General features: G+C 36.7%; 223 protein-coding genes, 2 tRNA genes and 1 rRNA gene (1 of these 226 cut by a window edge). 162 read left to right on the forward strand and 64 right to left on the reverse strand.

Annotated elements, in window-relative coordinates; all coding sequences use genetic code 11:
• The 6 genes from rrf to ccoS form a co-directional block, all read left to right on the forward strand.
• Window positions 1–108, forward strand: a 5S ribosomal RNA gene (gene rrf / locus MNY28_RS00005); the annotation flags it as partial.
• Window positions 109–228: 120 nt separating this feature from the next.
• Window positions 229–822 carry a D-sedoheptulose 7-phosphate isomerase gene (locus MNY28_RS00010; protein ID WP_346388491.1) on the forward strand — a complete coding sequence of 198 codons (594 nt, stop codon included), beginning with the start codon at window positions 229–231 and terminating at the stop codon, window positions 820–822.
• Between the two features lie 3 nt (window positions 823–825).
• The gene (gene gmhB / locus MNY28_RS00015; protein WP_346388492.1) at window positions 826–1338 is read left to right on the forward strand and encodes a D-glycero-beta-D-manno-heptose 1,7-bisphosphate 7-phosphatase; all 513 of its coding nucleotides are present in this window, start codon (window positions 826–828) and stop codon (window positions 1336–1338) included.
• Window positions 1322–1825, forward strand: a complete 504-nt coding sequence (locus tag MNY28_RS00020; RefSeq protein ID WP_230973246.1) for an asparaginase domain-containing protein — start codon at window positions 1322–1324, stop codon at window positions 1823–1825. Before gmhB ends, MNY28_RS00020 begins: the two co-directional genes overlap by 17 nt.
• A complete protein-coding gene (locus MNY28_RS00025; protein ID WP_346388493.1) occupies window positions 1815–4208 on the forward strand; it encodes a heavy metal translocating P-type ATPase in 2394 nt (797 codons plus the stop codon). The genes MNY28_RS00020 and MNY28_RS00025 overlap by 11 nt, the downstream gene beginning before the upstream one ends.
• Window positions 4209–4211: 3 nt before the next feature.
• Complete coding sequence (ccoS, locus tag MNY28_RS00030; RefSeq protein ID WP_151900769.1) at window positions 4212–4454, forward strand: cbb3-type cytochrome oxidase assembly protein CcoS; 243 nt, start codon at window positions 4212–4214, stop codon at window positions 4452–4454.
• Window positions 4455–4494: 40 nt separating this feature from the next.
• On the opposite strand, the gene MNY28_RS00035 is transcribed toward ccoS, so the two are convergent.
• The gene (locus tag MNY28_RS00035) at window positions 4495–4782 is read right to left on the reverse strand and encodes a c-type cytochrome (RefSeq protein WP_151900768.1); all 288 of its coding nucleotides are present in this window, start codon (window positions 4780–4782) and stop codon (window positions 4495–4497) included.
• A 112-nt stretch (window positions 4783–4894) separates the two neighbouring features.
• On the opposite strand from MNY28_RS00035, the gene rfaD reads away from it, so the two are divergent.
• Genes rfaD through MNY28_RS00050 form a run of 3 tightly spaced genes read left to right on the forward strand, consistent with a single transcriptional unit; the run spans window position 4895 to window position 7902 of the window.
• Window positions 4895–5902 (forward strand): ADP-glyceromanno-heptose 6-epimerase, encoded by a 1008-nt coding sequence (rfaD, locus tag MNY28_RS00040; protein ID WP_346388494.1) that lies wholly within the window; start codon window positions 4895–4897, stop codon window positions 5900–5902.
• Window positions 5903–7333 (forward strand): D-glycero-beta-D-manno-heptose-7-phosphate kinase, encoded by a 1431-nt coding sequence (gene rfaE1 / locus MNY28_RS00045; protein WP_346388495.1) that lies wholly within the window; start codon window positions 5903–5905, stop codon window positions 7331–7333.
• Complete coding sequence (locus MNY28_RS00050) at window positions 7327–7902, forward strand: YfaZ family outer membrane protein (RefSeq protein ID WP_346388496.1); 576 nt, start codon at window positions 7327–7329, stop codon at window positions 7900–7902. Before rfaE1 ends, MNY28_RS00050 begins: the two co-directional genes overlap by 7 nt.
• Here MNY28_RS00050 and waaF read toward each other — a convergent pair.
• Window positions 7899–8873, reverse strand: coding sequence for a lipopolysaccharide heptosyltransferase II (gene waaF / locus MNY28_RS00055; RefSeq protein ID WP_346388497.1), 975 nt, complete (start codon window positions 8871–8873; stop codon window positions 7899–7901). The two genes, MNY28_RS00050 and waaF, sit on opposite strands and share 4 nt — an antisense overlap.
• Before the next feature lies 1 nt (window position 8874).
• Window positions 8875–10164 (reverse strand): glycosyl hydrolase, encoded by a 1290-nt coding sequence (locus MNY28_RS00060; RefSeq protein ID WP_151900763.1) that lies wholly within the window; start codon window positions 10162–10164, stop codon window positions 8875–8877.
• A 190-nt stretch (window positions 10165–10354) separates the two neighbouring features.
• Between MNY28_RS00060 and MNY28_RS00065 the strand changes: the two genes are divergently transcribed.
• On the forward strand, window positions 10355–11320 hold the full coding sequence (locus MNY28_RS00065) for a glycosyltransferase family 9 protein (RefSeq protein WP_346388498.1): 966 nt from the start codon (window positions 10355–10357) through the stop codon (window positions 11318–11320).
• Between the two features lie 193 nt (window positions 11321–11513).
• On the opposite strand, the gene MNY28_RS00070 is transcribed toward MNY28_RS00065, so the two are convergent.
• Together MNY28_RS00070 and MNY28_RS00075 are read right to left on the reverse strand one after the other, a co-directional pair.
• Window positions 11514–12287: a glycosyltransferase family 2 protein gene (locus tag MNY28_RS00070; RefSeq protein ID WP_346388499.1), complete on the reverse strand. Its 774-nt coding sequence runs from the start codon at window positions 12285–12287 to the stop codon at window positions 11514–11516.
• Entirely contained in the window at window positions 12277–13017 is a 741-nt protein-coding gene (locus MNY28_RS00075) for a lipopolysaccharide kinase InaA family protein (protein ID WP_346388500.1), read from the reverse strand. The genes MNY28_RS00070 and MNY28_RS00075 overlap by 11 nt, the downstream gene beginning before the upstream one ends.
• 58 nt (window positions 13018–13075) lie before the next feature.
• On the opposite strand from MNY28_RS00075, the gene MNY28_RS00080 reads away from it, so the two are divergent.
• Genes MNY28_RS00080 through MNY28_RS00090 form a run of 3 tightly spaced genes read left to right on the forward strand, consistent with a single transcriptional unit; the run spans window position 13076 to window position 15715 of the window.
• Entirely contained in the window at window positions 13076–14101 is a 1026-nt protein-coding gene (locus MNY28_RS00080; protein WP_346388501.1) for a glycosyltransferase family 9 protein, read from the forward strand.
• Window positions 14091–15170, forward strand: a complete 1080-nt coding sequence (locus tag MNY28_RS00085; RefSeq protein ID WP_346388502.1) for a glycosyltransferase family 4 protein — start codon at window positions 14091–14093, stop codon at window positions 15168–15170. The genes MNY28_RS00080 and MNY28_RS00085 overlap by 11 nt, the downstream gene beginning before the upstream one ends.
• On the forward strand, window positions 15167–15715 hold the full coding sequence (locus tag MNY28_RS00090; protein WP_346388503.1) for an acyltransferase: 549 nt from the start codon (window positions 15167–15169) through the stop codon (window positions 15713–15715). Before MNY28_RS00085 ends, MNY28_RS00090 begins: the two co-directional genes overlap by 4 nt.
• On the opposite strand, the gene MNY28_RS00095 is transcribed toward MNY28_RS00090, so the two are convergent.
• On the reverse strand, window positions 15712–16380 hold the full coding sequence (locus MNY28_RS00095) for an acyltransferase (RefSeq protein WP_346388504.1): 669 nt from the start codon (window positions 16378–16380) through the stop codon (window positions 15712–15714). The genes MNY28_RS00090 and MNY28_RS00095 overlap by 4 nt on opposite strands.
• Window positions 16381–16451: 71 nt before the next feature.
• Here MNY28_RS00095 and MNY28_RS00100 point away from each other — a divergent pair, with 71 nt between their 5' ends.
• From MNY28_RS00100 to lgt, 6 genes are all read left to right on the forward strand, one after another.
• Window positions 16452–17384 carry a glycosyltransferase family 2 protein gene (locus tag MNY28_RS00100; RefSeq protein WP_151900756.1) on the forward strand — a complete coding sequence of 311 codons (933 nt, stop codon included), beginning with the start codon at window positions 16452–16454 and terminating at the stop codon, window positions 17382–17384.
• Window positions 17374–17745 carry a GtrA family protein gene (locus tag MNY28_RS00105; protein WP_346388505.1) on the forward strand — a complete coding sequence of 124 codons (372 nt, stop codon included), beginning with the start codon at window positions 17374–17376 and terminating at the stop codon, window positions 17743–17745. The genes MNY28_RS00100 and MNY28_RS00105 overlap by 11 nt, the downstream gene beginning before the upstream one ends.
• 184 nt (window positions 17746–17929) lie before the next feature.
• The gene (locus tag MNY28_RS00110; RefSeq protein WP_346388506.1) at window positions 17930–19216 is read left to right on the forward strand and encodes a 3-deoxy-D-manno-octulosonic acid transferase; all 1287 of its coding nucleotides are present in this window, start codon (window positions 17930–17932) and stop codon (window positions 19214–19216) included.
• A gap of 118 nt (window positions 19217–19334) precedes the next feature.
• The gene (gene hemN, locus MNY28_RS00115; RefSeq protein WP_151900753.1) at window positions 19335–20705 is read left to right on the forward strand and encodes an oxygen-independent coproporphyrinogen III oxidase; all 1371 of its coding nucleotides are present in this window, start codon (window positions 19335–19337) and stop codon (window positions 20703–20705) included.
• Between the two features lie 2 nt (window positions 20706–20707).
• The gene (locus MNY28_RS00120) at window positions 20708–21991 is read left to right on the forward strand and encodes a (Fe-S)-binding protein (RefSeq protein ID WP_151900752.1); all 1284 of its coding nucleotides are present in this window, start codon (window positions 20708–20710) and stop codon (window positions 21989–21991) included.
• Between the two features lies 1 nt (window position 21992).
• Window positions 21993–22778, forward strand: coding sequence for a prolipoprotein diacylglyceryl transferase (lgt, locus tag MNY28_RS00125; protein WP_346388507.1), 786 nt, complete (start codon window positions 21993–21995; stop codon window positions 22776–22778).
• A gap of 84 nt (window positions 22779–22862) precedes the next feature.
• Here lgt and MNY28_RS00130 read toward each other — a convergent pair whose 3' ends face one another.
• Entirely contained in the window at window positions 22863–23351 is a 489-nt protein-coding gene (locus tag MNY28_RS00130) for a DUF2062 domain-containing protein (protein ID WP_346388508.1), read from the reverse strand.
• Window positions 23352–23430: 79 nt separating this feature from the next.
• On the reverse strand, window positions 23431–25281 hold the full coding sequence (locus MNY28_RS00135; protein WP_346388509.1) for an EAL domain-containing protein: 1851 nt from the start codon (window positions 25279–25281) through the stop codon (window positions 23431–23433).
• 157 nt (window positions 25282–25438) lie between these two features.
• Between MNY28_RS00135 and MNY28_RS00140 the strand changes: the two genes are divergently transcribed.
• A complete protein-coding gene (locus MNY28_RS00140; RefSeq protein WP_151900748.1) occupies window positions 25439–26713 on the forward strand; it encodes a DEAD/DEAH box helicase in 1275 nt (424 codons plus the stop codon).
• On the opposite strand, the gene MNY28_RS00145 is transcribed toward MNY28_RS00140, so the two are convergent.
• The gene (locus MNY28_RS00145) at window positions 26710–28518 is read right to left on the reverse strand and encodes a bifunctional diguanylate cyclase/phosphodiesterase (RefSeq protein ID WP_346388510.1); all 1809 of its coding nucleotides are present in this window, start codon (window positions 28516–28518) and stop codon (window positions 26710–26712) included. The two genes, MNY28_RS00140 and MNY28_RS00145, sit on opposite strands and share 4 nt — an antisense overlap.
• A 210-nt stretch (window positions 28519–28728) precedes the next feature.
• On the opposite strand from MNY28_RS00145, the gene pepN reads away from it, so the two are divergent.
• The 5 genes from pepN to MNY28_RS00170 all read left to right on the forward strand — a co-directional run bounded on the left by pepN (window position 28729) and on the right by MNY28_RS00170 (window position 36302).
• Complete coding sequence (gene pepN / locus MNY28_RS00150; protein ID WP_346388511.1) at window positions 28729–31290, forward strand: aminopeptidase N; 2562 nt, start codon at window positions 28729–28731, stop codon at window positions 31288–31290.
• A 169-nt stretch (window positions 31291–31459) separates the two neighbouring features.
• Complete coding sequence (locus MNY28_RS00155) at window positions 31460–32929, forward strand: FAD-dependent oxidoreductase (protein ID WP_151900745.1); 1470 nt, start codon at window positions 31460–31462, stop codon at window positions 32927–32929.
• Window positions 32930–32944: 15 nt separating this feature from the next.
• Window positions 32945–33121, forward strand: coding sequence for a hypothetical protein (locus MNY28_RS00160; RefSeq protein WP_188109968.1), 177 nt, complete (start codon window positions 32945–32947; stop codon window positions 33119–33121).
• 57 nt (window positions 33122–33178) lie between these two features.
• The gene (locus MNY28_RS00165) at window positions 33179–33997 is read left to right on the forward strand and encodes a peptide deformylase (protein ID WP_346388512.1); all 819 of its coding nucleotides are present in this window, start codon (window positions 33179–33181) and stop codon (window positions 33995–33997) included.
• Window positions 33998–34007: 10 nt separating this feature from the next.
• Window positions 34008–36302, forward strand: a complete 2295-nt coding sequence (locus MNY28_RS00170; protein WP_346388513.1) for an ATP-binding protein — start codon at window positions 34008–34010, stop codon at window positions 36300–36302.
• Here the strand turns inward: MNY28_RS00170 and MNY28_RS00175 are convergent.
• Window positions 36299–37051: a response regulator gene (locus MNY28_RS00175; protein WP_151900742.1), complete on the reverse strand. Its 753-nt coding sequence runs from the start codon at window positions 37049–37051 to the stop codon at window positions 36299–36301. The two genes, MNY28_RS00170 and MNY28_RS00175, sit on opposite strands and share 4 nt — an antisense overlap.
• A gap of 159 nt (window positions 37052–37210) precedes the next feature.
• Between MNY28_RS00175 and MNY28_RS00180 the strand changes: the two genes are divergently transcribed.
• Complete coding sequence (locus MNY28_RS00180) at window positions 37211–37471, forward strand: GIY-YIG nuclease family protein (RefSeq protein ID WP_151900741.1); 261 nt, start codon at window positions 37211–37213, stop codon at window positions 37469–37471.
• The gene (locus MNY28_RS00185) at window positions 37461–37667 is read left to right on the forward strand and encodes an RNA-binding S4 domain-containing protein (protein WP_346388514.1); all 207 of its coding nucleotides are present in this window, start codon (window positions 37461–37463) and stop codon (window positions 37665–37667) included. Before MNY28_RS00180 ends, MNY28_RS00185 begins: the two co-directional genes overlap by 11 nt.
• A 4-nt stretch (window positions 37668–37671) precedes the next feature.
• Here the strand turns inward: MNY28_RS00185 and MNY28_RS00190 are convergent, their stop codons facing one another.
• Window positions 37672–38379, reverse strand: a complete 708-nt coding sequence (locus MNY28_RS00190; protein WP_346388515.1) for a DUF445 domain-containing protein — start codon at window positions 38377–38379, stop codon at window positions 37672–37674.
• Between the two features lie 75 nt (window positions 38380–38454).
• Between MNY28_RS00190 and MNY28_RS00195 the strand changes: the two genes are divergently transcribed.
• Entirely contained in the window at window positions 38455–38928 is a 474-nt protein-coding gene (locus MNY28_RS00195; RefSeq protein ID WP_346388516.1) for a hypothetical protein, read from the forward strand.
• 129 nt (window positions 38929–39057) lie between these two features.
• Here MNY28_RS00195 and MNY28_RS00200 read toward each other — a convergent pair whose 3' ends face one another.
• Window positions 39058–39456 carry a rhodanese-like domain-containing protein gene (locus MNY28_RS00200; protein ID WP_151900737.1) on the reverse strand — a complete coding sequence of 133 codons (399 nt, stop codon included), beginning with the start codon at window positions 39454–39456 and terminating at the stop codon, window positions 39058–39060.
• A 78-nt stretch (window positions 39457–39534) separates the two neighbouring features.
• Between MNY28_RS00200 and MNY28_RS00205 the strand changes: the two genes are divergently transcribed.
• Window positions 39535–39906 (forward strand): hypothetical protein, encoded by a 372-nt coding sequence (locus MNY28_RS00205; RefSeq protein ID WP_151900736.1) that lies wholly within the window; start codon window positions 39535–39537, stop codon window positions 39904–39906.
• Window positions 39907–39915: 9 nt separating this feature from the next.
• Here MNY28_RS00205 and MNY28_RS00210 read toward each other — a convergent pair whose 3' ends face one another.
• Entirely contained in the window at window positions 39916–41829 is a 1914-nt protein-coding gene (locus tag MNY28_RS00210) for a methyl-accepting chemotaxis protein (protein ID WP_346388517.1), read from the reverse strand.
• Window positions 41830–42010: 181 nt separating this feature from the next.
• On the opposite strand from MNY28_RS00210, the gene gdhA reads away from it, so the two are divergent.
• From gdhA to MNY28_RS00225, 3 genes are all read left to right on the forward strand, one after another.
• Window positions 42011–43360, forward strand: a complete 1350-nt coding sequence (gdhA, locus tag MNY28_RS00215) for an NADP-specific glutamate dehydrogenase (protein WP_346389029.1) — start codon at window positions 42011–42013, stop codon at window positions 43358–43360.
• Window positions 43361–43427: 67 nt separating this feature from the next.
• Window positions 43428–45212, forward strand: coding sequence for a mechanosensitive ion channel family protein (locus MNY28_RS00220; protein ID WP_346388518.1), 1785 nt, complete (start codon window positions 43428–43430; stop codon window positions 45210–45212).
• Window positions 45205–45399: a YwbE family protein gene (locus MNY28_RS00225; protein WP_151900733.1), complete on the forward strand. Its 195-nt coding sequence runs from the start codon at window positions 45205–45207 to the stop codon at window positions 45397–45399. Before MNY28_RS00220 ends, MNY28_RS00225 begins: the two co-directional genes overlap by 8 nt.
• Window positions 45400–45523: 124 nt before the next feature.
• On the opposite strand, the gene MNY28_RS00230 is transcribed toward MNY28_RS00225, so the two are convergent.
• From MNY28_RS00230 to MNY28_RS00245, 4 genes are read right to left on the reverse strand one after another with little or no spacing between them, the layout of a single operon-like run.
• Complete coding sequence (locus MNY28_RS00230; RefSeq protein WP_151900732.1) at window positions 45524–46030, reverse strand: phosphatidylglycerophosphatase A; 507 nt, start codon at window positions 46028–46030, stop codon at window positions 45524–45526.
• An 8-nt stretch (window positions 46031–46038) separates the two neighbouring features.
• Window positions 46039–47229 (reverse strand): sulfate adenylyltransferase, encoded by a 1191-nt coding sequence (locus MNY28_RS00235; RefSeq protein ID WP_346388519.1) that lies wholly within the window; start codon window positions 47227–47229, stop codon window positions 46039–46041.
• Entirely contained in the window at window positions 47207–48094 is an 888-nt protein-coding gene (locus MNY28_RS00240) for a response regulator (RefSeq protein WP_151900730.1), read from the reverse strand. Before MNY28_RS00240 ends, MNY28_RS00235 begins: the two co-directional genes overlap by 23 nt.
• Window position 48095: 1 nt before the next feature.
• Entirely contained in the window at window positions 48096–49220 is a 1125-nt protein-coding gene (locus MNY28_RS00245; RefSeq protein WP_346388520.1) for a bifunctional 2-C-methyl-D-erythritol 4-phosphate cytidylyltransferase/2-C-methyl-D-erythritol 2,4-cyclodiphosphate synthase, read from the reverse strand.
• Window positions 49221–49438: 218 nt separating this feature from the next.
• Between MNY28_RS00245 and thiC the strand changes: the two genes are divergently transcribed.
• Both thiC and MNY28_RS00255 read left to right on the forward strand, forming a co-directional pair.
• Entirely contained in the window at window positions 49439–50839 is a 1401-nt protein-coding gene (gene thiC, locus MNY28_RS00250) for a phosphomethylpyrimidine synthase ThiC (protein WP_346388521.1), read from the forward strand.
• A gap of 210 nt (window positions 50840–51049) precedes the next feature.
• Window positions 51050–52207, forward strand: a complete 1158-nt coding sequence (locus MNY28_RS00255; RefSeq protein ID WP_346388522.1) for an Mrp/NBP35 family ATP-binding protein — start codon at window positions 51050–51052, stop codon at window positions 52205–52207.
• Between the two features lie 54 nt (window positions 52208–52261).
• Here the strand turns inward: MNY28_RS00255 and MNY28_RS00260 are convergent, their stop codons facing one another.
• From MNY28_RS00260 to MNY28_RS00270, 3 genes are all read right to left on the reverse strand, one after another.
• Entirely contained in the window at window positions 52262–54109 is a 1848-nt protein-coding gene (locus MNY28_RS00260) for a GGDEF domain-containing protein (RefSeq protein ID WP_346388523.1), read from the reverse strand.
• A 436-nt stretch (window positions 54110–54545) separates the two neighbouring features.
• Window positions 54546–56360 (reverse strand): glutamine--fructose-6-phosphate transaminase (isomerizing), encoded by a 1815-nt coding sequence (gene glmS / locus MNY28_RS00265; protein ID WP_346388524.1) that lies wholly within the window; start codon window positions 56358–56360, stop codon window positions 54546–54548.
• 9 nt (window positions 56361–56369) lie between these two features.
• Window positions 56370–58883, reverse strand: coding sequence for an HD domain-containing protein (locus MNY28_RS00270; RefSeq protein ID WP_346388525.1), 2514 nt, complete (start codon window positions 58881–58883; stop codon window positions 56370–56372).
• A gap of 262 nt (window positions 58884–59145) precedes the next feature.
• On the opposite strand from MNY28_RS00270, the gene MNY28_RS00275 reads away from it, so the two are divergent.
• The 10 genes from MNY28_RS00275 to MNY28_RS00320 all read left to right on the forward strand — a co-directional run bounded on the left by MNY28_RS00275 (window position 59146) and on the right by MNY28_RS00320 (window position 66274).
• Entirely contained in the window at window positions 59146–59433 is a 288-nt protein-coding gene (locus tag MNY28_RS00275) for a putative quinol monooxygenase (RefSeq protein WP_151900724.1), read from the forward strand.
• 3 nt (window positions 59434–59436) lie between these two features.
• On the forward strand, window positions 59437–60612 hold the full coding sequence (locus MNY28_RS00280; protein ID WP_346388526.1) for a class II aldolase/adducin family protein: 1176 nt from the start codon (window positions 59437–59439) through the stop codon (window positions 60610–60612).
• 93 nt (window positions 60613–60705) lie between these two features.
• Window positions 60706–61215, forward strand: coding sequence for a transposase (locus MNY28_RS00285; RefSeq protein WP_346388527.1), 510 nt, complete (start codon window positions 60706–60708; stop codon window positions 61213–61215).
• Window positions 61216–61317: 102 nt separating this feature from the next.
• On the forward strand, window positions 61318–62880 hold the full coding sequence (gene lsrK, locus MNY28_RS00290) for an autoinducer-2 kinase (RefSeq protein WP_346388528.1): 1563 nt from the start codon (window positions 61318–61320) through the stop codon (window positions 62878–62880).
• A 169-nt stretch (window positions 62881–63049) separates the two neighbouring features.
• On the forward strand, window positions 63050–64087 hold the full coding sequence (gene mqnE, locus MNY28_RS00295) for an aminofutalosine synthase MqnE (RefSeq protein WP_346388529.1): 1038 nt from the start codon (window positions 63050–63052) through the stop codon (window positions 64085–64087).
• A gap of 92 nt (window positions 64088–64179) precedes the next feature.
• Entirely contained in the window at window positions 64180–64953 is a 774-nt protein-coding gene (locus MNY28_RS00300) for a glycosyltransferase (RefSeq protein ID WP_346388530.1), read from the forward strand.
• Between the two features lie 55 nt (window positions 64954–65008).
• Window positions 65009–65155 carry a hypothetical protein gene (locus tag MNY28_RS00305; RefSeq protein ID WP_346388531.1) on the forward strand — a complete coding sequence of 49 codons (147 nt, stop codon included), beginning with the start codon at window positions 65009–65011 and terminating at the stop codon, window positions 65153–65155.
• Between the two features lie 200 nt (window positions 65156–65355).
• Complete coding sequence (locus tag MNY28_RS00310) at window positions 65356–65490, forward strand: hypothetical protein (protein ID WP_346388532.1); 135 nt, start codon at window positions 65356–65358, stop codon at window positions 65488–65490.
• Between the two features lie 61 nt (window positions 65491–65551).
• Window positions 65552–65627: transfer RNA gene (locus MNY28_RS00315), tRNA-Phe, on the forward strand.
• Between the two features lie 98 nt (window positions 65628–65725).
• On the forward strand, window positions 65726–66274 hold the full coding sequence (locus MNY28_RS00320; RefSeq protein WP_151900717.1) for a Uma2 family endonuclease: 549 nt from the start codon (window positions 65726–65728) through the stop codon (window positions 66272–66274).
• Between the two features lie 137 nt (window positions 66275–66411).
• Here MNY28_RS00320 and MNY28_RS00325 read toward each other — a convergent pair whose 3' ends face one another.
• A complete protein-coding gene (locus tag MNY28_RS00325; RefSeq protein ID WP_151900716.1) occupies window positions 66412–66660 on the reverse strand; it encodes a helix-hairpin-helix domain-containing protein in 249 nt (82 codons plus the stop codon).
• 371 nt (window positions 66661–67031) lie between these two features.
• Here MNY28_RS00325 and MNY28_RS00330 point away from each other — a divergent pair, with 371 nt between their 5' ends.
• The 40 genes from MNY28_RS00330 to MNY28_RS00525 all read left to right on the forward strand — a co-directional run bounded on the left by MNY28_RS00330 (window position 67032) and on the right by MNY28_RS00525 (window position 106662).
• The gene (locus MNY28_RS00330; protein ID WP_151900715.1) at window positions 67032–67388 is read left to right on the forward strand and encodes a MarR family EPS-associated transcriptional regulator; all 357 of its coding nucleotides are present in this window, start codon (window positions 67032–67034) and stop codon (window positions 67386–67388) included.
• A 133-nt stretch (window positions 67389–67521) separates the two neighbouring features.
• Complete coding sequence (gene pseB, locus MNY28_RS00335) at window positions 67522–68508, forward strand: UDP-N-acetylglucosamine 4,6-dehydratase (inverting) (protein WP_151900714.1); 987 nt, start codon at window positions 67522–67524, stop codon at window positions 68506–68508.
• A 1-nt stretch (window position 68509) separates the two neighbouring features.
• Window positions 68510–69637: a UDP-4-amino-4,6-dideoxy-N-acetyl-beta-L-altrosamine transaminase gene (gene pseC, locus MNY28_RS00340; RefSeq protein ID WP_346388533.1), complete on the forward strand. Its 1128-nt coding sequence runs from the start codon at window positions 68510–68512 to the stop codon at window positions 69635–69637.
• Complete coding sequence (locus tag MNY28_RS00345) at window positions 69634–70542, forward strand: aldo/keto reductase (protein ID WP_346388534.1); 909 nt, start codon at window positions 69634–69636, stop codon at window positions 70540–70542. The genes pseC and MNY28_RS00345 overlap by 4 nt, the downstream gene beginning before the upstream one ends.
• Window positions 70539–71306, forward strand: a complete 768-nt coding sequence (locus tag MNY28_RS00350; RefSeq protein ID WP_346388535.1) for a glycosyltransferase family protein — start codon at window positions 70539–70541, stop codon at window positions 71304–71306. The genes MNY28_RS00345 and MNY28_RS00350 overlap by 4 nt, the downstream gene beginning before the upstream one ends.
• Complete coding sequence (locus tag MNY28_RS00355) at window positions 71299–72612, forward strand: aminotransferase class III-fold pyridoxal phosphate-dependent enzyme (protein ID WP_223176095.1); 1314 nt, start codon at window positions 71299–71301, stop codon at window positions 72610–72612. The genes MNY28_RS00350 and MNY28_RS00355 overlap by 8 nt, the downstream gene beginning before the upstream one ends.
• A 2-nt stretch (window positions 72613–72614) precedes the next feature.
• Window positions 72615–73949: a UDP-2,4-diacetamido-2,4,6-trideoxy-beta-L-altropyranose hydrolase gene (pseG, locus tag MNY28_RS00360; protein WP_346388536.1), complete on the forward strand. Its 1335-nt coding sequence runs from the start codon at window positions 72615–72617 to the stop codon at window positions 73947–73949.
• Window positions 73936–74961, forward strand: coding sequence for a pseudaminic acid synthase (gene pseI, locus MNY28_RS00365; protein ID WP_346388537.1), 1026 nt, complete (start codon window positions 73936–73938; stop codon window positions 74959–74961). The genes pseG and pseI overlap by 14 nt, the downstream gene beginning before the upstream one ends.
• Window positions 74951–76600 (forward strand): hypothetical protein, encoded by a 1650-nt coding sequence (locus MNY28_RS00370; protein ID WP_346388538.1) that lies wholly within the window; start codon window positions 74951–74953, stop codon window positions 76598–76600. The genes pseI and MNY28_RS00370 overlap by 11 nt, the downstream gene beginning before the upstream one ends.
• Window positions 76587–78083, forward strand: a complete 1497-nt coding sequence (locus MNY28_RS00375) for an oligosaccharide flippase family protein (protein WP_346388539.1) — start codon at window positions 76587–76589, stop codon at window positions 78081–78083. Before MNY28_RS00370 ends, MNY28_RS00375 begins: the two co-directional genes overlap by 14 nt.
• Complete coding sequence (locus MNY28_RS00380; RefSeq protein WP_346388540.1) at window positions 78067–78834, forward strand: aldolase/citrate lyase family protein; 768 nt, start codon at window positions 78067–78069, stop codon at window positions 78832–78834. Before MNY28_RS00375 ends, MNY28_RS00380 begins: the two co-directional genes overlap by 17 nt.
• On the forward strand, window positions 78831–79610 hold the full coding sequence (gene kdsB, locus MNY28_RS00385; protein ID WP_346388541.1) for a 3-deoxy-manno-octulosonate cytidylyltransferase: 780 nt from the start codon (window positions 78831–78833) through the stop codon (window positions 79608–79610). Before MNY28_RS00380 ends, kdsB begins: the two co-directional genes overlap by 4 nt.
• Window positions 79611–79614: 4 nt before the next feature.
• Entirely contained in the window at window positions 79615–79902 is a 288-nt protein-coding gene (locus tag MNY28_RS00390; protein ID WP_346388542.1) for a nucleotidyltransferase domain-containing protein, read from the forward strand.
• Window positions 79899–80252 (forward strand): hypothetical protein, encoded by a 354-nt coding sequence (locus MNY28_RS00395; protein WP_346388543.1) that lies wholly within the window; start codon window positions 79899–79901, stop codon window positions 80250–80252. Before MNY28_RS00390 ends, MNY28_RS00395 begins: the two co-directional genes overlap by 4 nt.
• Window positions 80253–80499: 247 nt before the next feature.
• Window positions 80500–81477 carry a class I SAM-dependent methyltransferase gene (locus tag MNY28_RS00400; RefSeq protein WP_346388544.1) on the forward strand — a complete coding sequence of 326 codons (978 nt, stop codon included), beginning with the start codon at window positions 80500–80502 and terminating at the stop codon, window positions 81475–81477.
• A 6-nt stretch (window positions 81478–81483) separates the two neighbouring features.
• Window positions 81484–82221 carry a hypothetical protein gene (locus MNY28_RS00405; RefSeq protein ID WP_346388545.1) on the forward strand — a complete coding sequence of 246 codons (738 nt, stop codon included), beginning with the start codon at window positions 81484–81486 and terminating at the stop codon, window positions 82219–82221.
• Window positions 82221–83141: a phosphoglycerate dehydrogenase gene (locus tag MNY28_RS00410; protein ID WP_346388546.1), complete on the forward strand. Its 921-nt coding sequence runs from the start codon at window positions 82221–82223 to the stop codon at window positions 83139–83141. Before MNY28_RS00405 ends, MNY28_RS00410 begins: the two co-directional genes overlap by 1 nt.
• A gap of 66 nt (window positions 83142–83207) precedes the next feature.
• Window positions 83208–84095: an NAD(P)-dependent oxidoreductase gene (locus MNY28_RS00415; RefSeq protein ID WP_346388547.1), complete on the forward strand. Its 888-nt coding sequence runs from the start codon at window positions 83208–83210 to the stop codon at window positions 84093–84095.
• The gene (locus tag MNY28_RS00420) at window positions 84096–84758 is read left to right on the forward strand and encodes a cyclase family protein (RefSeq protein ID WP_346388548.1); all 663 of its coding nucleotides are present in this window, start codon (window positions 84096–84098) and stop codon (window positions 84756–84758) included.
• On the forward strand, window positions 84751–85368 hold the full coding sequence (locus MNY28_RS00425) for an HAD-IA family hydrolase (RefSeq protein WP_346388549.1): 618 nt from the start codon (window positions 84751–84753) through the stop codon (window positions 85366–85368). Before MNY28_RS00420 ends, MNY28_RS00425 begins: the two co-directional genes overlap by 8 nt.
• Window positions 85365–86876 carry a hypothetical protein gene (locus MNY28_RS00430; protein WP_346388550.1) on the forward strand — a complete coding sequence of 504 codons (1512 nt, stop codon included), beginning with the start codon at window positions 85365–85367 and terminating at the stop codon, window positions 86874–86876. The genes MNY28_RS00425 and MNY28_RS00430 overlap by 4 nt, the downstream gene beginning before the upstream one ends.
• Window positions 86873–87649, forward strand: a complete 777-nt coding sequence (rfbF, locus tag MNY28_RS00435) for a glucose-1-phosphate cytidylyltransferase (RefSeq protein ID WP_151900693.1) — start codon at window positions 86873–86875, stop codon at window positions 87647–87649. Before MNY28_RS00430 ends, rfbF begins: the two co-directional genes overlap by 4 nt.
• A gap of 2 nt (window positions 87650–87651) precedes the next feature.
• Window positions 87652–88752, forward strand: a complete 1101-nt coding sequence (rfbG, locus tag MNY28_RS00440; protein WP_346388551.1) for a CDP-glucose 4,6-dehydratase — start codon at window positions 87652–87654, stop codon at window positions 88750–88752.
• Window positions 88740–89147 carry a WxcM-like domain-containing protein gene (locus tag MNY28_RS00445; protein WP_346388552.1) on the forward strand — a complete coding sequence of 136 codons (408 nt, stop codon included), beginning with the start codon at window positions 88740–88742 and terminating at the stop codon, window positions 89145–89147. The genes rfbG and MNY28_RS00445 overlap by 13 nt, the downstream gene beginning before the upstream one ends.
• Entirely contained in the window at window positions 89137–90042 is a 906-nt protein-coding gene (locus tag MNY28_RS00450; protein ID WP_346388553.1) for an NAD(P)-dependent oxidoreductase, read from the forward strand. Before MNY28_RS00445 ends, MNY28_RS00450 begins: the two co-directional genes overlap by 11 nt.
• 1 nt (window position 90043) lies before the next feature.
• Window positions 90044–90844, forward strand: a complete 801-nt coding sequence (locus tag MNY28_RS00455) for a glycosyltransferase family 2 protein (RefSeq protein ID WP_346388554.1) — start codon at window positions 90044–90046, stop codon at window positions 90842–90844.
• Window positions 90837–91655, forward strand: coding sequence for an SDR family oxidoreductase (locus MNY28_RS00460; RefSeq protein WP_346388555.1), 819 nt, complete (start codon window positions 90837–90839; stop codon window positions 91653–91655). Before MNY28_RS00455 ends, MNY28_RS00460 begins: the two co-directional genes overlap by 8 nt.
• A complete protein-coding gene (locus MNY28_RS00465; RefSeq protein WP_346388556.1) occupies window positions 91652–92794 on the forward strand; it encodes a glycosyltransferase family 4 protein in 1143 nt (380 codons plus the stop codon). The genes MNY28_RS00460 and MNY28_RS00465 overlap by 4 nt, the downstream gene beginning before the upstream one ends.
• Window positions 92795–93685 carry an NAD-dependent epimerase/dehydratase family protein gene (locus MNY28_RS00470; protein ID WP_346388557.1) on the forward strand — a complete coding sequence of 297 codons (891 nt, stop codon included), beginning with the start codon at window positions 92795–92797 and terminating at the stop codon, window positions 93683–93685.
• Window positions 93682–94491 (forward strand): DNA ligase, encoded by an 810-nt coding sequence (locus MNY28_RS00475; RefSeq protein ID WP_346388558.1) that lies wholly within the window; start codon window positions 93682–93684, stop codon window positions 94489–94491. Before MNY28_RS00470 ends, MNY28_RS00475 begins: the two co-directional genes overlap by 4 nt.
• On the forward strand, window positions 94488–95375 hold the full coding sequence (locus MNY28_RS00480) for a glycosyltransferase family 4 protein (protein ID WP_346388559.1): 888 nt from the start codon (window positions 94488–94490) through the stop codon (window positions 95373–95375). Before MNY28_RS00475 ends, MNY28_RS00480 begins: the two co-directional genes overlap by 4 nt.
• A gap of 238 nt (window positions 95376–95613) precedes the next feature.
• A complete protein-coding gene (locus MNY28_RS00485) occupies window positions 95614–97344 on the forward strand; it encodes a nucleoside-diphosphate sugar epimerase/dehydratase (RefSeq protein ID WP_346388560.1) in 1731 nt (576 codons plus the stop codon).
• 55 nt (window positions 97345–97399) lie between these two features.
• Window positions 97400–97474 (forward strand) — tRNA-Asn (locus tag MNY28_RS00490).
• 45 nt (window positions 97475–97519) lie between these two features.
• On the forward strand, window positions 97520–99688 hold the full coding sequence (locus MNY28_RS00495; RefSeq protein ID WP_346388561.1) for an STT3 domain-containing protein: 2169 nt from the start codon (window positions 97520–97522) through the stop codon (window positions 99686–99688).
• 230 nt (window positions 99689–99918) lie between these two features.
• Window positions 99919–100869, forward strand: a complete 951-nt coding sequence (locus tag MNY28_RS00500; RefSeq protein WP_346388562.1) for a UTP--glucose-1-phosphate uridylyltransferase — start codon at window positions 99919–99921, stop codon at window positions 100867–100869.
• Entirely contained in the window at window positions 100866–102374 is a 1509-nt protein-coding gene (locus tag MNY28_RS00505) for a glucose-6-phosphate isomerase (protein WP_346388563.1), read from the forward strand. The genes MNY28_RS00500 and MNY28_RS00505 overlap by 4 nt, the downstream gene beginning before the upstream one ends.
• A gap of 73 nt (window positions 102375–102447) precedes the next feature.
• On the forward strand, window positions 102448–104262 hold the full coding sequence (locus tag MNY28_RS00510) for a menaquinone biosynthesis decarboxylase (RefSeq protein WP_346388564.1): 1815 nt from the start codon (window positions 102448–102450) through the stop codon (window positions 104260–104262).
• Between the two features lie 100 nt (window positions 104263–104362).
• Window positions 104363–104698 (forward strand): cytochrome C, encoded by a 336-nt coding sequence (locus MNY28_RS00515; RefSeq protein ID WP_346388565.1) that lies wholly within the window; start codon window positions 104363–104365, stop codon window positions 104696–104698.
• A 113-nt stretch (window positions 104699–104811) separates the two neighbouring features.
• Entirely contained in the window at window positions 104812–106194 is a 1383-nt protein-coding gene (gene argH / locus MNY28_RS00520; RefSeq protein ID WP_151900679.1) for an argininosuccinate lyase, read from the forward strand.
• Between the two features lie 3 nt (window positions 106195–106197).
• Window positions 106198–106662, forward strand: a complete 465-nt coding sequence (locus tag MNY28_RS00525) for an OsmC family protein (protein WP_151900678.1) — start codon at window positions 106198–106200, stop codon at window positions 106660–106662.
• Window positions 106663–106675: 13 nt separating this feature from the next.
• Here the strand turns inward: MNY28_RS00525 and MNY28_RS00530 are convergent, their stop codons facing one another.
• Window positions 106676–107032 carry a histidine triad nucleotide-binding protein gene (locus MNY28_RS00530; RefSeq protein WP_151900677.1) on the reverse strand — a complete coding sequence of 119 codons (357 nt, stop codon included), beginning with the start codon at window positions 107030–107032 and terminating at the stop codon, window positions 106676–106678.
• 100 nt (window positions 107033–107132) lie between these two features.
• Between MNY28_RS00530 and pheS the strand changes: the two genes are divergently transcribed.
• From pheS to serA, 7 genes are read left to right on the forward strand one after another with little or no spacing between them, the layout of a single operon-like run.
• Window positions 107133–108125 (forward strand): phenylalanine--tRNA ligase subunit alpha, encoded by a 993-nt coding sequence (gene pheS / locus MNY28_RS00535; protein WP_151900676.1) that lies wholly within the window; start codon window positions 107133–107135, stop codon window positions 108123–108125.
• The gene (gene pheT, locus MNY28_RS00540) at window positions 108122–110458 is read left to right on the forward strand and encodes a phenylalanine--tRNA ligase subunit beta (RefSeq protein WP_346388566.1); all 2337 of its coding nucleotides are present in this window, start codon (window positions 108122–108124) and stop codon (window positions 110456–110458) included. Before pheS ends, pheT begins: the two co-directional genes overlap by 4 nt.
• Window positions 110455–111738, forward strand: coding sequence for a 3-phosphoshikimate 1-carboxyvinyltransferase (gene aroA / locus MNY28_RS00545; RefSeq protein ID WP_346388567.1), 1284 nt, complete (start codon window positions 110455–110457; stop codon window positions 111736–111738). The genes pheT and aroA overlap by 4 nt, the downstream gene beginning before the upstream one ends.
• Window positions 111735–112565, forward strand: a complete 831-nt coding sequence (locus MNY28_RS00550; protein WP_346388568.1) for a 4-hydroxy-3-methylbut-2-enyl diphosphate reductase — start codon at window positions 111735–111737, stop codon at window positions 112563–112565. Before aroA ends, MNY28_RS00550 begins: the two co-directional genes overlap by 4 nt.
• Before the next feature lie 50 nt (window positions 112566–112615).
• Complete coding sequence (locus MNY28_RS00555; protein ID WP_151900672.1) at window positions 112616–114274, forward strand: 30S ribosomal protein S1; 1659 nt, start codon at window positions 112616–112618, stop codon at window positions 114272–114274.
• A gap of 14 nt (window positions 114275–114288) precedes the next feature.
• Window positions 114289–114768, forward strand: a complete 480-nt coding sequence (locus MNY28_RS00560) for a hypothetical protein (RefSeq protein ID WP_346388569.1) — start codon at window positions 114289–114291, stop codon at window positions 114766–114768.
• Entirely contained in the window at window positions 114769–116355 is a 1587-nt protein-coding gene (gene serA / locus MNY28_RS00565; protein ID WP_346388570.1) for a phosphoglycerate dehydrogenase, read from the forward strand.
• A gap of 269 nt (window positions 116356–116624) precedes the next feature.
• On the opposite strand, the gene MNY28_RS00570 is transcribed toward serA, so the two are convergent.
• From MNY28_RS00570 to MNY28_RS00615, 10 genes are all read right to left on the reverse strand, one after another.
• Window positions 116625–117392 (reverse strand): enoyl-ACP reductase, encoded by a 768-nt coding sequence (locus MNY28_RS00570; RefSeq protein ID WP_151900669.1) that lies wholly within the window; start codon window positions 117390–117392, stop codon window positions 116625–116627.
• A 3-nt stretch (window positions 117393–117395) separates the two neighbouring features.
• Complete coding sequence (gene dapA / locus MNY28_RS00575; protein ID WP_346388571.1) at window positions 117396–118289, reverse strand: 4-hydroxy-tetrahydrodipicolinate synthase; 894 nt, start codon at window positions 118287–118289, stop codon at window positions 117396–117398.
• Between the two features lie 45 nt (window positions 118290–118334).
• On the reverse strand, window positions 118335–120083 hold the full coding sequence (locus tag MNY28_RS00580) for a GNAT family N-acyltransferase (RefSeq protein ID WP_151900667.1): 1749 nt from the start codon (window positions 120081–120083) through the stop codon (window positions 118335–118337).
• Window position 120084: 1 nt separating this feature from the next.
• Entirely contained in the window at window positions 120085–122391 is a 2307-nt protein-coding gene (locus tag MNY28_RS00585; protein ID WP_346388572.1) for an MMPL family transporter, read from the reverse strand.
• A 13-nt stretch (window positions 122392–122404) separates the two neighbouring features.
• Window positions 122405–124069 carry a hypothetical protein gene (locus MNY28_RS00590; RefSeq protein ID WP_346388573.1) on the reverse strand — a complete coding sequence of 555 codons (1665 nt, stop codon included), beginning with the start codon at window positions 124067–124069 and terminating at the stop codon, window positions 122405–122407.
• 2 nt (window positions 124070–124071) lie between these two features.
• Window positions 124072–124821 (reverse strand): outer membrane lipoprotein-sorting protein, encoded by a 750-nt coding sequence (locus tag MNY28_RS00595; protein WP_151900664.1) that lies wholly within the window; start codon window positions 124819–124821, stop codon window positions 124072–124074.
• A 123-nt stretch (window positions 124822–124944) separates the two neighbouring features.
• Window positions 124945–126195 carry a pitrilysin family protein gene (locus tag MNY28_RS00600; RefSeq protein ID WP_346388574.1) on the reverse strand — a complete coding sequence of 417 codons (1251 nt, stop codon included), beginning with the start codon at window positions 126193–126195 and terminating at the stop codon, window positions 124945–124947.
• A gap of 38 nt (window positions 126196–126233) precedes the next feature.
• Window positions 126234–127295 (reverse strand): quinone-dependent dihydroorotate dehydrogenase, encoded by a 1062-nt coding sequence (locus MNY28_RS00605; protein ID WP_346388575.1) that lies wholly within the window; start codon window positions 127293–127295, stop codon window positions 126234–126236.
• A gap of 28 nt (window positions 127296–127323) precedes the next feature.
• Entirely contained in the window at window positions 127324–129390 is a 2067-nt protein-coding gene (locus tag MNY28_RS00610; RefSeq protein ID WP_346388576.1) for an EAL domain-containing protein, read from the reverse strand.
• The gene (locus tag MNY28_RS00615; RefSeq protein WP_346388577.1) at window positions 129312–130181 is read right to left on the reverse strand and encodes an ABC transporter substrate-binding protein; all 870 of its coding nucleotides are present in this window, start codon (window positions 130179–130181) and stop codon (window positions 129312–129314) included. Before MNY28_RS00615 ends, MNY28_RS00610 begins: the two co-directional genes overlap by 79 nt.
• A gap of 141 nt (window positions 130182–130322) precedes the next feature.
• On the opposite strand from MNY28_RS00615, the gene MNY28_RS00620 reads away from it, so the two are divergent.
• From MNY28_RS00620 to MNY28_RS00640, 5 genes are all read left to right on the forward strand, one after another.
• Window positions 130323–130883: a DJ-1 family glyoxalase III gene (locus MNY28_RS00620; protein WP_151900660.1), complete on the forward strand. Its 561-nt coding sequence runs from the start codon at window positions 130323–130325 to the stop codon at window positions 130881–130883.
• 111 nt (window positions 130884–130994) lie between these two features.
• Window positions 130995–131585 carry a hypothetical protein gene (locus tag MNY28_RS00625; RefSeq protein ID WP_151900659.1) on the forward strand — a complete coding sequence of 197 codons (591 nt, stop codon included), beginning with the start codon at window positions 130995–130997 and terminating at the stop codon, window positions 131583–131585.
• 4 nt (window positions 131586–131589) lie between these two features.
• Window positions 131590–133389 (forward strand): OmpA family protein, encoded by a 1800-nt coding sequence (locus MNY28_RS00630; protein ID WP_151900658.1) that lies wholly within the window; start codon window positions 131590–131592, stop codon window positions 133387–133389.
• Window positions 133379–133888, forward strand: coding sequence for a Rab family GTPase (locus MNY28_RS00635; protein ID WP_151900657.1), 510 nt, complete (start codon window positions 133379–133381; stop codon window positions 133886–133888). The genes MNY28_RS00630 and MNY28_RS00635 overlap by 11 nt, the downstream gene beginning before the upstream one ends.
• Before the next feature lie 20 nt (window positions 133889–133908).
• Window positions 133909–135033, forward strand: a complete 1125-nt coding sequence (locus tag MNY28_RS00640; RefSeq protein ID WP_151900656.1) for an HD domain-containing phosphohydrolase — start codon at window positions 133909–133911, stop codon at window positions 135031–135033.
• A gap of 3 nt (window positions 135034–135036) precedes the next feature.
• Here the strand turns inward: MNY28_RS00640 and MNY28_RS00645 are convergent, their stop codons facing one another.
• The 8 genes from MNY28_RS00645 to murJ all read right to left on the reverse strand — a co-directional run bounded on the left by MNY28_RS00645 (window position 135037) and on the right by murJ (window position 144130).
• The gene (locus MNY28_RS00645; RefSeq protein WP_188109963.1) at window positions 135037–135195 is read right to left on the reverse strand and encodes a hypothetical protein; all 159 of its coding nucleotides are present in this window, start codon (window positions 135193–135195) and stop codon (window positions 135037–135039) included.
• An 8-nt stretch (window positions 135196–135203) separates the two neighbouring features.
• Complete coding sequence (gene cydB, locus MNY28_RS00650) at window positions 135204–136325, reverse strand: cytochrome d ubiquinol oxidase subunit II (RefSeq protein ID WP_346388578.1); 1122 nt, start codon at window positions 136323–136325, stop codon at window positions 135204–135206.
• Window positions 136326–137855 carry a cytochrome ubiquinol oxidase subunit I gene (locus tag MNY28_RS00655; RefSeq protein ID WP_346388579.1) on the reverse strand — a complete coding sequence of 510 codons (1530 nt, stop codon included), beginning with the start codon at window positions 137853–137855 and terminating at the stop codon, window positions 136326–136328.
• A gap of 1 nt (window position 137856) precedes the next feature.
• Window positions 137857–138084, reverse strand: coding sequence for a DUF4492 domain-containing protein (locus MNY28_RS00660; RefSeq protein WP_346388580.1), 228 nt, complete (start codon window positions 138082–138084; stop codon window positions 137857–137859).
• 81 nt (window positions 138085–138165) lie between these two features.
• Window positions 138166–140415 carry an EAL domain-containing protein gene (locus tag MNY28_RS00665; RefSeq protein ID WP_346388581.1) on the reverse strand — a complete coding sequence of 750 codons (2250 nt, stop codon included), beginning with the start codon at window positions 140413–140415 and terminating at the stop codon, window positions 138166–138168.
• Between the two features lie 6 nt (window positions 140416–140421).
• Window positions 140422–141336 (reverse strand): class I SAM-dependent methyltransferase, encoded by a 915-nt coding sequence (locus MNY28_RS00670; protein WP_346388582.1) that lies wholly within the window; start codon window positions 141334–141336, stop codon window positions 140422–140424.
• Window positions 141337–142737 carry a cysteine--tRNA ligase gene (gene cysS, locus MNY28_RS00675; RefSeq protein WP_346388583.1) on the reverse strand — a complete coding sequence of 467 codons (1401 nt, stop codon included), beginning with the start codon at window positions 142735–142737 and terminating at the stop codon, window positions 141337–141339.
• Window positions 142724–144130, reverse strand: a complete 1407-nt coding sequence (gene murJ, locus MNY28_RS00680) for a murein biosynthesis integral membrane protein MurJ (RefSeq protein ID WP_346388584.1) — start codon at window positions 144128–144130, stop codon at window positions 142724–142726. The genes cysS and murJ overlap by 14 nt, the downstream gene beginning before the upstream one ends.
• Window positions 144131–144230: 100 nt before the next feature.
• Here murJ and MNY28_RS00685 point away from each other — a divergent pair, with 100 nt between their 5' ends.
• The 16 genes from MNY28_RS00685 (at window position 144231) to MNY28_RS00760 (ending at window position 158146) form a co-directional block, all read left to right on the forward strand.
• Window positions 144231–146150, forward strand: coding sequence for a flagellar assembly protein A (locus MNY28_RS00685; RefSeq protein ID WP_346388585.1), 1920 nt, complete (start codon window positions 144231–144233; stop codon window positions 146148–146150).
• 2 nt (window positions 146151–146152) lie between these two features.
• Window positions 146153–146722: a Holliday junction branch migration protein RuvA gene (gene ruvA / locus MNY28_RS00690; RefSeq protein WP_151900647.1), complete on the forward strand. Its 570-nt coding sequence runs from the start codon at window positions 146153–146155 to the stop codon at window positions 146720–146722.
• A gap of 13 nt (window positions 146723–146735) precedes the next feature.
• Window positions 146736–147773 (forward strand): D-alanine--D-alanine ligase, encoded by a 1038-nt coding sequence (locus tag MNY28_RS00695; protein ID WP_151900646.1) that lies wholly within the window; start codon window positions 146736–146738, stop codon window positions 147771–147773.
• Window positions 147774–148508 carry an alpha/beta fold hydrolase gene (locus MNY28_RS00700; protein ID WP_346388586.1) on the forward strand — a complete coding sequence of 245 codons (735 nt, stop codon included), beginning with the start codon at window positions 147774–147776 and terminating at the stop codon, window positions 148506–148508.
• Between the two features lie 13 nt (window positions 148509–148521).
• On the forward strand, window positions 148522–149967 hold the full coding sequence (murF, locus tag MNY28_RS00705; protein ID WP_346388587.1) for a UDP-N-acetylmuramoyl-tripeptide--D-alanyl-D-alanine ligase: 1446 nt from the start codon (window positions 148522–148524) through the stop codon (window positions 149965–149967).
• A 33-nt stretch (window positions 149968–150000) separates the two neighbouring features.
• Window positions 150001–150465 carry a TRAP transporter small permease subunit gene (locus MNY28_RS00710; protein ID WP_346388588.1) on the forward strand — a complete coding sequence of 155 codons (465 nt, stop codon included), beginning with the start codon at window positions 150001–150003 and terminating at the stop codon, window positions 150463–150465.
• Window positions 150465–151745: a TRAP transporter large permease subunit gene (locus MNY28_RS00715; RefSeq protein ID WP_346388589.1), complete on the forward strand. Its 1281-nt coding sequence runs from the start codon at window positions 150465–150467 to the stop codon at window positions 151743–151745. Before MNY28_RS00710 ends, MNY28_RS00715 begins: the two co-directional genes overlap by 1 nt.
• Window positions 151746–151976: 231 nt before the next feature.
• The gene (locus tag MNY28_RS00720; RefSeq protein WP_151900641.1) at window positions 151977–152477 is read left to right on the forward strand and encodes an HIT domain-containing protein; all 501 of its coding nucleotides are present in this window, start codon (window positions 151977–151979) and stop codon (window positions 152475–152477) included.
• Between the two features lie 38 nt (window positions 152478–152515).
• Complete coding sequence (locus tag MNY28_RS00725) at window positions 152516–152728, forward strand: hypothetical protein (RefSeq protein ID WP_151900640.1); 213 nt, start codon at window positions 152516–152518, stop codon at window positions 152726–152728.
• Window positions 152729–152745: 17 nt separating this feature from the next.
• A complete protein-coding gene (locus MNY28_RS00730; RefSeq protein WP_151900639.1) occupies window positions 152746–152958 on the forward strand; it encodes a hypothetical protein in 213 nt (70 codons plus the stop codon).
• 6 nt (window positions 152959–152964) lie between these two features.
• Window positions 152965–155295, forward strand: coding sequence for an EAL domain-containing protein (locus tag MNY28_RS00735; protein ID WP_346388590.1), 2331 nt, complete (start codon window positions 152965–152967; stop codon window positions 155293–155295).
• A gap of 7 nt (window positions 155296–155302) precedes the next feature.
• Window positions 155303–155623, forward strand: a complete 321-nt coding sequence (locus MNY28_RS00740; RefSeq protein ID WP_151900637.1) for a hypothetical protein — start codon at window positions 155303–155305, stop codon at window positions 155621–155623.
• Entirely contained in the window at window positions 155608–156246 is a 639-nt protein-coding gene (locus MNY28_RS00745) for a type III pantothenate kinase (protein ID WP_346388591.1), read from the forward strand. Before MNY28_RS00740 ends, MNY28_RS00745 begins: the two co-directional genes overlap by 16 nt.
• Window positions 156240–156863, forward strand: a complete 624-nt coding sequence (hisG, locus tag MNY28_RS00750) for an ATP phosphoribosyltransferase (RefSeq protein ID WP_151900636.1) — start codon at window positions 156240–156242, stop codon at window positions 156861–156863. The genes MNY28_RS00745 and hisG overlap by 7 nt, the downstream gene beginning before the upstream one ends.
• A complete protein-coding gene (locus MNY28_RS00755; RefSeq protein WP_151900635.1) occupies window positions 156856–157545 on the forward strand; it encodes a class I SAM-dependent methyltransferase in 690 nt (229 codons plus the stop codon). The genes hisG and MNY28_RS00755 overlap by 8 nt, the downstream gene beginning before the upstream one ends.
• A 340-nt stretch (window positions 157546–157885) precedes the next feature.
• On the forward strand, window positions 157886–158146 hold the full coding sequence (locus MNY28_RS00760) for a hypothetical protein (protein ID WP_346388592.1): 261 nt from the start codon (window positions 157886–157888) through the stop codon (window positions 158144–158146).
• A 28-nt stretch (window positions 158147–158174) separates the two neighbouring features.
• Here the strand turns inward: MNY28_RS00760 and lysS are convergent, their stop codons facing one another.
• The 4 genes from lysS to MNY28_RS00780 are packed head-to-tail and all read right to left on the reverse strand — an operon-like array spanning window position 158175 to window position 161748.
• Window positions 158175–159689: a lysine--tRNA ligase gene (gene lysS, locus MNY28_RS00765; protein WP_346388593.1), complete on the reverse strand. Its 1515-nt coding sequence runs from the start codon at window positions 159687–159689 to the stop codon at window positions 158175–158177.
• A gap of 16 nt (window positions 159690–159705) precedes the next feature.
• Window positions 159706–160191 (reverse strand): transcriptional repressor, encoded by a 486-nt coding sequence (locus MNY28_RS00770; protein WP_151900631.1) that lies wholly within the window; start codon window positions 160189–160191, stop codon window positions 159706–159708.
• Between the two features lie 2 nt (window positions 160192–160193).
• The gene (locus MNY28_RS00775; protein ID WP_151900630.1) at window positions 160194–160811 is read right to left on the reverse strand and encodes a CvpA family protein; all 618 of its coding nucleotides are present in this window, start codon (window positions 160809–160811) and stop codon (window positions 160194–160196) included.
• Window positions 160801–161748 carry a GGDEF domain-containing protein gene (locus tag MNY28_RS00780; RefSeq protein ID WP_346388594.1) on the reverse strand — a complete coding sequence of 316 codons (948 nt, stop codon included), beginning with the start codon at window positions 161746–161748 and terminating at the stop codon, window positions 160801–160803. Before MNY28_RS00780 ends, MNY28_RS00775 begins: the two co-directional genes overlap by 11 nt.
• Before the next feature lie 93 nt (window positions 161749–161841).
• On the opposite strand from MNY28_RS00780, the gene MNY28_RS00785 reads away from it, so the two are divergent.
• Window positions 161842–163194, forward strand: a complete 1353-nt coding sequence (locus MNY28_RS00785) for a 3-deoxy-7-phosphoheptulonate synthase class II (RefSeq protein ID WP_188110072.1) — start codon at window positions 161842–161844, stop codon at window positions 163192–163194.
• A gap of 84 nt (window positions 163195–163278) precedes the next feature.
• Here MNY28_RS00785 and MNY28_RS00790 read toward each other — a convergent pair whose 3' ends face one another.
• From MNY28_RS00790 to MNY28_RS00800, 3 genes are read right to left on the reverse strand one after another with little or no spacing between them, the layout of a single operon-like run.
• Complete coding sequence (locus MNY28_RS00790) at window positions 163279–163635, reverse strand: hypothetical protein (protein WP_346388595.1); 357 nt, start codon at window positions 163633–163635, stop codon at window positions 163279–163281.
• Between the two features lies 1 nt (window position 163636).
• Window positions 163637–164134 (reverse strand): preQ(1) synthase, encoded by a 498-nt coding sequence (gene queF, locus MNY28_RS00795; protein ID WP_346388596.1) that lies wholly within the window; start codon window positions 164132–164134, stop codon window positions 163637–163639.
• Window positions 164127–166076 carry an ABC-F family ATP-binding cassette domain-containing protein gene (locus MNY28_RS00800; RefSeq protein ID WP_346388597.1) on the reverse strand — a complete coding sequence of 650 codons (1950 nt, stop codon included), beginning with the start codon at window positions 166074–166076 and terminating at the stop codon, window positions 164127–164129. The genes queF and MNY28_RS00800 overlap by 8 nt, the downstream gene beginning before the upstream one ends.
• Window positions 166077–166177: 101 nt before the next feature.
• On the opposite strand from MNY28_RS00800, the gene MNY28_RS00805 reads away from it, so the two are divergent.
• On the forward strand, window positions 166178–166630 hold the full coding sequence (locus tag MNY28_RS00805; RefSeq protein WP_346388598.1) for a hypothetical protein: 453 nt from the start codon (window positions 166178–166180) through the stop codon (window positions 166628–166630).
• 37 nt (window positions 166631–166667) lie between these two features.
• The gene (locus MNY28_RS00810) at window positions 166668–167114 is read left to right on the forward strand and encodes a hypothetical protein (protein WP_151900623.1); all 447 of its coding nucleotides are present in this window, start codon (window positions 166668–166670) and stop codon (window positions 167112–167114) included.
• On the opposite strand, the gene MNY28_RS00815 is transcribed toward MNY28_RS00810, so the two are convergent.
• Window positions 167111–167425, reverse strand: a complete 315-nt coding sequence (locus MNY28_RS00815) for a hypothetical protein (protein WP_346388599.1) — start codon at window positions 167423–167425, stop codon at window positions 167111–167113. The two genes, MNY28_RS00810 and MNY28_RS00815, sit on opposite strands and share 4 nt — an antisense overlap.
• 127 nt (window positions 167426–167552) lie before the next feature.
• On the opposite strand from MNY28_RS00815, the gene htpG reads away from it, so the two are divergent.
• Both htpG and MNY28_RS00825 read left to right on the forward strand, forming a co-directional pair.
• The gene (gene htpG, locus MNY28_RS00820) at window positions 167553–169445 is read left to right on the forward strand and encodes a molecular chaperone HtpG (RefSeq protein ID WP_346388600.1); all 1893 of its coding nucleotides are present in this window, start codon (window positions 167553–167555) and stop codon (window positions 169443–169445) included.
• Between the two features lie 98 nt (window positions 169446–169543).
• Window positions 169544–170053, forward strand: a complete 510-nt coding sequence (locus MNY28_RS00825; protein ID WP_230973239.1) for a hypothetical protein — start codon at window positions 169544–169546, stop codon at window positions 170051–170053.
• 22 nt (window positions 170054–170075) lie between these two features.
• On the opposite strand, the gene MNY28_RS00830 is transcribed toward MNY28_RS00825, so the two are convergent.
• Both MNY28_RS00830 and MNY28_RS00835 read right to left on the reverse strand, forming a co-directional pair.
• Window positions 170076–170246 carry a hypothetical protein gene (locus tag MNY28_RS00830; RefSeq protein ID WP_188109962.1) on the reverse strand — a complete coding sequence of 57 codons (171 nt, stop codon included), beginning with the start codon at window positions 170244–170246 and terminating at the stop codon, window positions 170076–170078.
• Window positions 170247–170255: 9 nt separating this feature from the next.
• Window positions 170256–170561 (reverse strand): hypothetical protein, encoded by a 306-nt coding sequence (locus MNY28_RS00835; protein WP_151900619.1) that lies wholly within the window; start codon window positions 170559–170561, stop codon window positions 170256–170258.
• Between the two features lie 195 nt (window positions 170562–170756).
• Here MNY28_RS00835 and MNY28_RS00840 point away from each other — a divergent pair, with 195 nt between their 5' ends.
• The 10 genes from MNY28_RS00840 (at window position 170757) to MNY28_RS00885 (ending at window position 181211) form a co-directional block, all read left to right on the forward strand.
• Window positions 170757–170999 (forward strand): OadG family transporter subunit, encoded by a 243-nt coding sequence (locus tag MNY28_RS00840; RefSeq protein ID WP_151900618.1) that lies wholly within the window; start codon window positions 170757–170759, stop codon window positions 170997–170999.
• Window positions 171000–171007: 8 nt separating this feature from the next.
• The gene (locus MNY28_RS00845; RefSeq protein WP_151900617.1) at window positions 171008–172819 is read left to right on the forward strand and encodes a biotin/lipoyl-containing protein; all 1812 of its coding nucleotides are present in this window, start codon (window positions 171008–171010) and stop codon (window positions 172817–172819) included.
• Window positions 172820–172823: 4 nt separating this feature from the next.
• Window positions 172824–174152 carry a sodium ion-translocating decarboxylase subunit beta gene (locus MNY28_RS00850; RefSeq protein WP_346388601.1) on the forward strand — a complete coding sequence of 443 codons (1329 nt, stop codon included), beginning with the start codon at window positions 172824–172826 and terminating at the stop codon, window positions 174150–174152.
• Window positions 174153–174426: 274 nt separating this feature from the next.
• Window positions 174427–175131, forward strand: coding sequence for a response regulator transcription factor (locus tag MNY28_RS00855; RefSeq protein WP_346388602.1), 705 nt, complete (start codon window positions 174427–174429; stop codon window positions 175129–175131).
• Window positions 175132–175198: 67 nt separating this feature from the next.
• On the forward strand, window positions 175199–175684 hold the full coding sequence (locus tag MNY28_RS00860) for a PAS domain-containing protein (protein WP_346388603.1): 486 nt from the start codon (window positions 175199–175201) through the stop codon (window positions 175682–175684).
• Window positions 175656–176948 carry a methyl-accepting chemotaxis protein gene (locus MNY28_RS00865; protein ID WP_346388604.1) on the forward strand — a complete coding sequence of 431 codons (1293 nt, stop codon included), beginning with the start codon at window positions 175656–175658 and terminating at the stop codon, window positions 176946–176948. The genes MNY28_RS00860 and MNY28_RS00865 overlap by 29 nt, the downstream gene beginning before the upstream one ends.
• Before the next feature lie 4 nt (window positions 176949–176952).
• The gene (locus MNY28_RS00870; protein ID WP_151900612.1) at window positions 176953–178632 is read left to right on the forward strand and encodes an EAL domain-containing protein; all 1680 of its coding nucleotides are present in this window, start codon (window positions 176953–176955) and stop codon (window positions 178630–178632) included.
• 9 nt (window positions 178633–178641) lie between these two features.
• On the forward strand, window positions 178642–179067 hold the full coding sequence (locus MNY28_RS00875; protein ID WP_151900611.1) for an STAS domain-containing protein: 426 nt from the start codon (window positions 178642–178644) through the stop codon (window positions 179065–179067).
• A gap of 7 nt (window positions 179068–179074) precedes the next feature.
• On the forward strand, window positions 179075–180058 hold the full coding sequence (locus MNY28_RS00880; RefSeq protein ID WP_346388605.1) for an ATP-binding protein: 984 nt from the start codon (window positions 179075–179077) through the stop codon (window positions 180056–180058).
• The gene (locus MNY28_RS00885; RefSeq protein WP_151900609.1) at window positions 180045–181211 is read left to right on the forward strand and encodes an ATP-binding protein; all 1167 of its coding nucleotides are present in this window, start codon (window positions 180045–180047) and stop codon (window positions 181209–181211) included. Before MNY28_RS00880 ends, MNY28_RS00885 begins: the two co-directional genes overlap by 14 nt.
• Before the next feature lie 16 nt (window positions 181212–181227).
• On the opposite strand, the gene MNY28_RS00890 is transcribed toward MNY28_RS00885, so the two are convergent.
• Window positions 181228–182169: a chemotaxis protein gene (locus MNY28_RS00890; RefSeq protein ID WP_346388606.1), complete on the reverse strand. Its 942-nt coding sequence runs from the start codon at window positions 182167–182169 to the stop codon at window positions 181228–181230.
• A gap of 115 nt (window positions 182170–182284) precedes the next feature.
• On the opposite strand from MNY28_RS00890, the gene MNY28_RS00895 reads away from it, so the two are divergent.
• The 5 genes from MNY28_RS00895 to MNY28_RS00915 are packed head-to-tail and all read left to right on the forward strand — an operon-like array spanning window position 182285 to window position 188225.
• Window positions 182285–183094, forward strand: coding sequence for an HlyD family efflux transporter periplasmic adaptor subunit (locus MNY28_RS00895; RefSeq protein ID WP_346388607.1), 810 nt, complete (start codon window positions 182285–182287; stop codon window positions 183092–183094).
• Window positions 183084–184826, forward strand: coding sequence for a molybdopterin-dependent oxidoreductase (locus MNY28_RS00900; RefSeq protein ID WP_346388608.1), 1743 nt, complete (start codon window positions 183084–183086; stop codon window positions 184824–184826). The genes MNY28_RS00895 and MNY28_RS00900 overlap by 11 nt, the downstream gene beginning before the upstream one ends.
• Before the next feature lie 14 nt (window positions 184827–184840).
• Window positions 184841–186022: an acetylornithine transaminase gene (locus MNY28_RS00905; RefSeq protein WP_346388609.1), complete on the forward strand. Its 1182-nt coding sequence runs from the start codon at window positions 184841–184843 to the stop codon at window positions 186020–186022.
• Entirely contained in the window at window positions 185979–187214 is a 1236-nt protein-coding gene (locus tag MNY28_RS00910; RefSeq protein ID WP_346388610.1) for a TolC family protein, read from the forward strand. The genes MNY28_RS00905 and MNY28_RS00910 overlap by 44 nt, the downstream gene beginning before the upstream one ends.
• A 12-nt stretch (window positions 187215–187226) precedes the next feature.
• Entirely contained in the window at window positions 187227–188225 is a 999-nt protein-coding gene (locus tag MNY28_RS00915) for an SAM-dependent methyltransferase (RefSeq protein ID WP_346388611.1), read from the forward strand.
• Here MNY28_RS00915 and MNY28_RS00920 read toward each other — a convergent pair.
• From MNY28_RS00920 to gatC, 3 genes are read right to left on the reverse strand one after another with little or no spacing between them, the layout of a single operon-like run.
• Window positions 188222–189319, reverse strand: a complete 1098-nt coding sequence (locus tag MNY28_RS00920) for a type IV pilus twitching motility protein PilT (RefSeq protein ID WP_151900602.1) — start codon at window positions 189317–189319, stop codon at window positions 188222–188224. The genes MNY28_RS00915 and MNY28_RS00920 overlap by 4 nt on opposite strands.
• Window positions 189316–189657, reverse strand: coding sequence for an arsenate reductase family protein (locus MNY28_RS00925; protein ID WP_346388612.1), 342 nt, complete (start codon window positions 189655–189657; stop codon window positions 189316–189318). The genes MNY28_RS00920 and MNY28_RS00925 overlap by 4 nt, the downstream gene beginning before the upstream one ends.
• Before the next feature lie 4 nt (window positions 189658–189661).
• Window positions 189662–189952, reverse strand: coding sequence for an Asp-tRNA(Asn)/Glu-tRNA(Gln) amidotransferase subunit GatC (gene gatC, locus MNY28_RS00930; protein ID WP_151900600.1), 291 nt, complete (start codon window positions 189950–189952; stop codon window positions 189662–189664).
• Window positions 189953–190071: 119 nt separating this feature from the next.
• On the opposite strand from gatC, the gene MNY28_RS00935 reads away from it, so the two are divergent.
• From MNY28_RS00935 to MNY28_RS00960, 6 genes are all read left to right on the forward strand, one after another.
• Complete coding sequence (locus MNY28_RS00935) at window positions 190072–190668, forward strand: hypothetical protein (protein WP_346388613.1); 597 nt, start codon at window positions 190072–190074, stop codon at window positions 190666–190668.
• Between the two features lie 3 nt (window positions 190669–190671).
• Entirely contained in the window at window positions 190672–191667 is a 996-nt protein-coding gene (locus MNY28_RS00940) for a hypothetical protein (protein WP_346388614.1), read from the forward strand.
• Window positions 191668–192495 (forward strand): tyrosine-type recombinase/integrase, encoded by an 828-nt coding sequence (locus MNY28_RS00945; protein WP_346388615.1) that lies wholly within the window; start codon window positions 191668–191670, stop codon window positions 192493–192495. It begins immediately after the preceding gene.
• Window positions 192492–192968 carry an HD domain-containing protein gene (locus MNY28_RS00950; protein ID WP_230973238.1) on the forward strand — a complete coding sequence of 159 codons (477 nt, stop codon included), beginning with the start codon at window positions 192492–192494 and terminating at the stop codon, window positions 192966–192968. The genes MNY28_RS00945 and MNY28_RS00950 overlap by 4 nt, the downstream gene beginning before the upstream one ends.
• Window positions 192969–193124: 156 nt before the next feature.
• A complete protein-coding gene (locus tag MNY28_RS00955; protein ID WP_151900595.1) occupies window positions 193125–193628 on the forward strand; it encodes a hypothetical protein in 504 nt (167 codons plus the stop codon).
• Between the two features lies 1 nt (window position 193629).
• Entirely contained in the window at window positions 193630–194337 is a 708-nt protein-coding gene (locus MNY28_RS00960; protein ID WP_226069046.1) for a sulfite exporter TauE/SafE family protein, read from the forward strand.
• Here MNY28_RS00960 and MNY28_RS00965 read toward each other — a convergent pair.
• The 5 genes from MNY28_RS00965 to MNY28_RS00985 are packed head-to-tail and all read right to left on the reverse strand — an operon-like array spanning window position 194334 to window position 200657.
• A complete protein-coding gene (locus tag MNY28_RS00965; protein ID WP_346388616.1) occupies window positions 194334–195077 on the reverse strand; it encodes a DUF6629 family protein in 744 nt (247 codons plus the stop codon). The two genes, MNY28_RS00960 and MNY28_RS00965, sit on opposite strands and share 4 nt — an antisense overlap.
• 13 nt (window positions 195078–195090) lie before the next feature.
• The gene (locus tag MNY28_RS00970) at window positions 195091–195999 is read right to left on the reverse strand and encodes a TIGR00730 family Rossman fold protein (RefSeq protein WP_151900592.1); all 909 of its coding nucleotides are present in this window, start codon (window positions 195997–195999) and stop codon (window positions 195091–195093) included.
• Between the two features lie 10 nt (window positions 196000–196009).
• Complete coding sequence (locus MNY28_RS00975; protein WP_151900591.1) at window positions 196010–197275, reverse strand: DUF4010 domain-containing protein; 1266 nt, start codon at window positions 197273–197275, stop codon at window positions 196010–196012.
• Window positions 197272–198030: a polyphosphate kinase 2 gene (gene ppk2 / locus MNY28_RS00980; RefSeq protein WP_346388617.1), complete on the reverse strand. Its 759-nt coding sequence runs from the start codon at window positions 198028–198030 to the stop codon at window positions 197272–197274. Before ppk2 ends, MNY28_RS00975 begins: the two co-directional genes overlap by 4 nt.
• Entirely contained in the window at window positions 198030–200657 is a 2628-nt protein-coding gene (locus MNY28_RS00985) for a plasma-membrane proton-efflux P-type ATPase (RefSeq protein WP_346388618.1), read from the reverse strand. Before MNY28_RS00985 ends, ppk2 begins: the two co-directional genes overlap by 1 nt.
• A gap of 79 nt (window positions 200658–200736) precedes the next feature.
• Here MNY28_RS00985 and MNY28_RS00990 point away from each other — a divergent pair, with 79 nt between their 5' ends.
• The 3 genes from MNY28_RS00990 to MNY28_RS01000 are packed head-to-tail and all read left to right on the forward strand — an operon-like array spanning window position 200737 to window position 205297.
• Window positions 200737–201558 carry an HDOD domain-containing protein gene (locus MNY28_RS00990; RefSeq protein WP_346388619.1) on the forward strand — a complete coding sequence of 274 codons (822 nt, stop codon included), beginning with the start codon at window positions 200737–200739 and terminating at the stop codon, window positions 201556–201558.
• On the forward strand, window positions 201555–204278 hold the full coding sequence (gene polA, locus MNY28_RS00995) for a DNA polymerase I (RefSeq protein WP_346388620.1): 2724 nt from the start codon (window positions 201555–201557) through the stop codon (window positions 204276–204278). The genes MNY28_RS00990 and polA overlap by 4 nt, the downstream gene beginning before the upstream one ends.
• Window positions 204278–205297, forward strand: a complete 1020-nt coding sequence (locus tag MNY28_RS01000) for an aldo/keto reductase (protein WP_346388621.1) — start codon at window positions 204278–204280, stop codon at window positions 205295–205297. The genes polA and MNY28_RS01000 overlap by 1 nt, the downstream gene beginning before the upstream one ends.
• Here MNY28_RS01000 and MNY28_RS01005 read toward each other — a convergent pair.
• Genes MNY28_RS01005 through MNY28_RS01015 form a run of 3 tightly spaced genes read right to left on the reverse strand, consistent with a single transcriptional unit; the run spans window position 205287 to window position 208329 of the window.
• The gene (locus MNY28_RS01005; protein WP_346388622.1) at window positions 205287–207083 is read right to left on the reverse strand and encodes an EAL domain-containing protein; all 1797 of its coding nucleotides are present in this window, start codon (window positions 207081–207083) and stop codon (window positions 205287–205289) included. The two genes, MNY28_RS01000 and MNY28_RS01005, sit on opposite strands and share 11 nt — an antisense overlap.
• Window positions 207084–207142: 59 nt before the next feature.
• Window positions 207143–207400 (reverse strand): EscU/YscU/HrcU family type III secretion system export apparatus switch protein, encoded by a 258-nt coding sequence (locus MNY28_RS01010; RefSeq protein WP_346388623.1) that lies wholly within the window; start codon window positions 207398–207400, stop codon window positions 207143–207145.
• Entirely contained in the window at window positions 207397–208329 is a 933-nt protein-coding gene (locus MNY28_RS01015) for a flagellar hook-length control protein FliK (protein WP_346388624.1), read from the reverse strand. Before MNY28_RS01015 ends, MNY28_RS01010 begins: the two co-directional genes overlap by 4 nt.
• 259 nt (window positions 208330–208588) lie before the next feature.
• Between MNY28_RS01015 and MNY28_RS01020 the strand changes: the two genes are divergently transcribed.
• The 11 genes from MNY28_RS01020 (at window position 208589) to MNY28_RS01070 (ending at window position 221043) form a co-directional block, all read left to right on the forward strand.
• The gene (locus MNY28_RS01020; protein WP_151900580.1) at window positions 208589–209017 is read left to right on the forward strand and encodes a hypothetical protein; all 429 of its coding nucleotides are present in this window, start codon (window positions 208589–208591) and stop codon (window positions 209015–209017) included.
• Window positions 209017–209535 carry a thiamine phosphate synthase gene (locus MNY28_RS01025; protein ID WP_346388625.1) on the forward strand — a complete coding sequence of 173 codons (519 nt, stop codon included), beginning with the start codon at window positions 209017–209019 and terminating at the stop codon, window positions 209533–209535. Before MNY28_RS01020 ends, MNY28_RS01025 begins: the two co-directional genes overlap by 1 nt.
• 71 nt (window positions 209536–209606) lie before the next feature.
• Window positions 209607–210203 (forward strand): TetR/AcrR family transcriptional regulator, encoded by a 597-nt coding sequence (locus MNY28_RS01030; protein ID WP_346388626.1) that lies wholly within the window; start codon window positions 209607–209609, stop codon window positions 210201–210203.
• Window positions 210181–211086 carry a hydrogenase gene (locus tag MNY28_RS01035; RefSeq protein WP_151900577.1) on the forward strand — a complete coding sequence of 302 codons (906 nt, stop codon included), beginning with the start codon at window positions 210181–210183 and terminating at the stop codon, window positions 211084–211086. The genes MNY28_RS01030 and MNY28_RS01035 overlap by 23 nt, the downstream gene beginning before the upstream one ends.
• A complete protein-coding gene (locus tag MNY28_RS01040; RefSeq protein ID WP_346388627.1) occupies window positions 211064–212365 on the forward strand; it encodes a nickel-dependent hydrogenase large subunit in 1302 nt (433 codons plus the stop codon). The genes MNY28_RS01035 and MNY28_RS01040 overlap by 23 nt, the downstream gene beginning before the upstream one ends.
• Window positions 212366–212500: 135 nt before the next feature.
• Complete coding sequence (locus MNY28_RS01045; protein ID WP_151900575.1) at window positions 212501–213736, forward strand: hydrogenase small subunit; 1236 nt, start codon at window positions 212501–212503, stop codon at window positions 213734–213736.
• Window positions 213736–215514, forward strand: a complete 1779-nt coding sequence (locus tag MNY28_RS01050) for a nickel-dependent hydrogenase large subunit (protein ID WP_346388628.1) — start codon at window positions 213736–213738, stop codon at window positions 215512–215514. Before MNY28_RS01045 ends, MNY28_RS01050 begins: the two co-directional genes overlap by 1 nt.
• 11 nt (window positions 215515–215525) lie before the next feature.
• Window positions 215526–216260, forward strand: coding sequence for a cytochrome b/b6 domain-containing protein (locus tag MNY28_RS01055; RefSeq protein WP_151900573.1), 735 nt, complete (start codon window positions 215526–215528; stop codon window positions 216258–216260).
• Between the two features lie 41 nt (window positions 216261–216301).
• Window positions 216302–218227, forward strand: coding sequence for a hypothetical protein (locus tag MNY28_RS01060; RefSeq protein WP_346388629.1), 1926 nt, complete (start codon window positions 216302–216304; stop codon window positions 218225–218227).
• Complete coding sequence (hypF, locus tag MNY28_RS01065) at window positions 218205–220493, forward strand: carbamoyltransferase HypF (protein WP_346388630.1); 2289 nt, start codon at window positions 218205–218207, stop codon at window positions 220491–220493. Before MNY28_RS01060 ends, hypF begins: the two co-directional genes overlap by 23 nt.
• Entirely contained in the window at window positions 220486–221043 is a 558-nt protein-coding gene (locus MNY28_RS01070) for a hydrogenase maturation protease (RefSeq protein ID WP_346388631.1), read from the forward strand. The genes hypF and MNY28_RS01070 overlap by 8 nt, the downstream gene beginning before the upstream one ends.
• 68 nt (window positions 221044–221111) lie before the next feature.
• Here MNY28_RS01070 and MNY28_RS01075 read toward each other — a convergent pair whose 3' ends face one another.
• The gene (locus MNY28_RS01075; RefSeq protein WP_346388632.1) at window positions 221112–221648 is read right to left on the reverse strand and encodes a HyaD/HybD family hydrogenase maturation endopeptidase; all 537 of its coding nucleotides are present in this window, start codon (window positions 221646–221648) and stop codon (window positions 221112–221114) included.
• Complete coding sequence (locus MNY28_RS01080; RefSeq protein WP_346388633.1) at window positions 221645–222202, reverse strand: transposase; 558 nt, start codon at window positions 222200–222202, stop codon at window positions 221645–221647. Before MNY28_RS01080 ends, MNY28_RS01075 begins: the two co-directional genes overlap by 4 nt.
• A 244-nt stretch (window positions 222203–222446) precedes the next feature.
• On the opposite strand from MNY28_RS01080, the gene MNY28_RS01085 reads away from it, so the two are divergent.
• From MNY28_RS01085 to MNY28_RS01130, 10 genes are all read left to right on the forward strand, one after another.
• Entirely contained in the window at window positions 222447–223088 is a 642-nt protein-coding gene (locus MNY28_RS01085; protein ID WP_346388634.1) for a hypothetical protein, read from the forward strand.
• Between the two features lie 9 nt (window positions 223089–223097).
• Complete coding sequence (gene hypB, locus MNY28_RS01090) at window positions 223098–223877, forward strand: hydrogenase nickel incorporation protein HypB (RefSeq protein WP_151900566.1); 780 nt, start codon at window positions 223098–223100, stop codon at window positions 223875–223877.
• 1 nt (window position 223878) lies between these two features.
• The gene (locus MNY28_RS01095) at window positions 223879–224169 is read left to right on the forward strand and encodes a HypC/HybG/HupF family hydrogenase formation chaperone (protein ID WP_151900565.1); all 291 of its coding nucleotides are present in this window, start codon (window positions 223879–223881) and stop codon (window positions 224167–224169) included.
• A gap of 1 nt (window position 224170) precedes the next feature.
• Window positions 224171–225316 carry a hydrogenase formation protein HypD gene (gene hypD / locus MNY28_RS01100; protein ID WP_151900564.1) on the forward strand — a complete coding sequence of 382 codons (1146 nt, stop codon included), beginning with the start codon at window positions 224171–224173 and terminating at the stop codon, window positions 225314–225316.
• Window positions 225313–226311, forward strand: a complete 999-nt coding sequence (gene hypE, locus MNY28_RS01105; RefSeq protein ID WP_346388635.1) for a hydrogenase expression/formation protein HypE — start codon at window positions 225313–225315, stop codon at window positions 226309–226311. The genes hypD and hypE overlap by 4 nt, the downstream gene beginning before the upstream one ends.
• A gap of 94 nt (window positions 226312–226405) precedes the next feature.
• Window positions 226406–227269, forward strand: a complete 864-nt coding sequence (htpX, locus tag MNY28_RS01110) for a protease HtpX (protein ID WP_346388636.1) — start codon at window positions 226406–226408, stop codon at window positions 227267–227269.
• 3 nt (window positions 227270–227272) lie between these two features.
• Window positions 227273–228388 carry an FAD-dependent oxidoreductase gene (locus tag MNY28_RS01115; RefSeq protein ID WP_346388637.1) on the forward strand — a complete coding sequence of 372 codons (1116 nt, stop codon included), beginning with the start codon at window positions 227273–227275 and terminating at the stop codon, window positions 228386–228388.
• A 10-nt stretch (window positions 228389–228398) separates the two neighbouring features.
• Window positions 228399–230072, forward strand: a complete 1674-nt coding sequence (locus MNY28_RS01120) for an enoyl-CoA hydratase-related protein (protein ID WP_346388638.1) — start codon at window positions 228399–228401, stop codon at window positions 230070–230072.
• Window positions 230065–230406 (forward strand): hydrogenase maturation nickel metallochaperone HypA, encoded by a 342-nt coding sequence (gene hypA / locus MNY28_RS01125; RefSeq protein ID WP_346388639.1) that lies wholly within the window; start codon window positions 230065–230067, stop codon window positions 230404–230406. Before MNY28_RS01120 ends, hypA begins: the two co-directional genes overlap by 8 nt.
• 2 nt (window positions 230407–230408) lie before the next feature.
• On the forward strand, window positions 230409–230686 hold the 5' portion of the coding sequence (locus MNY28_RS01130) for a DUF695 domain-containing protein (protein ID WP_346388640.1). Its footprint extends 496 nt past the window's final position; the window shows 278 of its 774 coding nt (coding positions 1–278); it begins with the start codon at window positions 230409–230411; its stop codon lies beyond the right edge, outside the window.

Here is a 230686-nt window from a genome sequence, read left to right on the forward strand (position 1 = left end):
CTATAGAGAGAGGGAAACGCCTGGCCCCATTCCGAACCCAGAAGCTAAGCCTCTCATCGCTGATAATACTGCAGGTTTCACTTGTGGGAATGTAGGTCGCTGCCTAGTTGATCAGATTTTTCTTTCTAACTTTCAATCTTTTTAATCAAACAACTGACTTTTTTACCAAATCTACCTTTTACTAAGTAATTCTATGATATTATTTTATATATAATTTTAGGATGATATATGAAAAAATATATAAAAGATCAAATTAAAAAATCATATGAAACAAAACAGGCTATTTATGAAAATGATGATTTACTTTCTAAGATAGAAAAGGTGGCGTATGAGTGCGTGAATATATACCGTCATACAAACAAAAAAACAATTCTTGCAGGAAACGGAGGCAGTGCTGCGGATGCACAGCATATTGCTGCGGAACTTGTGGGCAGGTACGGTTTTGACAGACCTTCCATTCCTTCATTGGCGCTTACTACAGATACATCAAATCTTACTGCCATTGGCAACGATTACGGATATGATCAGGTCTTTTCCCGTCAACTTGAAGGAATGGGACAAGAAGGTGATATTTTTATTGGTATTTCAACTTCTGGTAATTCACTTAATATTATTAAGGCATTTGAATCTGCAAAGAAAAAAAAGATTATGACAGTTGCTCTCACGGGTCGTGATGGTGGTGAAATGGCAAAAATGGCTGATATTGCCCTTATTGTTCCTTCAAATGCAACACCTAGAATTCAGGAAGCTCATATATTGATAGGACATATTCTCTGCGATATCATTGAGAAAGAGATATTTGGTGAGGGTGTTGGCAGATAAGAGATGAAAAAAGCACTTTTTTTAGATAGAGACGGTGTTGTCAATGTTGAAAAAGAGTATCTCTATAAGAGAGAAGATTTTGAATTTATTGATGGTATATTTGATTTGTGTAAACATTATCAGAATTTAGGATATTTGATTATTATTGTAACAAATCAGTCTGGTATAGCGAGAGCATATTATACAGAAGAAGATTTTGAGTTGCTTACAGACTGGATGATACAAGAGTTTAAAAAGAGAAATATTGATATTGCAAAAGTCTATCATTGCCCGCATCATCCGGATATTAATATAAAATGTAGTTGCAGAAAACCTGAACCGGGAATGATTTTGGAAGCACAAAAAGAATTTAATTTGGATTTAACACATTCTTTAATGATTGGTGATAAGGAACGGGATATTGAGGCTGCCATAAATGCCGGTATTTCAGAAACATATTTATTTGATGAAATAAATCAGATCAGAAGTTCCAAAGCAACAAAAACAGTCAGTAAACTTGATGAAATATGGAAATAAAATGCTGATACTCAACAGTGGTGGTACATTTAACAAACGATACAATGAAATAAGCGGAGAACTTGAAGTTCCTTATGACAATGCAGCTATTGAAAGAATTTTATTCAGTGCTCAGGAAGTGTACAATCTTGCAGGAGTCGTTTACAAAGACAGTCTGGAGATGGACAGTAATGACAGACGTATGCTTGCTGATATTATACGGGAATCAACAGAAGATACTTTTGTGATAGTGCATGGCACCGACACTATGGAGCTCAGTGCCGAGTTTTTGGATGAAGTATTTGATGACAGAAAAATCATTATTACGGGCGCTATGAAACCGTTTGAAATTGACAATATTGAAGCATCCTTAAATCTTGGTATGGCTATCGGATATGCAAAAGCGGTAGAAAAAAATGGTGTTTATATATGTATGAGCGGCTTAGTCGAACCTTGGAAAAACATTCAAAAAAACAGAAATATAGGGAAGTTTGAAGTTGTCAGATAAAATAGCCTGTGATCACTGTCATTTAGAATTTTCAAAAGATGTAATGATACAAGAGGATGAACATTACTTTTGCTGTAACGGCTGTCAGGGTGTATTTCATTTACTTTCAGATGAAGGATTGGACGGTTTTTATGATAAGCTGGGCAATAATAAACTTGCACCGCCTTCACAGCAGTACGAAGACTCTTTAAATTTTGATTCGCCGGCATTTTATGAACGCTTTGTTACACTCAATAAAGATGGCTTCTGTGAAGTTTCTTTGGTTATTGAGGGTATTCACTGTGCTGCATGTGTCTGGCTGAACGAAAAAGCTTTGACAAATATGCAAGGTGTTATTGCTACGAACATCAATTATACAAACAACAAAGCAAAGATTGTCTGGGATGATGATACGGTCAAACTCTCCAAAATTATAGATATGATTCGTGCCATCGGATATGATGCATACCCTTATGATGCTTCACTGCAGGAACAAAAAGCAGATAAGGAGCGAAAGGAATATTACACACGGATGGCTGTTGCTGTTTTTGCGACGATGAACATGATGACGATTATGGTTGCGCAGTATGCCGGTTATTTCAGTGGTATATCTGAAAATATCAAACATATACTCAATATCGGAGAGTGGGTTTTAGCAACTCCTGTACTTTTTTACAGTGGATGGCCTTTCATTCGCGGAATGTATTACGGGATGAAGACAAAAACAGTAAATATGGACACACTTGTTGCTACTGGGGCGATACTAACCTATATATACTCTATTTATATTACTGTTACGCGCAGTGGTGAAGCCTATTTTGATTCGGTGACGATGATTATTACTTTTGTACTGGTTGGAAAATTCTTAGAGGTTTTAAGTAAAAAAAGTATTGCCGATACTTTGGATATTATGAATCATCATCTGCCAAATGATGTTAAAGTTGTTGTGGATAAAAAGATTAGTACGAAAAATGTCAATGATGTCATTGTAGGCGAAATTGTTTTGGTAAATTCAGGAGAACGTGTTGCTCTTGACGGTGAGATACAAGAAGGAAGCGGAAATTTTGATGAATCAAGCCTGACCGGTGAGAGTGAGCCTGTTTTTAAAACTGCAGGAGAGAATATCATCAGTGGAACGGTAAGTATTGATGCCGATGTCAAATATAAAGTTACGAGAGATTTTGCACACTCCACAATGAGTAATATTGTAGCCTTGCTGGAAAATGCAATGAATAACAAGCCAAAAATTCAGCAGTTGGCAAACAGGCTGAGTGAATATTTTTCCGAAGTGATACTGGCACTCTCTTTTATAACTTTTATCGGATGGTATCTTTACTCATCCAATTTTGAGCAGTCTTTTATGATCAGTATTGCCGTTATAGTGATTGCCTGTCCCTGTGCCCTTGCTCTGGCGACACCTGTCGCAACACTGGTCGGTCTCTCTATCGCTTCAAAAAGGGGGATACTTTTTAAGGAAGCTGCTCAGCTTGAGACAATGGCAAAGGCAGATGTTTTATTACTTGATAAAACAGGAACGATTACAAAAGGTCGACCTGAGGTTGTCAAAGAGGAGATATTTCTGCCGTTTCACAAGTCTATGCTTTATTCGTTATTGCTTAACTCAAAACACCCTGTTGCCAAAGGTGTGGAAAAATATATTTTTGATGAGGATTTGGATCCCTTAGAACTGGAAAGCTTTCAAAATATACCTTCGCAGGGTTTGAGTGCGATGTATGACGGGAAGATGCTTGCAGGCGGGAACGCGAAACTCATGCAAACCATAGGGATTGACGTCTGTAGTTCAAGCCAAAACAGTGAATTTTATTTTGCGTACGGCGGAGAACTTTTGGCTAAATATGAACTTTTTGACATACCGCGTGAGGATGCAAAAGAGGCTATAGCCAAAATTAAAAAAATGGGTATAGAGATAATTATGCTCACAGGAGACCATGAAGAGAGTGCCAAAAAAGTAGCGCAACTCGTTGGAATTGAACAGTACAAATATGAACTGACACCTCAGGACAAAGCCGTATTTATAGAAAACCTGCATGAAGATGCCAAAGTAACCGTTATGGCCGGGGACGGGGTGAATGATATTTTAGCCTTGGCAGGTTCAGATATTGCAATAGCAATGGGCAACGGAAGTGATATTGCCATAGAGGTGAGTGATGTAGTGCTTTTAAATGATACATTCAGTTCACTTTATGACAGTTTTAAAATCTCTAAAAAAACATTTACAATGATAAAAGAGAATCTTGCACTCTCTTTTATTTATAACGCTATTACAATTCCGTTGGCAATGGCAGGATATATTATTCCTCTTATTGCCGCAATTTCTATGAGTATCAGCTCATTAATAGTAGTAGGAAATTCAATGAGAATCAAATTTGGGTATAAGGATTAGAGTATGAGCAGTTGGGTAATAGGTATGATGCTTGGAGTGTCTATTTTTTTAGGAAGCATAGCTGTTGTGGCTTTGATATGGGCGATAAAGAAAGGGCAGTTTGATGATTCGGAACATTTTTTAAATGCGGTAAAATTTGACGGAACAGATGATTTAAATGATGCTTATGAAAAAGAGCAAAGAGTAAAAGAGTTAAAAGATAAAAAGAAAGAAAGTCTGCGAAAGAAAGATTACAGACCTGAATGACGGTAAGAATGAGTTACCTAAAAAGGTAACTCTAAAAATACTATTTACCGATTGTTTGAGCAAAAGCTTCTAAATCAGCGTCAGAATAACGAGCAACCTGCCCTTTCATGATACCTTTCATTGGTCCGCCGAAAGTTCCAGCTTTATACCCTTTAAGAGCCTCAGCAATTTCAGCGTGAGTCATGTTAGCAACAACTTTAGATTTACCCATTGCTTTCTTTTCCCAGTTAGCACCATGACATGCAGCACAAGCTTTCCCGTTTACTGCAGCAGATGCAGCTGTAACTAATGCTAATGTAGCGATTGAAGCGATTACGATTTTTTTCATTTTGTTTCCTTAATTTCGAATTCAATTTATATTATAATGGGTAAAGTCTTAAATACTTGTTAATGAATTAAAAGGTATCATTTTATTAAAATTTATTTAGACGGATGGGAAGATGCGATACATAGAAGATGACTTAAAAGACAAAACAATACTTATTACAGGCGGTGCGGGATTTATCGGTTCAAATTTAGCATTTTATTTTCAAGAAAACCATCCGGATGCCAAAATTGTGGTACTTGACAGTTTTCGAAGCACAGAGACACTGAGTAACGGAAATTTAAAAAGTTTTGGACATTTTAAAAATCTCATAGGCTTTAACGGTGAAATTATCAGCGGTGATATTAATGATAAAGATTTACTGCTTGACTTGGAAGTAAATTATGACTTTGATTATATTTTCCATGAAGCGGCCATTTCTGATACAACGGCACAGGAACAGGATTTGATGATAAAAACAAATGTCAATGCCTATAAAGATCTGCTTGATTTGGCAGTGGCACATAATGCCAGTATGATATATGCATCTTCTGCCGCAACATACGGAAATGCTGAGTCTCCGCAGCGAGTTGGGCGAGAGGCACCAAACAATGTGTACGGTTTTTCAAAACTCTCTATGGATCATTTAAGCCGTGAGTATATGAAAGAGTGCGATATAAATATAGTAGGGCTTCGTTATTTTAATGTGTACGGTGCACGTGAATATTTTAAAAATACAACGGCTTCAATGGTGTTGCAGTTTGGACATCAGATACTTGCAGGAAAAAATCCCCGTCTTTTTGAAGGCAGTGATAAAATTCTTCGAGATTTTATCTATATAGAAGATATTATACAGGCCAATATAAAAGCAATGCAGCCAAATACAAGCGGTATATACAATGTCGGAACAGGAAAGGCGAGAAGTTTTCAGGATATTGTTGATATTTTGCAAAAAGAGCTGGGTACCTCTTTGGAATGCGAATATATTCCAAACCCGTTTATCGGTTCGTATCAGTTTCATACAGAAGCAGATATAGCAACAACGAAAGAGGCTTTGGGCTATACACCGGCTTATGAGATGGAAGAGGGCATAAAAGAATATATTCCTGAAATTAAACGTATATATGAGGCAGAAGTAAAATAGATGCAGGTATTTAAAGAGGCAAAACCAAACATTTTGGTTCTGGGCGATTTGATGATTGACCACTACCTTTGGGGAAGTTGTGAACGAATCTCTCCTGAAGCACCTGTGCAGGTTGTGGATATCAATAAAGAAACGACAGTTTTAGGCGGTGCGGGAAATGTGGTTAACAATCTAAAAGCTTTGGGTGCGAATGTCAGTGTCAGCAGTGTGATGGGTGATGATGACAATGGTAAAGAACTTGTGAAAATGTTGCATGCTATTAATGTCAATACGCAAAATTTAATTATAGAGAAGAACAGAAAAACATCAAAAAAGAGTCGTGTTATTGCCGTTTCCCAACAAATTCTCAGATATGACAAAGAGAGTAAAAATGACATACTTCCAAGAAGTGTACAAAAGATTTTAGATTCCCTTGCAAAAAGTATTGATACCTATGATGCAGTGATTTTGTCCGACTACGGCAAAGGCGTGTTGACACAGGAACTTTCACAGGGCATCATCAAACTTGCAAAAAAACATAATGTAAAAGTCTTGGTTGATCCAAAAGGAAAAGATTTTTCAAAATATCGTGGAGCTTATCTGCTGACACCAAATAAAAAAGAAGCGGTTTTGGCAACAGGTATTGATATAAATGATGAAGCATCTTTAAAAAAAGCACTCTTGAAACTGAAAAATGAGTGTGATTTGGATGTTTCTTTGATAACACTTTCAGAAGAGGGAATAGCAACATTTGAAGAGGAAGTAAAAATTTTTCCTACCGTTGCCAAAGAAGTATTTGATGTAACAGGTGCGGGTGATACGGTGATAGCCTCTATTGCATTTGCTTTAAGTGTCGGCAAAAGTCTTGAAGAGACAGCAGCATTTGCAAATCTTGCAGCAGGTGTCGTGGTTGGCAAAATAGGCTCGGCTACAGTAACCATTGATGAGATAGAAGATTATGAGGCTTCTTTGCATAAAAGTACCTCGGATGCGCATATTAAAAATTTTGAAGAGATCGATGCCATTGTGCAAAGATGCAAAAAAAGCGGTAAAAAAATAGTCTTTACAAATGGCTGTTTTGATATCTTGCATGTAGGGCATGTAAAGTATTTGCAAATTGCCAAAAGTTTTGGGGATGTTTTGATTGTCGGGCTTAATTCTGATGCCTCGGTTTCTCGTCTCAAAGGTCCGAGCCGTCCTGTAAATCCTGCGGAGGACAGAGCCTATTTGCTGGCTGCACTTGAAGCGGTCGATTTTGTCGTGCCTTTTGAAGCAGATACACCCTATGAACTGATTAAAATGATAGAGCCGGATGTACTTGTAAAAGGAGGGGATTATGCAGGAAAAGAGGTTATAGGTACGGAATTTGCTGGTGAGTTACGACTGGTTGATTTTGTCGATGGTAAAAGTACAACAAAAACAATAGAAAAAATACAAGGAAAAACATGTTAAAAAAAATCACTTTAATGGCAGTTTCGGCTGTGGCTGTATTTGCAATGAACAGTGCAAGTATCAATATAAACAATGAAGATTTAGAATTAAATGCAAATCTTGATGTTGGACAGTTTAATGAGAATGTTGAACCGGAAACGATGTTTGTGGGAGTTCGATTTTTAGATGCTGATAATGCAAATCGTGTAAACAATGAAGCACTGTATGAAGTTAGTTTTTTAATGAAAAAAGAGGTGGGTGAGAGTGACCTGTCTGTTGGTTTGGGTATTAAAGCGAACTATACAAAGGATTACAGAACTTTGCCTTTGGGAATTGTATTTGAGTATGCTTTACCTTCGGCAACAGTCGTCCCTATGGCTTTACATGCAGATGTTTATTATGCGCCAAAAGTTTTAAGTTTTGACAAAGCAAATAAATATTTTGAATACAGAGTGGAATGTGATGCCGAGGTTATCGATCATGGTCATGTTGTGCTTGGATACCGGCACATCAGAACTGATTATGATGATCTAAGAGGAAATTTCACATACAATGCATCAGGATATATAGGGTTTAAATTTGAATTTTAAACTGCTGACTTTTTTACAGCTTCTATAACTTCAGAAGCTGTAATCCCTTTCATGCAGTCATGATGCTTGAGTGGGCATTCCCGCTTCATACACGGACTGCAATCGAGTTCATGCCGTACGATGATACTCTTTTCATTTTTCCACTGCGAAGTCTCTTTATATCTTGTCGGTCCAAAGATAGCGACTGTGGGTACTTGATACGCGGCAGCTACATGCATAGGTCCACTGTCGTTGGTAATAAAAAGAGAACATCCGCCGATATTTGCGCATAACTCCTCTATATTTGTTTTTCCGGCTAAATTTATATAGTTGTTTACATGTAAAGCTTTGAGATTATCTTCTATCTCTTGTGCCATTTCGACCTCATTGGGCCCGCCGAATATTATAATGTCATACTGTTTGCTAAAATAAGCCGCAACTTGGGCAAAACGTTCGGGGTACCATCTTTTTGCACTGCCGTAGGTTGCACCGGCATTGATACCAAGTGTCGGTTTTTCAAAACTTTTTGCCTTTATATATAGTTTGAGCGGTGGAATTTCCTGGGTAAAATTATCTACATTGACCATGGCAATTTGTGTGTACTGCTCTACCAAGTGTTGGTTTGTTCTGATCTTCGGTGTGTGTGAAAGAAGCAGTCTTGAATGCCACGAAGCCCTTGCACAGCAGATGACGGTGTTTGTAAAACGCAGTAACAGTGTAGAATGGATTTGATCCCGAAAGCTGACTGCCAGATGAAAAGTTCCCAGCTCTTTTGCCAGTCTGTAGGTTGCCACAAGACGCGAAGATGCTTTTTTTGTCTCATCAACAATGGCACGTTCACATAAAGGGTGGTGTTTGAGTGCTTCTATGCTGACATAACTGCCGACAAAAGCAAACTGTGCATTGGGATATTTTAAAGCCAAAAGTTCTATGGCCGGAGTTGCCATGATGGCATCACCCAGCCAGTTTGGCAAAATGATTAAAATTTTCATATTAGATGCGCTCACTTGCATTGACCTGTTTTCCTACCTCTTTTGTAATGAAAATATACAAAGGAGAAGAGCCGACAGTCAAGGTTTCATCTTCTATTTTTTCACCGGTTTTGGAGTAAACATCAAAAAAGTCTTGATTTTGGAGGGTTGTTTCTTTGAGTGACCAGTGGATTTGAAGTATCTTGTCATTGACAAGTACCTGCATTGTGTAGTAGCCTCGTTTAATATCCATGCGTAAAAACTGCGCATTTTCAAGTGTTTGAAGCATGTACATGTAAGTATAAAAAGCTTCTCTTTTTTTGATCCCTTCTCTGTTGTCAACCAGACCGTAGCCGGGAGCTATGAGCTGATGCCAGGAGACGGAATCGACCTGCTGGGAAGCAAAAGTCAAAAGATAGTAGCGCAGCATATAATCAGCATAGAGTGCTTCACTGACACATTCATACTCACTTGTCGGTGCATAAGGTGCCGTATTTGAGAGAGGCCAGTTCACTTCGGTTACATGTAACTCCTGCTTTGTTTTTAAAGAGAGCCACACCAGAGTGCTCAGCAGGGCAATTTTATCGCTTAGGGTAAATCCGAGCTGTGTATTTTCAGGAGCACCACGTCTGTCAACATATAAAAGTGCCGCAATGCCGTCATATCTGCATTTGCAAAAGTTAAAAAGAGTGTGTACAGTAAAGTAAAATTCAAAATCTATAACACCGCTGCCAAGGAGCCGGATGTCAGGAAATTCCTTTTTTTTCAAATCATATGCAACTTTATAAAAATCAAGATATTCGCGTACGGAGAAAAATCCCCACTTTGCACGGTTGAGTGTTGAACCGATTTCATAGCGTGTTACAGAGGTGCCCAAGCTTGTAAAGATTACATGTAAATTATTTTTAAGGAGTTGTAAATCTTCTATATGTTCACGGTCCTGCAGGATTTTAAGTATAATCTGCTTATTGCTGTTTTGCTTGATAAATGCTGCAAGTTCATTGAGTCGGTCCATCTCCCAAAGTTTAAAACGGACAAGAATGCTTTTTACTTTCAACTCTTCAAGCATTGCCTGTGTCTCTTGAGTGTTTCTCTGCCAGTCGACACCTAAAGAGAAAAAGTTTGCTGTATTAACCTCTTTTCTTTTGACAAAGGGCATCATCAAAATACTCAAGGGAAGAATAATCAAAGAAGAGACAAATGTGAAAAGCAAAGAAAATTTCTCTTTTTTACGCATAAATTTTTTGTATCTCTTGTCTTGCAGCGGTGCCGGTTGGTCGGAATAGTCATCCCAGGTAAAAGGTTTTTTCATAAGTAGGATTATATCCTTTTTAGGATAAAATACATAAAAACTGAGACAGATTATAAAAATTATGTACTTTTTTTGGAACCTGGATTTTAACCTGGGCTGATTTGCTTATATGCCTAAAAGACGAAGCTAAAGCATCGTTTCCGAAAAAAATAAAAATTAGTTTTGAATTCTTTTGTTAGGATAATACGGAATGAGAATATTGGTCGTGCGTACAGACAAGCTAGGCGATTTTATAACAGCGTTGCCGGCAATGTATCTCCTTAAACAGCATAATCCTAAAAATAAAATCATAGCACTTGTCGCTCCTGTGAACAAAGCTTTGGCACTTACATGTAACTTTATAGATGAGGTTATTGTAGATGATGGAAGAAGCTCTGTTTTTTCACTTGCCAAAAAGCTCAAACATTCAGATATTGATGCATCAGTCACGCTTTTTTCAAATACAAGAGTGGCGCTTGCACAGTTTTTAGCAGGCATACCAACAAGAATTGCTCCCGCAACAAAAATAGCGCAGATCTTTTATAACAAACGAATAAAACAGAGACGCAGTGAAGTTAAAATGGCTGAGTTTGAATACAATCTTGCACTGACACAAACTCTTTTTCCGGATATTAAACTGCAATATCCAAAACCACTGCTTCAGTTTGATAATGCCCAAAAGGAGTATGAAAAGTTTTGCCAAAAGTATAATATAACAAAAGATGTTATAGCTTTTCATGTAGGTTTTGGCGGTTCTTCGGATGCCAACTGGAATTTGGATGAGTATGAAATACTGATTCGTGAAACCTTACATGTAAACAGGTATAGCGTAGTACTAACTTTTGGTCCGGATGAAAAAAGCCTAGAAGAAGAGATGCAAAAGCGTCTGCAAGATACTGATGCTATTTTTTATCTCTCAAATGACGGCATAGTAAATTTTGCAAGACTTATCAGCAGTTTTAAACTTTTTATCTCTACTTCTACAGGTACCTATCATTTGGCATCTTTAGCAGGAACCCCGACGATGACATTTTTTGGTGACTCAAAGTTTGCAAGTGCGCAGAGATGGAAAGCCGTTGGGGATGAAAAACTGCAAACACATTATATGTTGCCGAGTGATAAAGCCAAGCGTGCAGAGATGTTTGAAGCAGTGAAACAGGATTTGCTAAACGTATAAAAATATTCAGGCATACATCAGCCGGCACTGAAGTACCGGTTCTGAGAAACACTTTGGAACTCAGACTTTTAATGCTAAAGCATAACTTAGAAAAAAACTAAATTTTTTCTGTAGTCTGGGCTGAAAATGGCAAGAAAGTTCTAACAGCCGGCACTGCAGTACCGGTTCCGAGAAATATTTTGGAATCGGTACTTTAGTGCCGACCGGGTTTTTTGTTTTTTTGTTCTTTATTGAGTTCATAGAGTTTGATATATTTATAAAAATTCGTCACCATATGCGAACAGGCGATGACAAGTCCCACATAGCCGTCTCGAAATCCCTGTTTGAAAAAATAGGTTTTAATGAAAGAATAGGCTCCGTTAAAGAAAGCTTTTGCCGGAGAGGAACTTTTTTTGCCTGCATTGTTTTTTGCAAAAAGAGTGGAATAGGTGTTGGCTTTGTTTATAAACTGCTCTATGCTCTGGTAGCTGTAATGCAGTACGTTGCCGTCTAAAATCTCTGTATGCAAACCCTCTGTGATGATGTCTTCATGGACATCATTGTCATTATATTTTGTGACGGTTCTATTGTAGAGGCGTTTGATTTTTTGATTGTTCCAGCCGCAGTGTTTGACTTCTGTATTTTTGTAAAAAGCTCGAAAATTTAGAATATAGACAGTGTGCGCATCAAGCTTTTTTTGTTGCAGTGTCTTTTTCAAAGTATCATCGATGACTTCATCGCTGTCGATGATGAGAATCCAGTCATTTTTGGCAAAACCTGCCGCTTGATTCTTGCTCCAGCCAAAACCTTTGAATTCGCCTTGGACTAAGTTTACATTTGAAAACTGTTTTGCAATCTCCATTGTTTTGTCAGTAGAACCGTTGTCATACACCACAACATCTTCAAATTCGCGCAGAGATTGGAGTGTTTTTTGTATAGTTGCTTCGTTGTTTTTTGCTAATACGACAGCAGAGATATTACCAATCAATTTCTTTTCCTTTGAGTCGTTTTTTGAAGTTTTTTCGTCTTTTGTTTTGAACAGAATACTCTATAACCTTTTGTACAAAATCTTCTTTGACTTTGTGGTGTTGCATATACTCCTGCGCAATGATCTGTAAATCTGCATTGCTTGCCCAGAGTTTTGCAAAGCTTTTTGCTCTTTTATTTTCATTTAGGGAACAAAAATCCATGCGGTTAACATCTACTATTTTAAATATATAGTTTTCAGCTTCTTGTTTGATCAAAATATTTCCCGGAGAATAGTCATTGTGAAATATACCGGCATTATGCAGTTGCAGACTGAAGCGGGCAAAGGCTTTTAGAATTTTTTCTTTTTTTGGAAAATTTTTATCGAGTAAAGGTTCTCGGATTGTAAAATCATAATCAAATTTTTTTGCCACAAAATAACTCTCAGCCAGAAGTCCCTGTCTGTAAAACTCAATATACCCAATAGGTTCAGGTGCAAAATTGCCTACTTTTATGGAGTTGTCATACGATTTTTTTGCTTTTGAATCCCGAAAACAGGTATAAAAAATGCGACGAAAGAAGTTTGGAATTTTAAAAGATTTGACAACAGTCTGTATCTCTTTGTAAGAAATTATTTTTAGTTCATTGCGGGCTTTGTGAATAGAGTTTTTGTTATCCCTGAAATATTTTTGCATGTGCAGCAAAAAATCTTTAAACTCATTTTCAAAAGACGGATTTAGTTTGTATTTCATAGAACTCTCATAAATAATTTTGTATAATAAAAATAATTATACAAAAAAAGGCATTAGCTTGAAGTTAAATTTTAGAAGAGGCAGTGCGTTTGCATCTCAAAAAGCACGAGAATATTTAAAAGACAAAAAACCGCAAGATATAAAAAGTATAACAGTTATCCGTCATGCGGCTATCGGCGACTTTATGAACATACGTCCTTTTTTGATAGAACTTCGTAAATTTTTCCCCAATGCAAAAATTACTTTAAGTGTTGTAAAACATTATATGTACGGCATTCCAGAGGATCTGACAGATGCATTACATGTAATGAGCAGATATAAAGAAGACGGTTCAAAAACAGGACTTCTTACGCGGATAAAAGAGGCAAAAGAACTGCCTCCTCAGGATATTATATTTGATTTGACAGACAGTACTTTGAGCCTTTTACTGGTTTTTTTGTCTCAGGCAAAATTAAAAATAGGTTACCCGTATAGAACTATCAGAAGAATGTTTTTTGATATAGCGACACTCAGAAGTGATTTTGTTGTGGAGGCTGTTTCTGTGGAACATATGCTCAATATTTTAGGGGCAAAAACAGAGTTTCCGCTTCATTACGGATTGGAAAAACTATACCCGAAAACAGAGGATCTCAAACAAATTGTTTATTTTGCCGGTGCTTCGACAAAAAGCAAGTGTTGGGAGGAAGATAAGTTTCGGGAGTTAATTGCAAAGATGTCCCAAAACTATCAGGATTATGATCATGTTATTCTTCAAGGTATCGGCAAAGATGAAAAATTTTATGAAATTTACGAACCGCTCAAAGAGAGAAAAAACATAAAACTTCAAGAAGTTATGCCCATAGAAGAAGTAATGCACTTTTTGGCAAACAGTCGATGCCTTGTTTCTAATGACACCGGTGTGCGAAATATGGGCATTGCATTGGAGATTCCGACAGTAGGCATCTTTTTTCATATACCGCCGTTTCGGTATTGGCCACGCGAAGAGAAGACTGACTGTGTTTTTAATGTTGAATATACCTCACCGGAAGTTGCGGATGTATTCGCCGTTACAAAACAACTTATAGACAAACTGTATGAAAAATAAAAATATTTTAGAATTGTGTCTGGCACACGGACTGGGTGGGCTTGAGATGTTTGTGGCAAGTTGTTATGAAGAGTTTTCTAAAAAGACTACATGTAAAGTGGTTGTAGCACCGCAAAGCAAACTTGATGACTATCTTGATATCAATGACAAGTTTTATCTTAAACGAAATAAATTTTTTCCATTTATACCGGCTTTGCAACTGGCTAAATATATAGATGAAAATGACATTGATATAGTACATTTTCATTGGAGTAAAGATATCGTAACGGCTGTTTTGGCTAAAGTACTGAGCAGAAAAAAACCAAAGCTGGTGCAGAGCCGACATATGGGAATGACCCGTTTTAAAGATGATTTTTACCATAAATGGCTTTATAAAAATATTGATATGATACATGCGGTAACCCTGCAGGTGAAAAAACAGCTTGAAAAGTTCATTCCTGCAGAAGTAAGACCGCAACTTGAAATGGTCTATCTTGGCGTAAAAACTCCGGAGACAGATGCAGATAAAGTGGCGCAATTGCGACAAAAATATCAACTTAAAGATGCTTTTGTTGTCGGAATTGTCGGCAGAATAGAAAAAGGCAAAGGACAGTATAAAGTTTTAGAAGCTGTAGCAAGGTTAAAAGATGCAAATCTAAAAGCAGTTGTTGTGGGAGCTTTTATGGATGATAATTATGCACAGGAACTGCAGGCGTATGTAAAAAAGCTGGGCATAGAACAACAAGTGATTTTTACCGGTTTTACAAAAGATGTGAATGAGCATATGCAACTTTTTGACGTGAATGTGCTTGCCACAGAAAACGAAACCTTTGGACTTGTAGTCATTGAAGCGATGGCAAACAGAATTCCGGTCATAGCTACATGCAAAGGGGGGCCATTGGAAATTATAGATGAGGATGTGGATGGACTGCTGTTTGACGGAAGTGTAGATGACTTGGGAGAGAAAATCCGATTTTTATATAATGATTTACATGTAAAAGAAGGAATTGCTCAAGCAGCTTTTAAAAAAGTAAAAGAAAAGTTTGATTATACTGCACAGCTTGAGAAACTCTACAGAGCAATAAGATGAAAAAATTTACACTCCTTCAAAAGCTCCGCAATAAAATAAGAATCAAAGGCAGCGTTGTTTTGTCGCTTTCAAAAAACGCAAAAATTACCAACTGTGATATTTCCATAAAAGGAAAAAATAACAGCCTGACTATTGAAGACGGTGTAACGATACGATACACACAGATAGAAATTTTAGGAGACAACTGCTCCATACATATAGGTAAAAATACTATTGTGGGTCACGGTTGCTATCTCTCAGCAAAAGAAGGCAAAAAATTAATTATTCGGGATGAGTGTATGTTGTCTAGAAATGTGAAAATTATGACTTCAGACGGGCATTTTATTTATGTCGACACTGCTGTTATCAATGAAGGTAAAGACATTGCAGTAGGCAAACACGTCTGGCTTGCTGATAACGTTACTGTTTTGAAAGGAGTAGATATAGGGGACGGGAGTGTGTTAGGCATCAATGCTACTGTGACAAAAAATATTCCTGCTTTTTCTATCGCTGTCGGAAATCCGGCTGTTGTTGTGAAAAAAGGTATCACGAACTGGATGCATTAATGATTCCAACTTATATTTTCTTTTAAAATTTCAGCAGGATTGCCTGCAATAATACTTTTTTTCGTAGTGAAAGATTTTGTAATTGTTGTATTTGCACCGACAATACAGCCATCCGGAATTACAGACCCTTTGAGTATCAAACTTCTCGCCCCTATCCAGACATTATTGCCAATAGTGATTTTTTTATCTTGATTGATAACAGTATGCTGCGCATTATAAATAGCATGCTGGTCGGTATCCATAAGGATACTTTGCCACGCTATCATAGTGTTGTTCCCGATTTCAATCTCTTTTGCACAGATTATGGTGGCGTCACCGGTGATATCAAACCTGTCTCCTAAAGTAAGGTTTCCGCTGACCATTATTTTTGCACCTACGCCAATTTTTGTTTTGCCCTGAAAATGAATCTTTCCTGTAATTTTTAAAATAGTGCGTTCATAAGCATAATCCATCATATCTGTCCCACCAAAACCTATGCGAACAATGCCGGTTTTTACTTTGGAAAGTTGCACTTTTCCAGATAACGAACGCAGTTTTGTTTTACGGGAAACTATTATAGGCAGAAGAACTGCCTGTGAAAGTGGCAAAAGTCTCAGGTTGACATAAATACTTTTTGGAAGTCCTGCAGTATATCGTATGAGTTTTACTATTTTGTCAATGTTCATGATTTTGTAAGCACCTCTTTATTTATCTGAAAAGTGTACACAAATAAAATTAAAAAAGGTATAATTAGTGTATGAAAAATAGTAATCCTTTTTTATCCATAGTCGTTCCCTGTTATAATGAAGAAGATGTTATAGATGTATTTCTGAACAAAATTTTCTCTGTTTTGGCGTACACCGGTGAAGATTTTGAAATAGTCTTTGTAAATGACGGGAGTCGTGACAGTACTTTGTCTGTGCTCAAAGAAAAATCCAAAGAGTATGACAATGTACGAGTAATAAATCTCTCAAGAAACTTTGGCAAAGAGGCGGCACTTACAGCCGGGATTGATGCATCCAAAGGGGAAGTCGTCGTTCCTATAGACGTTGATTTACAAGATCCGCCTGAGTTGATACTTGATTTTATCAAAAAATACAAAGAAGGCTATGATGTGGTCGTTGGTAAGCGTGTCGATCGTACAACAGACAGTGTTGCCAAACGTATCAGTGCCGAATTTTTTTACAAAATTCATAATAAAATTTCAGATATTGAGATTCCTCATAATGTCGGTGATTACAGATTAATGTCACGACGGGTGGTTGAAGAACTGAAAAAACTGCCTGAGAGTCAGCGTTTTATGAAAGGGCTTTTTGCCTGGCTTGGGTTTAAAACGGCGGTTGTCGAGTACAAAAGAGATGCGCGTATTGCCGGAGACAGTAGTTTTAACGGCTGGAAGTTGTGGAACTTTGCGCTTGACGGTATCACGAGTTTTTCAACGGCACCGCTTCGTGTGTGGCTATATATCGGTTTGGGGCTTGCTTTTATCTCTTTTATTTACGGTTCATGGATTATCTTAAAAACGCTTTTGTTTGGCGCAGATACTCCCGGGTATGCTTCTATGATTACGGTTGTACTCTTTTTAGGCGGTATTCAGCTGATGGGCATAGGCATACTCGGCGAATATATCGGCAGAATTTATGTAGAATCAAAAAACCGACCGATTTATATAGTAGAAGATGAATATTAAAAGTCATATACTTCAGTTGGCAAAATACGGCTTTTTTGGAGTCATAGCAACGCTTGTGCATCTTTTGACTGCCTGGGCAATTATTTACTTTTTTGCGGCCTCTGTTTTTGTTGCCAATACATTTGCATTTTTTACGGCGTTTGTCTTTTCCTATGTTTTTCAGACTTTATATGTCTTTCACAGCACTTTTCATTTTAAAAAATTTATGAAATTTTTTTTGGTGCAGTATGGAACTTTTCTGTTTTCTTATCTGCTTTCTGATATTTTTCCGATTCAAAACAGCTATTTGCACACACTGGTGATAGTTGCTATAATGCCGCTTATTACATTTGTTATTCATAAGTTTTGGACATTTAAATAATTTTTTTGTCAATGCCATTAAGTTAAGAAAATTAATGCTTTTTCGGAACCGGTACTTCAGTGCCGGCTGTTGCAATAGTCTTTCCACTCTCAGTCGGTACTAAAGTACCGATTCCGATTAAATGGCTTTGTGCTCTTTTCAAGTTTAAAGTTTAGGTTCCAAATATTTAAAAAAGGAAGTTGATTTGTTTTTAGAAAAAAGATTTAAAATTATTCAGATAAGTTTACTTGTTTTGGGTCTGTTTTTGGCATGGTTTTATGCACAGCACCAAATCCTCACCGGTGATCAGACGCAAATGCTTTACAAGGGTTATATGGGGGCATATAATCATGTCTGGATTAACTACGGCAATGCGGCAAGTGCGGTCGGTAATGTACCGGGAAGTATGATTTCTTATGTGGTAGCACTGCCTGTGATGTTTTATGACTCGCCGATGTCTCCGATGCTTTTTTTGATATTTTTGCATCTTGCTTCTTATTTTCTCTTGGACAGTGTGCTCAAAGATATATACAAAACAGATGTTCGTTTGATCTTTTTGATGCTGTACTGGCTCAATCCCTGGTTTTTATTTGAAAACATTTTATACAATCCGTCATATCTTTTTTTCTTTTCTGCCCTGCATATTTGGACTGCCTACAAACAGCGTGAGAAAAGTTCTTTTGTTTATTCTTTTTTACATGTAACAGCTATAGGGTTGGCGTTGCAGTTTCATTATTCGTGGATTATACTTGCGCTTATTTCACTCTATCTGCTTTATAGAAACATGGTAAAAGTAAATTGGTACGGCGTGTTGTTTGGAACGCTTGTTATTGGTATCTCTTTGGTGCCTTATTTGCTGACCGTGATGCAAAACAGTGCAATAATCCATCATGCTGATGATACGGGACGGTATATAGGCTGGGGCGGTGTGCATGTCTATCCTGTCCTGAAGTCATTTCTTTACTGGTTGCGCTATGGTTCTTTTTTCTTTCCAAACAAGCTCATTGCCAGTGCACATTTTGACTGGCTGGGGGCTTCGCATTTTGTGCAGATGATTTTTGTGTATGGGTATAAAGCACTTGTTTTTTCAGTAGGTGCTTTTACAATTTACATATCTTACAAAGCAAACAGATATTTTTACACACTTGTCAAAGGAAAATTATTTACAAGACATCAACCCATAGAAACAAAACAGGAATGGCTGCTTCTGTATGTGTTTGGTGCACTTGTCGGGGTGTTTGTCAGTTCTGTTTTGTCGCCGATTATTTTTAGCTACTGGCACCTTATCATTGTTTTTCCTTTTGCCATTCTTCCTGTTGTGATTTACCTTAAAGAATATGGACAAAAGTATATGACAAAAATATTAATTTTTATCATGTTGTATTTTACTTTTATCAACATAATGGGTGCGTTAGACAGTCGAAAATACTCTATCAATACCAATTACATCCAAGATACTGAAGCGTATATCAAAAAGAGTGTCATTCAATAGGTGTTGGCTTTAAATATAAAATGAAAATTAGATTTCATTCGAAACTCACATGCTTTTATGAGTTCTTCAACACTTTTTGGAGATAATCCAATGAATTATTGACAGAGGGAAGCAACAGATGGAATTAGACTTCGCAAAATTTACAAAATACTCCAAGCCGGGACCAAGATATACCTCGTATCCTACAGCGTTGGAATTTAATGATGCCTTTGGTTATGACGAATATATAAAAAAACTGCAAACACAGGACTCTTCTCGTCCTTTGAGCCTTTATTTTCATTTACCGTTTTGTAAAAATGCCTGTTATTTTTGTGGGTGTAATGTTGTTTTTACCTCAAAAGAAGATAAAATGATTCGGTATATGGAGTATCTCAAGCGTGAACTGAAAATTCTCTCAGAGCATTTGGATTGTAAGCGAGACGTGATTCAAATGCATTTTGGCGGAGGTACGCCTACTTTTTTTTCTGCTGCACAACTAGATGAAATCATAACTGAAATCAAGTCCTATTTTCCGAATTTTGTCGCAGATGCAGAGATTTCCTGTGAAATAGACCCGCGCCATATCAATGAAGAGCAAATGCGTGTGATGAGTGAACACGGATTTAACCGTGTAAGTTTTGGTATTCAGGATTTCAATGAAAAAGTGCAAGTTGCTGTGCATCGCGTCCAGCCGTACAATATCACAAAAGATGCAATGGATCTGGCACGCAAATACAATATGGACTCAGTCAATGTTGACTTGATTTACGGGCTGCCTTTTCAAACACTTGATACATTCAAAGAGACGCTTTCGTTGGCATTGACGTTAAATCCTGACAGGTTTGCGGTATTTAACTATGCACATGTGCCATGGCTGAAAAAGACAATGCGCAAGATAGATGAAACAACACTGCCGCGTCCTGATGAAAAACTGCAGATTATGCAGTACACAATTGACTTTTTAACAAACAACGGGTATAAAATGATAGGTATGGATCATTTTGCGAAACCAGAAGATGAACTTTTTAAAGCCATAGACAAGGGTGAGTTGCATAGAAACTTTCAAGGCTATACCACCAAAGGCGGAGCAGACTTGATCGGAGTAGGACTGACTTCCATCGGAGAAGGGGTTGATTACTATGCTCAGAATTTTAAAGATATGCCTTCGTATGAAGCAGCAATTGATGCGGGCAAACTGCCGTTTGAACGGGGAGTGGCTTTGAGTGAAGATGATATGATTCGCCAGCATGTCATTATGGAACTCATGAGTAATTTCAAGCTTGATATTAAAAGATTTGAAGCTATGTTTGGGTTGGAATTTAAAAAGTATTTTGAAGATGCACTTTTGGATTTAAAACCTTTTATGGAAGAAGAATTAATAACAATGAATAATGAGTATATAGAGTGTTCCCCAACAGGCACCCTGCTCATTCGAAATATTGCCATGCCTTTTGATGCCTATATGAAGCGTCATGCCGGCAGTGACAAAACATTTTCAAAGACGGTGTAAGTATGAGTAAAAAACCAGAAGATATTTTTAATTTTAACGAGATCGCTGATGATTGTGTCAAATGCGGGAAGTGTATTCCTGTGTGTACCATTCATAATGTCAATGCGGATGAGGTGACTTCTCCACGTGGATTTATAGACCTTTTGGGAGCGTACAAACGCGGAAATCTGGAGCTGGACAAGACGGCAAAAGATATATTTGAGAGCTGTTTTTTATGTACGGCCTGTGTTGAAGTGTGCCCCAAGTCACTGCCGACAGATATGATAATAGAGCAGGTGCGCAGTGACATTGCACAAAAATTCGGTATAGCATGGTACAAAAAAGCCTTCTTTTTGCTTCTGCGTCACAGATGGCTCAATGACATTGCATTTAAGCTTGGGTATACCTTTCAGACCTGCGGATTTAAAATCAAAGATGATATCAATTCTATGACATCACGCTTCAATCTGCCGATTATAAAATCTGACAGATTGATGCCGAGTTTGACAAAAACATCTTTTTTAAATTCTCATCCTGAAAATATAAACAACGGCGGAAAGCGAAAAGTAGCTGTTTTTATAGGCTGTTTGGCAAATTACAATTACAAAAACATAGGGGATTCTCTTTTAGAAATTTTAGAAGTGCTTGAAATTGATGCCTTTTTGGCAAAAAGTCAAAAATGCTGTTCTGCGCCTGCGTATTTTACAGGTGATTTTGATACAGTTGATGCAAATGCAAAGTTTAACATAGAATACTTTGAGAGTTTTGCCAAAGATGTTGAGGCTATTATCGTTCCTGAGGCTACATGCAGTGCAATGCTCAAAATAGATTATGAACACTATTTTCATGACCAGCCGGAGTGGAAAGCCCGTGCCAAAGCGGTTATGGAGAAGGTTTTTATGGCTACGGAGTGGCTGCAGCACCATACCCATTTGGAACATCTTCTGGCATCCAAGAAAAAAGCAAGTCCGATAGTCACATACCATGACCCCTGTCATGCGAAAAAGATGCAGGGCATTCACGAAGAACCGAGAAATCTGATTCGCCAAAACTATAAAATAGTGGAAATGAGTGATCCGAATTTATGCTGTGGATTTGGCGGTGTGACCATGCAGACAGAAAAGTATCATTTTGCAAAAGCTGCAGGTGTGCCAAAAGCGGCCATGATTAAAGAAACAAAGGCTGAGATTGTCAGTGCAGAGTGCAGTGCCTGCCGTATGCAGATAAACAACTCTATGCACAATGCTGGGGTTGAGACGGTTTTTAAAAATCCGATTGAACTTATAGCAGAGGCGTTAAAAGAGTAGTATGAATCATTTTGTCTGGAACGCTGACCCTATTTTACTTTCATTTGGACCCTTACAGGTACATTGGTACGGGCTGTTGTTTGCTGCAGCGATACTTTCGGGTCTGGAGTTTATGAAATGGGTCTATCGTTTGGAAAACAAAGATGAAAGCACGATTGAACCGCTTTTTTTGTATGCGGTCGTCGGAATAGTTATAGGAGCAAGACTCGGTCATGTCCTGTTTTATGATCCGGATTATTATCTGGCACATCCTATGAAGATTTTTGCCGTATGGGAAGGCGGATTGGCCTCTCACGGTGGTGGACTGGGTGTTTTGATTGCTCTGTATTACGGATGTAAAAAGTATAAAACAGACTTTTTATGGCTGATTGACCGGCTTGTAATCCCCACGGCACTTTTTGGTTTTTTTGTCCGCATGGGAAATTTTATAAATTCCGAAATTATAGGCAAACCGAGTGACCTGCCCTGGGCTGTTGTCTTTAGCAGGGTGGATATGATTCCAAGACATCCTGTGCAACTCTATGAGGCTTTTTCCTACCTTTTTATCTTTTTTGTATTGACATTGATTTATAAAGGAAACTATAAGAAGCTGCAAAAGGGCTTTTTGTTTGGGCTTTTTCTTGTGTTGGTTTTCAGTGCAAGATTTTTAATTGAATTTGTCAAAGTTCGCCAAGCTGATTATTCATTAGGAATTGATTTGACAACCGGGCAGCTGCTTAGTATTCCCTTTTTGATTGTAGGCATTGGCCTAATGGCGTGGAGTTATAAAAAGAGTCAAAAGGTTTAAGCCTTAATATCTCTTTTGGAATCCAGACTTCAGTCTGGACTATGCGTCTTTAAAGACTAAAAGGTGAAGCAAAAACAAAGCAGTTTACCTGTCTGAATAATGTTTCTTTTTTTCCTTTTCAACAGATTGTTTCCAAAGAAAGTTTACTAAGAAATACCCTGCAATGGAACCAAAAACAGAATAGATCGCAGTACCAAAATAAAGAGGTATAAAAATATTGTCTAAGTTGTTTGAAAACCATTCAAGTGTCATTTGTACAGGTTCCGGTTGTATGCCAAGCAAAAATGAACCGGTCAGGTACTCCATATAGTACATTGGAGGCATTGTCAAAGGATTGCTCAGCCAACACATGGCAAGAGCTACGGGTACATTGAATTTTATAAAGGGTACAAAAAGCAAAACGGCTGCCATCTGCATAGGCATAGGAATAAATGCTATAAAGAGACCTATAAGTACACCGCGTGAAATCATTTTACGGTTTGTTGCAAGATACTCTGGGGGTATTTTATATTTTTTTATTAAATCTCTGAGTTTTTTATGTTTGGAGGTTTTTTTTAAAGTTTTTCTTATCATCTCTGTACTTGTTTTATATAAATTATATTTGACCACGATTATAGCAGGAGAGAACTTATAAACAGCAGTGAAAAATGTTTTAGTGCAGGTCTGCACTCGGTTTGTCTATATAATAACCCTGTGATTTGTTTACACCCATTTTTATGAGTTTTTCATGTATCTCTTTCGTTTCAACATATTCTGCTATTGTTTTTATATTCATCTCTTTGGCAAAGGAAATAATGACGGAGGTCAAAACTTCTGAACTTTTGTTGTTTAGAATGGATTTGATAATACTGCCGTCTATTTTGATGAAATCTGCCTGCAGTTTCATAAGGTATTCAAAGTTTGAGTACCCTGTGCCAAAATCATCTATGGCAATACGGCATCCGTAGGATTTCACTTTCTTTATAAAGCGTTCAACGGTGTCAAAGTTTTTTATACTTTCACTCTCGACAATTTCAAAAATAACTCTCTTCCCTATGCCATAGTTTTGCAGCATTTGAAAAATATATTCATTCATATTGTGATCCAGAATATCTTCAATGGTTAAATTAATGGAAAAATCATAGGTATTGTCTTTAAAAGCTTCAAAACTCTTTCTGATCACAATTTTTGTCAGTTTTTTATAAAGTTTGGCTTTTTTTGCAATTTCCAAAAAGTGCCATGGTGTAATAATATTGCCTTTCTTGTCTACAAGCCGTATCAGTGATTCGTATTTGGTAACTGTACGCGTTTTGTTATCCATAATAGGTTGAAAAAACATAACAATTCTGTTCTCAAGGATGGCATCTTTTATCTCCTGAATCCATTTTAGATTATTTTCATATTCTTCGTTGAGTGAGGCTTCATCACTGTAAAAAACGATATTTTTTGACTCTTTTTTTGCAAGTTTGAGTGCCATATTTGCAGTTGGCAGGAGAAGTTCTGTTTCTTCAAAAGAGATGCCGACGGTTATGTTTAAATAGATATCATGGTCTTCAATTGTAAGAGGATGTTTGTGTATCTCCTCTATAAGTTTTGTGAGATTATTTTTGAGTGTGTCGCGGTTTTTCTCTTTGGAGAGTAAAACAAACTCGTCTCCGCTGAGTCTGAACAGTTTGCATTCCGGATTCTTTTTAAGATTTTCCTGCAAAAATTCAGAAAATTTTATAAGAACCTTGTCTCCGAATTTTTCACCATAAAGATCATTGATCTGACTGAAAGTATCTATGTTTATCAAAAGAAGCGAGAAATTGTGTATCTCCTTTTTTGCTTCTATCAGGGCCCGTCTGTTTGGCAAACCTGTCAGAGAGTCTGTGTAAAACATTTTGGTTAACTCATCCTGGGTATATTCCATGAGTTCATTGTGTTTTTCTTTGAGTTTTTCTTTTGTGTTGATATCTGTTTTGCGAATAAAATATTTGAGTAAAAGATATATACCGCACAAAGCGGCAGTAACATTCAAAAAGAAAAAAACTTCCTGTGCAAGCGGCGGTATGGTGTGATTGTAATGTGTAATCAGGAGAGGATCTATGACTACTGACAACACCACCAGGGCTACAAATGAATAGAGCCAGTACTGAGACTTTTGCTCTTTTTCATGAATAAGCGAGGCAATAGGGGCAAAAAATGCCCAAATCATGACATAGCTTCCCTGTGCGAAGCCTCCTAAGGTCCACATGAGCAGAAATGGTAAAATGAGGACCAGTAACATTTGGACTTTCTGAATGATTAGCAAATTTTTATTTCGCCTGTAACACCAAAGGTTTATAAATGAGACACAAGAGTAAAAAAGAGGGATGAGTGCCGGAATATACTGTTCAAAAGCGATATAAATAAGAGCCCAGACAAGGCTTATGGGCCCTATAATCATCGGTACTATAATAATAGATGCTTCTTTGAGTTCATCTTCACTGACCTGTTCAGTGTTAAGCAGTATATGTAAATAATGTTTATAGGCTTGAATCATTCGCTAACTTTTAATTTTTTGGTAATTATATCACAAAATTATCACAAGTATTGCTGAAACAGCTATTAAATTTTATTATCTGATTTATAAACAAAATGTGATACAAAGGGAAGAAAATATGCTAAAATTAGATATATTAATTGATTGAGGGAAGAAAATGTCATTTGAAAAGCTGGGAGTTTTTAAGCCGTTACTGGATGCTATAAAGGATTTGGGCTATACAGAGCCTACTCTGGTGCAAACAAGGGCTATCCCCTTGGTACTGGCAAAAAAAGATGTTTTTGCAACAGCACAGACGGGAACAGGCAAGACAGCCGCTTTTGTTTTGCCGATACTGCAAAAACTGAGAAAACCTGTACAGGGCAAAGGAGTCCGTGCTGTTATACTTTCTCCTACACGGGAGTTGAGTATACAGATACATGATGATATTACGGCTTTATCAAAATATATGGAGATTCGGACAACGATTCTGGTTGGCGGCAAAGATTTGCAAAAGCAGCGTGAAGCCTTGAAAAAGGGGACGGAGATTGTTATTGCAACGCCCGGACGTCTTTTGGAACATATAGAAAACGGTCTGAGCCTCAAAGATGTGGAAATCTTTGTGCTTGATGAAGCGGACAGAATGTTAGATATGGGTTTTACCAAAGATATTCGAAAAATTCATCCGCTTATGCCAAAGAGACATCAGACACTTCTTTTTTCGGCAACATTCAGTGACAAGGTACGCAGGCTCTCCAAACTGATTTTGACCAAACCGGCATTTATAGAAACAGCGAAGAAAAATACAACGGTAGATACAATCAATCAGGTGGCCTATCTTGTGGATACTGCAAGAAAAGCCGAGCTTTTGGCGTATCTCATCGGTTCAAGAAACTTTCCTCAGGTTTTGGTTTTTACAAGAACAAAAGCAAGTGCCGACAGACTTTTTGAGGAACTGCAAAAAGACGGACTAAAATGTGGGATTCTTCACGGAGACAGAACAAAAGCAAACCGCTTAAAAACACTCAAGCAGTTTAAAGAGGGTAAAACAAGAGTATTGGTGGCAACCGACATTGCTTCACGTGGTTTGGACATAGAAGAGTTGCCTTATGTCATTAACTACGAACTGCCTTCAATTCCTGAAGATTATGTTCACAGAGTCGGTCGTACGGGGCGTGCAGGACGTGAAGGTGAGGCAATTTCTCTCATTGATATTTATGAAAAATATGACATAAAAGATATAGAAAAGCTTATAGGACAAAAAATTCCTCAAGAAGTGGTAGAAGGTTTTGAACCGGACCCGACGATACGAAGAAAAGATGTGGATGAAGTCAAACTCAAAGCAGAGCATAAAAAGCCTGAAAGTAAAAGAATTCGTCACTACAGTAAAAATACCACAGGCATACAGACGAAACGAAATCCGAAAAAGCGTAAGACAACCAAGAGAGACTAGTCTAAAATATCGGGCAGAGGCTTTCCTATATGATAGCCCTGGAGCATATCAATCCCAAGTTCTATAGCCTTGTTTTGTATCGTCTCGTCTTCTATATACTCAGCAATGGTTATAAGGTCAAGCTCTTTTGCCAAATTGATAATATTTTTAAAGAGTTTTTCATAATGTATGTCTGATGCAATATATTTGACTATGGAACCGTCAATTTTAAGATAATTGAGATTCAGTTTAATGACATTTGAAAGATTGGAATATCCGCTTCCAAAATCATCCATGGCAATTGTGATCCGGGCATCTTTTGCTTTTTGTATAAATTTACAGAGTGCATCAAAATTGTCAAACTCCTCACTTTCTAAAATTTCCAAGGTTAACTGCCGGGCAATATTTTCTTGGACCGCCTGCGTAAAAATGGCTTCGCAGAATTCTGAATTTTGAATATCCAAAGCGGAAATATTAAAAGAAAAGCTTAAAGAAGGGTTCTTTTTGGCTATTTGAATAACCTGTGTAAACATTTGCAGAGAGAGTTTATGATAAAGAGGTGTCTTTTTGGCTACATCCAAAAAATACCATGGAGCAACAATCTCTCCGTTTTGTCTCTCTAGGCGCATAAGTGTCTCATATTTGATGATTTTGTGCTGTTTGACATCATATATGGGTTGCAGATAGCTGTAGACCTTGTTATATTGCAGGGCATAATCTATATCATCCAAAATACGTTTGTTTTTTTTGTTGTGATTCATATTTTCATGATACAGGGCTAAGAGCATATTGTGTTTTTTTGCAAACTTCAAGGCTATTTCGGCATGAATAAATGGATTGGAACTTTCAACAACTTCTCCTATGCCGGCTTTCATACTGAGTGTAGTTTTGTATCCCTCACAGGTAAATTTTTGGTGATGCAAAGCAGAGAGTATATCTTCTGTTTTTTGCATAAATGCTTTTACCGGCATTGTCTGTGTGTTGACTATGCAAAACAAGTCTGCATGGAGTTTATACAGTTTCAGGTCCAAAGAGATATTTTTTTGCAGCAGTTTTGCAACATATTTCAGATATTCATTTCCGTAGGCATAACCGTAAATATCATTCAGCATACCAAAATGTTCAATATCCAAAATGGCAATAAAAAAGGGAATGTCATTGTGTTTTTTAGCTAAGTCATAAACAAGTTTTTTGGCATTTTCAAGCTGCGTAAGTGCATCAACATTGTAAGCCTTTTCAATTTCGTCTGTTTTTTGTGTCACAATACTGTTTAAACGTTTGACAACGATGAAGTTGAAAAACATATAAAACAGAATGATAAAAAATACAGGGACAATCAAATACAGAATTTTACTTAAAAGTATATGTTTGAGTGTGATGATGTCCTCAATATTGTAATCGGCACCGACAACATATTTTTTACCGTTTTTTGTCTGTTTAAGGATGTAGACACTGTAAAAGTCTCCCCATTTGTCTTTTGAATGATTAAAAAGAGGTTGGTTGAAGTTTGCAGTGTTAAAAAGCTCTTGCAGTTGTGGGTCTGTATATGTATCAAAAGAGTAGATGTCACTGCTGTTTTGTTCCAAATCTTTTTCTTTGGCACTTGAACTTGAAAATCTGATGATATTGTTTTTATCCCGGACGAAGGAGTATACATACGCAAGATGGGTATTACGGATAAACTGAGTAAGATTTTTAATATTTTCAAAATCTTGTGCATACGAAGGTTTCTTTGCAAGCAAATTATCATCATGGTAGGTACTTTTAAGAATCAAAGGGACACTGTTTGCACCATGGAGCAGTTCTTGTTTAATATTTGCATGCAAGGCTTTTTCGGCCGTACTGTAAGAATATAATCCGTAAAGAAAGAAAAAGAGTGTGTATATGAGGATAAAAACAAGTAAGTTTTTGAAATTTATTAATTTTGAATTGAACATGTGGAATTATATTGTATAAAACTTTCTTATACTTTAAAATTAATGAATTTTCATGGAAAATTTAAGTAAAATATCAGTATTAAAAATGAAAGAGTAATAATGAATACAGAAGTAAAAACAAAATATCTAAAAGATTATAAAAAGCCCGCCTATGCAATTGAGAGTGTTGATTTGTTGTTTGAATTATTTGAAGAAGAGACACTCGTGACAAATACTATGCAGATAAAAAAAATAGATGCAAGTGTGAATGATTTAACTCTTGATGCTGTGAATCTGAAACTTTTAGAGCTTTCTTTAAATGCTTTAAAGTTGCAGGAGAGCCGTTATATTATCGAAGAGGAACACCTGACTGTTCTCAATGTTCCTGATGCGTTTGAGATAAAAATAAAAAACAAAATATATCCGCAAGACAATACAGAACTTGAAGGGCTGTATAAATCAGGCGATATTTTTTGTACCCAGAATGAGCCTGAGGGATTTAGAAGTATTACACCTTTCCTTGACCGTCCGGATATCATGAGTCTGTTTACAACGACGATTTTTGCAGACAAAAAGAAGTATCCTGTTTTACTCAGTAACGGCAATAAAATTAAATGTCATGATGATTTCAATGAACGCCATGGGGTGACCTGGCAGGATCCGCATCCAAAACCTTCGTATCTTTTTGCGCTTGTGGCAGGAAATTTGGGCAGCATAAGTGATGAATTTACAACAATACAAGGCAATAAAGTCGCATTGAATATTTACTGCGATTTGGGAAATGAGCAGAAGTGTCATCATGCCATGCACTCGCTGAAAGCCTCTATGAAATGGGATGAAGAGAAATACGGGCGTGCCTATGATTTGGATATATACAATATTGTAGCGGTTGACAGTTTTAACATGGGTGCAATGGAGAACAAGGGACTCAATATTTTTAACTCCGCCTATGTACTGGCAGATACCGATACAGCCACTGATGCCAATTTTATGGGAATAGAGTCTGTGATAGCGCATGAGTACTTTCACAACTGGACAGGAAACCGCATTACATGTAGAGACTGGTTTCAACTCACACTCAAAGAGGGACTGACAGTTTTTCGCGACCAGTGCTTTTCAGCAGATATGAATTCAGTACAGGTGCAACGCATTGAAGATGTAAAAGCACTCAGAGAAAGACAGTTTGTCGAAGATGCTTCCCCGACACGCCATCCTATTCAGCCGGAGTCTTATATATCTATGAACAATTTTTATACAGCTACGGTCTATGAAAAGGGTGCAGAAGTGATACGCATGGTTTATACACTTTTGGGTGAGAAAAACTACAGACAGGCAATGGATTTGTATTTTAAAACCTTTGACGGACAGGCGGTTACCACTAATGACTTTTTATGGGCGATGCATCAATGCGGTGATTTTGACTTGGAACTTTTTAAAAGATGGTACAAACAAAGCGGTACACCGCGTTTACATGTAAAGGAGTCGTTTGAAAACGGGACATATAGCATATTATTAACACAAAAAGTTCCAGATGATGTTGATGGAAAAAAACAAAAGCCTTATTATTACCCTTTAAAAATGGGGCTTTTAGATAGAGATGGTAATGAGATTTTGGCAGAAACTTTGATAATATCGAAAGAAAGTGAAACTTTTGTATTTGATAATTTAAAAGAAAAACCGGTACTTTCGATAAACAGGGATTTTTCTGCACCGATAATTGTAGAACAGGAAGAAAACAACTATGCTTTTTTAATGAAGTATGATACAAACAGTTTTACGCAGTATGAGGCAACACAGAATTTTGCACTCCGGACAATCAATGAAATTATAGAGTCGAATGCAATCAATAATGATTTTGTAGATGCCTATGGACATTTGCTTGATTTGGATGTCGACTTGTCTTACAAAGCACTGCTTTTGGAACTGCCGTCTGTTTCGGCAATTATGCAACTGCAAAAAGAGATAGATTTTGACGTGATATATGATGCACAGGATCAACTGTTGTTGCATATAGCGCAAAAATACAAAGAGAAGTTGTTAGATATTTATAAACAAAATCATCTGCCTGCATCAGGAAGTTTAGAAGCAAAACATATTGCAAAACGAGCTATAAAAAACAGAGCATTGAAAATTCTCTCTATTTTGAAAAATAGTGAGGTCGCAGAGTTGGCACAAAAGCAGTATGAAGAATCACTTACGATGACTGACCGTATTGTTGCTTTGGATGTTTTGGAAAACTTACATGTATCGTATGCTGAAGTTGCACTGCAGGATTTTTATAACAGATATAAAGATGAGACACTCGTCATGAACAAATATTTTGCAATTTTGGCATCTTCGAGCCGTTATGATGTGCTCGAACGTGTTGAAAAACTTCAAAGAGACAAAGTATATGATGAAAAAGTACCTAATCTTGTCCGCTCTTTAGTCGGTTCTTTCGCGCGAAACCATAAACATTTTCATGCCAAAGACGGAAGCGGGTATAAATTCCTGGCTGACAAAATCATAGAAATAGATAAAATCAATCCGCAAATAGCTTCAGGGCTCTGCGGTGCTTTTAAAGTCTGTGATAAAATGAACAAACATAATCAAGAACTGATAAAAAAAGAACTCTCGCGTGTAATTTCTACACAGGGGCTTTCAAAAAATAGTTTTGAAATTATTGATAAAATATTAAAATAAACTTAATTTATGGAGTTACTGTTTTTACAAATGCCCTGTTTTAGGCATTTTCAGACTGTTGTGTCTTTTGCTTTTAAAATTTATCTAAAAAAGAAAGAAAATCATGTGATAACATTGTGATATTATTTTGATAAAGTTACCAAGAACTTAAATTATAGAGGAAAATTATATGGCAAGATTAGTTGTATTAGGTGGTGGTGTTGCTGGTCATACAACAGCTACATTCGCTGCAAAATGGTTAGGCTCAGATCATGAAGTTGTTGTTGTCACTCCAAATGCCAAGTGGAACTGGATTCCGTCAAACATCTGGGTGGGTGTCGGCCAAATGAAAAAAGAGGATGTGACATTTGATTTAGCGCCTGTTTATGCAAAAGCCGGTATTGATTATCGTCAGGCAAAAGCGCTCTCTTTAAATCCGGAAGGTTCGCAGTCAAGTGATAAACCTTTTGTGACTATTGAGTATACAAGTGCTGACAAAGCAGGACAGACTGAAAATATAGAGTATGATTATATTGTCAATGCGACAGGACCAAAGCTGAATTTCGGAGCTACTCCGGGTTTAGGCGAAGGTAGTCAATTGGGTGAGCATACTGTTTCTGTCTGTACAGCTGACCATGCAGTCCATGCTTCAGAAAAATTAAATGAAGCCATTGAAAAAATGAAAGGCGGTACCCGTCAAAAATTCCTAATAGGAACAGGACACGGAATGTGTACATGTCAGGGGGCTGCATTTGAGTATATTTTCAATATTGAGCATGAATTAAGAAAAGCCGGTGTGCGTGACATGGCAGATATGAAATGGATTTCCAATGAATCTTTTTTAGGTGACTTCGGTATGGGCGGACTGCATATGAAAGTTGGCGGCTATGTTGTTTCTTCCAAACTGTTTGCAGAATCCCTTTTTGCCGAAAGAAATGTTGACTGGCTTATCGGTGCACATACAAGTAAAGTAGAAGCCGGAAAAGTTGAGTATGAACTGCTTGACGGTTCAACTGGTGAAGAAGAGTTTGATTTTGCAATGCTTATTCCTCCTTTTGCGGGTGTTGGTTTAAAAGCCTACAACAAAGCCGGTGAAGATATTACTGATACGGTATTTGCTCCAAACGGCTTCATGAAAGTGGATGCGGACTATACGCCAAAGCCATACGAAGAGTGGAAAGCAAGTGACTGGCCAAGAACATACCAAAATCCTACTTATAAAAATATGTTTGCTGCAGGTATTGCTTTTGCTCCGCCACATCTTATCTCTAAACCGATGAAATCACCAAACGGAACACCGATTAATCCGACGCCTCCAAGAACGGGTATGCCTTCTGGTATTATCGGAAAAGCGGTTGCACACTCTGTTTGTGATATGATTACAAAAGGCGAAAATGCCCACCTGCATGAAGCGTCAATGGCTGAAATGGGTGCTGCCTGTGTTGCAAGTGCCGGAAAAGGTTTGTTTGACGGAACTGCGGCTGCTATGACAGTCTATCCTGTTGTTCCTGATTTTGAAAAATATCCGGGAACAGGGCGTGATACAGACTATACATTTGGTGAAATAGGTCTTGCTGGGCACTGGATTAAACATATTTTACACTATCTGTTTATCTATAAAGCAAAACTAAATCCAGGTTGGACATTAATTCCAGAATAAAAAAGAGGAGATATTATGAGCGAAGTAAAACATGTTGAAGAAGAGGTAAATTTTCAAAAGAATGATCAGTTTACATTAACAATGATACCGGGGGCATTTGCTAGAAAAATGCGTACGTGTGTAATCTGGCAGTTTATCAGATTTATAATAATCAATATAAAAATGATTATAGTTGTAGGTAAAAGTCATTAACAAGAAGAGTCTTGAAATTTTATTCAAGACTCTTTCGTGTATAAGGTATAAAAAATAATGGTAAGAGAGATTATAACGCATCCTACGCCCCTGAGTATAGAATACGCTGTAGACATAAGAAAATTTGATAATGAATTGTTTGCCTTGATAGAAGATCTCAAAGATACTATCAATGAAAATAATTTGGATGCTTTGAGTGCTTATCAGATAGGGAGTTACTATAACCTGATTATTGTAAAAGATGATGAAGGAAAGCTGATAGAGATGATAAACCCCCGGTTGATAAACCATAAGGGTACTGTCACGGCTACAGAATCAACGCTGTACTATCCTGGAAAAACAGCACAGATACAACGGTTTGAAACTATCAGCGTTGTTTATCAAGACAGAAACGGAAATGATAAATCACTGCAGGCAAGTGGAGATTTTTCTGTAAGAATTCAGCGAAAAATAGACTATACCTTTGGCGCTACTTTTGTGCAAAAAATGTCCAAAGAAGAAAAAGAGAAGTTTGAAAAAAATTTAGAAAATGGTATAAATACTACAAATGCCGATTACTGTCCTACGGTCTTTTTCAGAGACAAAATTTTGAAACTCATACATGTCGTTATGTTTTTTATGCTTCTTCCACTTGTAGCATCTTTCTTTATTGATAAGGAGCAGACGTTACAGACTTTATGGACATATCAACTTTATACGATATACGGAGTCCTTGGGTTAAACATAGTTTACTTTTTTTATGCTCAGTATGAAGGAAAACTTTATGTCGCATGCAGTAGTTGCCAATTGGGCAATATTGTCGGAACAACTGCAATATCTTTGGTGAAACTGTTTGTCATTACAGTTGCGTCATACTTTTTGTTACATGTAGGATAATGGTATAACAATGAAAGAAGGCAGCATCCATTTAAGAGCAGTAAAAGGTATATTTGTATCTTCAAAGTCAGATATATTACAGCAATGGATATCGTATGCTTCTGTAAAAGAGATCCTTCATTTACATAAGATAGATGAAAAAGAATTTATAGAAAAATATGCCAGCGGTGTATTTGACTACTTTATGGGTGTAATCGCGGGTGAGAGAGATATCGGTGACTGTCCTGTTATGCAGGAGTTTTTGGCCTATTTGAAACATCGTGAAATCAGTGCTGACGAGCTGTTTGAGATATGCAGTAATTTTCGTCGTTCTATGGTAGAGTTCACTTATGATGCGAAGATAAATTCAAAAGAGATCTTTGAAGAAATTTCGTATATTTTTGATAAAAATTTTAAAGGTATTTTAAAGTATTATACAGACAGTATTTTTCAAAAGCTTATTGACGCAAGACAGGAAGCACTGCGTGCTTCTCAGGCAAAAGAGTACTTTCTTTCCAATATGTCTCATGAAATTCGCACGCCTTTAAATGCTATTTTAGGCTTTGTAAACCTTTTGATGGATGAAGATATAAGCAATAAACATAGAAATTATTTAGATATTATATTAAGCAGCGGCGAAAACTTACTGAGTATTATCAATGATATTTTGGACTTTTCAAAACTGAGAAGCGGTGAGTTTACGATTGAACCAAAGATTTTTTCTCTGCATGAAGAGCTAAGCCATACGATGGAGCTTTTTGTAGCCAGTGCAAATTCAAAAAATATTACCATTACTTCATTTATAGATCCTCGTATTCCAAAAGAGTTGTTTGGCGATGTCCTTCGAATTCAACAGATAGTCTCAAATTTTTTAAGTAATGCCATAAAATTTACACCCGACGGCGGTGTGATAAAGGTTGAAGCAAGCTGTCATGACAACCAACTGAAAATCAGTGTAACAGACAACGGAGTCGGCATAAACGAAAAAGATATGGAAAGTATATTTGTAGCATTTACACAGGCACAGTTTAGCCAAAACAACAACAAAGAGGGAACGGGTCTGGGTCTGTGTATATCACACCAGCTTGCAGAGTTAATGAATGGAAGTGTTCATGTAGAATCACAGGTGGGAGAGGGCAGTACCTTTTGGCTGGATATTCCTGTTGCAGTGCAAAATGATGAGTGTCAGGTATTTAAAGATATCAGTGATTTTCAGAAACTAAAAATGGTACTTTATGCAAAAGACAAAGTTTTGGATTTCCGACATGAATCCTTGTTGAAGTATGCTGAAATTTTTGCGATGAACATCAGTGTTGTAGAGACGCTGGACTGCGAGTTTGACATATGTATATTTGTACATGAGACATGTGACATAAACATACAAAAAGAGATTATCTACTCTGGGAAAAAATATATAGCACTTATGAGCAAAGAGTATGATACATATGAACACTATGCGCACATTAAAGCGATGAGTTTTCCTCTGTATTGTTCAAAAATTCATAAACATTTCAATGAGCTGCTCAACCCTGAATTATCATTAATTCATAATAAAAAAATATCCAATAGATTTAAGGGACATATCCTGGTTGCTGAGGACAATGAGGCAAACCAGGAATTAATGAAGATTGTCCTCAACAGATATGGCTTGACATTTGATTTGGCTCACAATGGAAAAGAAGCGGTTGCACTGTATCAAAAAAACAAATATGATTTGATTCTTATGGATGAACAGATGCCTGTTATGAACGGAACAGATGCCGTCATTAAAATTATCGAATACGAGGAAAAAAACGGTTTAAGTCATACGCCAATCTCTGCCCTGACGGCCAATGTGTTAAAGGGGAGTAAAGAGAGAGATTTACTGAACGGATTTGACACATTTTTAGGGAAGCCTCTGGTTTTAAAAGAGTTGGAACGTGTTTTTATGGCATATCTGAAACTGGATTCCTACAGTGTTATACAGGAAGATAAAACAGATATATCTTCCACTGACAACCAAAAGATTACAGGGTTGGATGCGAAGAAACTGATGAAAGAGTTGATGTTGAATGAAGATGAACTTATTATGCTTTTGACACTTTTTATCAAAAAAATGAAAACGACCCTGAGTGACTTGGCAAAAGCGGTTGCTGCAAGAGATTATAAAAAAACAGCACTTCTGGCTCATAGTATTAAAGGGTCAAGTGGAAATTTCAGAATTGAAATTTTACAAAAAAATGCAACTGAAATGGAAAGAATGGCAAAACTTGAAAATGCAGACTATAATTATGAGCAAACCCTGAAAGAAATAGAAGAAAAGATTGCATCCATTAAAATAAATTAATCTTCTATATAATAGCCAATTCCTGAGGCATTTTTTATAATGTCTGTTTCAAGTTTATTCCGCAGTCTCCAAACCAGTGTTCTGACGCTGTTTTCTGTAGCACCGTGCTCGTCCCAGACATAGTTCATTGCCTGCTCAAATGATACAACCAAACCAAGTTGGGCAACAAGAAGGCGTAAAAAAGCATTTTCTTTTTTTGTAAGCTTGATTTTTTTCCCTTTGTAAAAGGTTTCGCATATACTGATGTCAAGATGGTAATCACCACCCCCGAACGGAACAATTGGTTTGTCTTGTGAACGCTTGGAATAGAGTAATTTTTCCAGATTCAGTTTATCTACTTTGAGTGAATTGATATTCTCTTTTCTCTCATTTTCCTGTTGGTATTTGAACAAAGCCATTTGAATAGTTGCATGCAGAGATCCAGGGTCAAAAGGTTTTACAATATATCCATAAGGTTCAGTAAGTTTTGCCTGGGCAATAATGTCATCATCACTGTACGAAGTGAGATAAATAAAAGGAATATCATATTTTTCTTTTATAGTTTTTGCAAGTTCGATTCCGTCATTGCTTTCTTGTAAAGAGATATCAATAATAATGACATCCGGATTGTGTGTAGCTATTTTACTTTTTGCCATAGGAGCATTATCACACATCGCCACCACACTGTATCCGTGCTTTTGTAAAGACATATTTAAGTTAAGTGATGTGATTTCATCATCTTCGACTATTATTACTTTTTGTTTTTCCATGTTCTTTTCCTATATTAAAAAAAAGTGACCAATTTGTGATAAATTAAGTCTTTATTATATTATAACTTTTTGTTATTTACAACTAAATTCATATATTTTTAAGAAATTGTTACAAAATGATACTGTAGTTATGATATAGTTTGATGAAAGGACGTATAAATGGTATATTATGTATATATTTTACAATGTAGTGATAATAGCCTGTATACAGGGATAACAACAGATTTGAAACGACGGGTTTCTGAACATAACTATTCAGAAAAAGGTGCAAAATATACTAAAATCAGAAGACCGGTAAGATTGGTATATAATGAAGAACATACAAACAGAAGCAGTGCTTCAAAGCGTGAATATGAAATAAAAAAATTATCACGGTCAGAAAAACTGAAAATTATAAAGAGGAGAGTAGATGAAATTTGAGTTAAAAGATGAGTATATAGAGTTGTATAAATTATTAAAAGTGTTAGATCTTGTAGACAGCGGCGCACAGGCAAAAATGATTGTAGCTGATGGATATGTGATCCGTAATGGAGAAGTTGAACTGCGAAAACGAGCCAAAATAAGAGCAGGCGATATGTTGAGTGTAGGTGATGATGTAACTATAGAAGTTGTTTAAACTTCTATAGTATAAAAGAACTCAGTAGTCCGATCAGCCCTCCAAACACACCACCCCATACAACCAGCCAGTCAAGGTGCTCATGTATCATTTTTTGTACGATTTCTTTGACCATTTGAGGCGTCAGTTCACTTAGTCTTGCATCTACAACCCGTTCGATTGATTGTATCATATCGTCATTTAAGGATGAATGGGTAAGGTGGTGTTGCAGGGTGTTATTAAATGCTTTGGATGTGACTATTTTTATGACTGCTGATTTGAGTTTGTTTGTAAAAGGTTCTTTTAAAGTGCTCAAGGCTTTTTCTCCGCCGAACATCCCTAACATGCCGCCAAAAGAGGACTCCATTACTGTTTTGCTTAAAGCATCAAAAGCAGGTGTAAAATCTGTCTCTTCTATGATAGGTACAAGGTTTATTTTTTTTTCTTCATTGGCAAAAAACTTTTCCAGCTGTTCTTTTGTGAAAAATTCATTCATGATAAGATTTTTTATAGCACTTTTAAATGCTTCAAATCTCTCTACGATAACACCGGAACCATACAAAAAAGGTACTTTTTCAAAGAGCATGTGAATTGCTAACTGATTTGTCAAGGCACCAGAGAGTGCAAACAGACCTGCATATAATAAAGCTTCTTTGTATAAAGGCACTATAAAAGATATTCCAACAAGAAACAGCGCAGTGAGGTTTGTGATAAAACTTTTATGTAATTTCATACTATTGCTCCTTTTTAAATGTGAAATTATATACTAAAAGTGTATGATTATAAAAAATATTACATGGATGAGGGTATGAAACAAAAAACATATGAACTTTTTAAAAATGAAAGTCTAGATACGATAGTAAATGAAATTGAAAAAGAGCTCAAAACAAGAAATGAGTCACCATTTTGGAGTGATAAAGTGGCCCCCTTTTCACGTGCAATTTTATCGGTACTGGTTCCTTTGCGGGACAATGATCTGTTGTTTACACCGGAAGGAGAGTATATAGAGACGTTGACTCCCGAAATTTTTCTTCGATGGAGTGATTTTTTGAGTTTGAAAACACTGGCTTTTACCCTTGCACACTCTAATGAGGCAAATAAATTAGTACGGACAAAACTTGAAGAGGAGAAATGTGAGCAGTACACACCGATAGACTTGAGTGAGTTAGGGACATATTTAAGCAGGTATACGGTGAACTTGGAAAATGAAAGTCTGGACTTTCCAATAGCTAATTATAATCTGCACCAAGGGGTCAGTAATGTTATAAAATCATTACTTTGATTCGGATTTAGTAAAAAATAAGATAAAGAGCACCCCAGAGAAGAAAAATCAGCAATCCAAGCACTCCGAATGTTATCACAATTCGGAGTGTCAGAAAAAGAAGAAATTTTAAAACTGTTTTTAATCGACTCATTGCCTGTAGGATACTGTTTTGAGATGTAACCCTTTGGTTGCATACTCCATTCCACCCTTGAGGTTGATTACTTTATACCCAAACTCTTTTGCAAGCCACGGCGCGACTATGGAAGTTCTGCTGCCTGTATGGCAGATAAGGGCGAAAGGTTTTGTGGTGTCAACTTTTTTATGTAATTCATTTAAAAATTTTCTTACATCATAGTTTCCTCTTGCATCCCAAAACATGATAGGAATTGCACCTTTTAAAAGACCGGTCTCTTTCCATTCTCCCGGTGTTCTGATATCTACAATAGGAATATTTTGCTTGAGTAATTCTTGTGAAATATATTCATTTTTTACTTCTGCTGCTAAGGACAGAGCAAAGAGCATCAGCAGTAAAATTGCTTTTTTCATGGTATTTTCTCCAAATATTGTTCGAGTTCTTAGAAATCTCTTGTATAATTATACTCATAAATAAATAATAGGCTTACAATGGCAGCATCTAAAAAAGCAATCGAGAATGCAAACAGGCTTCGGTATATCCGAGCACTGGAAAGATTTAAAAAAAGTATTTTGTCCTACTTGCTAAACAGCGATGCCCTGGACCATGAAAAGTACAATAAAAAGATTGACAATGCGCTGAAACTGCTCAATCGGGTGGAAGAGGTGCAACTGTACAAGGGTGAACTGCAGGATCTGCAACAGCTCGTAAAAAAAATGATAGGCTATAAAGATTCTGATGAAGATATTGATAATATTAAAGAAGAACTGCTTTACAGTATAAACCAGTTGGAGAAAAGTAAAAATGCCAAACGGTATAAAAAAGACAAGCACTCTCACTCCAAATATGAGGAGTGGGAGTAAACAAAGAGCTTATTCTTCTTTTTGTGTTTGACTCAGCATAGTGTCAAGAAGTATAAAGAGTTCTTCTGATGCTTTTTCCATATCTTCGAAGTTGTGTAAAATATCCTGAGCATGTTCCAATACCTCTTCTTGCGCGTTTGTTTTATCAAGGAATGCAAGGTTTTTGTTTGCATTTTCATGAACAATATTATGAGGTTGTGCTATTTGCGGATAAGCCGAAGTATTGCTAAATCGTTCTTTTCCTTCATGATCATACCATTTTCCAAGATTACATTCATGAGAAGAGACTGCTTTGAGTACTTTTTTCAAAGAAATCAAAGAGTTATATGCTCGTGATTTATATAAAATATGATCTATTTTTGCCAGTACAATAAATATACTGTTTTCCATATAGTATGACTGGTCTACAATTTTTGTTGAGGAGTCACTCAGTTCAATGAGTGTCGTTTCAAACTCTTCTATTTTAGCGGTAGAGGCATCTACTGTCTCTTTCATCAGTTCAGAACTTGTCTGAATTTCGCTCATACCCTGCTGGAGTGATTTTATAGAGATGGAAATTTCGCTTGTAGCCTTGTGCGTACGTTCTGCAAGTTTTCTGACTTCATCTGCTACAACTGCGAATCCTCGACCATGTTCACCTGCACGGGCTGCTTCTATGGCAGCATTAAGAGCTAAAAGATTTGTCTGATCGGCAATATCGGTAATAAGCTCGATGACTGATGTAATATTATTTGTTTGTGAAGCAAGTTCGTCTATATTTGAATGGTTTGTACCTACCTGTTCATTGAGTTCATGCAGCCCATTGACAACAGTGTTGATATTTGCCCGAGAGTCATTTGCAAGTTTTGCAGCAGAATCTGTAGCATGTGTTACTTCTTTGATTTTTTCTATATTTGTTTTTAAATCAGATTGAATAACGGTAAGAGATTCGGACACATTGACGCTTTTTACACTCAGTTTTGAGTTAAAAGAGTCTCTTTGTGCTTTTTGATACTGTTCACGCATAAAATCTATACTTTTACTGACATTTCTGATAGCAACCAGGAACTCTCCGTGCATTCCTTCAGTAGAGATAGGTTTGGAAAAGTCACCCTGGGAGGCATTTGTTATAGCAGTATTTACTTCATGAATCATATTTTCAGTGTGTTCTATAAGGATTTTGAGTGCTTTGCCCATAGCATCAAGTTCGGTGTCTCCCTGTGTTCTGATTTCATTCTTTTTGCTGAAATCACCATTGGAAGCAGTCTCTATCAGACATCTGAATCTGTTGATACCCGAAACTATGGAAGTTCTGATTTTTGTAGTGAGCAAAAATAATATAATGATAATAAGGAGACTTGAACCAAGTACAAATAATTTGTAAAATGTTATGGCGCTTCTCATGGCTTTCATATCTTTTATAAATTGTTCTTTTTTGTTTTTTACAAATGTTTTAAAATATTTTCGTGACTCAACAGCCAAAGGTGAAAGCTTTTGATGATATACGTGGTAAATGGCTTCTTTGTTGTTTTTAATATCATCAGCGCTTAAAGAATCTATATACTTATATGCTTCATTGATAAATTTCAGCGTTGAATATTTTGCCTTTTTCAGAAGTGCTTCGTTGGAACTGTTTTTGGAAACTTTTTCAAGTTTTTTGAAATTTTCTGCAATTGCACTGATATTTTCTCTGAGCTCTCTTTTGTCTTTTTCAATATCGCCGCCGAGCATAACATCTCTGTCATTTCTGCTGATATAGTTCATTCTTTTTTCTATATCATAGATAGTCAGAGATGTGTCAATGGAACTCTCTTTTATCTCATTGAACTCTTTTTCTATGCTGTTAAGCGCATAATATGTAAATCCGGCTGCACCGACGAGAGATACAACAATAACTATTGTTAATAGCCACATCAGTTCTTTTATGCTTTTGTTTCTAAACATGAATATGTTCCTTATAAGTAAATCACAAGATTGTCACATAATAATATGTTATATATTATGACTGACTTAAAGCAAGGGCTTTTATGATAAATTTGTGACTTTTTTCAATAGTTTTTACTTTTTTTCCAGCTTGTGCTACAATTCCTTCACAATAGTAGTTTATAAAGGATTCTTTTTGTCGATAGCAGAGAAAGAAATTAAAAAATTTGAGCATGGTAACTGTGCTGAAAACAATGTATTTTACCAGGCGATGGAGGAGGTGATTTACTCGATTGCCCCGTTGCTTGAGTCTGATGAGAGATACAGCAGATTCGGAATTTTAGACAGATTGGTCGTTCCTGACAGAACTATAAAGTTTAAAGTGACCTGGCTGGATGACAATAATCAAATACAGGTAAATACAGGATACAGAGTACAGTTTAACAACGCACTCGGACCTTATAAAGGAGGACTCCGTTTTCATCCGAGTGTGAATGAAGGGATTTTGAAGTTTTTGGGTTTTGAACAGATTTTAAAAAACTCACTGACGGGTTTACCTATAGGTGGTGCCAAAGGGGGGAGTGATTTTGATCCAAAAGGAAAAAGTGACTTTGAAGTTATGAAGTTTTGTACAGCCTTTATGACAGAGTTGCATAAATATATCGGGCCGCGCATAGATGTCCCTGCCGGTGACATTGGAGTCGGTGCCCGGGAAATCGGCTATCTCTTTGGAGAGTATAAAAAGATTACATCTTCATACGAAGGTGCTTTGACCGGAAAACCCTATTTTTTCGGAGGTTCTTTAATGCGTCCCGAAGCAACAGGCTACGGGGTGGTCTATTTTACACAGAGTATGCTTGAAATTGAAAACAAAGAGCCGCTTGAGGGAAAAATATGCACAGTCAGCGGTGCTGGAAATGTTGCTTTACATGTAATCGAAAAGCTGCAGGAGATTGGTGCTGTTGTAGTGACATGTTCGGATTCTCACGGGACAGTGTATGATCCAAGAGGGATTGACCTGGCTCTGGTAAAAGAGTTAAAACTGAATCGAAGCAATTCTTTGGAAATGTATGTACAGACACATACAGAGGCAAAATATACGCCTGTATCAGAGTACCCTGAAGGGGAGCATGCTGTTTGGAATATTCCGTGTTATGCGGCCTTTCCGTGCGCTACGCAAAACGAACTCTTTGAAGCGGATGCGCAAAATCTTATAGAAAACGGCTGTGTGAGTGTTTCTGAGGGTGCGAATATGCCATCGACTCCAAATGCTATTGCCTTGCTGCAATCGCATAAAGTATGTTTTGCACCGGCTAAAGCTGCCAATGCCGGGGGTGTGGCTGTGAGTGAATTTGAGATGAGTCAAAATGCTTCTATGAGTAAATGGAGTTATGAAAAGGTAGATTTTAAATTAAAAGAGACGATGCAGATGATCTGTAAACGGGTGGCGCTTACGGCAAAAGACTATGGAGTAGAGGGGAATTATGTTGATGGTGCAAATATTGCAGGATTTAAAAAAGTAGCTGATGCTATGATAGCTGAAGGTATATAATAAAGGATTTCCAATTAAAAAAGTTCAATTAATTTTACTGACTTTTGTTTTTATATTTGCCGGGACATTGAGTGCAAAGGTAAAATACTCAGAGTTTATAGATGCACAGTTACAGCTGGTGTATCAGATGAATGATGCAAATCTCTCCCAGGAGCAGATAGAAAATTTACTGCAAAAACAGGAGTACATGTATGATCAGGAACTCAATACTATCATCTCAAACAAACAGCAGTATATTGAGAATGTGCAGGATTTCAGCAAGGAAATATTTTCACTGAAAAAAATCATTGCGATTAACAGACGGCTGGGTAACGGATATGCCGTAATTCGAGATGAGGCACAGTTGAAGTCGTATGAAATTGTCAAAAATCAGAATATATTGATTAAAAATGTACTTTTGTCGTTGGATGTACCGAATATTCAGGATTTTGAAGAAAAATTAAATGTTTATACGGCACAGAATCAAGAAGCCCTGAGTAAAATTACAGCAAAAGACTATAAACATATTTTGGCACTCAAAGATCCTTCTCCCATCTTAAAAGCGGCAAAAAAAAATATAGAGGAATACTATGCGCTGCAGGAGATAAACAGTGATTTTATAGCCTTTTTATACAAAGCAGAGAATAAACTCTACCGACTGAACAAATATGTCAAATACCATATAATCAAGCCTGTTGTTTTTATTAACTCCTTTACGGTGGTGAAAGCTGTAGATGGGTTTTTAGAGTCGTACGGACTGAGTGTTGTGAAGCTTATTATTATCTTTTTGCTGATTTTGGTAATTTATGTTTTAAGAAAAGTTTTTTATATCGCATTGCAAAAACTGTTTCTTCAAATAGACTTTTTAAGCAGATACTCTGAACAGATTCTTGAGAAACTGCGTAAAAGTATAGAGATCCTCATCCTGATTATTAATGTAAACATGGTCATATATGTTTACAATAATTTCAGCTCCATAGAGGAAGTAAGTCGTATATTTAACATGATATACGGCTTTTATTTTACATATATTATTTATATTATTGTCAATACGGCAGCCATTATCAAGCTCAATACTTTTGAAAAAGAAAAATCAAATATAAAAAGCGAACTGATTAATGTCGGATTGAAAATTATCAATTTCTTTATTGTCATTATCGGTTTGCTGATTGTTCTGTATTTTGCCGGTGTTGACTTGACCGCTGTACTTTCTGGTCTTGGAATTGGTGGTTTTGCGGTTGCTTTTGCAGCAAAAGATACAATTTCAAACTTTTTTGGAACACTCTCTGTCCTTTTCAGCGATGTATTTTCACAAGGCGACTGGATAGAAGTTGACGGCAAAGAGGGTGTTGTTGTTGAAATCGGTCTGCGTGTGACAACACTAAGAACCTTTGATAATGCCCTTATTGCCATTCCAAACGGCACCTTTGCATCCAAAGATATAAAAAACTGGAACAAAAGAAAACTTGGACGCAGAATAAAGATGAAACTGGGTGTAAAATATGACTCCAGACAGGAAGATATTAAAAATGCCATCAAAGAAATCAGAGAAATGCTGCAAAATCATCCGAAAATTGCAACAAAAAATACAAAATATGAGCATGAGATTGAGTATGGACATATAGCAAAACTTGTTTCTAAAGATGATCTTGAAGGTGTCAAAAAGACACTGCTTGTGTATCTTGACGAGTTTGCAGATTCAAGCATTAACATACTTGTATACTGTTTTTCAAAATCAGTGGAGTGGGAAGAGTGGCTGAAGACGAAGCAGGATGTTATGGAAAAAATAATGATGATTTTTGAAAAAAACTCTTTAGAATTTGCCTTTCCGTCTCTCTCAATTTATAATGAAACAAAGGATGAACATGAATAAGGGTACGAAAAGAGCAGATATCAAACAGGGTGCTTCTGTTGCCATCGTTTTAAAGCAGGATCAGGAAAGCGGCTATTTAACAGACGGGATTGTCAGAGATATTCTTACAAAATCTGCAACACACCCTCACGGTATTAAAGTCCGTTTGATGAGTGGCGAAGTAGGACGGGTAAAGGAGATATATTGATTTTTCGCAACACGGACTTTAGTCCGGGCTGAGAGTGGCAAGACTATTGTAACAGCCGGCACTGAAGTACCGGTTCCGAGAAAGTATTGATTTGCTTAACTTAATGGCATTGACGGGGGATGTTTTATATCATTTTACTGATGTAGAGCCATCCCTGCCAAAGCGCAGCTGAGGAGATTCCGGCCGCAAAACCTGCAATAATATCATCTCCCATCACGCCGACGCCGCCTTTTGCTTCACGGTCTATTCTCCCTATAATAGAGGGTTTTGTTATATCAAAATATCGAAAAAGAACAAAAGAGAGAAGTGCCTGCACCAAAAACCCATTTTGAAGATCCGTTATCTCAGTGCTTGCAACACCGACAGCGGGTGCAACACTGAGTGCAAACCACATCCCGGCAAGTTCATCTATCACTATTCTTTGGTCATCATGATTGCCTGTTTCATCTTCATATTTGTTAATAACTTTAATGGCTATAATCGAAATAAGCAGTGCCGCCAAAAAAAGTGTAGTTGCATCAAAGTAGACAAGTATTGCCATACCAAGCGGCAGTGAAGCCAGTGTTCCCATAGTTCCGGGAGCTTTAGGAGAGAGTCCGCTGTAGCCTAAAGTGAGAAAAAACCAGTTCATTGTTTTCCTTATGTCAGTGATGTTGTTTGATAGAGTTTCATTAACTCAAGATAAAAATCTTTTTCTGTATGTTCTTCAAGCAAACCTTTTACCGGAAAAGTGTCATAATAGAGTTTTTCAAGATTTTTAAACCTGTTCGGAAAGAGTTTAGAAAGTAAAAATGATGAAATTTCTTTCCGTATAAGAACAGCAGGAGGTAAAAGTCCTGCCTCCAAAAGTGCCAAAATTGAGTCCGCATGGTAAGAGATCTGATGATGCTGTCCGTGAGGACAGGTATTTTTGCTCACAAGCGTTTTGCACTCATCACAGTACACATACTCACTTGCAACGGTAATCTCGATATCTATGCCTGTAACTTTGTCTATGATCGATTTGTTTGAATTACAGTCATAAAACATGCCCAAACCGGCATGATTACGGCCAATGGTCAGTCTGTCGCAGCCATAGTTTTTTGCGACAATTGCATCGACAATAATTTCATTGTAGCCTGCAAAGATATAGCTGTTTTCAAGAGGAATAATAATTACCCGGTTTTTAGGAAGAAAATTATTGATAAAATACTCTAATGCTTCTTTTCGTACTTCATACTTTAAATTTGCATTGTCATAAGGTTTGAGTAAAAATATAACAAGCAGATCGGTACTTTCAAGTGTTTGGCGAATCAGCCTTTCATGGGCACGGTGAAGCGGGTTGACTCCCATCATCAAAGAGGAGGTGTGTTTTGCTCCTATGAGTTCTTTTGCTTTTTGAATTTTTATTTTGTTTTTGTGTTTTGTTTTACTGAGAATGGTATAGTTTCCGCTAAGTGCCCAGGTGCCTATTCTTTTAATGGTGGCCATGACACCCGGATGGGTGAGGTCATCAGTGCCGTAAATATGCTTTACCCGTTCCTTGGGATTAATTTGAAAAGTTTCTTCGACACACAGCACAGCAAACTCTTTACCATTGCAGATAATAGTAACTTCTTCGCCCGGCTCCAAGGTAGGAATGATTTTTTCATTTTTTTTGCCCGAAGGAGCCAATATGAAAGGGAAGGGGAAAGACTGACCGTTTACAAGACCGGTTTGCAGGACTTCCTTGGATTCCTGTTCATTCATAAGTTTTGTTACAGGGGCCAAAAGGCCTTCTGCAACGAGTTCAAGAACAGAAGCAGCCTCTTTGTCTATATAAATTGTTTTATTTTTTCTTGATGATGTCATATTTTTTTCTTTTTTCCCATAAACTCTTGCGGCTTATCCCAAGTTTTTTTGACAATTCTGTATCCGGATATTTGTCTTGATAGTTTAAAACAATAAATTTGACATAATCTTCTATTGGCAGGATTTCTCCTTTGTCAAAAACATTGCTGTCACTTTTTATCTCTATAACAGGGTAGGCGACTTCCTCAATTTTATCGCTGCTGGCGATAATGGCTTTTTTCCCCTGTATCAGGTCACAAAAACGTTTTTTATCACTTTTTTTGAGTGCCTGATAATCAATGATATATATAATTGAATTTTGTGGCAGCGAAGCTATCTCATTTAATGCTTTTGAATCACTTAATGATAAAAAATGTATGGGAAGATTTTTCTTTTGGGCATATTCAAAGGCGAATGCATCCGCATATTTTTGAAAATTGGATGATACGAAAAGCGGCAACTCAATTTCATCCAAATTCTGTTCATGTTTTGTATTGGAAAATGTGTGTGCAAGATATTTTTCATAGGCTTCAGTGCGTTTTTTGAGTTTTTCATAATCCTGATAATGGTCAATTTTCCGTACAAGCTCTTCAATCATGAAAGGTTTGAGGATATAGTCCTTTGCCCCGGCACTCAGTGGTTTTGAAACCGTGTCATTGCTAATGTAGGAAACCATTAAAATAACGATAGAGTTCTTAAATGTTTCTATAAGCGGGTTAAAATCCTGTCCGTTGATGTTTGTCGAGAGTAAAACAACATCATAGTTGTTGCTCCCGATGGCATCTCTGGTGGATGTACACATTTCACATGTGTGACCAAGTTCACCTAGTTTTGTTGCAATACTCTGGGCTAAATACACTTCATTTTCTATAATTAATATCTTCATGTTATCCTATTATCTTCCAGTTAAAATATTTTAAATTTGCATTGGCAATGACTCCAACACCTTCACTTCTGCCTATAAAACCAAGTTTCTCTGTGGTTGTTGCTTTGACATTGACTCTTGCTTTGTCGATTTTGAGTATTTCTGCAATAGTTTTTCTCATTGCATCTTTATAGTTTGCAAGTCTTGGTTTTTGTGCGGCTATTGTAATGTCTGCATTGACAATTTCAAAACCGTAGTTATAGATTTTTGTCACTACTGTCCGTAACAGTTCTTTTGAATCTATACCTTTGTAGGCACTGTTGTTGTCCGGAAAAAGCATGCCTATATCACCCATGCCTGCAGCCCCTAAAAGGGCGTCTATAAGTGCGTGCAGAGCAACGTCTCCGTCACTGTGGGCTTTAAATCCGTAATCAGCATCTATCTCTACACCACCAAGAAACATTTTTCCTTTTTCGTCAAAAGCATGGACATCAAAACCGTTGCCGCTTAAAATGTCACTTGATGGTGCTTCGAGGCAGGGAAGCCTGTTTAAATCATGGGTAAAAGTTATCTTGCAGGCATCTTCATCCCCTGCAACAAAGGTGCGGGTTCCTCCGTAGGCAACAATGGCACTGCTCTCATCTGTAAATTCAGTAGGTGTCTGCAGGGCTTTTTGAAGTATTTTAGTGCGGGAGAGTTGGGGTGTTTGGATTTTTTTGACTTTGTCTCTGTCTATTGTCGTATTTTCATATACTATGGTGTCTGTTACGGGTAAAAAAGGAACGATACAGTCAGCTTCTTCTTTTTGCGCAAGTATTCTTTGAAGCAAATCTTCGCTGATACAGGCTCTTGCTATATCACTGACAAGAACATATTCACTCTTTACATGTAGTAAGGCATTTTGCAAAGAGTCTTGTCTGGAACTGCCTCCTTTTACAAAAGAGTAATCGGCATAGTTTTGCATAAAGGCAATATCTTCTTCGGATGAAACAATAATAATTTTTGAAAAAAGCCCGCTGTGAGCAAACCTGTCTGCTACAAACTGCCATAAAGGTTTGTGCTGTATCCGCAACCACTGTTTTTTTACAGAGGTGTCAAAGCGACTAGAACTACCGGCTGACAATAGTACAAGCGTTAAATCAGACAAATAGTCTCCTACATATATAAAAGTGTTACGAAATTATACACATAGAAAGCTTTTTTTTATCTTGAATGTGTAAATTTGTCATTTTTATGTTCACATTTTTTGACTAAGCACTTACATAAATAATCTCATCAATTGTTTCACTTTATGTTAGATTAACTTTATTTGATTATATTTCCATCATATATAAAGAATGAAAATATAATATTGAGGAGTAACTTATGAGATCTTCATGGGTAAAAGAGCGAGAGGGTGATTCTGTAAGAACACAGATGCACTACGCAAAGAAAGGCATCATCACACAAGAAATGGAGTATGTTGCAAAAGTAGAAGATTTGTCTCCTGAACTGGTTCGTAGCGAGATAGCACGCGGTAGACTGATTATACCGGCAAATATAAATCATACTTCATTGGAACCAATGGCTATCGGAATTGCAAGTAAATGTAAAATAAATGCAAATATCGGTTCTTCTGCCATTGCCTCTGATGTACAGGGTGAAGTAGAAAAGATGGAGGTCTCTCAACACTATAAGGCAGATACAGCAATGGATCTCTCAACCGGCGGCGACCTGGATGAAATCAGAAAAGCTGTTATTGCTTCTTCAAAGATTCCTATCGGAACAGTGCCTATTTATCAGATTTTGCATGATGTCGGGAATAAAATCGAAGATTTGACTATAGAGGTTATGCTTGAAGTGCTGGAACGTCAGGCAAAACAAGGGGTTTCTTACTTTACAATTCATGCGGGTTTCCTGCTTGAGACTATGCCTAAAGTTGCAAAGCGTAAAATGGGTATTGTCTCTCGCGGGGGATCTTTAATGGCTGCCTGGATGATGCATTATCACAGAGAAAACCCTTTTTATACGGCATTTGATGATATTTTGGATATCTGCGCAAAGTACGATGTTTCTCTTTCATTAGGAGACTCTCTTCGTCCCGGTTGTCTGGCAGATGCGTCTGATGAAGCACAGCTTGGTGAACTCAAAGTGCTTGGAGATTTAACGCTTCGTGCCTGGGAAAAAGATGTGCAGGTTATGATTGAAGGTCCGGGACATGTTCCAATCAACCAGATTGAACGTAACATGAAGATACAAAGAGAACTCTGCCATGAAGCACCTTTTTATATTTTAGGTCCTTTGGTTACTGATATTGCAGCGGGATATGATCATATCTCTTCTGCAATCGGTGCGGCTGTCGGCGGATGGCACGGTGCAAGTATGCTTTGTTATGTAACACCAAAAGAGCATCTTGGTCTTCCAAATGCCGATGATGTCCGCGAGGGAATTATTGCTTACAAAATTGCGGCACATGCTGCTGATATCGCCCGCGGACGTAAAGGTGCACGTGATGTTGATGATGCCATGAGTGATGCACGTTATACATTTGACTGGGAAAAACAGTTTGAATTGGCACTTGACAGCGAACGCGCTCGCGAATACCATGATGAAACACTGCCTCAAGATGTATTTAAAGAAGCAGAATTCTGTTCTATGTGCGGACCTAAATTTTGTTCATACAAAATTACACAGGAAATTATGGACAATCCTGAGGGAATAGAAAGAATTATTCAAGACAACAAAGATAAAGAAGCAGCAGAGGCTGAAGCAGAAGCTTTAGTTTAAAGTCTGGCTTAAAAAGAAATTGATTTTAAACAAGACAATATTTATCTTATTTAGATATAGTACACTTTTAAAGCAAAAATTGTCAAAAAGTTTAAATAGTCGGAACTATCCTTTAGGGTCAATGCCAATAAGTTAAGCGACTCTTTGGGAACCCGCACTTTAGTGCGGGCTGAGAATGGCAAAAAAGTTAAATAAATTAAAGGAAAACGAATGACTGAAGAAATTGTAAAATCGGCACTCTCAAAAGTTATGTATCCAGGATTTACCAAAGATATCGTAACATTTGGTTTTGTAAAAGATATAGCAATAAAGGGAAATGATGTAAGTTTCACTGTTGAAATTACATCATCAGCTCCGGAAGTAGCACAACAAATTAAAGATGAAGCTACAGAAGCTTTAAAATCAGCAGGGGCAGAAAATGTTACTGTAAATATAAAAGCACCGCAAATGCCAAAAGAAAGTTCGTCTCAAGGCAAAAACATCGCACCGCAAATCAAAAACTTTTTGATGGTCAGTTCAGGCAAAGGCGGTGTCGGAAAATCAACTACTGCTGTCAATATTGCAATTGCACTCGCGCAGCAAGGCAAAAAAGTAGGTCTTTTGGATGCGGATATCTATGGTCCAAACATTCCTCGTATGTTAGGAATTTCTGATCAAAAACCGGAAGTAACCGGAAATAAAGTGCTTCCGATGAAAGCATACGGTATTGAAGTTATGTCTATGGGCTCACTCATGGAAGAAGGACAGTCGTTAATCTGGCGCGGTGCTATGATTATGAAAGCGATAGAACAGTTCTTACGTGATATTTTATGGTCAGAACTGGATGTTTTAGTGATTGATATGCCGCCGGGAACAGGTGATGCACAGCTTTCACTTGCACAGGCTGTGCCTGTAACTGCGGGTCTGACTGTAACAACACCACAGTCTGTTTCACTTGATGATTCACGCCGTTCACTCGATATGTTTAGAAAATTAAACATTCCTATAGCCGGAATTGTTGAAAATATGAGCGGATTTATTGCACCTGATACCGGTGTTGAGTATGATATTTTCGGAAAAGGCACATCTCAGCCAATGGCGGATGAGTTTGATACGAAAATAATTGCCGAAATCCCAATTGAGCCGGCTATCCGTACCGGTGGAGATGAAGGAAAACCAATTATTTTTGCAGACCCGTCATCAGAAACAGCAAAACGTTATATGAAAGCTGCTGAATCTATCTGGAGTACAATTGAAGAGATCAATGCAAACGGCGGAGTGGACAATCAGTCTGTTCAGCCGACAACACCACCGGGTGTAAGTGCATGTTCAACAGGTGCTGCTTCTGCACCTAAAGAGCAAAGCGGCGGCGGATGCGGCTGTAGCTAAAAACTTATAAACAAGCAACGCTTTTTGCGTTGCTTAAGCTTCCTCTATATCTGTTTATCGTAAGTGCTCATCCTCTGACATCTCCGGTTTATACTCAACAATTTTATTTCTTCCTGTCGTTTTTGCCACATACAAAGCAGTATCTGCGTATTTGATACATTTCCAAATAGTATCACCGTCTTTGGGAAATTTGGATATACCTATACTCATGGTTTTTTGTATAGTTTTTCCGTTGCCGACATCAAAAACAAGTTTTGAAAATTCAGAGTGAATTTTTGAAGCGATCATTTTTGTTCCTTCATCTGTGGCATTGTGCAGCAGGACAACAAACTCTTCTCCGCCGTATCGAATAGCCAGGTCTGATTCTCTGATACTGCTGCGGAGTACTTCTCCTATTTTGGCAATGACTTTGTCTCCTACATCATGCCCGTAGGTGTCATTGACTTTTTTAAAGAAATCAACATCAAGCATTAAAACACTGTATGTTGTATTGTCCCGTTTTGCCTGATTTGCAAAAGTGTCTATAAACTCTTCGAGAAATCTTCTGTTATAAAGTCCTGTCATTGCGTCTCTGAGAGAGGTGTCACGGAGTTTGGACATTAAAATTTTACTCTCTATAACCGGTTTAGCCGCTTCAAGATAGTTTTCAATACTTTTAATAAAACTATTGACTCTGTTTAATTCATTTTTTTCTTTGGTTGTAATAGAAATAACAAGAGAGTTTTCATCATTAATGGTAAAAGGAATACATATATATTCCAATCCTTCACAACTGCATTCTCGGCATAAATTGACAAATTCACTTGAGATTACTGCCGTATTTGTTCTGTGTGCTCTGCATAATGATGCATCTTCGTCCACTTTGTCATTGCAGACACTTTTGCCGTTGGAGATGTAAATAAGCTTTCTTGCAGCCTTGAGTGTATCTATTTCATAAAATGCAAAATGCGAAAGCTCATATTTATTACTCAGTACATCTACAATTCTTTGATAGACTATCTCTTTTGTAAGATCATGTTCAATCGTCTTTTTAAATTTATATATATCTGAGAGTTCTCCGATGATTGTTTTTGCCTCTTGAAGAGGGTCACTTGAAGAGACACATCCCTGGGGAATAAATGTTGCAAGGTTGTATTTTATGTCGCCAAAGGTCTCTTGCATTTTTCTAAAGAGCGTATTAAGCTGATCGACAATGTTTTTGGCATCACCTTTCACTTTTGTGGTAAATTCATAGGAAAAGTCTCCTTTGTAAGCTTTTCTTATTCCTTTTTGCATATTTGAGAAAAGCTCCATATAGGGTGTTACATAATGGTTGATCAGCAGTAATACAATGACAATAAAAAGAAGATTTATTCCAAGTATTTTCAAAATGGTAAACATCCCTGCATTACGCATATCTGTAATGTCAAACTCCATACTGATGGCTCCGAGTGTATCTCCTCGCTGAACATTGTGACAGGAGAGACAGTTTGGACCGTTTGCAACTGTGGCTTTATAGGGAATAGTAATTCTAAGCATAGAGTTTTCAGTCGATTCTGAAATTTTTTGAACCATCTTTCCTGTTTTTAAAACTTCTTCATCAATCGCATCTCTTACTGTTTCACTGTTAAAGCCTTTTCCGTATTGTTTGATGACTTTATCAGATCGGACAATCCACAAGTTTTTTATTTTATCATTGTTGGAGCTGATTTGGTTGAGGAAATAACTTCTTTTGTCCATAATACCGTTGACCATATGTGCTGTCAACCCGTCTTTGACGATAGCTGCAGCCATTGTAGCTTTTTGTGTGGCATCTTTTATACTGTATTCCCTGAAATTTAAAGAGACATTTACGATAGTGGCCAGGCCAAGACCCAAAAGCATTAAAGCGACAAAGAGTAGGAGTTTTGATTTTGTTTGCATAGTGTTCACTTATAATAGGATTGTTTTTAATATATTAGCCAGAAACAAATTAATTTAAAGTGAAAAATGTTATTTTTGTCTATAAGTTACATTTTAGTGATAAAACAGAGGTTTCGAAGAACCAATGCAGTGCGGGCTGAGAGAGGCAAAAAAGTAACAACAGTCGGCACTGAAGTACCGATTCCGAGGAGTCACTATTTTTCGGAACCCATCCTTTAGGGTGGGCGAGAGTGGCAAAAAAGTTCAAAGAGTCGGCACTGAAGTACCGATTCCGGGAGTCACTATTTTTCGGAACCCATCCTTTAGGGTGGGCAAGCGTGGCAAGAAAGTTCAAACAGTCGGCACTGAAGTACCGATTCCGAGGAGTCACTGTATTCCGGAACCCGTACTTCAGTGCGGGCTTGCAGGCAGAGAAAGTACCGATTTCAAGAAATATCTATTCTACCGTAACACTTTTTGCAAGGTTTCTTGGCATATCAACATCATTTCCAAGACGAATCGAAATTTCTAAGGATAAGAGTTGTAAAACAACCATCATTTCAAAAAACTCCAGCATATAGTGTTCATGTTTTTTTGTCTGGATGAAGTCATCCGCCTTGTCAAATTCCAAAGGACTGATGGCACAGATAGTAGAATCTCTTGCACTCAGCTCCTCAGCATTGCTTTTTGATTTTTCATAAAGCATATGCTGCGGCAGCAGGGCAATGGTGAAGAGTTCCGGATCGGCCAGAGCAATAGGTCCGTGCTTCATCTCTCCGCTTGGATATCCTTCGGCATGCAGATAAGAGATCTCTTTGAGTTTTAAAGCACCCTCAAGGGCCAATGGAAAAAAGACATCCCTGCCGATAAAGAAAAAACCGTGTCCGTGCAAGTAGCGTTTTGACAACCGTTTGATGCGTTCATGCAGGGTATCACTGACCTTTACACTTGCAGGAATGCTGCGCAGATGGTGTATATGTTGTGCCATTGCAGCTTTGGTGAGTGTTTTTTTGCTTTGTGCTACATGTAAAGCAAGCATCCAAAAAACCGTGACCTGAGTTGCAAAGGCTTTTGTCGAAGCCACCCCTTTTTCAATGCCTGCCCGCGTGAGTATCGTTTTGTCGGCAATGCGGACCATGGAAGAGTTGTCAACATTACATATAACAAGCGTTTTTAATCCTGCTTTTTTGGCCATTTTGAGTGTCTCAAGTGTATCTGCAGTCTCACCGCTTTGTGATATAACAACAAAGAGTGTATCTTCACTCATGAGAGGTGAACGGTAGCGAAACTCTGAAGCAACTTCAACAGAAGTTTTTATTTTTGCATAGCGTTCAAACAGGTAGGAGGCTGTCAGGGCCGAATGGTATGAAGTACCGCAGGCACATAGTTTTATCTCGTTGATACCTTCGAAAAAATCCTTTCCCAGTTCATCAAAAATGATTGCATCATCACTCAAACGTCCTAAAAGCGTATCGGCAACAACAGAACTCTGTTCATATATCTCCTTTTCCATAAAAAAACGGTATCCCTCTTTTTGTGCGGAGAGTTTGTTGTTTGTAAGCTGTATGAAATGAGGTTCTTTTTTTTCACGGTTCTTGTCAAAAATAACAAGCTCATCATGTGTTGCATAGCCGTAATCACCGTCTTCAAAGTAATTGACTTCACCACACTGTCCGATAAGCGGTGTGTCCGAGGATGCAAAATATTTTTCATTTGCTTCGTTGATGCCTACAAGCATGGGAGAACCGTTTTTTGCGAAAAATATTTTATTTTTTTCTTCTTTCGTGACTAAAAGAATCGCATAGGCCCCTTTGAGTTCAAAAATTGTTTTTTCAAAGGCTTCAAAAGCATTTTTGGTATTTTTCAGGTTTTTTTCAAATTGATGTACAATCACTTCGGTATCTGTCTGGCTTAAAAAAATGCTACCTTCTTTGAGGAGTTCTTTTTTTAACTCCGCATAGTTTTCTATAATGCCGTTATGCACAACATAAGAGTGTATTCCGGTATGGGGATGGGCGTTGAGTTCTGTTGGTTTGCCGTGTGTTGCCCAGCGGGTATGTCCGATACCGACTGCAAATTTGTCGGTCACAAAATCTTTTGTTTTTTCTTCAAGGTTGACAAGTTTGCCTACGGCTTTGAAATTGGAAAATTCTCCATTACTCAACACTGCAATACCGGCAGAATCATAACCTCTGTATTCGAGCTCTTTGAGGCCGTTTAATAAAATTTCTTTTGTATTTTTGTTTCCTATATATCCGACAATTCCGCACATGCAGACCCTTTATTTTGTATTTTCTGATAATAATTCATAGATTTTTTCAACATTATTACATATATTGTTTTGTTTTTCCATTAAAAAACTGTCTCGGACTTTGTATTTGCTTGAGTGGATTTTTGCTGTGATGATATTGATATGCAGCTCTTCAAACTTGTGCATGACATAGGCCAAAAGCCCTATCTGGTTTGCCGTATGAATTGTCAGTTCGGCATGCGTCATTGAGTGTTCACAGTCAATGGCAATCTCTTCTCTTTTAATGTGAATTTTTTTGAGTTTGACCTCTTTACTCATGTCAAAAGCATTGTCAATGGTGTCTTGAATTTCAACGAGTACATTAGAGTCTACATTTTGTATAAACTCGATTTTAAAATATTTAATGCCGTCAAAGAGAGTGAAAATCTCCATCGAAGCAACATTGAGATGTGCCAGGGTAGCTAGAAGATAACCGATATTTAAAGGGATACGACGATAAATTTCTATACTCAAAGAGTTGATGTTTTTGACTCGAAAACTGTACTCTTTTGTCTCTTTTGCAATTTTGGCAATACTGATAATGTCCTGGGGTGCATGTTTAAAGAAAAAGAGATTGGATTCTATTGTTAAAACTTTTTTCTGCAACAGACTCGGCAGTTCTTTAAACTCGTCAAGATTTCTGACTCTTGCTTCTATGAGCAGTCTTTTTTTTGCATCGGTAATTCTTCCAGTGTTTTGGGCAATCTCAAGAGCACTTAAATACAAATCATGTAAAAGTTTTGCATTAAAAGCGTTGTAGATATCTCCGCCGACACCGCTGATATCGGCATAGGTGAGGATGTAAAGCAGTTGAAGGTTTTTGGCATCGCCCACTTTTGACATAAATTTATAGAGTGTTTTTTCATTGTGTATGTTTTCTTTGAAGGCTACACTGCTCATAAGAATATGCTGCCGAACAAGAGTGACTGCTCTTTTTGTCTGCTCTTCATTCAAATGGATATGTTTTGCAAACTGCACAACAAGTTTTGCGCCGACTTCACTGTGATCCTGCCTTCTTCCCTTGCCGCTGTCATGGAAAAATACAACAATTTTGAGAATCAGTTTTTCTTCTTCGTTCAGTGTATCAAAAAGATTTTGCAAAAAAGGCTCTGTAATGTTTTCCAGGGCTTGGACACATTTGATGGAATGAATATCAACAGGGTAGTGATGGTAGCCGTCAAACTGTGGCAGATGCATGACTTTTCGAAAATTCGGAAAAATTTTTGGAAGGATTCCCGCATCATAAAAAAGTTTTAAAAAGGAAGCTATATGGGCTTTTGTAAAGAGTTTTTTTATGAGAAAATAGGTTTTTTCACTCAGTGGATGGGAAACTTTTGCAACAGTAAACTGATGCAAAAAACCGGCATCAAAACGGTAGTCTTTGTCTTCCAGGTCAAGAAGCAGTTGCAGTAAATCTGAAATTTTTTGCTGAGGCAGCTTGAAGGAAGCATAAAGCCTTGCATTGTACTGATAAAAACCTTTTTTGAGCCTGTTTCGTTTGAAAGATGCTATATGTTTGGCATCATAGATATAGGGACGTACCATTTTTTTTACAAAAATCTGTGTGAAGTTATTGATACGCCATCCGGCTTCCAAAACTTTACCGGCAAGTTTTTTTTGGTCTTTGAATCCTAATAGTTTACTCACTTGAGGAATATACTCAAGAAGCAGTCTGTCTTCTTGTTTGTTTGCTATGAGGTGCAGGGCGCTTCTGACTCTGTAGAGGAGTTCAAGGGCTATACGGAATTCTTTGTATTCTTCATCACTGAAAACAGTACCGCTGAGTTCTTTGATACTGTTAATGCCATAAATTGTTTTGGCTACCCAGTAGATGAGATGGGCATCCCGTAAGCCTCCAACACTCTCTTTTATGTTTGGTTGCATAGAGGTCGGGTATTTTTTTCTTCTTTTTTGTGCTTCTTCTATTTTGGCAAGGAGAAACTCTTTTTGTTCATGCAGACGAATTCTGCCAAGTTCTCTCTGCGTTGCATGCCAGGTAAAGGGAGATCCTGTGATAAACCTGGATTCCATTAAAGAGGTTTTAATGGTTATATCCTGTATGCTTGCTTTAAAGAGGTCGTCAACCTCGTGGACTCTGTGTCCGAGTTTCATCCCTGCATCAAGGGCAAGATAAAACAGTTTTTCGATAATGAGTTCAGAGTTGTACCCTTCAACATCCTGGTAAACGATGAGCAGGTCAATATCACTGTGTACACAGAGCTGTTCTCTGCCATAACTTCCAAGGGCTATAATGGCTATGGGTATGGAACTGCGCATAGGCAGGTAGTTGCCAAAGGCTCGACGCAGGACAGTTTTATACATCAGTTCGATGATGGAGTCGAGTTTTTTTGTGTGGCGGACAAGGAAGTCTTTGCCCTGGTTTTTTGTAAAAAGTTCGGGAAGCGATTCTTTATACTCTTTTATGTATTGTTTAAAAAGTTTGGACAGCTCAAAGTCTGAGCCTTTTTTTTCTAATACATTTTCTATTTCTAAAAGTAAATTCATAATTGATTATATTGAATTTTTGCTATAATTTATCTTTAAAATTTAAAAAAGCAAAAATAGTCGACAATGGAACCTATTTTTGGAGGGTCAATGCCGTTAGGTTAAGAAAAAAAGTTCGATATTCTTTCGGAATCTAGGCCTTAGTTTTGAAAGACACAAAGCCCGCACTGAAGTACGGGTTCCGAAAAAGCCGCTTAACTTAATGGAACCCATCCTTTAGGGTGGGCTGAGAGCGGCAGTAAAAATAAAAAGGGAAAATAAAATGACAATTACAAAAAGCGTAACATTCATAGCAAAAGAGGGCTGTGAAGAAAAAATGAAAGAACTGCTGTCTGCAATGGTAGCACCGAGCAAGGCAGAAAAAGGCTGTATTTTTTATGAAATATTTCAATACAAAAACGATAAAAAAAGATTTATGGCAGTTGAGACCTGGGAAAATGAAGCTGCACTGAACGGGCATAAAGCCTCTGCCCATTATAAAGTATATAAATCTTCATACGAGCCATACTGTGAAGACAAATACACAGATGAATTAGAAGTGTTGGGCTAAATCATGGACAATTTATGGAATGAAAAAAAAGCGGCTGCATGTAAAAGTGATTTGGATTTGAGGGTATACAGCTCAAACCTGTTGGGACAAAATGATGAACTGGTACTGCACGGAGGCGGCAATACCTCACTCAAAAGCAAAATAAACGGCGAAGATGTCTTACATGTAAAGGGAAGTGGCTGGGATTTGGCAAGCATAGAAGCAGAAGGTTTTGCACCTGTGAAACTGGATGTACTTTTAGAAATGGCAAAACGTGAGCATTTGAGTGACAGTGAAATGGTACACCTGCAACGAGAGGCGATGACAGACAAATCTGCGCCGAATCCTTCGGTGGAAGCAATTCTACATGCATTGATTCCCTACAAATTTGTGGACCATACCCATGCGGATGCTATTGTAACGATTTCAAATTCAGTGAACGGGGATGAGCATATTGTCAAGCTTTTTCCAAATTTTTTAATTGTTGATTATGTTATGCCGGGCTTTGAACTGGCACATAGAATTTATAAAATGACAAAAGATTTGGACTGGGAGAATATAGACGGCATCATTTTACATCATCACGGGATTTTTACTTTCGACAATGATGCCAAAAAATCTTATGACAAAATGATAGAAGCCGTCACAAAAGCAGAAAATTTTTTGGACGAACAGGCCGTTGTGCATATTGAACATAATTATGTCCACAGTGACTGTGATATCGGGAAAATAACAAAGGTACTTTCTGCCGCGAAAGGCTATGAAGTCTCTATCAATATCAACCAATCGCCTTTGGCAGCATATTATGCGTCACAGCCGAATTTAAAAGAGTTTGCATCCCGCGGTGTCTTGACTCCTGAGCATATTATACGCACAAAAAGAGTACCCTTGGTAATGGAAGATACAAATTTGGAAGCAGCAGTAGAAAAATATATGCAAGAGTATAAAGCCTATTTTGAAAAATATGCCACTGATGAGGTGATGCTGAATCCTGCCCCCAATTATATGATTATAAAAAATCTTGCAGTCATCTCTTTTGGAAAAGACAGAAAAGAAGCGGCAATTATCAATGATATAGTAAACCATACCATGTTGGCAGTATTGCGGGCAGACAAGTTAGGCGGCTACCAAAGCATCAGTGAAAAAGAGAGCTTTGCGATGGAGTACTGGGAACTGGAACAGGCAAAATTGAAAAAGTAACAAAGGCAGCACGAAAGCGTAATTTATCCCGAAACCCGTACTTCAGTGCGGGCTAAACTGAGTAAAAATTTAAAGAGGGCTTTACAATAAAAAATGAACCACACAAAACTGCATCATATCAGTCTGAAAGAACATTACCAATTTATAACATTTCGTACACAAGACAGCGTAGATGCTTATGTACAAAAAATTCTGGCAAATGATGAAAAAGAACATATAAAACAGTTTCAAATAGACAGTTATTTGGACATGTCAAAAAATGGTGCCTATCTGTTTGATGAAGCTATTGATGTCTTTGTAGATGTAATTTTAGAAGAAGACGAAAAACTTTATGATGTGGAAATGATGGCAGTTATGCCAAATCATATTCATTTATTATTCAAGCAAAATGAGGATTTAGGTAAAATTATGCAATATATCAAAGGTAAAAGTGCGGTTGCACTCAATAAACTTTTGCAAAAATCAGGAAAATTTTGGGCAGACGGGTATTATGACAAACTTATAAGAGATGATGAACATTATGCAAAAGTATATAATTACATAAAAAACAATCCTCTCAAAGCCGGACTCACAGATGAACGGGTTTTTAGTAAATATGAGTAACAAAAGTCGGCACTGAAGTACCAATTCCGGGAGTCACTGCATTTTGGAACCCGTACTTCAGTGCGGGCAAGCGTGGTAGGAAAGTTAATGAAAAGGAAAAATATGGCATATCTTTTAGCAATAGATGCAGGTACAGGAAGTATTCGTGCTGTACTTTTTGATACGCAGGGGAAGCAAATTACCGCAGAGCAAAAAGAGTGGACACACCTCGAAGAAGCAGGTGTAGCAAACTCCATGGCTTTTGATTTTGAAAAGAACTGGCTGCTTACATGTAAGTGTATTCAAAAAGTTATTGAAAAAGCTGGCATCAATGCACAAGATATTTTGGCACTCAGTGCTACAAGTATGCGTGAGGGAATTGTCCTGTATGACAAAAACGGCAAGGAACTCTGGGGCGTTGCCAATGTTGATGCCCGTGCTTCAAAAGAAGTAAAATATTTAAAAGAAAAATTTCCGGAAATCGAAGAAGATTTTTACCAAAAAAGCGGACAGACCTTTGCTCTAGGTGCTTTGCCCCGTTTGCTGTGGCTTAAAAACAAGAGACCAAAAATCTATGAAAAAGTGGCAAATATTTCTATGATAGGTGATTGGATTTTGGCACGTTTGAACGGAGTAATAGCCGTTGACCCAAGTAACGGCGGCACTACAGGAATTTTTTCTCTTGCTTCGCGCAGCTGGGAAAAAGAGATGGCACAAAAAGTCGGTATAAAAGAGGAGATATTTCCTCCTGTGCTGGAAACGGGAACGATTCTTGGCAATGTAAGTGAAAAAGTTGCAGATGAAACAGGATTGAGCCCCTTGACGAAAGTTGTGATGGGCGGAGGAGATGTGCAACTTGGTTCTGCCGGACTCGGGGTTGTCAAAGAGGGTGATGTGGCAGTTTTGGGTGGAAGTTTTTGGCAACAGGTGGTCAATATTCCAAGCAGTGTCAAACCACCAAAAGATATGAGTATACGCGTCAATCCGCATGTTATAGAAGGGCTTTCTCAGGCGGAGGGCATAACATTTTTTTCAGGCTTGGTTATGCGCTGGTTTCGCGACGCTTTTTGTCAGACGGAAAAAGAAGAGGCAAGTCTGTGTGGTAAAGATGTTTATGAAGTTTTAGAAGAAAAAGCACAGAAAATTCCCGCAGGTTCTTATGATATTTTACCGATATTTTCAGATGTGATGAAATACGGCAAGTGGTACCATGCCGCGCCGAGTTTTTTAAATCTCGGACTTGATGCCGAGAAATATAATCATATCTCAATGTTTCGGAGTTTGGAGGAAAATGCTGCCATTGTTTCAAGCATTAATTTGCAAAATATAGAGGCATTCAGCGGTATAAAAATAAAAGAAATCGTTTTTGCAGGCGGAGCAAGCAAAGGAAAACTGTGGGCACAGATTCTAGCGGATGTGACGGGCTGTGTAGTGAAGATTCCAAAAGTGACCGAGGCAACCGCATTTGGTGCGGCAATGGCAGCAGGTGTAGGTGTCGGTGTTTATAAAAGTTTAGCAGAAGCGGCAAAAGAGTTGGTGGTCTGGGATAAAAAATATATGCCCAACGAGAAGAATAAAGAAGTTTATGCAAAGTTAAAAGAAAGATGGCAAAAAGCGTATGAAGTGCAATTAAAGCTAGTTGATGATAATATCACGACTTCAATGTGGAAAGCCCCCGGACTTTAAAGAAGTAAAGTCGGCACTGAAGTACCGATTCCGAGAAGTTTCTGCCTTTTGGAACCCGTACTTCAGTGCGGGCGAGAGTGACAAGAAAGTTCAAACAGTCGGCACTGAAGTACCGATTCCGGAGCCATTCTTGGAGTGGGCTGCAAGCGCTAAAAAAACAGGTAAAAGAATGAATAACAGAATAAATTTTGAAGATGCAATAAAACTTTATGAAAGAGACCTTTTTGAACTTGGTGAACTTGCCGATGCAAAGCGTCAGGAATTACACGGTAAAAAGACATATTTTAATATTAACCGGCATATAAACCCTACAAACGTCTGTGCAGATGTTTGTAAATTTTGCGCCTATTCGGCAACACGCAAAAATCCTAACCAGTATACAATGAGCCATGAAGAAATTATGAATATAGTCGACAACATAGTTGCACATGATGCAAAAGAAGTTCACATAGTTTCTGCCCATAATCCTAATGTAACGCTCGATTGGTATTTGGGTATTTTTAAAAAAATCAAAGAGAAGTATCCAGCCTTACATGTAAAGGCATTGACTGCTGCAGAAGTGGACTTTTTGTCTCGTCATCATGGACTTACATATGATGAAGTGCTTGATTTGATGGTAGAAAACGGTGTAGATTCTATGCCCGGCGGCGGTGCGGAGATTTTTGATGAAAAGGTCAGAGATTACATCTGTAAAGGTAAAGTGACTTCAGATCAATGGTTTGAAATTCATCGTAAATGGCACGAACGCGGGAAAAAATCTAATGTTACTATGCTTTTTGGACATGTAGAATCTCGTGAAAACCGTATAGATCATATGATGCGAATTCGTGAGTTGCAAGATATAACGGGTGGGTTTAACGCTTTTATACCGCTTGTCTATCAGACAGAAAATAATTACCTTAATATCGACAAACCGATTACGGCAAATGAAATACTCAAAACCTATGCCATTGCAAGGCTGGTTCTTGACAATGTGCCGAATTTAAAAGCGTACTGGGTGACATCGACTGTGAATCTTGCACTTGTCGCACAGGAATTCGGGGCAAATGATTTGGATGGGACGATAGAAAAAGAGTCCATCAACTCTGCAGCAGGAGCCGCGAGTGCCAATGGGGTGGATGTGAAAGAATTTACGGGATTGATAAAAAATTCTGGCTTTATTCCTGTTGAGCGTGACAGTGTGTATAATGAGATAAAGGTCTGGTAAACTGGTCGGCACTAAAGTACCGATTCCGAAGAATATGCAGTTATTCCAGAACCCATACTTCAGTGCGGGCGGGAGTGGCAGGAGAGTGAAAAATGGACATATCGGTAATCATTCCAACATATAACCGATACAAACTTTTAAAAAGAGCCATAAAATCAGTACTCGCTCAAACATACACACCAAAAGAAATTATAGTGATAGATGACGGTTCTACCGATACTACATGTAACATACAAAATGATTTTCCAAACATTATATACATTTACCAAAAAAACAGTGGAGTTTCTGCTGCCCGGAACAAAGGCATAGAAATCGCCAAAAGCGAATGGATAGCTTTTTTGGACTCAGATGATGAATTCTGCCCTCAAAAGCTGCAAAAACAAGTAGATTTTCATACACATAATCTGGATATTTTAATGAGTTATACGCACGAAAAATGGGTGAGAAACGGCATTACGGTAAAAATACCTAAAAAATACAGAAAAATAGGAAAAGATGCTTTTTTAGAAAATCTGTCATATTGTAATATTGCTCCGTCATCCGTAATACTTCATAAAAGTTTACTCGAAACAGTAGGACTTTTTGATGAGCATTTAGAAGTCTGTGAAGATTATGACCTGTGGCTTCGTATTACATGTAAGCATAAAATAGGGCTTATAGATGAAACACTTATTATAAAATATGCCGGGCATGATGCACAACTCGGGTTTCGAAAAAATATGGATGTATACAGAATAAATGTGCTCAAAAAACTGCTGCTTACATGTAATAGTGAAGAAAAAAGGCTTTTAATTCAGTATGAGTTAGATGGAAAAATTTTAGAGCAACAAAAAAGACAGAGGCATAAAATACTACATCACAGTTGACCTGCAGGAAGAATATGCAAAAGTGTATAAGCTTCAAAACAGCAAATATATAAAAATGTGTGATGTAAGTGACGGGGTTGTAGTATTTAAAATAGATGGATGCAACAAAGAACTGCCGTTTGATTTTACCGATATTTGGAAACAGTCGGCACTGAAGTACCGATTCCGAGAGATGTGCAGTTTTTCGGAACCTATCCTTTAGGGCAATGCCATTAAGTTAAGCGGCTTTTTCGGAATCCGTACTTCAGTGCGAGCTTTGTGTCTTTCAAGACTAAAGCCTAGGTTAAAACCTAGGTTCAAAGAAAACATCAAGTTTTTTTCTCACAAGTCATGCTTTAGCATAGAAAGTACCAATTCCGGATGCCACATCCTGCAGGGTAGGTTGAGATAGTAGCAAGAAAGTTGGTAAGCAACGGTAAATATGTAGAAGATAATGCCCAGTATGTATTTACAAAAGATCTGGAGAAATACAGAAATATTGTTTTAAAAAACTATACAAAAGCTGTTGGGACAAAGAAAAAAGAAAAAAACCGCTGAAGAGCTTCATACTAAGCAACTATTCAGTTAAGTATGACTATAATTCCAACTCTTTCACAAAGGCCTGTTAGCTCAGTCGGTAGAGCAAGTGACTGAAAATCACTGTGTCCTTGGTTCGATTCCGAGACAGGCCACCACCTCATGAACATCATTACAAAATAAATATTATCAATATCTCATTCAAATAAAAAGTAAAACTTTGTTATAATGAACAATAATTTTACAAGGATTTATTATGGGTGCTTTAAAAGTAGAAGAAATACCACGATATACGTATGATGATTATAAATTATGGGATGGAAAGTGGGAACTGATAGCTGGGTATCCGTACGCTATGTCTCCTGCTCCTATGATTAAACATCAGAAAATAAGTAATAATATTGGATGGGAATTGAAAAGTATTTTTCAAGACTGTCCAAAATGTCAGGTTTTGCTTCCTGTTGATTGGAAAATTGCAGAAGATACTGTTGTTCAGCCAGACAACAGTGTGATATGCCATGAACCCAAAAATGATGCTTATATTACACAGGCGCCAAAAATTATTTTTGAAGTATTGTCCAAGGCAACTGCCAAAAAAGACAGAGGCGTAAAATATGATTTGTATGAAAAAGAGGGGGTGAACTACTACATCATGGTTGATCCTCAAGAAGAAAATGCAAAAGTGTACCAGCTTCAAAATGGCAAATATATAAAAATGTGTGATATTAGCGATGGGATTGTGACATTTAAAATTGATGAATGCAACAAAGAACTGCCGTTTGATTTTAGTAAAATTTGGAAATAGTCGGCACTAAAGTACTGATTCCACAGTATTTGGGAACCCGTACTTTTAGTGCGGGCGAGAGTGGCAAAATGTTCAAACAGCTGAGACTGTATGGTTTATTAGCCAATATTCTTAATATAAGAATTGGCGGAATTAAGTTATTTTTTACACTTTCCGACTGTTAAATTAGCTCTGTTCTTTTCTACAGTTTTAGTACTTATACCTTTGACTGCTGTTAAATCATCTACATTTTTAAAACAGTGATTTGTTCTGTAGGCTAAAACTGCTTCAGCTTTTTTCGCACCGATGCCGCTTAGTGTTGTCAACTCTGATTTACTTGCATTGTTTATATCTACTGCACTAAAAAGCAGTGTAGTACTTATGGCTAATATAGCTAAAAATTTCATGGAAATCCTTTTTTTGATTTGAATACAGTGTACATAAAAAAATATTATTTAGCTAATTTTATTGTTAATTGTCAGAATATTGTGTGTGCTTTTAATAGTAATGGGTATTTTTGTAACCTGGAATTGTTAGTCGGCATTGAAGTACCGATTCCGGGAAGCTATTGTTTTTGGAACCCATCCTTTAGGGTGGGCTGGGAGTGGCATGACAAAAACAACAGTCGGCACTACAGAAAAAAATTTAGTTTTTTTCTGTAGTTTGTTTTAGCATAGAAAGTACAGATTCCAGAAAAATTGAAATGAAAGAGAACATTTTATAACTATATAAGTAAAAAAAGATTATAATTCAAAAATTGAATTTTAGGAATACCGTATTGCAAAATGATGAATTGATACTGAATGTACTTAGAAAGATAGAAAGCTCAAGAAGTCAAAAATCTTTGGCTGATGAATTGGGATACAGTGTAGGAAAAGTAAACTATGTTCTTAAAGCCCTCATAGAAAAAGGCTTGGTAAAAGCCGAAAACTTTTTCGCTAACAAACATAAAAACCAGTACAAATACCTCTTGACAGAAGATGGCATAAAAACCAAAATAGACCTTACAAAAAAGTTTATCGCCAGAAAAAAAGCTGAGTATGAAGAACTGCAAAGAGAGTTGGAAACAGTCTATGACAATAGCAATAGAAAAAACAGATTATGTAATACTAACAGAAAATTTTTCACCTTTTAAGATAATAAGAAATAAATTTTTTACTACAATTCAAATTTTAGATATACTGAGTACTGCTCTTATAAAAAATACGAAAAACTCTTAGTAAACTATACAAATATGTAATTTAATATTATGAGAACAAAGGAACAAAATGTTTAACAATAAAAATATATTAATCACAGGCGGAACAGGTAGTTTCGGGAAAAAGTATACAGAAATGATACTTGCAAAGTACAAACCTAACAAAATAATTATTTTTAGTCGTGATGAATTAAAACAGTATGAAATGGCACAATCTTTTAATGATGATTGCATGAGGTATTTTATAGGGGATGTTCGCGATGCACAGCGTGTTGAATATGCTATGGATGGTGTTGATTATGTTATTCATGCGGCTGCTTTAAAGCATGTTCCTGCAGCTGAATATAATCCAACAGAGTGTATTAAAACAAATATTGATGGTGCTCAAAATGTGATAAATGCTGCTATTAAAAATGAGGTTGAAAAAGTAATAGCACTTTCTACGGATAAGGCATCGAGTCCAATTAATCTTTATGGAGCAACTAAACTGGCGTCTGATAAACTTTTTATAGCTGCAAATAATATAGTAGGAAAACGAAAAACAAGATTTGCAGTAGTTCGTTATGGGAATGTTGTTGGAAGTCGGGGTTCAGTAGTTCCTTTTTTTAAAAATCTTATTGAGACAGGTGCATCTGAATTACCTATAACCGATGCCGATATGACAAGATTTTTAATTACCCTTAAAGATGGTGTACAGTTTGTTTTAAATAATTTTGAGAGAATGCATGGAGGAGAGATATTTATTCCTAAAATTCCTTCAATGAAGATGACTGATTTAGCCAAAGCCTTAGCTCCAAATTTGCCACATAAGATTATAGGTATTCGACCGGGAGAGAAGATGCATGAGGTGATGATAACAGCTGATGACAGGGTAGTCGAATATAAAACCTATTATGTTATTACTCCAACAATTCAATTTAACCATCATGTTGATTATACAGCTAATGCTTTGGGTGAGGAAGGTAAAGATATAGGTATAGGATTTGAGTATAACTCATTAAACAATACACAATGGATAAGTAAAAAAGAGTTTTTAGCAATGGAACAAAGTTTATAAGATGAAACAATTTATTCCTTATGGTAAACAATTTATAGAGCAAGATGATATTGATGCTGTCGTAGATGTATTAAAATCAGACTATTTAACAACGGGTCCGGTAGTAAAAGTATTTGAAAAGGCTCTTAGTAATTATTGTGGAGCGAAATATTGTATTGCTGTTGCTAATGGTACCGCTGCTTTACATTTGGCTTCATTGGTTTTATTAAATAAGGATGAAAAAGTTTTAACTACACCAAACTCATTTTTGGCTACTTCCAATGCTATTTTGTATGCAGGGGCTAAACCAATTTTTGTCGATATTGCAAAAGACGGGAATATTGATTTGGATCTGTGTGAAGAGGAGCTTAAAAAAGACAGTTCTATCAAAGCCATATATGCTGTTTCCTTTTCAGGTCGCATGGTCAATCAAGAGAAGTTGAAATATCTAAAAGATACCTACAGTATTAGAATTTTAGAAGACAATGCTCATGCTATTGGAGCCGTGTATAATGGCATCAAAGCAGGGAGTTGTACAAACTCTGATGTTTCTATCTTCTCTTTTCATCCTGTGAAGCATTTGACTACGGCTGAAGGTGGAGCGATTACTACAAATTCAAAAGAGCTTTATGAAAAGATGCTTACATTGCGAGGTCACGGAATGGTTAAAACCCCCGATATGAAACCTTGGGAATATGAGATGCGGGAACTTGGATTTAACTACCGTATTACCGATATGCAGTGTGCTTTAGGTGTCTCTCAACTTAAAAAGCTACCTCAATTTGTAAAGAGAAGATTTACAATAGCAAAAAAATATGATGATGCCTTTAAAGATTCTATAGTTAAACCACTTTATACTTTTGATGGCAAGTCATCGTATCACCTCTATGTAGTGCAAGTTGATTTCTCAAAACTTACTCTTTCAAAAGAAGAATTGTTTCATAGGCTTAGAGAAAAAAATATTGGTATTCAGTTGCATTATATGCCCATTAATAAGCAACCTTATTATCAAAGTTTAGGTTATGGAGATGAATACACGCCTAATATGGATAACTATTACAAAGAGTGTTTCTCTTTACCAATGTTTCCTAAACTGAGTGATGATGAACAAGAATATATTATAGAGAATTTGTTTGAGATGTTAAAATGAAATATATAAATTTCAATGGGAATGAAATTTCCAAACTCTCTTTAGGTACAGTTCAATTTGGACTGAATTATGGTATTTCAAACAGTAGTGGTAAACCGAAACAAGATGAGGTGAATGATATTGTTGGATTTGTAACACAAAGTGGTATTAATTGTTTTGATACAGCTGTTGCTTATGGAGATAGTGAAATCGTTTTAGGCAAAGCATTAAATCAAAAAAAAAGTTTTCACATTGTTTCAAAAGTAAAATCAGATATTTTTCTTTCAGATGTGGAAAAGATACTGTTTCGCTCACTGGATAGATTAGGTTATTCAAAGTTATTTGGTTTTATGCTACATGATGGGGAGTTACTTTTTCGATGGAGAGATGAATATCGAGATAAAGTTGATAGATTAAAAAAGTATAATCTAATTAATCACTTTGGCGTTTCTATTTATACCAATGAAGAATTTGATTTGGCAATAGAGAATACTTCAATAGAAATTATTCAAATTCCTTTTAATCTGTTTGATCAAAGGGCAAATAATAATAGTTGGTTTCAAAAAGCAAAAGAGGCTAACAAATTGATTTTTATTCGTTCTGTATTTCTCCAGGGTCTTTTTTTTATGGAGATAGAAAAATTAACAGGGACACTTATGGAAGCTAAGGGGTATTTAAAGCAGATGAATAGTATGCGAGAAACACTGGATTTGTCTATAGCAGACTTTGCAATGGCATATGTAGAAAGTATAGCAGATGATGCTGTTGTTTTATTTGGATGTGACAGCTTAACTCAGGCAAAAGAAAATATAGAAACTTACAATAAATTACCTAAATTAAAGGAAGAAATTTTAAATAATATAAACAGAGCTTTTTCAAATATTCCAGAAAATATAATTAATCCAAGTAGATGGAATATGCAATGAATAGAAAAATTGTTGCACTTTTACAAGCAAGAACAGATTCTACTAGATTACCTAAAAAAGTATTGAAACCTCTTTTGGGTATACCTATGATTATTCATCAGTTGCAAAGAACAGATAAATCTAAATTAATAGATAAATTAATATTGTTAACGAGTTTGGAAAAAAACGATGATGAATTGGCAAAAACAGTTCAATTATTTGGATATTCAGTTTATCGTGGTTCAAAAAATAATGTTTTAGAAAGATTTTATAAATGCTGTAATGAGTTAGATTTAAAAGATAGCGATATTGTTGTCAGGCTAACAGGAGATTGTCCTGTACATGATGCTAAGATTATAGATGAATTAATAGATGCTTTTTTAATAGCTGATTGTGATTATATGGCAAATTGTGTAAAACCAATCTATCCAGATGGACTTGATGCTGAAGTTTTTACTTTTAAAACATTAAAACAAGCATATTATGAAGCAACTAAAATATCTCAAAAAGAGCATGTAACACCTTATATTAGGAATAGCGGTAAATTCAAGGTTATGGATTTAAAAAAAGATATTATTTATAATAATTGGCGTTTAACAGTAGACGAACCAAGTGATTTTACAGTTATAGAGAAAATTTATAATCATTTCAAAACAAATGATTTTACATTTGAAGAAATGATTATATTTCTGGAACATAATTTAGATATTTTAGAACTCAATAGTGAAATTAATCGTAATGAGGGCTATTTAAAATCATTACAAGAGGATCAAAAAAATGGGTAAATCTCAAAAATTATACAAAAAAGCAAAACGGTATATTCCAGGAGGAACACAACTTCTTTCAAAAAGACCAGAGATGTTTTTACCCGATCTATGGCCCGCATATTACAGCAAAGCAAAAGGGTGTGAAGTTTGGGATTTAGATGATAAAAAATATATAGATATGTCTATTATGGGTATTGGCACAAATACTTTGGGATACGCAAATGATGAAGTTGATGAAGCTGTAAGAGAAGTAACTTATAAAAGTAATATGTCCACTTTCAATTGTCCTGAAGAGGTTTATTTGGCAGAAAAACTCATAAATCTTCATCCTTGGGCAGATATGGTAAGATTTGCACGAGCAGGTGGTGAAATAAATTCAATAGCTATTAGGATAGCAAGAAGTGCTACAGGTAGAGATAAAATAGCTATTTGCGGGTATCATGGCTGGCATGACTGGTACCTTTCTACAAATCTTAGCAGTGATAAGAACCTGGATGGACATCTCCTTCCAGGGTTAAAACCTAGTGGAGTTCCAAGAGGATTGGTCGGAACAACATTACCTTTTAATTATAATGATATTGAAAGTTTAGAAAAAATCATTTTAGAAAATCAAAATGAGATTGCAGCTATTAAAATGGAAGTTTCACGAAATGAAGGTCCTAATGACAGTTTTTTACATAAAGTGAGAGCTTTAGCAACTAAACATAATATTGTTTTGATTTTTGATGAGTGTACTTCAGGATTCAGGGAGAGCTATGGAGGGCTTCATAAAAATTTTGGTGTTGAACCTGATATGGCAGTTTTTGCAAAAGCTCTTGGAAATGGTTATGCTATTTCAGCTTGTATCGGTAAAAAAGAAATAATGACAGCCACACAAGATACTTTTATAAGCAGTACTTTTTGGACAGAAAGAATTGGTCCAACAGCAGCACTAAAAACACTTGAAATTATGGAAAAAGAAAAATCTTGGGAGAAGATTAGCAAGATTGGTTCAGATGTTACAACAAGATGGAAAGATTTAGCATTAAAATATGAGTTAGAAATAAATACGTGGGGTATTAAACCGTTGGGTGGATTTATGATAGAGAGCAGTGATGCATTAGAATATAAAACCTATATTACACAAGAGATGCTAAAAAAAGGATTTTTAGCTTCTAATGTTTTTTATGCTTCCATTGCACATACAAAGGATATTGTAAATGAATATTTTGAGAAATTAGAACCGATTTTTGAGATTATCAAAGAGTGTGAACTGGGAAATAAAAAAATTAAAAATTTATTAGAAACTGATGTCTGTCACAGCGGATTCAAAAGGTTGAATTAAGTATGAATCAAAATATCCTCTTTCGTGTAGATTCATCTTCAAACATAGGAACAGGGCATATTATGCGTGATTTAGTATTGGCACAGCAGTATAAAAATGCCAATATTATTTTTGCCACTTTGGACCTGGAAGGGAATGCAAATGAAAGAATAGAAGAGGCAGGATATGCCATAGAACTTTTAAAATCTAATACGCTCAATGAATTACACAGTTTGATCAAAAAGTTAAAAATAGACTTGTTGGTTATTGATCATTATGAAATAGATGAAGTATCTGAAAAAGCATTAAAAACCAAAAATCCAACATTAAAAATTCTTTCGTTTGATGATACTTATGAAAAGCACTATTGTGATATACTGTTAAATCATAATATAAGTGCTGATGAAAGTAGATATAAAAGTTTAGTTCCTTCTTTTTGTGAGATAAGATGTGGGGCTGACTATACACTTTTGCGTAATGAATTTATAGAAGAAAAGAAGATAAAACGAGAAAAAATTTATGAGTATTTTATTGCAATGGGTGGAGCAGATACAGCTAATCTAAATATAAAAATTTTAGAAATTTTACCAAAAAATAAAAAAGTGGCACTTGTTACAACAACTGCGAATAAAAATCTAACCCAGTTACAGGAGTATGTTAAAGATAAAGTAAATATCTCACTTTTCATAAACTCAAAGAGGATAGCAAAGCTTATGAATCAGAGTCAATTAGCTATAATAACTCCTAGTGTAACGGTGAATGAAGTATACTTTTTAGGTGTTGATTTTGTGGTTATAAAGACGGCTGATAATCAGGAGAACATCTATGAATATTTGAAAAAGAATCATTATAAAGTTTTATCTGAATTTTCATCAGAAGCTTTAAATAAGATAATCTCTGTAAAATTAGTAAATTTTACAGATCTCTCTTTAGATGAAAAAAAGATGGTTTTAGAGTGGAGGAATGATGATACTATAAAAAAATGGATGTTTAACACAGACCCTATAAATTTGAAGGCACATTTAAGCTACATCGATTTACTCTCATCAAAAGAGGATAAAATATATTTTTTAGTGAAACAAGATACTTCATTTCTCGGCGTAGTAAACTTTACTGAGATAACAACATTAACAGCAAATATAGGTCTCTATACTAATCCTAAATTAAAAGGGGTTGGTAGTATACTTATGAATGAGATTTTAAACTATGGGTTTGAAATTTTAAAAGTTAAAAAATTAATTTCTGAAGTTTTTGAAGAGAATAAAAAAGCTATAAAGCTTTATGTAAAATTTGGATTTATAACAGTAAAAAGAAGAGAGAACATATGTATTATGGAGTTAACAAATGAAAATAGGTAATTTTAATTTGGAAAAAGATGGGGTATATGTTATTGCAGAGTTATCCGCAAATCACAATGGAAGTTTACAAAATGCATTAGATACAGTAAAAGCTGCTAAAAAAGTAGGTGCAAATGCTATAAAGCTTCAAACATACACGGCTGATACAATGACACTTGATTGTAAAAAAGATGATTTTTTAATTACTCAAGGAACATTGTGGGATGGAAAATATTTATATGATTTATATAAAGAAGCCTATACACCATGGGAGTGGCACGAAGAACTCTTTGCATATGCAAGAAGCATAGATATAGATATATTTTCCTCTCCATTTGATAAAAGTGCTGTTGATTTTTTAGAAGAGTTTAATCCATCAGCGTATAAGATAGCTTCTTTTGAGATAACAGATTACGAACTTATACGCTACACTGCAAGTAAAGGTAAACCTATTATCATCTCAACTGGAATTGCTACAATCGATGAAATACAGGATGCAGTAGATATCTGTAGGGGTGTGGGAAATGATGATATAGTTTTATTAAAATGTACTTCTGCTTATCCAGCACCATTAGAGGATGCAAACTTGCAAATGGTACCAAATTTAGCACAAACTTTCGGAGTTATTAGTGGGTTTAGTGACCATACTTTAGGTTTAACTGCTCCTATAGCAGCGGTTACTCTTGGTGCGAAAGTGATTGAGAAACACTTTATACTAGATAAAAGCGTAGGTGGAGCTGATGTTGATTTTAGCCTTGATAAACAAGAATTTAGTGATATGGTAAAAGCTATAAGAGATACTGAGAAATTGCTTGGAAAAGTTGACTATAGTATGAATGAAAAAAAGAAAAAATCTCGCCAATTTGCACGAAGTCTTTATGTGGCTAAAAATATAAAAAAAGGTGAAAAATTTAGTGAAGAAAATGTAAGGAGTGTAAGACCAGGATATGGAATACATCCTAAGTATTTGAAAGATGTTTTGGGTGAGATATCTGATAAAGACTATAAGTTTGGGGATAGATTTGAAAGATAAATATTTATATATTGTTGATATGAGATTTAAACAAAATAGTTTTGATTTAAGTAGTTATCTAAAAGATATTGATGCAAATATATTATCATTGACCCCTTATTCTAGCTTTTTATTGAAGCAAGCTAAGAAAAAATTTATTACTTTTCATGATATAGTAAGTATTGAAGAATTTCATAAAAATGTATTTAAAGAATATAAAGAGTTTGAAGAAATTTTTAATGACTTTAAAGAATTGAGTTTTTTATTTAGAGACTTTGCTTTTTTGATAACATTTGAAAAGTATTTTAATCAGCTCAAAAGTTATTTAAAATTAGCCAAAAAAGAAAATAGACAAATTTTTTATCTTACAGATGTAGATGGTATAAAAAGGGAAGAGAATTGTTTATTATATAAAAGTTGTTTATTTGATAATCAATATGTGGATAAAATTATAAACATAAAAAATAAAGATGCAAGTTTTTATAAAAAGAATAAACTACAAAATATTTTTAATACTTTAAAATATAAAAAAGATATATTTGAAAATATTATAAATAAATATATTTTAAGAAAAGATACAAGCTTACCATATGATATGATACATTTTTTAGATGTCTATAATGATTTGAATCCGGTAACGAGAAAAGAGAGTATTGAAAAAAAGCAAATTTTTGATTTCATAGGAAGAGTAAATAAAACTATAATAGATAAAAAAAACAGTCTATTTAAAAATCAATATATGAAATTATTAGAAGATATTACTATTCATCTAACCAAATATGATGAAAAATATATAATTATAAAGCCTTTTTCTTTTTTATCCAGGATGCAAAACTATCGACAAATACTTATAAATAAAAAAAATTCAATTCCAAATATATTTATGCAACATGGCAGTTATTTACAGGAAAATATTTTTTTAAAATACAATGAAATATATCCTGCTGATATAAACTTTGTATTTAATGACTTTACTAAAGAATTATTTCAGAATAGAGGAGCTAAAAAAATTGAATCTGTAGGTAGTATAAATTTTAACTATTCAATAAAAGAAAAGAAAAAAAAGTTTGATTTTTTATATATTACATATTGTACCGGTTATTCATATACAGGAGTGTTAATAAATAATTTTTCTCATTTAGTTTCAACGGATACAAATAATATATACACAAGACATAAAAAAATAATAGAGCTTTTTGGTGTAAAATTGAAAGATAAAAATATATGTATCAAAATACAGCCAGGTATTATGCTGGAGACAATGTTATATATACCATTTTTAGAATTAAGTCAGAATTATCCAAATGTGACTATAGAATTTAGTATTCCAATTCAAAATTTAATTCCGAAAAGTAAATACATAATTAGTGACTATTTTTCGTCAGAGTTTATAAATAGAGAATTGCACTATAAAAGAGATATAATCTTGTTTAGTGGACCACCTCTCTGCTTACCAGAAGAGACACTAGAAGATATGAAAAAAATGTTCATTTTAGTTGATACTGTTGATGATTTGGAAGAAAAAGTTAGAAATATTGAAAATATAACAAAAAATAGAAAACGATATGATGACATTATAGAGTATTACTCTTCAAAAAAATGTGATACCAAAAAGTTAGTTACAGAAATATTAGAGAAAGAACTAAATGCAAGAACATAGCCTAAAAAAACGATACAGCATTAAACTCTTTGCAAATATCATAAGTGGTATTATAGGTGCTATTTTAGTAGCTATTGTACCAAAAGCATTAGGTCCTGTTGCTTACGGGCAGTTTGTATATCTTCAAGATTTTTTTATGAAAGCAATTGGTTTTTTAGATATGGGAAGTTCTATTGCTTTTTTTACAAAGCTCTCAGCTAGACATACTAGAAAAGAGCTTATCTCATTTTATTTCTTATATTCTATTGCAGTATTGTTTATAGTATTACTTTTTGTATATGGTGTTAAAAGCTTGGGTTACAGTGAAAAACTTTTGCCAAATATACCAAGTGAATATATTTTTATGGGTTTACTTTTTGGTTTTCTTTCATGGTTTACTCAAATATTCATTAAAATATCAGATGCCTATGCATTGACTGTATCAGTGGAACTTATAAAAATAGGGCATAAAATAGCATCTCTTTTGTTGCTTTTGTGTTTTGTTTATGTTACTGCTTTTGATTTACATAAATATTTTTATTTTCAATATATTGCATTAATATCTTTTTTATTGATAATCTCTTGGCTGTTTGTTAAAAAAAGGATATTTGAAAATGTTTTTAGTCTTAAATTTTCAATTCTAAATCTCTCAAAAGAGTTTATAGAATATTGTCATCCTCTTGTGATATACAGCATAGTAGGACTAATTGCCGGTTTTTTTGATATTTGGCTTCTTCAAAAAATAGCTGGAAGTGAACAAACCGGGTTTTATGGTCTTGCTTATAGTTTAGCAGCTATGTGTTTTTTATTTACCTCTGCTATGACACCTATCATCACTAGAGAATTTAGTAAATCTTATGAGAAAAAAGATTTAGAAAATATGAGAAAACTTTTTTATAGATATATACCTATGCTTTATAGTATAGCTGCATATTTTGCGGTATTTATTTCTATACAGAGTGAAAATATATTGGCTATCTTTACAGATGAAAAATTTCAAAATGCTTATCCTGTTTTAATGATAATGGCATTGTACCCTATTCATCAAACTTATGGGCAGCTTAGTGGAAGTGTATTTTATGCTACTGGGAAGACGAAACTTATGCGCAATATATCTTTATTTACACAGCCACTAGGGATGTTTATATCTTTTGGGCTGATATATATTTTAGACTTTGGGGCTATAGGACTTGCCGGTAAAATGCTTATTCTTCAACTAATTGGTGTAAATATTCAACTTTATTTTAATGCTAAATTTTTAAACTTTAAGATGAAGTCCTTTGTATATCATCAAATTTATTCCATAGTATTTTTTGTAGTCATCGCTTATATATCAAGTCATATTTTTAGTTTTACCTCTCCTTTGATAAATTTTTTGGCATCAGGTACACTATATACAGGTTTTGTTATAATAGGGGCATATATATTTCCAAAAGTTTTTGCAACTAATCGAGATGAGATAAACACACTTTTTTTAAGGTTAAAAAATGTCACTAAAAAATAAACTAAAAAACAATGAGTTAACTATTGGTAGTTGGATAATGATAGGCGATACCATGAGTGTTGAAGTTATGGCTTTGGCTGGTTTTGAATGGCTTGTAGTAGATACAGAGCATACTTCAATAGACTTAAAAACAACTCAAGATTTAATAGCGACCATTCAATCAAGTGGAATAAAAGCACTTGTAAGAGTAAGTAAAAATGAAGAAGTAATCATAAAAAAAGTTTTAGATATGGGAGCTGATGGCATCATAGTGCCCATGGTAAATTCAAAAGAAGATGCTCTGCAGGCAGTAGCGTTTGCAAAGTACCCACCGACAGGCAAAAGAGGTGTTGGATTATACAGAGCTTCTAAATACGGAACAGGTTTTGACGAGTATAAAAAATGGGTAGAAGAAGAGCTTGTAATCATAGCCCAAATAGAGCATATAGATGCAGTAAATAATATAGATGAGATTATACATGTAAAGGGAATAGATGGTACCATTATAGGTCCCTATGATTTAAGTGGCAGTATGGGATACCCTGGAGAATTTGAAAGAGAGGATGTAAAGGATGCTGTACAAACTGTACTCGATAGTTGTAAAAAACACAATATTCCATCAGGTTTTCATGTAGTAGATACAGACCCATCAAAATTACAGGAGAAGATAGAACAAGGTTGTACATTCTTAGCTTACGGGATAGATTACTTTTTTATGCGAGATAGTGCAGTACAAGGTATGTATACAATAAAAGAAGGACTAATACAATGAATATAATATCAATAATACCAGCAAGAATGGGCTCGAGTAGATTTCCTGGTAAACCGATGGCAGATATACTTGGAATGCCAATGATAGGGCATGTTTACAAAAGAGTAAAAATGTCTAAACTTTTGAGTGAAGTGTATGTAGCTACATGTGATGAAGAGATTTATAATTATGTAGAATCCATAGGTGGAAAAGCCGTAATGACAAGTGATTGTCACGAAAGATGCAGTGACAGATGTGCGGAGGCAATGCTTAAAATAGAACAAGATGAAAATAAAAAAGTAGACATCATGGTTATGGTGCAGGGTGATGAACCTTTGACATTTCCTCAAATGATAGATGAAGCAGTAGAACCTATGCTTCAAGATAAAAGCATAAAAATTACAAACTTAGTAGCCGATTTAAACACGGTAGAAGAGTTTGAAGATCCAAATGAAGTAAAAGTTGTTATAGATAAGAATAACAATGCCCTTTATTTTTCAAGAGAACCAATCCCTAGCAGAAAAAAAGGTATTTTAGAAGTTCCTATGAAAAAACAAGTGTGTGTCATACCATTTACTAGAGATTTTTTACTAGAGTACAATGAAATGGAACCAACACCTTTAGAAATAATAGAATCAGTTGATATGATGAGAATTCTTGAAAATGGGGACAAAGTTAAAATGATAGACACAGAGTATGAAACAAAAGCCGTTGATACAAAGGAAGATTTGGATAAAGTTGTGGAGATTATGAAAGATGATGAGTTGTTTGAGAGCTATATGTCAGTTAAGGTATAAATAGATGAGACTCACTGATGATGAAGTAAACTTAATAAAAAAAGCTTTTTTTGAAACTTTTAAAGATGGTAAAATTTATCTTTTTGGAAGTCGTGTAGATGATACAAAAAGAGGTGGGGATATTGACTTGTATATTATTCCAAAAAATCAAGATGAGTTAAGAAAAAAGAAGATTGATTTTTTAGTAAAATTAGATGAGTACATAGGTGAGCAAAAAATTGATGTAGTAATTGCAAAAGATTCAAATAGACTTATAGAAAAAGAGGCTTTAAGAACAGGAATAGAACTATGAAGGAGATGCAAGAGAAGTTAGTTATGGTACTATATGAATGCAATCAACACAAAAAAATGATTAACAATGCTTATTGTCATCTTAAAGATGATTTGCCCTTGTCAAAAGAGAAGTATCTCTCTTTTTCTTTAGAAAAAATAGGATTAATTGACCAATTTTTATTTCGTTTTTCAAAACTTCAAGATAGTATGGGTGAGAAACTTTTTCCTACTGCACTTTTACTTTTAGGGGAAGATTTTTTAAACAAACCATTTATAGATATGTTAAATAGATTAGAAAAATTAGGATTAGTAAATAGGCAAGAGTGGATAAATTTGAGAATGATTAGAAATGATGTCGCTCATGAATAAAGTTTTAATGTAGACGAATTAGTAGACAGCTTAAATGATATTTTTGCGGTAAAAGATAAGCTTTTGTCTTTTTATGATATATTTTTTCAATACTGTATCGATAAATTTGAGTTTGTAAAGAATAGTGAGGTGTTAAAAGTATGATGATAGATACAGAATATGAAACAAAAGTTGTTAATACGCAAGAAGATTTGAAGAGAGTAGTTGAGATAATGAGAAATGATGAGTTGTTTCAAAAAGGATATTAATGAAAGAAGAAGAAATAAGACCAGAAAAATTATTTGATGAATTATTGAGACTTAATAGAGAAGATATTAAAATTTATTTTTCTGATTCAAAAAATACTAAAATAAATTGTTCCGCATGTGGAAATGAGGGTATTTTTTCATTTAATAAAGATGGTTTTGACTTTGATGAATGTAAGCAATGTAAGACGCTGTATGTGTCACCAAGACCTGATAAGGAATCTTTTAATAACTATTACACGAACTCGGCTTCGTCGAAATTTTGGGCTACTACATTTTATAAAGCAACGGAAAAAAATAGAAGAGAAATGCTTTGGAAGCCAAAAGCAGAAATGATATTGAATAAGATACAATACTTTTCACCTGATACTAAAAAGGTTATAGATATAGGTGGTGGTTATGGAATATTTATTGAAGAATTTTTAAAGATATCAAATTTGAAACATTTAGTAATAGAGCCATCCGAATATTTATCAAAAGTTTGCAAAGATAAAGGTCTTAAAGTTATGGTAAAGTTTTTAGAAGATGTAGAAAAAAATGATTTACCAAATATTAAAAAAACGTTTGTGAGCTTTGAATTGTTTGAACATCTTCATAGTCCTGAGTTGTTTTTAAAAGTTTTGCATGATATTATGGACAAAGGTGATTTATTTATATTTACAACTTTGAGTGGAATGGGAATAGATATTCAAACATTATGGGAAAAATCAAAAGCAATTTCTCCTCCAATGCATCTGAATTTTTTTAATCCAAAATCAATTAAAATATTATTAGACACTATTGGTTTTAAAACATTAGAAGTGACTACTCCCGGGAAGTTAGATATTGATATTATGAAAAATAATAAAGAAATGATAAATGATAGATTCTGGAAAAATTATATTGAATATTCGAATGAAGATGAAAAAAAAGAGATGCAAACTTTTATTTCAAAAAATAATTTAAGTTCGCATATGATGATAGTTTGTAAAAAGGTTTGATAACTCATGATTCTAAAGTTTGGTAAAGGCGAAAAATCACTAGGGAAAGAAAATTTTTATTTGACTTCTCATGAGCTAAGAGATTATGATTATTTGATAATTACAGATTCAAGAGGGGGAATGACCATAGATTTAAACTTTCATAATTCATTTATTTTACTTTTGAGTTTTTTTCTTGAAAGTTTTAATAAATCTTATATCATTATTTCAAGACCAAAAAACTTAACAGTTTTTGCCACTTTAATAAATTTTCTAAAATTAAATTCTGATTTAAGATTTAAATATCTTGTTACAAACTTGGGTTTTGTAGATTGTACACCCAAAAAACAAAAAAATATAGATGATATAATGTCTCAAATAAAACAGTTTAGTAATATATCTAACACTATTATTAAGCATGAAAATTATGAATTAAATGATGGTAACTCTGAGATATTAAAGAGTGTTAAATATAAAGAGAAATATTTGATAGAAATAACTCAAAATTTAAATCAAAGATTTGAAAAATGTTATTTTATAAATACTCCAATTGTCAATCACAGTATGAAGATGGAAAGGGAAAGACCCAATTCTTTTTTTCAGCAATTACATGTAACGAATAAACTGATAAATGATTTAGTGAATTTAAATGGTAAAAATATGCTAATTGATATAAAAGAGTTTAATTGTACTTATGATGGTGTCCATTACACAAAAAAAGGGCATGAAATGATTTTTCATAAAATAAAAGAGAGTATAAAATAATGAAAATAGTAGCAACAAGTCCAAGTTTTTCAAAAAATAAGATCTTACAAGAAGAAGTATATAAATATTTTCCAGAGGCTAAGTTAAATTTAGATGGCAAAAGATTTAATCAAGATGAGTTGATAGAATATATCAAAGATGCTGAGGCTTTGATAGTTGGACTGGAACCTGTGAATGAAGAAGTGCTTCAGCATTGTAAAAATTTAAAAATAATTTCAAAATATGGTGTTGGTCTTAATAATATAGATAAAGAAGCATGTAAAAAAAGGGGCATAGCTATTGGCTGGACAGGAGGAGTAAATCGTCTTTCAGTAGCAGAGATGGCACTCGGGTTTATGCTTATGTTTAGTCGTAATCTTTTTATGACAACAAATGAACTTAAAAGTGGTGTCTGGAATAAGTCCGGAGGATTTCAACTGAGCGGAAAAACAGTTGGTATAGTTGGCGTGGGTTACATAGGCAAAGAATTAGTGAGACTGTTGAAGCCTTTTGGGTGCAAAATACTTGTGAATGATATTATAAATCAAGATGAATACTATACTCAAAACGATTTGATAGAAGTGAGTAAAGAAGAACTTTACAGAGAGTCTGACTTTATAACAGTGCACACACCACAAGATGAAAGCACATATAATTTCATAACTTTAAATGAAATGAAAATGATGAAAAAAACAGCATATTTGTTAAATACGGCCAGAGGTGGTCTGATAAATGAAAATGATTTAAAATATGCTTTAAAAAACGGCATAATCGCAGGTGCTGCGATAGATGCTTATGTTGAAGAACCACCTACAGATAAAGAATTTTTAGAACTTCCAAATCTTATATGCACACCGCACATTGGTGGAAACGCAAAGGAAGCTGTAGAAGCTATGGGTATGAGCGCTATAAAACATTTAAGAGAGTATTATAAATTATGATAAGAATTCAAAGTGGAGAGTGCCATATGTTAGTACTCCTAAAAATTCAGTGCAGTGAGGTATTAAATGCCAAATCGTAAGAAAGTTGTTATTTTCGGTGGAAGTGGTTTTTTAGGTTCGTATGTCGCTGATGAACTGTCTCGTAGAAACTATGATGTAGTTATTGCTGATATTCATAAGTCAAAGTATTTACAAGTAAATCAAGAGTTTCAAACTGTAGATATATTAGATATGAACAGTATAAAAAATGTAATTAATGGCGCTGATATTGTATATAATTTTGTAGCGATAGCAAATCTTGATGATGCTATCCACGACCCAATCAATACTATGAATATAAATGTTATGGGGAATCTAAATATACTTGAAGTATGTAAAACAAGAAAAGTAGAAAGATTTGTGTATGCAAGCAGTGCTTATGCCCTTAGTAATGAGGGTTCTTTTTATGGCATTAGTAAGCAAACATCAGAGAAGCTAATGGAAGAATATTATAAAAGGTATGGTTTGAAATATACGGTTATTCGTTACGGCTCCTTGTATGGAGAGCGGGCGAGTCATAACAATTATATTTATAATCTTTTATATGATGCCTTAAAAAATGGAGAACTTCACTACAAAGGTGATGGTCAAGATCTAAGAGAATACATTCACGCAGCAGATGCAGCAAAACTTTCAGTCGACATTTTAGAGGATGAAAGTTACGAAAATGAGCATATTATCTTAACAGGAACTGAAAGACTAAAACGTATAGAACTCCTTACAATGATAAATGAGATCATGCAAAACAAGCTAGAGCTGAAGCAAATTACAGATAATAACATGGGACACTATAAAATTACTCCTTATTCGTATCATCCAACTGTTGCCAAAAAGTTGGTGGCAAATCCGTATATTGATTTAGGTCAGGGTCTTTTGGAATGTATTCAAGTTATTCATGAAGAGCTGGAAGCGTAGATGTTGTTTTTGTCTTATATATTAGATGAACACACACCTGCTTACGGGAATAAAAATAAATTTGTACAAATAAAAAAAAGTGATATTTTAAAAGGGGATGTTGCTAATGATACAACAATATCTACTACTGTTCATATAGGTACACATATAGATATGCCCTACCACTTTTATGAAAAGGGACAGACTGTTAAGGATTTTAATGCTGATTTTTGGGTATTTAAAAAACCACTCATTGTAGAGATAGTTCAAGAAGAGTTAATTATAAATGAAAAATTGACAGCAAGATTAAAAAACATCACAGATATTGGTTATGATATTTTAATTGTAAAAACAGGTATTTGTAATAGTCGAAATAGTGAAAAATTTTGGAAAGAGAATTATGGTTTTCATGGAGATATTTATAATTTTTTAATAGAAAATTTTCCATCTATCAGAGTGTTTGGATTTGATTCTATCTCTGTATCTAGTTTTCAAAACAGAGAATTAGGAAGAGAATCCCATAAAAGGTTTTTAAATCCCCAAAAACCTATACTTTTACTTGAAGATATGGACTTGAAAAATATCAGCGAAAATGTACAGTTTAAAGAGATTATAGTGTCACCGCTTAGAATATCTCAGTGTGATGGCTTACCATGTACTGTATTTGGAATATTACATGATTAAAACAATTTTATGGGATTTTGATGGTGTTATACTTGATAGTATGAAGATTAAGGGGGATGGTTTTGTAGAATTGTTCCATGGTTATGACAAAAAATATTTACAACAGATTGAGAAATATCATTATGAAAACGGTGGTGTTTCAAGATTTGATAAAATTAGATATTTTTATACTGATATTTTGCATCAAGATATTTCAGAAGATGAAATTGTAAAACTAGCAGATAAATTTGCTCGGATTATTAAAATGAAATTATCTAACAAAGAAAACTTAATTATGGAAACCATTGAATTTATAAAAGCGAATTACAAAGAATATAATTTTCATATCGTCTCAGGTGCAGAAAATCGTGAACTTAATGATTTGTGTAAACAGTTTGAAATCACATGCTATTTTTTATCAATCAATGGAAGTCCAACTAAAAAAGATATTTTAATAGCTAATATTATGGAGAAATATAATTACAAAACTGATGAAACAATATTAATCGGTGATGCCATCACAGACTATAATGCGGCTAAAAAGAATAAGATAAATTTTTATGGGTATAATAATTCAGAGTTAAAACAGTATGGAAATTATATTGATACATTTTTGGAGTTTAAACTTTGAATCCAAAGGAATTAGAGGAGAATTACCAAAATAAAAAAAGTAATTTTCATGCCTACATTGATAAGATAAAAAGAAATGCCAGATGGGATATCTATACAATAATTAATGCTACTTTAGTTAAAAATCCATATGCAAGTGTGTTTCCTAAAAACTTTTTTACAAATAATATTCAAAAAGACAATAATCTGTTTTTATTCACAAGAAAATTAGTGAAATATTATATAAAAAATATTTATCTTTATTTTTCATATGTTACTGCTTTTTTTATCTATAAAATTTATTATAAGAAACAAAGAAAAAACAGATTAGAAATTATTATTGATACTTTTGGACTTATAGATAAGACAAATGAAAATGGTCAATTTAGTGAAAATTATTTAACCGGTATCTATGAAATATTTGAAAAATATCATACTCAGTATGCTGTTTTATTAAGACCTTATGGCGTTGGTCAAAATCCATTAAAGTTAAAACACTTTTTTAAAATAATAAATCAAGATAAAAAAGATTTTGTATTTGAGTATGAATTTTTGAAATTAAGTGATTTTGTGAAACTGTTTGGACTTCTAGTAGTGTATCCGTTTAAAACATTAAGACTGTTACAAAAAGAAGAGAATGATATTGATAAAATATTTAATAATGCTGTAGTTAATGATATTAAATATTTTAGTTTTGATAGTTTAACAAGATATATTTTAGGTAAAAATTTAGCTCAAATTGAGAGTATAAAAACAATATATTTCTGGAGTGAATTTCAAGTGATTGAGAGAAGTTTTAACTATGGAATTAGAAATCATAATGATAAAATAACATTAAACGCATTACAGTTTTATTTAAATTATGAAACTTATTTTAATGCTTATGTAGATGATTTAGATTATGATATGCTTGCATCACCTCATAAGGTGTCTGTTAATGGAAAATATTATGTATTAGATAGAGAAAAAGTGAAATATGATGTTGGAGTTTCATTAAGATATAAAGGAGTTTTTGAATTTCAGGGTATCAAAGAAGAAAAAAATGTACTTTTGCTCGGTTCTTATATAGAAAATGATACAAAATATATGATAGAAAGGATAGAACATTTAGATAATGTGATATTTAAAAACCATCCAGCAGTTAATATACATAAACTTGGTAATATCCCAAATACTATTGAAATTTCGAATAGCAATATTTATAAACTTTTTGAAAACACAAAACTAGTAATAGGTACTGCTTCTGGGACTTCTCTTGAGGCAGTAACCTGTGGATTATCTGTAATAATAATAGCCAGTCAAGATAATCTTACCGCTAATCCATTAGTGACCCATGGAAAAGGGAAGATTTGGGATATTGCGTTTACTAAAGATGATATTGAGAAATTGTATAATAAGTTATTGGTATATAGAAAAAATTATAAAGATGAAATAAAGCAAATTTCTTTGTGGTACAAGGAAAACTTTTTTAGAGAGCCAACAGAAGAAAGAATTAAAAATATATTTGGAATTGAGGAAAATAATTTATGAAAGTATTACTGTTAGCAGGCGGTTTTGGAACAAGACTTAGTGAAGAGACAGACATAAGGCCAAAACCTATGGTTGAAATAGGGGGTAAGCCTATTTTATGGCATATTATGAAAATATATTCAGAGTATGGTTTTAATGATTTTGTTATTCTCTTAGGATATAAAGGCTATTATATTAAAGAGTATTTTGCAAACTATTTTTTACATCAAAGTGATATAACTATAGATATGTCAAATGGTAAAATGGAAGTGTTAAATAATTCAAGTGAACCATGGAAGGTAACATTGCTTGATACAGGGCTGAACTCTATGACAGGAGGACGAATTAAACAGGCACAAAAAGTTATTGGTAATGAAGCGTTTATGCTCACTTATGGAGATGGGGTAAGTGATGTAAATATAAAAGAATTGGTAGCATTTCATAAAAAACACGGTAAAGCAATGACTATGACCTCTGCTCAACCAGATGGACGTTTTGGTGCACTTAATATCTCTGAATCACATCAGGTAACAGATTTTTTAGAGAAGCCAAAGGGTGACGGTGGTTGGATAAATGCAGGGTTTTTTGTTTGCGAACCGAAAGTTTTTGACTACATTACAGGTGGAGATGCAACTGTTTTTGAGCAAGAACCACTGCAAAAACTTGCTAAAGATGGAGAAATATTTACTTTCAAACATGAAGGCTTTTGGAAGCCGATGGATAGCTTAAAAGATAAAAATGATCTTAATAAACTTTGGGATGAAGGTGTTGCCCCTTGGAAGGTATGGGAATAGCAATGTTCAAAAATGTATACAAAGATAAAAAAGTACTTGTTACCGGGCATACAGGATTTAAAGGCACATGGCTTACTCTGTGGCTTTTAAAACTTGGGGCAAAAGTTATAGGCATCTCAAAAGATATTCCGACAAATCCTTCAATGTTTGAAGAGTTACAGCTACAAAAAAAGATAAAGCATTATCAAGAGGATATAAGAAATTTATCTAAAATGAATGAAATTATAGCCGTAGAAGCGCCGGAGTTTCTTTTTCATCTGGCAGCACAGCCGATAGTTTCAACATCTTATGAAAATCCAATTGACACAATATCCTCAAATGTAATGGGAACGGCAAATATTTTAGAAGCTCTTAAAAACTCAAATCATAAATGCAGCGTTATAATTATCACAAGTGATAAAGCGTATGCCAATGTAGAACAGGTATGGGGCTACAAAGAGGATGATAAAATGGGTGGTAAAGATATTTACAGTGGTAGCAAGGGTGCTGCTGAGCTTATTATAAAATCATATTATCACTCATTTTTTAAAAAAGACAATTGTAATGTTAAGTTAGCCATTGGTAGAGCCGGAAATGTTATAGGTGGCGGAGATTGGGCAAAAGACAGGATTGTAGTTGACTGCATGCACGCTTGGAGTAAAAATCAAAGTGTGGAGATACGAAGCCCAGAAGCTACGAGACCTTGGCAGCATGTGCTTGAACCTTTAAGTGGATATTTAAATCTAGGGCAGGTTTTGTATGAAAACAACTCTTTGCATGGGGAAGCGTTTAACTTTGGACCAAGGGCAGAACAAAATCACACAGTTAAACAATTGCTTGCAGATTTAAGTCAGTATTGGCATTTTACAAATGCCAAAGATGCTTTTACTATTACAGGGAACATACCTTTTCATGAGGCAGGATTGCTAAAACTCAATTGTGACAAAGCTCTCTTTTATCTGAAATGGCAGGCAAATTTAGAGTATAAAGATACTATTAGATTTACCAGTGAGTGGTATTATGACTTTTATAACAATAATAACAATATTTTAGAAAAAACTTTGGAACAGATAAATGAATATGAAAGTATGGCAAAAACGCGAGGTTTGCAATGGACGGAGTAATTTTAACACCGCTAAAACAGATTTATAATCCAAAAGGTGATATTTTTCATGCCATGAAAAAAAGTGATGAGGGGTTTGATGGATTTGGAGAAGCTTATTTTTCAACTATATACCTAAATGATATCAAGGGATGGAAGAAACATACTCAAATGACTTTAAATCTTGTAGTGGTTGTTGGAGAAATAGAATTTGTTGTGTATGATGAAATAAATAAAGAGTTTTTCAGTGTAAAACTTTCTCAAAAAAATTACCAAAGACTTACTGTAAAACCAAATTTGTGGATGGCTTTTAAAGGTTTAAGCAAAAGCAGTATGTTATTAAATATCGCTTCAATTGAGCATAATCCAGACGAAGCAATAAATTTAGATATTAATGAGATAAACTATGAATGGTAAAAAAAGAGTTCTTGTAACTGGCGGAACCGGCTATGTTGGTTCAGATCTTGTGAATAAACTTTTAATCAATCATAATATAGAAATTGCACTGGTTGTTCGAGATTCAAAAAGTGCCATAAAAATGTTTGGGAATGCGGTTATATATATCGAATGTAATAACCTAACTGAGTTTAATGACAGTGTTTTACAATTTTCACCTGAAATTGTAGTTCATCTGGCTGCATATTCAACAAGTTCAGATGAACCAAAAGATATAGTTAAGCTAATAGAGTCAAATATTGTATTTACCTCTAATCTGTTAATTGCATTATCAGGTTGCAAGTTGCAATTGTTTATAAATACAGGTTCTTTTTCCGAATATCATATCAACAATATAATAAGCCCAACATATTTTTATTCTGCTACAAAAACTTCTGCAAAATATATAATTGAGTACTATGCCAAAAAGAACTCTTTTAAATTTTTAAATATGATTTTGTTTACAGTTTATGGAAAGAAAAATGCCAATAAAAAGATTATTGATTATGCTATAGATTCTCTAGACTCAGATGAGGCTGTTAATATGAGTGATGGTAAGCAGATATTGGATTTTGTACATATAGATGATGTTGTAAATCTTTATTATAACCTTATTCTTGATTTTAATAATATTAAAGCTTCTAAAATTGACTATGACGTGGGAACAGGAAAATGTATATCAATAAGAGATTTGGTAAAGACTTTAGAAAGTATTACAAATAAAAAAGCAAATATTGCATGGGGTGCGAATAAAAGTCGTAAAATTGATACAATCAGAGCATGTGCAGATATAGAAATGTCGCAAAAAGAGTTGAATTATAAAGTGAATATTTCTTTGGAAAGTGGTTTGAAAAAATATATTAGGGATAAAATTTAATATGAAAAATCCTTTGATTAGTGTCATTATTCCAATATATAATGCAGAAAATTATCTAGATGAAACAATACAGTCAGTGTTGAAGCAAACTTATGAGGTTTTTGAACTACTGCTTATAAATCATAATTCAACAGATAAAAGTGTTTCTATTATTGAGGAATATCAGCAGCAAGATAAAAGGATCAAGGTTGTAAATTTGAATATGAACAAAGGCGGACCCGCTTATCCTAGAAATGAGGGTTTAAAAATTGCAAAAGGTGAATATATAGCTTTCTTGGATTCTGATGATGTATGGTTACCGGAAAAGTTAGAAAAACAATTAGCATTTTTACAAAACAATCATGCTGACGTAGTTCATACATTGGCATATGAAATTGATGAAAAATCTGAATTACAAGGAAATTTTGATAATCAAAAACTGGTTAATTTTTTAAAAACTGTTATAAGTATGAAAAATATTATTTATTATATCAATTATATAAATTTAAATTCTGTATTGTTAAAAAAAAGTGCTTTAGTTAATTTTGAAGAAGAGAAAAATTTGATTGCGGTAGAAGATTGGCAACTTTGGATAAAATTAATTAGAAATGAAAAAAAAATTGTTTTACTCAAAGAAAAGCTGTTGAATTATAGAGTTCATAATGCTTCAATTTCAAACAGAGAGACAGATATAGGTTACAGAAAAGCATTGTATTTGCTTTCATTGATTTTTTTAAAAAAAGAGATACCGATGAGACATTATGTATTTAGTTCTTTGTTACAAATTTGTAAGATTATTTTTAAGAGATACAGTTATGCCTAAAAATTTAATTATTGGGAAAAATAGTAATCTTTCTAAAAGAATGAATAAGTATATAGATAATTCCATATTACTGTCTTCAAGAGAAATATTGGAAAATATAAATATTTTACAAGAGTATAAAAATCAAAAAATTAATATTATTTTTAATAACTTTCAACCTGCAACACAGCTAAATAATTTCGATAGCAGTAGTAGTTACATCACTAATGCCATTTTAATTACTTCTTTAGTGCTTGATTACTTTAAAAATGCAGACATCAACAAAATAATATACACAAGTAGCAGTTCTGTATATGGAAATAATATTTTATGTAATGAATCAGATGAATTAAAACCTATGAACTTGCATGCCTCTTTAAAAGTTGCAAATGAGAAATTGATTGAAAAATATTGTAATGAGTATAAGATAGACTATACGATTACCAGGATTTTTAATATGTATGGCGGAAATGATAAATTTTCTGTTGTCAGTAAAATTATAAATGCTCATAAAAACAATCAAGAAATAAAAATAGTAAACAATGGAAATGCCATTAGAGATTTTATACATATTGATGATGTGGTTTTTATATATAGTAAACTGTTAAAGATACAAAATATTAAAATACTTAATGTAGGTACTGGTTTTGGCAGTTCAATAAAAGGGATCTTGGAATTTTTGTCAAATAATCAGATCGAAATTAAAACAAGCAATATATTTAGAGATGAGCTAAAAGTTTCAACCTCTGATGCAAGATTACTGGTTGAAGTGATTCAAAAAAATGATTTTATCAATGTGCAAGAATATTTACAACAAGAATTTAATTTATGAAAAAAATTGTAATAATGGTTACTGTTCCTGTTGTTTTGGAAACTTGGCTAAAAGGACAGGCAAAATTTTTATCTAATTATTATGAAGTTGAAATAGTTACATCATATTCAGATAAAATCCAAAGTATTAAAGAGTATGAAAATGTATCTGTAAAAATAGTGGATTTTAATAGAAAAATTAATATTTTTAAAGATTTAAAAGTTTTGATACAGCTTACAGGGTATCTGTTAAAAAAGAAGCCTTTGATTGTTTATACACTTACTCCAAAAGCCGGATTACTTGGAATGATTTCATCATGGATAACTAGAGTTCCGTATAGACTGCACAGTGTTGTAGGCCTTCCTCATTTGGAAGCGACAGGAATAAGAAAAAAAATATTGACAATAACAGAAAAGACTACATATTTTTTTTCCTCTAAAATATATTGTAATAGCAAAATTTTAACTGCAACAGTTAAAAACATGACAGCGAAAGAGGTTGCTATAATTGGAAATGGTTCAGTTAACGGTGTTGATACCGAGTTTTTTAAAGATAAGTTTTCGGAGAGTCAAAAAAATAAAATCAAGGATAATTTAAAGCTTAAGAAAGATGACTTTATAATAACTTTTGTAGGAAGAATTGTAAAAGATAAAGGCATTAATGAGTTGTTGAGTGTATTTGATTTGTTAAGTGATAAATATCCTAAGATTAAATTATTATTGATAGGCGATTATAAAAATGAATCAGACCCGATTTCTAAACAAAGCCATCAAATAATAAAAGAAAATAATTCTGTAAAATATATAGAATTTCAGGATGATATAAGAAAATATCTTTGCATTACTAACCTATTTGTTCTTCCTTCATACAGGGAGGGACTGCCAAATGTTCTCATAGAAGCAGGTAGTTTTAATATACCACTGCTTGCAACTGATATAAATGGGTGTAATGAAGTAATAAAACACAATATAAATGGAATGCTGGTAAAGAAAAAAGATGAAGTAGATCTGTTCCATGCAATGGAAAAATTTATTATAGATGAAAAATTTTACAATTTTGTTAGATGCAATGTAAGAGATAGTATTGTCAAAAAGTATGATCAAAAATATTTTTGGAATGAACTGTTAGGTGAGTTAAAGAAACTAGACATGGATATATAGATGAAAACTATTTTATTAACAGGGGTAAGAGGTTTTATCGGGAGTTATTTCCAGTTAAAATATTCTCAACACTATAATATAAGAACTTTTTCTTTTTTACAGGAGAATTTTGATGTTTTACATGTAAAGGGCGTTGATGTTGTTGTACATTTGTCTGCTTTGGTACATCAGATGGGTGGAGCGAGTAAAGAGGCGTATGAGAAGATAAATGTTACGCAAACTTTGGATCTGGCTAAAAAAGCAAAAGCATCTGGTGTGAAGCATTTTGTGTTTATGAGCAGTGTGAAAGTATATGGGGAAGAGAGTGATGTTTGTTATACAGAACATAGTACATGTAACCCTCAGGATGAATATGGCAAAAGTAAATTAAAAGCTGAGCGAGAGCTTCAAAAGCTTGAAGATGATGATTTTATAGTTTCCATTATAAGAACGCCTATTGTTTATGGGTATGGGGTGAAAGCTAACATTAAGAATCTTATTAATTTGGTTCATAAAGTGCCTGTGTTGCCTTTTGGAGGAATTGAGAACAGACGCAGTATGATCTATATTGGGAATTTATGTTTTTTTATAGATGCTGTCATTGAACGACAAAAAGATGGCATATTTTTAGTGAGCGATGATAAACCGTTTAGTACCATAAAACTTATAGAGCTTATAGCTGAAAATTTAGGAAAAAAAGTTTATCTTGTTCGGGTGCCGTTTTTTGAGAGTTTGTTGAAGGTTTTAAAGCCATCGTTTCATAAAAGGCTTTATGGGAGTTTGGAAGTTGACAATAAGGATGCAATGAAAAAACTTTTTGGCAAGGCTGAAGCATCGCTTCCGTTTGGTGCGGAGGAAGGGATTGATTTTATGATAAACGGTGAGAAAAGTTTAAAGGACTTAATGATATGAAACTGTACCTAATATTACTCCTGCCATTTGTACTGTTTGCGCAAAAACCACAACTTTTACTTTTGCAAGTCTATAAAGATCAAAATATTACAAATTGGGTAATGAGTGAAAAACTTGATGGAATCCGTGCTTACTGGGATGGGAAACAACTTATAAGTCGTGGAGGAAAGCATATTTATGCTCCAAAGTTTTTTATAAAAGATTTTCCTCCTTTTGAATTAGATGGGGAGTTGTGGAGCAAAAGGGATGATTTTGAAAACATATCTTCTATAGTGCGAGATAAAGTACCATCTGAAAAATGGAAAGAAATTACATATAACATTTTTGAAGTACCTCATGCAAAAGAAGGTCTTTTGAAGCGTTTAGAAAAAGTAAAACCATATGAAAGTGATATCTTACATGTAATAGTTCAAAGAGAGGCGAATTCAAAAGATGAACTTTTTAGATTTTTATCCATAGTAGAATCAAAAGGCGGTGAGGGTGTTGTGGTGCGAGACCAAAATATGGCATATATAGACAAAAGAACATCAAAAGCCTTAAAAGTAAAATCATTTAAAGATGCCGAATGCAGGGTTGTCTCGCTCAACCGTGGCAAAGGAAAACTTGCAAATATGATGGGATCGCTAACCTGTCGTTTAGATAACAACGCAACCTTTAAAATAGGCAGTGGATTTACAAATAAAGAGAGAATGGATCCTCCTAAAGTCGGTGATATTGTAACATTTAAGTACCAAGAGTTTACAAAATACAAAAAGCCAAGATTTCCTGTGTTTTTGAGAGTCAGATATAAAGGAAGCGATCTGTGATCTATATATTTTTATTTTTATTGTCATTTATGCTCACTTATTTTATCAAAAATTATGCCATTGAAAAATCCTTGGTTGCCGAGGTAAATGAACGGAGTTCTCACACGGTGCCTACGCCTCATGGTGGGGGGATTGCTATAGCTGTTACTTGGTTTGTGGGGTTGAGTTATCTTTTTTTCAGGGGAGAGATTGTTTCATCTTTGTATTATGCTTTAATGGCGGGGGTTGTGCTTGCTGTTGTAAGTTACTTGGATGACTTGTATGAACTTTCTCCTAAAGTAAGGCTTGTCACACAGAGCAGTGTCGCTGTTGGTGGGTTAATGGCTCTGGGTGGTTTAGGTAGCTTGGACTTTTGGCTTTTTAGCATTGAAAATCAACTGGTTGCTAATATCATTGCTTTTGTGGCGATTATCTGGTTTATCAATCTTTACAATTTTTTAGACGGAATTGACGGCTATGCCGGAAGTGAAGCCGTTTTTCTTGGAGTTGCCGGTTTTTTACTTTTTGGCGGGGTGCATTTTTTAGTTTTGATTGTGTCTGTGTTAGGATTTTTGGTCTGGAACTGGCATAGAGCGAAGATATTTATGGGAGATGTCGGGAGTACTTTGCTTGGGTATACTGTAGCGATTTTTGCTATATATTATGCAAATCAAGATGCTGTAAATTTATGGATATGGATTATCTTATTTGGCGTGTTTTGGTTTGATGCGACGTATACTTTAGTCAAGCGGTACCTCAATGGAGAAAGGCTTTTGGTGGCACATAAAAAGCATCTATACCAAAGGCTGACGCAGGCCGGATTTTCCCATGACAGAGTTGTGTTTATGGCTATGGGGGCGAATATGGTTTTATTTGTCTTGGCGTATTTTATCAGTCGGCACTGAAGTACCGATTCCGAGAAATTGTTGCATTTGGAATCCGTACTTCAGTGCGGGCGAGAATGCCAGGAAAGTACCGATTTCTGTGAATGTGTACAGTTTTTTGGAACCCACTCTTTATGGTGCGCTGCACATATGGAGTGAAAACTGTGAGTTTACAAATGTGTTATAATGATGTTTATAATAAGAGAGGAAAGTATAGTATGAGCGTATTAAAACTTAAAGATCCAGAGAATAATAAACAGTGCGAATAGATAAAAAAATATTAAACTTTTTAGTAATTATAGTACTCTCTTTTATTACGTTTTGGTGGACATTTTTTATCTATCATATGCCGTTTGAGTTTGAGGTTGTGGCAAGCGTCATCGTCATTCGTATGCTTGCATCACGCTTTATACTGCGAGACTACTCTCTCTCTTGGTCGAAAGCTTCGCAAAAAACTTTTCTTATAAAAAGTGTTGTCTATATTACTGCTTTTTTTGTTTATTTGCCTGTATTTTATGGAAAAGTACGTTTTTCTTTTTTGGCATCAGAACTTTTTTTATATCTTTTTAGCATTAATTTTTTGATGTATGCATACTATTATTTTACCAACAAATCAAAAGTAAAGAAGACAAAATCAGTGGTAATTTACGGTGCAGGGAAGGCTGGAATAAAACTGGCATCCGAGTTTCATGATTCTAAGTATAAAATAGAATATTTTGTGGATGATGACAAGGCTTTGCAAAACCGTTCTGTAGATTCTGTAAATATACTTTCTGAGCAACAGCTCAAAACAGTTATGAAAGATAAAAAGTATGATTTGCTTGTTATTGCCATGCCGTCTGTTCCAAAAGAGCGTATCAGAACGATATATGACAATCTCTCAAATTACTTTGAAGTTATTCAGATTCTTCCTTCTATTGATGAAATTTTAACGGGAAAAAATCTTTCGACACAGTTAAAAGATCTCTCTGTAGAAGATTTGCTTGCACGCCATCCAAAAGATTTGGACAAGCAAAAGATAGAAGAGTTTATAAAAGATAAAACGATTTTAGTGACAGGAGCAGGCGGGAGTATAGGCAGTGAAATATGTCGTCAATGTGAAAAATACGGAGCGAAAAAACTTATACTTTTAGACCACAGCGAATACAATTTGTATGCTATTTTGGAAGAGATTAAGAATGTGGATGCTATACCTGTTATGCAAAGTGTAGTAAATTCGGAACTTTTAGATGAAACATTTCAAAAGTATAAACCTCAGATAGTTATACATGCCGCAGCATACAAACATGTACCGCTTGTTGAATCAAACATATATGAAGGCATCGTTAATAATGTCATAGGCACTAAAAATGTTATAGATACGTCTATAAAGCATGGCGTGCAAAAGTTTGTGATGATATCTACCGATAAGGCAGTGCGTCCTACAAATGTTATGGGAACGACTAAGCGTATTTGCGAACTGTATGCCCAAAATTCAAATGGACAGGGAACAGACATAGTCGCTGTGAGGTTTGGTAATGTTTTAGGCTCTAGCGGAAGTGTTATTCCAAAATTTAAAAAACAGATAGAAGCAGGCGGACCTGTTACCGTAACACATCCTGATATCACACGATATTTTATGTTGATACCCGAAGCCTGTGAACTGGTTTTGCAGGCAGGTGCTATAGGAAGCGGCGGTGAGATTTTCATACTTGATATGGGTGAACCGATAAGGATAGTTGATTTGGCAAAAAAAATGATTGACCTGAGCGGAAGTCAAAACATTGACATTACATATACAGGTTTACGACCGGGTGAAAAACTCTATGAAGAGCTTTTGATAGACGAGAGTGACACAAAAACAGAATATGAATCCATAACCGTGGCAAAACCTACACCGTATGATTTGAAAAGATTGAATGAAGATATAGAAGCACTGCTTACATGTAATGATACGCTGAAAAAACTCAAAGAGATAGTGCCGGAGTTTAATCATCAAACAAATTCCTAAATTATCAAAATTTTAGGTTATTTTAAAATTGTTTGGATAGAATTCTGCCATACATTCCGGATTAGCTCAGCGGTAGAGTAGGTGACTGTTAATCACTTGGTCACTGGTTCGAATCCAGTATCCGGAGCCACTTCTTTTTATGTTATAATTCCTCAACTTTTTAGAGGACTAAAACTTGACAGATACTTCCCACGAAACAAAATTAACACTTCTTTATATTTTTATAGCTTTTGCTTTTTCTATTGGTATGCGCCTTGTTTGGGTATATCATTTTAACGGATATGCACCGTTTTATTTTAACGGGCAGTTTATGATTAATACCAATGATGGTTATGTTTGGGCGGAAGGTGCTCGTGATTTACTTTCCGGAACCGGAACAAATCCGGATGCAAAAGAGTATTTTGATAAATTTCATCAGTTGCATGACCTCTCACCTGTTTCAAGTGCTGCTTCCCAACTTACAGCATTCTTTGCAAAAATCCTGCCTTTTTCCTTTGAGAGTGTTATTTTTTATTTACCGGTATTTTTGAGTTCTCTTGTCGTTATTCCCATCATTTTGATAGCCAAAGCGCTGAAAAATCTTGAGATGGGGTTTATTGCCGCAATATTTGCATCTGTTGCATGGAGTTATTATAACCGTACAATGGCAGGGTATTATGATACCGATATGCTCAACATTGTGCTTCCTATGTTTTTGCTCTGGTCTGTTATTTGGGCGATTAAAACCAATAAAGACATATATCTGCTCTTTACCGCTTTAGATATCCTGGTTTACAGATGGTGGTACCCTCAGTCTTACTCTTTGGAGTTTTCATTTTTCGGATTGATTCTTTTTTATACTTTGGTGTTTGATCGAAAAAATGTATTTAATTATAAACTGCTTGCCATTATGCTGTTTGCTATGATGAATACAGACGGATTGGTTCGTCTGGGTTTTGTTTTAGCCGCTTTTTATACATTTAAGCAGGAAAAATATGATAAGTATATTTACTATATCTTAGGGACTTCAATTATTGCATTTTTTGCAACCGGTGGATTTGATCCGATCTGGTCGCAGTTAAAAGGCTATATTTTTAGAGAGAGTGTCAGTACGGGGACTAAAGGACTGGGACTTCATTTTTTCACGGTAATGCAAACGGTACGAGAAGCAGGGCATATTCCTTTTGAGACTTTTGCAAATCGTATCAGTGGTAATACTGTTACATTTGTCATTTCTTTGCTTGGTTACATGTATCTGCTGTACAAACACCGTATTATGCTCTTTTCACTGCCTCTTGTCGGGCTTGGATTTTTAGCCTATGTCGGTGGACTTCGTTTTACAATCTATGCCGTACCGATTTTAGCTTTCGGCATTGCCTTTTTAATTACGCAGATTGCTTCAAAAATGCCTACGCAGAAGTTGAAAGTTTTAAGCATGAGTGCTTTTACTCTGCTGGTACTGTATCCAAACTATAAACATATAGAGGCGTATAAAGTACCTACTGTTTTTAATGCGAATGAAGTGAAAGTTTTAACAGCCCTGGGAAAAAAAGCAAGTCGTGAAGATTATGTTGTAGCATGGTGGGACTATGGCTATCCAATTCGATACTATGCAGATGTCAAAACTTTGGCCGATGGCGGAAAACACAGTGGAAGCGTGAATTTTCCTGTGAGTTTTATGCTGACACACACACAGGAAGAGGCTGCAAAAATGGCACGGCTTGATGTAGAGTATACGGAAAAAACATACGATTTTGGAGATAAAAACAAGAAAGAGATAGAAGACAAAAATATTACAGTTTTTTCAAACATCGAACAGATGACAAAAGATTACGGATACAAAGATACAAACGAATTTTTAAAGAGTTTGCAGTCTGATATTAAACTGCCGAAAAAAACAAAAGATATCTACTTTTATCTGCCTTTCAGAATGATAAATATCTACCCGACTGTCACACTTTTCTCAAATTTGAATTTAATGAACGGAGACAAAGGCAGGCAGCCATTTTTCTTTGTAAGCAGAAATTTTAAAGATATTGGCAACAAAATTCAATTGGCACAAAATGTATTTTTAGACAAAAGAACTCTGCAGCTTACTCTTGGAAATAAAACATTGCCGATAAGACGTTTTGTGCAAACTTACTATGACAAAAATATGAAACTACACAAACAGGTACAGGTTATCAATCTTTCCTCAAATTTAAATATTATTTTTATGAAAAACTATAATACTTTTTTAATAGTGGATGAACAGACATATAATTCGCTCTATATACAACTGATGGTGCTGGAAAATTATGATAAAAAACTTTTTGAACCTGTGATATTAACACCACAGGCTAAAGTATATAAATTGAAAATATAAGAATTAAAGAACAGTCGGCACTAAAGTACCGATTCCGGGAAGTATTCAGTCTTTAGGAACCCATCCTTTAGGGTGGGCTGAGAGTGACAGTAAGCAACAACAGTCGGCATTAAAGTACTGATTCCTGGAGATGTGCAGCTTTTTCGAAATCCGTACTTCAGTACGGGCTGAATTTAAGTAAATATAATCAAAGGTTTACTATAATCATTTCATTAAAACAAAGGATTCTCTTGCAAACAACAATCAGAAAATGTCTTTTTCCGGCGGCAGGCTACGGGACAAGATTTTTGCCGGCTACAAAAGCGATACCAAAAGAGATGCTCCCCGTCCTTACAAAACCGCTTCTTCAATACGGGGTGGAAGAAGCAATAGAAGCGGGGCTTACTACTATGGCAATCGTTACGGGGCGTGGGAAACGTGCAATTGAAGATCACTTTGATGTTTCTTATGAACTTGAACATCAGATTAAAGGTACTGCAAAAGAGAGTTATTTGCAAGAGATAAGAAAAGTAATAACAACCTGCACCTTTTCCTATACGCGACAAGTTGAGATGAAAGGGCTTGGACATGCCATACTGACAGGTGAAACTCTTATCGGAAAAGAACCTTTTGCCGTCATACTTGCGGATGATTTATGTGATAATGAGAGTGCGGGTGTTTTAGCGCAGATGGTAGAACTTTACGAAAAATACAAGTGCTCTATCGTTGCTGTCGAAGAAGTACCTTATGAAGATACTAACAAATACGGTGTGGTAGCAATAGAAGAGCAGCCCGCACTGAAGTACGGGTTCCGGGAAGATGAATCAGATGCAGGTGAGACAAGGAATCCAAACATTAGTCTAGGCGACAAGAATATTGAAGGTGAGATACGAAACCCAGACTTTAGTCTGGGCGATAAGGCTTTTAAAATTACAGATATGGTAGAAAAACCATCTCCGCAGGACGCTCCGTCCAATCTGGCCATTATAGGCAGGTACATCCTGACTCCGGATATATTTGATATTTTGCGTGAAACAAAACCGGGAAAAGGCGGAGAGATTCAAATTACAGATGCCCTGTTACAGCAGGCAAAGGAAGGTCGTGTAATCGCCTATAAGTTTCAGGGAAAACGTTTTGACTGCGGCAGTGTCGATGGTTTTGTTGCTGCTACCAACTATTTTTACAACAAGAGTAATGCGTGACATATACTCATAATTTTAATCCGACTATTTCAGATGAAGATGTTTTTAATGAAATTCTAAAAGAAAAGAGCTCTATCGGTTATTATACACTGCCGCTTCAAGATACATCTGTTTATAAAGAGTATGCCAAAACAGTGAAACAAACTAATATAGCCGTTATCGGTATCGGTGGAAGTACCCTTGGTACCTATGCTGTTTATAAATTTTTAAAACACTCAAAAGATTTAAGGAAAAAACTTTTTTTTCTTGAAACTACAGACCCTATTGATATCAAATCAAAAATTGAAAATATTGATTTGGAAGATACGCTTTTTATAGTGATTTCAAAATCCGGGACAACTTTGGAAACAATTGCATTGTTTAAGTATATAAACTCTTTGGTTACATGTAACAGAGAAAACACCGTGATTGTCAGTGAGAACGATTCCAAATTAAGTGATTATGCCCGTATACACAGCATGAAAATTTTTGAGATTCCGAAAAATGTGGGAGGACGCTTTTCTGTGTTTTGTGCAGTCGGTTTACTGCCTTTGGCGATAGTGGGTATAGACATAGATGCATTGTTGTCCGGTGCGAGAAAAGTACATGATGAGTTTTTTGGGACTCATAAAGAGCAGCCCGCACTGAAGTACGGGTTCCAGGGTACCTCTGCAACCGCTACTTCAGTGCCTCTTCATAACGATGACACAGGCAATATCTCCGGAACTGCTACTTCAGTTCCCCTCCACAACGATGACACAGGCAATATCTCCGGAACTGCTACTTCAGTTCCCCTCCACAACGATAACGCAGGTAATATCTCCGGAACCGCTACTTCAGTGCCTCTCCACAAAGATGACACAGGTAATATCTCCGGAACCGGTACTTCAGTGCCGGCTGACAATGGCATAAATATTAAACAACGCCTTTTAAAAAAAGCCCGATTTTTAGTCGAATACAAATACAATTACAACATAAATGTAGTCTTTTCCTACTCCTCACGCCTTGAAGGTTTCAACAAGTGGTATATTCAGCTTTGGGGAGAAAGTCTCGGTAAAATTGATATAAACAATACACGTCAGGGATTGACACCTATCGGTATTATCGGTCCGATTGATCAGCACTCGTTTTTACAGCTTATCATCGAAGGCAGACGAGATAAAACGGTAACTGTCATCAAGGTGGAAAATTTTGACAATGATTTGAAAATTCCGGATGTAAAACTGGAAGGGCTTGAAGAGTTACAATATCTTAATAATATTCCTTTTTCCGAATTGATAAACAAACAGGCGGATGCAACGATAGAATCAATAAACAACCAAAAAGACATCCCGTGTGATGTGATAACAATAGACGGTGTTTGTGAAAGTGCCATTGCCGCTTTGATGTATGAATATGAACTGTTGACTTCCCTGTGTGCAAAACTGATGTATATTGATGCCTACAATCAACCCGGTGTTGAAAACGGCAAAATTATTTTGAAAAAAAAATTAAAACAAGACAGAAATGATGACAGCTTGCAATAAAAACAAGAGGCTGATTTTTTATACACTCAGTTTTTATATGCTACAATCAGGAAAAAATATTTGAGTAGGATATATGCAAAAAACAATAAAACTTTTACAAAAAAATGATGAACTCACAACAATAGATACTGAACTCGATATATATCTTGAAATTCCGCATCTGGCTTATGCCGAAGTAAAAAAAGAAGACGGCGGCAAAGCACTGCTTTTTACCAATGTTGTTGATAAAAAAAACGGTAAAAAATTTGAAGAACCGGTCATGATGAACCTTTTTGGATCTTACAGGCGTTGTGAGCTGCTTTTTGGACGAACTATTGAGTCTGTGGCAGATGAAATTACAAAACTGCTGCATATGAAACCGCCCGTAGGCTTCAAAGAGAAAATTTCTATGGCAAGTGAACTCTTTTCACTCAAAAATATTTTTCCAAAACGTCTCAAAGGCGAGGGAGAATGCCAGCAGATAAAATATTTAAAAGATGCAATAGATTTATATAAATTACCGCTCCTGACAACCTGGGAACAAGACGGCGGACCATTTATAACAATGGGCCAGGTGTATACGCAGAGTCTTGACGGCGAAATGGTAAACCTTGGTATGTATAGGCTGCAGGTATATGATAAAAATCATTTGGGCATGCACTGGCAGATACATAAGGATTCTTCACACTTTTTTGACCAGTATCAAAAAGCCGGCAAAAAAATGCCTGTAAGTATAGCTGTAGGGGGAGATCCTTTGTATACCTGGTGCGCAACTGCTCCTCTGCCTTATGGCGTGAATGAACTTTTAATGTATGGATTGATTACCAAAAAGCCTGCACAGCTTGTAAAATCTTTGACAACGCCTTTGTATATTCCCAAAGATGTGGATTATGTAATAGAGGGCTGGGTTGATCCTGATAATCTGAAAATTGAAGGTCCGTTTGGTGACCATACAGGATACTACACTTTGGAAGAACCTTACCCTGTGATGGAAGTTTCAGCGATAACGATGAAGCAAAAAAGAACTTTTTTAGCTACTGTTGTCGGAAAACCGCCGCTTGAAGACAAATATATGGGTTGGGCAACAGGAAAAATTTTCTTTCCTTTGCTTAAAACAACTGCTCCTGATTTGCTGGATTACCACATGCCGGAAAATGCAGGTTTTCACAACCTGATACTTGCAAAAATGCAGCCACTTTACAAAGGACATGCAAAACAGTTTATGCATGCTTTTTGGGGTGCCGGACAGATGAGCTTTGTCAAACATGCCATTTTTGTTGATGAAAAAGCACCAAAACTGGAGAACTATGAAGCTTTTGCCACATATGTTCTGAATCGTTTTACTCCTAAATCACTATTTATTACAGAAGGTATCCTGGATGCGCTTGACCACTCATCTCCTGAGACTTTGGTAGGCGGAAAGCTTGGCATAGATGCTACTGGTGCAGACAGCGTTGAAGCGCCTCAGCTTTTGGGAGATGCAGAACTTCTCAATAGAGTAAAAGAGCTCATTCCTGATGTTGTAGATTTGCATCAGTTTATGCAGCGCACAAACAACCCTGTTACAGTCATCAGTGTAGATAAAAAAAGAAATGTAAAAGAGTATTTTGATGATTTGCTGGTATTGAGTACACATGTAAGAGTGGTTGTATTTGTTGATGCTGAAAAAAATGACATACGGAACTCTTATATGCTGATTTGGCGTGTCACGAACAATATGGATGCACTGCGTGATGTATATACATCGGGACTCATGGTAGGTATTGACGGTACAAATAAAAATTCCTTGGATAATTTTACAAGAGAATGGCCTGATGATGTCGAATGTACACAGAGTGTTGTTGAAAAGCTAAAAGAAAAAGGAGTCTGGAGTCTGGACGAAAAACTCGTCGGTAAGTTTCAATTATAGAATTTTTTGTGTTTTATGTGATAAATTTTATCACTGTAAGGAATATATAATAATTTCTAATGTAATATCAATGAAAGATATTTCACTTCAGGAAAAGTATATGAAAAAAATTTTATTAATTGCACTTTCTTTGGCTTTTTTGACGCTTTCTTCGTCAAATGCTGCTATTTACAAAGGGCAGCGTGTTTTTATTAAAAAATGTTTAAAGTGTCATGACTCCGGACAGAATTTTGTTGCAAAGTATAAAATGAAAAAATGGAAAAAGCTTATGCGAAAGAAAGGCAAAGCTTTGGCAGAAATCCACCTGAAAAGTGAAAAAGCCAAAAAATCATGGAAATATTTTAAGAGTAAAAAATATGCCAGAAAATCAAAACATTTGAAACAGTTTTTAGTTGAATATGCCAAAGACAGCGGGAATGTTCCTGCCTGTAACTAAATAAAATGAAGCATAATCGCTTCATTTTATTTTTCTCTCTTTGTAAAACTCTTCTTTTTAGATAAAATAGCAAACTTTTTAATATTATTTATGAAACAAACGAAGGAAAAACTATGGAAAAAATGTGGTCAGGCCGTTTTTCGGCATCTGCTTCAAATCTTTTAGATCAATTTAATGCCTCGATAATGTATGATCGGAAGTTATACCGTGAAGATATAGAGGGCTCCCTTGCACATGCCCAGATGCTTGCAAAACAGGGTATATTAACGCAAGATGAACTAAGGCAGATTCAAGAAGGTTTGGCTCAGGTAAAAAAAGAGATTGAGTCAGGCGAATTTGAGTGGAATATTTCTGACGAAGATTTGCATATGGGCATAGAAAAACGCCTGACGCAAATTATAGGAGATACCGGGAAGAAGTTGCACACAGCAAGAAGCAGAAACGACCAGGTTGCTGTTGATTTTCGTCGTTATGTTCTGCGAAAAAATCTTGAAATTGCGAAACTTGTGAAACTTTTAATGAAAGAGATTGTGGGTGTCGCAGAAAAACATACAGAGACGCTTTTACCGGGTATGACACATTTGCAGCATGCACAGCCTATTAACTTTGCGTTTCATCTTGGAGCGTATTTGGCAATGTTTCAACGTGATATTGAGCGGTTTGAAAGTTCGTATGAACGAAACAATGTGTCACCGCTTGGATGTGCCGCTCTTGCGGGAACACCGCATAATATTGACAGACAATACAGCGCAGAACTTTTGGGTTTTGAACGTGTGAGTGTCAATTGTCTCGATACCGTGAGTGACAGAGACTTTGCTCTTGAAATTCTTTTTAATATATCGACGATGATGATGCATATTTCCCGTTTGAGTGAAGAGTTGGTTCTCTGGTCCTCTTATGAATTTGGATTTATAGAACTGAGTGATGAATATTCCACAGGAAGTTCAATAATGCCGCAAAAGAAAAATCCGGATGTTCCAGAACTGCTTCGCGGAAAAACAGGCCGTGTTTATGGTGCACTGGTCGGACTTTTGACGGTTATGAAAGGTCTGCCTCTTGCCTACAACAAAGACACGCAAGAAGACAAAGAGGGTGTATTTGACGCAGTAGAGACGGCTGAAATCTCTTTGGAAATTTTAAAAGAAGCGATAAAAACAATGCAGGTAAAATCGCAAAATATGCATTCTGCCTGTAAGGTAGGGCATCTCTCGGCAACAGACCTGGCTGACTATTTGGTTGAAAAATGCAATATTCCGTTTCGTGAAGCCCATTTTATTACAGGAAAAGCAGTGGCCAAAAGTGAAGAACTTGGCATTGATTTAAGTGAAATTGCATTAAAATATTTGCAGGAAATTGATGAGAGAATTTCTGAAGATGTCCTTGATTTTCTTGTGCTGGAAAATTCTATGAATGCCAGAAAATCCCAAGGCGGTACGGCAACACTAAGAACACAGGAACAACTGGACTATTTTAAAAAATATTTGGAGGAGCAATAAAAAATGAAAGTAAGCGTATCACACAAAGAAGGAATGAAGTTTGAGGCAAAAACCGAGAAAAGCAGTTTTATTATAGACTGTCCGGTAATTTCACCTGTTGAGTATTTCTTGGCAGGTATCATTACATGCAGTGCAACTGACTTGATACTGATACCGAAAAATCAGGGAAAAACAGTCACTGATTTAGTGGTAGACGGTGATGTGGTTCGTGCGGAGGATCATCCTCGTAAATTTGTAAAATTGCATTTGACCTACAGTTTTAATTCGGATGCAGATGATGTAACAGCGGCAAGATGGGTAATGGCTTCGGTTGAAACGTATTGTTCTACTATCAACACTATTCGAGATACAACAGAGATTTCCTACTCCATCACACATAACGGCAAGCTGATTCGTGAAAATGAAAAAATGATCAGCGGCGGCGGAGCGAAAATAGATATGGGCGAAATCGAGTCTTGCCCAAGCTAGAGAGTTTCTCTAGCTATAAAAAATCTTTTGGATCGGCATCACTGAAATGGCCCCATTTGAGTTTTGCTCCACCCAGAATATGAAAATGCAAATGTTTGACTTCCTGTCCGCCGTTCTCTCCTACATTTGTAATGACTCTGTATCCTGAGGTCTCAATCTTGACCTCTTTGACAATTTCCTGAATAAACTCTGTCATCTTTGCCATAGTCTCACCGGTAACTTCGTTAAAGCTGTCTATATGCAACTTTGGTATTGCCAAAATATGCACAGGTGCTTTAGGATTGATGTCATGAAAAGCTAAAAAATTTTCATTCTCCAAAACAATATTTGCGGGTATTTCTTTATTTACGATTTTACAAAAAAGACACATAATTCTTTCCTTCATTTCTTATTATTGTAGCACATAAAAGCTATTTATAACAAATTTTTCAGTATAATCACTACAAAATTAAATAACTACGGAGACTCTATTGAAAGAGTGGTATGATAAAATAAAAGAAGCACCAAGTGTAGAAGCTTTAGAAGAGATTCGAATTGCTGTCTTTGGAAAAAAAGGCATATTAGCTGCCGAATTTGCTAAAATGAAAGATGCTCCCAATGAGCAAAAATCTCAAATCGCAAAAGATTTAAACAAGCACAAGAGTGCATTGATGAATGAGTTTACTGCAAAAAAAATTGCCTTGCAAACGCAAGAGTTGCAACGTGCTATGAAAGAAGAGGCCATAGATGTGTCAATGTTTGGCACAAAATCTTCAGCAGGGGCACTGCATCCTGTGATGGAAACAATGGACAGAATTGTAGAATATTTTTCATGTATGAATTTTTCTGTAAAAACAGGGCAGATTGTTGAAGATGATTTTCATAATTTTGAAGCACTCAACCTTCCAAAATACCATCCGGCACGAGATATGCAAGACACATTTTATTTTAAAGACGAAATGCTTTTACGCACACATACTTCACCTGTACAAATCAGAACAATGCTGGAGTCAAAACCGCCGATTCGTATGATCGCACCGGGTGCGGTTTTTCGCCGCGATTATGATTTGACACATACCCCGATGTTTCATCAGGTTGAGGGATTGCTTGTTGATGAAGAGGGAAAAGTCTCTTTTGCCAATTTAAAGTTCATTCTGGAAGATTTTTTAAAGTATATGTTTGGTGATGTGAAGGTTCGTTTTCGCCCTTCGTTTTTCCCTTTTACGGAACCTTCTGCGGAAGTGGATATCTCCTGTGTGTTTTGTCAGGGAGAAGGCTGCCGTGTCTGCTCTCATACGGGATGGCTGGAAGTACTTGGCTGTGGTATTGTAGATGAAAATGTATTTGAAGCGGTCAATTACAAAAATGTCAGCGGGTATGCTTTTGGTTTGGGAGTAGAGCGTTTTGCAATGCTGATTCATCACATAGGTGACCTTCGCTCACTTTTTGAGGGAGATATTAAGTTACTGGAGCAGTTTCAATGATAGTTACGAAGAGTTGGTTAAACGAATGGATTGACCTGGAAGGAATTTCGACAAAGGAACTCGCTGATACTTTTAACGCTATCGGTCTGGAGGTTGACAGGATTCACGAATATCGTGTACCTGCAAAAATAGTTTTTGGAAAAGTATTAGAGTGTGAAAAACATCCCGATGCAGACAAACTCAATATCTGCCAGGTTGATATAGGGTCGTGTATCCGTCAAATTGTATGCGGTGCTTCAAATGTAAGAGCAGGGTTACATGTAGTCGTGGCAACTATTGGGGCTGTAATGCCGTCAGGACTTGTGATAAAACCTGTCAAACTTCGCGGAGTAGATTCAGAGGGGATGATATGCTCGGCGTCAGAAATCGGTCTGCCTGATTTGGGCAAAGGTATTATTGAACTTGATGCAAGTGTAGGAACCTTTTCGCTTGGACAGGAAGTCAATGAAAATCCTCTTTTCAATGATGATTTGATTGAAATAGAATTGACAGCAAACCGTGGAGACTGTTTAAGTATTCGTGGTGTTGCAAGAGACTTGAGCGCTGCGTTTGACAGACCTGTAAAAGAGTACGAACAAACTGACAATGATGAAAAAAGAGGAATAGGACGTATTCTCTCTTTAACGCATGAAAAAGATTTGGATGTAAATTTGCGCTACAAAGCCATAGATTTAAAAGAACTGGTTCTGCCTTTTGTTGTCAAACTCCGTCTTGGGCAGATAGAAGAGTCCCGAAAATGTGATGTTGAAGCAATGACACTCTATGTGACGCATGCTACAGGTGTGATTTTGAGAGCCTACAGACATGAGTTCTTTACAAAAGATGATGAAGTGATGGCGAAGATTATTCTTGGCGAAGATGAAAACGGATATGCCTGTATCAAAACACAGGAGGGGCAAATTGCTTCCATAGTCGGTATTATTCAAAAAGATGAATCCAAAGTGACAAAAAACGAGGGAATTGTTCTTTTGGAAGCCAGTTATATTCCGCCTGATATTATTTCTAAAAAAATGGCCGAGAAAAAAATTGAATCAGGTCCAATGTTTTACAAAACATCACGGGGCAGTGAACCAGAGTTGAATGGCGGACTTTCATACTGTATTGACCTGATAGAATCAAACTCTGTTTCATCAACATTCAGCGGCAGTATAGAGTTGTCTACGTCATTCAGAGAAAAGAATGTGATTGTCACAAAGCAGGAAATTGATGAGATAATTGGTGCAAATATTGACAAAATCGTTATTACAAAGATTTTGAAAAATTTAGGTTTTGATGTTTCCAAGTCATCAGTTGACAAGTTTGTAATTTCCATACCGCAGTTTCGTCACGATATTACAAACAAGCAGGATATTGTAGAAGAAATTGTACGGATGGTCGGGATAGACAATATCCCTTCCAAGCCCTTTCTTCTCAAAGAAGCAAACAGACTTGAAGACAACTATTTTGAATACAAAAAGCGTTCTGTCTTTAGACACAGGTGTGCACAGAGCGGATTTTTTGAATCTGTTCATTTTGTTTTTGATGAGAAAAAGATTTTAGAGTCTTACGGATTTGAAACAACAAAAAAAGACCTTGAACTTTTAAACCCGATTGTACAGACTTTAGACACTCTGCGTCCTACACTTTTAACAGGTCTGCTCAAAGCAGCATCTTCAAATATTAAAAATGGCTACGCTTCTGTCAGGCTCTTTGAAATAGGTTCTGTTTTTACACCGACCAGGGAAGAGTCTTACAAAATGTCATTTGTTTTCAGCGGGGACAAAGAGAATGAAAATCTTGCCAACAGCGGTAAGCCTGAAAAGGTCGATTTTGCCTTTTTTGTGCAGAAGATAGCGGATGTAGTTGGTGATATAGAGTTGCGTGAGTATACGACAAAACATGCCCTTTCCCATACCTATCAGTCAGCAGAGGTTTTGTTGAACAATGCAGTGATCGGAGAACTTTTCAGAGTGCATCCTGAAGTTGAAAAAGCCTATGATCTGCATAGAACATATATGTGTGAACTTGATTTGCAAAAAATTCCTTATGCATTGAAAACCGCACAGCAGAGATCAAAATATCAGGCCTCTTTTAGAGATTTGAGCATCATAATGCCAAAAGATATGAGTTATGAGAGAGTCAAAGATGTGATTCATACACATGCGCGCAAAGAAGTTGTGCGCTTTTATCCTGTTGACAAATACAGTGATGAATCACTGGGTGACAACATCAGCCTTTCTCTGCGCTTTGTACTGCAGTCTGATGAAAAAACTTTGGAAGAAGAAGATATCACAGCGGCAATGGATTCTATCCTCGATGCATTAAACAAGAAACTTGGAATTGGTCTGCGATGAGTACGGTAGTTGTTTCTCCTGCTGAGTCTTTTTCTCTGAAAATTTCAGAAATTGCCCCGGACAAGTCTATTTCACACCGAAGTGTTATGTTTGCAATGCTAAGCAAAGGTGTCAGTGAGATAGAAAATTTTTTACGGGCCGAAGATACGATGAACTCTTTGGAAATTGTAAAAAATCTTGGTGCAAATGTCGAAGATGACGGAAAAATCATTAAAATATCCTCAAACGGCATACAGGAACCGTTTGAAATACTTGACTGCGGTAATTCGGGAACAGGTATGCGCCTTTTTTGCGGACTGTTAAGTTCTGCAAACGGACATTTTGTTCTTACGGGAGACAAATATCTTCGTCGCCGCCCGATGAAACGTGTTACGGAACCGTTGATGAGCATCGGTGCAAAACTTGACGGCAGAAAAAACGGAGATTTAGCGCCGCTCTCAATTCGCGGCGCCTCTTTGAAAGCTTTTGATTATGAGAGTAAAATTGCCTCAGCACAGGTGAAAAGTGCAATGATTCTGGCAGCACTGCGGGCAGACGGGGTGTGCAGGTATCGCGAGCCGGAACTTTCACGTGACCATACAGAACGAATGCTCAAAGGTATGGGGGCAGATATCAAAGTAGATGGTTTGACAACGACTGTTACGCCGTTAAAAAAACTTCTTGAACCTTTAAAAATTCGAGTTCCTGCTGATCCTTCCTCTGCTTTTTTCTTTGCAGTTGCGGCTGCGATTGTTCCGGGTTCTCAGGTAATACTTGAAGGTGTTACACTAAACCCTACAAGAATAGAAGCTTTTAAGGCATTAGAACGTATGGGAGCGGATATCTCTTACGAATTAACAGATGACAGGTATGAGCCTGTTGGCAATATACATGTAAAGTATGCGCCTTTGCACTCAATTGTCATTGAGGAAAATATCTCATGGTTGATTGATGAACTGCCGGCACTCTCCATAGCTATGGCATCTGCAAATGGCGAGAGTATTGTCAAAAATGCCAAAGAGTTGCGGGTCAAAGAGTCTGACAGAATTTCTACGGTTGTTGAAGGTCTGAGAGCCTGCGGTATTGAAGTTGACGAATATGAAGACGGGTACAAAATTACTGGCGGAGCATTGAAAAAAGCCAAGGTTGAGAGTGACGGAGACCACAGGATTGCTATGAGTTTTATTATTGCAGGAGTGAAATGCGGGATGGAAGTGAGTGATTTGGAGTGTATAAACACCTCTTTTCCAAACTTTTTTGAACTTTTAAGCAAAATAACTGAAACGGAGTTTACAGAATGAAAATAGAGCTTGCAGAAAACTACGGTTTTTGTTTTGGTGTGAAACGGGCGATTAAAATTGCAGAAGAAAATACAAATGCAGCAACCTATGGTCCGTTGATTCACAACTCTAAAGAGATAGCAAGACTGGATAAAGATTTTAAAGTAGGCCTCGTTGAAGATTTTCAAACATTCAAGCCGGGAGATAAAGCAATCGTTCGGACACACGGTATAGTCAAAGATGAACTTGCGCAACTCAAAGAAAATGGCATTGAAGTGGTGGATGCCACCTGTCCGTTTGTGACAAAGCCACAGGAGATAGCTCAGGAGATGAGTGAAAAGGGGTATGATGTTGTCATTTTCGGGGATGAGTCACACCCTGAGATAAAAGGAGTAAAGTCTTATGCAACACACGGTGCAACGGTTGTTACAAGCGTTCAAGAGTTACAGAATCTGAAGTTTCATGAACGTATAGCACTGATTGCCCAGACAACAAGAAAAGTCGAAGACTATATGGAGATTGCAAATTATCTGATTCCCCGCCACAAAGAGGTACGTGTTTTTAACACGATATGCAATGCAACATTTGAAAATCAGGAAGCTGTGAGAAAACTTTCTAAAAAAGCAGATGTCATGATAATCATCGGTGGAAAAAATTCATCAAATACCAAGCAGCTTTTTAATATATCTTATGAAAACTGTCCAAACAGTCATCATATTGAAGATGAAAACGAATTAGAGAGCGAGTGGTTTTTGGATAAAAAACATTGTGGTGTTACTGCAGGTGCCTCCACTCCGGACTGGATTATACAAAATGTTATCAATTCGATTGAAAAAAGTATAAATTAATCATAACTTTGTTATAATCACGACAATTTTTATGTAACAGAGGATAGGCAATGGCGTTCGATAACGAATCATTTGAAGAAGAAGAAAATTTTGCAGAGATGTTCGCAGCAAGCGAAAAAAAGCAAGAAACAAGTCGCATCGTAGAAGGTGAAATAGTAGAGATACAGGCTGATGAGAACAGAGCATTAGTAAGTGTAGGTGATAAACTCGAAGGTATATTAAGCCTTGACGAAATCCGTGATGAAAACGGTGAGTTGAAGTTTAATACCGGTGATAAAATTAAAGTTATGCAAATGGGGTACTACAATGAGCGTCCCAAAATATCATACAAGAAAGTTTTAGAGCAGGAAAAAACTATAGAGTTTATTGATGCACACAAAGAGGATTTTGAAGACCTGGTTGTTGAAGGTGTCATTACGAAGAAAAATCGTGGCGGATATGTTGTTGAGGCTGATGCAGTTTCATTCTTTATGCCGCGTTCTTTAGCAGCATTCAAAGAGACTGACGATGTTGTAGGGCGTAAAATCAAAGCACAGGTTGTGAAAATTGATCCGGCTGAAAATTCGATTATTCTTTCACGTCGTAAACTTTTCAATGAAGAGCGCAAAAAGAAAAAAGAAATCATTGACCAGCTCATGGCTGAAGATGTTATTGTTGAAGGGACTATCAAAAAAATCACCAGTTACGGTATGTTTGTAGATGTCGGCGGTGTTGACGGTTTGGTACACTACAATGAAATCTCTTATAAAGGTCCGGTAAATCCGTCAAAACTTTATAAAGAGGGTGATGTTGTAACTGTCAAAGCAATCTCTTATGACAAAGACAAGCGTCATCTTTCTTTATCTATCAAAGCTGTTCAGCCTGACCCTTGGGCAGAAGTTGAAAGTGAACTGGATGAGGGCGACACAATTACTGTTACTGTTTCAAATATTGAAGCATACGGTGTTTTTGTTGATCTTGGAAATGATATAGAAGGTTTCTTGCATATTTCAGAAATCACATGGAACAAAAATGTAAAAAATCCAAATGATTATCTGGAAGTTGGACAGGAAATCGATGTTGAAGTAATAGAAATCAATTCTAAAACACATAAACTTCGTGTTTCATTAAAAAGACTATTACCAAAACCATTTGATGAATTTGTTAAAAAATATCATGAAGGTGATGTGGTGACCGGTACAGTTACATCTTTAACTGATTTTGGTGCATTTGTCCGTATAGACGGTGTTGAAGGCCTTTTACACAATCAGGACATTTCATGGGACAAAAATACAAAAGCAAAAGATGTTTTGAAATCCGGTGAAGAAGTTGAAGTAAAAATTGCCAAAATCAACAAAGAAGACCAAAAAATATCTTTAAACCGTAAAACACTTTTGGAGTCACCTATAGACAAGTTTGCCACAACACACAAAGTAAACTCTGTAGTCAAAGGGACTATTCGCGACATTAAAGACTTTGGTGTATTTGTTTCTCTCGAAGACGGTGTTGATGCACTTATTCGTGATGAAGATTTGGCGCCACTGGTAAAAGAAGAGTTAGAGCCGGGTCAGGAAATAGAAGCTGCAATTGCAAACATTGATACCCGTCGTGACCGTATCCGTTTATCTGTTAAAAAATTGGATTATATCAAAAATCAGGCAATGCTTGAAGAGATTAATGATACAGAATCACACTCTCTCGGTGACTTGATAAAAGATAAATTTAAATAAGCTCAAGCTTTTAAATGCAAAAGATAATTAAATGGTTTGCCCCGCTTTTAGCATTAGGGGTAGCCGTGTTTATTGTCTTTTTTCTAGTATCTATAAACTCACAGGATGAAGTGATAGATACGCAACCTCTGGTTTTAAAAAATGAAACTGTTTTTAAAAAACCGGAAAAACTGTGGCTGAATCATTTTTCAAAATCTGAGAGGCTCGGTTATTTTTATCCTGTGAATGAAGTGTATATTACACTTGATTTGAATGAAAAAATAACTAAAACTATTACCTATAAACTGTCAGCAAAACTTTTAGATCCCTATCAGCTTTTTTGTCTCAAAGAAGAGTTGAAAAGACATAAATTAAAGTATTTTTTAAAAAAAGATACTAAAGGTATAGATTTACTTATTTATTCACAAAATGTAGATAAATTAAACAAATTGGTAAAAGTGCTAAAAAATTATAAAATTAAGGCCACTGTTACGCCTTATAAAAAGGAAGATTAAATGCAGAAATATACAGTAGTTGTGTGTGACCATATCCATGAAGCCGGCTTGAAAATGCTTCAAGAAGATGAAAATATCAACTTCATCATGGCAGCGGATGTGGATAAAAAAGAGCTTGTTGAAACAATTATTCCAAAAGCAGATGTTGCCATCACAAGAAGTTCAACGGACGTTGATGAATTTTTTATAGAACATGCAACAAATATGAAAGCTATTGTTCGTGCTGGTGTCGGTGTTGACAATGTCAACATTCCCGAGTGCTCCAAAAAAGGAATCATTGTAATGAATGTACCGACTGCCAATACAATTGCTGCGGTAGAACTTACTATGACACATATGCTTTCATGTATGAGAATGTTTCCGTATTCTCATGACCATTTGAAAAACCAGCGAATCTGGAAGCGTGAAAAGTGGTACGGATATGAACTTAAAGGTAAAAAACTTGGTATTATCGGTTTTGGAAATATAGGTTCCCGTGTTGCGAAACGCGCAAAAGCATTTGAGATGGATATAGTTGCCTATGATCCGTATATCGACCCTTCAAAGGTAACTGATTTGGACATGACCTACACCAAGAACTTTGATGATATTTTGGCATGTGATGTTATCACGATACATACACCGAAAAACCAAGAGACAATTAATATTATCGATAAAGAAGAAATTGCAAAAATGAAAGACGGCGTTGTGCTTGTCAACTGTGCACGTGGCGGACTCTATAACGAAGATGCTTTGTATGACGGACTGAAATCCGGTAAAATTCGTTTTGCCGGCATCGATGTGTTTGTTAAAGAGCCTGCAATTAACAATAAACTGCTTGATTTGGACAATATTGTCGTTTCTCCTCACTTGGGAGCAAATACTTATGAGTCTCAGTACAATATCGGAACACAGGCGGCACAAAATGCAATTGCCGCGGCGAAAGGAATAGCCTATCCTAATGCGATGAATTTGCCGATAGATGAGAGTAAAATACCTCCTTTTGTAAAGCCATTCTTGGAAATGGGACAAAAAATCGGTTTTCTGGAGTCTCAGATTAATAAGTCTAAAATCATCTCTATAAAAGTAAAAGGGCAGGGAGAAATAGCAAACTATGTTGATTCTCTTGCAACTTTTGTGACGGTTGGGGCATTGAGCCACAGTTCAGAGACTATAAATTATGTAAATGCAGACTTTGTTGCCAAAGAAAAAGCTATTGAAGTTGAAGCGGTTAATTTGGGAGACTCAAAAGTTTACAAGAACCTTATCACTGTGAAAATCACAACAAATGAGGGGACAACATCAATTTCGGCTACAATTTTTGAAGACGGAGTACAGCGTATTGTTGCAATAGACGGTTTTGACATTGAATTCCCTCTCAAGGGTGATATGGTTCTGTTTAAAAACTCTGATGTTCCCGGTGTCATTGGCAGTGTAGGAACTATACTTGCAGACAATAATGTAAATATTTCAGATTTTTCATTGGCAAGAAACGAGCAGTCAGAAGCGCTTGCTGTGATTTTGGTAGACAATGCGGTAAATGATACTACCTTGAATGAATTGGCATCTTTAGATGCCTGCATAAGTGTTAACTACGCTCGTTTGTAAAATTTTCTTCTCTTTTACAAATTTTTGGAACCCGTACTTTAGTGCGGGCTGAAAGTGGCGTAAAAGTAAGTAATAACAGTCGGCACTGAAGTACCGATTCCAAGGAATGTATGGCTTTTTGGAACCCATCCTTCAGGGTGGGCAGAGAGTGGCAGGAATGTTTTAACAGTCGGCACTGAAGTACCGATTCCGATATGTTCTTCTGAACCTGTACTCTTAATGCTAAAGTACGGGCTTGATCTCTTTAGAGTTTCATAAGCCGTAAGTGTTTACTGAAAAGTAGTTCCGCCGTCAATGACTATTGTCTGTCCTGTCAGCCAGGATGCCTCATCAGAACACAAAAATTTGCATGCACCTGTTAAATCCTCAGGAACACCCATACGAGAAAGCGGAGAGCGTCTGACAACTTCAGCTTTTACCTCTTCGTAGTTTGGAAATGCCTTGAGTGCGTCGGTATCAATCGGTCCGCCGCTTACGGCATTGACACGAATATTTTTCTCACCGAGTTCAGCTGCGGCATAACGTACCATAGCCTCAACAGCAGCTTTGTTTGTTCCGTGACCTGCATAATTCGGCGTATAAACAAGGTTTCCTGTAGAACTCATGGAAATAATGCTGCCGCCTCCTGTTTTTTCCATTCTTTTGGCAGCTTCCTGTGCACCGACGACAAAAGCATCTACCGTTGCCGTATAGATATTGTTGAGACCTTTTGGCTTGAGGCGCATAAACGGTCCAAATCCACCGACAACGGCACGCCCTGAGATGATTGCATTGGATATAAAATAATCCAGTCTGTCAAAATCTTCGTCAAACTCTTTATAAACATCTTTATATGTGTTTGGCTCTAATATATCGAGTTTGTAGGCACGGCATTTTACTCCGTAATTTGTCTCGATATCTTTAATAATTTCATTTGCGGTATCAGCGCTTGAAGCATAGGTAAAGGCAACATTACAGCCTTCTTTTGCAAAAGCATACACAATTGCCTTGCCGATTCCGCGAGTTCCGCCGCTTACAAAGAGAGTTTTGTTTTTCATACTTTAGAGTCCTTTAATATCGTAATTTTTCATTACTTCTTCAATCTTTTTCATGTTTTCTTTGCTTGGAGCAACAAGAGGCAGTCTGTACTCGAGTGTCTCTGTAAGTCCTGCTATATACATTGCCGCTTTTATCGGAATAGGATTTGACTCACAAAACATCACTTTGTTCAAAGGGTAGAGTTTGTCATTGATGGCTTTTGCCCCTATAAAATCACCGCTGAGCGCTTTGTTGACGAGTTCTGATTTCAGGTCAGGCATAAGATTGGATGTAACTGAAGTGATTCCTGCTCCGCCGTTTGCCAAAATAGGATAGTCAATCGCATCATCCCCTGAAAATACTTTTAATTCGGGTCTGCGCGAAAGCAGTTCTACAGTACGCTCCAGGCTGCCTGTCGCTTCTTTGACTCCGTAAATATTTTTGACATCATCAAAAAGTCTGATAGTCGTGTCTGCAGAAATGTCCACACCTGTACGTCCGGGAACATTATAAAGCATAAACGGCAGTTCGCTGACAGCTTCTGCTATAGCTTTATAGTGCTGGTACAGACCCTCTTGCGAAGGCTTGTTGTAGTAAGGCGAAACAGAAAAGATAGCATCAACACCACAGCTTTGCGCATGTTTTGCAATTTCTATCGCTTCATGTGTTGCATTGCTGCCTGCTCCTGCCAAAACTTTTGTCTGCGTGCCTTTACAGACTTCTACGGCAATTTCTATACAGCGTTTGTGTTCATCATGTGTCAGTGTGGCGCTTTCGCCTGTTGTTCCGACAGGGCATACTGCATTCATACCGTTGTTTATTTGGCGTTGTATTAACGCAGCATAGGTCTGTTCATCAAGTTTCCCGTTTTTAAACGGAGTTATCAGTGCGGTTGAAGAACCTGTTACTAAATTCATTCTAAGTAGCCTTTAAAAATAATGGCTAATTATAGCTAAAAAGTATTAAATTTTTTCAGATTCGAAGTTTTTAATGTAGCGTTTTCTTTTCGCCTCTTTCATTTTTGAATTGTCTGCAATGATAAATCCTTCGACCACACCATGGAGTCCTTCATTGACACTAAAATCGAAAAAGCGGACAGCCCCCTCATCATACAGTTCTGCATACTGTTTAAACAAAGTCGGCACAGCCGTTCCCAACTCTTTGAGATATTTTTTTAAAACAACAAACCCCTCTTTGTAGGATCTGTATTTAAAAAGCATGTCAAACTCCTGTTTTTGTTCATAGCTCATAAAATAGGGTGTTTTTGCACTCATCATATCGGTATTGCAGGAAAAATGCAGAGAGTAGAAGTAAACGAGTGCCGCAACGGCCTGTTTTGGTGTGTCTGCATTAATGGTAACTGTGCCATAGGTATAAATGATATGCGGATTTTTTGCCAAATAGGCACCCACGCCCTGCCACAGATTGTCGAGTGCCCGTGAGCCCCAGTATTTTGGCTGCACAAAACTGCGTCCGAGTTCTACGGAGTTGTTGCAGTAGTCTTGAAAATGTTTACTGAAATCACACAGGTTGTAGGTATACAGTCCTTCCATACCACGGTTTTTTATGATTTGTGCGACTTCTCCTATGCGGTAGGCTCCGACAATTTCAAGATCTTCTTCATCCCAAAGGATAAGATGTTTGTAGTAGTTGTCATACAGGTCATTGTCTTTTGCTGTGCCTGTCCCGCCGCCGATTGCACGAAAAGAAATTTCTCTCACGCGTCCGAGTTCCTGCATTAAAAACGGTGCTTCGTCTGCCTGGGCGAGAATGATTTTTTTGCCGTCAAGTGTATGTCCCAAAACTTCGGCATTGTTTACCTCTGCACGCAAAAGCATCTTATTATGCGCCGCCGTAATGGTAGTCTCAGTTTGCAATACACATTCTTTTTTTGTTCCAAGGGTATAAAGATGCCGGTAGAAAAGTTTGAGATACTCGGCAATGCTGATATTTTCATCAGAAAAAGAGCTGAGAGGAATAACTCTGCCTATGTTAAATACTAGCGGTTTTTTATCTCCTGCTGTGACAAATTCATGCGGGAGCATTAACAGACCGCTGAGCTTTTTGGGAAGTATCAGCGAGACAAAATAAAATAAAAAGCTGTTGCGACCCTCGATTCTTACCGGCAGGATCGGTGTTTTGTTTCTTTTGGCAATTTTTAAAAAACTTGCTTTCCACGGGGTGTCTTTAATCCCTTTGAGTGAAAATCTGTTGACAATGCCTGCGGGAAAAATGATTACCGCTTCTTCATTTTTTAGAGCTTCATTAATGGCTTTGATACTTGTTTTTGTAATGGCTCCTGTAATGTTGTCAACGGGAATGATGATGTCACTTGCCTGTGTCACACCCATGAGCATACCGTTTACCATCAATCTTACTTTCTTGTTTTCTCTTACACTCGCTATGAGTTGTACCAAAGCAAAGGCATCCGAGGCCCCTGTGATATGATTTGCGACAACCAGTACTCTGCCCGTTGAAGGAATGTTTTTGAGCTCCTTTGGCTTGATGGTATAGTCTATATCCAAAAGTTCAAGCATACTGTCTACGAACTCCAGTCCATGCAGATAATGGTTTTTTTCATGAATTTCATTATATTTTTCTTCATGAAATATTTTTTTGAGTCTTTGTATAAAAAAATTATTAACAGATGCCGGCAGGTATTTTACGGCTTTTTTAAAATTTGTTTTGTAGGCTTTTTCTATGTCTAACATATTATATTTTCTCCTTTTCTATAAGTATGCTTCTTGTTTTGCCGTCAATCTTTTTCAAAAGTGCCGGCAACAAAAGAAGATCTACCAGCAGGGCAATGAGTAAAGCAATGGCTGTAATGAGTCCGAAATTTGCATTGAGCATAAACTGTGAAAGACGGAAGACTATGAATGCACTGCTTAAAACGACAGTGGTCAGTACCATTGCCAAACCTGCATACTGCATAACATAGGCAAGGGCATTTTCAAAATCAAATCCTTTTTTTCTCGCTTCTTTGTATTTGATTAAGAAGTGAATCGTGTCATCTATGGCTATACCGAGAATGATGGCACCTGAGATGGCTACACCCAAATCTATGTTAATGTTGAGCCAGCCCATAACACCTATGACCAAGACAATAGGCAAGATATTGGGAATTAAAAAGAGCGGTATCATTTTTATATTTTTAAAAATAAAAAACATAAGCAGAGAAGTAGCGGTAATGGCAAGCAATATAGATTCAATAAGAGTTTTTGTTACATCAGCCTGCATATGTGCAAACATTTGGGTCTGACCGTTAACCTGTGCAGAATAAGGCGTGTTTTGCCACCACTTCTCAATCCACTCTATCATCTGCAGATCTTTTGAGGTATCAACGACATTCATAGATACAGTGAGTCTGAGCAGCCGTTCGTTGACATCCATTTTATCATTTATTTCCATACCCTGCGGCAGTGAGAGTGAATACAGCAGAAGATATTGGGCAATAAGATTGTTGTTGTCTGGTATGCTTTTGTTTGCATCAATGACCTCATTGAATTTTTTGACCACATCTACAAGCGAAGAGGTATGTCTGGCATCAGGAAATTTTTCTTTGAGCGCCTGTGAGAATCTGTCAACTGTTTGCATGAATTTTGCATTTTTAATCCCGTCTGTGATTTTTGAATCTATGACAACTTCATAACTCATCGGACCGGTAAGGTTTTTTTCTATCACATTGACTGTTTGACGAAAGGGAACATCCTCTCTGAAATATCTGACCGCATTGGAATCCACTTTGAGGTTTGTCAGTCCAAAAGCTATAAAGCTAAAGAGCAAAAGTGTGGCAATGATAATTTTGTTGTCATGCTTTATGATGAATTTTGCATATTTTTTGGCAAAGGAACCGAGTCTGTTTTGGACAGCCGTCTTTTGCGTGACTTTGACCTTTATATTTAAAATTGCCAGGGCTGCGGGAACAAAAAGTATCGTAATGACAAAGGCCAATATGGCGGCATTTGCTGTTGCCAGACCTAAGGTCTTGATGGGAACAATATCTGAAATACCCAAAGAAGCAAAACCTACAGCGGTTGTTATGGAGGTTAAAAAAGTAGGCAGAAGGTTTTTCTCCAAAGTATCATGAATTGCCGCATAATTGTCAAGTCCTGCTTTTCTGCCAAGCAGATAGATCCAAAAAAGGTGCATTGCATCGGCAATGCCGATAGCAATGATAAATACGGGCATATTTGCCGTAAAGTTGTTGAGTTTGTAGCCAAAAACTGTTTGCAGTGACAGAACTATAGTAAAGGTAAAAACAACGACGGCTATTGTCAGAAAAACACCGGAAATTTTACGAAAAATAATCCACAGCAGAAGCATAGCTATCAAAAGAACAAGCGGAGTGAAGGTTTTGACATCATACTGACCGAGGGAACTGAATGTTGTATTGACAACAGGTCCGCCTGCGAGATAAAATTTGTAACCGCTCTCTTTTTCCTCCTGGATATATCTGTTTATATCCTGCATAATATGTTTGGAAGCCCCAATGGTGTTGCCTGCTTTTGGTGTCAAACGCCCGACTATCATAGTAGTTTTGGCATCTTTTGATATGATACGGTTGACAATTAAATCTTCATCCAAAGCAATTTCTTTTTTCTTCTGTAAATCATTTACATGTAAAGCGTCAATATCTTCTATAAAATTATCTATGAGAATGTCATCTTCGTCCTGCGGGTTTTGATGGACATATTGGTAATTTGTAAGCGAATCTACTCTTGCTATGTATTTTGTCTGCCAGAGTTTTTGGGTGAGCCGATCTATTACATGTAACGCTTTTTTGTTAAAAATACTGTTTTCATCGCGAAAAACTATGATGATGGAGTCATCATTGCCAAAGGTATTTTTAAAGGCATCATACTGTTTGAGTGTTTGTGACTCTTCGCCAAACCAGATTCTGTAGGAGCCGTCAAACTGTGCATATTTGAGCTGATAGGCAAGTACAACAGTAATAAGCGGAATCAGTGTGACAATAAACCAGCGAAATCTGATGATGAAATCTACAAATTTTTTCATTTTTTCCTCTATATTAAAAATAATAACCGAGTTTTAGACTGATGCGTTCATGCGCACCCATCAGTTTAAAAGCCGTATTGTAATTTTTTGACGGAGATATGTATCTGTAGTCAAAATTAAGTTTGAAAGTATCCATAACACGGGTTTGATACTCCATATAGTAGACCTGTTCATTATAATCAAGGTCAAATATGCCGCCGCCGACGATACTTGCATCGTTGCCCTGGTTGAAACTGTAACGAAGCCCTAAAAAAAGGTCATTTTGAAAAAGTTCAAACAGTGCCAGATCATCTTTTTTTCCGCTTTGCAGTGTAATATAACGGTAGTATTCCACAAGCAATCCCAGATCAGCCTCTTTGTAAACCTGCGAGAGCGTATGTTCTGCACCAATGCCTACATGTATATAATCAGAAACAAGTGTATCATCAAGAATGTCGGCAAAGGTGGCTTCAAGCTTGTAGAGTGTTGCGCCTATTACAAGCGTGTCATAGGTCATAAACTTGTTAACCAAATAGGCATTTTCTTCTGTTGTAACAGTATTGTCAGCCTGGAGTGTTTGTGTATAGTAGCGTTGGGAGTCGTACCCGTTTTCAAAGACAAAAGCATAATCAAGTGCATATTGGGTGTCTGTGCTGTCTGAATATTTCAGGTAAATACTTGGTCGGTAGGGGCTGGCTTTTGTTCTGAGTTTTTCTTTATATACCAAAGGCAGAGTAACATTTGGCGCTACATTGAGTGTAGCGGGAAAATAGTAATAGACATAAGGATAGGCAGGCATTTTCCTGTTTTGTTCATACAGTTTTATAATGGCAGAAAACTCTCCGCTTTCTGTGTAATGCGTATAAGCGGCATTGATGACACCGAGTTTGTCTGTGTAAAAAGGGTCAGACCGCAGTTCGTCAGGATTAAAAACATTGACAATATTGCGTACTTCAAGTGCACCCCAGAACAAAATATTTTTTCCAAGAAGGATGGAATCATTTTCAAAATCATAACTGCCGTAAAGTTCATCCAAACGGATAAAACTTCTGTTGGTATGTTTCGCTGTTTTTTGCAAATCATAATAATCCTGTTGTACTCTGGCTTTTGCAAACCCTGTAAAGTTTTCTTTGATGTATTTTGCTTCAAAATTGGCAGACAGCAGTGCATTTTGTTTCTCTTTGCCTGCAGGAGCTTTCATATAGGACTGCAGTGTCAGGTTGATATTGCCCTGATAGCTGATGTCATCAAGGAAACTTGCTGTTTCTTTTTGTATTACTTCTTCGCTTACATGCAAAGGCTCATGCAACACTGGACTTATTTTTGGAATATTTTTCTTTTGCGGCTTTTTTGTAATTTTTTTGTAATTTTTTTGTAATTTTTCAACTTTTTCAACTTTTTCAACTTTTTTTTGAAATCTGTATTTATATGTATTTACAATAATAGGCTTTGGGTATTTTTTTGAGAGTTTTTTGAGTGCTGCTCTGGCATCACGGTATTTCTCATAACACCCGCAGCGTACACTGTTGATATTGCTAAAAGAGATAAGTCTGCATGTTTTTGGGTAATTGTGTGCTGCAAAATCATAGGTCGAATTCTTTTTGAATTTAAAACTTATCAGTTGTACGGAGTAGCAGGTATCATCAGATTTTGCATAAAGGATACTTATGCAAAAAAGCAGTAAAAAAAGCAGTTTCATAATTATTTTTTCAAGACGCGTTTATGAAAATTTCTCTCTTTGAGCCCGGTTTTTATTTTTTCGTCTTCCCAGACTAAAATGGTCTTCTTGCCGTTTTGATGGTTTTTTATTCTCATCATGCCTACGCGCCATACGCCTTTTATCTTTTTGTAGTCATCAAAAAAAGCTGTTTTAAGCAGTTCATGTTTTCTGTCGTAATAGTCCACTTTTTTTATCAAAAATGTTTTTGCATTCACCCATGAGATCTGTTTTGTATAGCCTGAGTTTTTACTGACAGGCACTCTTTTGCCGACATAATATTTTTTGCCGTTGAGCATTTCTTCTTTGGCTTCACCTGTAAAAGTGTATTTTTTCGCACTAAAAGAGCTGAGATCCTCATAAGAGAATTCCGAACCCATAAAAGAGCCCGATTTGTTTTTTGAAGCAATCCGTTTTACACGTTTTAATGCCGGCAGATAGAGCCACTGGTCATCATCTTTGTTGATATGCTCATAATTGAGAAACTTTGTTCCTTTTACATCCGCAGGCGAAAGAAAGGTCATCAGTGATTTGTTTCCGGATGCTTTTTCAAGAATGATCATTTTCATATGACGTTCACGTTTTTGATTGTTGGCATTAATGAGCGTCATTTTCATAGTTGAGGAGGAGTCTTTGAAACCGTTCATAACAGCTTCACATTTGTTGGCAACTTCCTGGTTTGAAATGGCAAAAAGAGCGGATGAAATAAGGAGAAAGAAGAGAGTTTTTGACACGAATAAGAACCTTGCATAGTATTATTTTTACTAATGGTAGCACAGAAACTTATTTTTTGTGATATTTTTTTGATAAAGTTACAAAAGAATTACTTTTATGTAACTTTATGTTATAAGTATTTATTATTTCTTTAAAATAAGGGTTGTCGATTTGTCAAAATTAAAATACTTTTGAGCAACTTGTTGGACCTTCTTTGCTGTGACTTTATTGACCTCTTCTTCATAATGTAAAAGGGGTTCAATGTCTCCCCGTACAAGGTAGCTGCCAAAAAGATTAGCCACAGAGGTTGAACTCTCAAGCGAATAGATAAAATCTGATTTTGTGTTGATTTTGACTTTTTCAAGCTCCGCTTTTGTCACCTTTGTCTCTTTCATCAGGTTTATCTGTCTGATAAGCTCTTTTTCTACCGTCTCTGCCTTGACACCGGGGTTGCATGTAGCCATAAATATAAAAAGTCCCGGGTCTGTGTTTTCCATATTGTATGCATAGACAGAGTTGACAAGACGTTTTTTGTCTACAAGTTCTTTATAGAGCCGTGAACTTTTCCCCGAGTAGAGAATTTCGGAAATAACGCTGAGTGTGACCTGGTCAGGGTCTTTAAAATCAGGAATATGAAAAGTAATAGCGAGCATTTCCACTTCACTCTCTTTGTGGACGATCACTCTTTTTGCTCCGTCCTGTTCCGGTTCTACAAATTTTACTTTTGGGATTTTCCCATGATTTTTTATTTTGCCAAAAGCGGCTTTTGCACTTTTAAAGACCTCTTTTGGATCGACATCCCCTGTTACCATTAAAATGGCATTTTGCGGCTGATAGTAGGTCGCATGAAAATCTCTTATGTCCTTGATGGTCCATGTTCTGATGTCATTCATAAACCCGATAGGTGTCCAGTGGTACGGGTGGTAAATGTAGGCATTGTTAAAAAGTCTGAAATAGAGATATCCCAAAGGATTGTTGTCGGTTCTCCAGCGTCTCTCCTCTGTAACAACATCACGCTCGGGTTGAAACTCGTCATCTTTGAGATTGAGATTTTGCATAAGTTCGGCATAGAGTTCTATGGATTTGTTTAAATTGTCTGTGCTTGATTTGATATAGTAGTGCGTATAGTCAAAGCTTGTTGAAGCATTGTTCACCCCTCCGATGCTTTTGACCTCTTTGTCAAATTCACCGGCTTTGAGATTTTTGCTGGATTTAAAGTTCATATGCTCAAGCATATGGGCTATGCCTGTTTTGCCCATGACCTCATTTCGACTGCCGACTTTGTAAAAAATGTCCGTACTGATGACATTTGAATGGTTCTTCAAAGGGATGACTACAATCTGCAGTCCGTTTTTGAGTATTTTTGTTTCATATTTTGGGAGTGATGTCGCCATAAGTGTTCCTAGTGTTAAGAGTAGTGTAAGTAGTATTTTCATTGTTTTCTGTCAGCTCCGACGGCCTGTGTGATGTTGTCAAAACCGTCTGCTTTGAGCAGTTGTATGAGTTCTTTGTTTATATTCATAATCATATCGGGACCGTGAAAAATCAATCCGCTTAAAATCTGTACCAGTGATGCGCCTGCCCGTATGCGTTTGTATGCTTCTTCCGCAGAATCAATACCGCCGACGGAAATCAGTACTGTCTTTCCATAGAGTTCATTTGCAATAGCGTCAAAGATTTTAAAGCTTTTTTCTTTAAGGACGGCACCGCTGAGCCCGCCTATACTTTTTGGATGTTTGACAAGTGAGTAGTCTATAGTTGTATTGGTCGCTATGATACCGTCAGCTCCGGCTTGAACTGCCATTTTTGTTAAATTTACGGCATCTTCTATTTCCATGTCCGGTGCAATTTTTAGCAGAATCGGCATTTGTGTGAGTTTTTTTGCCTGTGTAAAAAGGTTTGTAATAAATGCTTCATTTTGCAGATCCCGTAATCCGGGTGTATTTGGTGAGGAGATATTAATTACAAAATAGTCGCCCAACCCGTCAAAAGCTTTGATAAGATGCGTATAGTCATTAAGAGCCTCTTTTTCAGGTGTTGTTTTGTTTTTTCCGATATTGATACCAATGGGTGTAGTAAACGGAGTGCGTTGTTTGAGTCTCTTTATGACTTTATAGGCACCGTCATTGTTAAAACCCATGGCATTTTGAATGCTTTGTTCCTCCACATGGCGGAACATTCTTGGCTTCGGATTTCCGGCCTGGGGTTTTGGGGTGACTGTACCGATCTCGGTAAAACCAAATCCCAAAATCTGCATACCGCGTATCATTGTTGCATTTTTGTCAAAGCCGGCGCCAAGTCCTACCGGGTTGTAAAAGGTACGTCCGAAAATTTCCTGCTTCAGACTTGCATCATTGATGAAATGAGATTCCAAAAAGAAGTTAAAGGGAATCTGACAAATATTTGGCAGGCGTAAAACGCATTCGGCAATATGATGTGCAGTTTCCGGCTGGAATTTAAAAAGATAAGGTTTTATAGATTCATAACTTAACATAACTGTCCACTTGTATAAAATTGGATTATTATACACAATCTAAGCTAAATAACTTCTCAAACTCTTTTGGTGGTACCGGTTTGGAACACAAATATCCCTGGTACTCTTTACAGTTGATTTCTTCTAAAAGTTTGAGCTGTTCTTTTGTCTCGACACCCTCGGCGACGACATTGAGATGCAGGTCATCGGCAATACCCACTATCATATTGATAAAAGTCAAATCATCTTTTGTGTAAATATTGTCTATAAATGATTTGTCTATTTTAAGGGTATCAAAAGGAATATCTTTGAGATAAGACAAAGAAGAGTAGCCGGTGCCAAAATCATCCAAAGAGAGAGTGATTCCCAGTTTTTTAATATTTTTGATAATATTTAACCGTTCTTTGAAATGTTGTATAAGGACAGATTCTGTCAATTCTATGTCAAATTTGCTTCTGTCTATGTCCTGTGTATATTTTTGTATCTTTTGCAAGAGTTTTGGGTCTTGGAATTGCACAGCAGACAGATTGACAGAGATTTTTATATTTTTTAAAGGAGTCTGTTCCCATTTTTTTATTTGAGCAACAGCTTCTTGAATAATCCATTCTCCAAGAGGAATAATCGTTCTGTTTTCTTCAGCAATACCGATGAACCTGTAAGGAGGAATGATTCCCTCTACAGGGTCTATAAGTCTGATAAGTGCTTCGCATCCGACTATTTTTTTGGTTTTTATATCTACTTTTGGCTGATAATAGAGTTTGAAATGATTGTGTTGCAAAGCATCTTTTATGATTTGCTGCATATGTATTTTTTCCTGAACCGCCTTGTTGATGGCATTTGTAAAAAACTGGAAATTGTTTTTTCCGAGCTCTTTTGATTTGTACATTGCAATATCTGCATTTTTTAGCAGTGTCTGAACATCCCTGCCGTCTTTGGGATAGATGGCAATCCCCATGCTGGCAGTGATCTGGTACTCCTCATCCTCAATCCTAAAAGGCAATGAGAGTTTTTCTTTGAGTCTTTGGGCAATCTCTATAATTGTATTTTCATTTGAAAAATCAGGCAGAATTACTACAAACTCATCGCCTCCCAGACGTGCGACAATATCATTTTCCCGGGTTGTTTTTAAAAGAACCTGAGCAATGTGCAAAAGAATTTTATCACCAAAGGCATGCCCTTTTGAATCATTTATATTTTTAAAATTATCCAGATCCAAAAATATAATGGCAAACTCTTTTTTGTCTCTTTTGTTTTTTGCAATCAGCCAATTGATTTTTTCTATAAGACTCAGCCTGTTATACAGACCGCTTAAAGGGTCTTTTGTCGACAAATTATAGAGTTCTTCCTGTTCCTGCTGCAGCCTTTTGAATGTCATATTGAGGGAGTAGCGGATACTCTCAATCTCTTTGACAAAAAAGTTTTTTGGAGGATTTCGACTGTAGTAGGCATACTGTCGCAGTTTCTCAAGAGGTGTGATGATGTAGATTTTTGACAATACCCATAAAAACAGTATAAAGACAAAAGCGCTTACAAGAAAGGCGACAAGAATTTTTCTTATCTGTTGTGCAATGAGTCCATGCGTATAGGCTTCATCAATATATACATTTGCATAATAATATTTTGCCTGGAGTCCATGAAAAGTTTTAATGGAAAAAGAGTAACACTGTTGTGTGAAAATATTCGTATTTGTAATTTTGGAAATAGGGAGACACTTTTGTGTTGAGTGATTGTAATCTTCATATCTGATATTTGCATGGTAAATAATATTTTTGTTGCTGTCAAGAATATGTATATCTTTGACAGTGGGATTAATGATAATAATATTGTCAATATGGGAGGCAATAAAGTTGATGTCTTTTTGTTTTAAATTTTTTTCCATAAAGTGCTTGAGATTTAACACATCGGTCTGTATGCTTGTCTGAAGCAGTTTGCTTATCGTCTCTTTTGAATTTTCAAAAAAATTATAAAAAATATACCCTTCGAGTGCAAACGCAACAAATATAATCGACAGGATAAAACTCTTTATGGAAATGGAGTTCATAAAATGATATCGTCCTTTTTGTATCCATACTGTTGTATATATTCCAAAAGCTCCTGTGAGGGCTTGTTTATCCATTTGATAAGACTCAGAGAGTGACGATACTCTTTATAGCTTACATGTGAAAAGTATTTGGAAATAACTTTATAGGATGCTTTTGGATTTGTTTCTATGGCTGTTATAGCTTTGTCTATCACTTTTTTGAGTTGTATAAGCCTCTGCTTGTCATTTTTGATAAGAGTATCTCTTGCACACAGTGCATCTATGACAATAATACTGTTAATATCTTTTGTTGAGGCAACCTCTTTGAAATTCTTTTTTTTCAAAGCAATCTCATAAGGCGTGTAGGTGGCAATGAGTATGGCTTTTTGGGGGTCATTTTCCACATCCTGGATTTGCCGCTGATCTTTGTTTATAAAGTTTATCTTCTCTTTACTGATGGCATTTTTTTTGAGAAAATCAAGTAAAATTTCCTGATTGATGGAATCAACTTCAAGATAGGCATCTATTTTTGTACTTTTTTTGAGTGCCTCAAGTGTTCTGTTTGACAAAATCATATCGCCGCCGTTTGAGCGGTCTATCAAAATAACCGCTTTGATATCATGGGTGGTTTGTTTTAAAATATTGTATTCATGCTGTGTTGTGGTCACCATATCTGCCTTGCCGATACTGTACAAATCGGCTGCTTCTGCAAGAGAGACACTGGTAACTATTTTTATATTTAAAGAATCAAGTTTTCCTGTTTCATAGGCATAAAACAAAGGTGCATAGCCTATCCATTGATTTGTAGAGATGACAATCTGCTTTTGTGGTTTTGAAGAGCAGGCACTCAAAAGAAGCAGTAAGAGTATAAGCAGCGATTTTGTCAAAATATCTCCAGTATTTAATATTAACACATTATAACTTTTATTAGTGAACATTTTAATCTCTTTGACCTTTGATTGTACTTAATTTTTTTGTTACTGAAGTCGTGTTAGAATAATAAAAAGTTCTCAGGAAAGGAGTAGTTTATGAGTAAAGTTTTAGTCCCGTTGGCAAACGGATTTGAAGAGATAGAAGCGGTGAGCATCATAGATGTTTTAAGACGTGCAGAGATTGAAGTTTTGGTTGCATCTTTAAGTGATGAGATGCTTGTAAAAGGAGCGAACAATATTGTCATTCAAGCGGACTTACATGTAAAGGATGTCAATGCCGACATGATTGATATGGTCGTTTTGCCTGGTGGATGGGACGGTACCTATGCTCTGGCTGATGATGAAAATGTACAGAGAATTTTGCGTGAAATGGATGCCAAAGGAAAAAATATCGGAGCTATCTGTGCAGCCCCGTTTGCCCTGAACAAAGCGGGTGTTTTAAAAGAAAAATATACCTGCTACCCGTCTGTAGAAGAACAGATACGCCAAGAAGGATATATGGGAGACAAAGCAATGGTCGTTGAAGATCAAAATGTGATGACCTCACGCGGACCGGGTACGGCGTTGTGCTTTGGTCTGAAAATCGTGAAAAAACTCAAAGGAGAAGAGACGTACAATGCACTCAAAGCAGGGCTTTTGGCAACTTACTGCAATTAGACTCTAAAGTTGCCCGGTATCTAAAAGCTTTATTGTAAATATTTAGTGATATTACATTTTTATATGTATTATGTTATTATGGTGCAACTGAAGAAATGAAAGGTTTAGAAAATGGCAACGAAAATAGAAAATTCAATAGGGCAATTAGGAAATATGGATCAAATAAGAGAGCTTATGTTTGGTCCGCAAATTCGTAAATTTGAAGAAGAATTGAGCAAACTTCAAGAAAATATGAATGTTGTTGCTAAAGAGTTAAGTCAAAAAGTAATATTATTAGAGAAAAAACTGACTGCTGAACATGCTTCAAATGTGCAACTTCTGGAACAAAAGATTAAAACTGTATCAAACGCACTGCAGGATGAAAGTATTGAATTAAAAGAACAGCTTGTTCGCCAAGAAAGAAAAGCAAACAATGCGCTTGATGACGTTCAAAAAGTATTTGAGTCACAAGTTGATGCAATGAAAAGAGAAAATATCCAAAATAAAGAAGAACTTCATAATGAACTAAAAGAAATTGAAACATCTATTATAAAACTTCTTAAAGAACAGGTTGAAAATCTCGAGGGCGCAAAAGTTTCAAAAGATAATCTTTCAAGTATGTTTTTTGATTTAGCCATGAAGGTAAAAGATACAACCATAGCAGAGAATTTTGACATGATGATAGAAGAGAGCGTACCTAAAGAGGAAGAAAAAAGTAAGTAATTAGATGAATGATTACGAAAAACTAAAACAGCTGCTGTTTGAAGAAGAACGCCATAAAATAGATGAACTTGAACTGCTTCTTCAGAAGGCTATCAAAGAAAGTGGTGATGCTACTGTTATTGTTGAAAAAATTTCACCACTTTTAAGTGATATATTTTCAAAAACCATTGAAAAAAATAAAGCTGAATTTATTGCTATTTTTGCTCCACTTATTGGTGATATGTTACAGAGCACCATTCAAGACTCGAGTGATAAAATAGCAAAAGTAATGTCTCCTATAATTTCCCTGGCAATTAAAGATCAAGTTAAAAATGAAAAAGATGAGATAGTAGATGCACTTTATCCTGTTATTGGTAATATGATTAGTAAGTTTGTTTCACAATCTTTTAAAGATATGATTGATGAGATAAATACAAAAGTACAAACAACATTCTCATATGAAACACTCAAAAGAAAAATCGTTGCTAAAATTAAAGGTATATCAGAGACAGAATTGCTTCTGCAAAGTTCTACAAAATTAAATAAAGTAGAGAGTGTTTTTTTAATTCATAAGGAGAGTGGACTTTTAGTTAGTGAACGAAGCATTAAAAATCATGAATCTATAGAACCTGAGATGGTCGCTTCAATGTTGAGTGCGATTCGAAGTTTTGTGAATGATTGGATTTCTAAGAACAGTGATAGTTTAGAGTTAAATGAAATAGAATTCGGTAATTATACTATTTATCTGGAAGTAGCAGGTTGTTGTTATCTGGCTGTTGTTTTAAGCGGTACAAGTAATCGTAAGTTACAAGACAAAATTACATCTGTTTTGGAATTCTTAGTCAAAAAACATTCTGATGCAATTATGCATTTTGAAGGAGATAAGGATAAACTCAATCTTGATGAGATTAATGAACAGCTTGATACCTTGCTTGAAAATGAAAGCGAAATATTGGAAGAAGAAGAAAAAAAACAAAGTTATACTTTTCTTTGGATAGTAGGAATATCAGCATTAGCCGGATTATCTCTATATTCTTACATAAATTACAGTAATCAAGTATTACAAGAGAAAATTGAACAAAATTTGCAAAAAAATCCTTATCTTAATCTTTATAATATCAACGTGGATGTCAACTACAAAAACGTCTTAGTTCAAGGTAAGATTCCTTATGAAAGTCTTCATACAAATATTTTACAGACAATCAAACCACTTCTGACAAGAAGAGTATTGGAAGATAAAATTGTTTTAGCGCATGCACCTTTAAGCGAAGAAGAAATAAATAAAGAGTTGTCGATTGCATTTGCAATGCTTAATTTGGACAGTGGAAACAGATTGAGATATAAATTCCATAATGGTATACTTATGATACGTGGTATAATAAAAAATAAAAAAAGCTATAATGATTTATTAAAAGAAGTAAGTTCTATAAAAGGTATTAGGCAAATTATTTCAGATATTGAGTATAGTTTTTCCCAAGATGAACTGAAAATTTATTATGGGGTTTCTCAATCCAAGTTGACTCAGGAAAAGATGAAGCTTATTGATTTATGGATGAAGTCTTCAAAAATGAAGAAAACTTTAGAACTTTATAATGATTTAAATCTCTTGGTAATGGGCTTCTCAGATGGAAGAGGTGTTTCTTCAAAAAATATATATTATGCGCAAGAAAGAGCAAAAAATGTGTATAATTATCTTATAGAAAAAGGGATACCGTCTAGTAGGATAAGTTTTATTGCTTCGCCTGTTCCTTTAGCAGAGATGGAGAATAAAAAAAATCATGAAGGACGCTTAGTGCAGATTAAATGGATAAAAAATGATAACTAAAAAAGTAGTCTTAATCGGCGATTTTGCAACTGGAAAAACAAGTTTAATACGTCGTTATGTTGATAACCAGTTCAGTGATGATTACCTTACAACTATAGGTGTTAAAATATCTAAAAAATATGTACAAGTTTCAGAAGAATTAGAGTTACAGCTTATGATCTGGGATATTGAAGGGCGGACAGATGTAAAAGATACAAATCCTGCCTATGTCTTAGGAGCACATGGTGTGATTGTTGTGGGAGATATTACACGCCAATCAAGTATAGACAACATATCTTTGCATCTAAAGTTAGCACAAAATTTACTGAAAAATGTTCCTGCTGTTGTAGCCTTGAATAAGGCTGATTTGCTTATAGAAAATACTCAAATAAAAAGTACAGTTTCACAACTTCGCGACTCTCTTGAAAAAGTAGAAGAAATTTTTGAAACTTCTGCAAAAGATGGCAGGAATGTGGAAGAACTTTTTCTCTCACTGAGTAAAGCTATACTAAAACAATAGAGTTGAAAAAGGAGGTTCAAATGCATATACAAGAGGTCTTTAATGCTATTTATGAACGGCATCAGTATGAATATATAGTGGCAGATATGAATATGCAATGTATTGAATTCTCTGACAAAGTTATAAAATATATTGATATAGAAGAAGCTTCACAAATGTATGTCAGTATTATGAAACTTATTCCTGAATTGATTGGTTTAGAGAAAGAACTGATGCAAATAGGAAAAGGAGAAAGAGCAAATTTAGAACTACCATTGATTTACAAGAATGGTGATTATGTTACCATTAGTGTTCAAGCAGGAAGAAAAAACAAATTTGAAGCAATCGAAACAATTATTATTTTATTTGAAGATGTGACTGACTTTGTGAAGATGCAACAGAAATCTATTCAAGACAGAAACGATAAAGAGTTGCTTGTTTTGGAACTTGATAAAGCGAATAGAATGCTTGCAAAATACAATAAACATATAACAGAACTGGTTGAAAAAGAGGTTGAAAAAAATGTGCGTCTCACAAATGATATTATTGTAACACAACGTGAGGTTATTGCAACGATGGGAGCAATTGGTGAGACACGATCAAAGGAGACGGGTGATCATGTTTTACGAGTCGGTGAATATGCAAAAGCATTGGCATTAATAATTGGACTCTCTTCTGAAGAAGCAGAAGAACTAAGAATGGCAGCACCAATGCATGATATTGGAAAAGTAGGGATTGAAGATGCTATTTTAAACAAACCGGGAAAACTTACAGAAGAAGAGTTTGAAATTATGAAACAACACTCTTTACTGGGTTATGAAATGTTAAGCGGTTCTCAACAAAAACTCTTACAAACTGCAGCAATTGTTGCATATGAACATCATGAAAAATGGGATGGAAGCGGATATCCAAGAGGTCTAAAAGGCGAAAACATTCATATTTATGGGCGTATTATAGCAATAGTAGATGTTTTTGATGCATTGGGACATGACAGAGTGTATAAAAAAGCATGGCCACTTGATAAAATTTTGAATTATATTGAATCTGGTAAAGCAAAACAATTTGATCCATTTTTAGTGGAAAATTTTTTAAAAAATATACAAGTTTTTACAGATATTCAAGAGCGTTACAAAAACAAAGAAAAAGGTATGCTGGAACACTCCTAAAAATCAAGAGATTTTTAGTGAGTTCTCAGTATGTATTTCTTCAAGTTCTTCGAGTCTTTCCATCTTTTTGTAATGATGCAGGTTGAGACTGACAAATTTATATGAGAGATAAATAATGACCGGCCAGCTTAAATACCAAATTGATTCTGCTAAATATTCCATAATTTCTCCTAGTAATGATGCGGGTCAGATTTGACTTCATCTATTGTGATTTGTGATTTGTCCATTGAACGCCATACAAATATAATATAAAGCAGGACAACCGGAACAAGGACAGAGACAATACTCATCACTTCAAGTGTGTAGTGACTTCCTGAACTGTTTTGTATGGTGAGTGAACTTTGTATATCTGCAAGTGACGGGTAAAAAACAGAAGCGTCCAGTCCCAAAATCAAAAACAATACAAGCACTGTAAGTATAACGCCCAATCCGCTAAACCAGATGGCTTTTTGTGCTTTTTTCGTTACTGCGATAACTACTCCGTATAACAATGTGAGAACACCGACAAGCAGTAAACCTGCTAAAGCCGGCATATCCATAAAGCTGTGTAAAAATTTCATACTTTCAACACTGACAACAAGGGTATCAGGATCATAACGCAAACCGTCCATAAACAATATTGTTGCCAAAACATAAAGAAAAAGAATCAGAAACATCCCGAAGTTTACAATAACAACCTTTTTGATTCTTGCCGTAACAGTCGGCACATCGACATTATTTAAAAAATACAAAGCACCCTGAAATCGTGAAAGAAAAACAAGCATCAATCCAAAGGCAACATTAAAAGGGTTTAAAAGTGCTTCAAGCCCGTAGCTCTGCATCGTCCAGTGTGAGAGGTTGTTTTCATTGACAATGAAATTACCGCCGCTAAAGAGTGTCGCCACTGCCACACCGATTAAAAATATCCCGAGGGAGCCGTTGATGTAGAGCAGGGTCTCATAAAAACGTTCCCCGTAAAAATTGTCCGGTTTTTTTCTGTATTCATACGCGACAGCCTGAATAATAAAACAAAAAAGGATGCCCATCCAGACATAATAGGCACCGCCGAAACTTACTGCATAAAAAAGCGGCATTGCGGCAAAAAGCGCACCGCCGAACATGACAAGCATTGTAAAAGTAAGTTCCCATTTTCTCCCTAAAGAGTTGACTAAAACATCTCTTTCATCTTCTGTTTTTGCCAGAGTATACAGCAGTGTCTGTCCGCCCTGTACAAAGGTCATAAAGACAAAGAGTGCTCCTAAAAGACTGATTAAGAACCACCAGTATTGTTGTAAAGTGAGTAAGTCAAACATTTAATGTCCCTCCGGCCCGATTTTTATCTGTTTTAACATGATTTTTACTTCGGCTATTAAGAGTGCTGTAAAAAGCACTGCAAAGAGCCAAAAAGTAATCATAACGCTTGTTGAGGCAATGTTGGAAGCTGCCATGCCTACCGGAAGCAGATCCTGAATAGCCCAGGGCTGACGTCCTGCTTCTGCTACTATCCATCCGGCTTCCTGTGCGATATATCCAAGCGGAATGGTTGCCACTGCGAGGTAGAGCAGCCACTTTTTGTTGTGCATTTCGTTGGTCATGGCATAATAAAGGGTCACCATAAAAAGAACCAAAAACCATGTGCCAAGCCCTACCATTGTGTGAAAACTGTAAAAGCTCAGTGCAACATCGGGGACAGCATCCTGCGGTTTTTTCAAATAACCGTAGCCCATATAAGCCTGATTTGCTTCAAAAGTTTTGAGTGCTTTTTCCGCCTCAACGAGATTGCCTTCTTTTTTGAACTTTTTATAGGCGCCTAAAGCGGCCACGGCAGTTTTTCCTTTTTGCATTTTTTGCGGTATGGACATAATGCCGTATTTCTCACTTCCCTGCATCAGGTTGTCTATACCCGGTACAAAAGCATTCAAATCATGGTAGCCAAGGAAAGAAAGCGCACCCGGAATTTCAAAACTGAAAAGAAAGGGATTTAAGTCGTCACCTATCTCTTTTGCGGTATCAAGTACACCAAAGGCAACAATTCCGGCGCGTTTTTCTCCATCATACAAACCTTCCATAGCGGCAAGTTTCATGGGCTGGTTGAGGGCTACCTGGTGGGCTGATTCATCACCTGTGGTTAACAAAAAAAGTGAGGTAATAAGCCCGAAGCTTGAGGCTACAATAATGCTGCGTCGTGCAAACTGTGTATCGCGTTTTTTAAGCAGATACCAGGCACTGATTCCTATAATAAAAAGTGAAGCAAGTACATAACCGCTGCTTATTGTATGCAAAAACTTGCTGACTGCATTCGGGTTGAAAAATACTTCCCAAAAATTCAACATTTCGTTTCTTGCCGTATCGGGATTGAATTTCATACCAACAGGGTGCTGCATCCAGCCGTTTGCTACCAAAATCCACAGTGCAGAGAGGTTTGAACCGATCGCAACAAGCCATGTGGAGGTCAGGTGCATTTTTTTGCTGACTTTGTCCCAGCCGAAAAACATAACGGCAAAGAATGTCGATTCCATGAAAAATGCCATAAGCCCTTCAATGGCAAGCGGTGCACCGAAAATATCGCCGACAATCCAGGAGTAGTTCGACCAGTTGGTACCAAACTCAAACTCCATAATAATACCGGTAGCCAGCCCTATGGCAAAGTTAATGGCTAAAAGTCCCATCCAGTATTTTGTTGTCTGTTTCCATTTTTCATCGCCGGTTTTGACATAAAGAGTTTCCATAATGGCAACGATAAATGTCAAACCAAGTGTAAGCGGTACGAAAAGCCAGTGATAGAGTGCTGTAAGAGCAAATTGCGCCCGTGACCAGTCAACAAGCACGTCAGTGTGTTCCATATTATTTTTCCTTTGTGAGTTGTTGCAAAATATATTGACTTCTTTGTGTGTCAGTTTTGAAGTTTTCCTGCAATATATTTGGGAAGAACAGCCATTTTATAACGGCAAACATAACAAATAGTTTTACAGCTATGAGAATCCAAAGGGTTTTGCCTGTTCTCATATTTACAAAACCATCATAGTACAGATAGAAAACGGATCGAAAAAAGTTTGTGATATGTGTTTTCATGGCGGAATATTATTCCAATCAGCATTAACAATTAATAAATGTAAGTTATTAATTTTATTAACTTACATAATAATAAGTCTTTTAGAGGAGTTTTTTAAATTCTGCCAAAGGAACAGGTTTGGATATCAAATAGCCTTGATAGTAGTCACATCCGTTTTCCTCTATAAAGTGAGCATGCTCGACTGTTTCTACTCCTTCGGCTATTACTGAAAAATCAAACTGTTTTGCCACATCAATAATAATTTTGACAAGCTTTTTGTCATTTTCATTCTCAAGCATATCCCGTACAAAACTTTGATCGATTTTGAGATAATCAAACGGCAGATTTTTCAGATAGGAGAGTGAAGAGTAGCCTGTGCCAAAATCATCCATGGAAAATGCAAATCCGTGCGCTTTGATATGGAGCATTTTGTCAATGGTCTTTTCCAGATTGTTCAGCATTACAGATTCTGTAAGTTCAAGTTTGATACAGCGAGGATGTACATTGTGTTTTTTTGCACTTGCAAGCAAAAGTTCTTCAAAATTATCCTGGGAAAATTGTTTCAAGCTGATATTTACAGCAATATTTTCAAGCGTATCTTCGAGTTCTTTATACATTGCAAAGGCGTTCTCTATCACCCAACTGCCTATGTTGATGATAAGGCTGGACTGTTCTGCATACTCTATAAAAGCATCTGGAAACAGAAGCCCTTTTGTCGGGTGATTCCATCGTATCAATGCTTCGGCAGAAACAATTTTACCTGTCTTTGTCTCTACAATAGGCTGCAGGTAGAGTTCAAACTGTTTTTCCTGTATGGCAATTTTGAGTTCATTGTGTAAAAGCAGTTGCTCCTGTATCTGTCTGCTCATTGCACTGTCATAAAAAGAGGTTTTGTTTTTTCCTCCTTTTTTTGATTCATACATGGCTATATCTGCATGTTTGAGTATAGTGGTAGTATCAAGCTCTTCGGGTGTGAGTATTTTTATGCCTATACTGAGTGATATATAGAGTGTTTCATTTTCTTTGTGTATCGGTTCTTTGAGGGTTGTATGAATTTTTTCCGATAAGTACAGAGCTGTTTCATGCATCTTTGCAAGATTTGCATCAGTTTGCGAAAGGAGAATGACAAACTCATCCCCTCCGAGTCTGGCAAAAATATCTTCTGCTCTGAGAACTTTTCTGATTCTTTGTGCAAATATCTGCAATACATAATCACCGACATCATGTCCGATAGAATCATTAATATTCTTAAAGTCATCCAGATCAATGAACAGCAGGGCACCATACTCTTTTGAGCGGTGAATTTTTTTCATAAACTGCTCTAAATAGTTGCGAAAAGAGGCTCTGTTGGTTAAACCGGTCAGAGAATCATAAAAAGCCTGGTACTCCAGTTTTTTTTGATTCTGTACCTCTGTTGTAATGTCTTCGAGCATACCCAGTCCGCAAATGATATTGCCTTGGGTATCGTACATGGGAATTGCATGGAGGCGTATCCACAAATCCAAATCTGTGAGTGTTGTATGGTAAGTGCCTTCATAAGCTGCCTTTTCATTTTTGAAAACTTTTTGCAGGGGTTCTAGTATAGATTTGTCTTTGAGTGTTTTCATGTCAAGGTTGAAAAGTTTTTCCTGAGGAACCTGTATAATTTTTGCAAATGCTTTGTTCACCTGGGTCAGCACAAGATCTTTGCTGTAGGTGAAAACACCGATAGGAAGTTCTTTGAAAATTGATTCAAAATTGTTTTTTGAAACTTCGAGTGCTTTTTTTGTTGCTAAAATTTTATATTTGCTTATTAATGTTGTTACAATATTTTTATTGTATTTTGCCGAAAAAATGGAGAGCATAACCAAAAACAAAATGATAAGATAGCTTAGTGCATTAAAAGCATTCGATTTATGTGTCAAAAGAGTGTAAACAAGCGGAAGCAGCAGGACAAACAAATAACTGATACTCAGTTTTTTGAAATAAGAGAGTGTAATGACAGCACCGGCTGAAGTTCCGGAAATAATAATTATAATAAATGTCTGATGCACATGATCAGCAACTGTAAATAAAAACAAAAAACCTGCACTGGTGAGCAGAGCTGAAAAAATGGTGGAAAAATTAAAAATTGTTTGTGCTTTTTGAAGGTTTGTTTTATTATGTAAAAACTGTCTTACATAGTAGCTTCTGATTATAAGAACAGTATAAAGAGAGAGCAACCAAACAGCAAGCGGAACCCTCAGTGCTGTCTCTTGCCAAAAAAGAGCGGCAACTACGGTAACTATAAAAAGCAATGAAACAGAAGAGGCATAAGAATCCAATGCCATCAGTCGCATCAGTTCATATTTGATTTGGTTCTCTTTTTTCATAACTGATTATACAGCAACTCTTGTAAAAACAAGATTTTTCAAACTTTTTTCTTCGTCATTACTTGCAAATTCGGGCAGGTTTTCCAGTCGTTTTTCAAATGTAAAACTCGGTGCGAATTTTTCTATCATCTCTATAATGAAGTTACTTTCCAACTCAGGAGAATTCAGACATGCCAAAAGTATGCAGTTCTGGCTTGCAAGCTGCGGCAGTTTTTTTATGAGTTTTTCATAATCTTTTGTCGCTTCAAAACTGCCTCTTTGAAAGCTCGGCGGATCGATGATAATCATATCGTAAGGACCTTTTCTTTTGAGTGAAGAGAATGATTTGAGTATGTTGTATGAGAGAAAGCTCACACCTTTTGGGTCGAGATTGTTTAAAGCATGGTTTGCCATTCCTGTTTTTAGGGCACCTTTGCTCATATCGACATTGACAACACTCTTTGCACCTCCGAGCTTTGCCGCAACACTAAATGCACAGGTATAGGAAAAGAGATTTAAAATGTGTTTGCCTTTGGCATTTTCGCGTACAAAGGCACGCCCGTTCTTCATATCGGGAAAATAACCGCTGTTTTTGTTGGAGAGAAGGTTGATTTTGAGTTGCATGCCGTTTTCTGTTACATGTAAATCCTGCGGAATTTCTCCTGTAATCACTTCACTCGGTGCATCTTTAAGATATCGTCTTTGTATTACAAGTGTTGTATATCGCGTGTTACATGTAAAGGCTTTGAGCATCTCTAAAAGTTCTGTCTCATTCTTTTTTTCAAAATACAAAGCAATACTTAAAATAGTGTCAATGGAGTCTACTGTAAGATGCTTCCACTCCTCGTAAAGTCCGCCACGACCATGAAACAGGCGTTTAAACTCTTCATTACATGTAAGGGCGTTTTTCTCAAGATGCTGTTGGAGTTCTTTGAGTGTCATTTATACTTTTTCCCAAAAAGTTCCCTGCGGGGTATCCATTAGATGAACACCAAGGCTAAGAATTTCATCTCGAATCTTGTCCGAGAGCGCGAAATCTTTCTCTTTTTTTGCGCTGTCTCTTTGTTCTATGAGGGTATTTATTTTCTCTTTTGTATTGTCATCTATGCCAAACTGAAAATACTCAAAAGGATTTTGTACACCAAAACCCAAAATTTCTTCTATGTATGCCAAATTTGCCAGAGTCTCACGCTTGAGCAGTTTGTGTTTTCCTGCAGTGTCGAGTGTTTCGTTGGCTTTGCTTATCATCTCATCAATAAGGGCCAGAGCCGTTGAGACATTCATATCATCATTAAGAGATTCTAAAAGCTCTTTTTTAAAGGGTGTTTCATCATTACACGCAGACAAACCAAAAAGACGTTTTTTCAGTCTGTAGAGTTTGTCAAGACGCTTTTTGGAAGCTTCCAGATCCTGCGTGTTAAAATTAAAATTACTGCGGTAATGTGTACTTAAGAGGTAAAACCGCAATACCTCGCCGTCATACTCTTTGAGGGCATCTTTGAGAAAAAAGCTGTTGCCCAGTGATTTGCTCATCTTTTCGCCTTCAATATTGACAAATCCGTTATGCATCCAGTAGTTGGCAAGTTCATGTTTTGTGGCACACCGTGTCTGTGCCGCTTCATTTTCATGGTGGGGAAAAAGCAGGTCAGCTCCGCCTCCGTGGATGTCTATAGCAAAAGGCGTATCTTTGTAGGCCAAATGCTTTTCTATCATGGCAGAACACTCCAGATGCCAGCCCGGACGACCTGCACCAAAAGGAGAAGAAAAGGTAACACTGTTGTCCTTGACACTTTTCCACAGGGCAAAATCGGCATGATTTTTTTTGTAGCTAGAACTCGCGACCCGCTCCTGCTTGTCTTCTTCGTTTTGGCTGCGGTGTGAAAGCGTCAGATACTCACTGTCGCTTGCCGTATCAAAATAGACATCGCCATCAGGTGTTGTGTAGGCATGTCCTTTGTCTATGAGCTTTTGTATCAAATCAACCATCGCTTCAAGGTTTTGTGTTGCTTTTGGCTCCAGTGTCGGTTTTTTTACACCGATAGCTTCCATCTCTTTGTGGTATGCCTCTGTATAAAAGTCTGTAATCTCCTGTATCTCTTTTTTCTGCTCTATCGCTTTTTTGATGATTTTGTCATCTATGTCGGTAATGTTGCGTGCATAGATGACTTCATATCCGTTTGCCTCCAAAACACGCGTAAGCAAGTCAAACACAAGCGCTGATTTTGCATGTCCGAGGTGGGCATCATCATAAACGGTAGGACCACAGACATAGAGTGTGACTTTTCCTTCTTTGAGCGGAATGAATTTTCGTTTTGTTTTTTGTACAGAATCAAATATATGCACGGAGAATTTCCTTTAAATAGAGTAGTAATGCGATAAGTACAACAGAACTTACAGCCAGATAGATGAGATTTTTTGAACGAAGTATAGCAAAAAAGTTTTTTATCCCAAAAACTTTGAGGGTAAAAAAGAGACTCACATAGCCGCCGATGGTACTTGCCAGTGCCAAACCTGCCACGCCAAAAGGGCCAATAAAAGCCAAGGCAAAAGTAATGTAGGCGACAAGAGAAACAGTCGCTATTTTTGCGGCTTTTGCCTGCATCTCTTTTGCATAGAGCCAGAGAACAAAAAGTTTTTGTATGCCAAAAGGTAAAAGTCCGAGCATATACATTTGCAGTACGGCACTTGTGTTTTGGGTATCCTGGGCGTCAAAGGCACCTCTTTGAAACAAAAGCCAGATGATTTCATGAGAAAGGATGATGCCTCCAAGAGTACTGCATGTAAGCAGAAATGCCAAAAACCAGAAAGCCTTTTGCAGGTTTGCAAGCGCTTTTGCTTCATCATTGTTTTTTAAATAGCGTGCGATTCTTGGAAACAGCGCAACAGATACGGCAATGGCAAAAAGTGCCAAAGGCAGTTGAAAAATGCGGTTGGCATAGTAAAGATAGGAGATAGAACCGGTGACTAAAAACGAGGCTAAAAAAGTGTCCAAAAAAGCAGAAACCTGTGCGGTAGAGTTTCCCCAGACCGCCGGAAAGAAATTTGTGCGAAATTTTTTGGTATCCTCATTTATATTTTTAGATTTGACTCCAAAATACTTCACGCCGCCAAGAAGCAGTTTTGCCAGTCCGAGTTTGTATATGGCCAGCAGATGGACGCCGAGTTGCAACACTCCGCCAATAATGACCCCGTAACTTAAATAGTAAACAATTTCACTTTGGCTTTTGTCCTGAGAGAGGTGCAAAGCAGCAATGAGTGAAAGATTGAGCAGGGCAGTTGCAAATGCCGAGGTTGCAAAATGGTGTTTGTACTGCAGCATAGCACTCAAAAATGTAACAAAAAATATAAGCGGAAGGTACCAAAAATTGATGGCAACATAGGGAGCGGCGAGGGCAATGGTGTCCGCATCAAAACCTGTGGCGATTGCTTTTGTAAAAAGCTGCGGTATGAGATTGACAAGAAGGGTGAGTATAAGTATGACAGAAGTGAAAACAAGGAGTATATTGATGCTAAAGAGCGCCTTGTGTCTGCTTCGTGTAAACGCAGGTATAAAAACCTGACTGAAAGCACCTTCTGCAAAAATTCTGCGAAAAAGATTGGGGAGTTTAAAGGCGATGAAAAATATATCGCTGTATATGTTTGCACCAAGTGCGGATGCGGTTAAAAGGTCTCTGAAAAATCCCAATACACGGGAGATGAGAATTCCAAAACTGTTGGTGAAAATTGCTTTAAACATAGGCTTCTTTGTCGATATAATATAAGTTTTACATAATTTTAACAAATCTTTGGTTAAAATCTTTCATAAAAAAAATTAAAAAAAGTATGGTAATTTCATTATGGCATTATTTGGTTCTGATAAAAAGACTAAAACAGTAAGAAAAGTTCGTCCGACTGTCGTACGAACGCAAAATGTTGCAAAAGAGATTTTTAACATTGCAAAATCATACGATATAAAGCCGGAATTACTGGATTTTAACATACTTGATATTCAGACTTATACAAGAATAAAAAAAGACAAAGAAGAGAGTGAATGGGAAGAAGTTACACCCGAAGCCCTGCGTGAACTCAACAATGAAGAGAGCTTTTTAAACCCTGACTTTCAGATTAAACAGACATATGAGGTGGAAATTTTTTCCAAAAGGCTGGATGAAGATGAACTCTGTAAAAATTTCAAAACAGCAGTTGGGGCCAATGCTACAAAGTGTAAAGTGTATCTGAGTATTGCAGCGGGATCAAGTGTTGAGTATTCTCCGAGATTCGAAGACAGTTTTTTGGATCTTATAAATAAGAAAAAAATACGGGCAGGAATTCTTGTGCATATTTTTGATGAGATGCTTCCTGATGTGGTCTCAAAAATCTCTGCACGAGTCAGAGTGGCGCAGCATCTTGAATTTTTGCAAAATGAAACACACTTGATAGCAGAAGGGATTGAGCCGACACCTACAACAAATGATGCTTTGATACTCTATTTTGAAAAAAATAAAGAGCTTGATGAAAACGAGAGAATTGATTATGCGTTAAGAGGGTTTATACAAAGTGTCAAAAAAGATGAAGTGCTTATAGAGTATATCAAACCAAAACCCGGAAAACCCGGGCGTAACTGTCGTGGCGAATATATAAAACCTGCCGAGCCTGTCGTCAAACATGAACCGACTTTTAAAGTTGACAGTACGATACGAGTCGTTGAAGATGAAAAATCAATAAAATATATTGCCAATGAAAATGGCTATATTGCTTTTGAAAACGATACTTATGTGATAAAAAATGAAGTTGATGTAGGAGAAGTCAGTTTCAAAACGACAGGATCTATCAAAAGCGGTGTGGACTCTGATGTGGAGATGTCTGTAAAAGAGACAGATGCCGTCAAAGATGCTGTTGGAACAGGTATGACTGTTGAGGTAAGTAAAATAAAAATTGAAGGAAATGTCGGCTCCAATGCAAAAGTTATAGCAAAAGAGGCTACTGTAAACGGACAAACGCATAAAACTGCTGTTATCAAAGCAGACAACTTGGAAATAAATGTCCATAAGGGGAAAGCCTATGGGAAAAATATCCGGGTTACGAGACTCGAACATGGTGAAATTGACGGTGAGCAGGTAAAGGTTGCACAAGCTTTAGGTGGTATAATTCGAGGTCGGGAAATAGATATAGAAATTTGTACTTCTCATGTCAAAGCAATTGCAACAAAACGCATTGAAATACAAAAACTTCAGGGCAGTGAAAACATTTTTACGATTGATCCTTTGTTGCAAAAAGAAGCCAAAGAAAGCCTGGACGAGAATCAGCAAAAAATAGAAAAACTGGAGCTGCAGCTCAAAGAATTGCGAGAAGAATTAAAAAAACAGATGCATTTGCTCAAAGAAGCAACACCGGCTTTTATAGAAATTAAAAAAAGACTTTTGCATTACAAAAAAAACGGAGTGAAAATGCCTGCTTCTTTTGTAAAAAAATACAAACAGTTTCAGGTCATGCAGGAAAATGTAAAGAATTTAAAGACCGAAGTTTCAGTGACACAGGATGCGTTAAACCTTTTAACAACAAAAACTTCTTCTTTTCAAGAAAATATTTTTGATGCAAGGATTATAAACAGAGACAGGTGGATAGGGTACAACGAAATTAGATTTAAACTGGTTGACCCTCCTGTGGAACTGGTTTATAAACCTATGGAAGGTTCCCGTGAACAGGTTTTTGGACTCGTTGAACTGGACGAAGGCGAATATGCCATACGTCCTATGAATGAAGAGGAAATGAAATAAATATGATAGTAGGCTTACACGGAAAAATTGAATATAAAGAACCAAAATATGTACATGTAAACGTACAGGGAATTGTATATGAGGTTTTTATCTCTTTGCACACATTTTCTGCTTTGCCAAAAGAAAATGTTTCTTTGTTTGCAACACACATCATTCGCGAAGATGCACAGCTGCTTTTTGGTTTTATGGATATGGCAGAGAAAAAAATGTTTTCCCGTTTGATCAAAATCAACGGCGTCGGTCCCAAGGTTGCTATGGCAATCTGTTCTACCTATACACCTTCGCAGTTTGCTGCGATTATAAATAACAAAGACGTGAACGGTGTCAAAAAGGTACCCGGAATAGGACCTAAAAGTGCCGGGCGAATTTTAGTGGAACTTAACGGTTTTGATGCTGAAATACTCGGTGACAATGCAACACCGCAGGCCTCACAGGCATTTAACGAAGCCAGTGAAGCACTGGAAGCTTTAGGCTTTAAAAAAGATAAAATAGCAAAGGCATTGAGCGCATGTGAGGGAGACGATACCGCTTCACTTGTAAAAGGTGCCCTTAAACAACTCCAAACAATTTAAAAGGAAATATCTATTGAAATTAACAATTTTATTTGGCGGTGCAAGTTTCGAGCATGAAATAAGCATTGTCAGTGCCATAACATTAAAAGAGAAATTAGCAGGTTTTGATTTGACATTTGTATTTTGTGACAGTGATCATACTTTTTATCTCATAGAACCTGCAAAAATGAAAGCAGTCACTTTTTCAAAAGGTGCATATAAAAAGATGCCTCTCCTCACACTCGCACAGGGCTCTTTTGTCCAAAAAAGCATGTTTTCAAAGAGTCAATACAACAGTATCGTGTTAAATTTAATTCACGGGGCGGATGGAGAAGACGGGACAATAGCCGCACTGTTTGATTTTTACTCTGTAAAATACATCGGTCCGCGTGTGGATGCCTGTACATTCTCTTATGACAAGCGTTATACAAAATATTTGTGTGAAGCCACAGGTGTCAAATATGTCAAATATGAAGTTATTCATAAAAATGAACATTGCAATATAACGATACCGTATCCTTTTATAGTCAAACCTGCTTCTCTTGGCAGCTCAATCGGGGTAAGTGTAGTCAAAGATGAAAGTGAACTTGATTATGCACTCGATGTTGCTTTTGAATTTGATGACACACTCATTGTAGAGCCGTTTTTGGAGGGTGTCAAAGAGTATAATCTGGCAGGATATTACGCAAACGGGATGATGCATTACTCCATTGTCGAAGAACCGAAAAAAGAAGAATTTTTAGATTTTGAGAAAAAGTATATGGATTTTTCAAGAAGTGAACAGGTGCTTCAGGCGGATGTCAGTGAAGAGTTGGCACTGCGTCTGAAAACAAATTTTGAAAAAGTCTATCGTGGTTTGTTTGAAGGTGCTTTGATACGCTGTGACTTTTTTGTTTTCAATGATGAAGTACTGCTCAATGAAATCAACCCTATTCCGGGTTCTATGGCAAATTATCTTTTTGAAGATTTTGCAGCCTCTCTTGAAGAACTTGCCTCCTCTTTGCCTCATTCAAAACGTCCAAAAGTGACTTATGATTATATTCACTCTATTTCTCAGGCCAAAGGCAAATAGATGGCGGTAAAGTCAATACAGTATAATCAGCATACTTTTGACATTAGTTATGAAATAGTGAATCCTCATGCCAAGATAGACCTGATAGTCTTACATGGCTGGGGAAGCAATAAAAATCTGATGAAACAGACATTTTCTCCCTATATGGACACTTTTCGCCACATCTATATAGATTTGCCGGGTTTTGGTAATTCTACATGTAATGATGCTTTAACAACTGCTGATGTAGCAAGAATTGTAGAATTGCTGATGATTTATATGAATGCTTCAAAAGATATTGTAATGGGGCACTCTTTTGGCGGAAAAGTTGCTTTGTTGCTGGAGCCGAAACTGCTTGTTTTGGTTGCAAGTGCCGGTATTTATATACCAAAGCCTTTTAAAGTACAGGCAAAAATAGCACTTTTTAAGACATTGAAAGTTCTTGGTTTATCCAAATTCCGTTCGCTCTTTGTGGCAGATGATGCCAGGCAACTCAGCGAATACATGTATCAGACTTTTAAAAATGTGGTCAATGAAGATTTTAGTGATGAATTTTCAAGATTTGAAGAAAAAGCATTGCTTTTTTGGGGTAAAGAGGACAGTGCCACACCACTTGATTCGGGAAGAAAAATCCAAGAGCTTATCAATGATTCTGCTTTGGAAGTATATAATGGCGATCATTATTTTTTTATGAAAAATGCAGAGGATATTTCTTTAAAAATTCAAACTGCGTTTTTAGAAACAATGCAACACTAAAAGGGAGTATGCAATGCAAGAGTATGAAACACTGCTGGCCTTTGTAACCAATGTTCTTTTTGTCACACTTTTAGGCTGGTACCTTATTACAAACCTGCAGTGGTATGATTATAAAATTGAGAGAGTGATTTTCAGACACCACAAGCCGCATTGGCATATTTTGTATTTTATTATTCCTTTTATCGCCTATTACACAACAGGGAAGTTCTTTATTATATTTTTTATATTTGCTTTTGTCCCGAGTATTATTATCTGGTATAAAAAGCTTGATAAAAAGCTGGTTCTGACATGGCGTGTCAAAAGATTTTTGATTCTTTTGGTTTCTCTGACACTCTTTCAGGATGTACTGTGTACGCTTAAAGAGGGCTGTGCAACATACGGTGTTTTTATGCCTTTGGCACTTGCCTATATCGGCAGTTATATAATAGAGAAGTTTCTTTTCAAAGTCTACATGAAAGAGGCGAAGAAAAAACTGCAATCTATGAAAGATTTGGAAATTGTCTGCATTACCGGCAGTTACGGCAAGACAAGCATTAAAAACTTTACAGCCAAAATTCTCTCGTATAAATTTAATGTCTATGCAACACCAAGAAGTGTAAACACTTTAGGCGGAATTGTTGCGGATATAAACAATAATCTTCCTGAAGATACACAGATATATGTATGTGAAGCAGGCGCAAGAGAGCGCGGAGATATTTATGAAATTACAACTTTTCTGGAACCGCAGAGAGTTGTGGTCGGGCGTGTGGGTGAGGCACATATAGAGTATTTTAAATCTTTGAAAAATATTATCGCTACAAAACTCGAAATTATTAAATCACCAAGGTTGGAACAGGCATTTATTCATACCTCTGTGACAGATGAACCACATGAAAAGGTGACTTTTTTCGGTGATGAGATAAAAAACGTACAGGCAACGCTCGAAGGTACTGATTTTGAACTTGAATCAGATGGGAGAACTTTACAACTGCATACAGATATTCTGGGTGCTTTTCAGACGATGAATATTGCCGTAGCGGTAAGAATAGCAAAAAGTTTTGGAATGAGTGATGAAGAGATAGTTGAGGCTGTCAAAAACCTCGAACCGGTTGAGCATAGACTCCAACTCATAAAAGCCGGTGGAAAAATCATTCTTGATGACGGATATAACGGGAATATTGACGGTATGCTTGAGGGTATACGTTTGTGTTCACTGCATGAGGGCAGAAAAGTCATCGTTACACCGGGACTTGTTGAAAGTACGGATGAATTGAATCTACAGCTGATTGAAGCAATCAACAAAGTCTTTGACATAGTGATTGTTACCGGCTCCTTAAATGCAGATCTTTTTGACAGGCATTTACATGTAAAGAACAAAATAATACTCAAAGACAAAGCATCAATGGTTGACATTTTGGCCAGTCAGACAAAATCAGGCGATATCATACTCTTTGCCAATGATGCACCGAATTTTATATAGGATTTTTGTATGTTAAATGCTGTCGATAAATTTATGAAGTATATATCTTATTTGACTGCAGTGATTCTGGCATTACTGGTTGTTTTGGTTGTATTTGATGCAACAAGCCGCTATCTTTTTTCTCACGGTTCTACGGCACTGCAGGAGTTGGAGTGGCATTTTTTTGATGTGGTTATTTTACTCAGTATTGCCTTTGCTCTGCGTCATAATGCTCATGTCCGTGTTGATATTTTTTATGAAAAATTTTCGCCAAAGAGACAGGCCCTCATTAATATTGTCTCGGCTCTCTTTTTTGTACTCCCTCTTTCAATTTTGATTATTTATATAGGAATAGGATTTGTGGAGATGAGCTTTGTGCAGCATGAAGCCTCTTCCGATCCGGGCGGTTTGCAATACCGTTGGATTGTCAAATCTTTGATGCCGTTTGCTTTTGTTCTTTTGGTGTTGCAGGCACTCAAAGAGCTTGTAAGCGACATTGAAAAATGGAAATCACTCTAATGGCATTTGTAATGTTTGGTGTGGCGCTTGCACTTTTACTTTGGGGAATCCCTGTTGCCTTTGCCTTTGGCGGTGTGGCAATGTTTTTTGCCTTTTTCATTCCTTCTTTGGGATTTGATGTTTTTAATATACTGCCTTTTAGAATTTACGGCATTATGAGCAATACTACGCTTATGGCAGTGCCGCTTTTTATTATGATGGGACTGATTCTCGAAAAGTCAGGTATGGCGGAAAAGCTGCTGATTTCGATGAGTGCGCTTTTTAAAAGTGTTCGCGGCGGTTTGGGTGTAAGTGTTGTTCTTGTGGGTGCGATTTTGGCTGCTTCTACGGGAATAGTTTCGGCTTCTGTGGTGATGATGAGCGTGATCGCTCTGCCTTTGATGCTCAGTGCCGGGTACAATAAAAGCCTGGCATCCGGAACTATAGCGGCAAGCGGAACGCTTGGACAGATTATACCGCCTTCGATTATTCTTATCGTGCTGGGAGATGTGATGAGCGTCAGTGTCGGTGATTTGTTCAAAGGTGCGGTTTTGCCGGGACTGACACTTGTTTCACTCTATATAGCCTATATTCTCATTCGTGCTTTCATGAACAAAGAAGATGCCCCGGCACTGATGAGCGATGAAAAAACAACGCTGACTGATGTTGTAACTGCCATTATCCCACCGCTTTTGTTGATGTTTGCCGTTCTTGGAAGTATATTTGCAGGTATCGCCTCTCCGACAGAATCAGCGGCTTTTGGCGTACTCGGTGGCGTCATTTTATCGGCATACAATAAAACACTTAAGTTTGCAATGATAAAATATGCTCTGTTTGAGACGATGAAGCTCAGCGGTATGATTTTTATGATTTTAATCGGTGCGACAACTTTTAGTCTTGTTTTTAACGAACTCGGCGGAACTGATTTGATTTTGGAATTTTTCTCGCAAGACATAGGAAATGTTTGGGTATTTATAGCTGTGGCAATGCTGAGTATTTTTATACTCGGATTTTTTATAGATTTTATAGAAATAAGTTTCATTATTGTACCTATTTTAGTCCCTGTTATGGCTGCTTTTGGAATAGATCCCATCTGGTTTGGCGTGTTAATAGCCATGAATTTGCAGGCATCATTTTTAACACCGCCGTTTGGACTTTCGCTTTTCTTTTTAAAAGGGGCAGCCGGCAACAGTGTTACAACGATGGATATCTACAAAGGTATTATCCCTTTTATCGCTTTGCAGTTGTTAGGTCTGGGGCTTGTCGTGGCTTTTCCTGATCTGGTTTTTGCATTTTTGTAATGCTGTCGCCATCAGTCGGCACTAAAGTACCGATTCCGGGTGAGTCTGTGTTTTTTTTTGGAACCCGTACTTCAGTGCGGGCTGAGAGTGGCAAGAAAGTAGCAATAGTCGGTACTGAAGTACCGATTCCGGGTGAGTCTGTGCTTTTTTCGGAACCCGTACTTCAGTGCGGGCTTTAGGCTGGTTTTATTACTGTTGCCATAGCGATTTATAATTTTTGAAGGAGAATGAATGGAAGATATTTTATATGCTCCCTGGAGGGATGAATATGTTACACAGGAAAAAATAAAAGGGTGTGTTTTTTGCCATATCAGTACACACCCGCAAGAGGATGCGTCTTTACATGTACTCTACAGAAATGAACACTGTTTTATGGTGATGAACAAATATCCTTATACTCCGGGGCATTTTATGATTATCCCCCATATGCATACGGACAAACTTGAAGAGCTGCCGAGTGAAGTTTGGCTGAACATGTCCAAACTCGCACAGCAGAGTGTCAAACTGCTCAAAGAAGGATTAGGTGCAAACGGCGTAAATATCGGTATGAATTTGGGCAAGGCTGCGGGTGCAGGAATAGCCGAGCATATTCATATGCATCTTGTTCCAAGATGGGAGCGAGATACGAACTTTATCACTGCTGTTGCTCATACAAGAGTCTACTCAACAGATTTTGAAAGGATTTACAAAAAAATCAAAAGTTTCATTCCAAAGTATATAGATATTAAATAAAATTTGATGTATACTAAAAGAAAAAGTAAGGATTGAAAATGTCAGATGCAGTTATACAGGAATTGGCGGAAAGAAAGGCTGAAATAGAAAAAGAGTTGGAATTACTGTTTAAAATGAATATGAAAATAACAGACTGGGATGTTCCCGAAGCGGATGATACAGAGGCGGCGGATATTATTTTAAATATTATGGAAAAAAAGATTCAACAGCTTAGAGAAGATGTAAAAGCCGGAAAATATGAAAATTATTAATCACAAAGGAAAAAGAAATGAGCGCACATAAACACAAAGAACATTTAGAAAAAATCAAAGATGCAGTTGTCAACAGTGACAAGCTGGATGAGAGTCAAAAAAGTGACAGTGTCAAAAGAATTGAAGAGTGGATAGAAGAGGATAAAGCATTTGGAACGCTTATGGAAGAGCTTCTGAATATCAGTGAATATTTTGAAGTTTTATTTGCAGAATTAGGTTTGAGTAAATAATTTTTTATGACGCAGTTTTTAAGAATCATTGTCATAGCTGTATTGTTAATTACAGTTTTTTTGACAGGAAGCTATCTTTATGTGACCAATAAAGTAGAGACTTTAAAAAATGAAAAGTATTTTGAAGTCAGTAAAGATATGAAAAATGAACTGCAGAGTCTGATTAAAGAAAAATCTGAGGCGATTTTGCTGGTGACTTTGGCACTTTCTGCAAATCAGAATATAAAAAATGCGTTAGAACAGAAAAATCACAGCAGTCTTTATCTTGATAATTTAATTACAACTCTGCAACGCTACTCCTCTTTAAAAAATATCTGGATACAGTTTATCGCACCCGACGGGAGAAGTATTTACAGAAGCTGGAGTGACAAAATAGGAGATGATCTCTCTTTTGTGCGACAGGATGTAAAGCAGGCTATTCATGATCCTAAAGTTATCTCCACCGTCAGTACCGGAAAATTTGATATGACTTTTAAAGCAATGGTGCCGATCTATGAAAGAGGCAAGTTCATAGGTATTGTTGAGACTATCGCAAAATTTGACTCCATAAGTGAAAAAATGAAACGCAGTGGCAATGATCTGCTGATAGTTGTTGACAAAAGTTATAAAAAGCAGTTGAGTGAAGCCTATTCAAATACTTTTGTTGAAAATTATTATATAGTCAATCCCTTTAAGAGCAACAGGCTGCTTGAAATAGTCAAAAATTCGTCAATTACAAAATACCTTGATATTCCTGAATATAGAGTAGACAAAGAGCATTCTCTTTTGATTACAACCTTGCGGTTGCCGGATTTGAATGCAAAATCCATGGGCTATTTTATCATTGCAAAAGATTTGAGACTGATTGATCTTTCAGATATTGAACAGGCTAAAAACAGTATTTTGGAAGTAACACTGCTCATTTTTTTATTGATCATTGTGCTCTTGTATTATGCTTATAATGTAAATTACAAACGCTTTATAGAAGAACAAAATGAGATACTCGAACAAAGTGTAGAGGAAAAAACCAAAGAGCTGGAACTGCAGTCAAATGTTTTGCGATTTATTGCGCATCATGACCATTTGACAGAACTGCCAAACAAAGTGTTACTTTTAGACAGAATTGAAGAGGCTATAAAACACTACAAAGCAACCGGCGAACAGTTGAGTATATTTTTCTTAGACTTAGACAGCTTTAAAGATGTCAATGACACCTACGGACATGAAGTAGGCGATGAATTGCTGTTAGAAATTACCAAAAGGCTGCAAAAGTGTATAAAGAATGATGATACTCTGGCACGGCTTGGCGGAGATGAGTTTGCCATATTGCACAGAAATACAACACATTTCAGTACAATAAATCTGATTGAATCTATCTTGATTCAGATGAAAAAACCGTTTAATATAAAAAATATAGAAATATATACTACATTCAGTATTGGTGTAGCCCTGTATCCTCAAGATGCCAAAAAAGCGAGCCAGCTTTTACGCAATGCCGAAACTGCCATGTATAAAGCAAAAGACAGCGGTAAGAACACTTATCAGTTTTATGAGAAAAAAATGACAGAGATGGCACTGCAGAAAATTCAACTCGATGCAGATATACGCAAAGCCTTGAAAAACAGAGAATTTGTAAGTTATTTTCAACCGAAAATAGATGCAAGAAACGGAAAAATTGTAGGATTAGAAGCATTGATTCGTTGGATACACCCGCAAAAAGGTTTGATTAATCCGAATGATTTTATCCCGTTTTGTGAAGAAACAGGCTTAATTCTCGAAATTGACAAATACATGCTGACGCATTCAATAAAACAGATACTGAAATGGCAGCAAAAGGGTCTTGAATTTGGAAAGGTTTCTGTAAATGTGTCTACTAAAAAGATAGAAAGCGGTAATTATATTGAAGAGCTTGCTTATACTGTTGAGCGTTTGCAATTTGATACAGCTCTTTTGGAACTTGAAATTCTTGAAGGTCAGATTATGAAAGATCCTCAAAAATCTATAGATATTTTAAATAAAATACAAAACTTGGGTATTTCCGTTTCTATAGATGATTTTGGCACAGGATATTCATCATTGTCCTATCTGAAAAAACTGCCGGTAAACAAAATCAAGATAGACCGTAGTTTTATTACAGATGTTCCAAAAAACAAAGATGATGTTGCAATTGTCAAAACAATTATATCTTTGGCAAAAAATTTAGGCTTGCAAATAATAGCTGAAGGTGTTGAAACTAAAGAACAACTGGACTTTTTAGTACAAGAGGGATGTTATGACATTCAAGGGTATTTTTTCTCCAAGCCGTTACCCGTAGATGAATGTGAAGCATTTATAATTGCAAAAAACAAAGGAGTATAGTATTTCTATGCAAATGATTGTAGACTCTTTGAGACACAAGGGTAAAATATTTAAAAAGATGCAGGAGATTTCTCCAAAAGATTTGGGTATAAGAAATAAGATAAAAATTTATAAGGCAACAGATATACGCGGATATTTTTGGGCAATTTTTGCTGTGAGCCAAAAGAGCAGAATATTGATGAAAGATGTTCATAAATTTGAAGAGATTTATGCAAAGTTGACACTCTACTGTGAACACAATTTTAAACATAAGATTTTGTTTATAGATGCACCCTTATGCTCAAAAGCCCAAAAAGCTTTTAAAGAAGCAGGATGGAAAATCCAATAATGCTTTTGTGTGATATAGGCAATACTTCCTATCATTTTTATGATGAAAACAGAGACTATAAAGAACATGTAAAGAGTTTTGACCCCTCCTGTGTAAAAGAAAAAGTCTATTATATTTGTGTGAACAAGGCTCTGCATGTAAACTTGCGGTCTTTGCCAAACTGGATAGATTTATCTGAATATATTGATAAAAAAAAATATTATCAGACTATGGGAATTGACAGAATTTTTGCCGTAGAGTCTGTTTCCGACGGTATTATTATTGATGCGGGGAGTGCTGTGACTGTTGATGTTGTAAAAAACGGACAATTCAGGGGCGGTTTTATTTACCCGGGAATTAAAGCAATGCAAAAAACCTATGAGAATATTTCTCCTGCGCTGGCATATTCATTTAACTTTGAGTGTGACTTGGATATAATGCCAAAAAATTCACAAGATGCCATAAGTTACGGATATTTAAAAACACTCTATAGTGAAGTAATGTCCCATAACCTGCCGGTCATCTTGACAGGTGGCGATGCCTTGGAATTTAAAAAGATATTTAGAGATGCAAAAGTCGATGAAAAACTGATTTTCAACTCTATGAAAAAGATTATATTACAGAATGAGGATAGACTATGCTAACAGTTGCACTGCCAAAAGGTCGTATAGCCAAAGAAACTTTGGAAATTTTTGAAACTATTTTTGGTGACAGTTTTAAATTTGATGACAGAAAACTAATTCTTGAGACGTCGAAATTTCGTTTTTTACTTGTGCGTAATCAAGATGTGGCAACCTATGTATACCATCAGGCAGCTGATATTGGGGTTGTCGGGCTTGATACCCTGGAAGAACAGGGACTTGATGTTGTCCGTCTGCTCGATTTGCGTCGTGGCATTTGTAAAGTGGCAATAGGCATGAGAAGGGGTGAAAAGTTTGATTTGACAAAACCAGAGCTTAAAGTAGCCTCCAAAATGGTCAACATTACAAAGCGTTACTTTGAAGAACGGGCTGTGAGTGTAGAAATTATAAAGCTTTACGGTTCTATAGAACTTGCCCCGTTAATCGGTCTTGCAGATATGATAGTAGATATTGTTGAAACGGGAACGACTATGAAACAAAACGGTTTGGAAGTTGTGCAGGACATTATGACAAGTTCGACCTATCTAATAGCAAACAAGAACAGTTATATTGCCAAAAAAGATGAAGTTTTGGATATTTACGAAAAAATTAATGAAGTTATAAAAGCAGAAAATGACTAATCTTGATCTTTATGCCAAGGCAGAACATCTTTTAGGTATAGAAGAGGCTACAGAGGCACTTTATGATTTATACCGCTCGGAACTGGATGACTATAGTGTAAAAACACTGCTGGATGTCGGATGCGGTCGTGGCGGATTTATGCAGCGAATGAGTAGCGACGGTGTTACATGTAAAGGCATTGATTTGAGTGCTGTAATGGTTGCTGAGTGTAAAGAGCAGGGATTTGACGCCGAGTGCATTGATATAAAAGAGGTTGATGGCAAATTTGATGCCATTGTAAGTATTTTTGATGTTTTAAATTTTATGGACAGAGAGAGTCTTCTTTCTTTTTTGGAATCGGTTGCGGACAAACTCAGTGATGAGGGTGTTTTTATCGCTGATATCAATACGCTTTATGGTTTCAGTGATGTGGCAGAAGGAACGATGAGCAGTGAAAATGAAGAAGAATTTTTAAATGTCGATGCCATATTTCAAAACAATGAACTGCATACAAAATTTACACTTTTTGAAAAAAAAGAAGATGGAAGTTACACAAAACAGCAAGATACAATTGTGCAGTACTTTCATAAAATACAGATATTTCAAAAACTTTCAAAACTCAAACTTGTAGAAAAACAGACTTTTTCTCTTTATGATACACAAGACAAAACACTGCTTATCTTTAAAAAAAGAACAGAGTAGCAAAGAAGGAGTAAAAGCAGAGTAACGATTCCGGAATATTTCGAAACCCTCGGACTTCAGTCTTGATGCATTAGGTTGGGAAAAAGCATATTATTTTTCTGGAACCCATCCTTTAGGGTGGGCTGAGAGTGACAAGGATGTAACAACAGTCGGCACTAAAGTACCGATTCAGGAATATTTTGGAACCCGGATTTTCTATGCTAAAGCATGACTTGTGAGAAAAACGGTGAGTTCCGGCACTGCATTCCTGATTTTGAAAAAAAATGCAAACTAAGTAGCAAAAGTTTCTCTGTCTGCATGTTATAATAGCACTATAAATAAAAAAGAAAAGGATTTACCCATGAGTAAACACAAAGCAAAAATAGAAAAAGTATTTGAGCATCCGCTTTCATCTAATATTGATTATAAAAAACTAATACATGCGTTAGAACATTATGGTGCAAAAACAGAGATGACAAAAAATCATCATGTAAAAATATTTTTAAATGACAAAGAGTATGTTATGCCTCTTCCTCATCAAGATACAAATATTTCAAAAGAGATAGTGGTAGAACTGCGTCATTTTTTAGAAAGTGCAGGGCTGACTCCAGAAAAGCTGTAATCAGCAGAAGAGGGAGGAAAGAGTATTTTTACTCTTCCTCTTCTTTTGTGTTTTCTTCCTGTACAGGCTTCATAGCAGGGAACAGTAAAACATCTCTTATGCTGTGCTCATTTGTCAGCAACATTACAAGTCTGTCTATTCCTATTCCCTGTCCCGCTGTTGGTGCCATGCCATAGCTGAGTGCTTCAACAAAATCACTGTCCATTTCATGGGCTTCATCATCTCCGCTCTCTTTTGCAGCCATCTGTCCTTCAAAACGTGTAAGTTGGTCTATTGGGTCATTTAACTCACTGAAAGCATTGGCAATTTCACGGCCTGCTATAAAGAGTTCAAACCTCTCTGTAATTTCAGGATGTGCATCACTTCTGCGAGCAAGCGGAGAAATTTCAACAGGATACTCTGTAATAAAAGTAGGGTCTATCAGTTTTTTCTCAACAAATTCATCAAAAAGTTCACCCTGAAGCTGCCCCAAATTCATTCCGGGTTTAACCGTAATACCTTTTTCATTCAAATAGGCAATGATTTTTTCTTTGTCTTTTGTAACATCTGCAGGAACTCCGCCAATCGTTGTTAAAGACTCTATAAGAGGAATCTCCTGGAAGTTTGCAAAATTGACTTCCAAATCACCGTAAGGCAAAAGTGTCGGCAGATTTAAATGTTCAAAAAGGTACTGGAAGTACTCTTTTGTGATTTCGATTAAATCTTTGTATGTTTTGTATGCCCAGTAAAACTCTATAGAGGTGAATTCAGGGTTATGTGTTGCATCCATCCCCTCATTTCTAAAGTTACGGTTGATTTCAAAAACGGCTTCAAAACCGCCGACAATGAGCCTTTTAAGGTAAAGTTCCGGTGCAATTCTGAGGTATCTGTCAACACCGAGTGCATTATGATGTGTAACAAAAGGTTTGGCATTGGCCCCGCCGGCAATAGGATGCATCATAGGTGTTTCCACTTCCAAAAAACCTTTGTCCTCAAAGAAACGGCGTGTCAAAGAGATAACGCGGGAACGGATTTGAAAAGTTTTTCTGACTTCCGCATTCATAATCAGATCAAGATAGCGTTTTCTGTAACGAATCTCTTTGTCAGTAATACCGTGAAATTTTTCAGGAAGCGGTGAGATGGCTTTTGTCAGCAGCTTGAAACTGTCTACATGCAAAGAGAGTTCTCCCTGTCCTGTTACAAAAGGAAAACCGCCGACTTCAATGATATCTCCGACTTCTATGTTTTTTTTAAACATAGTGTTGTAGAAACCCTCGGGAAGATTGTCGCGTGTAATATAAACCTGTAGCATACCGCTTTCATCTTCAATCTTTACAAAACTTGCTTTTCCCATAATACGAAGAAACTTTATACGCCCGCTTACAATGTAGTGACGCTTTTCGTCACGTTTGTTTTCCATCTCGGCCACATCAGAGTTGACATTCAAATATTTTTCGATAGTTGTATTTCTTTGTGAATCATTTGCATAAGGATTGTACCCTGCATCTTTTAATGCATTTGCTTTTTCTATTCTTTGCTGTATGTATTTATTTTCAAAAATCAATAGTTTTCCTTCTTTCTTAGTTGTTTTCTTTTTCTTGGCACTCTTTACAAACGCCATATATCTGCATAGAGTGGTCAGTCATTTTAAAACCGAATTTTTTTGTGATTATATGTTGGCGCTTTTCTATCTCATCATCCAAAAATTCTGTGATTTTTCCACATTCTGTACAGATGAGGTGGTCGTGATGTATTTTTACACCAAGTTCGTATTTTTTTCCCTGTGCTCCAAATGAAAGTGAGGTAACAACCTGGGAGTCTTCAAGAAGCGAAAGTGTTCTGTAAACAGTTGCTATACCTGTTTTTAGTTCCGGGTATTTGTTTTGCAGGAGATGATGTAAATCTTCAGGAGTCAGATGTTCATCCGAATTGTACAGAGTTTCCAATATCACTTCACGCTGAATCGTAAATTTGAGATTATTCTTTTTTAATAATTTTTTGAAATCATTCAGCAGTTCTTCATATTCCATGGTTTTATTGTTGAAGTTTGTCGTTACATGTATCATAATTATTTCTCTTTTATTTGATTTTTGATAGTGTCAATTTGCTGCAAGGCTGCTGCTGAGATGTTGTCTTCAATTTTTTGTTGCATATCAGCACTGCCCTGTGAGATTGTTGTATTGATATCATTTGAAATATCCGTAGGGTCTATTTTCATAATATATTTTCCTGTTTCGACTAAAACAGGAAAGAGTATACTTGTTTTGAGTGCAGAATCAAGTGTCGTTCTTATTGCCTTGACATTATAAACCGCATAAGCAATAACTGCTGCTATAAGAAAAAACTTGCTTGAACCTACGATAAATCCCAAAATTTTGTCTATCGGACCAAGACCGCTTACTGCGCTTAACTTTTTAAATGCAAACCCTATAAGAACCATTACCAGCCAAAAAAGTGCCAGTGTTACCAGAAAACCTGTAAAACTTATAGCCGATTCGTTTGAAAATTTAAATATCGTATTACTCAGATACAGTCCGACATCATCACCAAATCTGGATGCTACGAATATACCGCCTATGATACCAATGAGTCCGAAAATTTCTTTAAAAAACCCGTTCAGTATTCCTTTTAAACCCAGGAGTAGAATGACAACTCCTACAATAATGTCAAAATAGTTAAATTCCATTTTTCACTTCCATATGCATTTGATTTTTTCCGTTTTGCTTGGATTTGTACAGTGCCTTGTCAGCTCTTTCTATAAGTGTTTCCGCCGTATCGCCAGGATAGTACATTGTCGCACCCAGACTCATGGTTACTTTCAAAGATTTTCCCTGATAAAAGAGTTGATTTGAACTGATAAGCGTTAAAATTCTTCTTGCAATTTTTTGGCAGGTTTGTGCATCTATTCTGTTGAGTATAATCAAGAACTCTTCGCCACCGTAACGAAAAACTTTATCACCGTCACGCAATGTTTTTCTTAAAAGTCTGGCAACAAAAATCAGTATTTTATCACCTGCAATATGTCCGTATTTATCATTGATATGTTTGAAATCATCTATATCCAGAAGAAGTATGTGCAGTTCATACTCTAATTCTTTTTTTGCACAGAGTTTTTGAAGGTATGTATCAAGTGCCCGTCTGTTGAATATTTTTGTCAAAGAATCCAGGTTTGAGCTCTCTTCAAGTTTTTTTACCTGTGTGCTTAACTCTGATATAACCTGATTTGCGCGTTGTACCTCTTTTGCCATGTGATTTTGAATCTCATCAAACTTTTCTTTTATTGAAGGCATATCTATGAGCTGATTTTCATAGCTGTGAATAGTCTCTTCATGAATTTGAGTCAGTTTGGCAAATTTGTTGTTTGTATGTTGATATGATAAAAGTGTTTTATTTGCAATTTCTTTATAAGTGTTGGTGAATGCCAGCTTTGCATGTTCTACTGAGTCTATATCCCCGTCATTTATATTTTGAATAGTCATCACAGCATCCTGCAAATAGGTGATAACCTGTTCCTTGTTAGGCTCTTGTTGTGTGTCAATATTTTCAAGCAGCTCATGATACATTTGAGTTACTAATGATTTTAAGTCACTTTTTGTCATAAATCTCCAAATAAAAATATTCACAATTATACTAATTTAAGCATAAAAAAAGCTTTTCTCATAGCAATTTTAGCTATTTTTTGATAAAATTCCAAAAACAATAATATATAAGGTCTGATAATGAGCACTTGGAGCCCGTCTAGCTGGAGAGAAAAACCGATATTACAACAACCGACATATCCTGATAAAGCAAAACTTGAAGCTGTTTTAAAAGAGTTGAAAAGCTACCCGCCATTGGTATTTGCAGGAGAAGCACGTTCATTGAAAGAACAGTTGGCCAATGTGTCACAGGGAAAGGCTTTTTTACTGCAAGGCGGTGACTGTGCCGAGAGTTTCAGTGAATTTCATGCAGATAATATTCGCGATACTTTTAAAGCCTTGATGCAAATGGCGGTTGTTATGACCTATGCCGGCGGACTTCCTGTTGTAAAAGTAGGACGTCTCGGCGGTCAGTTTGCAAAACCGCGTTCCTCAGATACGGAAACAAAAGGGGATATTACTCTTGACTCTTACCGTGGGGATATTATTAACGGTATAGACTTTGACGAAAAGTCACGTACACCGGATCCGGAACGTATGATAAGAGCCTATAACCAGGCAACGGCTACACAAAATCTGCTCCGTGCTTTTGCATCAGGCGGATTGGCTGACTTGCACCAGGTCAGTAAGTGGAACCTGGATTTTGCCCATAAAAGTGAAGTGGGTGAGAAATACGAAGCATTGGCAGAGGATATAGAAAAATCATTAAAGTTTATGGAAGCCTGTGGTGTTACTTCTAAAACATACAGAACATTGCGTGAAACAGATTTTTTTACTTCCCATGAAGCACTGCTTTTACCGTATGAAGAGGCTTTTACAAGACAGGATTCTCTTACCGGTGACTGGTATAATACTGCAGCACACATGGTATGGATAGGGGATAGAACACGCCAGCTTGACGGTGCGCATGTTGAGTATATGAAAGGCATTAAAAACCCTATAGGCATTAAAGCGGGACCTACTATGAACCCGGATGATCTGGTACGGTTGGCTCAGGCGGTAAATCCTGAAAATGAAGCAGGGCGTCTCAATATCATTGTGAGAATGGGTGCGAACAAAGTCGGCGAGCATATGCCTGCATTGATTCGTGCTGTTGAGAGAGAGGGACTCAACGTTGTCTGGTCATGTGACCCAATGCACGGAAATACTATAAAATCATCCAACAACTATAAAACACGTCCTGTTGATGCTATATTAACCGAGATGAAGCAGTTCTTTCAGGTACATAAGGCTGAGGGTACATTTGCCGGCGGAGTTCATTTGGAGATGACAGGAAAAAATGTTACGGAGTGTATCGGCGGTTCATTTACTGTAACAGAAGAGGATTTAAGTTCTCGTTATCATACACACTGTGACCCGCGTCTCAATGCTGATCAGTCATTAGAGTTGGCATTTTTAATCGCTGATTCTTTACAGGATGCGAATAAATAAGGAGCTTTTCCCTAAGTTGGAACAGTCGGCACGGAAGTGCCGATTCCGAAGAGTCACTGCAGTCTGGGCTGTGCGTCTTTTTTATCATACCTGAAAGATATTTTCTTTTTTTACAGGTATAAAGTCTGCTCCGTAACAGAGTCGCTGTTGCAAACCTCCGCGTGCGCTCAAATCAACTACTACACCCAGATTTTTTGTCTGTATACTTTGTGTAATTGTCTCATAGATTTCAAAAGCAATATCTTCGGCAGTAAACTTTTTGTCTCTGAGTGAGGTCAGGTATTTTTTAAAATCACGTAAATCAAAGGTCTCACCACTGCTGGTAAAGTTGATGTAAACAGTTCCTCTGTAAGGCTGTCCGCTGTGTGCCAGAAACAGAAGTTCACGAGACATATACTGTATGCCTGTATTTTCTTTTACATGTAAAGGTGTTAATTGCATATTATCCTACTCTTAGCGGATTGAGATTTCTGTTTAAAAATCTGTATTTTTCCAGTTCTTTGTACTTTTCTTCACCATTTGCATAACTGAAAGTCGGATGGATGCTGATATTGCCTCGTGGGTAAAACAGACCTACAACTTCAAGATACTTCGGCTGCATCAAGGCGACCAAATCTTTGCCTATTTTATTGACGACGTCTTCATGAAACTCACCACTGTTGATAAAACTAAAAAGATAGAGTTTGAGTGATTTGCTTTCCACCATTTTTACATCAGGAATATAGTTGATAATGAGTGTTCCAAAATCCGGCTGATTTGTTTTAGGGCAAAGTGATGTGAATTCGTCTGCATTGAGTGTCACCCAGTAGTCCATTTCAGGATGAACATTTTCAAAAGTTTCTAAAAGCTCGGGTGCATATTCATATTTGTACTCTGTATGTCCGGCTCCGAGTTGGCTGACCTCTTGGGCGCGTTTTTCTTTATACTCTTGTTCATCCATTGTTAATCTCTTCTTCTTTTTCCTGAATTGTTAAAAGCTCTTCAACTTTTTGCTCATACAACGCTTCCATATCTGCCAACTCTTTGGCAAGTTTGCTCAGACCTGTCTCCTCATAACATTTCGGATCGGATAAACAGGTGTTTTTTTCTTCTATTTTTGCTTCTAGTTCTTCTATCTCGGCCGGAAGTTTTTCCAGGGCTATTTTTTCTTTAAAAGTAAGTTTGAGTGTTTTTGGTTTTTGCGTTACATGTAAACGCGGTTTTTCCTCTTTTTTTGTCGCCTCTTTTTCCATAGTGTTCAGCTCTTGCAGCTCTTTTTCTATCTCCAGATACTCGGAGTATTGCTGATGTGACTCTTCAATGGTTTTATCAGGCTTAAAAATAAAGAGTTTTTTGGCGATTTTGTCAACAAAATATCTGTCATGCGATACAATAATGACGGCACCGGGAAAATTTGTCAACTGTTCTTCCAAAATATTAATCGTAGGAATATCCAGATCATTGGTCGGCTCATCCAAAATGAGGATGTCAACATCCTGTGTAAAAAGCAGAGCAAGGGCAACACGGTTTTTCTCGCCGCCGCTGAGTACACCTATCTTTTTGTCTAAAAATTCACGCGGAAAGAGAAAGTTTTTAAGGTAGCCGTATACATGTAAATCACTGCCTCGTACATTGACACGGTCGCCGCCGTGCGGACAAAAAGTCTCTATGAGGTTTTTGTCATCATCAAGCATCTCTCTGTGCTGGTCAAAATAGCCTACTTTGAATTCTCCGCGTTTTATCTTGCCGCTTGTCGGCTCTATGCGTCCAAGCAGAGCTTTTAGCAGTGTTGATTTTCCACTGCCGTTGGGCCCGACAATGGCGATGACATCTTTTTGCAGTATGCGTGTTGTAAAGCCGTGTAACAGCTCTTTGTCACCGAGTTTGAGAGACAGATCTTCGACTTCAAAAAGCATTTTTTGTTTGTTGACGCTTTTGTCACGGTTAAAATGTTTTGCTTCTCTTTGGAGTTCTACAGACATTTTTCTGATTTTGGCAGGATTTGTTTTCGCCTCTTCGCGCAGTTGCATCAAACGCTCTTTGCGCCCTTCGTTTCGTTTGAGCCTTGCACGCACCCCTCTGGCAAACCACTCGTTTTCTCTTTTTAGAATGCCCAGCAGATTGTCATGCTGCTTTTGCAGGGTTCTGAGGTACTCCTCTTTTTGTGTGAGGTAGTCATTGTATCCGCCCTTGTATTCACGCAAAATGCAGTCTTCGACTTCAACACTCTTTGTCGCAATTCGGTCAATGAAATATCGGTCATGCGAGATAAAAACAAGAGTGAATTTCTCTTTGAGAATCAGCTCTTCTAAAAATTCAACCATGTAAACATCAAGGTGGTTCGTCGGTTCATCAAGAAGCAGGACATCCGGTTTTTGCAAAAGGAGTGAAGCAAGTGCCACACGCCGCTGTTCGCCTCCGCTTAAGAGCATAACAGGCTTGTTTTCATAAGGTTTGAGCTGAAAATGCCCAATGATACGCTCTATTTTATCATCCAGATTCCAGGCATTATGATGTTCAATATAGCGAGAGAGCTTTTCATGTTCTTCCAAAAGCAGTTTGTTTTCAAAATCTTCACTTAAAAGCAGTGAGAGTTCATTATAGCGTTCTTTTGCGGCATTGAGCTCTTTGAGACCTGCTTCAACTGCCTGACGGACAGTGTGGCCTTCTTCAAATGCCGGACGCTGATCCAGCATTTTGATTTCCAAATCATTTTTGATGATACGGCGTCCGCCATCAGGTATGAGTGTCCCGTTGAGTATTTTCATCAAGGTGGATTTTCCACTGCCGTTTTTTCCGATGATGACTATACGCTCACCTGCATCCACATGAAAGTCAACCTCAGTGAGAATTTTTTGTGCCGAATAGTGTTTGCTGATTTTTTGTAGATCAATTAATGCCATAATTTAGTTTACTTTTTAATAGAGATAATAGCATTTTGGTCATTAATAAGGGCTTATTTATTTTAATAGATTATAATCTTGTATGTCATAGGAGTAGAATCATGTTACAGGTAATAGCAGAAATAAGAAAAAATGAACATCAGTATATGGAAGTTCTTAAAGAAGAAGGAAAAGAGTTCTTTTACAGAAAAGAGCGGTATGGCAGTGAGTTTTCTTTCATTGCAATATATTGTGAATGTAAAATTGCAATAGACTTCAATGAACTTAAAACAAGATTAAGAAGTACCGATAAATTTATTACCTTAAATGATAAACTTCATTGTATCATTCAGGATTCTGTGGATGAGGAACATTATATCAAAGCCGCCGAAAATATAAACTACAATCTCTTGCATCTAAACTCAAATAATGAGTATTATATAAGTACGATTCACTCTAAAGAATATGAAGCAAAAGATTATGCAAATATGATATATGAACTGTTTTGCAGATTGGAAGATGCTTTGGAAAATAATTTAAAAAATATTGTTGTATATCAAGACTTCGTTATTTAAATTATAATATTATACGGACTCATTTAAAGGATTTTATTTGGGTTTATTTATACATATTCATCTTATTGCTGCCATTGCCTGGATAGGCGGTTCCATATTTATGTTTATTTTGGGTGTTACACTGCTTGATAAAGAAAAACAACAACAGGTTTATCCGGTAATAGGGCCTATTTTCGGTTACTTTGAATTGGTTTCCATTGTTGTTTTACTGTTGACCGGTACTGTGATGATTGTAGATAATGGTTTGTACCATATGCTTTTGACCCATGATGATAATATTATAGTCCAGGAGTTACGCAAAAAACTCATAATTGTAGCTGTTATAATCGTGGCAACAATAGTTCATTTTTTTATTGCATTTCGCACAAACGGGAAAGAGCGAACGAAAATACAAAACATTTTGTCACGCGGAACTTCCCTGCTCATATTTTTTTTAAATCTTTTTGTTCTGCATTATGCAATTATGATTCGCGCAATGCTTTAATAATCTTTCTCTTTCGGGCATAATTCTTTTGCCGTAAACCATTTTGCTATCCCTTCATCATTATAGTGATATTCTCTTTGAGAAAGAGGGATGACACTGTTTCTCATTTTAGCTCTTACAATGCCAACAACTATAAATGTAATCAACAAAGTAGCGCCTGCTATAAAATAATCATACATGTACCAGACGATAAGAGCAGTAAATACAGGAGTAAACTGCAATAAAAATTTTAGTAAAAAAGCGATGATTTGACATTTTTTTGTCTTTAGAACAGGAGTAGGTTCTATTAAATCTATATAATCATTTTTCATAAAGTTATTATAGCAAAATAAAAATATTATAAACTTGAGTTAAAATGACTAAAGAATATTGATAAAACTTGCAACTATTAACTTTTTTTGGTAAAATACTGTCAAATTTTAAAAAAGGATTACTATTATGGCTAAACATCAATTTCAAACAGAAGCAAATCAGATTTTACAACTTATGATTCATTCACTTTATTCCAACAAGGAGATTTTCCTTCGTGAACTTATTTCCAATGCATCGGATGCACTTGACAAGCTGAATATGCTCGTTTTAACAAATGAAGCATACAAAGGCATAAAGTTTGATCCGAGAATAGATATCAAAAGAGACAAAGAGAAAAAAACTTTGACTGTTTCAGATACCGGAATCGGTATGAACGAAGTAGATCTTTTGAATAATCTCGGAACAATTGCAAAATCAGGAACAAAAGCATTCTTGGAAAATCTGACAGGGGATCAAAAAGTAGATTCTAACCTGATTGGTCAGTTTGGTGTCGGTTTTTATGCTGCATTTATGGTGGCTGACAGCGTTGAGGTCATCACGAAAAAAGCAGGAGAAGATCAGGCTTACAAATGGACGAGTACCGGAAACGGTGAATTTGAAGTAGAAGCAGCAACAAAAGAGGGACACGGAACAGAAATTATTCTTCATTTAAAAGAGGGTGAAGAGGAGTTTTTGGAAGAGTATCGCATAGAGGCTGTTGTGAAAAAATACTCTAACCATATTCCGTTCCCGATTTTTATGGACAAAGAGAAGCATATTCCGGCTGTTACCGATGATGAGGGCAAAGAGACAGAGCCTGCACGCACTGAAATAGAAAATGTACAAATTAACTCTGCAAATGCACTCTGGACGATTGCCAAAAGTGAATTAAAAGATGAAGACTATAAAGCTTTTTATGAAACACTTGCACACTCAAACGAAGAACCGTTAAAATGGATGCATCATAAAGCAGAGGGTGCTATAGAGTACACGACACTCTTTTATATCCCAAGCAAGGCACCGATGGATATTTACAGAGTTGATTATCAGCCTGGTATCAAACTCTATATTAACCGTGTCTTTATTACAGATGATGACAAAGAGTTAATGCCTACATACCTGCGTTTCTTACGCGGTGTGATTGATTCAAAAGATTTACCGTTAAATGTAAGTCGTGAAATTTTACAGTCCAATCCGGTGATGGCAAAAATCAAAAACGCTTCGGTGAAAAAAGTGCTTTCCGAACTTGCTAAAATGATGAAAAAAGAGCCTGAAAAATATGACACATTCTATAAAGAGTTTGGAAATGTACTTAAAGAAGGACTTTACAATGATTTTGCCAACAGAGAAAAGATTTTAGAATTACTCAAATTCCATACGTTGAATTCTGATGAAATGACGACTATCGAAGAGTTTGTGAAAAATGTCGATGAAGACAAAAAAGAGATTTATTATCTTGCGAACAAAGGCTCTGTTGACATGCTCAAACACTCTCCTGTGCTCGAAAAATTCAAGGCACGCGGTATCGATGTGCTTCTCTTAAATGAAGAGGTAGATACTATCATTTTCCCGATGGTGACAGAATATAAAGAGTATAAACTTATTCCTGCATCAGATGCGAAATTTGAAGAGAGTGAAGAAGAGAAAAAAGCAAAAGAAGAACTTGAAAAAGAGTTTGAAGGCCTTGCAAAAGAGTTTAAAGAGACACTGGGTGAAGCTATAAAAGAAGTTGAAGTGACAACGGAGTTGACAGAATCTCCTGTTGCTTTAAAAACAGACAAAGAAGACCCTTCTTACATGATGGCACAGATGATGAAACAGATGGGTCAGGGCGGTGAAGTGCCTGAGCCGGCACCTATTTTACAAATCAATCCTAAACATGAATTGATTGCAAAATTAAAAGATTCGAGTGATCAGAATCTGATTGAAGATGCAGCGCATGTATTGTTTGATCAGGCAAAACTCTTTGATGGCAGAGAACTTGATGATACTGCAGATTTTGCAATGAGACTCAACAGAATTATAGCAAAAGCATTATAACTTTTTTGGATGAGTGCAATCGTAGCACTCCTCCAAACTCTCTTCTTTTATTTTTCTTTTTTATCTGTTTCACACAAATTATATGATATCTTATGATTATGTTAAAAAAATTAAAATTCTTTTTAAAACCATCGGACAGACAATCTGTTGATCAACTGCTGCATGAAGCCAAACGGGTATGCACTTTACTGGGAACAGGGGTATTGCGTGATTTGAAAATTGACGGTTACCGGTATGATATTTCGATTGCCGTACACGAATTAGGATTAGACACAGAGTTGGTCTCTCAACTGGTTGATGATTATGTTGCTCAGGTAATCAAGGCAATTGTGCAGTTTGAGAGTTATTTGGCTGCACTTCAGGATTCACAGGACAATCATGACAATTTGGATTACACCCCATTGAGAGAATTGGCACATAAAAATCTTGGCGTTGCAAGAAATTTACGCATAAAAGATGCAGAAATACTTCTTTATGAATTAATGAAAAAAGACAATCTGGACTATTTGCTTGCCTGTCTGGAGGCTTTAAAGGTTTGCGCCATCAAACTGAGTCCAAAGTGTGCTTATGATACACTCAAGCTTATTGAAGTGAAAAGTTCTTTATAAATAAAGGGCGTCTCTGACACAGTTATCTGTTTTTTAAGGAATGAGAAATCTGTTCAAGTTTCCCTTTTGGCTTGATGGATATTTTTTCTTCTTTTTTGTGTATGGGCAGAGCAAATGCCAAAAGTATAAATATAAATGAGAAAACAATTGCGCTTAAAGCAGTAAGAACAAGTTTAAGCTTAAAATCTTTCATATTGTTCCTTTAGGAGTTTTCTTTTTGCTCATTCGTCATATAAATCCAAAACTCTTTATGTGTATATCCTTTGTTGAGAAAAAAGAGCTGTAAAATTGTAACTCTGTAAAGAGTAACAAGCATTTTTGCATAAGGAATAAAAAGACTTAAGCGTATGAGCAATGGCTGTTCTTTGTCTCCTTTGGATTCTATCATCTCTTTCATGCCGATATTGTTACTTAAATATATTCCAAACATAATTGAAAATACAAAATTCAAGATAAGACCAAAAATTATATAAGCCATGAAGTTCTGTTCGTACATACCTGCTATCATCTGAAAAACATCCTAATATTTTATCTGTCAAAAACATTTTAGCTAAAAACAATTAGTGTTTAGTTTAAGTGATGAAATTAAGTCACCAAAAAGTAACAATTGTGCAGTAATTTAAAAATAAAGTTTTTTCAACAACTTTATTTAAACATCTTTATACTATACTAAGCCCACAAATTATGAATAAAGGGTAATTTTATGGAAGCAAACCTCATTATGGAGGGAGTTAAATTTATGTTTTTAGGAATGGGAACAGTGTTCGTATTTTTAATTATAATGATTCTTTCAGTCAATCTGATGTCATTGATAATACATAAATTTTTTCCTGAACCACAGGCAGCTGAAGAGACTGTTTCTGGGAATGCAACACAGCAACAACAAGACAACAAAAAGATAATTGCAGCAATAACAGCTGCAATTGCACACCATAAACAAGGTTAAGGATTATAATGGCTAAGAAATTTATAGATGTAATGGATACAACTTTCAGGGATGGTTTCCAGTCAGTATTTGGTGGACGTGTATTGATGGAAGATTTTTTTCCGGCAGTAGAAGCCGCAAAAATGGCAGGTATTAACCACTTTGAATTTGGTGGGGGAGCAAGATTTCAATCATTATACTTTTATTTGAGAGAAGATGCATTTGAAATGATGGACAAGTTCCGTAAAATTGTAGGTCCGGATGCAAATTTGCAGACACTTGCCCGCGGAGTAAATACTGTAATGCTGGATACCGGTTCAAAAGAACTGATAGACCTGCATGCAAAAATGTTTAAAAAACACGGAACAACGACAATCCGTAACTTTGATGCACTCAATGATGTGGAAAACCTGAAGTATTCTGCTGAGAGAATCAAACATCACGGCTTGAAACATGAAGCGGTTGTCACTATGATGGACTTGCCACCGGGATGTCACGGTGCTCATAATGTCGAGTTTTATGAAAAAACACTTCGTGATATTCTGGACAGCGGTCTTCCGTTTGACAGTATCTGTTTTAAAGATGCAAGCGGGACATCAAATCCTCAAAAAGTTTTTGAGACCATTACAATGGCAAGAAAACTTTTAGGAGAAGATACACACATACGTCTGCATACACATGAGACTGCCGGTGTTTCTGTAGCTGCTTATATGGCTGCGCTTGAGGCGGGTGTTGACGGTATAGATATGGCAGCTTCTCCTGTAAGCGGTGGAACATCTCAGCCTGATATTTTGACAATGCTTCATGCAACAAAGGGAATGAATTATGACCTTGGCGGACTTGAACTTGGTAAAATTCTTACTTATGAGAAAGAGTTACAGTCATGTCTGAGTGATTATTTTATGCCTCCTGAAGCGACAATGGTTTCTCCGATTATTCCATTTTCACCAATGCCTGGCGGTGCTTTGACTGCAAATACGCAAATGATGCGCGACAACGGCATCATGGATAAATTCCCGGATGTTATCGCGGCAATGCAGGAAGTAGTAGAAAAAGGCGGTTACGGTACATCGGTAACGCCGGTTTCTCAGTTTTATTTCCAACAGGCGCTTAACAATGTAATGCAGGGACCATGGAAAGCCATTGCCCCTGGTTACGGAAAAATGGTTTTAGGATACTTCGGAAAAACTCCGGTTGAACCGGATCCGGAAATTGTTAAAATTGCTTCAGAGCAGTTAAAACTTGAGCCGACAACAAAAAAAGCACTTGATTTGGCAGATGCGGATCCTGCAAAATCTTTAGAGAACTGGATTAACAGACTTAAAGAAGAAGGTATAGAAATAACAGAAGAAAATATTTTTATAGCGGCTGCATGCCAGGAGAAAGGAATCACTTTCCTTAAAGGTGAAGGTGAGTTAAACGTTCGTAAAATATCAGAAATGAAAAAAGAAACAGAAAAAGATTGTGAAGGAAGTTCAATGGGTAGCGGAAATTATACAGTAGTAGTGGATGGTCAAAAGTTTAGTGTTCAAGTAGCAGAGGGTGATGCAGATATTCAGGTAACAGCAGTCAATGGTGAGAGCACTGCTCCATCAACAACTTCGGCAGCACCTGCTGTGTCAGGAAATGATGTAGAAATCAAAGCACTTCTTCCGGGTAATGTTTGGAAAATTGTTGCAAATCCGGGTCAAAGTGTTAACGAAGGTGACGTAATCATGATTTTAGAATCTATGAAAATGGAAATAGATGTTGTGGCGCCTCGCGGTGGTGTTATTAAATCTATTAATGTAGCTACAAACGATAAAGTTGTAGAAGGTCAAGTCGTAGCAGTATTAGGATAAGCGAATGAAAAAAATTGTACTTAAGTTTTTAGCTCTTATAATGCTCTTTGCATTTTCAAATGCAATGGCATCAGAGCATGCAACAGTTGCTCAAGAAGCACAATCAACACATAAAGAAGAAAACTATCATCCAAAACCAATGGGTGAAATGATAGTAAATTTTCTTAAATCAACAGGAATTGTCGCTCTTGTAAGTCCAAGAGATGATGAGATGAGTGCAACAGGGCAAAAAATGAGTGATTTTCATAAAGGTCTGGGCCGTGTGATTATGATTCTTATCGTCTTTTTGCTTTTTTATCTTGGAATTGCAAAAGGGTTTGAACCATTGTTACTCTTGCCAATTGCCTTTGGCGGACTGCTGGCAAATATTCCTATAGCCGGTATTGCAGGAGAGCATGGTTTCCTTGGTGTAATTTACAATATGGGACTTTCAAATGAGCTTTTTCCTATTATCATTTTTATGGGTGTCGGGGCAATGACTGATTTTGGTCCACTGTTGTCAAACCCTAAAACAGCACTGCTTGGCGGAGCGGCTCAGTTTGGTATTTTTGGAACACTTGTGGGTGCTGTTGCGCTTGCACATTACGGCTTTGTTGATTTTACATTGCAACAGGCTTCTGCAATTTCGATTATCGGCGGGGCGGATGGTCCTACATCCATCTTTATCGCAACGAAACTTGCACCGGAACTTTTGGGAGCTATTGCGGTTGCATCATACAGTTATATGGCGATGGTGCCTATTATTCAGCCTCCTATTATGAAAGCACTGACAAGCGAAAAAGAGAGAAAGATCAAGATGACGACACTTCGTCATGTTTCCCGTTTGGAAAAACTTGTTTTCCCGATTCTTGTTTTGATGCTGGCAATTTTGGTTTTACCGGAATCTACACCGCTTATCGGTGCATTTATGTTCGGTAATTTCTTAAAAGAATCAGGTGTTGTTGAACGTTTGAATGATACATTACAAAATGCCCTTATCAATATTACAACTATTTTCTTGGGACTTGGTGTCGGTTCGAAGCTTGCAGCTGATCAGTTCCTTGTACCTGAAACTTTGTTTATTATGGTTTTAGGAATTATTGCATTTTCTGTAGGAACTGCAGCAGGTGTATTGATGGCGAAGTTTATGAACCTTTTCCCTGGACACAAAATCAATCCGTTAATCGGTTCAGCAGGTGTTTCTGCCGTTCCGATGGCGGCACGTGTATCAAATAAGGTCGGTATGGAATATGACCGTACAAACATGCTTTTAATGCATGCAATGGGTCCGAATGTGGCAGGAGTTATCGGTTCAGCAGTAGCAGCTGGTGTGCTTATTTCACTTTTTCAGTAATTAATCGGCACGAAATTCAAATAGCGGCGCAATTGCGTCGTTATCTCCTCTTCCCGCACTATGAATACACTTCCTTCTTAATTTCTACTATCTTAAACCCCAATACTGCTGTTACAACTTGAAACAACAGCTGAAAATATTTATGCATAAGTATGAAGTTTGGCTGACATATCAAATAATATTCGCATAATTGTATCGAACAATTACATTTTTGAATATTCACTATATAGAATAAAAATATAATAAATTGTAACTAATTAAATCAGGCGAACAGGTGACAAATACAGAATTATTATCTACAACAAAAAAACTTACTGTTTTATATGCGGAAGATGACCTGGAGATGAGAAAAAGTACAACTGCTTTATTGAAAAATTTTTTCTCTCATGTATATACTGCATCTGACGGGAGGGAAGCTTTAGCGGCATATAAGAACAATCTTGCGAATATCGATCTTGTAATTACAGATATTTTGATGCCACACTTAAACGGCATAGAACTTACAAAAGAAATATTATCTATAAATATAGAACAAAAATTTATCGTTATATCTGCTTATAATGAAACAAGCTATTTTATTGAACTTATTAATACTGGAGCTGTTATAGGGTTTTTGCAAAAACCTATTAAGCGTCAAGAACTGTTGAATATTTTAACGACTGTATCTCTTTTTTATAAAGAGGAATATGAAACAATTCTCCCCTTTCAAGATGGATTTTTATGGAATAGAGAGTTGAAAAAACTTTTTTTGGAAGGGAAAGAAATTATATTGAGTGCCAATGAAACTAAACTTTTAGATCTGTTTTTAAGCTATCCTAATACTGTTTTTTCTGCTATTGATCTACACCTTTATCTTTTTGAAGACACGAAAGAGTTTTCGGAAGATTCTATAAAAAGCTTTATTAAGCGCCTTAGAAAAAAAATCCCTTCATCCTTAATACAAACACACAAAGATTTAGGTTATTCTCTGAGTATCTAGTTTTTGACACCTTCTTGACACTTCTAAATAATATAATTTTTCTAATAGAATTTTACTAGGATATTTTATGGAAATACAAATGAAGCAAGATGAGCTTATTGTCTCAAAAACAGATACGAAGGGGCGGATTACTTATGGTAATTTATATTTTATCTCAATATCGGGTTATTCAGAAAAAGAGTTACTCAATGCCCCGCATAATATTTTGCGTCATCCCGATATGCCGCGTGTCATTTTTAAACTTTTGTGGGATCGTATTCAAGTCAAAAAGTATATCAATGCTTATGTGAAAAACCTTACAAAGAACGGAGATTATTATTGGGTTTTTGCAAATGTTACTGCATCTTTAGATGTCCATGGAAATATTGTAGGCTACTATTCGGTTAGAAGAGCTCCCTCTGCAAGAGGTGTACATATAATTGAAAAACTCTATAGAGAGTTACGTCAAGCTGAAGCGAGTGGTGGCATAAGTGCTTCATTGAAAATATTGGAAAAACAATTACAACAAGAAGGGAAAAGCTACGATGAATTTATTCTCAATCTTCAAAAATAAAAAAAGAAAAAGTGATGAAGCACTACTGGATCAGGTAAACAGTGTCATGGCAGACGCGGCAAACGGCAACCTTGAAAAAAGAGTTACCAATATTCCGGAAGATTCCAAATACTATAATATGGCATGGAATTACAATAATTTATTAGACCAGGTTGAGGCATTCATGCGTGACAGTGAAACTGCTATAAAACTTGCAACCAATGGTGATAACAGTATAGTGATGTTTCAAGATGGATTTAAAGGTATATTCGCCCGTTCAGTTGAGCCGATTAATAAATCATTAGAGGGTATTAAGTCAGGAATACAGTTAAAAACACAGGGAAATCTTTCGAAAAAATTTAATGAAATCGGAGGCGGCAGTGTTGGCGGTGTTTTACAGGTGAAAAAAGATATAGAGTTTGGTAATGAGATATCCAAGACAATTTTACAAACATCAAAAGATACCAGCAAAGCATCGCAGGACAGTATCCAATCGATAGAATCTGTTCAAAATAATTTTGAAAAACTTGACGAAAGCATAACTGAAACAGTAAAAGGGATTGATGCCCTCAATCAACAGTCATTAGAAATTTCTACCATTGTTGAATTGATTCAAGATATAGCAGAACAGACAAACCTGCTTGCGCTCAATGCTGCGATAGAAGCCGCACGTGCCGGTGAACACGGCAGAGGTTTTGCCGTTGTTGCCGATGAAGTAAGAAAACTGGCAGAAAGAACACAAAAAGCTACGACAGAGATATCTATGACTATTTCAACTCTAAAACAAGAAACCAATGAAATATCGGAAGAGTCTGAGACAATGTATGAATTAGCAAAAGAGTCTCAAAAATATCTGGAGAGTTTATATACGACACTGAAAAGTTTTAACAAATCAGCAAAAGAAACTGCCGATAATGCAAATCATATTAACAATATTTTCCTTGTATCCGTTGCAAAAATTGATCATATAGTCTTTAAATCAAAAGCATATTCGACACTCTTAAGTCAGAATATTTCGGAACCGTTAGCAGATCATCTTTCATGCCGTTTTGGAAAATGGTATCTTAATGACGGTAAAAAGCAGTTTGGCAAAACAAAAGTGTATAACAAACTTGATGCCCACCACAAAGCAGTTCATGACTCTGCCATAAAAAACATGAAGTTTGCCGAGAGTAAAACAGCTCTTTTCCCTGAAAACACAGAAGAAATTATCAAAAACTTTACTGTTATGGAAAATGCAAGTAATGAGCTTTTTAATTTACTTGATTTAATGATAGAGGAGTAAAACAGTGCCACTGCAGGAGTTGAAAAATTACGCCAAAGAACTTCACTTGCTTTTTGTCGAAGATGATTTAGATGCGCGAACAAGCACATTTGAGATGTTGAAAAATATCTTTACCCATATTACAGTCGTTACAAACGGTCAGGAGGGAATAGAAAAATTTAAAAATGAAAAATTTCATATAATTATCACAGATATAAATATGCCTGTAATGAATGGTCTTGATATGATAGAACAAATTCGCCAACAAGATACAAAAATTCCAATCTTCATTTTATCTGCCTATAATGATGCAGAATATATTTTACGAGCGATTCAGCTTGGGATTGACGGATTTATTATAAAACCGCTTATCTATCAACAGTTTCTTACAGTTTTAAAAAAAGCATTGGAAAAGATTCACCTGGAGACACTTGCTAAAAATTATCAAGAACACCTTGAAAGAGAAATTAAAAAACAAACGCAGGAGTTGAGGCATAAGCTATATTTTGATGATTTAACCGGTTTGTGCAACCGCTATGCTTTGTTTGAAGATTTAAAAAAAATTACGGTACCAATTATTTTTATTATAGATATCAATGGATTTAAATCTATTAATGAAATTTATGGCGCAGAGACAGGTTCTTTTGTATTACAAGAGTTTGCTCATTTTTTACAACATTTTACTGCAGGTAAAAACTATAAAACCTATAGAATTTCTGCAGATGAGTTTGTTGTTTTGGATGACTGTGAATATATTGACTTTGAAAAATATGAAATTTTTCTACAAGACTTCTTCAGAGAGTTTGCATCTTTTCGGGTTGTAACTGAGCAGGACATAATTTCCATAGAAGTTACTGTAGGTATATCAACTTCACAATATAATTCGTACGAATATGCAACAATTGCATTGGAGTATGCTAAAAAACATAAAAAACAGTATATGATGTATTCCAATACTATTGATAACCGATCTGCAAAACAGGATATTCTTATCTGGAAAGACAAGATTAAAAATGCAATTGAGAATAATGATATTGTTACAGTTTACCAAGGTATCGTCAATCAGGAAGAAAAAGTAGTCAAATATGAAGCACTCATGCGACTTCGTGATGAGGATGGCACGCTGATCTCTCCTTACTTTTTTTTGGATATTGCAATAAAAACAGGACTCTACCCGCAACTCTCTTCGTATGTAATATTTACGAGTCTGAAAAAGATAAAAGAGATACAAACACCTATTGGCATTAATTTTACAGTCAATGATATTAAAAACAAACTTTTTATCGATGAGATTGAGGATTATATTCGAAAGAATCCTGATGTCGGTTCATTGGTTGTTATGGAGATTACTGAGAGTCAGAGTATGGAAAATTTTGATGATATAAAAATATTTATTAATCGTTTTAGGAAATATGGTGTAAAATTTGCCATTGATGATTTTGGCAGCGGATTTTCAAATTTTGAAAATATTTTAAACATAGCACCAGACTATATTAAAATAGATGGTTCGCTTATAAAAGATATTGACAAAAATGAAAAATCTTTTATTCTTGTAGAAGCGATAGTGGAGTTTTCTCATAAACTCAATATAAAAGTAATTGCTGAATTTGTACACTCTAAAAAGATTTTTGAAATATTAAAATCTTTTCAGGTGGATGATTATCAAGGTTTTTATTTTTATGAACCAAATGAAAAAATAATTTAGGAGAAAAAAATGGATAAAAAAATGGCACTAAGCAAGAAGCAAATCGGACTTGAAACTTCTATGGTTGCAAACAAATTAACAGATGAGTGTATTTATGTAAGCTTATTTGGACTGTTGGATTCAGCTCGTATAGAAGATGTCTCAAAAAAAATAACCAAAATCAGTGAATCAGACAAAATTGTATGCGTAATATTAGATTTATACAATGTTGATGCAATTGATACAGCAGTTGCCGGATATATAAACAGATTGGGAAATATACTTAAACTGATGGGTATTGAACCTATTATATGCGGTATTAAAGCAGAGTTGGCAGAGAAGATGGTAAAAACAGATATTCAGTTTAGCGGAATACAGATAATCAGAAATTTGCAAGATGCACTGCTTGTGAGTTTTAAAGTTACAGGGTATGAACTTATAAAAACAGAAAAATAGTTGTATTATGTCACTTGTTTTCCATATTTTAGATGAGATTGAAGCCTATCAGTGTGCAAGACAAATAAACGAAATAGCGAAAGAGTTTGGTTTGTCCCAGTTTGATGCAGGCATGTTTTCAATTGCAGTTACAGAGATTGTTATTAATAGTATTCGCTATGCAAAGGATGTCAAAGTAAGTTGCAGATATACACAAAACAACAAAGGGCTGGAAGTTTATATTGAAGACAAAGGCAAAGGTATAAAAAATATTCAACACTCCTTACAAGATGGTAACTCTTCTGCAAAAGACAGTCTGGGATTTGGGCTTGGTGCTGCAAAAAGATCGGTTGATGAGTTTTTGATTGAAAAAAGTGATACAAGCGGAACATCAATTATTCTTAGAAAATATATTGATGAACCTACATATGAATACTCTCCAGTTTCTGTAAAAAAAGAGGCAAGTCAGTTTAACAGTGATGCATATTTTATTAAACATTATGATGGAGATAAAAGTTTATTTGCTATTATTGAAGGCAAAGGAGATGATCTGTCGGCATATAAAACCGTACAAAGTGTAAAAGGACTTCTGTTGGAAGAGTACCGGTTGCCCTTAAAAGACATTGTAAGGTATATCAACCTTATGCTTTCGAATAATGATGCTTTTGAAGATATCACTCTTGTGCTGTTGCGTTTGTTGCCTGATAAACTTGAATATCTGATTTTGGGAAATGGTTTTATTCTCTCTTATCCTGAGATGAAATTTCAAGCATATACGCAAGCTTCCTGCCTGAAATTGCCTGAAGATTTATCAGTACAACAAGAGTTGCTTCCTGAGCAGTTTTGTATTGTACTGGCAAGTGACGGTATTGAGTATAATGATTTTTTAAATAAAGAGGTCTGTAATTTATCAACTTTAGAGTTGGCAACAGATATTTTCAATAAATATAATCTTGATGATGCTTCAACGATAATAGCTGTAAAGAGGGAAGAGAACAATGTCAGAAACTAAGCAGTCCCTCGCCCTGCATCAATATTTAAGTGGCATCATTACAAATATTCCCTACGGGATTCTTACTGTTTCAGAAAATTCAGAAATTAGTATGCTCAACAGTAATATATTAGAAATTTTAGAAATCAACGAAGAAAATTTACATAATTATATAGATAAAGATTACAAAAAACTTTTTTTTGAGGTTCCGGAAATTATTGATATCTATGTGGAGAAAATGATTCAGAAAAATCAACTAAGCGTTGATATAGAACAGTTTTCTTTTAAAGATAAAATTTTGAATATAAAAATGAGAGCGATGCTTGACGGGACGATTTTTATTATAGAAGATATTACACAAAGGGTCCAGCAGGAGAAGAAACTCAGAGAGTTAAACAAAACACTCGAAGAGCGGATTCAACAAGAAGTAGCGAAAAACAGAAAACAGGATCAGCAACTCCAACAACAATCCCGTTTGGCACAAATGGGAGAGATGATCTCAATGATTGCACATCAGTGGAGACAGCCTCTTGGTGCCATTGCCAGTACATCTGTTAACTTATCTATGAAAATAGAGCTGGAATCTTATAATCTGAATAATTTACAAGAGCAGGAAGCGTGTCAAAATTATTTTTTACAACAGCTAAATGTTATTGAAAATCTTGTTCAAAACCTGACAAATACCATTGATGATTTCAGAAATTTTTATAAACCAAACAAGCAGTCAATTTTATGCACGTTTGAAGAAGTTATTGATAAATCATTAAATATCATTCTTGCATCTTTGAAAAATAATAATATTCAAGTGACTTTTAATTATATTCGTTTAGAAAAAATAAAAATGTATGACAGCGAAATTATGCAGGTTATTCTAAATATTTTAAAAAATGCACAGGATAATTTTCGGGAAAAAAATATTTCAAACCCTTGTATTGATATAACAGTTAATAATAAAGTACTCTCAATCTGTGATAATGGAGGGGGAATTTCAGAAAATATCCTACAAAATATCTTTGACCCTTATTTTTCTACTAAGAGTGAAAAAAATGGTACAGGACTTGGACTCTATATGTCTAAAATAATTGTTGAAGAACATCACAACGGAAAACTTACTGTTAAAAACAGGGATGATGGAGTTTGTTTTATGCTAGATTTAAGAGAAAAGACTAACTGAAAAACTTGTACTGTTTTTATGATTCCATTACCGAAACAATCAAAGGGATGACATTATGACTTTTTGTTTTATCTATAAAACCGCTTGCGCCTAAATCTTCTGCTTCTCTTTTGTTATTGTCTCCTGTCATTGAGCTGTTGACAATTATAGGAATATCTCTTGTGAGCAGATTGGCTTTTAAATTTTGAATGACGGTAAAACCGGACATTTCCGGCATTTCAATATCTGTAATTATTGCCGGTATCTCTTTTGCAGATTCGCCTAGCGTTTTAATGTAGTCAATCAGTTTTTTACCATTGTCAAAAAGTTTGATATTGATGTTTGCTTTTTGAAAAAGCTGTATAAGGTGTCGCTGTGCTGTTTTTGAATCTTCTGCAATGAGGACGGTTCCGTATTTCAGCTTATCGGGAATGACAATATCTTTTAAAAATTCTATATCTTTGTCTACATTTACAAGTGCCTGCGGTAAGACATCAGCAAGAAGTTTTTCATAGTCCAGGATAAGGCAGAGGCTTCCATCTTCAAGCCTTGTGTCATTCATGACTACACCGTCTTCTTTGAGCCTGTAACTGTCCGGTGCGTGCATCTCATTCCAGTTCTTTTTGATCACTCTGTAGGCGGACATAATTCTCAGTCCTATAATAATACCGTTAAAGTCACAAATTAAAATTTTGGAATGAGAAATTTCATTTTCATTTAATGTCACATCCAGCCATGCAGGAAGATTTAAAATGGGTATTTGCAGGTTTCGAAGAACGATTGTCCCTTCAAACAAGGGATGAGCAGAGGGTATCTGTGTCAAAAAATGATTTTTAGATTCGACCACTTCTCGGGTTTTAAAGATATTGATAGCATAAAAAGCTGAGTCTCTCTTCTCACTTACCCTAAAGACCAACAGTTGTAATTCATTATTTTTTGCCAGATTTGTGGCAGCGTCGACATTGTCTAATACAGACATATAATACCTTTAATTTTAAATAGGCATTAATAGTAGCGAAAATAAAATGAATTTGGCTTGAATATTAGTAATGAAATGTTAAAATAGCTTTATAATATCACTCAGGAAAGAATTTTTGAAAATAATAGTAACATTACTTTTTATCACTAGCTTTTTGTTTTCCAACGTATACTATTCAAAAGTAGAACCTTATGAAATAAGAACAATCGCATCAAATGTTTCGGGCAAAGTGCTTTACACAGATGACAATATGACTGGAAAAAAACTCACATCAAAAATCTTTATAAAAATTGATTCAGAACTTGATGAAGATGAATTAAAGGCTGTTGAGAAAAAGCTCTCTTATCAAAAAAACACCTTGCTTTTGAATGAAAAAATACTGCAAAATCTGCGACAACTTGTAGAAAAAAAGCGAGAAAATTATCAAAAAATCAAGCATTTAAAGATAAAATCCAGTATAGAAAAAGACAAAGAGTTTTATGACCTGCTGAACAGTGAAAACTCTTTTCTTGCAACACAAAAAGAGATAAACAATCTAAAAACCACTATAGCCGATTTGGAGTTAAGACGAAAACAGCTTCTAAAAACCATAAAAGACAAAAACATCAGTGCCAAAAACTTTGTATTGTATGAAATCTCCGTCAAAGCGGGTCAAACGGTAGGGGTTTCTACCCCTTTGGCCAAAATTGCAGATACCTCCAAGGCTCTGCTGAGTGTTTATTTGGATAAAAATGATTTAAAAAATGTGAAGAAAAAAGTGATATATATCAACGGAAAAGAGACACCGTATAAAGTCTCACGTGTTTCTTATATAGCAGATACAAAAAATATTTCAAAATACAAAGCGCAAATTATTATTGATGCGCAAAAAGTATTTTCCGGATTGGTAAAAATTGAATTCAAAGCGAGAAATAATGAAAAGTAGTCTTACGGCCTGTCCTCTTGACTGTTATGACGCCTGCGGGTTAGTGTATGATGAAAAAAAACTCAAACCTCTTAAAATTGGACATACAAAGGGATTTTTATGCCCCCATCTCAACCATTATGACAAATTTGAAAGGATAGAAAAAGCACGATTTCAGGGAAAAGAAATTACGATGGAAGAAGCACTGTTAAAACTAAAAGAGTTGCTTGCAGTAGAGTTTAAAAGTGATGTTTTACATTACAGAGGCAGCGGAAATTTTGCTTTGATGCAGGAAGTGACAGACCACTTTTTTGCGAATTTTGGGGCAACGCTTACGGATGGAAGCTTGTGTGACGGAGCAGGAGAAGCCGGAATAATAGAAGGCAGAGGCAGCAACAAAAATATGCCTTTGAGTGAAATTGAAAAATCAGATGTGATTATATTCTGGGGAAGAAATCCGCATACGACTTCTTCTCACATACTACCGCTTATAAAAGACAAAACCATTATAGTGATAGACCCGGTTAAAACCAAAATTGCCCAGATGGCTGATTTACATGTACAGATAAAACCGCATACAGATATATACCTTGCATTGCTTTTAGCACGATTTGTATACATTAATGACAGTTTGAATGAAGCGTTTATACAACAGTATGCAAGTGAATTTGAGGAGTATTACGAATTGACCCAGGGTGTGCGCATTAAAGCAACACTTGAAGATATCGGTGTGACTTTGGGCGATATTGGCGATATTTTACATATGACTATAGATAAAAAGGTTGCTATTGTCTGTGGTGTAGGTATTCAAAAATACAGAGACGGGGCGGATGTGATGCGCAGTATTGATGCCTTTGCCGTCTCCCTTGGCTTTTTTGGAAAAGAGGGCTGCGGTGTGGCATACCTTGGAAATTCCAAAGAGGGAATCAGCTCTCCATTTGAAACAAAAGCCAAACGAGTCTCCAAGGTCAATACTGACTTTGATGCCTTTGAAACCGTGTTTATTCAGGGTGCAAATCCTCTTGCACAGATGCCAGACAGTTTGAGAGTCAAAAATGCTTTACAAAAAACACAAAATGTAGTTTATTTTGGTTTGTACGAGAATGAAACAAGTGCAATGGCAGATTTGGTGATTCCTGCAAAAACCTTCTTGGAAAAGAATGATATACGTACCTCCTATGCTCATAACGGACTGATGGTGATGCATAAACAGATTGAGAGTGACATCGGTATCAGTGAGTATGATTTGGCAGCGTATCTGTGTCAGGCATTTGATATAGAAATTAAAGCAGAAGAGGAGTATCTGCAGTATTTTAAAAATTTTGGTGTGAAAAAAATTAACGGATGTTTTGAGGTTGAAAACAGAGAAGCAGTTCCGTATCAAAACGGTTTTGATACCAATGACGGTGAATTTGTTTTTTTGGAAGAGTTTGAAACACAGCAGAGTGAGGCTGAGGATGAGTTTAATCTCATAACACCCAAGAGTCCCAGAAGTTTAAATTCTCAGTTTTACAGAGAAAAACATCTCTATATACATCCCTTTCATGGCTATAAAGACGGTGAAGAGATTGAAATAAGTTCACAAAACGGAAGTGTTGTTCTGAGAGTAAAAAATGACAGCAGACTGCGTACAGATACTGTGCTTATATACAGCGGCACACCGGGTGTCAACAATCTGACATCCTCAAAGCACTCTTATGAGGGTAAATGTGCTGTTTTTCAAGAAAATAAAGTTAAAATTGCTAAAAAATAAAGAGAGTAGACAAAATGAACATTAAAGAAATGGATAAAAAATATGTTTTACCGACATATGCACGGGCAGATATAGAGTTTGTAAGAGGAAAAAACGCTACTCTCTTTGACAGTGAGGGGAAAAAGTATATAGATTTTACTTCCGGTATCGGTGTTGTTTCAGTCGGTCATGCAAATGAAAGAGTGAGCAGGGCTTTGTGCGAACAGCTGGCAAGTGTGACACATACATCGAATCTTTACTATATAGCACCCCAGGCACTGGCTGCTCAAAAAGTTGTCGAGACAAGCGGGTATGATATGCAGTGCTTTTTTGCAAACAGTGGTGCAGAAGCAAATGAAGGAGCTATAAAAATTGCCAGAAAACACGGGGAGCGTGACGGAGAGATAAAAAGATACAAAATAATTACACTCAACCACTCTTTTCACGGACGAACCATTACAACAGTCAAGGCAACAGGGCAGGAGGCGATGCATAACTATTTCGGACCTTTTCCTGACGGTTTTGTGTATGCAGACGGTATAGACGAAATCGAAGCACTGCTGGACGACCATACAGCGGGTGTAATGATCGAACTGATTCAGGGCGAGGGCGGAGTAGAGCCGCAGGACAAAGAAAAAGTACAGGCACTGGCAAAGCTTTTAAAAGAGCGTGAAATTCCTTTGATTGTCGATGAAGTACAAACCGGTGCCTATAGAATCGGTGAATTTACGGCATCGCAGGCTTATGGAATCTCCCCTGAGATTATCACACTGGCAAAAGGCATCGGAGGAGGTGTTCCTGTAGGAATAGTCATGACAACACTCAAGCATGTTCTCAGCGCAGGAGATCACGGATCGACATTTGGCGGAAACTATCTGAGCAGCCGTGCTGTATGTGAAGTGGTAGATATACTCAATGAAAAAAAACAAAGCGGTGATTTGGAAATAACCTCTTTGATGTTCAATCAGTCTTTGGAAAAATTTTATAATGCCAACAGGGAAATATTTACACAAAAGGTCGGGATTGGTATGATGTGTGGTCTGCGTGTCAAAGATGCAGATACACTGGCAAATATTATAAACCTGGCAAAGGAAAATGGTGTCATTATGCTTAAAGCAGGAAGAAACACATTAAGATTTTTACCACCGCTGACAATTACAAAAGAGGAAATTGATGAAGGCTTCAGTGCTCTTAACTCTGCTATGTCTCAGCTGTAGTTTCCCTCTTTTTGGAGCTGATGACAATGCTGGTCTGGAGCAATTCATATCTTCTTACAAGCAGTTGCAGTTTCAGTATGATTATGAAAAAAATGAAGCGGAGAGTTCCAAACTGCGTGACTCATGGATAGTTCCTGTTCAGATCAATTACAGTTATTCCAAAAACAATGCTTTTGGTGTTGGACAGTCAAACCAAAATGCGGCTATTCGCATAAATCAGCCAATTTTTCAAAGCGGAGGGATCTATTACGGCATAAAATTTGCCAATGCGAGTAAATATTATACGAAATACTCTATTGATGTGGCAAAGCGAAAAATGATTAAAGATACTATTGCTGTTTTGATGCAGATAAAACAAACAGAGTTCAAAGAGCAAAAGCAAAAACTGCAAATTAAAAACAGTGAAATAAATCTGCAACAGAAAAAAGAGGAGTATTTCAGCGGACAGCTTGATTCAGGGTTTTTGGATGATGCTGTGATTCAAAAAAATACAGCCTTGTCTGTTTTGTACGATATTCAGGCTGCGAAAGAAAAACTTGTGAGCTCTTTTCATGCTTTGAGTGATTTGGATTATACAAAAGTCGCTATTCCGAAATTAAAACTTTTAGAACATGACGAGTTTTTACAACATAATATAGTGCTGCAAATGGATAGAGCCCAGACAGAGAAAAACAGATACAATAAAAATGTTACTCTTGCAAAATATCTTCCAAAAGTAAATCTTACAGCAGGATATAACTGGAAGCTTACGACAAATCAGGCTTTTCAGGTAGGTCCGACAATAGTCAGCAATTCAAATGAGTTAAACTACTATGATTATGGCATTGCCCTTTCAATTCCACTCGATATTAATACATTCAGAGATATAGAATCTGCAAAAGTAAACTACTTAAAGGCAAAAATTGTGTTAAAAGACAAACAAAGAGAATTGAACTCTTTGTATGAACAGGTTATGCACAATATAGAAAATTATAATAAAAAGATAGCGTTGAGTAATGAAAATATCGTATTATATACGAAGCTTTTGGAAGATACAAAAAAACTTTTTAAGGCTGGCTACAAGACAGAATATGATGTGCAAAGACTTGCAAATTCTTTGCAGATACAAAATATAGATACAAAAATATATGAGCTGGACAAGCAGTTGGAACTCTTGAATCTGTATGAAATGTATATCAGCAATGAAAAATAAACGGGAAAAAGAATGAGTCAAAAATTTAGTGAATATATGGCAGAGTGGCTGTATGGTGAAAACGGCTATTATGCAACATACAAAAACATAGGCAAAGAGGGTGATTTTTATACGGCAGTCAGTACAAGCAAATTTTTTGGCGGTACCATTGCCAGGCATATTATTTCACTTGTTGATGAAGGTTTTTTGCAAAAAGATGCGGTTATTTGTGAAATAGGGGCACATCACGGGTACTTTTTGGCGGATGTGTGTGAGTTTCTTTATACTCTGCGACCGGAGCTGTTGTCAAGTTTTGAGTTTGTCATTATAGAACGCTTTGATGATTTGCAGAAACATCAAAGAGAATATTTTTCAGAAAGTTTTGGTGATGCTGTATCTTTGAAACATTACAAATCTCTCTCTGACCTTACATGTAACAATGCCTTTTTTATAGCCAATGAAATATTTGACGCATTTCCCTGTGAACTGTATTTTAAAGGCAAAAGTGCACGGGTACAAAACCATGAAGTGATTTTTGACGAAACAGACGAATGGGTGGAGCAAAAGGCAAAAAAATACCACAAAGACAGAGGGGAAATTGCACGAGGATATGAAGCATTTGCAAAAGAGATGGCAAATGCTGCAAAGAAGTTTGAATTTATAAGCTTTGATTACGGTGAGATGCAGGCCCGTCCCGATTTTTCACTCAGAATTTATACAAAGCATGAAGTGCATCCGTTCTTTGAAGAGGGTTTAAACACAGAAGAACTCTTTGCAAAAAGCGATATCACCTATGATGTCACCTTCTTACATGTAAAGGATGCCTATGAAGAGGCAGGAGTGAAGTTTGTAGAATTCAAAGCGCAGATGGTCGCACTCGTTGATATGGGTATTTTAGAACTTTTGGAGATGCTTAGAGAGCATGCTGATGAAAAAATATACAAACAGGAACTTGAAAAAGTAAAGATGCTCATCATGCCAAACTTTTTGGGGGAAAGATTTAAAATGATTCGTTTTCGAAAAGGTTCCTAAAGGGAACCTATCATTTTCATTAACTCTTCGGGTCTGTTGGAGTTTTTAATGGCATTTTCTTTTGAGATAATATTTTTCTGAAGCAGTTCTATGAGTTGTTGTGTCTGTGTTGTCATATGGGTCTCTTGCTGGTTTAACTGCATTTGAGAATAAATCTGGTGCACTTTGTCTTCTCGAATCTGATTTTGGATTGCCGGATTTGTAATAAGTATCTCTTGTGTGGCTACTTTACCGCCGCCTATTCTTGGAATAAGTGTCTGTGCAATAACCGCTACCAAAGAAGAGGAAAGCTGTGCCCGAATTTGGGCCTGTTCCTCTCCGTCAAATACATCAATAATACGGTTGATTGTTCCCGGTGCAGAATTCGTATGCAGGGTTCCAAACACCAGGTGCCCTGTTTCGGCTGCTGTAAGTGCGGCACCGATGGTTTCGGCATCACGCATTTCCCCGATGAGAATGATGTCCGGATCTTGACGCAGTGAGTATTTGAGTGCTGTGGCAAAAGATTCTGTACTGTTTCCCACATCACGTTGGGAAAAAAGAGATTTGATGTTTTTATGAACGAACTCCACAGGATCCTCAATGGTGATAATATGACGACGTTCTGTCATATTTATCTCATGCAGCATGGAAGCGAGTGTTGTTGATTTACCCGAACCTGTCGGACCGGTGACCAAAATCAGTCCTTTTTCTTTTTTTACCAGTTCTTTGAAAATAGGCGGATTTCCATATTCGTCCAGTGTCGGAATTTCTATAGGAATCATACGAAAAGCACAGGCAATTCCGTGAATGGTTCTGTAAAAGTTTGCACGAAAACGACCAACATCTTTGAGTTCAAATGAGAAGTCCAGTTCATTGCGCTCTTCAAAAACTTTCTTTTGTTTGTCTTCAATGAGAGAATAGGCCATCTCTTCAATATCATTGGCGGTAAGGACAGGAAGATTCAAAGCACGTAACTCTTTGTCTATTCTGATTTGCGGTTCACTGCCTACAACAAGGTGTAAATCCGAAGATTTAAATGCCAAGACACTTTTTAACAGCTTTTTGATATCTAAGCGTTGCGTGGAACTCTCTGTTTTTACTTCTTCATTCATAAAAAACTCCTTTGGTATTGTTCTTCATTGAAACCGACAAGAACATCATCGTTATATTCTACGACAGGACGCTTAATCAGCAGGTTTTCTTTGCAGAGCCACTCCTGTTGTTGCTGCTCGTCCAGGTTCAGTTCTTTGAGTTTGAGATTTCTGTAGGTGGTGCTTCTGGTATTAAAGAGGGGTTTGATGCCGACTTTTGAAACCCAGTAGTCTACTTTTTCACACGGAAGCTGCTGTGTTTTAAAATCAAAAAGTTCATACGCCAGATTGTGTTTTTTAAAAAAAGAGAGTGCTTTTTTGACGCTGTCACAGTTTTTAATGCCATAAACTTTTATCATGGCACTACTCAATGATTTTAGGAACGATGAAAAAATCATCTGCACTTTTTGGAGCGTGCTTTAAAATTTCCTGGCTGATGGTACTGTCACATTTGGGAATATCTTCGCGTAAAGGTGTTGCTCGGTCATCCATAGCAAAAGTACTATCCACTTCACTTGTATCCAACTCACTTAAATTATCTACAAAACTTACTATTTCTGAGAGCTGCGATATAATTTCTTCACGTTTATCATCGCTTACATGTAAATAGGAAAGTTTTTCCAGTCGTGTTAATAGTGTGTCATCTACTTGCATTGTCTGTCCTGTATAATAGTTTATTTTGATTTTATCATATATTTGATAAAACTTTAACTTATTTATGGGTAATATTAGAAACTTTATAAAACAATCGATATAGATATAAGGAAGAGTTTTTGAGTTTAAAAGAAAATATTGAAATGGTAAAAGAAGAGCTGACATCAGAAGAAAAGTTTTTTGAAAAAGCAGTGGTTACGGAGAAATTTGTAAAAAAATACAAAAAAGTAATGATAGGTTCTGTTGTGGCAATTGCACTGTTTGTTGCCGGTGACATTGCATACAATATTAACAAACAGCATACACTTGAAGCGGCAAACCAGGCACTTTTGACATTACAGAAAAATCCGAAAGATGAAGCGACACTGGCAACTTTGGCAACTTTAAGTCCGAACCTGCATGATCTTTGGGTCTATTCCCAGGCCGTTGTGAGCAAAAATATAAAAGAATTGGAAAAACTGCAAAATTCTCAGGCTTTACTGCTTGGTGATTTGTCAAGTTATGAAGTGGCACAAAATCTTCAGGATAGCAATAAACTTGAAGAGTACACTGAAAAACAGGATGCAATATACAGGGACTTGGCTCAGGTGCAACTTGCAATTTTACTGATGCATGACAAAAAGATAGAAGAGGCACATTCAAAACTCAGTATGATCAGTGTGAACTCTCCATTGGCACAGGTTTCCCGTGCTTTAATGCACTATGGAGTAAAATAGACTTTGAAAACATATATATTTTTAGCATCAATTATGCTTGTATTGCTGAGCGGATGTAGTACAAAAGAGGTTTTTACACCAAAAAAAGTTTCTTATGACTGGAAAAATCATGCCAAAATTGAAGATGAAATAGTTGATATTTCATCAAATACGGCACTTTTGGATAATGGAAAAGTTTTAGACAGAGACGGAAATATAAGCATACAAATAGACAAAGAGCATCAAAGAGTACTCGGTGAAAGTGACGGTTGGGTTTTATCTGCCGCAATTGACGGAAACTTGACGCTTACATCAGAGCAATCAGCGAAAATGACAAAACATTTTGCCTTAAAAAGAACAATAGCAACCGCAGGTGTCAAAGATAATATTCTGGCAGTTTTGTTTGCCAATAATGAAATAGCCTTATATGATATGCATTCAAAAGAGCTTTTGTTCAAAGAACAGGGCGGCAAAGCGATAGCCAATGATATTCGAATTGTTCAGCCGTACTTTATGAATGATCTGGTTATCTTTTCAACATTAGACGGCAAAGTCATCATTGTGAATACAAAACTGAAAAAAAGACTCAGAACTGTCATAGTCTCGTCTGATGACTATTTTAACAATATTGTCTATTTCAGTATATTTGATGATAAAATCATTGCCGCAAGTGATTCCAAAATCTTGTCACTTTCGCAAAAAGAACTGCGTGCCAAATATGAATTACGAAATATCGTGCATGATGAAAAAGCTTTGTATATTACAACAAAACAGGGAGAAATACTCTCCTTGACACCCTCTTTGCAGGTTGATTCTAAAATAAAGTTTCCTTTTGCACACTTTTTGGGGATGATCAGTGATGGAGATAATTTATATGTTCTGGAAAAAGAGGGGTATATGATAGTGGTCAATAAAAAAACATTTGATTATACCATTCACGAAGTGGATTTGGATGACGGGCTTGTTTTTGTCGGTAAAAAAGCCTTCTTTGTAGATAATGAGAAAATTTCTATACAATAGATGTCAAACGAACTGGAAGCTTTTTTAGAGTATATTACTGTAACAAGAGCTTTGAGTAAAAAGAGTGTAGAGGCGTACAAAAGTGATCTGTGTGCCATTGAAGAAAAACTCTCCAAACCGTTGATTTTTCTTGATACACAAAAACTTATGACTCTCTTGTCTTCGTATGAAAACAAACGCACACTCAACAGAAAGCTCTCCTCTGTCAATGCCTTTTTTGAATTTTGCTACAGACAGCAATTCAGCAGTGAAAAAACGAAACTGAAATTTGCAAAAATTCCAAAACTTCTTCCGAAATTTTTATCTTATGAAGATATATTACACGGTCTGGGACTGATAGACAGAAGCAACTGGATAGGCTTGCGAGACTATGCCCTTATACTGTTTTTATATGCAAGCGGCACGCGTATCAGCGAATGTCTGGAGCTGGAACTCGGCGATATAGAAGGCGGATGGTTACATGTAAGGCACGCAAAGGGAGAAAAAGAGCGCATTGTTCCTCTGGCAAAAGTTGCAAAACAGGCAATAGATGCCTATCTGCTTACATGTAACATGCAAAAAGAGTATGTCTGGTGTAATTACCAGGGAGGAAAACTCAGTCGAATTTCCGCGTATAAAATAACACAAAAATATCTTGGAGTCTCCCCCCATGTACTGCGTCACTCCTATGCAACTTCACTGATTCGTGGTGGAGCCGATTTACGGGTAGTACAGGAACTTTTAGGGCATGCTTCACTGCTGACAACACAAATATACACCCATATTCAAAAACAGGATTTAAAAGATACTGTAGAAGTATGTCATCCTATGGCAAAGGAGTCACTGTGAATACAACAAACAACAAAATATTTTCCTATGCTTTTTTGGATTCGCTCTTTTTTACACAGAACAAATGGCATCAGCACGGTGTTTTGCTGCATACGCTTCGTGTGACATATTATGCCCTCAAAGCGGGAGATTTCAAGTTTTTTGCTGCAGGACTTTTGCATGATATCGGAAAGCCTTTTGTTGCCTATAAAAAAGATGCAGAGGATTATGAGTTTCATGAATGGAGTTTTACGGACCATGAAGAGAAAAGTTATCAGATTATAAAAAACTGGCCTTTTATCAGTGAATACACGAAAAAAATTGTACGCTATCATTACCTTATCCGGGATATTAAAAAGTCAAAAAAAGAAGATCTCCCCAGATATGCCCAAAAAAAAGAAATCTGGGATGCTTTGGACGAGGATTTGCAAGAGGATTTACAAAGGTTTTTGCATTATGATGATCTGGGAAAAGGTAAAAAAAGAAGAGATTAATACAACTGTAACAATTTCGCTATATAATGCTTCATCGGAATTGGTACTTTAGTGCCGACTGTTGGGGTGCAAAAGTCTAAATTGTATGAAGTACCGGTTTTAAAAAAGCTGTTTAATTTGGCTGAAGGACATATTTCACATAAAGGTTAAAAAAATATGAAAAAATTTATGCCGATTCTTCTTATCGGAATTATTGTTATTGTTATTGTTACACTTTTTCTCTCTTTGGAAAAAACGCAGAAAATGGTTGTTATCAAAGAGGGAAATCTTAAACAGTTGCCTTTGAAAATGGAGTTGCATAAGTTTCAAGACAGTGACTGCGGCATGGTCATAGATGATTTGACATATGCCTCTCAGGTTGTCGCACCCGATGGGAAGACCTGGTTTTTTCATGATCATGGGGATTTTGTGCATTGGCTCAGTGACAAAAAATTTCAAGACAGGGCCGTTATCTGGGTGATGAGCAGAGATACGCACCGATGGATAGACGGAAGAAAGGCCTATTATACATTAAATGAACTGACACCTATGGGGTATGGCTTTGGAGCTTATGAGCACAAAAAAGAGGGCATGGTCGATTTCGATACGATGCGTCTAAAAATGCTCCGAGGCGAAACAATGAAAGATCCAAAAATAAGAAAACAGCTGCTGGGACAATAGTGTGGATACGGTAAATTTATTGACAATTGTTACTATCGCTTTTTTAGGCTCTTTTGGGCACTGTATCGGTATGTGCGGGGGTATCGTCCTTGCTTATTCAACCATTAAAATTGAACCTGCAAGCTCCAAGGTCTCCAAAACAGTGGCTCATCTGTTGTATAACTTTGGACGTGTGTTGACCTATACAATTTTAGGAGCACTCTTTGGCGCAATCGGCGGGGTGGCAACTTTTAGCAATACCGCAAACGGTACACTGCTCATCATCGCAGGAACTGCAATGATTTTGGCAGGTTTGTCGTTAATGGGAAAAATAAAATTTCTTACATTGATAGAACATTCCATCTCTTCATCAAATTTTTACAAAAAATCTTTTCAGGCTATTTTACACTCAAAATCAAATACAAGCTTTTTTATTCTCGGTATGTTAAACGGACTGCTTCCCTGCGGTTTTGTTTACTTTTTTGCCATCACGGCTGCAAGTACGGCAAGTCCGCTTTACGGTGCTTTGGTAATGTTTATTTTCGGTATCAGTACTATTCCGGCAATGTTTTCTTTAGGATTTTTATCTTCTCTTGCCTCTGCGACGAGTTTTAGAAATATGATGATGAGCCTCTCTTCAGTGGCTGTGATTTTATACGGGATATTTACGATTTACAATGGGTATGACTACTTGACGAATCCTCTCAGAACACTGTTGCAGTGTCATTAGAGGCGTGAAGTAAAAAGCTTTGGATGTGCTTTTTTGAGTCTGTTTAATTCCTGTTCGAGTTTTTTACCTATACCGTCTTTTTTTGTTTTGAGTTCCTGGAGAAACTGAATACGTCGTTCAACAAAATAAAAATATAACAATCCGCTGATAGCTGCCGCATACAGACACCATAAAGAGGTAAAACCGTAAGGTCTGAGAATATATATAACAACAAGACCGATGAGGTTTAAAAGTCCAAAAAGTTCTATGGCAATACTGCTGCTGAGCATCAAAGAGCCGCAGGTTGTGAGTATATAAATGCCCGCATCATAAAAGTTTTCAGTCCATGGATTTTTGTAATACAGTGTGTTGTTTACAACACTGACACTTGTTGGTACTGTTGAGAGTCCGTACATTGTATAGACAGCAAGACCAAAACCCAAAATTGCCAAAATTCCAACCAGCTTTTTTTTGTATCCGTCTTTTTCTATGAGCCAGATAGCCAGAGGAATGAGAAAGGGCAGCAACCCCTGCGCATAATAGACAAAAATACCTGCGGCAATCTCCAGGGCACGTGTATCAATATGCCCACCCATTCCAAGCCAGACAAAACCTTCATCAAACTGATGCAGGGCAAATAAAAGCGGCAAGAGAGCAAAAAGAACTTCATTGGGTGTACTCACTTTTTGAAGCGTGAGGATACCTACCAACCCGATGGCTCCGGAGAGAGTGAAGTTTAATACTGCAAAATATATATCCATACATAACTGCCTTTTAGCTGTAGAGTGGTGTTCCCTGTTCTTGATGCCATGAGAGAATGTACTCCCATGCTTCTTCTGCATTGTCTGCAAACGTAATGATCTCTGTATCCTGCGGGGCAATGACACCCTCATCTTTTAAAAATTCGAAATCTATTGCTTTGTTCCAGTAGCTTTTGCCGACAAGCACAACAGGAATTGTCTGTGATTTTCTTGTTTGAATCAGTGTCAGCGTCTCAAACAGTTCATCAAAAGTTCCAAATCCGCCCGGATAAATCACCAAAGCTTTTGCACGGTTTAAAAAATGCAGTTTTCTGATGGCAAAATAGTGAAACAAAAAGCACAAATCAGGGGTAATATAAGGATTAGGATACTGCTCATGCGGCAGTTTGATATTGAGCCCTATGCTTTTGGCTCCGACATCATACGCACCGCGGTTTGCTGCTTCCATAATGCCGGGACCGCCTCCGGTCATCACGGTGACACGGCAGTCCTCAGCACTCTTTCCGCTTTTTCCTACAAGCTGACCGAATTTTCTGGCATCATCATAGTAAATACTTTTGCCAACCATCCGTTCTGCAACATAGAGTTCATGTAAGAGGTCTCTGTTGTTGGGTTTTTTCTGCAGCATTTCCCCAATGGCAGAAAGCCGTTTCATTGCAGTCTCTTTTTCGACAATCCGTGCACTTCCAAAGACAACTATGGTATGTTCTATGCCGTGTTTGTTCATTTGGAGTTCCGGTTTGAGATAATCAAGTTCGAGTCGGACACCTCTTGCCTCATAAGAGTTGATAAACTCTTTGTCTTCTTCCGCCATCGCATATGTCGGGCTTTGCATAATGGTTTTTATCAGTTCTAATGACTGCGGGTCTTCTTCTTGCAGTTTTGGATGTTCCCAGGGTAAAACGGTTTTTTTCATTTTCATTTATCATTCCTTACAATATATGTTCAAAATAGAGTCCCCATACGATGGTAATGACACCTAAGAGAGAAATCCACAGTGCCGATTTATAGGTATTTTTTATTGTACCAAACCATAAGGCATAAATAGCTTTAAGGAGGTTGTTGCTTCCTGCGGCTATCATTATAGCGGCAGTTGTCTGGGTGTTTTCGATAGAGAACTTGCCTGTCAGTATAGAGAGTATAAAAGGATCAATATCGGTAAATCCGACTAAAAAAGAGAGTATTTCCAGGCCTGATGTTCCGTAATGTTTTGTCACAAAATGGGTAATGACAATCATTGCAACAAATAAAAAGGCAAACAAAAAAGCAGTTTTGAGTTCCAAGGGATTGTGGTCGACAATTTCAACATTTTCCTGTGTTTTTTGTTCGCTTTTCAAATAAAACAGAGAAATCAGAAATCCTGTAAGTGCCAGAAGTATAAAAGGAAAAAGCAGACTTTTTCCAATCTCAATATTAAAAATCAAGGCAATAACAATGAGACGCAGATACATTACCGCGGTTGCCGAAATAATCGCTGCATCTATGACGGCATATCCTTGCAGCTGTTTTGCCTTCCTTGCCAGGACAACAGTTGTTGCCGTTGAAGAGTAGGAACCGCCAAAAATTCCTGTCAGGTAGTAGCCTTTGGAGGGAAAAAAGTATTTCTGCAGTATATATCCACTGTAACTGATACCTGAGATCACTACAACAGCCAGCCAGATTTTAAAAGGAGAGAGCGGAATGTAGGGAATTATTTTTGTATCGGGAAGCAGAGGCAGGATGACGACAGAGAGGAGTATCATTTTGCTTAATGTTTCAAATTCGCTGATATTTATCTCTTGTGTAAACTTCTCAACACCTTTGTTGACATTCAATATAAAGACAATACTGACATACAGAAGTGCTGTCATCCATAAGGCCTCTGTCTGAATCAGAGCGCCAAAAGAGTAGACAAGGAGCATAACAATGTAGAGTAAAATACTGCGTTGGTTTTCTTGAAGATTTTTTTGATAGAGCAGGGCATACAAGAGTGTAATTGACAAAAACCCTCCCGCATACAGAATATGCAGACTCGAATCAACCGCAAACAAAACAAAGCCTAAAATTCCTACAAAACTGTAGGTGCGTACATCTCCAAAGAAAAGATTTTCTGTTTTGGAAGTAATATACTGTTTTCTGTATGATTTAACTTCGAGTCCGACCAAAAAGCTAAAAACAGTGACAACCAGAAAATGTACCAAATCAATATTTAAACTCATTTATAAATTAATCCTTTTGTATAACAGCTCTCATCAAAAAGGCATACGACACTGTGATCAAAACGTAAACACTCTTTGTTCTTGTCTTTATAATCAACCTGTGATAAAAAATGTTTGAGGGTATTGATCCGTGCTGTTTTTTTGTCATCACTGTGTACAACATACCAGGGGGCAAAGACAAAGGAGGTTTTGTAAAACATCTCATCGCGCGCATTTGAGTAGGCTTTCCAGTGTTTTTGTGCCTGTTCGTCAATCGGGCTGAGTTTCCACTGTTTGAGCGGATCTTTTTTTCTCTCCTGCAGTCTTTTTTTCTGCTCCTCTTTGGAAATATCAAGATAATATTTGATGAAAATAATTTCCGCATTGACTAAGAGGTGCTCAAAATTGCCTACCTCTTTCATAAAATGTTCATACTCTTTTTGTGTGCAGAAATTCATTACTTTTTCCACGCCGGCTCTGTTGTACCAGCTGCGGTTGAAAAACACCATTTCCCCTCCAACAGGAAGTTCCTGGACATATCTTTGAAAATACCATGATTTTTTGTCTACATCACTGGGTTTTCCAAGTGCGACCACTCTGGCATCTCTGGGGCTTAAGTGCTCTATAAAACGTTTTATCATACCGTCTTTTCCGGCAGCGTCACGACCTTCAAAAATCACACATACTTTTAAATTTTTTGCGATGACCTCTTTTTGAAATTTTACGAGTTCAACCTGCAAAGTGTACAGTTCTTCTTTATACTCTTTTTTTGTCATTACAGCGCCTCCTCTCCATAGCGTTTTTCATAATATCGGACAACTATGCGTTTTACCATGTCGTTAAATACAAACCAGACACTTACATAGCCCCATAAAAAGAGGGCCCACTGCCAGTTAATACGGGTCATGAGTCCAAAACTGTACAGACCTATGGCCGTGCCGATGAGTGCTGTCAAAAAAGATGCCAGGAAAAGCGGCCATGACGGATACGGCTTTTTAAAGAACCAGTCAGCAATACGGGTGTTAAAAATCGTATAATGCCCGGCGAGAATAAGCTTCACAAAGAAGAGTGTCTGGACAAATCCCAAAAATGATTTATCATCATGCATATCGATCCATGAGGGAACTTCCGGCAGGAACATTGCTGTATCGGGATGTGATTTTAAATAGACCATTGTGATATAAAAGATGGTAAAAGAACTCAGCACTCCGGCAACTCCAAGCCAACTTGAGAGAATAAAAACGATTTTCATATCCCATCGTACCGGTTTTTCCTCTACTTTTGTGTTGTCATAAGCAATTGCCATAATGGGAATATCATTGAGCAGTGCCAAAAGAATGATCATAATCGCGGTAATAGGGTAAAAATCAAACACCACAATAGCCAGTGTCATAAATGCCAAAATACGAATGGTTTCTGCTATACGGTAAACAACATAGCTTTTCATTCTCTCAAATACAATACGTGCCTGCTCAATCGCATCTACAATTACATGTAAACCCGGAGCCATAAGTACAATATCCGCTGCTGCCCGCGCGGCATCAGTCGCACCGCTTACCGCAATTCCACAGTCGGCTTTTTTAAGTGCAGGAGCATCATTGACCCCGTCACCGGTCATACCGACAATATGGTCTGCTTTTTGGAGCTTGTCTACTATAAAGTATTTGTCTTGTGGAAAAACCTGTGCAAAACCGTCGGCATTTTCAATAATTTTGACAATTTCACTCTCATGCTGACGGACAGTTCCCTCAGGAAGCGGCTGCGCATCAAGCTCTTTTTGCACTTCTTCGACTATCTGGGTTACCTCTTTTTTAATTTCCTCTTTGTCCGCATCTTTTTGCAAAGTCTTCAATATTGAACGTACGATAATTTCTGAAAGATAGATGTACTCTTTTGTACTCTGTCCTTTGAGTTCTTTGATGTTTTCTATATCCTGTCCGATATTTAAAATACCGGCAATATATTTTGCAACAGCGATATTGTCACCGGTGACCATTTTCACTGCCACACCTTTGGCATTTGCTTCGGCTATGGCCTCTTTGGAATCTTCACGCGGAGGATCAAAAAGCGGAATGAGTCCGGCAAAATGGTAGAAGTCCTCTTCGCATTTTTTATAGGCCACACCAAGTGTGCGAAACCCTTTTTGCGCAAAATCATCCACCTTTTTGTAGGCTTCTTTTTTATTAAACTCTTTTTCATCACATAACTCTATAATAACCTGGGGAGCCCCTTTGGTATAAATGAAGCCATCCTCAAAGACGCCTTCTGTTTTTTTATGCACCGGATCAAAAGGGATGAACTTTTTCATTTTTGATTTTTGAAGTTTTTTGCTGAGATGATGCGCCTCAATATAGTCAAAAATCGGTTTTTCTATGGGATCTTCATTCTCTTTTTTACTGGCATATGCAGCATAAAGCAGTAACTGCTCCTGTGTAAAGTCTCCGACAAGATACGGCTCGGCAAGACTCATAATGTTTTGTGTGAGCGTGCCTGTTTTGTCTGAACATAAAATGTCCATGCCCGCTGCTTCTTCAATGGCTGAGAGTTTTGTAACGATGGCTTCTTTGGTTGCCAGGACTCTGGCACCCAGTGCCATAGTCACTGTTAAAACCGCAGGCATCGCCACAGGAATCGCCGAAATGGTTAAAATAAGTGCAAATATCAGCAGGTCCAAAAGCGGCTCGCCTCTGGAGACTCCATGCCAGATAATAATCCCTATAAGGACAACTGTCACAGCAATGAGAAAATCTCCCACTTTGATAACCATTTTCTGGAAATGTCCCTGCTCCTCTTTTTCGGCCTTGGCGACAAGACCGACCGTTTTGCCAAAGTAGGTGTTGATTCCTGTAGCTGTTACACGTGCTATCATCTCACCCTGTTTGATAATAGCATTGGCATAGAGATCCTCTTGGGCCTGCTTGTTGACAGGCAGAGATTCTCCCGTCAGTGCAGACTGGTCAACCTGCAAAAACTCTCCGCCCCCCAGGAGTTTACAGTCTGCCGGAACAACATCCCCTATTTTTACTTTGATAATATCATCGGGTACAAGCTCTTTTGCATCAATACTCTGCCATGTTCCCTCACGCAATACAAGTGCTTTTCTTGCCAGTTTTTTCTTTAAAACGGCGATGGCACTCAGTGCTTTTGACTCTTGATAAAAATCAACAAAAGCATTGACAAGCAGCATAAACAAGATGACAGCAAAATCTTCCCACCTGCGTGCAATGGCAGAAAGAACAGCAGCCGTTTCAATCATCCACGGAATAGGTCCCCAAAATCGTCGTAAAAGTCGATGCAGCCAACTCTCTTCTTTTTCATTTAATTCATTGTAGCCGTATTTGTTCAGGCGTTCTTGCACTTCTTCTTGTGTCAATCCGGTTAAATTATCATCATATGTTTTCATTCTAATAACCTTGTTGTATTTGCTCTAAAAACATTTTAGCACAATATGTTATAATAAAAGAAAAATAAAGGCTTATTTTATGAAGAGCTCAATTATTGAGAGTATAAAATCGCTTCCTCCTCTTTCAAAAACTATTATTGACATTAACCGGGTTTATGCGGATGAAGAGGCAGGTGTCGGTGACTTGGTCAAGGTCGTGGAACGTGATCCTATGATAGTTGCCAATTTACTTAAACATGCCAATTCTCCTTTGTATGGTTTTGGGAGAGAGATTAAAAGTGTTGCACAGGCTGTTTCACTTTTTGGTATGAGCATGACACGCTCTATTGCGCTTGGAAACTCTGTGCGTAAACTTTTAAATGTAGATATGCAACCTTACGGAGTAACAAGTGAGAAATTTGCAGAAATCTCCAGTATGCAGGCAACGCTTATGCGTAAATGGTATGCAAAGATAGATAAACAAAAGGCTGATACATTGTATTTGGCTGCATTTTTGCAAGAAACAGGAAAAATTCTGATAGCAAGTGATGTCATCCAGGAAGATGAGGGTATGAGTTTTCAATCAGAAGCAGAACATTCCAACAATTTGGCAGAGCTGGAAAAAGCATATGTAGAAGTGACAAGTTCTCAGGTAACAGCAAAAATCTTTGAGCACTGGAGTTTTGAGAAAGAATTTGTTGAAATGATTCGTTATGCGGACAATCCTTCGAGTGCACCGGAAGAGGTACAGGAGTATGCTGCTGCTTTGAATATAGTCAAGACTGTCATTCCTGTTAATAATCCTTTGTCAGAACAGGCAGTTAATTTTGGACTCAAACGTGCCAAAGATACCGGTTATGATTCAAGCATACTGCAAGAGGCAATCAATGATATGCTTGATGCTGCAGAGGTTTCTTCATGAGCAAAACAGTTACAGTCATAGATACATTCGGATTTTTCTTTCGGAGTTTTTACGCACTTCCTCAGCATTTACGTACAAAAGACGGTTTCCCGACCGGACTTTTAACCGGGTTTACCAATTTTATTTCGAGTTTGCAAAAAGAGCATGACAGTGACTATATCATTTTTGCCATAGACTCCAAAGGCGATACTTTCAGAAATGAAATAGATGTCAATTACAAAGCAAACCGAAGTGCGCCGCCGCCGGAACTCACACAACAGCTTCCCGTTGCCATAGAGTGGATAAACAAGATGGGATACAAAACACTCGGCAAGAGCGGTTTTGAAGCGGATGATATTATAGCGACAGTAGTCAAGTGTGCAAAAGAAAAAGGCTACAAAGTCAGAGTTGTTTCCCATGACAAAGACCTCTACCAGCTCATAGATGATGACAAAGTAGTCATTGTTGATGCCATTAAGAAAAAATATATCAATGAAAAAGCCTGTTATGACAAGTACGGTGTTACCCCGAAACAGTTTATAGATTACCAGTCCATCCTCGGCGACAGTGCGGACAATATTCCCGGTGTCAAAGGCATAGGAAAAGTCGGTGCCGAGAAACTGCTAAAGGAGTATGGTTCTTTAGATAATATTTATGCCCATATAGACGAAATCAAGGGTGCGACACAAAAAAAGCTCATAGAGTCAAAAGAACAGGCTTATATGTCAAAAGAGTTGGTAACTTTGCATCCCGATGTGTTTGAGTGCAAAGATTTTGATTTTGAAGAGTATAAAATGGATGTGGAAAATCCGTTTTTAAATATTTATGACGAACTGGTCAAGTATGAACAAAATGCAATTCTGCGTACACTTCATGCAAAAAACATGGTCAGCCCCGAGCGTCAGGAAAGCGCCAAAAAACTGCAAGAGTCCTGTGAGGAAAAAGCTTCAAAACTGGATTTTAAAGCGACACTGCTTACGGACGAAACAGAGTTGAACAAGGTTCTTGACAAACTCGATGCAGATACAGTTGTTGCTTTTGACACGGAAACAACGGGACTGGATTATATAAAAAACAAACTTGTCGGTTTTAGCTTTTCTTTTAATGATGAGGAAGCCTATTATGTTCCTTTTGGGCATTTTTATTTGGGAGTGGCTGATCAGGTAAGCAAAGATGTTGCCAGAAGTGCTATGCGCCGTATTTTCAACTCTCGTGTAGTGGGTCATAACATAAAATTTGATTTGCATTTTGTTTTACGTTTTTTAGATGAAAAAGAGCTGCCTGTATATTGTGACAGTATGATTTTGGCATGGCTTATTAACCCGGAATCTGCTTTAAGCCTGGACAAACTTTCTGACAAACTCCTAGGGCATGAAATGGTGCATTTCAAAGATACGGTAAAAAAAGGGGAAAACTTTTCTACCGTGGAACTTGATGATGCCTGTGTGTATGCCGCAGAGGACGCTTTTATAACACGAAAACTCTATAAACTCTTTTTACAAAAACTGGAACTCCAGGATGCGACACACCTCATAGAAGAGGCAAAAACAGTTGAAATTCCGTTTATTCATACACTTTTGAAAATGGAAGAGGAGGGGATAGAAGTCGACACAGCCTTTTTAGAAAAGTTTTTGGTTGAGGTAAAAGAGACACTCGAACACTTGACAAAAAGTATCTATGAACTTGCGGGGAGTGAGTTTAACATCAATTCAACACAGCAACTCGGCAAGATACTTTTTGAAAAACTCGGGCTTCCTGTGGGAAAAAAGACAAAAACAGGCTACTCTACAGATGAAAAAGTGCTCAGTTCTTTAAAAGAGAAGCATCCCATCATCTCAAAACTACTGGAGTATCGTGAGGTTCATAAACTCTACTCTACCTATATTGACCCGCTTTTAAAATTGGCGGATGAGGATGAACACCATAGAATTCATACCTCTTTTGTGCAAACCGGTACAGCAACAGGAAGATTGAGCTCAAAAAACCCGAATTTGCAAAATATTCCGACAAGAACACCGCTGGGTGCAAAAATCCGTAGAGCATTTGTAGCCGGTGAGGGCAAAAAACTCATTGGTATTGATTACTCGCAGATGGAACTGCGCCTCTTGGCGCATTTTTCACAGGATCCTGTTTTGGTGGATGCATTTATGCATGACAAAGATATTCACTTACAGACGGCTGTGGTATTATTCGGTGAAGAGGAAGCAAAAGCAAAAAGAAACATAGCAAAAACCGTTAATTTTGGACTTTTATATGGAATGGGGCAGAAAAAACTTTCAGATACTCTGGGCATTCCAACAAAAGAGGCAAAAGCAATTATAGAGAAGTATTTTGCATCCTTTCCGACAGTTAAAGCCTACTTTCGTTCTATAGTGGAAAAATCAAAAGAACAGGGATATGTAGAAACATTACTCAAACGCAGACGCTATTTTGACTATGAAAACGCCACACCGATGTACAAGGCTGCCTATGAACGAGAAGCGGTCAACACTGTTTTTCAGGGAAGTGTGAGTGATATTATAAAACTCAGTATGAATAAAATCCATACTATTATCAATGAGGAAAAACTGCCGGCTAAAATGTTACTGCAAATTCATGATGAACTGATTTTTGAAGTTGATGCAAAAGAAGTTGATGTACTCGGAGAGAGATTCCGAAATATTATGGATCATATTGTAGAACTCAAAATACCTCTGCGGGCAAGTTTAAATATCGGGGATAACTGGGGAGAATTAAAATAATGGAGTTTCGATATATAGGAAAAACAGGCTTGAGAGTCAGTCCAATATGCCTTGGAACTATGACTTTTGGGACACAGACACCTGATGAGAAGGCTGCTTTTGAAATAATGGACAAAGCCTATGAAGCAGGTGTGAATTTTTTTGATACAGCCGAGTTGTATCCTGTACCTCCTTCTGCCAAACTTGCAGGAGTGACAGAAGAGATTGTAGGCCGATGGCTCAAAACAAAACCGCGTGAGAGTGTTATACTTGCTACAAAGGTTGCAGGGGCTGCAAGCGGTTGGTTTGTTCCGCCTGTTCGTCACGGACTGACAGCAATAGACAGTTTTCATATTGAGAAGGCGGTTGAGGGAAGTCTCAAACGTTTGGGGACTGACTATCTAGATCTGTATCAGATGCACTGGCCGGATACCGTAGTGCCGATTGAGGAGAGTCTTAAAGCCTTTGACAGACTTGTACAAAGCGGTAAAGTGCGTTATATAGGAACGTCCAACGATACGGCCTACGGTACTTCAAAAGCATTAATGACAAGCGAATTCAAAGGATATGCCAGATTTGAGTCTATTCAAAACAATTTTTCTCTTTTGAATCGAAGATTTTTGGATGAGCTTGCTGTGCTTTGTGAAAAAGAGCAGATTTCGCTTTTGCCGTATTCGCCGCTTGCAGGCGGAGTCTTGAGCGGCAAATACAATCAGACAAATAATACAACAGGAAGATTTGCAACGTATGTACAATCAAAAAATGCAAGACAAAGAGCCATGGCACAAAGATTTCTTAATGACAAGACGCTCGCTTCGACGCAAAAATATTTAAAAATAGCGCATGATGCAGGGCTTGACCCGGTAACTATGGCAATTGCCTGGTCCAAACAGTTTTCTTTTGTTGCATCCACTATTATAGGTGCCACGCAACCGGCACAACTTGATGCAAGTTTGGCGGCAATGGATGTAGAACTTTCACAGGAAGTGCTTGACGCCTGCGATAAAGTGCATCAGGAAATTTTATATCCTATGGGCTAGGAAGTGTTTGACTGGGTTTGCTGAAATGATATCCCTGTGAGTATTCAATGCCCAGGTCTTCAACAATCTTTTGCACACTGGCATTGTGTACAAATTCGGCTACACAGGGGATATTGGCATTTTTTGCAAAAAATGCAATCGCTTTGGTGATTTCATAACTTTTTGGATTGGTGTCAATGTCTTTTATATATTTTGCATCAATTTTTAAAAAGTCTATATCAAGATCCAAGACTCTTTCAAAGTTTGAATATTCAATACCAAAATCGTCCAGAGCAAGGGCATATCCCTTTTCTTTTAAAGCATTTAACTGTTGGATATGGTTTTTCTTTCCGCTTGCACTGATGCCTTCAAGTATCTCTAAAATAACACGGGAAGGGTTTATACTGTATTTGGCAGATTTCTCATTTAAATAATCCAGAATATAGTGACGTGTCAAATCATCTTCTGTAAGATTTATTGAAAAGATATACTCATTATGTGACATAATTTCAAAAGTTTTGTCTATCATGATTTTGGTGATTTCCGGCAGAAGACCGGAGGAGTGGGCAGGTTTCAAAAAGAAGTAGGGAGAAAAAATTTCTTTTTCTGTTTTTATTCGGGCAAGTGCTTCAAATTTTGTAATTTCACCGGTGCTGTTGTCCCGGATACCCTGAAAAAAAGGAACAATATTATTTGAAATAAGGGCATTGTGCAAAATATTATTTGCCTCTATAAACTCTTTTCTTTTTTGAAAAAAAATATTTTCTTCCTTGTTGTCAAAAATATAGAGAGCACTTCTGCCTCTTGTTTTTGCATGTTTCAAGGAGATAATCGCATGTTTAAAAAGGTTTGTGCTGCCCGTGGCAGCTCCGTAGGAAAAAGAGATATTCAAGGCTATGGAATCTATAAGCAGTTCATGTGTGTAAAAATACTCTTGTATCTTTTTAACATTTTGTTCTACATTGGCATCTGCATGTAAAATAATGGCAAACCTGTCTGCTTCAAGCTTGCATATTTTCGGATATTGCAGTTTTGCTGTAAAGATATCTGCAACATTGGTGAGCAGTGCGTCGCCTACAGAAAAACCGTAAGTGTTGTTGATATAGCTGAAATTATTGATATCGAGAATTAAAAGAGTATGTTCCTGAGTGTCATTCAATAATTTGTCTATATATGTTTTGTTATGCAGTCCTGTTAAATTGTCATAATAAAGCATATGTTGTATTTTGTTCTCTATTTCTTTGTTTTTTAATACAATATTAACAATAAATGCGGCTGTTTCAAGAAGTTTTTTGTGAAAAGGCGTCGGCAGCCGATGTTCAAAAGAGGAGAGGGCAAAGCTTCCGACGGCTTTGTTGTTTTCATCGACAATTGGCATGGACCAGCAGGAACAGAGATTGTAATCATAGGCAACCTGTCTTAAATCAGCCCATCTTTTGTCTTTAAATGTATTTAAAACATACTGAGGCTTATTGTGAAAGACTGCATTGCCGCAAGAGCCGCCACCGGGTCCCGGTTTGAGATTTTCCAGGGATTTTCGTCCTGAATCAGGTATAGAAGGGGCGCAAAGTACACTCATAAAACCGGTCTCTTTGTTGACAAGCATAATGGATGCGACAGAATTTGGCAACAGATGTTCTGTCAACAGGCATAAATGCTGAAGGATATCCTCATAATCGTCATTGAGTGACAGTTTATTTAAAACAGCACTTTGAATGTCAAGAATTTTTTCATACTCTTTTGGAGTGATGTGAAGCTGACCAAGCTGTATTTCATTTAAGTTTTTACATGTAAGCTCTTCTTCCACAATTGACCTTCCCAGAAATTAAATATATGATAACAATATCATATAACCGCTTAATTTGTTTATGATTTTTCTCTTGTAACTGAATAAACAAAGCTAAAAACTTCAGCGATAGCCTTATACATCTGCGGAGGTATTTCTTTGTCAAGTTCCACCTTGGACAACAGTTCCACTAAATCTTCGTCTTTTTTGAGAGGAACACCGTTTTCTTTGGCAAGCTGAATGATTTTTTGTGCAGTTTTTCCTTCCCCTTTGGCACTTACAAGAGGTGCCTGGTCTTTTTCTTTGTTGTATTTGAGTGCGACTGCTTTTTCTTTCATGCTTTTAGCTCAAATCCCATTTCCAGGTCGTCATTTATTTGTTTTTCATAATCATTTTGCTGCACGTTAACAAAGCGAATCTCTTTTGGCAGGATGTTTACATGTAAGAGCTGTTTTTTCAGGTTTTGCAGATTGCTTTGCAGGAGAGATTTCAGTGTTTTGTTTTGGGTACTTATATTGATACTGAGTTGATTGTCCTGAAAAAGTGCCAGTCTCAGGTCAAGCTCTCCGTAGTTTTTGAGCTGCAAATGGATATCGCAAAAAAATTTATTGTTTTTTGCATTTTTTACAGTTATATTCCCCTCTTCAAGTTCATCCCATACATAAGGGAGATAAAGTGATGAGGCATTTTCCAGGTGCGAAAGCAGTTGGCTGTAATCTATCTGAAGCAGAAGTTTATCTATATGTTTGAGTATTTCGTGTTTATTTGGCTGTGATGAATTTGTTAATGCTTCATGGGTTCGCAAAAGAACAGCCTTCAAGTCCGATGAAAAAAGTTCTTTTGGGTTTTGTGAATTTTTTATGTTTGCTTCTAAAAAAATACCGGAATTTTGCAGTTTTGTTTTTAGCTCTTTTGGGTTTATCTCTTTGATATCTGTTAAAAAACCTTCAAGTGTTTTTTCCAAGGGCAGCGGATTTTTGTTCTGTTGTAAGGTCTGTAAGAGTTCTTTGAGTGTCGAGTTTATGTTTGTCAAATTTTTCAGTGTCGGATTGTTCTGCAGCAAATCAAGCAAAAGTTTGTCCTGTTTTGCTGTTGAATTGACAGAGCGTTGCAATAAAGCTTCTAAGACGGAGCCCAAATCTTTTGACTGTGTCAGCGTCTGCATCTCCTGAGGCGAGGCACTTTTCAACACCTCCGCCAATGCTTTGTTAGTGTTTGGAAGGATTACATGTAACTGTTTGGAGGAGGCATTGTTTAATTTTATCATAGTATAAGTTTATCATACTTGAGTATAATACGCAAAAAACAGATGTTTTCTCGGAACCGGTACTTCAGTGCCGGCTGAGAGTGGCAAGATTATTGCAACAGCCGGCACTGAAGTACCGGTTCCAAAAAATGCTTAACTTAAGGGTAGTGAGGTTTTAATCTAGGCTTTAGTCTTTAAAGCCTAAAAGACGAAGCGAAAGCATCGTTTCCCGAAAACATAAGAACTTTTACAAAAATTATAAAAAACAGAGAGAGAAAAAATGGATAAAAAAATAGAAAAGATTTTAGATATCTGGCATAAACATTTTGCAAAAGAAGCAAATCAGTACTCCGAATATGAACCCTCGGATATTGAATACTTTGTAGGCTGTATGCTGTATAACCATTTCGCTTTTTCCAAAGCACATCACAACCTTAAAACTATGGATTTGAGTTATGATTTTTTGTCTGCCTGCGGGGATGAATATGAGATGATACAAAAGATGATAGCCGAGATAAAGTTTGAAGATGAAACAGAAGCTTTGGCATTTTTACAAAATTATATAGAAGAAGCAAAAGCAAAATATACAAAACCCGAACTTTATTTGCTTGACAGGCTGGATTATCATGTCAGTGCAATGGCAGAGCGTTATGCAAAAAATGTGGATGTGCAGAAAATAGATTTTCAAAATCCTTTGTTGAAAAAATAATGAAAAAGTACCTCATAACATCCGCTCCTTCTTATTTTCAACTCAGAAAATATATGCCTGATTTTGCACTCTACCGTGACAAAGAGAATGAAAACTACGCCATAGAAGCACAAAACTTTGTGCAGATGTGCAAGCCCCTGCACGAACTCAAGGTGTTTTTGCATCAAGAATATAACTTGGCTAAGGAATTGGGTGCAGATGGTGTGCATTTGACATCACAACAGTTTGATGATATTGCAAAGGCAAAAGAACTGGGGCTTGAAGTCATCATCAGCACACATACGCATGATGAAGTACATGTAGCCGAGGCGATGGGAGCTGATTATGTGACGTACAGTCCCGTATTTTCGTCTCCGGACAAGGGTGAACCCAAAGGTGTGCAGGATTTACAAAGCATAGCAGGGATGACAGATGTCAAAATTTTTGCCCTTGGCGGGATTGTCACGCAAGAGCAGATTGATGCGATAAGTGAAACAAAGGTCTACGGCTTTGCTTCTATACGTTACTTTTTAGGCTGATTTAGGTAGATGATTTTTGCACTTACACTGATAAGGTGCTATAATCAGAAAATATAATTATTGGGAAGAGTATGGCAAGAACAACAAAAGAAGAGCGTAAAAACGGAATAATTTCTGCGGCACTGGAACTTTTTTCTGAAAACGGATTTTATATTACCACCATTCCTGACATAGCGAAAAAAGTAGGTATGAGTGTCGGCAACTTTTATAACTACTTTAGTTCAAAAGATATTTTGGCAAAAGAACTCATTATGTATATCTCTGAATATTTAGGCAAAAATATCCGTGCTATCAATGAGAGTGATATAAACACAGAGGAAAAAATTGAAAAAATTGTCTCCATGTATTTTGATACGGCCAAAGAGAGACCGGAAATGATAGAATATTTTTTGCGTGTCTATCTTTCAAACAGGGAAGTGTTTAAAGACGGATGTGAGGGAATGATATGTGTTTCTCCTTTTATTACGGAAATGATGATATTTTTTGAAAACGGTGTGGCTTCAGGTGAGTTGCATGATCAGGATTTCTTCTCAGCTTTTGGGCTTTTCATGGGCTATCTGGGCGGTATGGTATTTCTTTACGGTGAGAAAATTCTTCCTGAACCATTGGATGATTATAAACAGTCAATTTCTGAGAACATTTATAATGCACTCAAAACAAGAACATAAATTAAAGGTTTTTTGGCTGCAGGGCCTTACATGTAACGGGAATGCCCACTCTTTTTTAAATCTGGATTATTTAGGCGAACTTTTAGAAAAGACAGAATTTTTACAGCATCCCCTTTTACCCTCAAAATACGCTTTAAGCGAAATGGCAGAGTGCAAAACAGGCTGTGATGTTTTGATATTTGAAGGGGCATATGATCCGTCTTTAAAAAGGGCAGGTGTTTTTGTAGACAAAATACTCCGCCATTATGCAAAAAATGCCAAATACATTATAGCAGTCGGTACCTGTGCCAGTTTTGGCGGCATATTCAAGGCAACTTCTCCCCAGACAAATTCCGGTATACTTTTTAATGAAGCAGAAAAAAACGGTCCTCTGCAGGAATATAATGCAAAAATAATCAACCTGTCCGGGTGCCCGGTTCATCCGGAGTGGCTGGGTTTCACACTGAATATGATTATTGACAGGCGCAAGATTGTTCTTGATGAAGAGCACAGACCACAAGAACTTTACAGCTCCCTGGTGCATCACGGCTGCACACGAAACGAATATTTTGAGTGGAAAGTGGATGCAAACCATTTTGGAGAAAAAGAAGGCTGCCTGTTTTACAAGCAGGGTTGTCGTGCACCGATGACACACGGGTCATGCAATACAATTCTCTGGAATGGTGTGAACTCCAAAACAAGATCGGGAACACCCTGCTTTGGCTGTACAGAGAGTGACTTTCCAAGAACAAATCTTTTTGAGACAAAAACAAATATGTCCATACCGGCAGATGCTCCTGTCGGTGTACCAAAGAGAGCCTACCTGACTGTAACAGGTATTGCAAAAACATTCCACATAAAACGACTTGAGGAGCCTCTGATTGATTACAAAAACAATACTTGAACAGATAGAGGGTGAAGCATCGCTCTATTTTGATATGAAAGGCAATATCGTCGATTTTGTAACCATAGCCTTTCCGCATTTCAGAGGTATGGAAAAGATGCTTGAGGGCAAAAATGCTATGGATGCTTTGGTAATTACCCCAAGAGTGTGTGGTATTTGCGGGCATTCCCATCTTTTGGCAAGTGTGCGGGCAATAGAAGATGCTTATAAAAACAGCGATTCTGTTGTTGAGATAACAAACAAAGCAGCAAAGGTACGTGAAATAACACTGGTTTTAGAAATTATTCAAAACCATCTGAAATGGATTTATTTGGTGCTTGTTCCGCACCTCAGAGAACTTTCAGAGTCCGAAGAACTGCTCAATACTCCTCTTAAAGGTGCCTATGGTGCATCATTGGCAACAAAAATCCTGGCAATTTTTGCCGGACAGTGGCCGCATTCCTCTTATATGGTTCCCGGAGGGATTACAAGTGATTTTACCTATGTGGACCTTACAAAGGCAAAAAGTCATTTGCAAAAACTGACAGAGTATTTTGAAGCAGAGACTTTAGGCGTGAGTGTTGAGGAGTTTTTATCTTTTGAATCATGTAAAGACTTTGCACCGCTTGAGAGTGATTTTGCAAAAATTGAGCAGTTATTGATAGATTTGGAGATGCACAAAAAAGGTCATGCAAAAGATACATTTTTAAGTATAGGCATACATGAGTTTTCTCATGCTGCAAAAGTAAAAGGGACGAAGCTTTTCAAGGTAGCTTCCAGATATGTAGAGACACAGGATGCCTATGCGCCGGATGAGAAAAGTTATGCAAAAAATGCGCTTTATAAAAATCAGTTTTACGAAACAGGTCCGCTTGCACGTTGCATGGCAAAAGAGTTTAAACTCATAAAAAATATGCACAGAAGATTTAAAGACAGTGCCTATACCCGTGTTATGGCACGCATTTATGAAACTGCACACCTTCTTGCGTTTTGTAAAAAACTTTTAGATGAGATAAATATCAGTGAAGCATCCTGTAGAGAGACTATTCCTCTTAAAAACATCTCAGGAACGGGAGAAGGTGTTGTGGAAGCACCCAGGGGACCGTTAATTCACAGAGTACAAATAAAAGAGGGTATTATAAAGTCTTATGAAATCATCACTCCGACACAGTACAATATAGCAAGCGCTACAAAAGAAAATCCTTCCCCAGCACAACAGGCAATGCTGCATTGCTCACAGGCAGATGCAAAATTCATATTTCGCACTTTTGATGTCTGTTCTGTGTGTACTACTCACTAGTTCAGACAGCTGTTTAGTTCTAAAACCATATAAGAAAAATATAAATTTAGTTCAATTTAATAAATATTATATTTGTTTAAGTTATTCTTTTGTAAGATAGTGAATGATTATTCATTTATAGAGAAGGAGTCAGCTATGGCGGATAGAATTGAAGGTGTAAAAAAACTCTTTACATCAAAAAGTGCACGCGTTGAGACAAACAAAGGGGATGCTTATTATGAAAAGCTGTTTGAGAAGTGTCAAGCCCGTATTGAAGAGTTAAAGACGCAACAACCGATTAATAACAGATTGGACATTACTGATGTTTTGGAGATGCAGGGAATTGAGAGAAGGGATTTTTTAAAGTGGGCAAGTGCAGTAACCGGTATGCTTATGCTTCCGGCTTCTTTTACTCCGCTTGTAGCTGACGCTGCGCTGCTTATGAACAGAGCGCCTGTTATCTGGCTGGAACTCTCAGACTGTGCCGGAAACTCTGAGGCATTACTGCGTTCAGACGGACCGAAAATTGATGAAATTGTGCTTGATATCATCTCTTTGGAGTTTCATGAAACACTTCAGGCTGCTGCAGGACATCAGGCTGAAAAACAGCTTGAAGATGCGATGGAGACTTTCAAAGACAAATACCTTCTGTTTGTTGAGGGAGCGGTACCGCTTGGTATGAACGGACAGTTTGGAACTATAGGTGCAAGCGGTGAGACTATGCATGACCACTTGTTGCGTGTGGCAAAACATGCAGCTGCTGTTGTTGCAGTCGGAAGTTGTGCGACTTTTGGAGGAGTGCCTGCGGCTGCTCCAAATCCGACAGGTGCGGTAGGTGTGATGGATGTCATACAGGGCAAACCTCTTATCAACATTCCTGCCTGTCCTGCCAATCCTGCAAATATGGTAGGGGTTATCTTACACTACATCCTAACCGGACAGGTTCCGGAACTGGATTCACTGCTTCGTCCGAAGTTTGCTTTTGGTTATAGAATTCATGACAACTGCGAAAGACGGGCACACTTTGATGCAGGTGAGTATGTGGAAGAGTGGGGTGACGAGGGTGCAAAAAACAACTTCTGTCTCTACAAAGTCGGCTGTAAAGGTCCAATGACATTTAACAACTGTTCCATAGTAAGATATAACGAGGGTGTGAACTGGCCTGTTGGTGTGGGCCGCGGATGTATCGGCTGTTCAGAACCGGATTTCTGGGATAAATATGCGTATGAGAGACCAATGGCAGATGCAAAAATTAAAGCACCTACCGGCGGTGTGGAAAAAACTGTTGATGAGTTTGGTTTGGGACTCTTGACCGCAGCGGGCATAGGTATAGGTATTCATGCAGTGGCCAGTGCAGTAGCAGGAAAGAAAGAAGATGGAGGAGAAGCATAATGGCAAAGAAACATATAGTAGTTGACCCTATAACAAGAATTGAGGGTCATTTAAGAATAGAGGCAATTATAGATGAGAACAATACAATTGTAGATGCGTATGCTTCCTCAACACTCTTTAGAGGGATTGAGACAATTTTAAAAGGCCGTGATCCACGCGATGCGGGATTGTTGGCTATGCGTATCTGTGGTGTTTGTACGGGAACGCATTATCAGCGAAGTATTGAGGCAGTAGAAGATGCTTTTGACATTACTGTTCCTAAAAATGCGCGTTTGGTGCGTAACCTTATTCAGGGGGCACTCTATATGCATGACCATTTGGTGCATTTTTATCACCTGCATGCACTTGACTTTGTGGATGTTGTTTCAGCACTCTCGGCAGATCCGAAAAAAGCGGCAAAAGAAGCAGAAAAATGGGCTGCAGTAGCCGGAACAGTCCCGTATGAAGGATATGGAGATCTCAAAGAGGTCCAAGAGAGAGTAGCCAAGTTTGTCAAACAGGGCCGTCTTGGAATTTTCGGGAATGGTTACTGGGGGAACAAACATTATAAACTGACTCCGGAACAAAACCTCATTGGTGTTGCGCATTACCTCAAAGCACTGGATATTCAAAGAGATATGGCAAAAATGCAGGCTATATTTGGCGGGAAAAATCCGCATCCTCAGTCTATAGTTGTCGGTGGGGTGACCTGTGTGCAGGATATTCAAAATCCTGCAAGAATTGCTTTGTTTAAACAGCTTTTGCAAGATACCACAAAGTTTGTCAAGCAGGCCTACCTTCCGGATGTTTATATGGCTGGAACAATGTATGCCGATGAGGCAACGGATTCGAAAGCAACATTTACTGAACTTATGCAGGGTAAAGGTGTCGGCGGAACCGGCGGAGGTCTGCTTAACTATATGACCTATGGTGATTTCAGACTTGATGATACCGGTTTTTACAAGGCAAAAACACTTTTTCCAAGCGGACTGGTTTATGGTGGTGATTTGTCAAAAGTTGAAGATGTTGATCCGCAAAAAATTGCAGAAGATGTTACACACTCATGGTATGCAGGTACAGGAAAACCCGAACATCCGTATGATGGTACAACCATTCCTGAATATACCGGACTTGATAAAAAAGAGGATGGCATAGCTTACCTTAAAACTGATGAGAAATACTCCTGGATCAAATCTCCGATTTATAATGATACCCGTGTTGAAGTTGGACCTTTGGCACGTATGGTTGTCGGTGTTGCCAAAAAAGATGAGAGAATAACAAAATATGTCATGAACTTCTTAAAACGCGGTAATTTACCGACAGCGGTACTCTTTAGTACAGTCGGACGTACAGCAGCCCGTGCTATTGAGACAGAGCTTATGGCTGATGTTATGGTTGAGTGGGTAGATGAGTTGGCTGCAAATGCTGCAAGCGGAGATTTGCGAACATGGACAGAGTTTGATTTTGACAAAGTAAGTGTGAAGACAAAAGGAATGGGACTTGCCGAAGCACCTCGCGGAGCGCTCGGTCACTGGGTGAGAGTAGAAAACGGAAAAATTTCAAATTATCAGGCAGTAGTGCCTTCAACATGGAATGCTGCACCACGGGATTACAAAGGCCGTTTGGGAGCATACGAAGCAGCACTTATCGGTACAAAGGTGGCTGATCCCGGACAGCCTCTGGAGATTATACGTACCATTCATAGTTTTGATCCTTGTATCGCGTGTGCAGTGCATGTTGTTGATACAAAGGGTAAGGAACTCGGTGTCTATAAAATAGATACCGGTTGCAGTATCTAAGGAGAACAATTATGAAACCTAAATACAAACAAGTCAAAAGGATGACAGCTTTTATGCGGCTCAACCACTGGGTTGTCGCATTCAGCATGGTAGGTGCGGTGGTAACCGGACTCTATATAGGGCATCCTTATTATCAGACACTGATTGCTGAGCCTGCTGTTATGAAGTATGTGATGGCATGGAACCGATGGGTGCATTTTATGATTGCAATCATATTTGACGTCAGCAGTATTGTCATTGCGTATCTTTATTTCTTTTCAAGATTTGAAAAGCCATATAAAAAGATCATCCCGACGGCAGGAAACATCAAAGAGTTTTTTGAAGTAATCATCAACCTTGTTATGCTGAACCGCCGTAAAAAGTTTGATTCTACTCACAGTGACAGTTTCAATACTGTTTTCTTTTTGCTGTTTCATTTAATGCTTGCATGGATGCTTTTGACAGGACTGCAACTCTATGTACACGGGCTTGAATCCGGGCTGAGTTCTATAGGGTCATGGTGGCCCTGGATGTTGCATTTGGTGACAGACTGGACCCTGCCGGTTTCATCATGGATGATTGGTTCAACGGCAACGGGAACAAATATCATGGATGTGCGCATAGTGCATCACATGACTATGTGGTTTATCCTTTCCTGGGTGGCTTTTCATATCTATTATCAGGTATGGCGTACCATATTTTGGAAAGAGGGAGACATTGGTATTGTTGTCAGCGGTACCAAATTTGTTAAAGAGAAAGAAGCATAGCGCTTCTTTCTGACACAGAAAAATCATTTTAAAGGCATTCAATGGCATTCATCTTGGAATTACACACAACATCTTCTCAAAACTATCTTTATAATACAGTCGTATCTATTGTAAAAACCTGTGATATTGTTGCGGACATATCGCAAAGAGAAGGAAAAATCATTTGTGCTTTTGCATCAGAACATGAAAATCTACAAGCGTGTCTTGATACAATTGCACAAAAACTGCCGGCTTCCATCTTTTTAAAAGCTTCCAAAAGTTATGCAAACGAGGAAGAAGTCTCTTCGAAGACAGAATTAAAAAATGAATACCCTTTAAACCTGGGACTTTGCCCCTCCTGTCAAAAAGAGATGTTTGATGTAAGCTCACGCAGATATTACTATCCTTTTACATCATGCAGCTGTTGCGGAGGCAATTACAGTTTTTTACATGCCTATCCCTATGAGCGAAAAAACACCTCTATGAAATTTGTTGTTCCCTGTGCATCGTGTAAGGAAGAGATGCAAAGTGCCGGTTTGAGAGAATCGCATCACATTAACAGCTGCCAGGAGTGTGGTGTGCCGGTACGTCTTGTGAACAAATCGAGTGAACGCTATGCCAATGATGCAGGAAGTTTTCGTACGATGTTTGAGGTGGCGGCAAAAGCACTCAATGATGATAAAAAGCTGCTCATAAAAACAACGATGGGATATCGTCTTTTTTACAAAGCCGATACAATGCATGATGACTCCGTGCTTATGATGATAAATGCGGCCAAAATAACAGACCATCTCTCCTTGATTACAGAGGAGTTTAATGCGCTGCTTGGTATTGAGCGACCGATCTTACATGTAACGCTTAAAAATGAAGCACTTAAAGAAAAGCTTGGACGCAATACTGCCTATGTAAAGTATCCTGATGATGGATTTTGTATTTTGTTGGGAGCAGAATTGCAAAAACTTGGCGTAGATTTTATTGCCTATGAAGATGCTGATGCTGCCTGTGAGGCTGATATGCTGATGGATTATGACCTTGAAATCAATCCGCAAAAAGACATGAGAGTCTTTTTAAACAAAGATGTCTCTTTTATTGCCCAGGGAGAGAGAGTCTCTTTCCCTTCACATAATCTGAAAAAACGAAATGTTTTGTCTATCGCTGACGAATATATCGGCTTTGCAAAAGAAAATCAGATGTTTTTTGATAAAATGCAACACTTTGACTCTTTACATGTAGAGCAAGTAAATGTCATAGAGGGGACAGAAGAAGTGTATCATCCAAATCAGCATATTTTTATGCCCGAAGAGGCTTCTTTTATGTCTGTGATTGCAGAACATGAGGTATTCGGACAAAAATGTGTCGGAGCCTATTTTGACGAAGAACCCTCTTTTTTGTATTATGACGGTAAAAATGTTCTCAGAGTTGTGCCTCCCAAGGCTTTTGATGGCAAAAACATCATAGAAGATATAAAAAATCTCAGAGAAGGGTCTGACAGACTTGTTGTCAATTTGGAAAAAAACATGCCCCGCATTTATAAAAAGCTGCTTCATCTGCAAAAGAAAAAAGATGTGAAGCTTTTTGAAGCAGTGGCAATTTTACTCGGAATTGAAGATGAAACAATGCGGGGCGTTGTCAATGAAGCGATGAAATTTGTAGGCAAAGGCGGTATCCAAATTGACACCCATGTAAGTGACAACCGTTTTGACCATGCGGCTTTTCTCTCAAGCATTATCTCATACCAGTTGGCTGATGTAAGTACTTCTATCCTCGCTTATTCCATATTTGAGAGTTTTGGGGATTATTTTAATGATATTTTACAGGAACTCAAATCCAAAACAAAAGCCCAACACATTGTACTGTGCGGAACACATTTTTCAAACCAGTCACTTTTTTCAAGAATGCAAAGAAACTTGAAAATGTCTCCGCCTCTTATGAACATGAATTATCCAATTGGCAAGGAGAGTGCTGTTGTCGGCGGAGTCTATCTGTAGAAAAAAGATATATATCAGCGGTATTGTTCAAGGCGTTGGATTTCGCCCGTTTATTTATGCCTTAGCCAACAGGTACAGGTTATGCGGCTTTGTTTTTAATGACGGCAATGGCGTTGTTGTTGAAGTACAGGGGGAAAACGAGACGCTTCTTGAATTTATCAAAGAGATCGATTTTTCAGCGCCGCCTTTGAGTAGAATAGATACGCTTGGCATTGAAGATATACAGCTCAAAAGTGATGATGGTTTTAGTATTGTAAAATCTAAAGATAGCGCTCTTTCAACAATGCTGAGCCCGGATATGACACTGTGTGATGACTGCAAGCGTGAAATGTTTGATAAGAAAAACCGCCGTTACATGTATCCTTTTATCAACTGTATCAACTGCGGACCGAGATATACCATTATAAAAAATCTTCCATATGACAGAAAAAACACCTCAATGCAAAACTTTACAATGTGCAATACATGTAAAGAGGAGTATGAGGACCCGACAAATCGCCGTTATCATGCGCAGCCGATTTCCTGTTATGACTGTGGACCAAAGTTGGAATTTGTATCTTTAATGGAAGAGTGTCAGGCTCAGAACAATGAGGCTGTAGAAAAAATATGTGAGTGTATAAAATCCGGTAAAACAGTGGCTGTCAAAGGACTGGGCGGCTTTCATCTTGTATGTGATGCAAGAAATGAAGAAGCAGTGATGCTTTTGAGAATTAACAAGCACAGACCAAGCAAACCGTTGGCTGTAATGTTTGAAAATATAGAGTCTTTACAAAAAATCTGTCAAGTTTCCAAGCGTGAAAAAGAACTCATAGTTTCAAAAGAGCGTCCCATTGTTTTGGTAAAAAAGAAAAGGCAGCAACAGGTATTATGCAAATACATTGCTCCGAATATAGACAAAATCGGTGCGTTCCTTCCCTATACACCCTTACATGAATTGATTTTAAAAAAACTCAAATTCCCCATAGTAGCCACAAGTGCAAATTTAAGTGATGAACCGATTATTCAAGATCAAAAAGAACTCTTTAAAAAATTGCCCCTTGTTGTGGAAGTATCGCTTAACCATGACCGTGAGATTATTAACGGCTGTGATGACAGTGTTATGATGCAGATTGCCGATCAAAATATCACATTACGGTTGGCACGGGGTTTTGCCCCACTGAGTTTTGTAACAAAGATACAAAAGAGTAAAAAAATCCTGGCACTCGGTGCACAGCAAAAAAGTACAATTACTTTGGCTTTTGAGGGAAATATTGTTATGTCACCTCATATCGGGGATTTAAATACAGTTGGGGCTATGGAGTATTTCAGGCAGACTGTGCAAACTTTTCAAAGACTTTATAATTTTCAGCCTGACATCATTGTATGTGACAAACATCCAGGATATGAAACAACAAAATGGGCCAAAGAGTACATACAAAATCATCCCTTATGTGAACTTATACAGCTGCAGCATCATTATGCGCATGCTTTGGGTACGATGGCAGAGTATGCTTTGGATGAAGAAGTTTTGGCATTTTGTTTTGACGGTACAGGTTTTGGAGACGATGGAGTGTTATGGGGCGGTGAAGTGCTTTTGGCAACACCAAAAGCGTACAAAAGAGTCTGCCATATGGAAGAATTTTTTTTGATAGGGGGTGAAAAAGCGATAAAAGAACCAAAGAGAGTTGCTCTTTCCCTTTTGTTTGATATTTTTTCTCTTGAGGAAATAAAGAGTATGCCCAATGATTTTGTATCTTCTTTGGATAAAAAGGAGATACAAACGCTCTACCTCATGCGAAACAGGAGTATAAACTCTATACAGACTACTTCTGTGGGAAGACTCTTTGACGCTGTATATGCCTTGTGTGGTTTTTTGAATCCTTTAGGACACGAAGGAGAGAGCGGGATGATTATGGAGAGTCTTGCACGCGAATTTAAAACAAGAAAGAAGTATACTTTTGAGGTAAAAGATGATGTGATATCTTGTAAAAATCTTATCAAGGAGATACTTGCCGAAGAGAAAAAAGAGCTAATACCGGCAAAATTTATAAATGCTCTTGCTGCGATGATAATACAAATCAGCTTACAACATAAAAACAAAAGAGTAATACTCAGCGGAGGCGTTTTTCAAAACAGTTATTTACTGGAAAAAGTTGTGTCTCTTTTTCAAAAAAATCATATTAAATATAATATTGCATCAAAAGTACCGGTAAATGACGGTGGTATATCACTGGGGCAGGCCTATTATGCATTACATCAAAACAGTATCAAGGAAAATTATGAATAAAAAAGTAGCACTTATCGGAAGCGGCAATGCATTTTTTAAAGATGAAGGGGCCGGTCTGTATGCCGGAAAGTTTTTAAAAGAAAATTTTGATTTTGAACCGGAAATCGAAATAGTCGATGGAGGGACACTGGGCTTTAGACTAATGCCTCTTTTGCAGGAATATGATGCAGTCATTATTGTAAATACAGCCTCTGATAATATGAAAAAAACAGGAGAGATCAGTGTAAAAACAACTGATGAATTTTTAGACGGAGAGCTTGTCAAAAAAACTGCCAATGAAGTCGAAATTGCCGAAATGCTGCAAATTTGTTCTATGAGTGAAAAAATGGCAGAGACAACGGTCATCAGTATCGTTCCAGAGGATATTATATCGGTAGAAGTGGCATTGAGCGAAGCTCTTGAGTCGCATTGGCAAAACTATATCAGTGTTATTTTACAGACCTTGGAAAATATGGGCATTGTTGTGAAGGAAAAAGAAAAAAGATGCTCTTTGAAAGATATTTTGCATATATTTGCCAATCCGAGTATAGAATTTAATCGTGGTTTTTAACAGGAATATAAGATATATCCACAACTCCTGTAATTCCTCAAAGTTCAAAGCAAATTATTGCATCTGCATTATCGACTTACCGGGTTTTTGAAACTTTCAATAATAGCTTCCAATGAGACAGGATGTTCATTTTTACTTACTTGAATTCCCTCTTTTTGCAAGACAGTAATGACAGTATCAATATATGTACTAAAAGTCTCCTGCATAGTCATACTTAATCCTATGCATACATCAATTTTTTGTGGCACTATACCGATGATACTCGATTTAGGGATCTCTTTTCCCATAAGTTCTAAAATATCAAAACACTGCAACACACCTATTTCATGTGCTCCGCCGGAATTGAGACCATATCCTGTAAGTTCTTTGGAAGGTATATGGTAGATACTGCCGGGTTTGTCATCTATCTCAATGGCATCAAGAATGATGATATGTTTATACTCCATAAAAAGATTTAAGAGATTTATGCCTTCAACACCGCCGTTGACAATATCTGTCTGCGGAGAAAATGTGTAGTTTTTTTCCAGGTATTGTGAAGCATAGACAGCTACACCATCATCAAATTCTAAAATGTTTCCTACGCTCAGGAGTGCCAATTGTTTCATGTCTGCTCTTTAAAATAATTTTGTATGAGAAGTTCTAAAGCTTCTTCTTTTGAATAATTGAATTTAAATTCAAACTCTTTGAGATAATAGTCAAAAAGTTTATGGGAAACACCTTTATATACAAGAATCGATTTTTCAAAATATTTCCAAAAATCAAGAATTTTGTTTTCTTTGTTTGAAAGTCGGATGAGTTTGCTTGCTCTTTGAAATTTTTTAAACTCTTTGGTATACGTATCTTCAAGGTTGTCTTCTAGAAACTGATTTTTATATTTTTGCAAAGAGGGCATTAAAAGTGTATAAATATATCCATTATAGTCAAAAGTCAAAAAATTGTATGCATCAAAGATGGCACCGCTTTTATGCTTTTTTGATTTTTCTATATAAAAATATTCTTCATATTCTACGGCATTGTCTCTTATTTTCATATAATGTTCTTCACTGATATTTGCACAAAGCATTCTGAAATCCTGATAATAGTTTTTTGCACAGACATAAGAGATATGCAGCAGTTTCGATGCATCTAAAGCACTTTTGTTGTCTAAAAAAGCCTCCATCAGAAAAAGTACTGTATTTACTCTTTTTATTGAAAGCTTTTTTTTGCATTGTGAACATTTGATATTGTGTGAATGCAGACGATACATGTAACCACCGCAATATAAACATTCGGTTTGCCATTGCATTGTAACTCCAAAGTTCTAAAATTATATAAGAAATACTGCTTTTTAGCTTTCTTTTACATAATATAGTATAAAATCTTTTAAACCTGAATAAACATTCATTTTTAAAGGATAAAACTTTATGGAATTAGGATATATGATAATCTTCTATTACGGGATACTTCATGCGTTTGGGCCTGACCATTTAACAGCTATTGCGGATTTTTCTATCGGAAAGTCTATGAAAAAAACCATGATGATTACAGTTATGTTTGCATTTGGCCACGGATTGACACTTTTTATGTTTGCAAAGATCTTAGAGGTGTATCGATTGCCTGAGGCAATAACTGCATATGGGGATATTATCTCTTCAACTGTTATTATCGGAATGGGAATATATCTTTTGTATATGGTCTATACGGACAAAATCCATCTCAACAAACATATGCATGACGGAAAAGAACATATTCATATCTATTTTGGAAAAGAGCATACACATACCGAAAATATAGAAACAGCATCAGCATGGACCATGGGAGCGCTGATGGGTATGGGCGGAGTACGAGGTATGCTTGTTACTCTTGGTGCTCTTCATGACAAGAGTATAAATTTTGAGATGATACTCTTTTTTATAGCAGGGGTAAGTATTGTGTTTGTTTCTTTCGGAGGCATTATTTTATATCTCAACAAAGAATTTTTGACAAACAAAAAGAATGTAAGAAAAGTATTTACAACAGCCGGTTTCATATCGGTTCTTGTAGGTGCTGATATGTTATTAGGATAAGGAGAAGATATGTGTGCAGATTGCGGATGCAGTATAACAGGAACAACTTTAGGAGATGGGCATCACCATCATCACGACCATAGCCATGAACACCAGGCAGCACATGAAACACTGCATCATAACCCACAGCTCAATGATTCTAAAACGATTAGTGTCATTACAAAAATTTTAGATAAAAACAATCATGAAGCAGGACATAACCGTGCCCATTTTGATAAACACAATGTCTTGAGTATTAATCTGATGAGCAGCCCGGGAAGCGGAAAAACAACACTTTTGGAGAATATGGCTGATATGGCTGATTTTAAGTTTGGAGTCATCGAGGGTGATTTGGAAACAAGCAGAGATGCTGAGCGGATTAAAGCAAAAGGGATACCGGCATATCAGATTCAAACAGGCAGTGCCTGTCATTTGGATGCTTTTATGGTACATAAGGGTCTGCATGAAATGCCTCTTGAGGAGATTGATGTCTGTTTTGTGGAAAATGTCGGCAATCTTGTCTGTCCTGCATCTTATGATGTCGGTACACATCTGAATATTGTCCTTGTTTCGGTTCCTGAGGGAAGCGACAAGATAGAAAAATATCCTGTAATGTTTCGTCAGGCTGATTTGATACTTATTACAAAAACGGATTTGCTTGAGCATTTTGAGTATGATGTGGAACATGAAAAAAATGAAGCACGAAAAATCAAGCCAAATGTAGATATTTTGGAAGTAAATATCAAAGACAAAGCCTCCGTTGAAAAAGTGATAGACTGGATAGAGTTTAAAAGAAAGATGAGAGGGTAATATGTGCTTATCAATACCAAGCAAAGTAGTAAAGATAGACAAAGAGCGTAATGTTGCGGTTGTTGATACTATGGGTATCACAAGAGAGGCAGGACTCGAACTTATGGAAGAAGATGATGTACAAATCGGTGATTATGTATTATTGCATATCGGTTTCATTATGAACAAAATAGATGAAGAGGATGCCCTCGAATCACTCAGAGTTTATAATGAAATTTTAGAAAAACTTGATGAGGAAGAGCGGCGTTCTTTGGTTGAAGAGGATGATAACTGTCCAAACAGAGGTGCATAAAATGAGCCAACTCCAGTTAAAAGATCTGTATGACGGTTTTCGAAATCCTGAGGTAATCGAGGGTTTTGCAAAACTTATAAACGAAGAGGCAAAAAAACTTCCAAAACCGGTTAATATCATGGAAGTCTGTGGCGGTCATACACACTCTATCATGAAATTTGGTCTCCCGCAGCTTCTGCCAAAAAATATAAACTTTATCCACGGACCGGGATGTCCTGTATGTATTATGCCAAAAGAACGGATTGATCATGCCTACATATTGGCAGAGCTTGATGATACGATTTTGGTAACACTCGGTGATATGATAAAAGTACCCGGAAGCCACGGCAGTCTGCAGGATGCTCGGGCAAAAGGTGCGGATGTGCGTTTTGTCTATTCTCCGCTTGATACACTCAAAATTGCTCAGGAAAATCCGGATAAAAAAATAATCTTTTTTGCCATCGGTTTTGAGACAACAACGCCTATGACAACTTCACTTATAGATATTGTGATAAAAAAAGAGATAAAAAACATTTTCTTTCATATCAACCATGTCACGGTTCCTGAAGTCATGGTGGAGCTTATAGACAGCAGAGATGAACATGTAGACAGCTATAACAACAGAATTGATGCTTTTTTGGGGCCTTCACATGTAAGCGTTATAACGGGAAGTAAAATTTACGAAAAATTTCCAAAAAAGTATAATCGACCTGTAGTTGTAGCAGGGTTTGAGCCGGTCGATGTCATGGAAGCTATCTTGATGATAGTCAGACAGTTCAATGAAGGCAGATGCGAACTTGAAGTGGAGTACAAACGACTTGTTTCGTATGACGGCAATAAAAAAGCACAGGCACTTATAGAGAAGTATTTTGAAAAAGCCTCTCTTTTTAAATGGCGGGGACTTGGAAATATTCCCGATAGCGGATACAGACTCAAAGACGAATATGCTTATCTTGATGCGGAACATATTTATGCTGATATTTTACCAAAAGAGGAGATAGAGGACCATAAGCTTTGTATCTGCGGTGATATACTTCGAGGAATGGCAAAACCAAACGAATGTACGATCTTTGGTACAGCCTGCAAACCGCAGACACCGCTTGGCAGCTGTATGGTCAGCAGTGAAGGTGCCTGTGCGGCGTATTATAAATATGGAAATCTATTATGAACAAACAGATAACTTTGGCCATGGGTAACGGCGGAGAAGAGAACAACGAGCTTATCTCCAAAATTTTTTACAAAGCGTTTAAAAATGAGATATTGCAAAAGAGTGAAGATGCCGCGGTGATACATGGCGGCGAACTTGCATTTTCTACAGACAGTTTTACGGTAAGCCCTCTTTTTTTTCCGGGAGCAGATATAGGAAAGCTGGCTGTATGCGGTACATGTAACGATCTTGCCATGATGGGTGCAAAGCCGAAATATCTTACATGCAGTGTTATTATAGAAGAGGGGTTTTCAACCCGTGAACTTGAAAAAATAGTGCGCAGTATGAAAAAAGAGCTTGAAGTCAATGGTGCTGTAGTTGTCAGTGGTGATACAAAAGTTGTTCCCCGTGGCAGTGTTGACAAAATCTTTATCAATACAACAGGAATAGGAGAAATCCAAAAAAAAGGGATAAGCTCCAACAATATCACAACTGATGATGTTATTTTGCTGAGTCGTGATATTGGGTGTCATGGTGCAGCCATCTTTTGTGCCCGTGAGGGAATAGAACTCTCAACTGCTTTAGAGAGTGATTGTGCATCACTGACCCATCAGGTGCAGGCTTTGCTCGATGCAGGTGTGAAAGTCACTGCTATGCGGGATGCAACGCGTGGCGGAGTCAGTGCCGTACTGAATGAATGGGCAAAACAATCCAATATCTGTATAGAAGTGCAAGAAGATGCTGTTCCTGTTTCGCAAGAGGTAAACGGAGTATGTGAGATGTTGGGGTTTGAAGCACTCAACCTTGCAAATGAAGGTACTTTTGTTTTGGCAGTGAAAAAAGAAGATGAGCAAAAAGCACTTGATATACTGCATGGTTTTGAAAATTCCAAAAATGCTGTTACAATTGCCAGTGTCACCCAACAATACAGTCAAAAAGTTATATTGTTAAGCCCGTACGGAACAAAAAGGTTTTTAGATACCCCTACAGGGGAACTTTTGCCCCGTATCTGTTAAGGGTTTTTAGAGGCGCGCTTAAGCTACTTATGTAGCAAAAGAGCATAAAAAAAGAAGCTACAATAAATTATAATTTTTTTATAAAGGGAAAACTATGTCTTTAATCATGTTAATAGTAATGAACCTGGCTGTTATGGCATCACTGTATGTAGCACTTTTTATTCTAAGCAGTTTTTTTGGTATTTATATTGATCAACAGAGTATGAGTGGGCTTTTTATGATGGCTGCACTTTTTGGTTTTGGTGGAAGTTTTATTTCTCTTTTTATGTCAAAATGGATGGCTGTCAGAGGCATGGGTGTGGAGCTGATAGATACACCGCAAAACAGTTTTGAAGAGTGGCTTTTGGGTACAATTCACAAGCTTTCAGTTGAGGCAAATATAGGTATGCCGGAAGTTGGTATATTTGATGCACCACCGAATGCGTTTGCAACAGGCTGGGATAAAAACAATTCTCTTGTTGCTGTGAGTACCGGACTTATTGAGAGTATGGACAAAGATGAAATAGAGGGCGTTCTTGCACATGAGATAAGTCATATAAAAAATGGTGATATGGTTACGATGACACTTATGCAGGGAGTTTTGAATACTTTTGTCATATTTGTCTCCCGTTTACTTGCTTCCATGGTTGCGCGGGACAGAAACGGCAATACAAATCATATGATGTATTTTGCGATAAGTTTTGCCTTAGAGATGATTTTTTCTCTGTTTGCTACTGCTATACTGATGTGGTACTCAAGACACAGAGAGTATCGTGCAGATGAAGGGGCTGTTGATTTGAGCGGACCACAGGGAATATACTATGCACTGGCGAAATTAGGGCGTATTCCAAAAGAAGAATTGGCACTCAGCGATGATTACAGAGCATTTGGAATAGTCGGATTTTTAGGAAGTTTTTTTGCCTCACACCCTCCTATAGAAGCACGACTTGAACATATACAGGAATACAGCAGAAGGTAACAGATGAACAGAAAAAAAAGAGTTATTATTCTCGGTGGTGGCTATGGCGGTATCAAAACACTGGAAACTTTGGCCAACAATGAAAACATCGAGGTAACGCTGATAGATAAAAACCGCTATCATTATCTGCAGACAGAAAGTTATAATCTTGTTGCATTGAACAGTTCTTTGGATGATATCATCATCCCTTTGGACAGTCTTGTCAAAGGGATAGATAAAAATTTTTGTTTTATCCAGGATGAAGTTTTCAAGGTGGATACACATAGGGTTACATGTAAAGAAGGAGAATATTTTTTTGACTATCTCATAATAGCAGTAGGGGTAAAGACACTGCTTCCTTCTATTTTTAAAAATGATCATCTTTTTGAAGTTAAAAATCTCTCAAATGCTTTGCATTTGAAACAATCTTTTGAGGACACCATCGTAAAACATCTCAAAAAAGAGAAAAAAAATACGAACATAGTTGTTATCGGCGGCGGTTCGAGTGGTGTTGAGATTGCTGCTGAGATGCAAAACTATCTTTTAAAATCAAATTTGGCACAGGAGATACAAATCTCTTTGATTGCAGATGCTTTTTTGAGTGAACTTGATGAACACTCCAGAAAAAAAGCACTGCAAACTTTACAAAACAGCAGCATACGCATACTGCAAAAAATGGTACAAAAAGTTGAAGCAAACAGCTTGCACCTTGAGGATGAGCTCATAGAGTTTGATTTTGGGGTTGTAGCCATTGGACTCGAAGTAAGTGAATTTATAAAAAATCTTGGCTTTGAAAAAGAGAAAAATCTTTTAAAGGTTGATGAGTATCTGCGAGTAGATGAACATATATTTGCTATCGGGGATTGTGCATTTTTAAAAGACAAAACAGGTGAACCGTTACCGCAAACCGCGCAAACCGCAGAACAAAGCGGAGTCATCGCTGCAAAAAATATCCTCCGTACAATCAAACAAAAACCGCTTATCAAAGCAAACATAAAAATTTACGGTCTGGCCATAGCCCTTGGAGGAAAATTTGCCATTGCAACAGCATCATTTGTAAAAGTAGATGGAATACTCGGGTATTTGGGAAAAAAAGCGATAGAACAGTTTTACAAAATTCCGCTTAAGTTGAAGTCATAAGTTTTTTTAAATGAAAATTACTCTTCTTGTCAGTGCCTTTAATTCCTTGACACAGGTGGCATATACTTACTTTAAAGACAGAAAGTACAGTGTTGATGTGGTATTTGCCATCAATGAACAACAGATGATAGATGAGGTTTTTTATTTTGGCCCCGATTTTATTTTGTGTCCGTTTTTAAAGAAGTTTGTACCCAAAGAGATTTATGAAAACATCGATACTTACATTGTCCATCCTGGTGTACTGGGTGACAGAGGGGCGTATGCGATAGATAATGCCATCAGGCTTGACAAAAAAGAGTGGGGAGTTACTGTTCTTAAAGCAAATGGAGAATTTGACAGTGGTGATGTTGTCATTACACAAAATTTTGGGATGCGGCAAGCTTACAAAGCAAGTATATACAGAAATGAAGTCATAACAACTTTTTACAGTATGCTTGATGGTTTTTTAGAAAATATACAGAGCAAAAAGTTTACATCGCAGTCAAATTTACCGATGCATCAGGCTCTGTCTCAAAAAGACAGAGCGATTGACTGGCAGAAAGACACAACACAGGAAATTCTAAAAAAAATATATATGAGTGATTCTCATCCTGGAGTAAAAGATGAACTTTTAGGAGTAGAATGTTACCTGTACGGAGCATGGAGAGAGGAAAAACTAAAAGGTAAACCAAAAGAGATTCTTGCCAAACGAGACGGTGCCATCTGTCTGGGAACTGTTGACGGAGCGGTCTGGATTACCCATCTCAAAGAGCCAAATCGTTTCAAACTTCCTGCCACCTATGTTTTAAAAGAACGATTACAAGGTGTCAAAGAGCAAAGACTGCCTTTGATTTTTGATAAAAGTTATAAAACTTTTTATGAAATAAGCTGCGATATAAAAGAAGAAGTAGCATATTTGTATTTCAATTTTCACAACGGTGCCTTCAGCAGTGACAAGTGTATGAAATTAAAATATGCTTTTGAATATATTAAAGAGCAGGTGAAAATTGTTGTGCTGATGGGCGGAGAGGATTTTTTCAGTAATGGCATTCATCTGAATATTTTACAAGACAGCAAGAAAAACGGCGAAGACGGCTGGAGCAATATCAATGCAATGAATGATTTGGTAAAAAGTGTTTTGTTTGCCGATGATGTAGTCACTGTAGCTTCTCTTCATAAAAATGCGGGAGCAGGCGGTGTTTTTTTGGCACTTGCCTGTGATTATGTTGTGGTAAAAGAAGGGGTTGTGCTTAATCCCCACTATAAAACATTGCGCCTCAGTGGCAGTGAGTATCACACGTACAGCTTACCAAAGCGGGTCGGTAAAGAGTATGCTGAGAAGATTTTAGAGGAGTGTCTGCCTTTGAGTGCAGGCAAAGCAAAAGAGACAGGTTTGGCGGACAAACTTTTTGCTCACAAAGAGTATAGAAAAGAACTTGAAAATTTTTGTTTGGAACTTATTTGTGATGAGGAAAAATTAGAAGATTTTTTATGGAACAAAGAGGAATACATAGAATCACATAAAAAACAGATAGAGCATCATCGTGAAGAAGAAATAGCAGTGATGTACCCGGAATTTTGGGAAGAAGGCAGCTCTTTTCATAAAAAACGCTATGAATTTGTCTATAAAATATGCCCTTTAGAAACACCACAGCGACTAAAAGCTACAATAACGAATAATCATTCAGGAAAAGCAAATGCATGAGTACAGTGTAGTCCAGGCACTATTGGAACAGATTGAAAATATTGCCGAAGAAAATGAAGCAACAAAAGTAACAAAAATCATTGTAAAAATCGGTGTCATGAGCGGTATAGAAGCGCATCTTCTTGAGGTTGCGTTTAATACCTTTAAGGAAAAGACCATAGCCGACGGTGCGGAGTTTGTCATGAACATTCAGCCGATTGTCATAAAGTGCAACAGTTGTGAAGAAGTCAGTGAACTTGAAAAAATTCACTACTGTTGTCAAAGTTGTGGTTCGGTTGATGTCAATGTAACAGACGGGGAAGATATGTTCCTTATGAGTTTGGAAATGGAGTAGAGATGCAAGAGTATTGGGAAGCGTATATGAAGCCTATGGACGGGCATGCGGCGATGGTGTCATTGAATGCCGGTGTGGCAGACAGCGTGCCGGATGAAGAGTACATGTATGTAGGATTTGTCAAAGTAAAACTGAATAATCCAAAAGAGGACGGTCTGGTTTGGGAACAAGAGGGCGATGATGTCGGATTTATAGAAGACAGGCTGGAGATGGAGTCTTTGCGGTATCGCAACGGAAAATATATAGGACGTATTATTACACAGGGTGCAGTAAATTTTAT

This window comes from Sulfurimonas sp. NWX367, assembly GCF_039667065.1.
Classification (GTDB): domain Bacteria; phylum Campylobacterota; class Campylobacteria; order Campylobacterales; family Sulfurimonadaceae; genus Sulfurimonas; species Sulfurimonas hydrogeniphila.

Bases quoted from the DNA above. Each gene is read 5' to 3' on its own strand.
- MNY28_RS00010 (WP_346388491.1), top strand. From the start codon at position 229: ATGAAAAAATATATAAAAGATCAAATTAAAAAATCATATGAAACAAAA.
- gmhB (WP_346388492.1), top strand. From the start codon at position 826: ATGAAAAAAGCACTTTTTTTAGATAGAGACGGTGTTGTCAATGTTGAA.
- MNY28_RS00020 (WP_230973246.1), top strand. From the start codon at position 1,322: ATGAAATATGGAAATAAAATGCTGATACTCAACAGTGGTGGTACATTT.
- ccoS (WP_151900769.1), top strand. From the start codon at position 4,212: ATGAGCAGTTGGGTAATAGGTATGATGCTTGGAGTGTCTATTTTTTTA.
- MNY28_RS00035 (WP_151900768.1), bottom strand. From the start codon at position 4,782: ATGAAAAAAATCGTAATCGCTTCAATCGCTACATTAGCATTAGTTACA.
- rfaD (WP_346388494.1), top strand. From the start codon at position 4,895: ATGCGATACATAGAAGATGACTTAAAAGACAAAACAATACTTATTACA.
- rfaE1 (WP_346388495.1), top strand. From the start codon at position 5,903: ATGCAGGTATTTAAAGAGGCAAAACCAAACATTTTGGTTCTGGGCGAT.
- MNY28_RS00050 (WP_346388496.1), top strand. From the start codon at position 7,327: ATGTTAAAAAAAATCACTTTAATGGCAGTTTCGGCTGTGGCTGTATTT.
- waaF (WP_346388497.1), bottom strand. From the start codon at position 8,873: ATGAAAATTTTAATCATTTTGCCAAACTGGCTGGGTGATGCCATCATG.
- MNY28_RS00060 (WP_151900763.1), bottom strand. From the start codon at position 10,164: ATGAAAAAACCTTTTACCTGGGATGACTATTCCGACCAACCGGCACCG.
- MNY28_RS00065 (WP_346388498.1), top strand. From the start codon at position 10,355: ATGAGAATATTGGTCGTGCGTACAGACAAGCTAGGCGATTTTATAACA.
- MNY28_RS00075 (WP_346388500.1), bottom strand. From the start codon at position 13,017: ATGAAATACAAACTAAATCCGTCTTTTGAAAATGAGTTTAAAGATTTT.
- MNY28_RS00085 (WP_346388502.1), top strand. From the start codon at position 14,091: ATGAAAAATAAAAATATTTTAGAATTGTGTCTGGCACACGGACTGGGT.
- MNY28_RS00090 (WP_346388503.1), top strand. From the start codon at position 15,167: ATGAAAAAATTTACACTCCTTCAAAAGCTCCGCAATAAAATAAGAATC.
- MNY28_RS00095 (WP_346388504.1), bottom strand. From the start codon at position 16,380: ATGAACATTGACAAAATAGTAAAACTCATACGATATACTGCAGGACTT.
- MNY28_RS00100 (WP_151900756.1), top strand. From the start codon at position 16,452: ATGAAAAATAGTAATCCTTTTTTATCCATAGTCGTTCCCTGTTATAAT.
- MNY28_RS00105 (WP_346388505.1), top strand. From the start codon at position 17,374: ATGAATATTAAAAGTCATATACTTCAGTTGGCAAAATACGGCTTTTTT.
- hemN (WP_151900753.1), top strand. From the start codon at position 19,335: ATGGAATTAGACTTCGCAAAATTTACAAAATACTCCAAGCCGGGACCA.
- MNY28_RS00120 (WP_151900752.1), top strand. From the start codon at position 20,708: ATGAGTAAAAAACCAGAAGATATTTTTAATTTTAACGAGATCGCTGAT.
- lgt (WP_346388507.1), top strand. From the start codon at position 21,993: ATGAATCATTTTGTCTGGAACGCTGACCCTATTTTACTTTCATTTGGA.
- MNY28_RS00130 (WP_346388508.1), bottom strand. From the start codon at position 23,351: ATGATAAGAAAAACTTTAAAAAAAACCTCCAAACATAAAAAACTCAGA.
- MNY28_RS00135 (WP_346388509.1), bottom strand. From the start codon at position 25,281: ATGATTCAAGCCTATAAACATTATTTACATATACTGCTTAACACTGAA.
- MNY28_RS00140 (WP_151900748.1), top strand. From the start codon at position 25,439: ATGTCATTTGAAAAGCTGGGAGTTTTTAAGCCGTTACTGGATGCTATA.
- pepN (WP_346388511.1), top strand. From the start codon at position 28,729: ATGAATACAGAAGTAAAAACAAAATATCTAAAAGATTATAAAAAGCCC.
- MNY28_RS00155 (WP_151900745.1), top strand. From the start codon at position 31,460: ATGGCAAGATTAGTTGTATTAGGTGGTGGTGTTGCTGGTCATACAACA.
- MNY28_RS00160 (WP_188109968.1), top strand. From the start codon at position 32,945: ATGAGCGAAGTAAAACATGTTGAAGAAGAGGTAAATTTTCAAAAGAAT.
- MNY28_RS00165 (WP_346388512.1), top strand. From the start codon at position 33,179: ATGGTAAGAGAGATTATAACGCATCCTACGCCCCTGAGTATAGAATAC.
- MNY28_RS00170 (WP_346388513.1), top strand. From the start codon at position 34,008: ATGAAAGAAGGCAGCATCCATTTAAGAGCAGTAAAAGGTATATTTGTA.
- MNY28_RS00175 (WP_151900742.1), bottom strand. From the start codon at position 37,051: ATGGAAAAACAAAAAGTAATAATAGTCGAAGATGATGAAATCACATCA.
- MNY28_RS00180 (WP_151900741.1), top strand. From the start codon at position 37,211: ATGGTATATTATGTATATATTTTACAATGTAGTGATAATAGCCTGTAT.
- MNY28_RS00185 (WP_346388514.1), top strand. From the start codon at position 37,461: ATGAAATTTGAGTTAAAAGATGAGTATATAGAGTTGTATAAATTATTA.
- MNY28_RS00190 (WP_346388515.1), bottom strand. From the start codon at position 38,379: ATGAAATTACATAAAAGTTTTATCACAAACCTCACTGCGCTGTTTCTT.
- MNY28_RS00195 (WP_346388516.1), top strand. From the start codon at position 38,455: ATGAAACAAAAAACATATGAACTTTTTAAAAATGAAAGTCTAGATACG.
- MNY28_RS00200 (WP_151900737.1), bottom strand. From the start codon at position 39,456: ATGAAAAAAGCAATTTTACTGCTGATGCTCTTTGCTCTGTCCTTAGCA.
- MNY28_RS00205 (WP_151900736.1), top strand. From the start codon at position 39,535: ATGGCAGCATCTAAAAAAGCAATCGAGAATGCAAACAGGCTTCGGTAT.
- MNY28_RS00210 (WP_346388517.1), bottom strand. From the start codon at position 41,829: ATGTTTAGAAACAAAAGCATAAAAGAACTGATGTGGCTATTAACAATA.
- MNY28_RS00225 (WP_151900733.1), top strand. From the start codon at position 45,205: ATGAATAAGGGTACGAAAAGAGCAGATATCAAACAGGGTGCTTCTGTT.
- MNY28_RS00230 (WP_151900732.1), bottom strand. From the start codon at position 46,030: ATGAACTGGTTTTTTCTCACTTTAGGCTACAGCGGACTCTCTCCTAAA.
- MNY28_RS00235 (WP_346388519.1), bottom strand. From the start codon at position 47,229: ATGACATCATCAAGAAAAAATAAAACAATTTATATAGACAAAGAGGCT.
- MNY28_RS00240 (WP_151900730.1), bottom strand. From the start codon at position 48,094: ATGAAGATATTAATTATAGAAAATGAAGTGTATTTAGCCCAGAGTATT.
- thiC (WP_346388521.1), top strand. From the start codon at position 49,439: ATGAGATCTTCATGGGTAAAAGAGCGAGAGGGTGATTCTGTAAGAACA.
- MNY28_RS00255 (WP_346388522.1), top strand. From the start codon at position 51,050: ATGACTGAAGAAATTGTAAAATCGGCACTCTCAAAAGTTATGTATCCA.
- MNY28_RS00260 (WP_346388523.1), bottom strand. From the start codon at position 54,109: ATGCAAACAAAATCAAAACTCCTACTCTTTGTCGCTTTAATGCTTTTG.
- glmS (WP_346388524.1), bottom strand. From the start codon at position 56,360: ATGTGCGGAATTGTCGGATATATAGGAAACAAAAATACAAAAGAAATT.
- MNY28_RS00270 (WP_346388525.1), bottom strand. From the start codon at position 58,883: ATGAATTTACTTTTAGAAATAGAAAATGTATTAGAAAAAAAAGGCTCA.
- MNY28_RS00275 (WP_151900724.1), top strand. From the start codon at position 59,146: ATGACAATTACAAAAAGCGTAACATTCATAGCAAAAGAGGGCTGTGAA.
- MNY28_RS00280 (WP_346388526.1), top strand. From the start codon at position 59,437: ATGGACAATTTATGGAATGAAAAAAAAGCGGCTGCATGTAAAAGTGAT.
- MNY28_RS00285 (WP_346388527.1), top strand. From the start codon at position 60,706: ATGAACCACACAAAACTGCATCATATCAGTCTGAAAGAACATTACCAA.
- lsrK (WP_346388528.1), top strand. From the start codon at position 61,318: ATGGCATATCTTTTAGCAATAGATGCAGGTACAGGAAGTATTCGTGCT.
- mqnE (WP_346388529.1), top strand. From the start codon at position 63,050: ATGAATAACAGAATAAATTTTGAAGATGCAATAAAACTTTATGAAAGA.
- MNY28_RS00300 (WP_346388530.1), top strand. From the start codon at position 64,180: ATGGACATATCGGTAATCATTCCAACATATAACCGATACAAACTTTTA.
- MNY28_RS00305 (WP_346388531.1), top strand. From the start codon at position 65,009: ATGTGTGATGTAAGTGACGGGGTTGTAGTATTTAAAATAGATGGATGC.
- MNY28_RS00320 (WP_151900717.1), top strand. From the start codon at position 65,726: ATGGGTGCTTTAAAAGTAGAAGAAATACCACGATATACGTATGATGAT.
- MNY28_RS00325 (WP_151900716.1), bottom strand. From the start codon at position 66,660: ATGAAATTTTTAGCTATATTAGCCATAAGTACTACACTGCTTTTTAGT.
- pseB (WP_151900714.1), top strand. From the start codon at position 67,522: ATGTTTAACAATAAAAATATATTAATCACAGGCGGAACAGGTAGTTTC.
- pseC (WP_346388533.1), top strand. From the start codon at position 68,510: ATGAAACAATTTATTCCTTATGGTAAACAATTTATAGAGCAAGATGAT.
- MNY28_RS00345 (WP_346388534.1), top strand. From the start codon at position 69,634: ATGAAATATATAAATTTCAATGGGAATGAAATTTCCAAACTCTCTTTA.
- MNY28_RS00350 (WP_346388535.1), top strand. From the start codon at position 70,539: ATGAATAGAAAAATTGTTGCACTTTTACAAGCAAGAACAGATTCTACT.
- MNY28_RS00355 (WP_223176095.1), top strand. From the start codon at position 71,299: ATGGGTAAATCTCAAAAATTATACAAAAAAGCAAAACGGTATATTCCA.
- pseG (WP_346388536.1), top strand. From the start codon at position 72,615: ATGAATCAAAATATCCTCTTTCGTGTAGATTCATCTTCAAACATAGGA.
- pseI (WP_346388537.1), top strand. From the start codon at position 73,936: ATGAAAATAGGTAATTTTAATTTGGAAAAAGATGGGGTATATGTTATT.
- MNY28_RS00375 (WP_346388539.1), top strand. From the start codon at position 76,587: ATGCAAGAACATAGCCTAAAAAAACGATACAGCATTAAACTCTTTGCA.
- MNY28_RS00380 (WP_346388540.1), top strand. From the start codon at position 78,067: ATGTCACTAAAAAATAAACTAAAAAACAATGAGTTAACTATTGGTAGT.
- kdsB (WP_346388541.1), top strand. From the start codon at position 78,831: ATGAATATAATATCAATAATACCAGCAAGAATGGGCTCGAGTAGATTT.
- MNY28_RS00390 (WP_346388542.1), top strand. From the start codon at position 79,615: ATGAGACTCACTGATGATGAAGTAAACTTAATAAAAAAAGCTTTTTTT.
- MNY28_RS00395 (WP_346388543.1), top strand. From the start codon at position 79,899: ATGAAGGAGATGCAAGAGAAGTTAGTTATGGTACTATATGAATGCAAT.
- MNY28_RS00400 (WP_346388544.1), top strand. From the start codon at position 80,500: ATGAAAGAAGAAGAAATAAGACCAGAAAAATTATTTGATGAATTATTG.
- MNY28_RS00405 (WP_346388545.1), top strand. From the start codon at position 81,484: ATGATTCTAAAGTTTGGTAAAGGCGAAAAATCACTAGGGAAAGAAAAT.
- MNY28_RS00410 (WP_346388546.1), top strand. From the start codon at position 82,221: ATGAAAATAGTAGCAACAAGTCCAAGTTTTTCAAAAAATAAGATCTTA.
- MNY28_RS00415 (WP_346388547.1), top strand. From the start codon at position 83,208: ATGCCAAATCGTAAGAAAGTTGTTATTTTCGGTGGAAGTGGTTTTTTA.
- MNY28_RS00420 (WP_346388548.1), top strand. From the start codon at position 84,096: ATGTTGTTTTTGTCTTATATATTAGATGAACACACACCTGCTTACGGG.
- MNY28_RS00425 (WP_346388549.1), top strand. From the start codon at position 84,751: ATGATTAAAACAATTTTATGGGATTTTGATGGTGTTATACTTGATAGT.
- rfbF (WP_151900693.1), top strand. From the start codon at position 86,873: ATGAAAGTATTACTGTTAGCAGGCGGTTTTGGAACAAGACTTAGTGAA.
- rfbG (WP_346388551.1), top strand. From the start codon at position 87,652: ATGTTCAAAAATGTATACAAAGATAAAAAAGTACTTGTTACCGGGCAT.
- MNY28_RS00445 (WP_346388552.1), top strand. From the start codon at position 88,740: ATGGACGGAGTAATTTTAACACCGCTAAAACAGATTTATAATCCAAAA.
- MNY28_RS00450 (WP_346388553.1), top strand. From the start codon at position 89,137: ATGAATGGTAAAAAAAGAGTTCTTGTAACTGGCGGAACCGGCTATGTT.
- MNY28_RS00455 (WP_346388554.1), top strand. From the start codon at position 90,044: ATGAAAAATCCTTTGATTAGTGTCATTATTCCAATATATAATGCAGAA.
- MNY28_RS00460 (WP_346388555.1), top strand. From the start codon at position 90,837: ATGCCTAAAAATTTAATTATTGGGAAAAATAGTAATCTTTCTAAAAGA.
- MNY28_RS00465 (WP_346388556.1), top strand. From the start codon at position 91,652: ATGAAAAAAATTGTAATAATGGTTACTGTTCCTGTTGTTTTGGAAACT.
- MNY28_RS00470 (WP_346388557.1), top strand. From the start codon at position 92,795: ATGAAAACTATTTTATTAACAGGGGTAAGAGGTTTTATCGGGAGTTAT.
- MNY28_RS00475 (WP_346388558.1), top strand. From the start codon at position 93,682: ATGAAACTGTACCTAATATTACTCCTGCCATTTGTACTGTTTGCGCAA.
- MNY28_RS00510 (WP_346388564.1), top strand. From the start codon at position 102,448: ATGCAAAAAACAATAAAACTTTTACAAAAAAATGATGAACTCACAACA.
- MNY28_RS00515 (WP_346388565.1), top strand. From the start codon at position 104,363: ATGAAAAAAATTTTATTAATTGCACTTTCTTTGGCTTTTTTGACGCTT.
- argH (WP_151900679.1), top strand. From the start codon at position 104,812: ATGGAAAAAATGTGGTCAGGCCGTTTTTCGGCATCTGCTTCAAATCTT.
- MNY28_RS00525 (WP_151900678.1), top strand. From the start codon at position 106,198: ATGAAAGTAAGCGTATCACACAAAGAAGGAATGAAGTTTGAGGCAAAA.
- MNY28_RS00530 (WP_151900677.1), bottom strand. From the start codon at position 107,032: ATGTGTCTTTTTTGTAAAATCGTAAATAAAGAAATACCCGCAAATATT.
- pheT (WP_346388566.1), top strand. From the start codon at position 108,122: ATGATAGTTACGAAGAGTTGGTTAAACGAATGGATTGACCTGGAAGGA.
- aroA (WP_346388567.1), top strand. From the start codon at position 110,455: ATGAGTACGGTAGTTGTTTCTCCTGCTGAGTCTTTTTCTCTGAAAATT.
- MNY28_RS00550 (WP_346388568.1), top strand. From the start codon at position 111,735: ATGAAAATAGAGCTTGCAGAAAACTACGGTTTTTGTTTTGGTGTGAAA.
- MNY28_RS00555 (WP_151900672.1), top strand. From the start codon at position 112,616: ATGGCGTTCGATAACGAATCATTTGAAGAAGAAGAAAATTTTGCAGAG.
- MNY28_RS00560 (WP_346388569.1), top strand. From the start codon at position 114,289: ATGCAAAAGATAATTAAATGGTTTGCCCCGCTTTTAGCATTAGGGGTA.
- serA (WP_346388570.1), top strand. From the start codon at position 114,769: ATGCAGAAATATACAGTAGTTGTGTGTGACCATATCCATGAAGCCGGC.
- MNY28_RS00570 (WP_151900669.1), bottom strand. From the start codon at position 117,392: ATGAAAAACAAAACTCTCTTTGTAAGCGGCGGAACTCGCGGAATCGGC.
- dapA (WP_346388571.1), bottom strand. From the start codon at position 118,289: ATGAATTTAGTAACAGGTTCTTCAACCGCACTGATAACTCCGTTTAAA.
- MNY28_RS00580 (WP_151900667.1), bottom strand. From the start codon at position 120,083: ATGTTAGACATAGAAAAAGCCTACAAAACAAATTTTAAAAAAGCCGTA.
- MNY28_RS00585 (WP_346388572.1), bottom strand. From the start codon at position 122,391: ATGAAAAAATTTGTAGATTTCATCATCAGATTTCGCTGGTTTATTGTC.
- MNY28_RS00590 (WP_346388573.1), bottom strand. From the start codon at position 124,069: ATGAAACTGCTTTTTTTACTGCTTTTTTGCATAAGTATCCTTTATGCA.
- MNY28_RS00600 (WP_346388574.1), bottom strand. From the start codon at position 126,195: ATGGCGACATCACTCCCAAAATATGAAACAAAAATACTCAAAAACGGA.
- MNY28_RS00605 (WP_346388575.1), bottom strand. From the start codon at position 127,295: ATGTTAAGTTATGAATCTATAAAACCTTATCTTTTTAAATTCCAGCCG.
- MNY28_RS00610 (WP_346388576.1), bottom strand. From the start codon at position 129,390: ATGGATAAACAAGCCCTCACAGGAGCTTTTGGAATATATACAACAGTA.
- MNY28_RS00620 (WP_151900660.1), top strand. From the start codon at position 130,323: ATGAGTAAAGTTTTAGTCCCGTTGGCAAACGGATTTGAAGAGATAGAA.
- MNY28_RS00625 (WP_151900659.1), top strand. From the start codon at position 130,995: ATGGCAACGAAAATAGAAAATTCAATAGGGCAATTAGGAAATATGGAT.
- MNY28_RS00630 (WP_151900658.1), top strand. From the start codon at position 131,590: ATGAATGATTACGAAAAACTAAAACAGCTGCTGTTTGAAGAAGAACGC.
- MNY28_RS00635 (WP_151900657.1), top strand. From the start codon at position 133,379: ATGATAACTAAAAAAGTAGTCTTAATCGGCGATTTTGCAACTGGAAAA.
- MNY28_RS00640 (WP_151900656.1), top strand. From the start codon at position 133,909: ATGCATATACAAGAGGTCTTTAATGCTATTTATGAACGGCATCAGTAT.
- MNY28_RS00645 (WP_188109963.1), bottom strand. From the start codon at position 135,195: ATGGAATATTTAGCAGAATCAATTTGGTATTTAAGCTGGCCGGTCATT.
- cydB (WP_346388578.1), bottom strand. From the start codon at position 136,325: ATGTTTGACTTACTCACTTTACAACAATACTGGTGGTTCTTAATCAGT.
- MNY28_RS00655 (WP_346388579.1), bottom strand. From the start codon at position 137,855: ATGGAACACACTGACGTGCTTGTTGACTGGTCACGGGCGCAATTTGCT.
- MNY28_RS00660 (WP_346388580.1), bottom strand. From the start codon at position 138,084: ATGAAAACACATATCACAAACTTTTTTCGATCCGTTTTCTATCTGTAC.
- MNY28_RS00665 (WP_346388581.1), bottom strand. From the start codon at position 140,415: ATGAAAAAAGAGAACCAAATCAAATATGAACTGATGCGACTGATGGCA.
- MNY28_RS00670 (WP_346388582.1), bottom strand. From the start codon at position 141,336: ATGACACTCAAAGAACTCCAACAGCATCTTGAGAAAAACGCCCTTACA.
- murJ (WP_346388584.1), bottom strand. From the start codon at position 144,130: ATGTTTAAAGCAATTTTCACCAACAGTTTTGGAATTCTCATCTCCCGT.
- MNY28_RS00685 (WP_346388585.1), top strand. From the start codon at position 144,231: ATGGCATTATTTGGTTCTGATAAAAAGACTAAAACAGTAAGAAAAGTT.
- ruvA (WP_151900647.1), top strand. From the start codon at position 146,153: ATGATAGTAGGCTTACACGGAAAAATTGAATATAAAGAACCAAAATAT.
- MNY28_RS00700 (WP_346388586.1), top strand. From the start codon at position 147,774: ATGGCGGTAAAGTCAATACAGTATAATCAGCATACTTTTGACATTAGT.
- murF (WP_346388587.1), top strand. From the start codon at position 148,522: ATGCAAGAGTATGAAACACTGCTGGCCTTTGTAACCAATGTTCTTTTT.
- MNY28_RS00710 (WP_346388588.1), top strand. From the start codon at position 150,001: ATGAAGTATATATCTTATTTGACTGCAGTGATTCTGGCATTACTGGTT.
- MNY28_RS00715 (WP_346388589.1), top strand. From the start codon at position 150,465: ATGGCATTTGTAATGTTTGGTGTGGCGCTTGCACTTTTACTTTGGGGA.
- MNY28_RS00720 (WP_151900641.1), top strand. From the start codon at position 151,977: ATGGAAGATATTTTATATGCTCCCTGGAGGGATGAATATGTTACACAG.
- MNY28_RS00725 (WP_151900640.1), top strand. From the start codon at position 152,516: ATGTCAGATGCAGTTATACAGGAATTGGCGGAAAGAAAGGCTGAAATA.
- MNY28_RS00730 (WP_151900639.1), top strand. From the start codon at position 152,746: ATGAGCGCACATAAACACAAAGAACATTTAGAAAAAATCAAAGATGCA.
- MNY28_RS00735 (WP_346388590.1), top strand. From the start codon at position 152,965: ATGACGCAGTTTTTAAGAATCATTGTCATAGCTGTATTGTTAATTACA.
- MNY28_RS00740 (WP_151900637.1), top strand. From the start codon at position 155,303: ATGCAAATGATTGTAGACTCTTTGAGACACAAGGGTAAAATATTTAAA.
- MNY28_RS00745 (WP_346388591.1), top strand. From the start codon at position 155,608: ATGGAAAATCCAATAATGCTTTTGTGTGATATAGGCAATACTTCCTAT.
- hisG (WP_151900636.1), top strand. From the start codon at position 156,240: ATGCTAACAGTTGCACTGCCAAAAGGTCGTATAGCCAAAGAAACTTTG.
- MNY28_RS00755 (WP_151900635.1), top strand. From the start codon at position 156,856: ATGACTAATCTTGATCTTTATGCCAAGGCAGAACATCTTTTAGGTATA.
- MNY28_RS00760 (WP_346388592.1), top strand. From the start codon at position 157,886: ATGAGTAAACACAAAGCAAAAATAGAAAAAGTATTTGAGCATCCGCTT.
- MNY28_RS00770 (WP_151900631.1), bottom strand. From the start codon at position 160,191: ATGATACATGTAACGACAAACTTCAACAATAAAACCATGGAATATGAA.
- MNY28_RS00775 (WP_151900630.1), bottom strand. From the start codon at position 160,811: ATGGAATTTAACTATTTTGACATTATTGTAGGAGTTGTCATTCTACTC.
- MNY28_RS00790 (WP_346388595.1), bottom strand. From the start codon at position 163,635: ATGCAATTAACACCTTTACATGTAAAAGAAAATACAGGCATACAGTAT.
- queF (WP_346388596.1), bottom strand. From the start codon at position 164,134: ATGGATGAACAAGAGTATAAAGAAAAACGCGCCCAAGAGGTCAGCCAA.
- MNY28_RS00800 (WP_346388597.1), bottom strand. From the start codon at position 166,076: ATGGCATTAATTGATCTACAAAAAATCAGCAAACACTATTCGGCACAA.
- MNY28_RS00805 (WP_346388598.1), top strand. From the start codon at position 166,178: ATGTTACAGGTAATAGCAGAAATAAGAAAAAATGAACATCAGTATATG.
- MNY28_RS00815 (WP_346388599.1), bottom strand. From the start codon at position 167,425: ATGAAAAATGATTATATAGATTTAATAGAACCTACTCCTGTTCTAAAG.
- htpG (WP_346388600.1), top strand. From the start codon at position 167,553: ATGGCTAAACATCAATTTCAAACAGAAGCAAATCAGATTTTACAACTT.
- MNY28_RS00825 (WP_230973239.1), top strand. From the start codon at position 169,544: ATGTTAAAAAAATTAAAATTCTTTTTAAAACCATCGGACAGACAATCT.
- MNY28_RS00830 (WP_188109962.1), bottom strand. From the start codon at position 170,246: ATGAAAGATTTTAAGCTTAAACTTGTTCTTACTGCTTTAAGCGCAATT.
- MNY28_RS00835 (WP_151900619.1), bottom strand. From the start codon at position 170,561: ATGATAGCAGGTATGTACGAACAGAACTTCATGGCTTATATAATTTTT.
- MNY28_RS00840 (WP_151900618.1), top strand. From the start codon at position 170,757: ATGGAAGCAAACCTCATTATGGAGGGAGTTAAATTTATGTTTTTAGGA.
- MNY28_RS00845 (WP_151900617.1), top strand. From the start codon at position 171,008: ATGGCTAAGAAATTTATAGATGTAATGGATACAACTTTCAGGGATGGT.
- MNY28_RS00850 (WP_346388601.1), top strand. From the start codon at position 172,824: ATGAAAAAAATTGTACTTAAGTTTTTAGCTCTTATAATGCTCTTTGCA.
- MNY28_RS00860 (WP_346388603.1), top strand. From the start codon at position 175,199: ATGGAAATACAAATGAAGCAAGATGAGCTTATTGTCTCAAAAACAGAT.
- MNY28_RS00865 (WP_346388604.1), top strand. From the start codon at position 175,656: ATGAATTTATTCTCAATCTTCAAAAATAAAAAAAGAAAAAGTGATGAA.
- MNY28_RS00875 (WP_151900611.1), top strand. From the start codon at position 178,642: ATGGATAAAAAAATGGCACTAAGCAAGAAGCAAATCGGACTTGAAACT.
- MNY28_RS00880 (WP_346388605.1), top strand. From the start codon at position 179,075: ATGTCACTTGTTTTCCATATTTTAGATGAGATTGAAGCCTATCAGTGT.
- MNY28_RS00885 (WP_151900609.1), top strand. From the start codon at position 180,045: ATGTCAGAAACTAAGCAGTCCCTCGCCCTGCATCAATATTTAAGTGGC.
- MNY28_RS00890 (WP_346388606.1), bottom strand. From the start codon at position 182,169: ATGTCTGTATTAGACAATGTCGACGCTGCCACAAATCTGGCAAAAAAT.
- MNY28_RS00900 (WP_346388608.1), top strand. From the start codon at position 183,084: ATGAAAAGTAGTCTTACGGCCTGTCCTCTTGACTGTTATGACGCCTGC.
- MNY28_RS00905 (WP_346388609.1), top strand. From the start codon at position 184,841: ATGAACATTAAAGAAATGGATAAAAAATATGTTTTACCGACATATGCA.
- MNY28_RS00910 (WP_346388610.1), top strand. From the start codon at position 185,979: ATGAAGGCTTCAGTGCTCTTAACTCTGCTATGTCTCAGCTGTAGTTTC.
- MNY28_RS00915 (WP_346388611.1), top strand. From the start codon at position 187,227: ATGAGTCAAAAATTTAGTGAATATATGGCAGAGTGGCTGTATGGTGAA.
- MNY28_RS00920 (WP_151900602.1), bottom strand. From the start codon at position 189,319: ATGAATGAAGAAGTAAAAACAGAGAGTTCCACGCAACGCTTAGATATC.
- MNY28_RS00925 (WP_346388612.1), bottom strand. From the start codon at position 189,657: ATGATAAAAGTTTATGGCATTAAAAACTGTGACAGCGTCAAAAAAGCA.
- gatC (WP_151900600.1), bottom strand. From the start codon at position 189,952: ATGCAAGTAGATGACACACTATTAACACGACTGGAAAAACTTTCCTAT.
- MNY28_RS00945 (WP_346388615.1), top strand. From the start codon at position 191,668: ATGTCAAACGAACTGGAAGCTTTTTTAGAGTATATTACTGTAACAAGA.
- MNY28_RS00955 (WP_151900595.1), top strand. From the start codon at position 193,125: ATGAAAAAATTTATGCCGATTCTTCTTATCGGAATTATTGTTATTGTT.
- MNY28_RS00965 (WP_346388616.1), bottom strand. From the start codon at position 195,077: ATGGATATATATTTTGCAGTATTAAACTTCACTCTCTCCGGAGCCATC.
- MNY28_RS00970 (WP_151900592.1), bottom strand. From the start codon at position 195,999: ATGAAAATGAAAAAAACCGTTTTACCCTGGGAACATCCAAAACTGCAA.
- MNY28_RS00975 (WP_151900591.1), bottom strand. From the start codon at position 197,275: ATGAGTTTAAATATTGATTTGGTACATTTTCTGGTTGTCACTGTTTTT.
- ppk2 (WP_346388617.1), bottom strand. From the start codon at position 198,030: ATGACAAAAAAAGAGTATAAAGAAGAACTGTACACTTTGCAGGTTGAA.
- MNY28_RS00985 (WP_346388618.1), bottom strand. From the start codon at position 200,657: ATGAAAACATATGATGATAATTTAACCGGATTGACACAAGAAGAAGTG.
- MNY28_RS00990 (WP_346388619.1), top strand. From the start codon at position 200,737: ATGAAGAGCTCAATTATTGAGAGTATAAAATCGCTTCCTCCTCTTTCA.
- polA (WP_346388620.1), top strand. From the start codon at position 201,555: ATGAGCAAAACAGTTACAGTCATAGATACATTCGGATTTTTCTTTCGG.
- MNY28_RS01000 (WP_346388621.1), top strand. From the start codon at position 204,278: ATGGAGTTTCGATATATAGGAAAAACAGGCTTGAGAGTCAGTCCAATA.
- MNY28_RS01010 (WP_346388623.1), bottom strand. From the start codon at position 207,400: ATGAAAGAAAAAGCAGTCGCACTCAAATACAACAAAGAAAAAGACCAG.
- MNY28_RS01015 (WP_346388624.1), bottom strand. From the start codon at position 208,329: ATGATAAAATTAAACAATGCCTCCTCCAAACAGTTACATGTAATCCTT.
- MNY28_RS01020 (WP_151900580.1), top strand. From the start codon at position 208,589: ATGGATAAAAAAATAGAAAAGATTTTAGATATCTGGCATAAACATTTT.
- MNY28_RS01025 (WP_346388625.1), top strand. From the start codon at position 209,017: ATGAAAAAGTACCTCATAACATCCGCTCCTTCTTATTTTCAACTCAGA.
- MNY28_RS01030 (WP_346388626.1), top strand. From the start codon at position 209,607: ATGGCAAGAACAACAAAAGAAGAGCGTAAAAACGGAATAATTTCTGCG.
- MNY28_RS01035 (WP_151900577.1), top strand. From the start codon at position 210,181: ATGCACTCAAAACAAGAACATAAATTAAAGGTTTTTTGGCTGCAGGGC.
- MNY28_RS01045 (WP_151900575.1), top strand. From the start codon at position 212,501: ATGGCGGATAGAATTGAAGGTGTAAAAAAACTCTTTACATCAAAAAGT.
- MNY28_RS01050 (WP_346388628.1), top strand. From the start codon at position 213,736: ATGGCAAAGAAACATATAGTAGTTGACCCTATAACAAGAATTGAGGGT.
- MNY28_RS01055 (WP_151900573.1), top strand. From the start codon at position 215,526: ATGAAACCTAAATACAAACAAGTCAAAAGGATGACAGCTTTTATGCGG.
- MNY28_RS01060 (WP_346388629.1), top strand. From the start codon at position 216,302: ATGGCATTCATCTTGGAATTACACACAACATCTTCTCAAAACTATCTT.
- MNY28_RS01070 (WP_346388631.1), top strand. From the start codon at position 220,486: ATGAATAAAAAAGTAGCACTTATCGGAAGCGGCAATGCATTTTTTAAA.
- MNY28_RS01075 (WP_346388632.1), bottom strand. From the start codon at position 221,648: ATGAAACAATTGGCACTCCTGAGCGTAGGAAACATTTTAGAATTTGAT.
- MNY28_RS01080 (WP_346388633.1), bottom strand. From the start codon at position 222,202: ATGGAGGCTTTTTTAGACAACAAAAGTGCTTTAGATGCATCGAAACTG.
- MNY28_RS01085 (WP_346388634.1), top strand. From the start codon at position 222,447: ATGGAATTAGGATATATGATAATCTTCTATTACGGGATACTTCATGCG.
- hypB (WP_151900566.1), top strand. From the start codon at position 223,098: ATGTGTGCAGATTGCGGATGCAGTATAACAGGAACAACTTTAGGAGAT.
- MNY28_RS01095 (WP_151900565.1), top strand. From the start codon at position 223,879: ATGTGCTTATCAATACCAAGCAAAGTAGTAAAGATAGACAAAGAGCGT.
- hypD (WP_151900564.1), top strand. From the start codon at position 224,171: ATGAGCCAACTCCAGTTAAAAGATCTGTATGACGGTTTTCGAAATCCT.
- hypE (WP_346388635.1), top strand. From the start codon at position 225,313: ATGAACAAACAGATAACTTTGGCCATGGGTAACGGCGGAGAAGAGAAC.
- htpX (WP_346388636.1), top strand. From the start codon at position 226,406: ATGTCTTTAATCATGTTAATAGTAATGAACCTGGCTGTTATGGCATCA.
- MNY28_RS01115 (WP_346388637.1), top strand. From the start codon at position 227,273: ATGAACAGAAAAAAAAGAGTTATTATTCTCGGTGGTGGCTATGGCGGT.
- MNY28_RS01120 (WP_346388638.1), top strand. From the start codon at position 228,399: ATGAAAATTACTCTTCTTGTCAGTGCCTTTAATTCCTTGACACAGGTG.
- hypA (WP_346388639.1), top strand. From the start codon at position 230,065: ATGCATGAGTACAGTGTAGTCCAGGCACTATTGGAACAGATTGAAAAT.